The sequence below is a fragment of the Komarekiella delphini-convector SJRDD-AB1 genome (assembly GCF_014831675.1).
Taxonomy (GTDB): domain Bacteria; phylum Cyanobacteriota; class Cyanobacteriia; order Cyanobacteriales; family Nostocaceae; genus Komarekiella.
Genome location: NZ_VJXY01000004.1, coordinates 57672 through 257248 on the forward strand (window position 1 = coordinate 57672; position 199577 = coordinate 257248).

Sequence of the window (199577 nt, forward strand, 5' to 3'; positions counted from 1 at the left end):
TCGTGTGAGTCAGCACAAGTTGCCTATACACATGATTACTCGGTTACGTTTGGATGCTGCATTATACCAGCCAGCACCCAACAGGCAATCAGGTACTATGGGGCGACCAGCCCTCAAAGGCAGGAGATTACCAAATCTAGAACACATATCAGTTGACCCTAACACTCATTGGCAAACTGTAATAGTTAATAACTGGTATGGCCAAGGCAAACGCGAGGTAGAAATTTGTAGTGATACTGCTGTTTGGTATCACACAGCAAAGCCTGTAGTCCCTATTCGTTGGGTATTGATTCGTGACCCAAAAGGTAAGTTTGAAACACAGGCAATACTCAGCACTGGTCTTTTTTATTCTCCCATACAGATTTTGGAGTGGTTTGTACGTCGATGGCAAGTGGAAGTTACTTTTGAGGAAGTCAGGGCACACTTAGGAGTTGAAACTCAACGTCAATGGTCTGACAAAGCGATCGCTCGTACAACACCATTATTATTGGGGCTTTTTTCCTTAGTTACTGTCCTAGCACATCATTTACAAAATGATTTTCAGTGGCAAGTCCGACAAACAAGTTGGTACTCCAAACATTTGCCTTCCTTCTCAGATGCACTGGCTTTAGTACGACGATTTTTCTGGGCTAGTACTTTTTCAATGTCCCATGAATCCTTTGAGATGGTAAAAGTACCTCGCCCTTTGTTTGAACGTTTGCGGGACATTGCCGTTTATGCCGCGTAATTGGATAAAGTCGAGCTAAGAGGATGTTTGAAAAGTTTTGAAAAGTCAAATTTTAGGCTAGTCGCCTTACCATAATACGGATCATGGCAAGATAAACAAAAGTCTCGGATTCGGGTAACAGTTCATAGTCTCTGACTAGTCGTCGGCATCCCATCAACCAACCAAAAGTGCGTTCAACCACCCAACGTTTTTTGAGCAATATAAAGCCTTTAGTTTTTTGTGGTCGCACAACCACCTGCACAATCCAACGGCAAAAGTCCATTACCCACTGCATGAATGGCTCACCATCAAAGCCGCCATCCACCCAAATGGTTGTCAATCGATAGACCTGGTTGCCAGACTGTTTGACCCGTTTGAGAACTAGTTTACCCCCGGAACGCTCACCTACATTGGCAGCTGTAACCAAGACCCGCAAGACCAGCCCTAAGGTATCGACCGTCATAAATCGCTTGCGTCCTTTAATTTTCTTACCTGAATCAAATCCAATGGATTGACTGACCATTGCCGCACTTTTTAGACTTTGACTGTCGATTATTGCCTCAGATGGACTCGGATGACGCTCAATATCGATTCTCGTCCACTCTCGCAAACTGTCGTGGATGTGCAGCCATCTCCCGTCTTTGCGCCAATTGCGAAAATAAGTGTACACTGTCTGCCATACGGGAAAATCACTGGGTAAAGCTCGCCATTGAATGCCCTCATATAGAACGTAGAAAATGGCGTTGAGGACTTCCCACATATCGACTTCCCGATGACGACCACCTTTTTTAGGTTCTGGAATCAAGTCGCTAAGAAATTCATATTGTGCGCGAGTTAGGTTACTGGGGTCAGCTTTACTCATGTCGCTCTCTCGGTGCTGTTTATTATCTATTCACAGCCTATACTGAGAGAGCTTTTTTACAACATCCCCAACTTTTCAAACAGCCTCTAAGTAACTGGTTGCTGACAATGCAACTGTTGTACTTACTACATAGTTTGACAGCCGAAGATGAAATCAGGATGAAATTAAAGGTTCCTGCTCTTAGCAAAGACTAGCTACAAGAAATTAGAAGGTTGTAGTACATTACTACAAAACCTAAAGTTTTAATTCTTGTGTGACACCTCGCTTTGATTTGCCGACCTTAGCTCCAGAGTTTAGATATGGCAAATAATCATGTTATGAAAGTAACGTATTTAAAATAATTTGCCTTTGTAGTAAATATAAGTAAATCTAATATGGTAAAGCTGAAATTATTGATTGGAGGAATAGTATTCATCCCGCTAGTCGCAGTCCTATGCGACTTTAGTTTCGGAAGATTTTGGTTTTCAGAACGCTCAGACCATCAAAAATTAGTCAAAAAACCAGAACAACTCAGTGCCAGCGCTGTGAGCAATCAGCATAGTTCGGTATCCGATAAAGCCATTGTTGCACAAGTGAACAGCGCCATCTTTACAGTCCCTAATGAGTTTCAGGGAAAAATCATTCAGCAGGCACAGCTGAGCAAACCAGACAAAGTTATTGCACTGACTTTTGATGATGGCCCCGCGCCTAAATACACGCAACAAGTGTTGCAAATCCTGAAGCAACAAAATATTAAAGCAACGTTTTTCTGTGTGGGGGAGATGGTGCATTATTTTCCCAAAATTGCCAAGCTAGAGGTAGCCGATGGTCACGCGATTGGTAATCATACGTGGCATCACTGGTATAGGCATATGAACCTGTCTGTTGCTGCGCGTGAAATTGAGTCCACCGCAACAGCTATTTACCAAACTATGGGGGTAAAAACTTTTCTGTTTCGTCCGCCTTATGGCATCCTCAACAATGGTGTAGCTGATTACGCTTAAAAGAATAATTACGCTGTTCTCATGTGGTCAGATGACTCGATAGACTATCGTCGTCCTCCAGTATCCAGACTCGTCAATAATGTGTTAAAGGACGCTAAACCTGGTGGTATAGTACTGATGCATGATGGTGGTGGCGATCGCTCACGCACTGTTAAGGCTTTACCACAAATTATCGCTTCACTCAAACAGCGTGGTTATCGGTTTGTGACCATACCAGAATTGTTGGAAATACAGGAACAAAAAACACCGTTGGTAACAACAGCACAATTTCATAAAGGGAATAAAGGTACATAAATTATTAACTCATTACTTTACCTGATGCAAGCTATCAAATAAAATTCAGAAGTCAGGAGTCAGAATTCAGAATGAATTCTATACGACTGGCAGATGAATAAGTGGGTTTAAGACCCCACTAAATCTATGATTTAATGGTCTTCAATTAGTAGCGGGTTTGAATCCAACACTTTCTTGTTCTGACTCCTGAATTCTGACTTCTGAATTTTTTTTCAAATGTGTTCTTTTTTTAGATAAATTATCTTGTTTTTGTTACTGTCAATTCCTCTGCTAACACTTGCTGATAAACCTGTGACAGTAAAGGCGTGACTTGATTATTTTCTGTACCATATCCCAAACTTGTCCAAGTACCAGATAAAAGTTGTAAAACCTGATTTAGTTTCCCTTGTTTCAGCAGAACTGCAATATCAACTCCCCAAAAGTGGTGGTCATTTAGCCAAGCATATACTACTTTATCTTGAATTTGTGGTTCAAAACTTTCTAGGTTTGCGCTTGATGAATTAAAAAATTTATGATGGTATTTTTTTAATTTTTCCTGCCAGGTAGTTGTAAGGATTTGATAGCGACCTGCTGCTGTACTGCACTCGCCTTTATGAGGGCCAGAAACAATTGTTATGCATTGATTGGGATGACGGCTGAGATCGGTAAAATGCTTACCACCATAAAGTAAAGTATAGGGGTTAGAATCTAGAGCTTCACTAGCAGTAATAGTCCGCATTAATGCGCGAATGTAAGGATCGCCTCCTTTCATTACTAAAGGTGGAGTGTATTCAGGAATGGTAGAGGTTTTGCGAGTGCTAAATCCTTGCCAAAGCACAATTAATAAAACTATAGACAATATTCCAACAATTAGCGATCGCCACTTCAACTTCCCTTTTTTTGGCAAGAGAGCTTTAACTAAATTTATGGAGTATATTTTATCATTAATTATTTTAAGAAGTTTGTGAAACAAGGATAGCGAAAGTTTACTTTTTTTTGACATCTACTTTTTGGGGTAATAATATTTATAATTTGTTTGCTTTTTTATATATTGACAAACACAAACATAATTTTAAGCTAATAAGCTGTATTTTTATTGAAATACTTTGTGTTGCTGAACATTTATCTCTTTATACAAGCTACTAATATATAGTAATTTTATTTTATTTGTAAAACTCGAGAGGCTCAGATAACTGACTTCTTTGAGAAGTCGGGTATCTGGTTATTCACAATTGAGAACTGCTATACTCAAAATTCATTACAAGTGAGTAAAGCAATCCTTTTTTATTAAAAATTATATATACTTTCATTTACTTATAAATTTAGCTTAATTAAAAGAAGTACTTAAATATCCATACATATCAAGATGAAATTAAGATGAAATTATTATCAGTCATTGGAAATAAATTATAATCATGCCATTAGGAAGATGAAGTTTACACTTGGAACCTCTTAAGTTGAGGCGAGGAAGTTTTGACATCAGATGTGTATGGCAATAGCATAAATTATTTAGCATTTTGCTTGGTAAAAACTGATAAAAACTAGATAATACAGCAGATTCAAGGCAGAATATTGACTGCATAAACGCAACGCAATTATTAAAAGGAAAATCAAGGAGAAAAAGTGGCTAATATTGGTTTATTTTTCGGCACTCAAACAGGTAATACTCAGACTGAAGCAGAAATAATTCAAAAGAAATTTGGTGGAGAAGATGTAGTAACTTTAAATGATATTTCACAAGCTGAACCAAATGATTTTAATGATTACACTTATATCATCATTGGTTGTCCAACCTGGAATATTGGGGAGTTACAAAGTGATTGGGAAAGTTTTTATGATGAGCTAGATAACATTGACTTTAGCGGCAAAAAAGTTGCTTATTTTGGAGCAGGCGATCAGGTTGGTTATCCTGACAGTTTTCAAGATGCAATAGGGATTTTAGAAGAGAAAATTTCAGAAAAGGGTGGTGAAACAGTTGGCTATTGGTCTACAGATGGTTATGAATTTACTGAGTCTAAAGCCGTCCGTGATGGTAAATTTGTAGGTCTAGCACTTGATGAAGATAATCAATCTGATTTAACAAATGAACGGATTCAAGCTTGGGTTGCTCAACTCAAGCAAGAGTTTGGTTTATAGAGGAGTATAAAGTCTTGCATTGAACAGGCACAGTTCTGAACTAGCTCTCTTGATGGCTCAATCTTATTTAACTTAGGTAACGTTGATAATCATTGTTAAGCCACCCCCACCTTCTACTTCAACGTTGTCGTTTGTTGCGTGATGGGCAATGTGACAGTGCAGCAACCACTTACCCTGATCACGAGCTGTCCAAATTACGTCGTAGCGTTCACCGGGAGCTACATTGATAGTGTCCTTTTCAATTTGGGCAGTGGCCGGTAGGAGATTGCCATCTGTTTCAATAATTTTGAATGGCCCACCATGAATATGCATTGGGTGGATAAAGGCATTATTTGAGCCGATAAAGCGAAAGCGGATTTTTTGACCAATTTTGGCGTTGATTGTTTCGGTAGAGGGATAAGCTTTACCATTAATTGTGAAGAAGTTAGGCATTAGCCCTTCCATCGGCATAGCTGGGAAAGTGTAGCCTTGCTTTACTGTCCACTCCTGAAGCTGAACCACAACGTCTTGATCGTAAGCAGGAGTTTTTGGTTTATTCTTGGGATCGACGATTAACGCACCATACATCCCTAAAGTTTGCTGGCGGTCTACATCTTTGTGAGAATGATAAAAGTAAGTACCTGCTTGCTTGACAGTAAACTCGTAGATATAGCTTGCGCCTGGTGCAATTGGCTTTTGGGTAACATCGGCTGGGCCGTCCATATTGTTGGGTACAATCATGCCATGCCAATGTACTGTCGTTGGTTCTGGTAAGTTGCTCTTGACTACAATCCGAACGCGATCGCCTTCAGTAACTCGAATCCGCGGCCCCGGAACTTGACGGTTGAAAGCATAAGCAGCTACCTGAACATTTGGTAGGATATTCCATTTGATCAAAGAAACATCAAGATTAAAGACCTTCACACCATTCTCTAGCTTGGGCGTTAGAGTCTGATCCCCCCGTACATCAACGGGAGCAGTGTAGGCTATCTTTGTCAAGTCTACTGCTGCCATGTCTGCCATTGCTTCCATGCTCATATCAGAGGTCATAATCATTCCTGGCGGCATGACTAAACCATTCATTTGAGTAACACTACTCATGGGCGCAAGCGGTAGCGATGATATTGGAGTCGGAGATTTTGCACCGCCCATATTCATCCCAGACATTGACTCGTTGTCGTTATTCATATTCATTCCAGGCATGGATTGGTTGCCCATATTCATTCCTGGCATTGACTCAGGCTGCATATTCTTAGCACTCATGGTAAAGTTGCCGTAGAGTGCGGCGATGAAAACACCAAAGGCTAAAGCTAATAGTGTTAACAGCGTCACAGCTAGAAGTTGCGATCGCGTAGCTTTGGGTTTCATCACCATACCCGCGTGCGAATCGGCAGCAGAAGAATTCATATCTATATTTCGACGGGTTTTCATGGTTACATTCCTTCCATAGTCTACATTCCTTCCATAGTCTGGTCTGTGTCAGCATGAGGTGCAATTACTTTATCGGGAGTTGCTGTAATTCCTTCTCTTTCAGCAGCTAAACTGTGACCACCTTTACCTAATGCCCGGACAGTTCCCATCCCATGTTTTAGATCTACTGCAACTAGCCACATATTGACTGGGAAAGCAACTACAAATCCCACTAAAGTTGCCAAAGACATCACGCCCCAAAACCGAATTGAGGTTGCCTCCATCGCTGTCATATCAAGGCTCATTAGGATGACCATTACTGGAATCATTCCTGCCATCACCGCATTCATTGAAAGCCATTCCGGTATAAAAGAACGCCGGACGGCTTTGAGATATGAACCACCCAGCATATCTTTCATAAACAAAGATTGAAAAACAAACAGCCCAAAGGCAAAGCCAAAAAGATACTCAGATATCACATCAAGCCACATGGGTAGTCCGAGGGTCATGGTAATTGCGGCAGCAACGATAATTCCTGTTGCATCACCAGCTAAACAGTGAATTGTCGAACCAACAGTCTGTTTCCACAATGGCTTGACAAACTCCTCATGCTGCATTGGGGCTGGTTCTTTACAGGACAGAATGTACAGTGCCGCACCAATTACTCCTGTGTAGAGAGTCACTAATAGCCATCCCCACTTCATTACAGTTAGTTCAGGATTACTAGTGAACGCATCCCAGGCTACATAGACCACTGAGAGGACTGTCAGACTAAACCAAACAATCAAAACAGTATCAATCCAAGCAGAACTTTTGAAGTTTGCTTCATTTGTACCAGACATATTCATGCTGGGCATATTTGAATTAGTCGCAGGCTGAGGTAAAGGCGAGTTTTGAGCAATAGAATTAGGAATGCTCTCAATATAATTAGATGAATTTTGGCTGATTCCCAAACGAGGAGTTAATAGTACTAATCCTAGAGTTAGTACCAATAAAACTATCCATAAAATTGATTTAGAGCGCATATTTACCTTTGAATGTACAGCAGTTAGTTCTTTAAAATCATGTTTTTTTAAAGAGTTTCATCTGTATATATTCTTGTTATTACCAAAAATTAACGGAGTGTGAAAAATTCTTCCACAGCTGAAGGATGGATACCAATTGTTGCATCAAAATCTTTTTTAGTGATACCTGTCCGAATAGCAAGTCCGAGACATTGAATAATCTCAGCAGCGTATTCACCGACCATATGAGCGCCGAGTACTCTGTCTGATTTACTATCAACTACTAATTTAATGAGAGTTTTCTGTTCGGGTTCGGCAATGGCATCAAAAAGAGGTTGAAATCTTTGAGAATAGCAGTGTATTGATTCCCCAAATTTTTCGCGTGCTTTAGCTTCGGTCAAGCCAACTGTAGCCGCTTCCGGTCGAGAAGAAAGTGCAGAGGGAATGCACTCTAAATTTACAGTTCGAGTCTGATTACCAAACACAGTATCGGCAAAGGCACGACCTGTGGCAATGGCGACAGGAGTCCAATGGGGTCGGTCAGTGCAATCTCCAACAGCAAAAATATTAGCCTGAGTAGTACGGCTGTATTCATCTACTGCGATCGCTCCTTGTTTGACTTGAACACCCGCTTTTTCCAAATCAAGACCACTTAAATTAGCAACTCGACCTATAGCGCAAAGAAGGGTATCTACAGTTACAGTGTCTTGTTTATTTCCTAACAAACTCAAACATAAACTATCTTGAATTCGTTCAATTTTTTCGACGACAGTATTGCAGAAAATTTGAATACCATTCTTCGTCATACTTTCTTGAACTGTAGTTCTAATATCTTCATCTCTACCTGGTAAAATACGGTCTTCAGGCACTATTAAAGTAACTTTTGAAATTAAACCATTAAGGCTTCCAGCGAACTTCACAGCTATCTGGTCACTACCAAGAATAGCAATATGCTCTGGTTGTTGCTTGATTTCAAACATCTGACGTGTAGTAATAGCATATTCAATTCCTGGAATTTCAGGTTTTACAGCTTCTCCACCTACAGCAATCAATATTTTATTAGCAGTAATCTGGCGACCCCCAACATCCAAAGTATGAGAATCTAAAAATTTCGTATGTCCCCAAATTAGGTCTACCCCTGCTTCTTTTAGATGCTGAATATGCAAGTTGCTCAGATGTTTGATTGCTCGGTCTTTAGCTGCATTAAATTTATGCCAGTCAATGCGGTCACTTACTTTATCCCAACCATATTCGTCAGCATCTTCAAAAACATGGGAAAAACTAGCAGCATATGCCATTAGTTTCTCTGGAATACAGCCATGAATTACACATGTGCCACCTACCTGGTCGCGTTCGGAAATTAACACACGAGCACCATGAGCAGCAGATTGTCTAGCGGCAGCAACACCTCCAGGTCCTGCACCAATTACAAAGAGGTCATAATCAAAGCCCATAAATTATTAACTCAGTTTTTAAGAACACTATATTTCCCTATATTTTTAGCTTTCCACACAGTGATGAAATTAATATGAAATCATTGGAATTTTAATTAAAAAATAGTTATGCATATTCAAATGAAATCAGCATGAAATTTCCTTATGTCATTAGTAATAAATATTTCTTGTGCCATTAGGTAGACGCAAGCAGATTAGTTATTTTTTAATCTGAGGGCGCAGAGGCATAAATACTGTCTCATGTGAAATTGACGACTTGAAATCGGAGGTATAATTATGACGACAACCCAATCTCACCAATCCTTGCTTGAAAGTTGCATAGAGGCTTGCTTTGATTGCCTACGCGATTGCGAAAACTGTGCCGATGCCTGTTTAAGTGGCAACATGGTACAGATGATGGCTCAATGCATTAAGTTGTGCCGAGACTGTGCTGATACTTGCGCTCTGTGTGCCCGTTTTATGTCTCGCAATTCTGCTCTTCATGCTCAGATGTGCGGAGTCTGTGCGGAAGCTTGCAATCGCTGTGCCAGTGAATGTGAAAAACACGACAGCGACCACTGCAAACGCTGTGCTGCATCTTGCCGTCGCTGCGCCGAGTCTTGTCGCCAAATGGCTACAGCAATGGCGTAAGTATCTATAATCGCTGACTGCTGGATTGCAAAATAATTATCAGATATACTACGCCATGTATTACGTAGATTATTGGCTTGACTTTACCTCGTAAGTAACCCAACAGAATTAATTACATTACTGATTCTCTACTAGGCAAGAATTTCAACCCATATTTTGTGTAATTAATTCTGTGCCACTACTTAATACATGGCATTTCTCAGAACCACTACCGAGTATTACACGGTATGAGCAGGAGATAGAGAAGCGATTAGCCCAGCTACGCCCGTGAGTAGCATTGGAACAGGAATGGAATGTATGCCATTCAGCCATCACCTCTCACTTTCTTGAAATGCCAACTCCAACGAAAACGGTAGACACCCAGGATTGACAGCTGCCCACTCGTTGGCTTCTGCAATTAGAGTTTCGTTACCCGAATCGAGGTAGAATTGCATTTTGGCACTTTGCTCTAAGCGATCGCGTTCCATGCCTCCAATTAACCGTCGCGCAATCAGGCAATACTCTCTTGCTAAACGCTTGGCATGAGATGCTGCTTGGAGTCGCAACTTAGTTAGTTTCTTCAGTTCTGACAAAGCGAGAGTTTCAGCTGGGTCGCTTGAAGGTGTACTTTGCTCGCTAACTTCGGCTTTTCGTGACGTTTCAGGTGGCACAATTGCAGGTGTAGATGCGGTAGGTGGAATACTGGCAGAATTGATTAATAAGTTTTTATTATTATGATTTTCGGATGTGCTGGGGTTAGAAAGGTATTTAAAATCCTTATCTGAATTACTTTCAACAACATTTTCAGCTAGTTCTATAATATTTAAAGAAGCTAATGAGCTATAAGAATTATTGACACCTGAAGTACAAGACAAATCTTCTGGCTGTAATAAATTCAATTCTTCGGAACTAATATTAATTCCCTCAGAATTATCTTGTACCTGTGGTACAAAAAATTCTCCTTCAGACTCGATAACTTCTTCAAAACTAGCTGCTGCCAACTGCCCTGTAGGGGCATCGGCAGCAGGAGATAAGCAGTTACAAAAAACCTTCATATAGTAAGAATGAGCGTCATTTTCTTTTTGATAAGGGTTTTCAGCACTTTGTTTTGCAAATGAGTTTTGAAAACTATTAAATTGCCCGTCATTACTTGATTGATAAGGGTTTAAGCTATTTTCTACCCAAGGATCTAAGATGTAGCGCGTAGGATGCCACAAATGCAAGTGCTTTTGTAATGTCTCTTGTGAGATAGTTTTGTGAAAACGGCGCTTGTACTCAGCACGTATCGCTTTCCCCCGTTCAGTAGCCCCTACTGGCAACCCACTATCCCACTCTATTACCCTTACTACTATCTGGATACGCCGTTGAGCTTTTTGGCTGCTTTCCCAGTTCATCTGCTGGCGACGGTCAAATGGAATTACGTTGTCTTTGGATTGATTAATGCTCTTGATATCTGCTATGGCTTCTGCAAAGGTCTTGGCGAATGTACCCAACAGCCGTTCAGGATAACTAACGTAGGCGCTGTACCATTTGTTGCGAATTGTGCATTCTACCCAATGCCGCACCCTAGCTTCGATTTCGTGTTGGTGTCCGCAATATTGGCTATAGCCGGGGGCGTTAATTGCAGTAGAGAGGCAGAATTCGACTAATTCCTCACCCGTTAAGTCTAAAAAGACGATTCCGTAGCCTACGAAGATTTGTAGGAGGGTGTTTGTTTGTCCTTTTCCTGTCCAGCCTGTGGTGATGATTTCTTCCCAGTTGGCACGCCACTGTGCAGCATCAGCAGACTCTTGCTTACGATATCTCTCCCGTGAAATTTGTTTTTTGGCTTTGTTCGCTACCTGTTTTAGTTTAGTTAAATCTTGCCGACTTGCTGCGCGATCGCAATAGTCGAGGAAGATAGAAATGGAGTCACTAATTGGTTGCAGGTCGTCATCAAGTAAAAACGACCCGCTACCCGGTTGCATGGGGCAACGGATAGCCTTGTAGTTAGTTATTTGTTTAGCACTATATGGTTTGGTGTTGGGGAAGATTTCTAGATGTCCAAGACGCAGGATAAAACCTACATTTCTTAAGGTAATCTCTAGGGCGCAGGCTAGGGAAAAGGTGGGCAGGGAGGAAGCAAAGGTTAGGATCAGGTGATAGCCACCACTAAAGCTGGACTGGAGGATGATGATATCGACTATGCCGATGTCCTCTAGCACCGCTTTGATGCGATTTATGGATTCAATGTTGTGGTAGTCGCCTTCTAGGTCTAAATCGATTGTGGCGTAACGAGTTGTGTCGTTAAAGCGCAGACCTACTAGTTTCGACTTGTCTTGGTGCAGGTTCCACAGTTGGGAGGGTTGGAGATAATAATCGATAGTGCGCCATGCTGATTTTACACCTTGTACTTGATTTGGGGCAACTATCGCCCCAAATGGATGCCAAAAGCGCTCTACGTAGCGTTTGCCCACGGATTCTGCGGGCAGGTGGGGTTTGATTTTCTTTTTTGAAGGTTGTGAAAGGCTTAATTGGGTCTTATTCTCGGCATCTGCCCCGAAATTTTCTTGGAACATGAGTGACTGTCCTGATGATTTTTGTGCATCAGGTAGTCTCGCTGTTGGTCAAAATGTGTTAGCCTAAATTTGAAATTTTATTTTGAATTAAGCGGTTGGTTATCCGCTTGTTGGAGGCGACTGGTAATCGTCTCGTGGTTGAAAGCAAACAAAGGTTTATACTTGTTTAGGCTTAGACATACGTAGGCTTAGGCTAAGATTTAGTCCAACACGCTTCACCAACAACAATGCGACTACCCAACTTTTTTTTGGTAATTATTTAAATGAGGCAGTTCGAGCGAAGTTGTCACTAAATCGACAAAAGAGTTTTGGGATAACAATGCAAACCTAGTAACACCCACAAGTGTCACCCCACATTGGCTCTTATTAGTACAACTGGTGAAGATGAAATTACTCATACTCCACCACGGAGTTAAAAAACAAAAAACAGTCAAATATCTTGATACGAGTTCAGCACTCAAAACAGTGAACTCGTACTGTAATCAGTATTGAGATGTTAATCTAGTAAGTAATGTTAAATTGTGGGATAAATTCTCTGCTAGATTAACTGCTTACAGCTACCTATGCAGCACAAATCTTATCCTTTTTTCTATTTGTAGAAACTTCCATTGCTTTCATTTGGGTCTTATAATCTTCCCAAGTTTTTTCAAATACGTCCGACTCATACATCCGCAATAAAACCTCCTCTTTATCAGTTAGATTAGGAAGTTTCAACAACTCCGCCAAAGATACCTGAACTGGGAAAACATCACTAAACTTTTGCATTAAGTGAAATATTCTCTTCCTCTGTGATGCAGATGGTTCATCCTGCAATTCTGCATCAATTTGTCGCGGACGGAGATTCACAATTTCTAGGCTCATATTCACTAAATTCCTCAATCCAAACACAACAAACTCATTAGTTATACCAATAACCCGTCCCACAATTTCCAATTCGGGCCGCAGTCTCTTCTTGAATTGATATACTTGGTCAAGCTGGAAACGTCGAAACGGATTGCGTAGGCGTAGCCCGTCGCAGACATCGCCATTCAGCATCCAAGCAATACCATCGCCTATACTACCTATCTCATCTGCCTCCAGAAGGTCTATTACCTGGTAACAGATATCTTGATTGCAAACAAATTTGTACGCTGCATCAATACTTCGGTTAAATTCTATCTCCAGTGCAACAACTGCCTTAAATTTTTCCATTTCTCGTAATTGAGAAATTAGTTCAAAAACTTTCTTGCCCTTGTGATAACTACCAACACTTATATTTAGGTTTTCTGAAACCTCCTGAATCACGGGTTTACCCTTCTTTAATTGAGACTTACTCTCATTTATCGAATGATTCAAATTTGAATACTTCGATTCATTCAAACGACGAGCGCTCTCCCTTTGTCTTTCTTTCGCTTGGGGACGAAGTACGCTCTCCCAGTACTGCCCCTCGTGAAATTTCTGGTAATGAGTCTTCCCACCTTCCCGATGGAGATTAAAGTCAAGCACTAGTTTCAAATCTTCTTCAGGCGAACCAGACTCGACAAATTCCACTTTCACAGTGGAAATCCCTAACTGGCGAGCTATCTGCAAACGACACTTACCTGCCAAGACTACATTAACACCAGTACGTGCAGATACCTTTAAAGATTCAAGAATCCCTTTTTCCGAGATACTTTTTTCTAAAGCCGGACGTTCCTCATTCTCACCATATATTTCTATCAGCTTCGGATGAACAACCAACTCCGCAGGCGAAATATATACGATTGCCGGATTCTGCACCTCAGACATATTTATACTCCGGTTCACAAATTGTCAGTCAAAAGATAATTTCAAGAAGTGAAAATCCCAAAAATCAAGCAGAAAAAGCCTATACAGCAACATTTACAGCGCTTCTATCCCTTGGGAAAATTGATTATTTTAAAAAATAATTAATTCTTGTAAATACCAAAAATTACCTACCAGAAGATTCTCTTTGAGAGATTTTCTCCCGCAGTAACTATTATTCTCAACCCATTGACAACTAATACAACTGAAGAGATATTTAAGGCACTGATATTGGCACAAAAAGCATCTATCCGAAGAAAGATTTGTAAAACTGTGTAAACTCATGATATGATGGCTCTAGATAACTAAATTGACAAAACAAAATTCCGTCCTGTCTTAGTGACAGGTGGGTTTGTTTTTTTCTCAAAGCCCTGTTTGCACCAGGGCTTTGAGTGAATTTTTAGGAAAAATGGACTCTACAAAAAAAGTATATCAGGCTTAATTCCATTTGGCAAAATTGTACAGTAAAGAGGGGTAAATTTTTAGATGCCTCGTCTTCAAATACTAAATTCTATTGAAAAGCAAGCACTAGAGCACATAGCAGCGACCAGCAGCGATGAAGTTAGCAAAAGAGCGAAAATTCTGCTGGGACTAAACGAAGGCAAAAAATATGTAGCCTTAGCCCAAGAGATTGGCGTAACCGAAAACTCAATAGCAAAGTGGAAAAAAAGATGGACATCAAGTACCATCTTGTCACAAACCCAGGAGTCGGCGATCGCAAAAGCTAACGAGGTATTAGGTGTAAACGTAGGCAGACCTAAGAAGTGCAAAAGTACAGAGGCGAGCAAAATCGTCGAAATCAGCGAATGGAGCAAGAACCGAAAACCCAGTCGTTCAAAGCACCATTACCATACGCAGGTAGCTGAGGAAGCTACTCGGAGGGGATTACCGACATTATCGCCAAGAAGTATAGGACGCATTTTGGAAGCTCAACCTCAATAGAAAGAATCATCAAGCAAGAACGATCCTATCTCGAAGAAGTAGTTTTGAAATCCCAGTTTTTACCGAGGCTTTTCATCAAACTCTAAGCAAGCATTTCCACAAACTCGACCACTTGAGCAGAAATCACTTGTTGTGCGATCAGAAAGTCAACGAGTCCATCGAGTTTTTTACGGTTGTAGACGGTAGAATAGCCTTGAATCTGGCGTTCCTTGCAAAACTGTCGCAGTTTCCGCGCACCTAAACCCAAAAGCTTTTTCCTCTCTTCCGTAACATCTATTAGCACAAGTTGTCTGGCTTCATCCGCAAACCTAGTTTCAACAACTGACGGCGCAGTTTCAATAATCGAAGATTCTGGTTGAGAAAATTCTTTCTCATTAGAAACAGCACCAATCACAGTCAAATCCCCCTGAGTTTCCAAAACTGGCAATTCTTCAGAAATCACCGCAGCGCTATTACTAACTTGAAGTGATGCTGATTGAGCAGGGACAAAAATCACGTACAAGATTGGGAAGATAATCAAAAACAACTCGATTGGAAACAAAACATCGTTAACAGATTGCACAAAAGGTGATATCGCAAAAGCAGACATAATGTGATTCCTCCATGAATTACTGATGGGCGGCGTTGTAACGGCTTGCCACCCAGTAGCGGGGGGAAACCCCCGTACTGAGTGAAAACTTTTACACGTATCCCATCCACCAGTAGGAGGAAGGAGGGTAAATTGCCTTTAAGCAATTAGACGAACCAAGTTTTCCAAAATTTGCAGATGTTGAATTTTATAAATTACCAATCCAAGATACAGAAATTACAAAAATGCGATTTTTCCGACTTGCACCCGCAGCTTTTAGAAACTTCCTTATTCATCCCAGCACTCCAGATTTTTTACTCTTAAGGTAGTTGACGTAACTAACCAAGTTGTAGTTATATTTGAGTTCTTGGGGAACAAAAGTTGAGTAAGGATGCAGCGCTACACCATCACGACGAAAGTGATGACAGGGCGCATATATATCAAAAAATATGGATATCTCATCACCATCAACCTCTATTTGGGCTATGCCTTTGAGTTCCTTTGCAAACTCTGAAACTTGCCCTGATGCTACGTAGTCAAAGACCACTACATTTCGAGTGCGGAAATACTGGATGTAGGAAAGAAGTCTCACTTCCGTACCAAGCTCAAGCACTTTGTCAGAATGTTTCAGCAAGATACCGGAATAAGAAAAAGAAAACCTACGATTAGCGTATTCATCCCACAAAATAAGGTCGCCGTACAACTTGCAAATATTCGCCTGATTGGACGATATTTCTCTATTTAAGTTTTCGACAACACCATCATCTTCAAATGGAAACAACGCCTTACGTTCATCCCATTGCTTATCTGGACAGCAACCATCTTCAAACCATCCGTATGGATGAATGCCACAAACAATATTATTGGCACCATGCAGTAACTTACACCCAGCACATACTTGCAAATAGCAAGAAGTAAATTCTTCGCTATTAACTGCATTAACATAGCGTCGGTGTATCTCTAAATGCTCCTCTAAAGCTTTACAAGGTAAAGGCTTATATGAGGAAAAGGTTTGTCCAATTAATTTGTCTGGATCGGTTTCGTCATAGATTACTGCCAAGTCGTCAATATGGTGAGAACGTAATTCTTCGTAAAGTACCAATTTTCGATACGGTTCTTCTTCAAATCTGCAAACAACCAAGCCCTTTAAATCAGAATATCCCTCAAAATTCATCACCGTGTAAGTGTAAATCAAAGGTACACTATTAGATTTTTCAAAGCTCTTAGGTTTTATTAATACAAGCGGTTTTGTCTCAGCTATTTTTGCGGTTTCTCTACTCGAATTAGTTTCCTCCGATTCTTCAACAACACTTAAGAAAGCACCGCCCAAGGAAGCAACAATAATTCCGGTAAAGCCCAATACAATAGCACTAATGCCGATATAGGCTATTTGTTCAGAGCGTTCTTTCTCAACGATTGGGAATCCGCCCTTAGCTAAGTACAATAAGCCCAGTCCAGAAAAAGTTGCTATAGCGCCCAAACCAATAGCAGTCAAAGACACCATTCCAAAAGCAGCATTAAAGTTCCTCAAGCAATTAAACGCAAACTTCTTCAACATAATTCATCCCTCCAAAATGCAGGTTACAAGGTTTTTAATTACTCTTGCCCCGGCATGAATTGGGATTTGCTGAGAACTACACTACTAACCTACCCCTTACTCTATTAACAATTCCAAAACTATTAATAGATTCGTACTCGTTAATTTTCAGTATCGGCAGTAGTTTCATCCTCAAGAGTGATAGCAAGAGTCGAACTTGCTTTATTGCTTAAAACAACACTCCACCCAGAGCGGAATATCACCATAAAACGATATCTAAAAGCCATATATCTACTGTCCAAAAGTCCAAGTATTAGTTTCGTTTAATTCCAATTTTTCAAAATAGTTAGCAAAACCTGGAAAATGAAAATATTCTAGCGGCATTCGAGATATTAATAGTAAAGAAAAATTTTCTAATTGAGCTAACTGTTGTAATCGAAATAAGTCGTTGCTAAAAGTATTACTAACAAAGTGTAATCTATCAAAGTTATCTATCACCAGCAGCCTATTATAACCATCAGATAATTTGCTTATGATATTTTGCCAATCCTGCTGATAGTAAAAGCTGAAGCTAATAGGAATAATGTTAAATAGATGATCCACACTAAAAGGATATTCAAGATTGAGGTAAACAGACTCTAAGTTAATATCCTTGAGTAAACAGTTTTTAACAGTAAGAGTCTTACCAATATTTGGCTTGCCCCATAGGTTAATATTCTTGCCTGCATTTACCTGATCGATTAACTGACGGTAGTCTTTATAACGTAACATTATCGTCATCCTTTAAATTCAATATATCCATAAATTAAATTGATACTAAATATGCGATTTTTTGGCTATACTTTTCTAAGCTGTTTCGGGAAAATTGGTTAGATACAATAAAATTATCTAACAGGAAATCAGGTGATTGTGAAAGTCTCAACAGCACACCATCATCACCACTACTGCGATGATAATAATGAACTACAGGCGATTGGATAACTGTCAAGTTATCGTTACGGATTGCTTGTCCTGTAACCAGACCATCCATGATAAATTTGGCGGCAGCAGCTACGTTATCGCCATCTCTTCCAAAATTTTTGAGATACCAATGAAATTCCATCCAAACTGTACTATCCAAACAAAATTCACATTCTCTAACAAATTCACCAATTAAATTTGTCCAATACTTCTTAAGTTCAGCGCTCGCTTGCCAACCCGACCGTGCCTGGTTAATAATTTCGTTCATACTAGGGGGTAAAGGCATCGTTAGTTCAAATATCATCTTCCTCACCACCTTTCAAGCTATTTAAAAATTCCTCAACAACGTTTCTGAATTTCTTGTATGACCTACCATCTTGGCGGGATAAATTGAATACCGCTTTGACAATTTCATCAAGTTGATAACCCTTTTGATACAAATTAAAAATTGAGTTTCTTGCTTCTTCGTCAAGCTGTACTTTAAAACTAAAACTACCCTCAAAATCGGTCTTAGACTGCTTAATTTTAGTAACAGCAGTGGCTTTAGATTTACCAGTGTCATTACTACTCTCGCCATACAAACTAGCGACAAATTCATCAAAGTCTAACCCAGATTTCCAGGCTGTATAGGGGTCGTTCTGGTTTTTTGCTTCCAAGAGTAACTGCTGGAAGTATTCAGGGTCTTCATCGTCTGCCACATAAAGCGCCTGAAGTCGCATCACCTCAGTCGTCTTGTACAAAAAATCTCCGTACCCCAATAAATACACCGCACGCTTGTCTTTATCGTCCCCAAGAATAATACAGCTGTCTTCAGGGCGGGTTGTAACAAAGGCTGTCTTGGCTGGAAAGTTTGAGCGAATCAACGGGTCTATCACGTTTTTGTCAGGTCGTTGGGTGTATAAAAGTACGTGAATCCCCGCACCACCTGCTTTTGCAAGCAACTTCATCAGTGCAGTCTCAATGCGATCGCAGTAGTTATCATCAGAAAGTAGATCGAAACACTCGTCAATTAGACAAATCACTCGCGGCATGACAAAATCAGGTGCGAACCGTAAGTTGTACTGTGCGATCGTTTCAATACTGCTGTGGCGCTCAAATTCCTGGTAGCGCAATTCCATCTCTTCAACCAAGTAATCGAGTAAGTTAGCGGTAGACTCTGCATCACGCGCAACTGGGGCAACAAGATGGGGAAGCCCATCAAATTTACCAAAGGTCACGCGCTTGACATCCGAAAGCGCCAACCGAACAACAGAAGGGGGATATCGCCGCACTAAATACAAGATTGCTGCTTTCTCAAACTGCGACTTTCCTCCCCGCGTCCGCCCACCACCCAGGATATGAGTCACGTTATCGCTATAAAGGGGAATTTCGACATAAGTGCCATCAACATCAACACCACCGGGGATAGATACTGAATGAATGTCAGGTTCGCCCTCAAAAGTAAAGTAATTGCGGAAATAGGCAAATTGTCTGTCTAACCGGGGTATATCAAATACAACTCCTCCAGGCACTACACTCACCATTGGTGCAACTTTCAAGCCTAACTCTTCACCAAGCTGCTGTACTAAATCATTACCGATGTCTTCTACTTTCTTATAACTAACACCCCGTCCCAGTTTTACCCTAATACGGTTAAAAGTAGGGCCATTTTTAGCATCAACATACTTAGCATTAATATTAAAATCCTCTAAGGTATCAACTAATAGTTTACCCGCCTGTCCCATAGTTAAAATATTTGAATTAACAATCTCATTATCTAAATATTTAGGCTCTCTTAAAATAATTGCTCCATCTCTTGCCTGCTTTAAATCTATTGGTTTACCTGTGGCACGCGCAACAAGCACTGCCGTTCGGCAGCAATAGTTTTTAATGAAGTTATCTCTGGTTTGATTAGCTAAATCAGTAAAGTAACTAATTGTTTCATTACTTAAAAATAAATTATAAAGATTCTTTTGAACTACTTCATAGCCAATCTGCTTGAGATAAATATTTTTGATTGATTCTATATATTCAAATAAATCTTCGATTGGCGATCTACTAACTATCTCAATCATTTGTTGATACACGTTATTTTGCTCCCACTGCGATGGCATCCGATTGAGATGAATATATTCAAGTGCATAACGTACAAATTCATATTGGTTTAAAGTACAGTGTTCTGCACATATTGATAATACTTCTTCATCTTTTGTACCTGCAATTACTGATTCGTATATTACCTGAAATAAAAATTCTAAATTAAATTCAACAACTGGACGTGATAATTTTGCTCTAAAATCAATCTGCTTTAAAACTGTTTCAGCATAAGAAACCATTGGGTCAGGTAAAGCTTCCCGTACATTATCTATAATCTCTTCATTGTCCAAACCATCTTGTTTGGCCTGTACAATTGCAGTCAAAAGCTGTTGTTTTTGAAATTCAATATTAGCATTATTGTCATTATATGTTAGTGACATTATTTTTTAATTATTATAATAATAAAATCATGGAATCATCAAATAGAAACTACTATCAAAAGTCAATGAACCTAACTTAAAACGTAAATGGTACAAACCTTTATCCTATTTTCGACCTTCATAAACTACCAGCATTTTTTGATAATAATTACGTAACTCTTTTATACTGCGTGGATTTTGATTGTACGAGTTGCAAATAAGACTGGCCCATACCCTACCTACTTTACACATAGCAGTATCAAACCTTCCTGCTTCAATGTCACTTAAAGCATTATTACGACGAATATATTCAATTGCCATCTTGTCCTGAGAAGCTGGACTAAAATCCTTCAAGTTTAACTTTGGCTGAATGTCATACCAACTTTTATCCAACATTTGATAAGCGCCAGCCGCAGTTGAACAAACATTTTTACCATTAATAGGAGCGCACTGTTTCTTTAATGGGTGTGTAGAAAAATTATTAAAAGTTCCGTTAAATACTAACGTGCGGTAACTTTCTGGTTCACTAGTTCCTGTTTCTGCCCAACGAATTGTTGCTAAAAAAGCACTCAATCGTGGTGAATAAGGATATGGTGAGTAAGAACTTGTACTAACTCTTCCTCTTAAACTATTTAACGACGCTGAAGAAACACCAGTACTTTGAGAAATTGAAAAATAAATTCCCAAAGTAATTAAGGAAGCAGTTGACAAATGAATGGGTTGAAAACGAGATAAAAATTGATGGCGAGGACTCAAAATCAACCCACCTAAACCACCAACAATAAACCCAAATTTCCAACTATCAAGTGCTTTACCAAAACTACGCACCTGACAGACCGTATCTGCACCCTTTGATACCAATCCACATGGTAGTGAAGCTACTCTATAAGAAAATGCAATAGAGCAAGCTGCACCAACCAAACCTGATATAAAAATCGGTACAATTTGCATTTCTCTTACCAATAGCTAAATAACCTTCAACGATTAGTTAAATACTCGTGTAAATAAGGGCGGGGGTTCTGCGCTACACCATTAACTTGAACTTCAAAATGTAAATGCGGCCCCGTTGAAAAGCCTGTACTACCCACTGCTGCAATCATCTGCCCGCGCACAACCTGTTGTCCCTGCTGTACATACAGCTGACTGGCATGACCGTAGAGAGTAGATAAACCTCTTTGATGCTGAATAATAACTGCTTTGCCGTAACCACCCTTGTCGCCTGCAAAAACTACTCGACCAGCATCAACCGTATAAATTGGTGTACCTTCTGCTGCACCAAAATCCATCCCCGCATGAAACTTGCGATCGCCTGTAATGGGGTGTGTCCGCCAACCAAACTCTGAGGTAACAGGAGAACCAGGCGCAGTTGGAAAAGCAATTCGACCATTATTTAAAACCTTGTTACTAGTTCTGGGTAGTATTAGACCCTGGAGAGATTTAACTAACAGTTGAGATTCAATCCATCCAGAAACCTGGGGAACGACCATAGCTGCAATTACAACTGAAGTTGCGATCGCATATCTCCAATTTGCACTCGAACTAGTATCAACCGTCTCATCCAAACTAGTTACAGTCGAATTGCTAACCTCTTTGTCACCGTTAGTTTCAAAGATTATTCGCATTACCTCAACGCCTTTTTGCATTAGCAGGAGAAACCTGCCAACAACCAATCTTTGCAGTACTCAATACTTCCTCAAAGTCATTCCTAACCACACGGCAGTTAGGAGAATTTAAGCCATCTCCAGATGTTGCAGCTTCTCTAACTTGAGGGGAGTAACGTGTAGGAACAGGAGTAGGGACAACAGCCGACGATGAAAACTGAAGCTTTTGTGCCAACGCCACAGCATTACGCCAGTTGTAAAACTGCAAATATCCCGGTTGCAAGATATCTGCAATCCATACCAGCAGTACGAACCAAAAAATTGCCTTTACCACAAGACGTACCGAGAAGTATAGGAGCCGCGTTTTTCTAAAGCACAGAATAAACACGAATCAGACAGTTTTAACTGCCGTGAATATTTATTAAATTGAATATTCATACCCATCATTTTTATGAATCGTCTTACAAAATTTATGAGAAGTATCAAATTTTCCTAATTTGTGAGTCACACTAAAACTTCCTTTTGCTCTAACAGCAATACGACCAACATAATTTCCGATATATTTACCAGTGATTACTAGTGCTTTAACGATATCACCAGTCTGTAAACCAAAATGAAACTTCTTTCGTTCCCTGTGTCTAATAGGAAAACCGAATTTATTTGTACCACACATCTTTCTCGTTCCATGTCCTGTAGCTTTGATTAACAATGGTTTATTTGTTAGTATTTCTAATGTTTCTACTTTCCCAACACAAGCCGCATCTAACCAGTGAGTTTTAGGTAATCCCAAACGAGTCCGATTAAATTTAGTCAATCCACCTGATCCTGTAGAAATGGGTAATCCAGTCTCTTTTAATCGATTGAATAATGCCCATCGTGTAGAATTAACAGCAGATGCATCTTTTAGGGGACGTTTTGTTTGAGATAGAATTCGTTTCAGTACGTCGGGTTTCTTAGCTAAAAATTTCTCAATATCTTGAGTTCCTTTTTTCTTGTTGCATCGATCGCAAGCCAGACATAAATTAGATATTCGATTAGTACCGCCTCTAGATAAGGCATGAATATGCTCAACTTGTAGAGCAACGTTTTCGACATCACAATATGAACATCTCCGATCCCATTTGTTGAGAAGATATTCTCTAACTTCATAACCTAGTAACTCGCCTTGCTGATATTCAATACCTGATATTTCTGGGTTTTCTAATTGTTGCAAATCAAATCTAACTAATTCTTGAGAAATACAAGTTACGGGTACAAACTTGATGAGACGATTTACCCAAGTAATAGTAGTTTCTACACGATGTTGTAAAGATGGTGCTAACCATTGCTGACATCTGGTGCGGTTCAAAAATCTTGCCTGACGATAGCGAGTATGTCGTGAACGTCTAGCACGACGCAAAGACTTACGAGATTCTAAAGACGCTTTGATCGTTGCACCTCTATGGGTTAATTCAGCACCAAATATAACCTTATTGGATTGAATTAAAGCAATCCCGCTAGTTTTTGAACCCGGATCAAGTTTTATTTGAATCGGTTTTATTGGTTTTGTTGAAATAGTTTTGAGAATTATGGTAAATGGGTAACGACGAAACACTGCTGCTTTCCCGTCGTTGAGTAATTTTCTAGCTGTTCCAGGGTGAATAGGATTACACGGTTGTTTATTGGTATCGATAACCAAAACGTAATTAGACAATTTCAAACCTCCTTTTTAGGGTAATGTTAGCTTCGACCTTGTTATCCCAGCTTGTTCGACTTGTAACACTGTTTCAGTGACCTTAAAACTGTTTAATTGCAAGTGACAGAGCAACAAACTAGCTACGCATTTGAAGGTGTCATGACTTGGATAACGGCTACCCTTACGGGTGGTCTGGTCAGCACGGCTTAAAGCGATTAAGCTAAAAGCCCTGTGTCTTGTGGACTAGGGTTGCTGACATTATTCCAACTGCTTAACAACAGGCAGGGCAAAAGAAGGAACTTCTTTGGGTACAACTTCAATCTTCTTCCCAGACGCATATCCCGGCCCGGTGTAACTGCCATTAAGGACAAAATTCAACAGCATTATTAACAACCAAACTCCAACAGCAGCCACACCCACAGGAGATTTAATTACATCCGATAAAAAATATACTGGATACCAGCCAAATCTCCAGGGGTTTTGCGGGTGCAAGCGATGTGCTTTCCAAGTCTCAATGTAGGGAATTTCTATCTGAGGAACCCTCGGCTTATAGGCAGTAGGTGCATTAATATACCTAACCTCTACTGGTTGAGTATCATAACTAGTCATGGGAGAAACGTTAGGTTGCTGATTTACTATCCCTCCTTGTTGCTGTACCTGCTGCAACATACTTTGCAAGCGGTTTGCAGGCACAATTGCTCCACCTTCAGAATAATCAACATCAAAATTACGGCGTTGATTTCTACTCATAATATGACCTCAAATTAACTAGCTGGCAGGATTATTATTTACCTGGGAGTTATTATCTTCCCAGAAATCTTCATCTTGAAGTTGGGTGTAAAACTCTTCTGGAGATAACATTCCCGGTTGATTTTGCACTCCATCTTCAACAAACTGACTATTATGTACTCGCCCCAATCCAGAAACAGTAGAACGAGGAGAAAATTGAACTACATTTTTAGCAGAGAATTCGTTATTGAATCTCAGCCCAGAAGGTGATACCGGAGGCATTAAAGAAGGCTGAATATCAGTATCAGAAACACCAACATGAAGTTGTTGATTGCCAGGATTTTCCAAGTTATCAGACACTTCATCTCTTTCTTCAACTGCATTGTTATAGTCAGAAATTCCCCAACCCAAAAAACAAGCAAACCCAGCCAAAAATATAACTGCGCTCATCCAATGCACTCCTGAATTGGGAGATGGCATCATCTCAACCGTCGTGCGAGTTGAACCCTCAAGGGTAGTACGAATAGGGGTACGTTTGACTGCCGCTACAACATTGAGCGAACACAAAGCTATGCAAACTATCGCAGCAGCAAACTTGGCATACATGACATCACCCCCCCGATTTATTAACAGGCTGTCTATTAGGAATTGGCTTAGGTAATTGCTTGTTCATTTGTTGAAGATATATTCGCCTTTGCTCCTCCTTCTGGCGTATTTTCTCGCGGATGTCTGCTACCTGTGCCATCTGTTCTACTGGGTCTAGATATCCCCGCGCCCGTAACAGTTGCGCCTGTGCAAGAGAGTATGGTTCTTGAGCATTCCTAATCTGAATTAGCATTTGATTCAGATCAACTGATGGTTGAGATTCTAAGTTTTGAGCGTAATCAATCGCCTCTAATTTACCCAAAATCAAAACAGCAGCAGCCCCGGTTGGTATCTTCTCCTCAACTTTCGTACCATCAGTTTTGCGGTATCCCCAGTAAAAACTATTATTTCCAGAAGCCGCTTCTAGTAAAACATCTAGCGAGTTGAACTTGACTATCTCTAGTGCTGGCATATAGTGAAGGCGGTAAAACCCAGATTTCTCATTAGCTTGCATTCTGGATATTTCACCCCGCAATTGCTGTCCCCACAATGCTGCTGCCAACTGTCGCCAGCCCGTAAGAGTAGGCGCACCCTCTACTGAGGAGTAACTGGACAGATGGTCTATATTGTAGTCAGTACGGGACAGCTTTTCTAAGTACACCTCCCGAATTTGGGCAACTTGTTCCTTTACCTGCTGTACCTCCGATACCTGATTAGCCGGAACTTGTTGCTTCCATCCAACCATCAATGCAACTGCCCCAATAACAGACAGCGCACTAACAGTCGAACAAACCGTCCACAAGGTAACATTTACCTTTTTCTTTCTGCGACTCGGTTGTTTATTTCGCGCAGGTATAGGAGTAAACATTATTTACCCCTTACGTATTATCAACAACCAACTGCAACTGAGGGCGTTTGTTTAATTCGCGTGCGATCGCAATTCCTACACCACCCACAACTATCCCAGTAAGTAGCAACAGAGGATGCAGGGCAAGAGTCGCCCCCACTCCTAATAGTTGTCCCACCATCCCAGAAACACCCAGGTTCATCAACAAACCACCCGCCGTGTTAACCAAAAAGTCAAATGCTGCACTCATACCTCCTCCCTGGTAAACCAAATAACTACTAGTGCCAAAATCAAACCAACTAATTCACCTATACCTACACCAATCAAAATTGGCTGAATACTCGGAATTTCATGTTTCTCCTGAGTTGGGGGAACTGCCACCCACGTCCCAATCACAGTACCAGCTACTACCGAAAGCAGATTTATACCAACTGCCTGGGTAGATGTCTTTCTCAAGTTGAGTAAACTCTCATCCCGTATTTGATAGCAAATGGGTAGCATTTGAGCTACTATTTCTTCGGAGATTGCCCGATTTTCTGCTGCGAGGACTTCAACTGTCTCGGCTGCGGTGTCGATGTACCGACCAACAGTGGATGAGTCTGTTCCCCCCAATTCACCTTGCCGAAAAAATCGTTATCAATGCGCGAGTGAATTCGTTCTTGCGCCTGGTCGTAACCAGCTGTGATGGAAGTATTACCTTCAGCAGGCAAACTGCTGCCATGAAAAACAAATTCTTCGAGAGCAAGTGTTGAAGATTCAAGCACCACTTTATGACGTAATTCTCCCAACTGAATGCCCCTGTCTGCATCCCGGTAAAGTATTCCTACAAAACTATCGGGAGAAGCTTGTTCTGGGTCTATGCCAAATCGCTGTTTGATGTACTCGCGCTTGTCGAACTTATGTTCGCCTACTTCTGATTTGCGATCGCGCATTGCAATCAAGTGCTGGGCAGCTTCTTCAAGGGACATACCCTCACGAGAGGCTATCTCTTTAAGTTGAACCAATTGCTGTTCAATTGTTTCGTCAAGCGTATCATTTGACTGCAAAGCTAAATCTAACAACCGACAGCAGGTACGTACTACATCAGGCGACACCTGCAAAGTCTCTGCCACTTTGTTGATATGCTTCATTTCGCTCAATTCTCCTAATAACTGCCTGCACAATCGGGTTGTTTTTTTCTTCATCAGATATATGCTTAGTCAAAAAGTCATAAAGGCTTACGTCATTGACTTTTTGCAAATAAGCATCTAAGCCACCAGCAGGGATTACTTGCTGTAAATATTCCTCACATGTCAACCGCCGAATCTTAATAGAAACGTAGAAAATATCTGCAATCTCGACTGTTGTTGCATCAAAATAGCCGCCCCGCTTTCGTGGTTTGACTATACCAGCATAGGGATACCACCGTTGTAAAGCGGCAATCGAAATCCCGTATCTTTCGGCAAGTGTTTTTTGGGTGTAGATAACGTTCTCACATATCATCAAACTCAATTCCAACTGAAAGACAACATCAATTGAAAGCAAATTAAACTAGCAACTTACCAAATTACTTGTGAATTAAAAAATAATTCACAACCTATTTAGATTTAGTACAAGTACAGTTCAACTAGAGTACAACTAAAGTACAGTTAACCTCCTGCGAAACTTCACAATTGCATTTGTTACATATTGCTTATAGGCAATGCAAGCACGTTCGCATATATGAGTTGAATAATATTGAAAAATAACTAATAGAGTAAAAAGCACTGTAACAGAAACATATACTCAATACAGTTGAAATGGCTAGATAAGAAAAATGGCTTCTGCTTGCTTATTTAGGGCTGGAGAGCGCAAGCACAATTCAAACTTGAAAATACTGCTGTAAAATTGGGTATAAAGAAGCAGCGATCGCCTCAAACTTATCACCATCGGGATAGGGTCTAGCAATTTCCTCCCCGTCTTCGTTCGACCAACTCTGCATGAATGGAGTATACTCAAGCGAGAGGATTTGAGTCCGCCACCAGCCCGATAATGCAAGTTCCCCACTAGACCAAAGCAGCCAAAAATCAACTCTTTTGTTGCGGTAATAGTCATTTATTGGATTGGAACAGGGGCGATTATTAGGAGCGAAATTTTCGGTAAAATAACCTTTAAAATTAATTCTGAGAAAATCTTTTTTAATTTCTGCTATTAATTGAAAGCGAGTATTAGGGTGATGATCGGCTGCTATTTTGCTAGCAGTAAACTCAAATTCTAAAGGTAGCGCCAATGAACTCATCAATTAATAATCTTTCTCAAACTGTACTTGAAACATGATGTGAGCCAAATTGCCCGTAATTTCTTCTAGTCAAGCAGATACTCGTTGTATCACTTGCATCCTGACTGCATTTGCCGCAGCAGTTGCAATGTCTTCCCAGTCACTCTCAACAAGCAGAACTCCAAGCAACTGTCGCAAAATGTTAGAATTTTGGATAAACTCTTCGCCGTACAGGTCATTTTGCATCAAGATACCTTCAAGCGTTGGTAACACAGATGCGGATGGCGATTTTAGTCGGGATAACAAAAGCGATCGCGCAACAACAACCGCAGCTTCTTCACCCACTCCTAAATTCCACTCGGAGAGCAGATGGCGGATTTCACGGTTGAGCGAGACACGCAGTTGCGTCATTCTGCCCAGCAAACCAGGATTCTTCAATAATGCACTTATAGCTGTTCCCCAATCCAACCCTGCTGTCACATCACAGTCAGCCTCGTCCTCGATACGGATTGCTTCTTGAAATGATGCAGGGTGAAATAGTAAATCGATAGCTTCGCCAACAGTTATTTCTTCGTTCATTATTTTTCCTCCAGCACTATCGTAATGGGCGGCGCAGCAAACCGTACTCGAAATATGTCATATCTTCGTACTCTTCTTCGGAACCAAAGTCGATCATGCCTTGATTTTCGTAAAACCGTTCGCTAGAACGTAACGAGTGCAAGCCAACTCTCCCACCATATCCCAACTCGACGCTCCTAATTCGGGCGTATCGCAGCAATGCCGTCCCTACTCCCTTATATCGCGGCGGGCGTTGGATTTCTTTGCGGTTCCACGGAGCTGAGGTGACGTACTGAATATATACTAATCGTTGTCCGATAGCCTCTCGCGAACCGTGGAGTTGAGTCTCCACCATCATCAACCCTTGCGTGCAGCCTTCTACTTCGAGAGCGTAACCTTCTTCGTTTTCATTGTTGCTGATGTAGCCAAGTTTAAATAACCAATCCCAGAATTTATCCTCGGTCTGAAAAACACGCAATTGCTCGCGCCAAAGATTTTCAAAATCATCAATGTGATTTTGTGCAAGTTCAACAATAACCCCATCGATTAGTTGATTGTCAATGCCACGATTTAACTGGACTTGTAAATGCACCAATTTACCTGATAATTAGACTTAATAATCAGACTTATTGTAATATTAAACTTAATCCTTAAAGCTTTATTTTGTGCAACTTGATAAGGAATGAGTATTACGAGATAATTGCTGTGATGCAATTTAGCAGTGGTCTACGGTATCTAATATAAGCAGCAGTTGTTAGGCTTTTCTTTCCATCATAATTGATGTAACTATATTCTTCTTTTAATGAGAGTTTTTCAAAAATATCTAAATTTTTTAACGCTTTAACTTTTTCACTAAAAATTTCTACTTCTTCAAGATACTGTGTGCGAGCATCGGCATTATCTTCAAGATATTGAAAAAACTCCCAATCAGCAATAACAAATTCAAACTTACAAATGTTTAAATTGTATGTCGTCACCCATACTTGGCTATATTGCTGTTCGTCTTTGCCGCAATAAGTTTTGTAATAATCCCAAGCTTTTTTGACCTCATTAGCATACCGTTTCCGTGTTGAATTACTTATTATTTGCTCATCATTAATATTAATAATAACTAAAATGCAAGTTATTCCCTCTTCGTCTTTATATTCGCCAGCTACCACAGAACGAATCACAGGAAAAAGCATTGTTGGTTTATTTAATACTTTCAATAACCGTTTAATTTCTCTCTCGATTTGTGGTTGTTTCGGCAAATATCTCTTCACTTTACACCCGTTGAGTTCGGGTTGAAATAAGTTAATATAATACTTTTCTCGTTCGTTCAAGCAGTTGAGTGGAACCTCTTGCCAATAAATACGATGCCTTAGTTTGCGGTTGGAGCGAATTAATTGTGGGTATCTGTGGTGAGTTCTACTAGCCCACCGATTTTTTAGGTTGGTAGCTTGTCCGACATACCACACATAGTCATTAATATCGACAATGACGTAAATTCCCGAACGTTCAGGCAAGTGATAGCGTTCGCTAAAAGTAACGTTAGACCAATCCTTCCAATTCATCACAATATTGCGGTAAGTACACCCTACTTACCTAAAATTCCCATTGCAAAGCAACAAAGTAAAACCATACTACGGTAAATCCTGTGACGACATTAACGCAATTAGATAATTAGATTTATACTTAACAAGTAACAAATATCTTTTGCCCGGATTTCTCACCACAATCCTCAAAGCCTTATAAAGTCTAGATTCCGGTTTTTCACACTGCATGAAAAAATAACCTGTCAAAAATTCCCAAAACATGTTCGGAGTAAGGATTATAAGGAGTGCGATCGCAGAACTTGTGAGAAATGCGGGTTTTGGTAGCAAAAACATAGAGCAGACCAGATGGCGCATTTTACTGCGGCAGAGTGAGCAACACCCAACCATTCGATGAAAGCGAGGTGCTGTCCAACAATCCCGTTGCACACCGACCGTATCAAGTTGGTTGGTAGAGTCCGAAAAGTTACTAGCGGCGGGTGAACGGGGTCGTTATGCTGCACAATTTTTAATAAAGGTGAAGTTGGAGAGCTACCTGTTAGACAAGAGGCTATTCCCTTCTTGAAATACAATTGAATTAACTTGAGCAGCTCTATTACTTTTGTTACTTTTTATGAACGATAGCCCTGCCCTGAAATCGATTCTGCTAGTTGCTGCAAATCCTAAAGGGACAGTAAGTTTACGCTTGCAGGATGAGGAAAGAGAAATTAAGGAGCGGCTACGTTTGGCAGGGTATGGCAAAGTTCCTATTAGTTCAACCGGATCAACTCGTCCAAGAGATATTCAGCAAGCAATGGTGGACTTCAAGCCACAGATTGTACATTTTTCAGGTCATGGAGCAGGTCAAGACGGTTTAGCTTTTGAAGATGTATCAGGGCAACTTAAGCTGGTTAATTCAGAAGCATTAGCAAATCTCTTTAAACTTTTCTCCAATTGCGTTGAATGTGTTGTTCTGAATGCCTGCTACTCAAAGTTCCAGGCTGAGGCAATAGTTCAATATATTGACTATGTTATCGGCATGAGTCAGGCTATTGGGGATCGTGCTGCTATTGAATTCGCTATCGGTTTCTATACCGCTTTAGGTGCTGGAGAATCAATCGAATTTGCCTATGCTTTAGGTTGCAATGCAATTCAACTTGATGGAATACCAGAGTATTTGTTACCTGTTCTTTTTAAAAGAGATAAAACGGATTCAAAGAATTCAACAGATTTAGAGCCTTTATATCAAGATTTTTACATAGAACGTACTTCTATTGAAACCGATTGCTATAAAGCTATCACAAGACCAGGAGCACTAATTCGGATAAAAGCTCCCTGGCAAATGGGTAAAACATCTCTAATGCTTAGGATATTCAGTTACGTTGTACGACAGGGGTATCGAGCAGTAAGACTATCTTTTCAAGAAGCAGATTCAGAGGTATTTGACAATCAACAGAAGCTTTTGCAGTGGTTGTGTGCTAGCACGGCTTATGCATTGAATTTAGAAGATAAAATAGAAGAATATTGGCATGGGTCTTTAGGTAGCAACTTTAATGCTACAAGATACTTTCAGAAATATTTATTGGCAGCATCTGATACTCCATTAGTTTTAGGGTTGGACGAAGCTGATTTAGTGCTTCAAAGATCTGATATTGGAAGTAATTTTTTTGGGCTTCTTCGCTCGTGGTATGAGAGAGGCAAAAGTGATTCAACTTGGAGAAAACTTAGATTAATAATCACCCATTCTTTTGAAGCTTATATTCCGCTTAATATTAACCAATCCCCTTTTAATGTGGGTCTTCCTATTTTACTACCGCCTTTAACTGAGGTAGAAGTAAAGGAACTACTAGAGCGATATCATTTGAATTGGTCAGAGGAGCAAATCAAATATTTAATGGATGTTGTTGATGGACATCCTTATCTTCTACAGACAGCCCTCAAATCTATTGCTAGTGGCAGATTCACCCTGGATGAATTTTTAAAGACTGCCCATACCGATTTAGGTTTATTTCGAGACCACCTAAATCATTATTTACTTTTTTTGGAAAGCTATCCAGACTTGAAGCTAGCGATGAAGCAGGTAGTAGATAGTTTAAGCTTTGTAAGACTGGAATCTAAGCAAGCTTTCCATCTAAGTAGCTTGGGATTGGTTAAACTTAGAGGTAATGATGCAATAGTTGCTTGTGGTTTGTACCGAGATTATTTCCGTGTACATCTGTAGTTAAATACTTCAAACTATCTGAAGATGCAGCATAACAATTGCGGTGCAGCGGATTGAAGGAAGACGCTGGTACTGAGTTACAGGAGATCGGCAACCGCTGACCGCAACCGTTAAACACCCAGCTAAAACCTATGCCCTAGTAGCTGAATGTGATTGTGAAGCAGTTTGTCCAAGGTGTCTACATTCAACAGGATGTCCGCAGCATAATGAAGCACTGCATAAAGATTTGGGTTTGTTTTTGTTGAATGCCATAAGCCAAGCAGCGCAGAACACCTAGTAGCAACGCCCTCTTTTTAAGCAGTAATTGATTCAGATAACAAACCTGACATACCTAACACTTGCTCTGACCAAGTACTGGCTATAGCAGCGATATTTGCACGTTCTGTTGGGCTTGCCCAAATATTTGACCAGTCTTGCTGCCATTCCCTTAACTGGCTTTGTAGTTGGTTTAATTCCCCTGCTTTCTCGGTATCTGTATCTGGAATAATCAACCCAACAAAAAATAGACTTTCCTCAATAAAAGCAGCAACTAAATCTTGGTTAGCTGGATTTTGGCATCGAGATTTGATACGTGCCAAACTAGCTGCCAATTCTCCTAAGCGGTTTGCTTGAGGTTGGCGTAAAAAACTCGCTTCAATTGCTCTCCAATCAGGCATTATAATCCTCCTAGCAATCGTCGGGTAATTAGAGCTACTCGTTCTCTAATTTCAGCGGATTGAATTTCCATTGTACGATTATTTTGACTGGGACGGATGTTGATAATCGATTCAAAACCTACTTCTTGAGTGTAGGGAAACCAATCAGCACCCCAAATGTCTTTTTGTCTACTACCATCTTTCAACAAAATTTCTTCACATTCATAATGAAGTTGACTGCCTCCAGCAAGAATTTCTCTATCTATATCAACTGCCAATTTTATAAACACTCCCCAGGCTTTGAGCATTTCGTCAAGTTGCTCTTTTGTCGCGCAATCGCGTATCAGCAGAATCAATTATTTAACCTCAGTTGCCAATATTAATTACCAATATTATTTCATGAACTGTTCTTATGGATGGGTTCAAGTTCATTGATTATCTCTATTGAAATGAGTATTTTATCGTTTAAAAAATAACAACATCCCGTGTGGATTATCTAAAGATACATCTTTATTGCTATTGTGATTCTGCAATTCATCACTTTGTAAATCTTGACTAGAAAGTGAGTACACATCATTTGCAACAAGCTGATATCCTTGATTAATTAGATAACCAACTAATTTATCAGGCATTACATGAGATGCACCGTAACTTGGTAACAAATTATGTTCAATTTTATCCTTATCTAAAATGTTTAATTGCACAACACCTGTACGACAAAATATATCAAAGTCAATTGGCTCAACTAAGCCACTTGTAGTAATTTCAATTGAATTTAATTCCATCGCCAGTTGCTCTATACTCGCAAAATTCCGCGACCACGGGTTGCCCATTAAAAATAGCCGTATCGATATTGCCTCTGGCTGTACTTTCAAAATATCAAGTAATGTTCTCTTAAGGGCATCTGGTTGTAAGTAATCTAATACTCCATGAACTGAAACTAGCCGTAGGCTATTAGGAGCGTAAAGTTTTGTCAGTTCTAGTTCTGCTAGATTGCGATCGCAAAAATAATTTAACTGTAAATTTGGGTATTGGCTACGTAAAGCTAAAAACTTTTCTGGCGGATTAGTAGCAATGTCGTAACAATCGATTGTCGGAAGTTGGTAGCGCGTTAAGTCAACTCCTTCAAAACCAAAAAAAACTTCACGTTCGGCAAAACCTGCACCCAAGATAGCTGCACTATCACCTTTACCTGAAAGAATCGCTTTCCAAGTGAGGGGATAAACATTCGGGGTAAGTTCTAAAAGCCTAGCTTTACTAATCTCTAGGATATTACCACTGCCCTTATTTTCTAGGAATCTTACTGCCATAAAACCTCGTTATGTTATGAAACAACCTTGGGACGACTGATTGGGGTGATATCTTTACCTTCGCCCAAACGGTACACTTCTGTGCGATCGCCAACATCAATTTCAAAAAACCGATAGCTTGTAGTAAACTGCGCCCACGGTGCCAAAGGATTAATTTTTGGGAGATTGGTTGTTGCTTGGTAAGTAATTTCAAACCCTGCCCCCCCATCTTGCTTGAACATCCGCAAAAAACATTCGTAGTCTCTAGCGTGCCAAAAATCAGTCGTTCGGCGACGCACCACATCTTGTGAGTCAGAACTCATCGCCCGCGCTGCTGATGCGGACACGATCAATTGCAAATTGTCAGACATTCGCGTTAAAGCAAGTTTCTTGTCTGGGTTTGAGAATATTTCATCAACAATTGGTCTAAGCTCAGGGTGCAAACGAGTTTCGGCAATGTAAAACCCTGAATACTTGCTGATCTCATTCTCAAATTCCCGAACGACTAGTCTTTCAAAGTCACAACTAACCGACTTTCGTAAGCTTGCAAAAATCAAGTCTTCGTATAACTTCTGCTGCGATGCTGGCGTTGCTGCAAGAATTTTGAATGCAGACCCGCGCATTCCTTGAATTCCAATCAAAGCACAGGTACAATCGAGCGATGCCGCCCACAGTGCTAGAAAATTTCGATACTTAGTATAGAGTATTAACGCTTCCCGATAATCAGGAGCTTTAATCTTGAGTAAGTGCTTTACTGGGTTGGGTTTGATCTCCCATCCTGGCCTAGATAATAAAGCCCACAACGTTGAGGAATCTTCAATGGCATCCATGCATTTATCCCCGAAGCTTATTAATGACAATTATTTGTCTGTCCGTTCCTGTCAAATCTCATGCGGGATATCAGCTCCTTAAGATGCGCTGGGTCTACACCAAACCTATGAGCAATGTCATACTCCTCATCTTCAGTTGGCAGTGCATTTAGTGTTAGTAAATGCTCCAAAAAAGGTTGCGACCCCCCTAAAGGCAAACCATCATCCGTAAAAGGTAATCTATGTTCGTACATCGGCTGCTCAAATACCGCAGGGCGGGTATTTTGTAGCCACGCTGCAACCTCACCAGGTTTTGGGGGGTCTATCCCCAGTCGCTCGCATTCTTCTAATAACTCGTTTGATAATTGCGATTCTACTGCAAAGACGCTGCGCGATCGCTCCACCAAATTCTGCAACCACTCCTGTAGTTTTCCTGTCTCTGGTAGCTGCAAATCCAGCGCCTGACAAGCAGCTACAAATTCTTGTCCAATAAGAGCATTAGCATATAAATGCCCCAACCAAGTAGCAAATTCCTCATTTTGAGGTAATTCTATCCCTTGTTCAAGGCTAAAAGTTTGCAGTTTCTTTCCTAAACGAATTCTTTCTAAAAGTCTTGTACTAGTATCTTCTTCATCAGTAATAATTTGAGGGTCATTTGACCCAAAAGCCATTTTGTCTAAAAGCCAAATAGCTATTTGCCCTGATTTTGGAGCTGACAAATTTAGAGTTTCACAAGCAATAAGCAGCTCAGTTCCCAAAGACGTATAACTTGCAAGCCACTCCTCTAAATTACCCGACCGAGGAGTAGTAAGTCCCTTTTGAGATAAACCAACAAGCTCTAAACCTAAATTCACCAAATTCCTAACTACCATTGACAAGCTTTTACCCATATCAGGTATTAGCTTCTCAATTTGACCCCGCATATCAACATTAATATGAACTGTCACGCGGTCTTTCTCTGCATCTACAGGACGACCACGCTTCGGAGGTAGCTTTGGATTTGGTTCGGGCTGTTGTTTACTCATGTTACTTCAGTCTATCGGAACCACAAAGCATATTTGAAGCCTTTGTATGCAAAAAAGTTAATAAACGTAACAAATTATCAGTGTAAAAACATTTTTACACTGATTTTTAATTAAAAAATGTAAATAAAACACATACATAATTGGTTAATTTGGTATTCTTCAACCAAAAGCACAAAAAGTTGAGATGGCAGAAAAGCACCTATTTCAATCAAAATTTCTGCACGAGTTTAATATGAAATACTGCGAAATTTTCAAAAACTTACCCAAAGAAGGCTTAGAACCGAGACAATTCTTACGTTACTGCTTTGGGATAGCTGAACTCAGCCCCCCAGAACTGCTAGAGGAAGAAACCGACTCACAATACCGCAAAAAATGCATCACTTTACTATGTGCAGTCTTGGGTGTACAAAGGCCAACAGTTCGTAAGTGGGGAAGCGATCTCAACTTTGATGGGATACCCAATTACTCCAAAGTTTCACTTGCTTACATTCAGGCTGCTGAAATCGTACCAAACCAGCTAAAGAGCATCTTGAGAGGAGAATACAACGCACCAGAAGTAGATGCTCAAACCTTTCTAGAAAAAATACTCCTCGAAGGGTTAACCGAACAGCAAATACTGCAAACTGTTTCTCACGCCAATTTTCGCGCAACTTGTGTCAAAACCCTCACGCAAGTATTACATATTGGCACTAAGTCAGTCCAAGATTGGGGTCAGGATATGTCATTTCACAAAATGCCCAAAATTCACAAGCACACCTTGGGCTATGCCTTGGCTGCTATCTCCAAATCATCATCAAAAGCTTGGGACAAACAAGCAGCCTGAATTATTTGCGCTGACTGAAGTAGGTAAGTGGTCTTTTAAGACCAACGAAATTAATACGAAGTGAATTTTATCATGCCAGCAACTATCACATCAATCCCTTACTGCCAAAAGCATCAACTAGATCCGAATCCAACCGCGCATATCGAAACCAGCAGTCTGGAATATTTGCACACTGCTTTCCTACTTTACGAATACAAAACCACCTATAGCAAAAAAGAATACCGAACTCTGCTCGATACATACGGTTGGGATAAAGGAAGCTGTGAGGAAAAACGAGCGATCAGAATAGCCGAAAACTTCCAAGAATTTTCAACTTGTCCTCAACACCTAGCACCAATTCCAGTAACAATACTTCTCAGGCTGTGTTCTCTTCAATACAAGTCAATTATCAGTCAGCTACAGGATTACCCAATTGGGGGATTAACCTGTGAACTCGTGCTGGAGTTAATCGAAGAGAGGAAAGCCCTCCTTAAAACCCAAAAACAGGAACAACAAAAGCAGATATCAATCTGGCGTAGAACTCCAAGGGGCGATCGCTATTGCCAATTCCCTCCTCAGTACGAGGAAGACCACCAAACAGGGGTACTCACACAGGAATTAATTGATGGGTATGGGTTACTTCCCCAGCAAATTCTTCGTGAAGCGATCGCAGACTATCACGCCAGAATCAAATCTCAAGAAAAAGAGCAGCCCCAGGAAGAGACTGCTGAATCTGAAGTGGTTGTGGTTGAGTCGGGAATGTTACCACAAGAGGAAATATCCCCAACAGAGAGAGAAAAAGCTATAGAAGTTAACTCCAGACTAAAACAAAACGAACAACCTAGCACCAGTAACGCTACAGAACAGCAGCCAGTTGGGGGAGAAGTATTAATGCTGGCAGAAAAACTCAAATCAGCCACCAGTTACTATCAAATTAGAAATGCTATATACAGGCATTTGGCTGTTAAAGAAGAAGCTTGGAAGCAGCTTTCCCCAGAAGAACAGTTAAGAATTGAAAGATTGTTGCCCCAAGAAGTATTAGCTCTCAAAACAGCCAGAAAATCAGGTTTAATCATTGACTACTATGAGTTAGAAAATGGCTGGTTTCAAGTATTTATTCCAGGTGAGGATAAGCCTGTAAGCGTTAGCAAATTAAATGTAATTAGTTGGCTACAAGAGCAAGAAAGTCTTAACTACGTAACGACATAAACTACCACAATCAGCTAACGCCTCAGTCTTAAAAATAATCCCAAAAAAGCATATATGGAATTGTCAGGAGAAATTCCCTCAATTCCTTGCTGCTACATGATTGAGCTATCTCGTCCGCTGGGAAATGAGAAACATCAAGCTCGTTATTACTTAGGTTCATGCGCGAACCTCAAGAAAAGATTTCAGCAGCATCTACAAGGGTCTGGAGCAGCATTTACTCGTGCTGCGATAGAACGCGGCATCGAATTCAAAATTGTCCACGTGTGGAAGACCTCAAGTAAACAAGAAGCCCGTCAGCTTGAAATTCAACTTAAGCGATATAAAAACCACGCACAATTATTAAGGAGAGTGCAAAATGTCAAAACGAATTCGACAACAAATAGGTAGATACAATTTCAAACGCAGATTACGTGGAAAAGTATTGCTATCAAAGGTTACAAGCTTTAGTTGCTATCAACAGAGCCATCAAGAAAAAACCTGTACAACGGCAAGAAAATTTATCCGTAATAACAGTATTCAACCACCATGTGTTATCACCGTACTCAAGATATCGGGTAGTGAAGAAAAATTTTTCTTGTCAAACAATGGACTGTTTAGTTATAAATATGCCATCGAAAATCACAAACTATTCTCACCGGAAATAGCCTCTGTCGCTAGTTAAAATCAGCTATAACTTGAATCTACTACAGCCTGCCATATCTGACAGGCTAAAAATAGACCTTTTGTACGAATCAAGAAAACAAAGAAAGTTCATACTTAAGAGTCCAGTAAACAAGTTGCAACGTGAGCCAAAATTCAGTTTTCTTATTTGCTCTGCATTCAATTCAGTTCCAACAAATTTCAACAAATTATTTTTTTGTGTAAAGATTATTATTTCTAAATTTACATTGAAAATAATTTACGCAGAGCAGATGTTAGAATCAACACTACCTTTCTTAAGCAGCAGAAACTACCAAAGAATATTCAGGAATGCATTGATTGTTAGTTGACCTTTTATACTTCTTTAAGCGCAAGCATGTGTAAATAAAAAATTTATGCGTAAGATTTATGCACTTCTTGTTGGAATTAACAATTATCATCCTGCTTCTTATCCTCCAGTACCCTCTCTACAAGGCTGTGTCGCTGATATCGAAGCTATCCGAGATTACTTAGATGAACGAATTAATAAGGATGAGTATGAACTAGTAAAACCTCAAGATATAAAATGCATACTACTGAATCAAGATGCAACTCGTCAAGCAATTATAGATGGCTTTCAGCATCATCTATGCAATGCAGGTTCTGATGATGTTGTGCTTTTCTACTATGCTGGTCACGGTTCTCAGGAGAAGGCACCGGAAGAGTTCTGGCATTTGGAACCAGATCGCTTGAACGAAACCTTAGTTTGCTACGACAGCCGCACAGCAGGTAGTTGGGATTTAGTTGATAAGGAATTATCTTATTTGATTGCTAAGCTTGCTGAGCGACAACCACACATTATTGTAATTTTAGATTGCTGTCACTCTAGTTCTGGTACACGAGAGGGAGTTTTGGTTACGGATGTGCGTACTGCACCGCCAGATGCACGAGTACGATCGCTGCACGATTTCATCTTTGCAGAAGATCGAGCATTTGCAGAATATTTACTCACTTCTAATGATGCTGGCCAGAAGTCCAACCGTCTGGTGTTGCCTCAAGGGAAACATGTCCTCCTCGCCGCCTGTCGCGATCATCAGGAAGCTAAGGAATATTTGACAGAGGATGGGTCACGCAGAGGTGTGTTTTCTTACTTCTTATTACAAACACTACAACAGACAAAGGGAAACATTTCTTATCGTGATTTAAACTGGAATATTAATGCGTTGGTCACAGGTAAAGTTCGGGATCAGTCACCTCAAGCAGAGGTAATCAACCCCGACGACCTTAAGCAAAGTTTTCTAGGTAAAGATGCAATTAAAGAACGTCCCTCTTATTTTGTCTTGACCCGCAACCAAGAAAATAACTGGGTGATTAATGGAGGTGTTTTACACGGTGTTCCCAAGATTGCTGAGCGGGAAGAAGCTCTACTGGCAATCTTTCCAACCAACGATGAAGAGCGCTTACGTCACTTGTCAGCTCCTTTAGCTATAACCAAGATTACAAAAGTACGGTCAAATCACAGTGTTGTCCAAATTATTAATAACGAAAAACCATTAGATGACCAATCAAGCTATTGGGCAGTGATTATTAGTTTGCCGCTCAAACGGTTGAATATTTACTTTGAGAGCGATACTCATAGTACAGTAGGAATAGACCGTGCCACGCAAGCTCTTCAGACTCGGAATTATAATCAACACCCTTCACTATATCTCAGTCAAACAACAGAGCCGGAAACTGCTGATTATCACCTTCTAGCTCGCTGTGGACAGTATTGGATCACCCATCCTGCGGATAATCGTCTTTTGATCCCTCCCGTTCCAAGCCAACCTCATCCGCAAGGTGATTACACACTCCAGTCCGCTTCCGAAGTGATTCGACATCTGGAAGCGATCGCACGTTGGCAGAACATTTTGGATCTTGCCAGCCCAGCAAATAGTAGCATTAAGTCTACCGATATCACCCTAGAAATTGAGATTTTGCGAGGAACTCAAGCAACTACTCCAGATTCAGATTCTACTGATAGCACATCCACAATTGCAGACGTGCGCCTTGAATATGTCTATGACAATGACAATACTGAGTGGCAATTTCCAGGCATTCAACTAACACTTACTAATCATAGTAATAAAACACTTTACTGTAATGTTTTGCTGCTATCAGAAAATTACAAGGTGGATCTGCCATTCTTTGAAGCACAGAGTAGTGTAAGAATTCCACCCAATGAACAGATTGTGAGTAAGCAGATTGGTTTGTTTATCCCACCTGATTATCTGGAGCAGGGTATTACCGAATACAAGGATATTCTCAAGTTGATTGTCAATACAACTGACTTTGATGCCAGTCTCTTGGAACAAGAGGGGTTAGCTCCCGCCACTAGAACACGCTCTGCCATAATTCCCAAGGGACTTTTAAATCGTTTAATGGATCGGGTTTATACTCGCGATGGCGTTCCGTTTTCTAATGAAAGCAATGACCATTGGACGACGCAGGCGATCGCAATCACAATTGTACGGCAAATGTAAAAGCTCATGTGGCTCAAGCTCAACGCATTCTGCTTTATATCCACGGTATTTTTGGTGACACGGAAAGTATGGTACCCAGTATTCAAACTGCCAAAGTGCAGGTTAATGGTCAGGAGCGATCGCTACGAGATATTTACGATTTGGTTCTTGCATTTGACTACGACAGCTTGAACACTGACATTCCAACCACAGCACGACGTTTAGGACAACAGCTAGAGCGAGTCGGACTGGAAGCCAATCATAGCAAAGAGTTACACGTTGTCGCTCAAGGGTTCACCTGTGCAACGCTTGGTTGAGAAATTGTTTGGTAAAGCTGTGGATAAAGTTGTCAATCTCACCTTTTTCGGAGAACTAAACGACATTGCAGTACTCTTGACTAGCATTAAAAGTGTTAATGCCGAGCGTTCGCCCAAACCTATCCTTTTGGAACCTGATGCAGCCTGCGATCACTTTACCTATTTTACCAATCCTCATGGATTGAAAAACCTAGCTCAAGCGCTATATGCTTCTCAAACAAACATTCATCCTAATTCAGGTTAACTTCGCCCGGCGAATAGAATGTTTCAAAACGTGCTCTTTGCAAAGTAACTGGTAGGTGAAAATCGTTCAAAAGGCTGAAAAGCTTATTAAGATTAAGCATCTCCACCAATTAAAACAAACGCTGCCCATGATTTTGGTTCAAAATTTTGTTTTATCATTGCAAGCATTGCTTGACGTAACGCTTGTGCTTTATCTAGATTCTGCTGTAGCTGTTGGTAAAATTCAGTCATAAGCGTTGCAGTTGGGGCATCCGGCACCGACCATAAAGAAACGATTAAAGTAGAAACCCCTGCTGCAAAGAACGATCGTGACAGACCAATCACTCCATCTCCGGTTAAACGTCCTCGCCCTGTGTTGCAAGCACTTAAAACAACTAGTTCTGCTTGAAGTTGTAGTTGTAAAATCTCTTCTGCCATAAGCCATCCTGGATCGTTTTCTGTAGGGGCGAGGGCGATCGCACTACCTAAACCACGTTTATTGTCAAGCAACGCATGAGTTGCTAGATGAATAATGCGAGCGTTAGACATTTGACGCAAAACTACAGCTTTGGTAGCTTCTGAACCTATCAAAACAAACGCATCTAGCTGGTTAGCAACTTTTCTTGCTTCTGCCTCTGCCCCTGGTAATGGTTGCAATGGTTGAACTGCTGAATAAGTTTCTAAACTAGGCATTAAAGGATTACCCACAACAAGAGAGTGACTTACATTCGATTGTTGGAGATTGACTCGCTGCTGTTGGGTCAGTTGCAATGTCTGGATAGACGGTGCAGTCAATAATGTATGCTTTTGAATAAAAAATTGATTGTGAGAATCACATAATGTTGCAAATGGTACAAAAAATAAAGAACCTTGAGGAATCAAAATAATGTGGCTATCAGGATTAATGGGAAGAAGATCTTCGATTGGAGCAATCAACAATTGGTGTAATTCTTGAAGAATATTTCTTTCTTCACCTGAAGTAACACTCAGTGGAACAGCATCTCGACCTCTGCTAGTCATCAAAGCCAAGCATTGATCAACCATTTCGGTTAGCGACTGATATTGCCCTGGATAGGATGATAATACATTGTTACGGCGGAAATGAATTTCACCAGTTCGTTGGATTACCCAAATCAGTAATTCTGATAATGCTAGTGCCTCTAATCCAGTCGCTTGATGTTGAACGCTATAGGTAATCGAATACTCAACAATAGTGGCTTGGCGCGATCGCGCCATCTGACGCATCCGATCAACAGATGGAGATTCCTCCGTGAATAGTTGAGTAGATGTTGCCGACAATCGTTGAGCCATCAACTCGACTAATGCACGAGCACGACCTTGTTCTGCAACTTCTAATGCTGCTTCTATCTTATCTTTTCTACTTTGGGTGATTAGAACCAGTTGAAGTAAACGATAAGACTTCTGCTGAATATCAAACAGCGACACCTTATAAGCATCATTATGTCCTAAACCTGTAAGTTGTGTTTTCCAGAGTTCAATGGCTGCGAAAAGATGGTTCTCAGCTTCTACTAAGTTGCCAGCCAAAAATTCAACATACCCCAGATTATTCAGACTTTGCCCTTGGCTCCATACATCTCCCAACGCTTGAGCGATGGATAAAGCTTGTTGCAATCCTGCGAGCGCCTCAGAAGAATTTCCAAGTGCCTGCTCTGCATTACTAAGGTTGTTGAGTGCCCGCACTTCTTGCTGACGATCGCCATAAGCTTTTGCTAGTAATAGATGTTGCTGGGAGTATTGTTTAGCTCGCTCGTATTCACCTACTGCATAATGAGCCGCTCCAAGATTCGCAATCACATCCATTACCCCTTGCAAATTTCTCAATTCCTCAGCAATTGCTAAACTCTGCTCGAAGCACTGAATGGCTTGTTCGTATTCTGCACAGGCATGATAGGCAATGCCCAAGTTACTTAATGTTTCACCTTCGTGTTGGCGATCGCCTAAAGTTCGCAAGATTTTTAAACAGGTTTGGTGTAACTCTACAGCTTTTTCAAATTCTCCCAGTGCAAGATAGAGATTTCCTAGGTTTGTTAAGGCTTGTTCTTCACATTCTGGATCTGCCATTTCTTTCGCTCGTTTTAAGCTCTGTTGATGGCATTCCAGCGCCTGGCCGTAATTTCCTTGCGCTTGATAAGCATTACCCAAATTTATCCATGCTTGAGTCTCTCCCCATTGGTCTTCCAGTTGCCGAGCGATTGTTAAATTCTGTTGAGAATATGCAATCGCGTTTGGGTAGTCCTGTAACTGGTAGTAAATAATACCTAATGTACCAAGCGTATTAGACTCCCATTCACGATCTCCTATTATTCGATACAGGTCTAAAGCTTGCTGCAAAGTTTGAAGTGCTTGAGAAAACTGATGGTTTTGATAAAATTCCAAGCCCTGATGAATAAGATCGTCAGCTTGCATTTTTGCTATATTGTCCATTTACATACCTGTTAAAAATTAACCTACCCTTTCTTAGGAGCTTAGCGTGAGTTCTGCTGAACATTGTCATCCACTTACCAACCTACGCGATGCCATGGCCTTTCAGCCTGAGCTTAACGAACTGCCAAGCACGGAACGTCTGGGTATGAGATTCAAAGGATTATTCATTGGTATCGATCGCCACGACTCATCCAAAATCTCGTGGTTAAGCTGTGCCAAACGTGATGCCACAGCACTCCATGCTTTATTCTGTGACACGTTGGGTGGTGAAGCTGAGCTTTTGATTGACCAGCAAGCCACTTACCAAGCCATTCTTGAATGTTTGGCCGATCTAGCAACTTGTAACGAAGAGGATCTTGTTGTTATCGCGTTCTCTGGCCATGGAACCAATTCTCATCAGCTTGTTGCGTATGACACGGATACTTACAACCTGGATAACACATCAATCTCTCTTGAATTTTTAGCTGAGCAAATTGCACAAATTCCAGCACGTCGGCTCATCTGCTTCTTAGATTGCTGCTTTTCTGGTGGTGTAGAAGCCAAAGTATTTCAGGTTGAAACTGTGGCACGCAATTTGGAATCTGTTGATGCTGCGCTATCTCAATTGTCCGGGGAAGGACGAATAATTTTGACGGCATCAGGTTCAGCGGAATCAGCCTATGAAAATATCCGACTTGGGCATGGCTTACTGACCCATTATTTATTGGAAGCCCTACAAGGAGCAGAAGAAGTACAACAATCTGGCAAACTCGCTGTTTACCCCATGCTTCAATACATTACGCAGCGAGTTATTGACGCATCCACTCAGCTTGGTAAGCCCCAGCATCCCACACTAAGGGGCAAAATTGACGGGAAGTTACTTTTACCCATTTTTAAACCTGGTTCATTGTATCGAACGGCATTTCCAGAACGATCGCATCCTGAAGTTACATCTGATATTCAAAGCCTTGCTGCCTATGGTTTTCCAGAAACTTTACTTCAAACTTGGGCAACAGTCATTCCCTCCTTCAATGCGCTCCAACTTGCAGCAATCAATGAATTTAAGGTACTAGAAGGAGAGCATCTGGTTGTGTCAGCACCCACTTCTTCAGGCAAGACGACCATTGGAGAACTGGCTGCGTTGAAAAGTGTGCTAGAGCGCAGGCGGGCGCTATTCCTATTGCCACTCAAAGCGTTAGTTAGTGACAAATTTAGAACTTTTAATGAATCTTACGGTTCGTTTGGCATTATCACAATGCAAGCTACAGGGGAAACAGACGATATTACACCCTTGCTACAAGGACGGTATGACATTTGCCTGCTCACCTATGAGAAATTTGCATCTGTTGTTTTGACAAATCCACATATTCTGAATCTGGTTGGTACAGTTGTAATTGATGAAGTGCAGATGATCGCGGATGAAACGCGGGGTATGAATCTAGAGTTTATCTTAACTTTGCTGCGAGTCAGACGACGGCAAGGGCTTGAGCCTCAAGTCATTGCGCTCTCAGCAGTTATTGGAAACACAAATGGGCTGGAACATTGGCTAGGTGCACGCTTACTACGGCGGGAAGAACGACCTGTTCCTTTGGATGAAGGAATTTTACTCGCAGATGGGCGTTTCCGGTTTATTGATGGAGATTCTGGTGAAGAAAAGATAACGGAGCCACTCTTTCAACCCCAGCCCATTAAGAATTCTAGCCAGGACTATGTGATTCCACTGGTTCAGAAATTGATTAGTGAAGGGAAACAGGTGCTTGTTTTCCGTGAGAAAAAGGGAGAGGCTCGTGGATGTGCACTTTATTTGGCTAGAGAACTAGGATTGCCATCAGATCAAATAGCTTTAGATTCTTTACCAACTGGCGACGACTCGAAAGCTTCAAACGATTTGAAGTTAGCATTGCAAGGTGGCGTTGCATTCCATACTAGCGAACTTACCGCAGAAGAACGACTCGTCGTTGAAGAGCGGTTTCGTGCCAAGAAGACAACCTTGCGAGTGATTGCGGCTACAACCACTCTGGCAATGGGAATTAACACACCAGCTGAAGCTGTTGTTATTGTTGGTCTAAACCATCCTCTGGCTAACAAAGGATCTAGTCCTTATTCAGTAGCAGAGTACAAAAACTTGGCTGGACGTGCCGGACGGCTTCAGTTGGCAGAAAGAGGAACCTCTTACCTCTTAGCTTTAAATCCACGCCAAGTACACAATTTTTGGACACAATACGTCAAAGGTCATCCAGAATCGCTGACTTCTCGCTTCTTAAGTACTGATACCGATCCACGAGCACTGCTTTTACGGATTCTTTCTACAACCCAAAAGTTACCCAAGCTAAAAGCAACCCAGCAGTTACATATGCAAGGAATGCAGGCGGAGGATTTAATTGAGTTTTTGGAATCCAGCTTTGGTGCATTCCAACAAATACAATTTGCCCACCAATGGAAATGGGATCGTAAGCAGCTTATAACAGCACTTCAGAGTTTGTCGCAGCATAGACTGATTGAGCCAGATGAAAACAATTTCTATTATCTAACCCCTTTGGGACGATTAGCTGGAGAGGCAGGCGTTGAGGTTGAGTCGGTCATTCGTCTAGTCGCCTGTTTCTCCCAACTCAATCCTGAATCTATTCTTGAACCAACGCTTTTGGCTGCAACACAGTTAACAGTTGAGTTGGATCGACTTTTGTTTCCGATCAATTGGAGAAGCACAAACAAAGAACCTACTGTTTGGAAACAAGAACTTTTAAGACAAGGTGTTCCTCATTTGTTACTGAATGCTCTGGAACGGGGTGTTACCACTCAGCATCAAAGCACTTTAAGAGCAAAGAAAGCAGTTGCTTGTCTTCTATTTGTAACCCATCGACCAACAGCTGAAATTGAGAGTATTCTTACACAGTTTGGAGGTGCGCCCGGTGGAGCAGCAGGAGCAATTCGTGACGTTGCTGAACGAACCTGCGATTTATTACCTACTGTAGCTCAAGTCGCAGGAATACTGCATCCTAACCTTGATTTAGAAGAACCTATTTCTCGTTTGCTCATACGGCTGAATGTTGGAGTTCCGCCAGCAGCTGTTGATTTGGCAAGGCAGGTAGCCACCCGTTTGACACGGGGTGAATATCTGCAATTACTTCATGCTGGACTTTGCAATATAGACGCGATCAAAGCAATGTCTGATTCAGATCTTCTCCCTCACCTCAACCATGATGTCGAAAAGCTAGCCATTGTGAGAAAGGCTGTGGAACAACACCGTCAGCAAGAACTTGAGCCAACTCTCCTTTCACCAATTCTTGAACCTTTTGAAAGTTAGCCGCTGAAATTAACCGCTTAGTGTCCTTTGCGATCGCTCTAGTCAAGCATTTAATAAATTAGGGCTAGAGAAGAAAGGAGATGCCAAGAGTTCAAAGATAACGAGCAAGCAATTCCTGAGCAACTTGCTGGTGTTTTTCTACCAATTCCTTTGGTGTAAGGAATTGAGCGCTACCCATAAAGCGATAAACCCAACGGCTAAATTCCGGCAGCGATCGCGGTGGAAGTTTGAGACTGTAATCAAGATAGCTTGGTTTTCCATCTGGAGTTTTGGCTCCAAAAGAAATTTTCTGGCTTTTATGGCGTTTTTCGCCTTCTTGAATAAACACCATAACATCAGGGAAGAAGCGCACGGTTATGTTAATAAAATCTAATTTTCCCTGTCGCTCTAAACTTTGTTCTTCTTGTTTACCTAAATATAATCCCCAGCCATTCTCCAGTAGTTCATGTGCGACTTGGAGGCTTTGCCATTGTTCTGTTAAATCCCGTCCTTTAGAGCCAAGCAACTTAAAGTGTTCGGTAAACCTATCCAACCTTGAGGTAGCTAAATGTCCATTCTGGCAATCTTCATGTAATAGATACCAAGCGACATCTGAGTAGATAAGTTGTAAAGGGTAGATATTTAAAAACTCAGTAATACCTTGTTGATAAGCATTGCGACTGCGATAAATTTCTATTGCCTGGCCCCGAATAATAGCGCTTTCTAGCTGTTCTAGTTTTTCAAAAAGGGTGCCACGATACTTACTGTCAGCCATCATTTCTTCTGGGTCGGTGTAAATAATAGCTCGATTGATTTGCGCTCGCACTGGATAAACAATTTCATCCGCTAAGTTCAGCCCCCGCAATCGTTGCATCAATATTTGGTAAATCTTATTAACTTGCGGATCTTGTTGATACTTTGCTTGCGAACTCAAGGCATTGAACGCAACCTGTAGTTCCATCAAACTCATTGCACCAGTTCCCAGGTAATAACCCCAACGATATATGCGGCTGTCTAGGATGTTGTAGCGACGCAATGTCCGCAGATCTTTTCGCAGCGTGTGTAGTGAGTAAGTCGGCAAATCAATACCGCAATCACGAGCAACTTCCTGCAAGCGCACTGACACCTCAGTAAGTGCATCATGACAATCTCCGGATTTTGGTTCAATTGAATTATTTAAATTACTGCTGCCCACTCCGGGATAACGCACAAAAGTCGCAATCAGTAGCATCAACCGTTCAAACGCCTGGAGGTCAGTGTATGGATGAGTAACAGGCTTCTTGGGCATTTTGACTTGTCAAGTAAAAGAAAATATTCAAACAGTACTTAGGTTAACCTCTCAAAGCCTTACTAATGTTGTTTTTTAGAGTAATTTTAACTAATCCAATAAATACTCGGATTTATTAGATTTCAGGAAATGCCTTTTGCTACTATGCAGTTTAGATACGGAAGTCAAAGAACTCAAGTTACATTGTACTCAAACGACAACAGCACTAGACCGAAGCTCTAAAATATTTTAAGTATAAATTTTAATTTAATTGTAAAAATAGTTACTTAAATTGTTTTCAGGGAATATTAAACATAAAGATACTTTTTTGTCAGGGCAGCAAACGAACTTTGTTAGTTGTCTAGTTCGTAAAAATTTAAGTATCTAACTAAGTAATTTTGCTAAGTTAGTTATCTATCAAACAATGACTACTTTTAACTTCTCTCAACCAAGACATACACAACAGCTTTGGCAGAAAATTTCATCATATTGGTCTCATTCCAATCGTCCCAAAGGGCAGCGATTTTTAGGTAGCGTTCAGATTAGCCAAAAAGCCACCGAGGAAGTTTTAGATATTGTAGGCTATAACTTGAGAAATCTAGATACATTGACTCATCATAAGTTGCATAAAAGATTCGATGAACCTGAACAAAATTGGCTAAAAATTATAACTTTTGCTCTATCAGAGTATGCCTACTATTATTCAAGTGTTGAAGAAAAGTTTTGGTATGGTTTTTGTCAAAAAGTAAATATTTTGTGTAATCAAAGCCTAGAAAATACGCTACGTCAGCTTGTATGTGAAGGATTTGACCTACTGGGTATTGTACAAGCTAAAGGAGGATATCGTTACGTATCAACCTTATGGTTACAGAGTGGTATTCCTCAGCAAAATCTCACTCATTTTTCTCAGTTAGTTCAGGAATTCTCAAATGAGTATGGATGGTGGGAAATTGCTCATAGTTCATGTGAAGATATTTCCGAAGAACTATTATCTTTTTGTCGAGAAAAGCATTCTCAATGGGGTACTCTGATTAACTTTCTCAAAGCTAGTTGCCCACAGAAGGAAAACGAGGAAGTTGAACCAATTTCTGGACAGTTACTTCAAGGTATTGCTATTGTTGCTGTTGAACTTGAACGTCAAGGAACGTTACCTGAAGAACTGAAAAATAACAACGAACGCGAAAAAATGCTGGGAAGCTATTACTTACCAAATAATTTTTTCTTGAGGGATTGGAACAGTTTAATTCAGGTCTTAACTCCTAAACAGCATCGTTTTGGTAATAGCCGTAAAATAATTAGTCGTCGCCAAAAGCCTTTATCTTTAGTTTTAGATACTGCTGACTCCTTAAATATACAACTAGTGCTGCCAGAGCAAAACCTTTGGAATAAGGGGTGGGACAACTTGGGTGGAACTTTCTGCCAGATTCCAGAAGCGACTTGGGAAGGTACTATACCTTCAAAACCAGGACTAATGATTCCCGAACAAGTTGTAGACATCAGGAATGTGGCTGAACTATGGAAATGGCAACTGTTAGATCACCGCAGTAAAGTCTTAACTGAATGGAAGCTTGAGGGCGTAGCCAGCAATTTTCCTTGTCTAATATTCGATGCTTGGACAGGCGATCGCATAAATTTAGACTCTGCTAATCCTAGCATTAGGGGAACCAAAGAGATTATTTTATTTGCCCCTAAAGGTGTCAGTCTAGACTTTGGTAATGGTATTGAAATCCTAGATAGTTGTGTACCATCTAGTGTCAGAGGCTGGCAGGGTCAACAGCTTACACTTACAACGAAAGAATCATCAATTTTCTTCATAGTAATTTCTTATGAAGAGATTACTACATTTCGCTCAATTAGCTGGAAACCTTCTTCTGACGAACAGCCAAGCTTAAGAGGACTGAAGCTGAAGGGTAAAAAATCTGTTTATCTAGAAATTCCCACCTTTTGGTATCCGCCCATTGAAAGAGAAATACCCTTAAATATTTCTATCGAAAATATCACCCATCAAAAAACAATTATTACTACAAGTGAAATACTACAGCCAAGCGAGAGATGGCAAGCAATTCCTCTTGATAAATGGATTACTGTACCAGGTAAATATGAAGCCCGCTTTTGGAATCAATCTTATCGCTGGTCATATAAATTTGAAATTCAATCAAACTATCAAATAACTGTAAACCCGGATAATAAGAATTTAAAGATTAGTTTAGTAAATCAATCTCCGGTAGATAAATTACCAATTTTCTGTGATTCTACTGATAAGTTCTGGGCAAAAGAAATCCAAATAGGAGGGCTTTTACCTCTAGAAACTATCAGTTTATATTTATACGATCAACAGGAAACTATATTTTCTCAATGTCAAGCAGATTCACTAGGGTATTTACACATAAACCTAGCATCTTTCTATAATTTATTATCTCCTAACTCTAATTGGTATGCTTTAGATTTCCAGAGGTTAGGTGAGGAACCGCAACGTTTAATAGAAACAGAAATTTCTCCCCTTGTAATTAGCTGTACTTGGGCGAATCAAGCAGTTCACCTATCTGGTTTATTATCTGGCGAAGTTGATTCCTTATCATGCTGGAATTTACTTTTACCTGAAAAACCCCCAGTAGAAATTAAAATTTCACCAGTTTCGTTAAATGAAGATAAAATTACTATTCTATTAGCATTGCCACCTGGAATTTATCACATTCAGCTAATAGGTTCACGTAAACTACGACACAACCTTGGTTGGTGGTGTGGTAGCAATCAAAATGATTTACCTGATGAAACTTTAGAAAATGAATATTTGGCAGATTACTGCTACACCATTCTGGATAATGAATCTGTTAGTGATTTTATGAAATCTGCCAATCAATATGATTATGACCCCTATTTATTGCAAACAGCTATTGATAGCCTAAAAAATTTACCATTTTATCTTCCAGAATGGTTACAGATTAATTCTCTTAGAGAGAAACTCCAAGCTCTTGTTGAAAATCTAAAAATCGAGTTGAAAAGTCAGGCAAGTACGCAAGAAGTAACAATATTAAAAGTAGCGAATACTGCCAATGTAGCAGCAACTCAAGAAAATTGGTTATTAATAAGGTTAAGAAATCCTAAAAAACGTAATTTTGTTTATAAACAAATAGAAGTAATGATGAACAAGAATCATCAATCAAAAGCAAATTTAAGTATTCATATTCCTCAATTATTTATTTTCAGCGATATTTTATTACTGGAATATAACAATATAAAAGATATTAAAATTTATCTACCTCAAGAATACGTTAAAGAAATAGAATATGTAACCTACAATGATGCTCAAAAAATCTTAAACAATTAAAATTATGTTAAATGAGAAAATTACTCGACTACTCAGTAATCACCGTCATTCCGATAATCGAACAATCCCACAACCTTTAACAAAGCATCAGATTATTTCGCTGTTAGTTTCAAGTCTTTCTCCTAACGAATCTCAAGAATATCTAACAGATACAATTCAAGATACCCTAAATGAATTGCAAGCAGAAGGGGAAGTGCTAGCAGGAAGACACAACCATTACTGTATGGCTCCTCCGATGGTTTTGGCTCAAAATAAAGAAGATTTGAGAAGTTTGTTATTTCGGGGCGATCGCGCTTATTTGACTCTGGCTCATCAAGTCCTAGAAAGTCAAAAAAACCCTCAAAATCCTTTGCTATTGCGCCCTAAAAGTAATCAATTTCATAGAATTAAAGACCGTCTAAGTCAAGCTGGTATTCGGTTGCTGACTATTTCAGATAGTATTGAAAATTTACTAATACCAAGAAGGCCCTTGAAATCGGAGTTGCGTTCTACTTGGCCGGAAGACCCTTTTTCTATCAAAAATTGGCAAAATGGAAGCTACATTCAGCGATACGTACCCTGTAATGAAGTGCAGAAAGAACGTTGGCGCAATCCGAGCCACGAGAGCATCAAAAACGAAGATATATTGCGCTTGCCCACAGGTGAATATCTCTGGTTTGAAGACCAAAATTTTTATGAATTAGAGCCAGATTTAGCTATTTTAGCTATGTTTTACCAGGATAAACAAATGGGATGTCCTTTAAAAATAATTTGGGATGAACCTCCTGGAAAGTTAAATTTGCAAGGTGTCTATCTTCCCAGTACCTATGCACGGTGGTTATGGCATATTTCTGAGCCTGGAGAAGAATACAGAACTCGAAATTTTCAATCAAAAAACTGGTTGCTTGTCAAAGAAGCATTTAAACGTTTAGGAGCTAAATTAGTATGACTAAATATCTAGATCCAATTGCAGCAGTTGAACAACCCCGTGCTGACTTTATTCGCTATTTACTTACAGCTTACCCCCTACGTGACCCCCATCTCCGCTACGGTTTTAAGCAATTATTAGAGCAACCTGGAAACCTTTGGCAACATCCTTATCTCGAAGGTTCCCAGCCGTATAAATCAAGTCTGAGTATCAATGATTTGGTCGAACAAGGGGTTTTACACCCTGATATGGCAACACTATTTATACCTAGTAGCCGTCGTTTGTACGAACATCAAGAAAAAGCTATCCGCGCAGTTGTAGAACAACAGCAAAATATAGTCGTTGCAACTGGTACAGGTTCGGGAAAAACTGAGTGTTTTCTGACACCCATGCTCGATATGCTGCTGAAAGAAGGAGATAATTTATCGCTTGCTGGAGTGCGGGTGCTAATTTTATACCCGATGAACGCTCTGGTAAATGACCAAGTTAAACGTCTGCGGCAATTATTATGTCGCCAAAAGACGACAACCAAAATTAAATTCGGATTCTACACCAGTCGCACCGAAAAAGACAGAGGTAAAGCAATAGAGTCATTAAGAGAAGAATTCGCGGCTTACGATCCAGAGGAACTGCGGCAATTATTTACCTCGGCTGAAATAGAATCTATAAAAGATGAGGAATTAATTGATAAAGCTATTGAGAAAACTAGCCGAGTGCAATTACTCTCAAGAGAAGAAATGTGGGAAGCACCACCCCATATTTTAATTACCAACTACTCCATGCTGGAGCATATGTTGATTCGACCCAAGGAGCGAGAAAAAATTTTTGAGGCTTCAGTAAATACTTTCAAAATGTTAGTAGTAGATGAAGCTCACACCTATGATGGTGCTAAGGGTAGCGAAGTTTCCATGCTGTTGGAGCGTTTTAAAGCTTCTATAGGTGTGGAAGAAAAAGGTAAAATTCGCTGCATTGCTACCAGTGCTAGCTTAGGAAATGCTTCGGTTGATGATAAAGTTCTTGCATTTGCAGGAGAGTTTTTTGGTGAAACTTTTAGTCAAGTAATTCGTGGTCAGCGTCTCAATGCCAAAGACCGATTAGGCAACCCTTATACCCTACCTGCTGCACTTACTAATGAAGAAATTCTACAATATTTAAGTATTATCGAATTACCACAACAAGGTTCTCCAATTAGTTCTTGGTTTGACCCACTGAGTGCTATTGTCCCCGAACAACAACTAAAAATAGCTGAATCGCAAGCTGATAATGATATTCACAAATTTCTCTGGTTTGCTCTCAAGGGACATCCTTTAATACATCGACTGATTAATATACTTTGCCGCGAACCTAAACCTTGGGAAGAAATAGTTCGCTCTCCAGAATTATGGGGTGTCAATCTGCCAATTAAATTAGATGGTAGCGTTGATGATACAGATGCAGAAGTTGCGTTAGCTCATTTGCTGCAAATAGGCACTCTCGCTCGTGCAAATCCAGATGATTTACCTTTACTTCCTGTGAGATTGCATCTTTTATTTCGCAGTTTAGAGGGACTTTATGCCTGTATTAATCCCAAATGTTCGGGAGCAGCGCACGACCCGCTTTATTCAGAGCGTGAAGCACGGTATGGGCAACTTTATTTGAATGAGAAAAAAACTTGTGAATGCTGTAACTCCCCTGTATTAGAATTGGGTAGTTGTTCTCAATGCGGTCAGGGTTATGTATTTACTCAACGCCAAGATTCGGGAGAACTAGAATCTCTACCCAGATCAATTCAAGGATTAAAGGATAATCCCAAGATTTACACTTTGACTTCTGGTAATTTAGACAGTGTAACAGAAGAAGAGGAAATGGGTGAAGATGAAGAGGAACAAGAATCAACAATCATAAAAAGTTTTAAATTTGAACTTCAGAAGCATGGCTGGATTGGTAAAGTTTCAGATGAAGCGTTTACAAACAAAGTAACAGCACAAAATGAATTTACTTTAGCATGGCATCGCAAAAAAAATGATAAAGATGAAGGTGGTTGTTATTTAAACAGATGTGCTGCTTGTGGTGCTGGAACTGGGCGCACTACTTTAGCAATCAATCGATTCGTGACTTATACAGATGGGCCATTAGAGGCGATGCTTGATAGTCTCTTTGAACTATTACCCGAAACAGAAAAGACTGATAAAAACTCTTCAAAGCGGAAATTACTTACCTTTTCCGATGGTCGTCAAGATGCAGCATTTTTCGCCTCAGACTACCAACGTACCCATACCGAAATGCTGTACCGCCAGATGCTTTGGCAAGCATTTCATCAGGTAAAAAATGCTGAAGGCATTACATCTGTTAATCAAGTAATTAACCAACTGAAAGCAAAATTTTTAGAATTTTATATTCCTCATCCTGACCGAAAATCTGATGCAAATTATAAAAGTTATCGTCCTAACGATCCAGAGGAAGAACCTAAAGATAGAAAAAATAAAATAGATGCAGAAGATTTAGCTCAAAAACGAGCTAAGGAAATATTACTTAGAGAATTTGCTCTCATTTTGAACCGTCGTTCAACCTTAGAAGCGTTTGCATTACTAACTTGCCATATCGATTTAGATGAACGCTTGATTGAACTGGTAGCGGGTCATTTTGGAATCACAAACGATGAAGCAAGGATTTTTTTAACAGTCCTTACAGATATTATTCGTCGTGCAGGAATTGTCAGCATTGAAAATTCATCTTATTATTTCCCAGAAACTGGAGGAGATAGCCGTCGTCCCGAAATGGTAGATGCTCAGGGTAAATCCAAGAACTATTTATTTTTGAAGGATAAATTAGATGATGAAATCAAGAAATTTAAAGATTCAATTTCATTTATACCCTGGAAAAATGGGAAATTAAGAAAGCCATTAAATCGGCTAGGTTGGTACTTATCACAAATATTTGGTGAAGAAAACATTCCCAGTAAAGAGGATTTTTTCTGGCTCTCCCGTCAGCTTCAAGATTTTGGCTTACTTGTTCCAGCTAAAAAGGAATATCAACTTAACTGGGGACAGTTAAATATTATTCAAACACAGGAAGATTGGTATCAGTGCAATTGCTGCCAGCAGGTTTTTCATGTTCCAGGTTTATCAAAAATCACAAAGGCCAAACTTAACGTTCAAAAATGTTCAGCTTATCAGTGTAAAGGTACTCTTGAACCTTACACACCTGAAAAAATTGAACAAACTGTTGCTGAACATTACCAGCAATATTTAATTACAAAACGCTCACCTTTACCACTGCGATCGCAAGAACATACAGCACAGCTAGGTGTTGCAGAACTAGAAAAACGCGAAAATCGTTTTCGCCAAGGTCGCATCAATATGCTCAGTTGTTCGACAACCTTAGAAATGGGTGTAGATATTGGTGAGTTGCAAGCGGTGGTTCTTCGCAATTTCCCTCCCCATGTTAGCAACTACCAGCAACGAGCCGGACGCGCTGGACGACGCACAGATGGTGTAGCTATTACTTTAATGTACGGTCAACGCCGTCCCCACGACCGCTTTTATTTTGAGCAACCAAAAGAGCTAATTGCTGGTAGCAATCAAATCCCCAAGCTTGATTCTGGTAACTTTCAAATTCAGCAGCGCCACATTCATGCTGAGTTACTAGCTGCATTTTTACGAGAAAATTGGAATCTCAGTGCAGAAGAAATAAAAATAGCAGAGTTTTTGGATTTACCACTAGAAAATCCTGCTTCCTCTGAAAATTTCACTCCTGCTGCTGAAGCCAAGATTTGTAAGTTACAACAATGGCTAAATAGCGATGAAGCAGCACAGCTAGCTGTGCAGTGGCTAACTCGGTTAGGTAGCTTTGAAAGTCAAGCAGCTATAGTGCTGAAAGGCTTTAAAGATGGGATTGAAGATTTTCAAGAGCAGCAACTTCAAGATTGGAATAGTTTAGCGGAAGATATGCTTGAACTACGAAACCGCATTACCGATCCATCTGAAACAAAAAATTTAGAGAAAATAGCCAGACTTATTGCTGGGACAAAGCGCGAACTTGATAAAATTGGCTCTCGTCGCCTACACAACGAACTAGCGCAAGCCAGTATCCTACCAATTTATGGTTTTCCTATTGACGTAGTTCGCCTTTTGACCGGGGAAAGCAATGAGTATAATTCGGCACAAGGAAAACATCGACTAGAACGCGATCGCCGACTTGCTCTTGGTGAATATGCTCCAGACCAAGAAATAATAGTAGATGACCGAATGTACAAAAGTGTTGGCATTCTCAAACCAACAGAATTAGAACAAAAGTTCTATTGGGTTTGCCAAAATTGTAATCATTTTTTAGATGCTAATACGGGAGATGAACTAGTAGAATCTTGTCCCGTCTGCCGTGATGAGCCATCCTCACCTGCGGCTAAAAAAATGAAACTTTACAAGGTTCCCAAAGCATTTACAACTGATTGGGAAAAGCTTCCAGAAGTCACCCCCTATATCAAACCGCAGCGTCAACCAGTATCTCAGATTTTCTTAATAAATGATGGGGATTTACCAGAAACCTTACCACCACAATTGGGTTTGTATACTCTTACTGTTAGCAAAGGTGGAAATTTATTTTTAGCTAATCAAGGTTCCTATGGTAAAGATAAAGGGTTTGATAGAAAAGGATTTGCAATTTGTACTACCTGTGGACGCGATTTGAGCGATTTATTACCCAAAGGAGAAACGAAAAAAAGCCGAGGTAAAAAAGGAGCCAATAAAAACTCTGCAACTAGCCAACAATCATCGCAAATTCCTCATACTCATCCCAGAACAGGAAAACCATGTTCTGGCCGCTATACATTGATGCATTTGGGACATGAATTTTGTAGCGATTTACTAAAAATTGTCTTTGACTCCAAAACTGAACCCACACCCCTGTTCGGCGAAGACGGAGAACGCGAAGATGACGGCGAAATTTTTACCAATACAAAAAATCGCAACCGAGGTTTAGAATTTTGGCGTTCTCTTACCTATGCATTGTTAGCAGCAGCAGCCCAAGTAATTGACGTACCGCGTACAGAATTAGATGGGCTGTTTACGCCTCGTTCGGACAAACGCGCTAACATTATTATTTATGACAATGTGCCTGGAGGGGCAGGATACAGCCGTCGCGTTGCCGAACGCTTTGATGAAGTTTTAAAGACAGCATTAAAAATAGTTTCATCATGCAACTGTGCAACTAGTTGTTATGACTGTTTGCAAACTTACTCAAATCAGCCATTTCACAACCAATTTAACCGTCATTTAGTGGCAAATTTTCTTAGACCGATAGTTGAGCAAGTCAGTCCAGATGAAGAATTACAAAAATTTGCTCCCAACTCTAACAGAATAAGTTTGTCTCTCATCGCAGATATCTTACCAGCAGTTTGCCGAGCAGCTGCACCAGATACTTTAATTTATTTACCCAAATTAACCGATGAGTTTGGTTTAAATAAAGGTTCAAATTTGCCTTGGTTAAATCTGCTTACAGATGCAGTTTACTCTATGAGACCGATTAATAAACCAGTTGAATTAATAGTAAACCATTTGCCAGACCCGAATACACTTTTAGATGCTTCTTTAGATCAACGAAATCACCTCAAGGTTTGGCGAAAACGCTTACAACAGTTGATAGACCAAGGTTTAGTAAAACTTTACCAGGCTTGTGCTGAAAATTTACATCAGGATGTCCCAACTCTCTGTTTCAATAGCAACCAAAGTAATCGTATTGCACTGTCATTGCAGCAATTCTCAAACAATGAACCATCAACATGGTTTCAAACCCGAAGCCCAGAAGGTGTTAAAACAGTTTTTAGTCGGTTAGAAAAATTACGCCAGAAAGCAAGACTTGTTCAAGCATCTGAGTTAGAAGATATAAACACTACCGTAATCTTCTTAAACCCTTCTGAGAAGGAATGGCGCGGCGACTTCAGCATGTCAGAACTTAGAAATAAACTAAGATTAGAGGCTGCTTTATCTGGAAGCGAGGTGACGAAAGTTGTGTATCGCGATCGCTATCTGAGGGAAGAAGGGGCTTCCATTTTAGTTGAATTATTAAAATGGGGTGGATTTGATACTCAATCTCATGTAGAAATTCTCACAACTGAAGATAAGGACGCTAAGAACGCTTTTACCATAGAGAAAGAGCTTAAAAAAATATTTGTTCAACTCCAACCGAATGAAAATAATTTGTTGGTTCGAGTTAAACGCTCAGTTGATTTCAAACAATGGAGTCACCTTATTCCTCACGGTCGCGTTCTGGAAATCTACCGACAAGACGGACTGCATTATCAAGTGATTTTTGACATCGGGATGACCTTTTTAGCAAGAGAGCGCGGGAAATATCGTGTTAAATTTACTACTTATGTAGTAGTTGAGAAAACCATTTAAAATTTGAGGATGGCGAAGAATTGGCGTTGCACAATACGGGATTTCCAAATAAAAAAATATCCCATCGCTCTGAAGGCAAGGGAGCAGGGGGAGGGAAAGTTGTAGTGAAGTCCAGAAATTGGATAATTTATTTTTTGGAGTTCCCTAGAGGGCTGTTTAGAACTCTGTATTATCCGTCAAATTCACTCCTCAATCCAGAAAACCTCTAGCTCAATTCATTGGGGCTTATTTTTGGTCAATACAATTGTTTTATGATCAATTTCAAAAACCCTCAGTATTTTCTGCTCCCACACCACCAGAGCCTTCCCCAAAAAGCCAGTCGCTATCAGTGTCGGAATTTCCTTCGCCATCCACCTCTACTTCGCTATCGGATGGCGACTGCCGCAAGTTGTTTAGACGTTGCCAGTCAACTGCAACAACTTTAGACATCAATTAAAAATATAATTTTTAAGCGCGAGCTTCTTCCCACGAGAAGAATAATTGAGAATGTATCGCTAAGATGCAGAAACCACCCATGCCCAAAAACTGGATTATTAAAGTAGACAACTATTTCCATGCAAACCCCAATTGCATCATCGCCACCGCCTATGTGGGCACGTTTCCCACAAACCTACCCCTAGAACCCAACATCCGAGAACCTAACCGCAAAAGTGCAACCTACAGACAAATCTTCGACTCACTGACGACTCAACCAGAAAAATTCTTCTCTCGTCACAGTGGAATCGTTCTGTCAGCGAATAAAGTTAAACCTAGCAAAAACAAAACTGAACTGGAGCTAGAAGTCTTAGAAGCTAGCGAGGGAGGTAGCGATGGCATTATCAATGGAGGTCACACAGTTTTAGCGTTTGAGCAAGCTAAAAATTACAAATATGACCTAACTCAAGCCAGAGTCAAAGTTACCATTCACATTGGCCTCCAGGAAGAGGAGGCTAAAGATATAGCCCTCGCATCCAATACTACAACACCAGTAGATTCTCGCTCCAAAGTGAACGCCAGGGGAGATTACAAATTTATCAAGCAGTATTTAGCACAGTTAGAAAGAGCAGAAGATAGAAAATTTAGAATAGCCTATTACCAAAACCAAAGCGGCGCTCCTAGAAATGCCCAGTGTAATGTTAACCACTTGTTCAAGCTGATCAACTGCCTCGACAGAAATAGATACAACCCTGACGGCAATAAACGAAGCAAGCACCCTACAGGTACGAACACCCCAAGCCAAATCACAGACACTGAGAGGGAAAGATTAACTCTTCTATTGCCTCTACTTCCCAAAGCTCTGTGGATAGAGCAAAGACTGTACGAAATCATCCAAGAACATATCAGCAACCCCAGAAGAAAGGGTGTCAACGACTTAGCATCAATCGATACACGCAAAACTACCCTTCTCCCCGACAGCAAGTACTCGTTTGGGTTTGGTGCGCCAACTGACCTCGCACTACCCATAATTGCATCCTATCGGGTATTCCTAGACCAAGACTATAACTGGATTATTCCTTTTGACGAATTCGCCGAAAACTTTCTCCAACACCTGTGGGTTAACTATTACCGTAAATACTTGATATCGGAGAAAACAGCAGGAAATACAGTGGGGACTAAAATTTGTCGCAACTCAGAAATTTGGGAAAGTCTGTACATTTCGGCCCAAAGTTATCTCAATCAGCACTTGGTGAAAATTGTCAACTCCAGCAAGCATGAAGAATTAACGCTGACACCAAGCTAAAATGTCCACTTAACAATTAATTGTCATCTAAAAAGAGATTATGGGCATTTTCTAGAATGCCAGTCTCTAAGCAAAGCCTAATTGTGTTGCGATCGCCCACCGTAGGCACTTTGTGCCATCGCAGCGCAAGGGATTTTCAAAATACACAAAATACAGGTTCTGTGGGTTGGCAATTACCGTCTACCCCTAAAACCTGTAGCCTTTACTAGAAAAGGATTTCCGAATTTCAATAACACATTAGACTTGACACGATGGATTTTACGGCGTAACAAGGTAGGTAAATTGCGCTTTCACGAGAATTATCTGCACTTTATTGGTGCGATGACCTCCGACCGACCGACCGGAGGTCATCGCCTACGGCGGGCGGTTACGCCATCGCTCTTAAGGCGGGGCGTAAGCCCATCGCATCAATAAACAGTTGCTCCCGTTCAGATGCTGCGGCTTGGGAAGAAGCTAACAGCACCAGCTTCCGGAACAAACACAGGCGGTGAATTAATTTCAGAATGTCTATTCCAAGAGTAGTTTTAGATACTAAGCCTGATGAACACCCTTGCTCTTGAGTATCAGAAAACCGACTCGTGCGTTCACACAAGTTAACATTTCAATTAATTTGGCAAAACCCTTTTTGTTAGTAGTGAGTAGAGTAGCAAGGGGGAGTAGAATGAGACTAAAAATGTCTGGGAACAAACGTTATCGGACATTTTTTTCGGGCGGATAAACCCGCTTTATCCCGCGTATTATTTTGAGGCTGTGTGATGACGTTATCACGTACAGACGCAGGTGTAGATACAGAAGAATTAGGGGTGGCGATCGCTCAGTTATCACCGGAACAACTAGCGGTGATCAAAGCAACAGTCGAAGCGGTGGTACAGGCAACTGGCACACCCAAAATCACTGGGGCGGAAACTACCAGCGAACTGTTTTCTAGTTGGCTCACCAGTAGGGAGTCAGAGCAAACTGTACGGGCATACCGAAATGACGTGATGCACTTTGTTCAGTGGCGACTGGGCATTGACTATCCAGACTTAGATAATTTAAACCTGCACACCATCACTAAAGAAGATGTGGACAATTACAAAGCCCACCTACTTAAAAAAGAGAAAACAGGGGAAATTGCTCGTGCTTCCGTCCGCCGCCGCCTTGCTTCACTTAAAAGCTTTCTGCGCTACGCTTGCGATGTAGGCTACTTGCGGGCCAATCCTGCAATGTTGTTGAAAGTACCTCCGGAACGCAAAAAGATTAAGGAGCGCACCCTGACTGAGACTGAGATTGAAATCCTATTCGATGCAGCTGCACAAGTTGTAGAACAAGCCCCCACTCCTCACAAAAAGATACAAGCGCAACGCAACCAACTAATTCTGGAGCTTTTTTACTACGGTGCTATTCGGGTAGGTGAGAGTGGTTTAACCTGGGCTACCATGCATTCAAATCAGTCTGGGCTACCTTACATCAAAGTGGTAGGCAAAGGAGACAAGGAGCGCGATGTTCCCATACCGATAGAACTTTACCAATACCTTTTGGCTAATCGACAACATGCTCCCAACAAAACCGAGCCGCTTTTCACAAGCCAAAAAACGGGTGAACCCATTTGCGATCGCCACATCCGCCGCATCATCAAATCCATTGCCGAAGTAGCAGGGTTAAGTCGCATCCCCTCCCCACACTGGTTACGGCACAGCCACGCTACCCATGCTGCTAAAAACACGCCTATTCACATCATCACCAAAACGCTGGGACACTCGTCAGGGAAAATCACGATAGACAACTATCTACACGTGGGTGAAGATGAAGCTAGCTCTCTTAACCTCAAACGATATCGCTGAGGCTTTGAGACATGCCCCGATTAGAAATTAGCGGCGAGCCACGTAGCCCATTGAGCCACTACCCCAGAAATGTGAACGCTTTGCGTCACCTGAGCGGATGATACAGTTCGTCAAGAGCATTCCATTCCCAACCCACGCTCATTGGATCGCGGTTACGTGACCAACTCAAAAATTCTTTGGCGCTGAGTTTTTCTCTTTCAGCAATCAGGCTTTGGGGGCTAACACCGAGTCTTGGAGCAAGACTTTCGTTTGTCCTGGGTTGTAATTCAACTTGTGTTTGTTGGTACGGGTGCACTTGTCTTCGCGGTTTGTTGTTGCCCAATCTCCCAGAGGCGATCGCCCGTTCGATTAGCTCCAGCTTTTTGGTGATAGCTTCAAGTTTTGTTTCCACCGAGGAGCCTTGATCTGCAAGATGGGATTCCAGTTTCTCCAGCTTTTTCTCTAGCTGTTTGACTGATTTACTGCCTACCGTTACATCGATATCATTATTGATATCAAATTTTATTAGTAATTCCTCTAAGGCTTGCAGCAAGGCAATTGTATGCCCTTGCCTGTGTAGTTTTGATAGTCGCCGAACCACCTTAATTAGTGGAACGGGCACACGAATCATCTCGCTTGGTGGGGACTTTTGGTCAGGCATTTGATATCATTTTTGATATCGACATATTGATTGTAAAAGGTTTGGCGCAAAGCTATAATTTATTGAGTATAAAATGTGTCTATTTTTTGAAAGATTGTTACATTTAGACACAATCTGCTGTAGAGGAATAAAAAAGTTCAACAATAAATAATAAAGTCCAACAATTTCTGTTAGGTGCTTTACCCCGCTCCAGGCATCCGTCCATAAATCGCTCGCTTGCCTGTACATCGCGCCCACGCTACGTTATTACTAGAGCGATCGCTTCTCAAAACAACTGATTTTCATAGCGTTGAGGTTAGCATCAGTTCCAAGCGCGTACAATTTTTCCGTTTTGGCACAGTGATGCCAATTGGGATTTCACTACACCGTTTGACCGCCATCAACGACCAAGGCGTGCCCGACAACGAAGGAAGACGCATCCGAACACAGCCAGACCACAGCATTGGCGATCTCTTCGGGCTGTCCCATCCTTCCAATCGGTTCCTCTGAGATTACCTGTTCTCGTCCTTCAGGAGTGCCGCCGGTGAAGCGATCCATCATCGACGTGTCGATATAACCAGGACAGACGGCGTTGATGCGGATGTTCTGCGAGGCGTAGTCGAGAGCCGCCGACTTGGTGAGTCCGATCAAGCCGTGTTTTGCGGCGGTGTATGCGGCTCCGCCCTTGATGCCTATGACCCCAGCGCCCGATGATGTGTTCACGATCGCGCCGCCCCCTTGCTTGAGTAGCAGCGGAATTTCATACTTCATGCACAGAAAAACGCCGCGCAGGTTAATGTTGACGATCCGATCCCACTCTGACTCTTCGATTTGGGCTGTTGCTGCATTCTTCTGCTCCACACCGGCGTTGTTAAAGGCAAAGTCCAGCCGCCCGAAGGTTTCGATGGTCTTGGAAAGAGCCGCCTTCACGTCCTCGCTTCGCGTCACATCGCACTTGACGGCGATCGCTCGTCCCCCGAGTTGTTCGATCATGCGCGCCGTTTCTTGATTGCCCTGTTCCGAAACGTCGGCGACTACCACATGAGCGCCTTTACGGGCAAACGCCAGCGCCGTAGCTCGACCGATGCCGTTCGCTGCTCCGGTTACAAACGCAACCTTTCCCATATAGTTTCCATTCTCGTTCGTTGTCATTTTTTAACTCCTAACTTTTATTCCAATCAAGATTTCTGAAAGCCGTCATTTCGCGTCAGCTTTATATTCCTCGTCCGTCACAGGCTTGAGCCAATTCACCTGACTGTCGCCTTTGTAGTTGGTAATTACAACGTGCGTCATCGGAGATTCGGGTGATGCGCCGTGCCAGTGTTCAATGTCGGGATTGCAAAGAATTACATCGCCTTTGTTAATCGTTTTGATGGGTTTGCCTCTTTCTTGATAAAGCCCTTTGCCCATCGTCACGAGTATAGTTTGTCCTGCCGGATGGTTGTGCCAGTTTGCCCGTGCGCCCGGCTCGAAGGTCACACTGGCGATTGAAAAATTATTGTTTTCGGTTTTTGGAGCGAGTGGCTGCACATAAACCGTTCCCGTAAAAGTTTCCGCCGGGGCTTTTTCGCCCTTCGGAAAAATCGTGTTTTCAGTTTTATTTTCCGCCTTTTCTATTTTTGTTTGCTCCGTATTAGCCGATTGCTGATTGCTGCATCCAACGGCTAAAAAAAGTGCCACGCATAATATCAATCCGATTGTTATATTTTTCATAATTTTATTCTCCCGGTGATTACTCTAATTCAAACGTCACCGTTACGTTTCCCGATCCTACTGCGGCTTCAAGCCCTGAAGGATCGTCCATCCGTCCGAGTTTTGTATAACTGTATTGCGTCGGAAATGTTTTATAGAAAAGCACTAAGGTATTGCTTCCCCAAACCATCAGATCGCCTTTGTTGATTGTTTTGGGATTGGAAGAGTCGGTCGGCAAATTGTTCGAGAAATCATATTTTTTCTCGTTGCCGTTCAGTTCATCCATCTTCAGCTTCAACGGCAGCATCGCTTTGAAAGCGTTTGCCGTCGCATTGTCAAAGAGTGTGGTATTGAAAGTCTTTGACCCGATTTTAATCTTTATCTTATTGCCTTTAGTCTCGTTGGCAGCATTACTGCTTTGATTATTAATATTTGTATTACCACCAAATGCCGATTGGTCTTGACTGCAACCGACGGAGCTACCGAAAAGAAATGTTGCTGAAAACATCATTACGATTAAGAATTTTATATTGCTCATTCGTCTTTTTTCAAAGTGAAACGACTTCTTGGTTTCTGCTTCCTGATTACTTTAGATTCGTTTTGAAAAAGCCTTCCAGCTTGTCAAAAGGAATCAGATCGGTTTTGTCGTATAAATCAACGTGTCCGGCATTCGGAACAATAACCAGTTCTTTCGGTTCGGCTGCGCGTTTGTAAGCATCCTCACTAAACTCTTTTGAGTGAGCCTTATCACCCGTGATGAAAAGCATCGGACGAGGGGAAATCGTTTCAATGTCATTGAACGGATAAAAGTTCATAAACTTAGTGTTACTGCTCAATGTCGGATGCGTCGTCAGTTCCGGCGACCCTCCCTTTGGGGTATAGTCACCTCGCGGAGTGCGGTAGAATTCATAAAATTCACGCTGAATAGGATGAGTGTTTTCATCCAACTTATGAACAGTCCCGCCCGTATATTTGGTTTCGCCGCCGGTAAACTCTGCGTAACGCTGCTCCGCAGCCTCAGCTATAAGTTTCTTTCTCTGCTCTAAGGTTTGCGAATGGTTAAGTGCATTTCGGTTGGCTGCTCCCATATCGTACATACTGACAGTTGCGATCGCTTTCATTCGCGGATCAATCTTAGCGGCACTGATAACAAAGCTTCCGCTACCACAAATTCCAATTATTCCGATTCGGTTTTTGTCAACAAATGGACGCGTCCCAAGAAAGTCAACTGCTGCACTGAAATCTTCAGAATAAATATCAGGCACAACAACGTTGCGTGGTTCGCCCTCACTCTCTCCCCAAAAAGACAAGTCAACAGATAAAGTCACAAACCCTCTTTCAGCCATATTTGCAGCATACACGTTAGCACTTTGTTCTTTTACAGCTCCCATAGGATGCCCAACAACGATCGCCGAATGTTTTTTACTTCGATCTAAATTCTTGGGAATAAATAGATGTCCCGCAACATTCATTTTGTATTGGTTTTTAAAAGTAACCTTATACATTGCAACGTTGTCGCTTACCTTAAAAGTTGTATATCCATTTGGTGTTATTTTTTCCATTTCTTTTGTTTTTTCTGATTGTCCTTTTTGTTCTGTTTGTGTGTAAACTTGCCCGCTTATCATAGGAGCTATCATCGCTAAAATTAATATATATTTCATATAATTTCTCCCCTTTTGATTGTGAGATTTACAGATTGAAATTGTTGCTCTATTAATCTTAAATTTCTCCAAATATCAATCTGGTTTTATCAGCAGCGTTTCTACCGTTTGCTGTATGAGTTCAATTATGCGGGCGTGAAAACGGATAGCGTTAGGACGTTCATTGAAAAAAACCGGACAATTCTCCAAAAAATCGCCGTGCAGCGTGCTGAACAGAAACAAAATATCTAATATAAATTTATGAACCAAAAAGAAGCAGAATTTGAAAAGCGAAAGATGCAGATCAATCGGGAGGAGCTGATCGAAAGAATGATTCGTCTCGCTCCCGAAAACAGCCTTTTGGAAGTGTTTCCGGGCATTTTCATATATCAATCGTCGAAACCGACCGAGAGCCAGATATCCGTATTAAAGCCCGCCTTCTGCGTCATCGCGCAGGGCAGCAAGGATGTGCTTTTGAACGATGAATTATTTCACTACGATTCTGGTCATTACTTAATCTCGACGCTTGATTTGCCGATTATGAGTAATGTCGTCGAAGCGTCCGAGGAAAAACCTTATTTGAATCTTCGCATAGACCTCGATCCGGCGCTTGTAGCTGCGGTGATGATTGAATCTGGCATCGAAACTAAAAAAAGCGGCACTGGAGTCAAGGCGATGGATGTCAGCCCAGTTGATGCCGATTTGCTGGAAGCGGTCGTCAAATTGGTGAAACTATTTGACACGCCGGACGAAATGAAGTTTCTCGCGCCGCTCATTATCCGCGAGATCATCTATCGGCTTTTAAAGGGAAAACAGAGCGCACGCCTGGGTCAGCTTATCACTACCGAAGGCGACGCGCAGCGCATCTCCAGGGTGGTCAAGCAAATCCGCGAGAACATCGATCAGCCTCTGAAAATCGAAGATACAGCCCGCGAGATCGGCATGAGCGTGTCAGGCTTTCACCAACATTTTAAGTCCGTCACGGCGATGAGTCCTTTGCAGTTCCAGAAACAAATACGGCTTCAGGAAGCGCGCCGTCTGATGCTCGGCGAAAACATGGACGTGGCGATCGCCAGCTTCCGCGTCGGTTATGAAGACCCTTCATATTTCAGCCGGGAATATAAAAAACTATTTGGTATTCCCCCGCATCGTGACATCGCCAAGCTGCGTAGCAATTTAGGCCAATAAGAATTGGACAGTTTAAGAAGTGAACTTAAGACATCACCTCATAATTTGGTTGAAATTCTAGTGTCCCTTTGCGTTGATTAGTTTCATAGGTGGGCTAGAACCAACAGAGTGTTCTGATTATTCTGTAACTAGCTAAAATTTTAACCATGTAGGGGTAGAGCTAGCAATGTAGGCAAATGACCGAACTATATAAGGCTGGAATCATTGAGGTAACAGAAGCAGAAGATGAAGATGAAGATTTATTTGAAGTTGCGGTGCATTTTGACGGCGATATTTTTCTTCCCAACGTCGTTTTTGAAGGCAAAGACCACGCATTGCGGCAAGCTAAAAAGCTTTATGATTGGCTAGAAGCTAATCCAAAAGAAATCAAGGGAGAGCAACTGCGTTGGCAATCATACACAGTTAATCGTGAATTTCTAAGAGAGTATCCAGCCTGCTATTTACCTTACTACTATTCAACATACGAACAAAGTTTAGAAGTTTCAATTGTTGAGCGAGACCAAGAAGCCATTGCTTATGGTTGGTTGAGCGCTGAACCTTTACCTTACTATATGGACAAAGAAGATGGTTTGGTAGTTCTTGGAGACATTTCAGATGATGCTGTGCTAGCTGGTTGGCATAAAGCTATTGATATACGCATTCACATTTACTCTTTTATCTACCAGTCAAATAGCAGTCACAAGCTTTAATGCTCAGTTGACAATTAGGAGCTTTAGGTGCAGCGAAAAATCGAGTTAAAAAGAGGTGTTGATAATACATCTGTTGAAGCCTATTTGGTAGATTTAGTCCAAAGACATGTTGATGATTATGTCAATTATTGGGTAGAAAACTTAAGGTTATTTAGTCAAGAAGATAAATACTGGGACTGGATATTCAAATTAAGATATATTGCCAATCAAGAAAATCTTGAAGGTTACGCAATTGAGTGCGAAAACAAAACTCAAGGATTAATGATAATAGAAACGCAAATGCACGGTTCCCGGTTAAATGTTGGTAAGAGGCTAGTTTATGTTGATGGTATTGCCACTGCCCCCACTAACCGAATCGAGATTCAACGCCCGCCTCAATTCAAAGGTGTTGGTCAAGCACTATTAAATTTCGCAAGAATTAGAAGTGTTGAGCTTGGGTATGAAGGTAGAATTGGGTTGCATTCCTTACCAAGGTCTGAAGGATTTTACGAAAAACAAAATATGTTGAACTGCGGTTCGGAAGAAGAATATGATAATTTAGTCTATTTTTAGTATGGTGTATTGAGAGGAAGATAAAGGCTGATCGGGTAAAATTTTATGAATCATCAACAGCAAAAGGATAATTCTGAGGCAAACGAGTCAATAACAACCCAAGAAGCTATAGATTTACTTTTTGGTGAAGGATGGCTCGAAGAGGCTGTTTGCATCGAAGATGAAGCAAATTGTACGATTGGCGCTGGTTTGGATTGGGGTAATGCATTGCCACCTTTAATGCTCAACCTTCCTTTATTTGGTCGTCTATCAACGCTGCGTGTATCTCTCAACCGCGAAGTCAGGCTAATAATTGAAACATGGGATTTAGGTATAGGTACAACTTCTGCGACAGAAACAAGATGAATATGGCTTTAGTTTGGAAATCCCAGATAAAGCAAGAGCTTTAGGCTTTGCTGAAGCAGAAAAACTTCCTTATGAATATCGACAACTTCGTGAATATGGAAAATTAAATATAACTGGGGCGAACGCGGTAGCAGAGGTTACTATCACTCTTAGCCAGATCCATGAGAACTAAATCTATCTGGTATGATAACAAAATCAAGTATATTAATGATAAATATTACCGAGATAATCAAAATTAGTTTTGTGTAATCCAAAAGGAACTGATTGATGACTGGTAAAAACCGCAGTCGCTATTCTTCAAACTGGGATACTATCGCACTTGAGGTCAAATCAAAATCAGACTGGAAATGCACGCGCTGCGGTATGCAATGCTTACGTCCAACTGATAAAAGAGATGGATTAAATCGTAGAGAACGCAGCATTAAAACGTTAGTGGTTCACCACCGAAATTATACGCCCGAGGACAACCGAGCAGAAAATCTCGCGGCTTTATGCAGCAGCTGTCATATGCTGTTCCATACGCGCAGACGGGGAAACATATCACCAGGACAACTATCTTTGTGGTAGAAAAACTAGTAGTTTAAGACAAATCAATAGTAGATAGTTATCATAAAGGTAAAAGATAAATATTATCTTTCTAAGTCAACATCACAACATTTGCTGACGCAACAACTTCGTTGAAAAATTGAAGTTGTATAGACATGAAAACTACTACGAGTTCTAACCCAAAAACTAACCAAAAATTAGTAAAATTTGCACAGCAAATTCAACAAACAAGCACCTTCATAAGCGAAGCAGATTACTACGACTACGAAGCAGAATTAGCACAAGAAAAATCAGACTACTATCACTTGCAGTACAGATACTAAATTCAATCTCCCTTCAAGCATCAACTCTTCTTAGTCAACAACTAGTAGCAACTAACTGCTAGTTGTTTTTTATATCAAAAGTAAATTATGACTTCAGCAATTGAACGTGAAATCAACCAACTCACTCTCAAAGAATTAAGCCTAGATGCTGCTAAACTTTGGTCACAGATAGAAGAAGCAGGCGAGTTAGGCGAACAGGGTAATGTAGAACAACTCGTACAAGAACTTATGACTATTCAGGATGGTATCGAAACCAAAATCGATGCGATCGCCTGGGTAGTTGACCAGTTAAATCTTGACCTTGAAACCTGGGAGGAAAGAAAAGCGCGAGTAGCCGAACTCCACGACCGGGTAATTTCACGTCGCAAAACTCAACTTGAACAAATCAAGCGCACCCTCATCCACCTACACGAGATTGGATTAATCAGTGACAAAAATATCGGTAAAGAAAGGGTAATTGAAATCAGGGATAACCCACCAAAAGTCGCTAACTTACTAGTAGAGGTAGATGATGAAGATTTTCCTGATGAATTTAGAGTTATTAAGTACCAAGCTAATAACAAGGCAATTCTTGAAGCCTATAAATCTGGTAAAGATATTAGCAATGTTGCCGAGGTAACTATCGGGAAACAGGTGCGGTTTAAGGTGCAATCAGGTAGTAAGTCTCGTAACAAGAAAAACCACAACTAATGGCATACGCCCCGACCATGTGAATCAAACATAGGTAGATCCCATCATTTTACAAAAATATCATCAAATGGTTAAGGGTCAAACCTTAATCATTTTTATTTTTTTTAAAACCTATAGCTCAATTTTAAACTTCTTAAAAAAATCATCAAACCTTTGCGTAAATTTAAACTCAGTGAAGATATAATCTATGAAATTATAGATATCAATGACAGTAACAGTAACTATGTCGGGCTAAATACAAACATCGTGACGATAGGTTGATATATTTAACCTTATTTAGTGTGGCTAAATAAGTAATTGCGATTGATTAGGTAGTTTATATTTTTCAACTATCAATATGATAACTCAAACTACTGCTAAGTTTAAGTTTAATCTGAAGGGATGCAATCACCCTAAATAAAAACTTAAATATTAGTTATCGGGAGCAAGCTTGAAATGTCATATCACAAAAACCGAAGTATAGTTATCCGTAACGCTATTATCGACAGTTTGTTTATCCTCTGGTGTTTATTTTGGCGCACTGGTTTGGGGCTAACGTTTTTCACCATTTATGCTTCTCTTGGCTACATATATAGCTGGCCATTCTATCTTGCAATTTCGATTATTTTGGGATTTGCCCCTTGGGGCTGGAAGGTACAAGAAGAAAGAAGGGATAGAGAAGAAGAACGAAAAATGAGGAAGTTGAAAAATCAAATAGGGGACGATTTTATCTATGCCAAAGCCGAATCAAATATCGAGATAAATTACAGGGGAGTTATCTTCCTCAAGTCAGTATTTGGTCTATTTGTTAGCGGCTTTTGGGGGATAATACTTGGCTGGAAAGCTATTTGGAGTATGGTAGTACAGTTAGTAGATAATATCAAAACAATTGTTAAATATATATAAAATAACATTTTCATCCAACCAAACCCAAGAGTTATTTCATCACTATTTCAGCAACATCTGGAGACAGTAAGTATTAAAATATAACTTATTTTTGAGTCTTGAATTAATAGAAAATTTATTAACACTTCTGATAAATAAGCAGCAATTAAATAATTTTACGTCATTCAATAATATTCAATATCTCTGGTTTTGAAATAACATCAAATCTGACAGAGTAATTTTGTAAAAAAGCATTTTTAATATCACACAAGCTCACGCTTAATATAAATAGAAAGCTGGCATATCGCTTCATAAATAGCCAGTTACTAGTTATATCAACAGGAGTTACAACAATGGAATTAGCACAGTATATGCTGACAGGGCTTCTCTACGTGATTATTTACGGATTTTCCACTTTCTTTATTTTCCAGTTCTTAATAGAGATATCTATCGCTTTTGAAAAACACTGTAACCGCACTACATCTATAAAACCCACTGTAATTCAAACCGAAACCTTAACTGAAAAATCCAAAATTCGGATATCTACCAAAAACAAATATCAAGTATCTACAACTAAACAGATGACTGTTGAACAGTTAAGAAAGAAATGTTCACAAGTTGGAATAAAATGGAGTTACGCTATCCAAGAAACCAAAACAGGCAAGAAACGACATCTTAACCGAGAAGAAATGTTAATAGCCTTAAGCCAAATTAAACAGTCAGCATAATAAAAATATAAACTGATAGTAATTAATTCTATTATCAGTTTATATAAAATGGACAAGTACTGTATTTGTTGGCGAAGAAAAAATTCTAGTAAGGACGCATCACCCTTAATTTTCACTCATCCAAATTCTAAACAAGAAGCAATGATCAGAGGTGATTATGGAGAGATGGAATTATGGGATAACCTAACTGCTGCTCAAGCAGAAGTAGAAAAATTTAACCACAGATACCCCAATCTTTTCTTTTGGGTAAAAGAACCAAATGTCAAATAATCATCCCTACAAAATTATTCCTGACAGAATTACCAAACTAGCTTCATACCAAATTTTCGTGTTTGGCAGTAACACGGAAGGAAGACACGGTGCTGGAAGTGCTTTATTTGCGCGACAGTACTGCAATGCAGAATGCGGCAATCCGCAAGGACGGCAAGGACAATCCTGGGCGATCGCAACCAAAGACCTAAGTAAAGGTATCCGGTCAATCCCCCTTCTCCAAATCAAATCCCAGATTGAGAAACTAGTCGAATATGCAAATACTCATTCTGAACTAGAATTCCTAACAACTAGGATTGGATGCAACCTTGCAGGATACACCGACCTAGAGATAGCTTCTCTGATTGGCAATTTCAATCTTCCTCCTAATATCTGGCTGCCCCAAGAGTTTGTTGATTGCCTCATAGAAGATAAACCAACCCTAAAAGTGGCATTCATGGGAAACAGGCATCAAAAATTTGATGAGTCAAGATGGAAGCAGGTGCGTAGCCGACTCGAAGGCATGATTGTTCGTGCTTGCGTTCGTGAAGCGACTCTGCAGGAGTATCGCGCCCTTGAGTGGGGCTACAAACGCATCCAGTTCTATTCAGGCATGGCATTGGGAGTTGATACCACAGCAGTAGAGATAATCTTAGGCTTAAAGGATAAGTACCCTATTGAGATAAACCTCACTGCTGTCGTACTCTGCACTAACCAAGATGCCAAATGGAATAATCTCGATAAGCAGAAGTATCATTGGCTGTTATCCCAATGCGACGCTATCAAATTTGTCTCTAACTTACCTTATCAAGAAGCTGGAGGAATCAAATGTTTAAATGCTCGTAACCGATGGATAATTAATCAAATAAAAAATGTCCACGATATGATGATTGCTATCTGGGATGGGCAACCAGGGGGAACAGCTAATTGTATTGCCGATGCAACAAAATTAAACCGTAGAGTCATAATTTATAACTGGGTTACAAGCACTTATCAAAAGTTCGGAAATTGGTAAATTAATCAGCAGTCTTATTGACTGTTGATTGATATTTATTAATAATATTTTTAATAAAAAATAACAAATAATAAATTACAACATAGGCTACACCTAAAATAAGTGGTGCAAGGAGTGAAATCACTCTGTTGAAGGTAGCATAATGCTACCTTTAATTTCTTTAAGTTTGACAGCCATTGTCAGTGAGGACATGACGAGAAAATAAGAGGCAAGCATAATACCAGGTAAAACTAATATTTGCCACGGTGGCAACTGCCATCTTACGAATTTATCAGCATTTGGGCGACTGAACCAGAGGTGATCGCCTCTGGTTCTGAATTGCCAATTGGCAATTTTAAAAACATTCAGCTGGTTCTAGACAGTAATCTTCTTCCTTTGGACAAGATAGCCTTGGCGATAATCACTCTTCTTTAATTTGGAAGCTTGACGTGCAGACCACTGACGCATAGGAGTAACCTTCTCTACATGAAGTAGCTTCTGGCGATAAGTATCATTGCCCGTTAGTTGAGCGATCGCACCAGCAATAAATCGAGCGCAGCGTTCTGGTTGAGACGAGACTTGTTCCTCTGCAAACCGAATGACAAGCCAGTTGGCATCGGCAAAACACTTGTTCCTGTAGTCATCCTCCCCGATACAGTGGGTAGGCTTAAGAGTTGCAAACGAAATTGGCTCATCAACCTCCAAATCTATGTGTAAGCCAGTATTTGGTTCAATAATAAGAAAATCAGCCGTAAATGGTAGTCGATGCCCTGGAGGAAGCATCACCTGCTGGGGAGAAACAATTTCACCAAAATAGTGTTTGAGAACATTTTCAAACAGCCCCTCACTTGCCCCGATTGGTGCATCTCCCTGTCCAGACGGAAAAACTAAAGGGGTAAACTGTTTTTTTTCTTTAACTAACTCTGGGATAACAACAATTGGATATTCTGGTGTCTTTGCCATACTTGCACTAACTCTTCATACTGCAATTATCTAAATTCACAACGCCATTACACAATCAACAAAATACTGAAATTAAATCAACTTTTTTCTAATTTATGGACGCAAGAATTAGAAAATTATCAGTTCTCGTACAGCATCTCTTCTGGATAAGATTACTTCTGAGTACGCTACAAGCAACTAAGATGAAGTCTAGCTTTGACTATCTAGAAGACCTTCTTGCGGACAACTATCCAATCATTGCCTGCGAATCTCCCCTCCAAGAACGTCACCGCCTCCTCACCCGGATCACTACTTACTGTCAGCAAGCAGGCAAAAAAGCCTACATCTGGAATCTCAGCGAGGACAGTATTAAAGAACTAGTAGTCAGCGCCGAAGAAAATCTGGTTCTTCGAGAGTTTGACCACTATAAACCTTCCATAAAACAAAATAAAGAAGACTATTTTCAAGTACTCAATTTTTGGAAGGTTTATTCTGGCACTGGAGTATTAATCGTTGAGAATATCTTCCCTTGGATAAAAGAAAATACACCGAAAGAAACCGATTTTATTATATCAGAATGGATTAAATCGTCGTTAATCAATCTCAAATTTCATACCAAAGATAGTGGCAAAACTACTATATTACTAGGAGCCAACGCTGAGATAGCAAGCGAAATAGCGGCAGAAATTCCCCTATGGAGTCAAGAACTACCAGATGCACAAGAAATTATTGACAGTTTAATTAAAAGCAAAAATTTTTCTTTCACATATACGGAACAAGACTATTTAGAAATTGCTAACGCTAGTGCTGGTTTGTATATTTCTGATATTATGTATTGCCTAAACGATATTAGTAAAAATCATGATTTAGGAAATTCTAGTGAGATAGCCAAGCTTCTGCTATCAAAAAAAATTCAACTGCTCAACCGCTTGTATGACATTGAATTCTTACCTCCGCCAAAAGTCCAACTTGGTGGGTTAGAACTTATGCAGCAGTCATTCAAAAAGTTCAAGCGATTGCTTACCCCGCGTGCCAAACAATATAATCTGCGTGTACCCAAAGGGATTATGCTTGTAGGGCCACCGGGAACGGGAAAATCACACTCAGCAAAAGCCTGTTCCCAGAATATGGGTATTCCTCTTATCATGGTCGATTGGGGCAACTTTAGAAGTTTTGGCAACCAAGCAGAAATGAAGCTTAAACGCTTGTTGCGACTGGCAGATAGGCTCAATCAAGTAATTTTGTACTTCGACGACTTTGATAAAGGCTTCGCTGGGGATGATGACCTCGCCAAACGGCTTGCTGGTCAGCTGTTGACATGGATGCAAGAGCGCACGTCAGATGTACTGGTCATCGCCTCAGTCAACCGCATGGAATGGCTGCCACCCGAACTCACCCGTGCTGGACGGTTTGACTATTTATTTAAGGTAGACCTGCCCAATAATGGGGAAAGATATAGTATCTTCAAACTGCACGCTGCCCGATTTGACGAACGTTTTCGCAATGGCGGCGACCCCTGGAGCGAGGAACAGTGGCGCAGAATTCTTAAAGCCACCAATCGGTGTGTAGGTGCAGAAATCCAGACAATTGTAGAACGCGCCGCTAGTACCATATTCTGCGAAACAGTAATAGAAGATACCTACGCATCAAGCAAACTTCCCGCACTCGAACTAACAGTCGAGGCATTGCTAGAAGAACGCCGGCAGATTAACCCGCTTGCCATCCGCGAAGCCGATAAAGTCGAGTCGATGCGTAACAAAGCTGACCAACAAGCTTTACCTAGTAGTCCCCTCGATGAAAGCAAGTTTGCTGTTGGTAACATCGAGATTTTTAGCTAATGAAAGGAGCCAGAATACAGAATTCAGGAGTCAGAAGAACTCCAGCCATAAAGGAAGGAGTTTCGCGCTGGTGGTTAAAAACTTTTTTGTTTTGCTTAACAACTCTGACGAGGCTTTAAACCAACAGTTAAGAGTCATTCGTACAAAGTCCTCAAGCCTTACGCAAGCTTTCTCCTGAATTCTGACTCCTGAGTTCTGAGTTATGACTACTTCTTTGTAAACATCATAAATCAATTCAAAGTTTCATCGTGTTTGGACAAAAGCAAATGTAACCAAAACATTTCAACAGATCGTAATGCCTGCCATTTCTAACCACTTTACTACTTTATTTATCTAAAACTATGGAAGTCACAAGACAAACCGCTCAAACCAACATTCAAACTAAACAAGCACAAAATCCAGAAAAAAGCCTATTTTTCAAAATTCTCAATATCGTTGGGCCAATTGCTGGTTTTACTGCTGCCCTCTCACCCCTACCACTATACTTTTGGACTCGCCAGCCCCAGTATCTACCTATTGGTGCAACCTTTACCAGTAATAATCAAACAGTTCAACTCGAACTAGCAAACGATAGAAAAGAATATGCCCACGGACTCAAATTTCGTGACTCTATTCCCGAAAATCACGGAATGCTATTTGTCCTCAACAAACCTGAAAAAGTTAAACTTTGGATGCAGGATACATATATTCCTCTAGATATGATATTTCTCCAAGACGGAGTTATTAAATCAATCGTAGAGGCGGCTCCTCCCTGCAAAACAAAAACCTGTCCTAAGTACGATTCAGTCTATCCTGTTAACCAAGTTATCGAACTACCTGCTAACAGTACCAAAACCCTCAACCTCAAAGTAGGCAAGAAGCTCCATCTCGACTTCAACCCAAATCAAACGCAGAATTAGTTGACGGACAATTTATTTCACTGGGTAAATTAACGGTAAGCCACCGTAATTACACTACCTCACATATCAATTACTGACCCCCGATATAGACTATATCGGGGGTCAAACATTATGAAATAAACCACTGATTTAAATGTTGAAAGTTGTCAATTCAATTTTTCTAATTTTTTACTAATGATTTACTGAAAAACATAGTGTTTAAAAATGGAAAATTCTTAGATGCTTTTACGGATATTAGTCTCATAAAATAGGTTTACAAGCGAGAAGTTGGAGCAGAGATTTACTCCAATCCAAACTATGTACTAGGGGCAGACTCCGCCAACGGAATAAAGCAGTAATTCAGTCGTAATTACCCCTACAAAGTTTCATCCAGTAATTTCCGAAATCATCTACTTTTTTTATGAGAACAGACTACGAATCTAATTTTAGCAACGATCGCATTCCTTCCTACGAAGAATACGGATACCCCGCTCCCACCCGTCGCCGTCGCAACTGGAAAGAAAACGCCAGCATCGCCGGACTAATGGCAGTTGGTACTGGCTTGATGATTGCAGATATCTCGATTCATCACATGGTAATGGCATCGCTGGCCTTTGGAACTGGCATTGTAGCGTTACTACCCAAGGAAGCAAACTTGCTACTTTCCAACTTCGAGAAATGGCAGCGCAAGTATGGCATCAATATCTATACCGTCTTGTTCTGCTTAGTAGGTGTAGTATTTATGTTGGATATCGCCGCTGCACCCGCAAACGCCCAGTTCATGCAAAACGCAGAGGACTTTTTCACAGAGTATTTTACAGGTGTTGACGCAGACATCATTAAATACGTATTCGCAGTACTGCGCGGTTTGTTCCTAATTTACCTCGGTATTGGTCTGATCCGGGTCGTTCAATCAGCCCGCAATGACGAGGATTGGCAAACAATCGCCCGTACACCAATTATCATTGCCCTCACAGTTGTAGTTGGAGATTTGCTTGCAGGACTGGTAACAGGCTGATACCAAGTCTTCAAAAAAGCCACCACGAGTGGCACAATTCCACAAGTGCCACTCATCAAAATTTCAAAAACTGACTTTTGTCTTTCGTAATAATGGGCAGAGAACGGGAATTTCGTACTGTCAACCGCGTATTAGGAGACCAACCACGCCTCGGGCCATTCCCCGCCGACCAAATTGTTCCCTGGAGTGCGATCGCTCTCATCTCCTACATGGTAGTCAAAGGTTTTATGCAAGCTTCTTGGCTCGCAACCGGAATTGTAACCGCTTGGGGATGGGCAACTTGGTGGACAGTAAGTTCTAACAAAGCCTTTTTTGGTAAGTTTGTCGGCACGCCCCGCATCACCCGTGGCTATAAACCATTTGTCTCTGTCGTTAATCCTCTACAACCTCAACCCAAGAAAAAGCGCCAGCTGAAAAAACGCAGATAAAGCTTCTCAATTAATAAATATCACCGAACGAAACTACAGGCTATGAGTTCGACCGCCTCAACGAAAATAAAGCACAAAATTGGTAAAAAATCCCTTGATACTGAACAATTAGGCGTTGTCAAAAATCTGACACCCTTTGAGGATATTACTCATTTAGCCGGGATTGCAAGTATCTCGCTTGCTGGTCGTAGAGATATTGGCGCACTTATTCTCCAGAAAAAAGAGGACATTCAAATCAAGTTCTGCTTTGACGTACAAGGAATTCACCCATCCTTGCCCGAAGAACAGATTATCCCAATTTTTGAAAATATTGAGGGCGGACTCAAAGAACTTCCCGAACGCGAAACTTTGACAATTCACCTCGGTTCGTTCACTGATGACTTTCTCCGGCAGCAGGAACTAAAAAATATAGAGGATAAATGTGACCTAGAGCAACTAACTCTGCTAGTGCGATCGGAACGTCTGCGAGCAAGAGAACTCACTGAAGCGGGAACTCGTAAAAACAAGTTCTTACGCTTCTGGTGTACCTATAGCGTCCTTGCTTCTGAAGACAGTCGCTCAAATGATGCGATTGAAAAAACTATCAAACAATTGCAGAATGCCTGGTTCCAATTTACTGGACAAATTCACGGTGTTCGGCAAGAACGAATCGAAACAATCCTACGGGATAGTTTTACCTCTGGGTTTCAACGGTGGGAACAACTTTTTACCAACTCAATGGGCCTTTCAGTACGAGCAGTCACCAGTGAGGAAGTATGGTCAATTCTTTGGAGTCAGTTTAACCGTAGCGACGCACCCAAGGTTCCCAATCCCCTGATATTAGATGAAGAGGGGCTTCGAGAAGTTCAAACCAGCGATTTCCATATTCGCCACCTGATGCTGGAGAATGAAAAATCTGTCCCTTTTCTCGATCGCAGCTGGGTAAGATTGCAAGACAAGTATATCGGCGTTCTCCAGTTTAGCGAAAAGCCCCAAGGCTGGGTAGACGAATACGCCCAGCTTCGATACCTCTGGGAGGTAATATCCAAAGAAAAAATTTCCGACACTGAGATTATCTGCCAGCTATCTAAAGCTAACCAGGGACTTGCCAAAACTGCTCTTCAAAGAATTACCAAACAGTCAATTACCTCCAGCGCCATGTCTTCTGAGAAGGGGTCAATTGACGTAAAAGCCAATATGAACATCGAGGAGGCAGTTAAGGCACAAGAAACTATCCTCAGAGGCAGTTTGCCCATCCACACTGCTCTTGTATTTTGTGTTCATCGTCACAGTCGTCAAAAACTCGATGAAGCTTGCCAATACCTTTCTAGCTGCTTCTTACGCCCTGCCGTAGTTGATAGAGAAATCGAGTATGCTTGGAAGACATGGTTACAATGCGTACCTATTGTTTGGGAAAACCTACTCACAAGACCCTTTAACCGTCGCCTTCCCTATTTCTCATCAGAAGTTCCCGGACTCATGCCGATAGTTAGAACGGCTACGGGAGATAAATCTGGGTTCGAGCTGATTGCTGAAGAGGGAGGAACCCCAGTACATCTCGACTTGTACAACCAGCACAAAAATCTCGCTATTTTCGGTACTACCCGTGCTGGTAAATCTGTCTTAGTAGCAGGTCTATTAACACCTGCCTTAGCTCAAGACATTCCTGTAATTGCACTTGATTATCCCAAACCCGATGGTACTAGTACGTTTACCGACTATACCAAATTCATGGGAGAAGAAGGAGCATATTTCGATATTAGTAAAGAGTCGAACAATCTATTTGAATTACCTGATTTAAGGGGGTATGAGCCTGAACTTATTAAAGAAAGAATGACCGATTTCAAGGAATTCTTGAAATCCACATTAATGATAATGGTACTTGGGACAAACCCTGTAGGGGTAAGTCCGACAATGGTATCCAATATCGAGAGTATCATTACAATCACAATTGAAACTTTTTACAACGATGAAGATATCAAACTCCGGTATAAGCTAGCACTAGAAAATGGATTAGGAACACCTGAATGGGCAGATATTCCAACACTTAAAGATTTCTATAATTATTGTTCGCCTGGATTTATTAAACTCGATTCCATCACCAATAATAGTAAAGAAATTCTCGATGCTCTTGACCAAATCAGATTGCGATTAAAGTTCTGGCTAAATTCACGAGTTGGGCAGTCAATCGCCAATCCATCTAGCTTTAGAACTGATGCGCGACTACTGGTATTCGCACTGCGATCGCTTGGGAGTGAAGCTGATGCAGCAGTCCTTGCCCTTAGCGCCTATTCCGCAGCATTACGTAGAGCTTTATCATCTAAAGTATCAATATTTTTCTTAGATGAAGCGCCGATTTTATTCAGTTTTGACAGCATAGCCGAGCTAATTGGTAGACTCTGCGCCAACGGTGCAAAAGCAGGTATACGTGTAATTTTATCTGCCCAAGAACCAGAAAGTATTTTCCAAAGTAAGTCTGCTGCCAAGATATTTGCTAACATCACTACCCGCCTTATTGGTCGGATTCAAACATCAGCTGTTGACCCATTTGTTAACAGGTTTAAATACCCTTATGAAATTATTTCGCGTAATAGTACCGAAGCATTCTTCCCAAAACGCGAGAGTATCTACTCACAGTGGTTACTTGACGATAATGGCAAGCTTACCTTCTGTAGGTATTACCCAGCTTATTGTTTACTTGCAGCAGTAGCAAATAACCCGAATGAGCAAGAATTACGCACTCTCTTCCTCAATAAATATGCCGATAATCCAATGCTGGGTATGGTGAGATTTTCTGAGGCATACATACAAATGCTTCGGGGAGATGAGTTAAGCGAAGAAGCAAAACAATTACTGGATAACAATAACAATAAGCGATTAAAGCCAGCAAAAATTATAGAAGAAAAACTAACAGATAACCTGGGTTTGGAAAAATAAGAATCAATAAATCATAAACAAGTGGCTTAAATTTAATTGCCACATTGGTTATTTTATCCACAAAAAGTATGAAGCCAAAGTTAAAGCTTACTAAGAAAGGGGTAATAATCGGGTCAATCATTGGTCTGGTTACTTTACTCGGTACAGCACCTAGTTATGCCTTCTTAATTGACGATTTCTTCAAGGTTTTAGGCAAATTCAATAACTATTTTGAGGAAACCAAAAACGAACTTACCGCAGCAGCTAATGAATGGGGTGGGATGAAAAGCGAAGCTAAAACTGCTATTCAGACTGGCAGTATGGATATGCCAGACCCAGTAAATTCAGCAGAAAAGCTCAAAGAGCAACTCAAGGAAAAGGGTAACTGGAATGAAAGTAACACAGTTGAAGGTGCTGTAGGTGCAGCTAACGAACTGGAGAGAGAAACCACCCGCGCCACGATCGCAAGCGTCTTAGGGGAAGTCGGTCAGGAACGTACCAAAAATGAAATAGAAGCAACTGAACAAACTGTAGCTGAGGCCAAAGAACTTGCGGAATCTGCACAATCAATGGATGCTTCACAAAACATCCTCAAGGTAATTGCTGCCCAAAACTCGCAAATTGTCTCAATGTTGGGGCAATCCCGCACCGACGGACTGCAAGCACGGCACGATGTCCAGCAAACTAACCTGATGCTATCTCAACTTGCCGAACAAGGGGCAAGCGATCGCCGTCGTCAAAACCTGATGATGGACGGTATCAGCGCCCAGTACATCGAAATCAGCGGGTTTAGCAGTCTCAAAACTACTGCTGGGCAATAATTCACCCTAATTAGTTGGTCATCTCTGCAATTGAGATGACCAAACCTTCACGCCTGTTAATCAAGTGCTATGTTAGAACACCTCATAATTGCAACCGACCCATTTTTTGGACAAGACATTTTAGAAAATGCCGCCGCTGGAGCGCAATTAGTAGCTGAAGGTTTCAATGAACTTTGGCAAGAAACCCTCAACGGTAGCTTGTATGGCTCGATGTGCAAAGTTGGTCAGTTTTTTGCGATCGCCACACTTACCCTTTTTATGGTTGAGTTAGGCAAAAACTGGATAAATCAAGAGGATATGAAAGCTCTCTCCAGTTGGATATGGCCCATCCTGGTTATCGGGCTACTAGCTAACAATGGCACTTTACTCAGAAGTGGAACACTCGCCATACGAGGATACATTAATACTGTCAATAGTGACATTCTTGAATTTACCGCTGCTGGAGCAAACCTAGAAGTAGCATTCAATCGAGCAGTCGGCAATATTGCCCTCCAGCAGCAAGTAGGGGCGGCAATGGAAAGATGCCGCTCAATCCCTGGTAACACGCAAGATTCAATCACCTGCTTGCAACAAGCAGAAGCAGAACTCAAAACCTCTGCGCCCGATCTATTTAAAGGAGAAGCCCCCGACAGCGGTAGTTGGGAGTTTAACCCACTTCAGGCTTTATCTGATGCCAAAGATGCGCTCAACGACCTCTCCCCCGGTCAAATTGCCGAAAAGATTGGTAATTCTATCACCAGTACAATCGGCTCGATGATCACCGGATTTGTCGCAGTCATCCTCCTCGCCCTAAATAACGCCTACCAGTGGGGTATCGAATTCACGATGCTTTTAACTGCCCTGCTTGGCCCATTGGCAATAGGCGGTTCACTACTCCCTTTTGGCGCAAAACCTATTTTCGCTTGGCTAACTGGTTATTTCACCGTTGGAATGGCAAAACTTTGCTTCAACATGATTATTGGTTTGTGCGGACAACTAATTGCTAATTCCGAACAAAACCAACCGATGATATTTCTCCTTTTTGTTGGGTTGGTTTCTCCTATCCTTTCATCTGCATTAGCCGCAGGTGGTGGAATAGCTGTTTGGACAGGATTAGGTAAGACAGTAGCATTTGGATCTGAAATTGCAGCAGGAATCGCTACTGGTGGAGCAAGTACAACTGCTACGGTTGCTGTCAATGCCACCAAATTTGTTAGTTCAAAAATTAAAGTTAAAAAGTAATTAGTCAGAATTCAGAAGAAATGAGACAGCCAGCCAAGACATTTCAAGATTTGATAGTTTGGCAAAAGCACATCAGTGATTACGGTGACACGTCAGGATTAATACTTCAATTTTAGTAAGTTAGTACGCTACTAAAAAGCCATGCTAATTCAATTCTGTTAGCACAGCGGGGCGTAGCCCATTGTGAATTCTGACTCCTGAATTCTTCTTTGTAATTAACAAATAATTATGCTTAAACCTAAGTCTAAATCTCAACCAGCTCGCCTTCTCAGTTACGGTCAATCTACCTCTACACCTATTGCAATGGCAATCACGGTAACAGCAGGAGGAACTATCTTATCTCTCCTATTGCAAATTGTAAATATTGGCATGAGTTCTAGTACAACTCGTCATGTTAAAGGTATGACAGTTGTTCAACTCCAAGATGGGTCTATTTCACCTGGTAAATTTGCTGCTCCCAACGAACGCGAAGACGAAACTATCAAACGCTTTATCTCAGATAGCATGATTAAAATGTTCGGTTGGAATGGAATAATCGAAGCAACAGAGAATGGCGAAAATGTTACCAAACCTGATAAAGGAATAGATGTTCAAACAACAAAAAATAGTAGAAAAAGAATTCCGACTAGAGCTTGGGAAGCTGCATTTGCACTATCTGAAAATCAAGATTTTCGGGCAAACTTCCTTAAAAAGTTAGCAGAAATTGTCCCAAATGGTGTATTTAACGGTGAAGTTCAGGTCTCACTCGTCACCCGCCATATCTCTGAACCCAGAAAAATCAAGGATGGAAAGTGGGAGGTTGATTATATCGGTACGCTTGTAAGCTTTGATAGAAATGAAAACCAAGGTAAAGGAATCGCCTTTAACAAAACAATTACTGTCGAAGCTGTCGATACTCCCAAATTACCAACCCAGCCAACTGAACTTGATAAAAGAATTTATTTAGTACGAGAACCAGGTTTAGAAATTACCCAAATAATTGATTATAATCTCGGCAAAAATAAAAATAATTAGTAATTAAGCATAAACTTATGTTACAGCTACAAGATGAGGTTTCAAATAAGCATGAACTATCTTCTGTAGATAGTCTTTTACCAATCGATAGCAAAAATAGAAAAGCTGTAGAAGATGAAATTGAATGTTCACAATATGAGGTAGTCGAAGAAGATGATATTGAAGTAGAAGACCCCGCGTTAATACAAACTAAACACGATTTTGTTACATCCCCCTGGTCAAGATTAGGAATTATTGGTGGTGCATTTGGGGCTGGGTTTCTAGTTATATTTGTTGTCCTCAATGGCATGATGAATGGGGGTGGTAAAAATGCCAAAAAACCAGAAGTAATCCTTACCCCTACTCCCACAGTTGCCACATCTGAGAAAAAAGAAGGGGATGTTTATGCCAAGCTTGCCCTCGCCAAGCAACAAGAAGAACTTGATGCACTAAATGGTAAAGGTAACAAGGAAGAAAAAGAGGAGAAAAAGGAAGCTACTGAAGAAGAACAATCCAAAAACAAAGAGAAAACACGCCCTATTCGCCAACGAAGGGTAGCCGCTCAACAAACTCCCCCTACTTATAGAAGACGTGTATACCGGGAAGAAGCATCCGAACCTGTTAGACCAACACGTAGAGTAGTCGCCTCACAGCCATCACAGCCAATACCACCCCTGCGTCCTAGCGCTCCTCTGCCAAAACTTGCCAAACAAATAGTTGCCAGCAACCAGAGTGTCGCCAAAGACCCAATAGCCGAACTCGAACGCCTGCGTAGTCTGGGTTCGGTTGGTCGGGTTGATTATATGTTAGCTAGTTCCACTGTAAGTGAACCTACAAACACAACAGTACAAGAAGTTACAGCAAACACTGAAGAAACATTACGCCCAGCAGAACAAAATACCAATCGCTCCCGTCGTCGCCGTAGCCGCCGCAGCGAGAATACCGAAACAGTTGCCAACACTCCCAATCAAGTTGAAGAACTGCGCCCGCGTTGGCAACCTGTAACCACAAATGATAGTACTCCTGAGTATAGCAATACTGATGACAAAGAGAACAATCAAGCTGTGCCAGTTATTTATAGCTTCTCGCTAGAACAACCACAAACTAACTCAGAACTTGCCAGCACCAAAGAACAAACCTTAGAATTTAGTTTTGCTGGTAATAAAGAAAACAACTCCACTCAGCAAGTCGAACGACTTGCAAATAACTACTTGCCAGAAGAAGCACAGATACTTCAAGAAACACAACCACAGTATCTAGTTGTCGGTTCGTTTGCAAGTGCAACCCTCGTAACTCCGCTCGTTATGCCCCAAATCAACAATAACGGTCGTTCCCAGGAGCAGACAAATACGTTACGGTTTGTAGCCCAGTTGAACGAGCCGCTTTACAGCAATACTGGCGAAATAGCCATTCCAGCAGGAACACAGGTAACTATCGCCATGATTTCGGTTGATAGCACATCAGGCGTGCGTGCCGAAGTCACGGCCATCCTCAAAGACGGAACCGAATATCCCCTATCACCCGGAACAATATCAGTCCTGGGAGAAGCAGGTTCCCCCCTAGCCGCCAGACCCTACGACGACAAGGGATCTGAAATAGCCAAGTATGATGCCACTTTAGGAACAATAGCTGGTATTGCCAAGGTAGGGGAAATTATCAACCAGCCAGATGAAGAAGTCACAGAAGATTTGCCTTTAGGTGGGACAAGAACCCGCAGCCGTAATAACAACCGCAACCTGGGAGCTGCCTTTCTTGAAGGTGCCTTTGGCAAACTTGGCGAAACAGTCAGCAAGCGGACAGAACGTGCTACTGACGAAATCAATCGCCGTCCCAATGTCTGGTATGTGCCTAAAGACACCAAAATCACAATCAAAGTCGATAGGTCAATCAAGCTGTGAAACTCAGATATATAGCCGACTTTAGTTTAATTATCCCTTGCGCGATCGCCTTTAGCGGGTGTCTCACCATTGCCACCGTGTTTGCACCAAACCAACTTGTACTGGCAAATACTATCCGTCAAGTTGCTGCGTCCCAGGTGTCAGGGGAAAATGCCCAATTGCAGACAGTTAAGGTCTGGCCCGGACATGGGGTATCAATATCGTTCTACAACACCAGAGAAGTCATCAAGAAAATCTGGCTGGATGACCCATCTAGGTTTGTTTTTGATGTAGACGGATGTCTTGAAGGCTTGGGTAAGTGTTCTAACAACAGTTCGGGTGCTGGACTAATTCATATTCGCCGCATCGAGACAGTCAAAATCCCCGGTTTACCACAAGCTTCTTACGGGGCGCACATGACGGTGATTACCGAATCTGGGTCAACAAGGAAAAGCTATCATTTTCGGATTGTAGCGGGCAGTGGCACACCAGAGTACAGCCAAATTGAAATTATTGGCGATACTCCCAGCAAACCTGAAGAAGTAAAACCAAAGGTCAGTTACACCGCATTATCTGATAGCAGACATATCGCTAAAGGAATGCAAGTTGCCTTAAAAAACCAGTGGGTTACTACAGACAGCAAGCTTTGGAAGCGTCTGAACCAACTTGTTGAGTTGCGATCGCAAGGAGAGGAACTTGTTGTCGCCGCCAGCACCACCGGAGTATCAATGCAGTTGGTTGAAAAACTTATGCTGCTAGGTGGAAAGCGCTTCTTAAAAATACCGCCACAGCGCAATAACACTCCCATAACACCAAATACAGGTAAAACAAACTTTCTCTTGAATCAATAATTTTTAAATAACCACTGATGTATAACGAAAATTTGACCTCCAACAACCAAATTTTAGATATCACAACCGAGGTAACTGCGATTGTACCAGTGAAAGCTGCAAGTCAGGAAACCACTCACAAAAAAACCAACCGAGCGCTTGAGTATCGGATGGAAAAGTTTAATAATTTACGCTACCTGATGGTAGCAGGACTTATTGCAGGACTTGCCCTACACGGGTTAATCCGGTTTGGAGGTAGCTACAATATCGGCAGTCTCCTATTCGGTGAGAAAGCGGTAGCTCAAACAGTTCCATCGAAGTATTCAAATTTGAACACTTTGATAGATAAAACAAAACAAACCAAACAGCCAGTCGCAACTAAATACGTCAATGGCGCACCCACACCCGATTGGAGCAGTATCACGTTCAGAAATATGAAATTTGGCGGTGCTGGCAGCGTCGAATTCCCTAATATCAAAAACCCTGGTATGAAGGAGACACGCACCTGGAGTACCGGACAAAGCCTTGCCGAAGTCATGGAATTAGGTGATTTTGAAGCAACTGAGTTCAATATTGAAGATTTCACGCTTGAAGATATCGCCAGCATCACAGGAATTAACCTCAAAAATCTCAAACTGTCAGATTTTGAGACACTAAAGTGGCAAACACTCGAAGACCTCGCCGAAGCAATCCCTAAGCTTGAAGATTCAGAAGTTGGAGCCATCCCACCAATTCAAGAACTAGTGACCAAAGTAACAGGCAGCACCGCAAGCTACCAAACTGTTGGTGAAGTGCTGGACAATTATCCCGAACTGGGAGAAGTGGAACTTAGTAAGTATGTCAAACTCGATAAGTATAAACTAACCAGCATCCCCGGTATTCAGGATGCACAGCTAAAGGACTTTACTAACTGGCAAAACACAACAATTAGTAAGGTTCCGGGATTGGCTGATGTGCCGTTCGATCAGTTCCCCAGTGTTCCCATTCCCGATGTTAGCTTTATCGGCAAAGTAGACTTACCCCTCGGTTCGCTTGAAAGTGGACGCTGGAAGTCAATAAGCGGGAGCTATCAAGCTGGGTTTAATGTCCCGTGCGAGAAAAAGTGCGGTCACATCGAAGTTTCGGGTAGTGAAACTATCGTTGGCGCACAATGGATGTCTGGTAAAGACCAAAACGTTAAAGGCGGATTCGGCATCTTGGGCAGCCTCAACGGTGGGAAAGAACCCACAGGTCGTCACCCCTTTGGGAAATCATTTAAACAAGTCATCTGGGATATTAACGAAGCGGACGGCAGTATCACCACCGCGATGTTCTTCCGTATCTGCAAGCGGGGATGGGTTGACTTGGGCTGCTCGCCCTACTTCATTGGCCCAGTTCCCTTCTTCACCTACCGCGAGATAGACCCAATTATCCTTGGTACACCCCTCACTGTACCGAAGAAGTAACAAGTAAAAAGGCAATCATAGAAGAATTTATCCTCTTGCCTTTAACTTTTGACTTGGAGAAGACACCCCACACAAATAACGGAGAAATATGCAACTTCACTTAGTAGCATATTTCTTCAACTATCTCATGCAAAATTAACACAGATTAATATGAATAATTATCTGTTTGCAACTGCTAAAACTAAGACTATTAGAGAAGTAAAAGCTAACAATAAAAATAGTAATACTGACTTTAGTAAATATACAGATAAGCTCATGTCACCTCAAGGTTTACTACTTGCAGGGGGAATTGGCTTAATGTTGCTTTTACAGCTTTTTAGTAACGGTAAAAAAGGCAAGCTTGCTACTAGCTATTGGGGTGGAGCAAAGGAAACCGCCCAAGCTAAGAAAAAAGCCTTGAAGCAAATCTTAGCTCCTAAGTGTGATAGTGCCAGCCTGTATATCGGAGTACATAGATACAAGGGTCAAAAATCACCCAAGGGGAGTGGGGGAGTACCAGTTTATGTACCCGATGTCCAGCGCGGAACTGCTGTAATTGGCGCACCTGGTAGCGGTAAATCATTCTCGGCTATCAACCCGATGATTTACTCAGCAATTGACCAAGGTTTTGGTATCGTACTATACGACTTTAAGTATGCCAGTCAAGCCAAAATCGCCAGTTATGCCAAATCAAAGGGGTATGACGTACACGTATTTGCACCAGGATTCCCCGAATCGGAGGTATGTAACCCAATCGATTTTTTACGCGACAGTAGCGATGCTGAGACTGCACGGCAGTTAGCTACAGTTATTAACAAGAACTTTCGCTTGTTGGGTAATGCGTCTGAGGATGCATTCTTCGGCCCTGCTGGCGATCAGCTGACGCAGGCTATCCTAATGTTAACCAAGGAGTTTGGCGATCGCGCTGATATTATGACGGCTGCGGCAATACTTTCCAGCGAGAAGATGGTCGAACGCTTGATGGCAGCAGCACTAAACCCCTGGATTAAGATAGCTTTTGGTCAATTATTTAGTTCGGCTGGCTCCGAAAAAACCGTGGCGGGTATCGCTGGTAGCGCTTCATTGATGTTCACGCGGTTCATGGCAAGGGGTACATTGGGATGCTTTGTCGGTAAAACAACCCTCCCCCTGGAGGTAAAACGCAAACAGATGATTATCTTCGGGTTAGACCGCGAACGCCGCGATGCTGTCAGCCCCCTGATGACCAGCATTCTCCACATGGTAGTTTCCCGCAGTATCGCCAAAAAACGCAAGGAAGATGGGCCATTAGTAGTATGTCTTGACGAGTTGCCAAGTATCTTCCTTCCAGATTTATTTAAATGGCTTAACGAATCTCGTTCCGAAGGATTCTGCGGTATCTTGGGTTGGCAAAATATGGGTCAGCTTGAAAAGATTTATGGTAAAGAAATCTCTAAAGCTATCCTCGGTGCGTGCGGTACAAAATTTGTTTTTAATCCTGGTGAAGAAGAATCAGCACGACTATTTTCTGCGTATTTAGGTGAAGAGGAAATTAAATATAAACAAAAATCTCGCTCAACTGGAGGGGGTAGGGCTAGCACATCTATCAGCGAACAAGAACGGACTCGGAAGCTATTCGAGCCTGCCCAATTCCTCAAATTACCACCTGGAAAATGTCTATTTATTAACCCAGCTTATAGTAATAAAAATGAGGGTTCAGTACCAATATTAAAAAAAATCAAAATCCCGAAATATATTATCGGAATTGAACAAGAGAACGATACTAACTGGGACAAAGTTATCAAGGGGCTTGCTAGGAAAAGTACCCAGAAAAAACCTACACAAGAAGATTTAGATTTACGAGTCAAGGAAGTAGATCGGAAGTTTCCTATCCCACAAGCACCCGTACAAGCAGGTAATGCACCGTTACCTGTTGATGCATACAAGAGCTTTTTCTAAAAACTTTTTAAGATGATATCACCTGAGCTTCAAGCAGAAATCAACAAATGCAAAACCTCCCCACGCTGGAATCACTTGTTTCCTCCCTACATTGAAAAGCACTATTTCGATTATTTGTTAGTTTACCATTGCGATCGCACAAATATAGAGAACATTTACTGCGATAAATTTTATACGGATGGCGCTCGTCCTGCTCTGATTATCATCCAGTTTGATAATCAACTGGTTTTTGTCAAACACAACCAGACTGTTTTACTTGATAGATTACCTGCACCATAATTAATATATGTTCGACCCCAGACAAACTCAAATTAATGAATCATATTTAGGTACAGCCGATACTGCAATTAAAACAAGTCGAGAATTAAGTAAAAAGCTCATCAATGCACTTACTGAGATAACTAAAGTAATTCTCGAAAAACTCAAAGAAGCTCAAGAAGCAAGTAAAATCGCAATTGAAGTTGGCAAAGACATTTACAATCTTGTACCTGATGAATCTACCCCTGGTGCGTATAAATGGGAAAAGGTAGATTTAACCAATCACAGTATAAAAAGTAATCAGGAAACTAATATTGTGTTAATGCCCGATCTATTAATGGAAGGTAAATACACAATAGAACCTTTTACTGACTATCAAGCACAAACAATTGCTGCAAGATTAGTAGAAGATGTACCCGATTTAAATAGTGATTATCAGCAAATAGGTGAGAGCGCTCTGAAAATCACAGCTTATTTAGAGTCAGATGGTTCAGAAAAACAAATCATTATCTACGAACAAGATAGCGAAGGTAAATGTATAACTAATCTCGTTACTGAAATACTTACCCAAGATGAAATCATAGATGTAGCCAGTGAACCACTTGTTAAGCTACTACCTCCATCTGCTGAAATTATTAAAAATAATGACGATACAAAAGAGTTATTATCTGATAATAAAAATTTAATTGCTACAGAAGATAATTTACTATTAGATGATAGTCAAATTTCTATAAAAACGGCTAATTTAAATCATAATATTCAAATAGAAAATCTGTCCAATGTTGCAGATAATATTTTATCAGAACTGCTAAATGAAGATAAGAAACAAAAAAATTCTGAAGTTGTAACCACACCAGTTAACTCATATTACGAAGAAGAGGAAACTGTGGTAGGTTTTCTAGATGATATCGATATTAGTAGTCCACCTGACTTTGACTCTCCACCAGATGTAGATTATTATCAGTCTCCTGTAGCCACAAACCATCCTGAAGCAGTAGAGCAGGAACCCAGCGAACAACAACCTGAAACTAACAGTCAAACAGCCGAATTAACTAGTTCACAGCAGTTACTACAAGATAAAAACAGCGAAAACAGTTCGCCCATAACTCAAGAAATAAACTCATCTGTTGAAATAGAAGCAGATGACAGGTTTGAAGATTATGTGGTCAATAATCGTCAAGAAGAAATCGCACAGTCCGAAGAAACGCTTCAAATCAGAGAGATAGTTGTTAGTAACTACCAACCTCAAGATAAAACTGAAGAAGAGGTAAATGAAAATGTAACTCCTAATCAGTTTTTTGCACAAGAGCCAGAGGAACTAGAAACTAGTAATCGAAAAAAATATGCACCTGAATTTACCTATCAAGAAGTAGCCAATTCCCAAGGTGTAGAGCCAGCACCAGCAGCGCAACAGTGGGCGCGTCAAGTTGAAGTACCTATTTATCAAATTAATAATAAACAAGCACGGGAGGAACGCTACAACGGGGAAAATAAAGACATTGCTGAAACCGCGATCGCAATGTTAAAAAAATACGGCACTCTTGAACAAGATGGGTCGCGTATTTACCGTAGCGATACATTTGTGATTCGCCAAGAGGGAGATACTGTTAGCATTCACCAGCGGAGTGATGAACTATTTGGCTGGGAAAACTCTTTGATGGATTTTAAACTCAACAAAAAAGAGGAACCCAAGATAACGAAAAAACCTACAGAAATGTTACCTGTTGAACGTCAGGAGTTCTTGATAGTAGCCGAGTACTTGAACGACAAAGGCAAGCTCCCTGACCTCAACAATGCCGATATCCGTGATGTAGCGAATAGCTTGGGAAGTCTTGCACCTGCTGGCACGATTAAAACCCTGGAAGTCTTTAAACAAAACGAGATGTTGCACACCCTCAATAATGTCCTCATCCAGGCTGATAAGGAAGAACTTACAGTAGGTGAATTTACCATTAAGCGGACTCGTGATCCCGAAAACAATCAAGCCAGCCTGCAATTATTTAAAACTACTGAACACAAAGGCACTCAGGAACTTGTCCGGTTTGACCTAACTAAAACCGAAGCTGGCATTACCAAAGAAGTCAGCAAGATGAACATCTCTGACTACGATATCAACCAAATTAAGTTTATTGCCCAAAACGCTAGCAAACTAAACTTGGAACAAATCTTTGGTAACGAACAATCTACCCCCGCAGCCGCAGCTGCACCCAAAGAACGAGTAATACAAGCAGCTGGCGATCTGCCTGTCAAAGTTCACCCTTATATCGCTGAGGAATGGGCGAATATGGTCAAGCATGGTAGCCCTGACTGGGGAAAGGCAATGAACCAGGGTAATGAAGAGATTCTTCAACGGATAAATGAGAATGACGGCAAGTTACCAATTGCCGACCAGAGGGAAATGTACTTCAAGATTATGACTTACAAGGCAACCGAAGCACAAAAGCAAGGGGAAAATACTATGGAATTTGTTGCTCTCAAGGACATTATGCAAGACCTACAACAATGGCGAGGGGAAGAAATTCGGCAGCAATATACCCCAACTGAACACATACCCTCCCCTCAACGGCAAACTGTGACTGCTGCTGCACCTCAAACTAAGTCGAGAGAAGTTGAACTGTAAACTACTTATCACCAAGTTTGCAAAGTCGCATTGACAATATAAAAACTTGGGTTTAGAAGTTACGCAAGTTTACCTCAATTGCAGAATTTAAAACTCAAAAAGCTTACTTTATAAGTTTTTCAATTTATTTAGATAAATAACACGATTAAAGGAAAAATTACTACGTATAGCTCACGCAGATACTCAGTGTAGTATTTTAAGCGAAAAATCAAAAAGTGAGCTTAACATCTGAAATAAAAAATAGAACCTCACCTATCAGAAGGTGGTTTGACTCTAGACTCAACCAGATAGTTCTTAAGATGATTACTAGCCATAACCAATTATTAGAAAATCAAGAAATTATCAGACCAATTGATGGGGTAGATTTTCCATTAGTAGGAAATGCGATCGCCAAAGCCCTTGCCAAGTATTTAGGAAACATCTATGAAGACCAAACATGGTTTACTAATTGTCTTGCTCAGGTTGGAGCAAAAGCCCTCAAAATATAATATGCCTTCGATTACTGTATTACAAATTCAAATTCACTTGAAGAATAAGCTCTAAAGTGTATGCTCTTGGGTGCATTAGAAAATTATGCTCGTAGCCGTAATATTCATGAGATTATTCAACCTTTTCTACAAGGAGAAAAAACCCTTCAGCTTGAAGCACAATACTTCAAAAAATGGCTTCCTAGTATCCAAGATACATCTCAAATTATCGGTATTGTACCCCGTACATGGCAAACAGTAGCTAATCAAGTAAGTGGAAATATTACCTGCAATGCTTCATATCCTTTAAGTGAATATCTTGGAGGTGCTGATTGCCAGATAATTGCTGGAAATACTCTCATCGATGTACGAACAACTGCCAAAAAGCGTCCCTTCTCTCTAGAAAATTTTTACCAACAAATAAGTTATGTCCTGCTTGATAGCAATGATACCTATAGTATCAATCAACTGGTCTGGTTTTACAGCCGCCAACAGTCGGTATTCTTCTATCCTACTGACAAAATATTCCGCGACTTGCAAGCAACAAGAGAAGAATTTAAGAAAATGATTCTTGATAACTATCACACAAATAGGCTAGCAGAACAAAACAAGTGTTTATATCTTCCCCAGTAAGGATAAAGATATGATTCAAGACTTTCAACTCAATCCTAGCTTCAATATCCACTTCGATGGTATGAAGTATCACGCCAAGATTCACTTTGATGATGCTTTTGAAACTGAAGCAGAAGAAATTCCAGAAAGTGATATGGCAACTCTTGCTACAAAAGTATCTAACCGTTGGCGGCAGTATCTTCTGCATATTGTAAATAAATACAGACAGTAATCTACTAGTTAGCCCTTTCCAAGCAGAGGGTTAACTTAACAAATTAAAATCAAGTTTTGGTCGTTTAAATACTATGAAATTAGGTTTCTATCCAGTATTGGGTAAGAGCGATTTTATTAGAAGCAAGGGTAAAAAAATCCCAATCTGGCAGTTGCTTGAGTATCAGCCGGTGGGCTGGCTATACTCACTCGCGATTAAGGCAGAAATTGTTCCAGATAGTCCTATTATTCATGACTGTGGGGCATTTAACTACCGTGACCAAGATATCCCCACTCTAAATGGTAAATATGTTGATGCCCACTGGTCTATTCATAGATATCGAGAACGCTCAAAGGTCGGCGATATTATTGTTTGTCCCGACCATTTACTTGTTGGAGAAAATATCAGGGAACGGCAAGAATACAACCTTAAACAAGCAGAAACATTTATCCAACTTGCTAAAAGTTATCTTCCCAACAGAATACCCCTAGCAGTCATCCACGGGCAGTCTCTCAGTGAACGCCTCGAAGTAGCAAAATATTTTTTGGGACTGGGATACCGTCATCTCGGCATCGGTGGGCTTGTTTCCCAGGCGAGAGAGTATTCGATTAACTTACACATTATCAAAACAATAACTCAAGTTGTGCGATCGCTAATTGACTGGGAACGAGTATTGTCGAAGGCGGGTGCAATGCCTGCGGCGGGCGTAGCCATCGCACCATTGCACAGCAACTCCACAGGAGCATTGAACGAGCCAAATGCTCACCTGCACGTTTTTGGATTATGCTCGCCCCAGTATGCCAAAGCTTTCATTCAGATGGGACTATCCTTTGATGGTTCAACTTTTATCCGGGAAGGACTAGGCGGTGGGATGTTCGTCAGCCACGAGGAAAAATTAATTCGGATACCAACCCACTATGCGCCAAAGTGCAACTGTCATGTTTGCAGGGTTCTCAACCGACATAGGATTGACCCTCGGCTGACAAACAAAGGACGGACGCATACTATGGGAAGAATCGCCCACAACCTCAATCTGGTGATCAGCACCTACAGAAAGTTCACTCCCAAGGAAAAAATCTACCTGGTTGCTGGATGTGGCAAGCAGCTTACCTACCCTGCTGCCGCCAAAGACTTATATTATTCCCAGCACTTTCAAGCGTGCCGTCGCTACGTAGAAGAACAAGAGTCAAGATGGTATATCCTCTCACCTTTACATCAAGTTATTAACCCAGAAACAATCATCAAACCCTACGACAAATCCCCCTATTCCTTATCTCATCAGGAACGCATACTATGGGCACAACAAGTAGCAGAAAGCCTCATACAAGTTGCGTCCCCGGAAATAGAGTTTGTATTCTTGACGGGCAAGCTTTACAGACAGGAGGTAACACCCATTTTACAAACAAAAGGATACGAAACAAAAGTACCAATGCAGCACCTAGCCATTGGACAGCAACTTGCCTGGATAAAGAAGGAACTGGAGCAAGAAAAACAGCTTGTTTTAGATATATAACCCAGCAGTAATAGCACCCAAATAATTTATGGAGACTACAAAGCGAGTAATTAATATAAGTGAAAAATTCGGTAGCTGGATTGTACTAGACAAACAAGGAAAGCAAGTATTATGCCAGTGTGATTGTGGAACCCAAAAACTTGTCTACAGTCACACCCTCACCAATGGTCGGTCAACTAATTGCGGTTGTAAAAAAAGAAAAGAATTCATCCCAGTTGGGGCAAACTTCGGGAGACTAAAAGTTATATCCGATGTAGAAGTTAAGGGGAAAAGGGGTGAACTACTACTCCTTACCTTATGCAGCTGCGGAACCCAAAAGTATATCAGTAAAAATAGCCTAAAAAGAGGGCTTACACAAAGCTGCGGATGCTTGCAGCGCGAAACCCTCAAGAGCGATAAAACTGTCCACGGCCACTGCAAAAGCCACGAGTATAACTCCTGGTTACACATCAAGCGCATCTGCTATAACAAGAACCACCATCAGTACAAGTATCATGGCGGGTGCGGAATTGAAGTTGATGCATCCTGGCGCGATAACTTTACCCAGTTCTTAAAAGATATGGGAGTAGCACCCGAAGGAACAGTCATAGCACGTATTGACCTAGAAAGTGACTTTGCTCCCGGAAATTGTCAATGGATACCTAGAAAAGAGCATTACCGTCAAATACATTTCTTAAAAAAAAAAGAATTATTCATTTCTCAAACTTTACCCAAACCAGTTGTTACAAATTGTGAGATTAATGTTTCACCAAATATTATTCGCGCAATTGTCAAAGCTCATGCAAATGGTGAAGCCAATATGAATAAACTTGCTACACAATATCAAATTAGCACTCAAGATGCAATAAATATTATCCTTCACCACGCTTAATCATAATTTTATTTTTAATAAAAGTGCGTCATCAATTATAATGGCGCACTTTTTATTTTCAATAAGTCATTGAATATTTTAAATAAAAATTAATCTGTTCATAGATGAATCACCACAGTTATTACACACTTTGTAAAGGTAATTATTAGGAGTAATTCAGCAATCAAGAATATCCAAAGTATTTTATCTGAGCATGAAGTTAACTGCACATGGCTAAATAATAGCGAGTTTTAACTAAGTGTTCATACAAATACGAAATCATTCCTTAGGTAGAAAAAGTAACTAAATTTTCTACCACAGACGAAATTATCAACTAGCTAGGCAAGCAAAACCTCAAGTCAAAATCATAAAAATTGTACATGCTAATACACAACGGCTCTTACATCTGGTTTCACGCAGGACAAACTACAAGATGGGGAACTATAAATGCGATTAAAGCATTGCCATACCTAATGATTGCATACCAAATCGACGGACAGTGGTACAGTGACCCCGATTTTTTACCACCCAAAAATCTAGAAGTAAAACCAACAATTCCTATAAGTTCAGCAATTATTCACATACCAAAAACAACAGTTGAGCTACAACCAATTGTTCAATTATGTGCAGGATTTAGAAACAGAAAAATTCACAGTCTTTGGGTAGTTAATGCTCCAGAGCAGCTATTGAAACATATCTTAGAGTGCAAGCAATGGAACAGTATATCACCCAAGCAACTATTAGAAACTCTGTATGAATTAATTCTTTATGGCTACGAAGTCAAAATACTTCCCGCCAAAAAGGAAACCATATCCCCAATCGAATGGATGGAATAGTAATGACTAATAGCAACCAACAACTCACACTTTACTATCCTTGTGTAGTCCAAATTCTAGATCAGTTTGTACAGACAATATCAGTTGAGTTTTGGATACACAATCCAATAAACGAAAAATGGAATTTGGTAGCATTGAAAGACAGTGAGTGCAACATATCGGGTTATACATCTGCGACAGCACCACGTAGAATGGCATATCTCAATGAAGAATATCTATCAATAGAAGCCTTTTTGCAAGCCAAAAAAGAAGAAGGTGTAGACTATCCCATTCGACATAAAAGAACTTATCTGACAGTTAAGGGTGCTGCATCTCACAAACTATTCTGGACATGGACAAATCCTCAGACCAATAAAATTGAACGCATCCATTGGCATCCTTTAGCTATGAAAGTAAAGGCAAGTGAAGATGACCGAACTGACTACTCAAATATAACTCCAGTCAAGATTGTAAATGGAAAATTAATTACACTTGAAAAGGACAATCTACCATCAAATAGAGCAGCTTTTTCGGAGTTTCTTGCAGACAGGGAAGAAAACCTCCGCCTTGCACTTGAAGCCCTAAAATCACCCAATCCTGATGCCGCACTTGAACTGCTAGCCATCATGGAAGAAATATCCAAAGACTGCTTCTACGCCAGTTGGATTATGGGCAATGGATACAATTTAGAATCAATTCTTAAATCATGGGATGGCACTAGCAACGTCAGCTATGGCGGTGGTGAAATCACACAGCAACAGTTAGCACTAATGCGCGTTCTTTCTGAACTATCCCAAGGTTGGTGGTTTTGGGATGAAGATCAGGACACTGGGGTAATTTTTCAAAGTTAAACTTACAGGGGAATCGCCTGATTATTTGGGCTGGGAGTATTGCGATCGCTGTACATGATCGGGAATGCGCTTACGATTAACAGTAGCGCATTTTTTACACTCAGTATGTCAAAGGTTAATTTTGAGTATGGGAAAGATGGCAATGTTTGAGGAAAGCCGCTGAGACAACTACTTCGATCTAAGAGTAAGCGTCTACACCTGTGTAGCAACTGGTTAATTTCTATTTTCAGTCGTTTTAGAGATAACTATCTCATACCCATTACTGAGTACTCAGTAATGGGTTATACTTACAACTCCATATCGCAATTCTGAGTTGGAGAAAATTGATATTGCCTTTGTCTTGCGGCCGCTATTTCAAAAGAGGTATCAAATTCAGTAGCCTTTGTTCCAAGTTTTAATTCCTCGTATAAAGGCACACCATCACCGTCATTATCACTCTTGAGAATCTTGGTCATGATATGAGCAGGGGCAACTTGCGCGAGGCGATTTACTACATTAGCAACAAACTCGTTAGATGCTTCGCAGCCATTAAGGTATCTAATCAAGGCATCAGCAGTAGCCTCAGTCATCTTGGCTGGGTTTTTTACCCCGGCTTCCAGAATAAAGTCATCATAAATAGCTTTCTCACTATCAGTAAAATTTTCCTTGCAAGCTTGTTGGATAATTAATTCAGCCTGCTGTTGTTGATTTAAAATTGTCATAGTGGTTTTTAGATGTTGTTAAAGGAGTAACAGATATGACACATTATGTTTGCGATTTGTATGGCAATACAAACTGGAAGATTCCAGTAGAAGAAGTCGCCGCTAGAACATTCAATACAGAACAAGAAGCACAACAATGGTTCCAAGAGAAGTGTTCTGATAACAGTATTGAATTTAGTGGCTTCCATGACACTGAACGCTACGTCACTAACTGGGTTTCCTGCAACGGCAAAGAAGTTGGTGAAATCACCAAACGCCCTACCTAATTCCAACAAATTCTATTAGAAATTCAGAAAATTGTTTGTACCAGACAATTTTCTTCATCAAATTTAACGCCATATTAAATGACGCTCATAGACGGACAGTTAATACGAGAACACGTAAAGCAAGAATGTCAAAAATACAAATCCATATTTCAAGCATCTCAAAAAGAAGTAGCAATCATCAGATTTGAGGCTTCAGAAAATGCCAGCAATGAATTAAGAGCTAGATATGAAGCAGCCAGAATCTCAGCAGTACAAAAAGTAGCTATTTTCAACGCTATTGGCATTACTCCCAATTATATTGTGCTATCACCTAATATCGCAGTAGAGCAATTTGACGGCATTGTTCAATCCATTAACGAAAACACCCAAGTCACTGCTGCTATTGTTCAATATCCAATTCCAGCGAAGTTTACAAGCTCAATTGGGCTATTAGAGCCACAAAAAGATATAGATATCGTCCGCAGACAAAGCAACAATTTCTTTGAAAGTTGTGCTACTGCTGAAGGAATCGCCAGAATTGTTGAATCCTACGCACAAAGGGATTCCAATGTTGCAGTTGTCGGCGGAGGTGGCTTTGTGGGCAATGGTGTCATCAAATATTTAGAAGCAACCAGAGTCAGTTGTTTCTGTTTGGAAGACGGCGATGATCTGACTAGAACTCAAGATGCTGACATTGTAGTATCAGTCACCGGAAGACGAGGAATTTTCACGGACTATGTACTCCCCTCTCATCGCTTAGTTGTCGATGGTGGCTTTACACCTACTGCTTCTGGTGCTGCTGGCGATGTAGACCGCAGTGCTTACAGCATCCCCCAGAACATTACGCCCGTCCCTGGAGGTGTTGGCCCGATAGAAATGGCAATTTTAGCAGAACGTTTGGTAAAAATGGATTTGGGCATAGAACTTGGAAAATGGAACTACCAGCAATTACAGCAAGAACAAATGCAACGCGCTACTATAATTGCCCCCATAGCTAGACTGTTCTTTGGGCAGCAAGCAACTGCCTATCCCCAATCCATTCGCACAGAAAAAGAAAACCTATTTGTCTTGGAAGGTAGTAACTACCAGATCAGCTTCAATAGCACCACGCAAAGTTTAACTGTTGCCAGAACCAATGAAAAGCTAACGCTGATTCGGCTAACTCTTGCAAGTAATCAAATTGAAACCGCCAGGGGTATAACCAACGAGGACGTAGCAAGATGGCAGCAAATTCAAACTGCGATCGATTCAACAATAACGCAATCAACTGATAGAGGTATAGAGCTTTGAAACTATCAATTATTACTGCAACCTACAATAGATCTATGCAGCTTGCATCTACTGCACTGCCAAGCATTCAAAGTCAAACTGACCGTAATTTTGAGTGGATTGTCATCAATGATGGCGCTAATCCTGATACTAGAGATATCATCAACAGCATTAAGGCAAGAGCTGATTTTTCCATCAGTTACATTGAAATGGAACACCCTGACCCTTGCAGTGGCTTTGGCTTGTGCTACGCTCGAAACCTGGGACTAGATGCAGCTGGTGGTGACATTGTTTCATACCTGGACGATGACAACAGCATTGCTCCTGAATTTGTTGCGTCAATGCGGCAGTACTTTGAACAACATCCCAATATCCGATACAGCATGGCAAGACAGCAGCGCCGCCGCGATGTCATCCGCAATGGTAGTGTTATTCGCCAAGGGAAGCCGTTTGTTTCGCCTAGCAATTGCTGCTCCCTACAGCAGCTTCTATGGCAACAAGAGATATTCGACAGCAATGGTTTCGTCCACTACCGAAGCAATGCTGCGAGATGGAACCCCCGGTTTCAAGTATTCGCGGACTACGAGTATTTGCTGCAATGTGCTTGCATCTGGGGTGAAGGTGGCTTTGGTTTCAATGACAACATCCTTGTTAACTACATTCAATCCTCTAGTGGTATTATTGGCAGTTCTAGCTACGAGCAATGGGCATCCGAGCTATTGCTGATTGTCGCTAATGCAGATAACTATCTTGTACTTCAAAACAATGCTATTGAACGCTTAGAGCAGCTTGCGGCAGCCTATAGTAACAAAGCACAAATCTCATTAACGCCAAAAGCATTTGCACTTCTTCCAATCTAAAGAAGCTTGTCAATAGTGCTTAACTCTAGTCCAAAGTTCCCCCTGCTCTGGTTAAGAAAGACGATGACGGGGGCTAATGTTAATCATCAAGAGCAAAATTAAATCAATAGATTTAATTTTCTCTAAAGTCAACTACGATACCCAAAAAACTTAGCAGTAAGGCTACCACAATTACTAAGAGTTACAGTTATGTTCAAGGGACACTATTTTGGGTAAAAATATGTATATAGTAATTCCATTTTATTTTTGAAAACCAAGTTTACTGAAAGCTTTGTGGATAAGGTTTTGATTATCACTATATTTAGCAAGACTCAAGTCAGATTCTATCGTTAATGTGGCAATAACAAAAACCACTACTTTTGACTAACGCCTACCTGCTAAAACAGCAAGTAGGTAACTTTTTATGACCCAGCTTGAATGGTTACAAGCAAATAAACAGGTTTATTCTAAAGAACATGGTGTTATCCATATCGCTGCTATCATCGAGAAAAATCTTTACTTCAAAAAGGGAAGTGTAAATCAAATTATTTTCGACTGGGAGCATGAGGTAAATAGTGGTAATTTATTACCTCTTAATCAAGCACCAACAGGTAAAAGCATTCTCTACCAAGAAATAGCAGCTATTCTGGATGGTTCAGGAAAACTACAAAATTGCGATATAATTCCTGCTCAAGAAGCTAAACTTTGTCCCATACCAGATGATATTCACCCTCTAGTTAAATATGCCCTGAGTCAGTCAGGAATTACACAACTATATTCTCATCAAGTCGAGGCATGGGAGGCTTACAAAAAAGGGGAAGATATCATTCTCCAAACTCCTACCAGTAGTGGTAAAAGTATCTCCTTTTTAATTCCAATCGTTCACGAGTGCCTAAAAGGTAAATCAGCTTTAGTATTCTTTAACTTGAAAGCACTTGCATTTGATCAGGTAGAGAAAATACGCTCGTTTGTTAGCCATCTAGATGAAGAAATTCGCCCCCAAGTTCTCAATATTAATGGTGATATTCCTCCCCATGAGCGTAAACAACTTTACAGCCATCAACCCTCGATTTTATGCGTGACACCCGATGTATGGAACCACGAACTGAACAACTATCAGTTCGATTCAAACTGGGGATTTAGGGAAACAATCAGAAAAATTTCAATCATAGTCTGTGATGAAGCGCATTTCTATCAAGGCATCTTTGGCTCACACTTTGCCCTACTTAATCGGCGAACTCAATTAATGATAGAATCTGCTGGCAATAATATTTCTAAATTGCAATACATATTCGCTTCTGCAACAATTAGTAACAGCAGCGAAATTGCCCAGAAGATATCCAATCGAGTAGAACAAAGCAATCTTGCTATTATCGACCAAAGTGGTGCAAAACGCTCGGAGATTACTTTTCTTAGCCTCAAAGCACGAAACAATACTCTTTACCAAACTGCCCAAGTTGCAGCTATGCTCGTAAGTAAAGGAATAGTCGGGATTTGTTTCTGCGATAGTAGAGAACTGGTAAAGGTTTTAACTAATGCCATTCGTAAAGCTTTAGTGGAGATGCAATTGCCTCACTTGGGAGAAACCATCTCAGCATTTTATGGCAGCATGAAGGCAAATCAGCGTAACAAAATTATTGCAGACATACAGTGCGGCAAAGTCAAGTTCATTATATCCACAAGTGCTTTGGAAGCGGGTCTGGATATCGGGTCTATTGATGCAACTATCGTACATAGTTACCCAGGCTCAATTCTTGCCTTTCGCCAAAGGGCGGGACGTGCAGGCAGACGAGAAGCAGGGCTATTAGTATTTATCCCGTCGAAAAGGTCGATTATGGACTCTTACTACGCCAATCACCCGGAACGCCTCTTATCTGACCCTCCAGAAATTATCAACTTTAACCACAATTATGAAACAATTTTGGAGCAGCACATTCTCGCCTGTTGCAAAGAAAGTAAACCGACACAAGCTCAAATTGCGCGGCATTTTGGTACTTCTGGCGATGCGATCGCACGACAGCTAATCGGTAATAATCAACTAATTTTCAGTTATAACCAAAAACTGACAACTAATCGAAACCTTGGTTATGTCCACTCAAAAATTAAATTCAGAGGCAACACTGAACAAAACATCAGTTATATCAATCAAGATAGTGCAGAAGAGTTTGAGGAAAGTTCGGCATCATCTGCGCTACGAGAAGTTTTCCCTGGTGCTATATATCTTGCTCAAGACTTTGACGGCAACCCCGTACAGTATAAATCACAAGAGCTAAATTTAACCGAAGGGAAAGCAATTCTCAAGCCAATTGAGGCAACCAACCTATTTAGTCGTCCCGAAGGAAGCCTAAATTTCGAGGAAATCAAAATTGCAGGGGAAGCCAAAATTATCAATCTTTCCCAAGGGGCAGCTAGATTTACACCTGTTTCAGCCAAAATCAAAGAAGAAATTTACGGGTACAACTTGTACAGGCTGGAACAAAAATGGACTTGCACTAATAACAGATGTCGCAACTTCAATTTAAATTTACCTGGACACATACAAACTTGTCCTGCTTGCAATACCCAACTTATTGAACGAGAATTTGTCGAACTCTTGGAGGAAAATAAATACAAGGAAGCATTTGCTCTTAACTACAATACATTCTGCGTTAGGGTTGAAATTAACGCTGATGGAAGAAAATATTTTTCAGCAGTGGTCAAAAATCTCCGAAAAGGGATACTCAACAAACAGAAATATATTTCCAATGAAGAAAAACAACTATTTGAAAGCAATGAAACTCAGATTTGCGTTCATACTCTCGCGCACCAACTTATGCTGAGTTTACCACTTGTCGAACATGGAGCAAACAGTCGAGATATCGATTTCATGTTAATCGAAGTACCATCAAATCGTAACATTGTAGGCTATTTCTTCGATACATGCGAACACGGTACAGGTATGTGCGATACTCTCATCAAGTATTTAGAAACTGCTTTTATTAAGGCAAAGTTTCTAGTAGATAATTGCCCTTGCAAATACGGCTGCTCATCTTGTACAACAATTCAACGCTGCCCTGATGATAACAAAGCACTGTTTAAATCAGTTGGGCTATCTTTACTGGAGGAAATAATCAATCCGACACAAACAAGAACCATTAATCAATAATTAAGATAATCCTACCCAAGATGGGTAGGATTATTTTTTCAGTAATTAAACCACATACATCGCTTACGCACAAGATTTATGAAAGTTTGTGAGAATAAGCAATGTACATCGAACTATTAGCCGACTCAAGTCAAAATCCTAAACGGTTTCAAATTCTCCATGCACCAACATATCTCCTCCTAGAAACAGATTTTAAGTTAGGAGATTTTGTTGAGTCTAATAGCATCGATTTTATTATCAATCATGCTGTCAATCTAGGATATGAAGTAAAAATATCCCATCCCAAAGAGCAAGACAATGAAAAATATACTCTCCCTCAAATCAGTGACGAGCTTGCTGATTTGATGATTAATTATCCATCAGACTTAAAATTGCAAACTAATGGGATGGTTTTTGAACAAAGGGCATATTTAATGTGTAAAGTTTACGATGAAGTGTGCCAAAATCTCGAATCAAAAGCTCTCTTAAAAGAAGCCGAATATTGGCTAATAAATTACGCACGAGAAGTAATTGCCAAACAATGCCATTACTTACCAGATATTCTAATGAAATTAGATAACCCAGTTGTTAGAGTAATGGCAATAGATACACTCATGCTCTGGCAGCCAGACTGGAAAAAGGCTATCTCCCAATATGCAGGAAGCAGATTTGAAGCTGGTAACAATGAGTTTGAGGTTATCAGCTACTATCACAATCAAAAAAAGAAGAGTAGGGAGGGGATAATGGTACTGTGCAAGGTAACAAAAACTATGAACAATTATCTTGAATTTCCTACGTTTCCCTTCAATACAAACTGTACTCTTGGCACTTATCAAGTCGAAAATGCACTGAAAAAAAGGTTGGCTTAAAACAGAAATCATAAGCTGAAATATCACTCATGAGTGACCAAGAAATCAATTATTTAATAACAGGCATTTGCACGTTTCATTGGAATGCTGACTTTCATAAATTCTGTGAAGTCTGCAACTTTGATCCCAATCATGATTACTCAAAGGAGAAATGGCAGCAGTGGCAACAATTTGTATCTGGCATAAAGGCATTTGACCAAAATACCCTTGCCAAGCTAGTTGAAGCAGGCCATCAGTTAGCACCGTAATCATAATATCAAACCACCACAGTCACTAACGCACCCGTGCATGAATTATCCAAATAACTAGTTATATGAATTCATGCACGCCCAAATCCGTCATTTGGTATCTTCGCTTGACAACTTACCCGAAGAATGGCGAATCGTCCCTACCTTTGGTAAACGTCCGCTAGGGAAAGAATGGGAAAAAAATACCTACTCTCCCAGAGAACTACAAGCCGAACTCGTCCGCCGCAGCTTAAAAGTTTGGACAAATAACAGATTGATCACCCCCACTGGTGTAGCCTTGGTATGCGGTTCCAATCATCCCCAAGGGTACTTAGTAGCTATTGACTGCGACGGGGAAACCTCCTGGCGACAAATTATCCAAATTAACGAACATACAGAACCAGAAGAACTTAACCAGCTAACAGCCGTCGAAGCAACCGATGTTCCTACGGAGTCGTTACACGATCGCGCTCAAAAATACCTTCCTCCCACAATTGCATTTACCTCTGGAAGGAAATATCGGAGCCAGCGTTTGTACCTGATCCCAAATTCAAAAGCTTGGGAAGTAAAATCTCGCAAAATTAAAACTGGGAAGGATGAACAATTGGAGTTTCGAGGCAAAAACCTAGCCTCAATCCTTCCCCCTTCCTTTCATCCAGAGGGCAGAAATTACAGATGGCTTCCCGGCTGTAGTCCATCTGAGCGCCAAATAGAAATAGCCCCCGACTGGGTAATTGCTCAGATGCTTGCCAAACAGGAGAAAGCAAGAAAGTTTAACCTACCCCAAGAAAAATATAACCGCAGATATGGGGTAGACAGATACGCTCATTTCATTCCCTCAATCGAGACAAATATCCAGACTGCACTTGTACTACTTGAAGTCATACACCCTCAATTTGCGGATGATTACCACTCGTGGATTCAAGTCGGGATGGCACTTCATAGTGTTAGTCCCATTTTATTTAAAGCATGGGACACTTGGAGCCAACTTTCTCCTAAGTACAAATCAGGCGAATGCGCCTACAAATGGCAGTCTTTTAACAAGACAGGTATTACTATCCGCACCTTATTTAGATTAGCCAATCTCTCTTAATCATGAGCAGTCAAATATCACCTGACGAGAATGTAACTAACCTTGAAGACAGTTACAGCAGTAGAGATTTTAATCCTGATATTCAGGAGAATAGCGATTTAGAAGAAACATTAGATGAATTAGTAAACACTGAAGTTATAAACCAAGATTCATCTACCGAGATAGATTTAGGTAATTCTGACACAAAAACCACCTTAATAACCATTCAACTAATACCAAATTCTGAAACAGTAATTGTCTCAATTGGAATCCAAGGCGCACCTCCAATTATCAAAATAATTAACCTTACTGAGATAACATCTCATCCTGTCATCAATAACTTGCTACAGGATTTAGAAAAATCTCTCCCAGGGATGTTAGATATCTGCAAGCAAAGGATGGAAAAGCAGATTATACATCAGAATAGACAGGAACAATCAAGACAAGTACAAAAGCGTAACCTGTCTGAAGATAAAGACAAAACACCCGCGCCTAACAACCAACTGTCACTATTTTAATTACCATGAAGTACATTGCGATTATCGAAGGACAAGAAATTCCTCTTGATGAGGCGATCGCCCAAGATGACAACACTCTCAAAACAGCCATTAGCGTCTACTTTCCAGAATATGCTAGTGCCGAAATTGAACGACAAACAACTGATGATACGGTTTCAATTCGTTTGGTAAAAAAAGCAGGTACTAAGGGAAGTCAATTCAGAGAATTGAAAAATAGTTCTGAAGAAATAAATTCTGCACTAAAGTTAGGGTGGCAGATAAAGCTTCTGGAGATAAAAAATCAAATTAGTCTCGAAAATTTAATTACCCTACAGCCTGAGATAGAAAAAGCTATCAAGCTCGGTCAAAATTGGGAAACCTACATCGAAAAAGTAACCCGAAGCCTTAAGCATCAACCTGCTGCCACGAGTAAATATCCCGTACTGTAATAACAAATTTATAGCCGCTATGAGTTATGGCGGCTGATTAATTATGCTTGCAAACATACAATCATTCAAAATACCCATTACTTGTATAACAGCAATTAACTACCTAGAAAATCTCTCCGAACGAGTTAACATCTTAAGTCTGTATCAAAAAATCTTCCCAGAACAATGGCTAGAATCAACCATTCCTATTGATAAACAATCACATCCAGAAAGTGCTTACTCTGATAGAGAAATTGAATTTATTAATCTGGTGAATGAAAATCTATTTCCAGTAGAATATATCGATGAAATTGAATTTAGTTCAGAACGTGATAGTATTCTGGTTTTACCACAAAGAGTTGAGTGGTGGAATGAAGACTTTGAGGAACTAGAATACTCCGAAAATTTCCTCTTGTCGTTGATGGGACAAGGGTACAGTATAAGCCAATGGAAACTAAATTTTGGTTTTACTCCTGATTACATTGCTTCAGCAGAAGAAATTTACTTCGAGAAGCTTGTCAAACTATGCCGTCGTTACAAAAGTCCTCTGCAATATTTAGATATAGCCATACGAATTATAGATTACTCGACTGAAAATATCTGGCTAGATATTACGTGTGAAACAAGTGACTGGCTAGAATGGACTTATGAAAATATCATATTTCTCGGTCAAAAATGGAAAGAAGCCGTCTCGATGATAGAAAAATCAAATGAGCTTACCCACTTGCTAGAAACATCTCTGCCTGCTCGAAAAGCAGCAGTCAGAATTTGGAACCAAGCATCAAAAGCATGAATATAGATACAAATGTATTGCCAATAATTGACTTAGAAAATGTTTCCCAAATACTGCTTGCCAATATTCCCCAAGATGATTTATTAGCGCAGTTAATTATCCTCAAAGGACAGTTTATCTTAGTCGAACGCGAAGGTAAAAAATTTAAGTATAAGTTTCTTTCTCCTGAAGCAGTAGAGAAAGCCTTTACAAGTAAAACTGCTGCATCTGGATGGCTTTCTAGCAACACGATTTGGTGGGGTAAAAATCCAGAGGGAGAGGCAATTATTCAGTTTTACTCTCCCCAAAAATATCAAATTCAAATTATGGGACAGGAAACAAAGGTAATTACTGTTCCCATGCCTGCATTTCTGTTTGCTGGATGCGGTAGTAGATATTACTTATGGGCAGTTAAAGGGAGGGTATTTAAACCAGACGCACAGCTGTACAAACCACCTCTGCCTAATGTTTGGGACGACTCTGGTATTTGCTTTGGCGGAAATTCTCTCGGTATGTGCAGTGCTGCAACTATAAGCCAAGCTTGGGAGTTGTTCTGGAAATCACCCTTTAATAAGGACTTGTCCCAAGGCAAGTCAAAAACTTATCCTGATGATATCTGCAATCAGCTAATCAAATTGCACGAGTCTAAAGTCAAATCCTACCCTTCAAGTGACCTTGTTCCCTTTCATAGCTGGAAAATCAAAACCCCAGAAGACATTATTAATCATCTGTTCAGTTAGCCATGAATGCCTTTATTAGTTATCACCTCGCTACAAGTAATAACTTTCCTCCATACAGCCAAAAACTTCAGGAATACTGGCTGGCAGCAAATGGACTTTTCTTGCGATCGCACCGCCGCGAGTTAGAGGTTTGCTTGCAAGTGACTCAAACTCAAGTTGCTGGACTCCAACCCCTTGAACCCTACTTTCGCCTGAAAGTCCCAAAAGTCCCCTCCTCAATAATCACTGATATTATCAATGCTGCTAGTATCAACCCCCAACAGGAAATCCTATTCTACTTGGGAGTGACAACTAACCAATGGTGGTGTCACACGCCACTGCAAACTGCGTCTTCTACTCACGTTCTATCTTTAGAAAGCGCACTCCATAAAAGCTATACAGATGGGCTAGTGGAAATACACAGTCATGGTACTCTAGCTGCTTACCCTTCAAGTGCAGACAATCAGGAAGAAAAAGGCAAATTTCGAGTGTTCGCGATCGTCGGCACACTGAATACCACTCCCACAATATACACCCGCATCGGGATATACAATCACTTTTTCGACATCAACCCCAATCAAATATTTGAACTTCCACCACAGGTAAAATGCTCGAATTAACTGCTTACCAACAAGCTTTACCCGTCTTACCTCGCAATCATACCCGTATCAATTTCATCTTAGTGGGAGCAGGAGGAACAGGGGGGTTTATTGCAGAAGACTTATGTCGAATAATCCTGCAACTCCAGCGCACGAGGAAAGAAATCAACTTTACAATCGTCGATGGCGATACTGTCGAACTTAAAAATATCACCCGCCAAAATTATCAACAAGCTGAAATTGGACTACCAAAGGTACAAACACTGGCTGCAAGATGCAGCGCTAAGTATGGAATTGAGATTACAGCCATTTGTGACTGGTTTGAAGAAGACATGATTCGCACCACCAATTCATGGAACACCCTAACAGTAATTATTGGTTGTGTGGATAACAGCGCCGCCAGGAGCAAAATTCACTCAGTTCTCAAACTGAACAGTGCAAATGAGCCAGCATCGCTATTTTGGCTGGATTGTGGAAACAGCAACCACTCCGGCCAAGTAGTAGTTGGAACGCACTCTAATTTTGATATAGTTCAAGCTGCCAATAATCCAGACAAACCTAAATTCTGGTTGCATCTTCCCTCTCCGGGGCTGGTTCACCCGGAACTGTTAGTTCCTCAACTGGAAGAACTCATAGACAACAACCTCTCATGTGCAGAAATTCAAGCACGAAATTATCAATCGCTATTTGTCAATAAAATGACGAGTGCGATCGCAGCCCAGTACTTACTGGAATTAACCCTCACCGGAGGGTTGAAAAAGTTCGCCAGTTATTTTGACCTCAAAACAATGTCAACCCGAAGTTTATACGCAAGTATCGACAATCTCAAAAAATACTATATACCGTAGACAAATCACCACAAGTAGCTCACGCATATTTATCCCAAAAAAAAATTTGGGATAGATTTTTATGAATCGATTCAATCACAAAACACTTGAGCTAGTCGAACATCATCCAGAGTCTTTATCGACGAAAAATTATTCTCATCTCACTGTAAAAAGTGAATCCGAAGTTGCTGGAGGTCAGTTTCATCTCGTTATGCAACAAATTGGTTTAGGGCTAGCAGTCGAACCTTTCTTAAAGGAATACCCCCAAATTAATAACTGGGTTGATAAGGTAAAACCTTTTATAAACATTCTTGGAAACAAACAATGGAGCGCCCAACTTCAATATTTATATCACGATATCCTTCTCTATAGCGAGTGCGACCTCATTATCTATGGTGAAAATCAAGTAGTTGGGTTTGACTGGACAATTCAAAAACCTCTGAACTTTGAAATCCTTGAGAGCAAGTGGCAAACCCAATTGAGATTATTTCTCCTTCACGAACGAAGTGGAATGCCATTAGAACAAATTAGCCTAGTTTACTTGTTCATAAATACTGATAGTATCTATCAGTTTACTTATTCTGATAAGAAACATTTGGCTTTCAAAGAACGGTTAGAAGAAACACTCGCTCCTTTTATAGGAGACAACAATGAAAAGAAACATTTAGCCGATAAAATAACTCCTCAAGAAGCACATGATAAATGGCTGGCAAGAGAAATATCAACTACAGAATATTTAGCAGCAATTCCTGAAGTGGAATTATGAATCCAACAGAATTAAATATCACCAAAATCGAACTCACTTCTAACAATGGTTGGACGCTCAATATCCTCTCACACCGGGTAGCAACTATTACTGCTCCCTTGGGAAACCGAAAAACCAGCTATTTCGGGTTCGATACCAAAGAACAAGCCGAAAAATTTAGAGATTGGCTTCTCCGAAAAAACAAATGTAGTAGTGCAGTTATCCGTCACTCAGAACGATTAGCTACTGAATGGGAGGTAAAAACTTGGAATGTACCAACCTCCCTAATTCTTAAATGCGCCGTTAAAGATTTAAAGGAATCTAGCAATGCAACTATCTCTACTGAATCTGTCTTACAACGAGGATAACTCATCACTAGATATTTTCAATATTCCTAACTTAGAAAAAGCAGAAGCTCTCCGCAAGCTAGCTGCCTCAATACAGTCAACTATTGACCAAAAGAAAAATCCTGCTATTGGAAATCAAAGGGCAACAAAGCGCCGTAAAACCATAGCTCAAGGCATAATCCAAGAAGGGATTGAACTTGAGATTATCCAGTCTTGGCTATTTGCGATCGCACAAATGTGGGAAACAGGAAATATCCCACCAATACTACGCGGTATATCTCGTAAATCACAGGTGGAAGTGCTATTTAGGATTTCTCAAAGTGGAGAAACTAGCCAGAAAGTCCAAGAAATACTAGAAGGCGAATATTACCAAGACTGGGTAAAATCTCTCAGTCGCGCAGGGTTAAATACATCAGGCGAAATCATATCAGCAATAACAGCAATTCAACAGGTAGTAAAACCTGAAGCAATTGATACTACCAAACAACAACTTAATAAGCTTGAGTTAGAAATCATTGGTATGAAATCTGGAGATTTCTTCCCTACTCCCAAACCAGTCTGTCAACGGCTTGTTCAACTGGCAGATATTGAACCAAATTGGCGAATTTTAGAGCCTAGCGCTGGTAGCGGAAATATTGCTGAGTATATCACTAAAACCTACTCCAATGTTCAACTAGAGGTAGTTGAGGTGAATTACAACCTACGACAAATTCTAGAACTAAAAGGATTTAATCTCGTAGGGAAAAACTTTCTGGAGTTTAACCCCAGTCATTTATACAATGCCTGTATCATGAATCCTCCATTTTGCGAACTTGTCGAGCATATCTATCAAGCTTGGAAGTTAATTACATCAGGTGGTGTATTAGTTTCAGTCGTCCCTGAATCGGTTTTCTTCAACCGGAAGTATCAAAGCTTCAAAGAGTGGCTACAGAGTAATAAGAGCTATGTCGAGTTGGTAGATAAAGATGCCTTTTTGAGTTCAAATAACCCTACAAATGTAGCTACTAGAATCGTCAAAATAATTAAACCATAGTGTACTACAAGCGTATGGCGTACTGCCAAATTGATGAAACTAGGTATGTCACGTACATCTTCCCTAAATGGGGAAAGTATACGAGATACAAAACCCTTACACAGCAAGAATTAGAACTAGCAGTTACTAAGTGCAAGCTTGCTGGTTGGAAAGTCAGTAATGTCACCAAACTTACTAATAAAATGCTTGAAATTAAACCCCAACGAACAAGGAGATAAATATGGCAATTGAAACTATTGCTTCCTACAGATTTATTCCTGGTAAAGATAGTCACATAACAACTTATGGCGCACCTGAAGAACAAACAGTTGCAATTCACAATTCAAACACAACATCTGTGTCACTAACTTTCACAACTGAAAATACATCTGTTCTTAGACAAATCATCATCAATCTTCAGCAAATCTATCAGACACTTTTAAATACCAAAACTGGAATTATTCAGGAAGACACTTACATGAACAACTTTACCGAATTAAAGAAAGAGTGCATTGAGAACAGCACTGCAATAGGGTTTCCTTCCACAAGCGATTGTGAGGTTTTCTCGATTAAAGATTCTAAAGTTTAAATGATGAAACCTGTATCTAAATAGCGAAAAATTAATAAATATTTCAAGTCGTCTTTATAACAGACGATTTTTATTTTTTACAACGGCTTTTTGCTTGACGCATTAAAAATTGATTTCAATTAATTAAAATTATGGCAAGAAATCAAACAAAGCCTACTACTGAAGAAAGCACAGTCTCAGAGTCTGAACCTCCTCAACAAACCGTTCAGAATGGGGCAAACATACAAAAGCGTAAATCAGCTATTTCTAAATTTGCCAATCCTGAGTACAATGCGCCGATTAGCAATATCTGCATCTGCCAAGTCATCAACCACATGGAAGCAGAAAAAGTTGGGTTGTTTATAAAAGATAAATATTTAGCAGCAATTAACTGGCAAGGACAAGAACCAACACACAAGCACACCTTCTCCAGTGGTACGCCAGAAATGGGAGTATTGTTGCAATCGCCCAGAATGCACATTCTTGATGTTTCTCCCAGATATATTGAACAGCGCGATGATGGCAAAATTGTGGGGGTGTACGAATCACCTGATGGGTACGAAATGTACCAAGCACTCGGCAAAGATGCCGCAGTATTGAGACGATTCTACTTGTTGCAACTTGTCGATGAAAATAATAACAACCTGCATTCAGTACCAATTGTCTTATCAATCAAAGGCGTTGCATCATCAAAATTTGGCGAGGCTTACAAGCAATTCCAACGCGAACTAGAGGTTGCATTCGCCCGATTTACTGATACAACTGTCGCTGAAAAACGTGCAGAGTTTCATCGCCTTGGTGCATTTCAACCCACCTTCACACCATCCCTTGAACCGAAAGAAGCAGTTAACCAAAGAGATAAATCTTGGGTAGCAGTTGTCACTTCCTACAAATCACCAAACCCCGATGGCAGCGATTTTCTCGAATTCTTCTCAGAGGCCAAAGAAATCGATATCCAAACAACAATGCAGGCAAATCCCGAATTTTCTCACCGCATCGGTAAAACATCAACCGTTGTAGCAGAACATAACCGCCTCATAGGTGCAGCCGATATGCCAATAGCAGCACTTCCTCCTAGTACAGGAGGTCATGACTATACAGCATACAGTACTGAGATGGAACAACTGCCTTACTAAAACAAACTACCTCATCTAAGCAAAAAGGGTGCTAGAAATAGCGCCCGTCAAGGAATCATCCACTAAAAACCAAGTAACAAATGAAACTAACAATTGAACAATCTAAACTCGCAGAAATTCTAGAAACCGCTTACCTCGCAATCAGTCCTAAACCCACTGACCCAATTTTAGGAAATATCTTACTGATTGCAGATGAAGACGGGATAGTATCAGCAACAGGTACAAACCTTAACCTCACAATTCATACTACAACCACCGCTAATGTCGAAATTTCAGGTCAGGTAGCACTCCCTGCCAAACTATTAACTGACACTGTTAATAATGTCAGAGGAGAAATTACCCTAGAAGTAGAAAACCAAGCCTGCATAATTACTCACAATAGCGGTAAGTGCCGACTAATTGGGGGAAAATCTGACGAGTTCCCAACACTTCCCAAGGGGGAAAACCCGACGGAGATAAACTTAAGTGCCAAGAAACTCCAAGCTGCCCTTGAAGGGACACTCTATTGCGCCAGCAGCGACGAAACAAAGTTGGTTTTAACTGGTGTCAACTTTAAAATTGATACCAACAAGTGGCAAGCTGCTAGTACAAATAGTCACAAATTAGCGCTAGTAACAGGAACACTTGATAGCGAATATTCTGACCCAATCAACTTCACTGTTCCAGGTAAGTCACTTAGCGAGTTAAACAAAATTCTCTCTCAAAGCGCTGATACGAGCGTCTGCAATATTCTTCTATCAGATAGAACTATCGAGTTTAGCCTTCCTAATACAAAGCTCATTTCCCGACTTCTGGAGGGAGAATATCCCAAAATCAATAGCTTGATTCCCCGGTCGTTTGAGTATGAATTTACATTAGAGCGCAAGGGATTTGAGAGCGCGCTGAAGCGGGTAAGTTATCTAGCCGAACGCAAGCAAAAGGTTGTCAAAATCCTCTGGGAATTGGAAGCTACACAGGCAACACTATACACCGAAGCTACTGATATCGGGGATGCAGTTGACTCGGTACTGATGAAATCAGTAACTAGTAATTCAGAAAACATCAGTATTGGATTAAACATCGACTACCTGATCGAAGGATTAAAGCATATCAGTACCGATGAAATCGTGGTGCGGTGCAACAAACCCACGCAACCAGTCATTGTCTGCCCGATGGGAGGGCTACTCAATCAGTTGTATCTGGTAATGCCTGTAGAAATCAAGCAGGGGTTTGAAAAGGTAAATAGCCAAAGTACAAAGGCAAAAGTTAGCACTCAAACTGAGTCTGGCACTGAAGAAGTAACAAATGTGGCACAGGCAACTGACGATAGTGAAACTCCTCAAATAGAAACGCCAACCGTAGTAGCGAAAGATACTAACAAAGGGAAGTCAACTTCACGATCGCCACGAACGAAAAAAGAAGCGGCGACTGCCTAAAAAATCAAACTTCCTACCAACCACACTGGTAGGGAGTAAATAAAACACCCGTTTATCATCAAAATTATGTACCAACCACTACATCTCAAGTACCGCCCCCAGACCCTTAGTGAAGTAATCGGGCAGGAACATATCGTCCGCACTCTCATAAATGCGATACTCCCAGGAGGAAGTCACTCCGCGATCGCTAAACGCCCGCCTTCTCCTAAAGGAGACGCGCAAGGGACGGCGATCGCACTCCAGAGGATTGCACCCGCCTACCTATTTAACGGCCCCAAAGGCACGGGCAAGACTAGCACCGCCCGCATCATGGCTAAATCCCTCAATTGCCAGTCAACCCAGGAGCCGACAACCAAGCCCTGCGGAGAATGCAACTCATGCAAGGGAATTACAGCCTCTTCTTCCTTGGATGTAACTGAGTTAGATGCTGCCAGCAATAGCGGGGTAGAAACAATCCGCGAGTTAATTTCCACTATCCAGTTTGCACCAGTTGAGGGAAGGTACAAAATTTTCATTATTGATGAATGTCATGCCCTAAGCAGTCAATCGTGGCAGGCGCTTCTCAAGACAATTGAAAATCCACCTCGTCATGTAGTTTTCATCTTCTGCACAACTGAAATACACAAGGTTCCTGAAACTATCATCTCGCGCTGTCAAAAGTTTGATTTTAGGAGAGTAGGGCTAGAAACACTTGTTCAGTATTTATCAGAAGTTGCCCAGAACGAAAACATCAACATTAACGCAGCTGGTATTTGGGCGATCATCAAGTCTTGTGGAGGTTTTATTCGCAACTGTCTTGTATTGCTCGATCAATTGAGCAACCTGGGAGTAGATGAAATCACACCAAACTGGGTTTGGGAATTATCAGGTGTCGTTCCCGAACACGACCTACTTACCCTAACCGAAAATCTTGCTAAAGGGGAGGTAACAGCTAACTTACAAATCCTCCAAGACTTAATTGAGTATGGCAAAAACCCATTCGTCATCTACTCAAGTTTAACTGGGTTTCTCAAAGACCTGCTAGTGGCTAAAACTGCTCCTGATAATAGACAAATTACTCAACTGGAGGAAGACACTTGGCAGGAACTCGTTACTATTTCTCAGATGTGGGAACTAACCCAGATTCAGGCAAGTATTGCCCTGTTAATGTCAAGACAACAGTTAATGCGTGACTCGGAGGCAGCTAAACTTTGGTTGGAAGCGACACTCATTGAGTTAAGCAATATCAAAGAAGAAAAACAACCTTGGACTAATTGGAAAACAATCCAAGATGCTATCAATTGGGGTAAAGAACAACTCCCACATTTATCCCAATCTGAACTCGAAAGGCATTGGAACAATCTTACTCCCATTAAAGGTAAAAAAGCACCTGCGTGGGTACAACTGGTACAAGAGCTTCAGATGAAGTCTCAATTACAAACTGCCTAATTCAAATGTTCGTCACTTTGTAAAAACACTTACTTTCCCCAATAAAAACTTTGGGGAAAGATTTTTTCAGACTTATTCAAAAATTACATTAAATATAATACACTTACATCTACAGCAATATCTACCTTGTGCAGCAAGCCTCAAGATTAATAAAGACTGTCCTGACTGGGAAGCAAAAAATTAAGATATCAAGTAATACCACAACAAAATTTAACAACTGGCATTCTGGAAGTATCTGATTAAAATTATGCCAGTTGAAGCAATTAGCCTTCGTACAGGACTTGAATTACCAGCAGCGAACAGACATTTGTGCAATTCTCTTAACCTCTCACAGGTGCTTTGCGGGCAACATGAACAGCAGAAAGAAACTCAAGTTGCACACTATCTCCAATTTTTTCTAGCTTCTGGCGCAATCCTGCAAATAGTCGCTCTTCCGCTTGTGGCTCTAGTCCCCGATGGGTACTCAAAAGCTTGAGGTAGTCATCAATGCTATAGGTGACTTCACACGCAGTTTGCTCGACAACCAACTCTTGAAAACAATTGGAGTCTAAAATCTCTTGTTCAAAACCCCTCAAAATCTCCGCTTGAACTTCCGCACCTTCGTATCGAACAAAGGAGGGTGCATAAGCTTGATACACTTCCTCTAGAACTTGGTAAACTTCGTATTTCGGTTCTGGGGTCAGATTCCATAGCAAAATAAGAAAACCATTATCGCACATTGCCGATGCTGTCTTGGTATATCTAATCTCTGGCGGTATCCAGTGAAAGGCATTAGCAGATAGAACGGCATTGAACTGTTTTGCTTCTAGTTCCCACTCCTCAAATGAAGTATTGCAAATTGTAACTTTTGGATATCGATCGCAGTTGTGTTGTGCCAAATGACAAAAATCCTGGTTTGGCTCAATACATGTCATTGAAAAACCAAATTGAGCAAAAGCCACCGTCGCATTTCCTGGGCCACAACCAACCTCAAGAATCGATGCATCTGAGTCAAGTTGGGCTAAAGCCACAGACCGATCAATTAGTTCCTTTGGATAGTGCGGTCTTGCATTGTAATAAACATCAGCAACGGGAGAATACCAAGTCTTTCGCTGTTCCAAATCCATAGAAGCTCTGGCATTTATTTCTTGTCTAAAGTCTTGCATAAGCTAGGGCGTGTCAGCGATGAAGTCCAATTTCATTTTAGAACCAGCAAGGGATCTGTCAAAATTTTTATTAATAACCACATATGCAGCCGCTTTCAATATTCGCCCTTCCTAATAATCTAAATATGATTTTTGAGGTATTTTTATTACCCAAAAAACCACCAACTAAACCACAAGGATTCATGCAAAAAAAAAGTAATTAATTTTGGAGATTATGAATTATAACCACCGAGATTTTATTACCAAATCTGGTAATAAGATTATCGTTGATGAGGAAAGACTCGACATATTCTGGTCAGATACTACCCCAATACCTGAATGGCATCCTACAGTAAATATTCCGACCTATGGGGCGCTCAAAACTCTGGTAGTCGATATTGAGACGGCAGGGATAAACCCAAGAGAAAATCGGATCTATGCAATTGGCTGCATGAGGGAGATAGGAGAGATTGCCATTTTTATGTATCAAGCCGAAAGCAAAATCCTCCTGGAGTTTTTCAAACACCTAGAAGCAAGCAAACCAGAAGTAATTTACACCTACAATGGAACAGAATTTGACCTACCGTTTCTCATTACCCGCTGCGAGTTACATGGCATTCCTCATCCGTTTAGAATTGCATCTAAGAAGCGTACTATCCGAACTGCTCAAGTACGCGGCGAGCCACTGCAAATTCGAGAGGTATTCATCCGCAACTGCCTGCACGTAGATATTTTTATCTGCGTTCTCAGGTGGGATTTTGTTGCCAAGGAACTTACTAACGGGCGATCGCTTAAACAGGTGGTACTGGAAATGGGATTGCGTAAGCAAGCGCGACTGGTTCTACCCTATGAAGAAATTCTCGCATGCTGGAAAGCCGATTCTGGTAGTAGGGGATGGCAGAAAATCAAGGATTACCTTATTTACGACTTGGAAGATACGCAACTCATAGCTAACAGACTTGTACCTTCATACCACTATGAAGCACTGGTTGTACCGGGGATGAACCTCCAGCAGTTAGCCCTCGCTGGTAACGGCACCAAGTGGAAGCAAATATTCTCGCATCACTACCCAGGATACAAACCCAAGCCCGACCGTAAGTATAAATTTCAAGGGGGGATAGCCTACTCTATTCCAGGACTATATAAAAAGGTTGGATACATTGATATCAGTTCTATGTACCCCAAAACCATCTTGTCGAAAGGGATTGTCTCTTGTAAGGATACAAAGCGAATCGGCTTGAGCATCTTGCAATATTTGGTAAATGAGAAATCAAGGTTGGAACAAGTTGCCAGCACCGGAGACATTGTTGCCAAGGAAAAAAGAGAATCTACCAAAGTTTTAGCTAATTCTCAGTTTGGGTTCTTCGGAACATCGGAACTCACCTTCAACGATATGGAAGCAGCCGCCTTGGTAACAGCTTACGGTCGGCGCATCCTACAATTCATGATTGAGGTAATCAATCAAGCTGGTGCAATCCCTGTAGAAGTTGATACTGATGGGGTGTTCTTTACTCACCCCAACCCAGAAAAAGTGTATGCCACACTTCAGTCTGAATTACCCAAAGGAATAACCGTCAAATTAGAGTTTATTGCCAATGCAATGTTTATTCCGCAAAGGGGAACTAAGAACTATCTGTTATGGCTAAAAGATAACTGGATTATCCGCAAAGGTAGTTGGAGAAGCCGTTCTCGCTCAAAACTAGAGAAAGAATTCCCTGTTGAATATCTAACCTACTTAATCCAAAACCAATCCACAGCAGAGGAATATTTCAGAGATGTAAAATCACAGATTTTATCAGGAAAATACCCGATAGAAAAACTCTCCATTACTCGCAAAATTCGTGTTGGGGAAAAAGAACTTCTTAAATTAGGAAAACCTGGTGATGTAGTAATTTACTATTACGGAATCAGAGGTATTACTAATATCAGCACTAATGAGAGCTATTCACGTCAATACTATCTTGACATTATCGAAAAAAGGCGAGAAGAAATCCTCAAAATAGCCGCTCCTGAAATACTAGAAGGGAATGAACGTCAGTTATCTCTTTTCTAAATAAATAAACTTGATATTTAACCTAAGCACTAAAAATAATAAATGTCAAGTCTTTTTTCAATTCATGAATTCTCAATATATTTGTAAATAATGACAAATACTTACAAGCAAATAGACTTTCATTAGAAAAGTATTTTCAGGCATTTATATTAAACAAAAAATAGGTCTTCAAAAATTAAAAAGCAGATTAACAAACACAGTGCCAGTCATTAATTAACTGATTAATTTCGTCAATTCAGTGATGTATTAATGGAGATATTATTCTTAAATTGGAAAAGTAACTAATGAAAAATAAATCCTCATATCGCAAGCCCAGGCTTAATAAAAAACAAAGGGCTTGGGTGAACTCATTCCTCGCATCTCATCCTAATGCCAGAGTTAGAAATATCTATGAATTAGATGGCGATCGCGTAGTTGAAATTGAGTGGTGGGAAAATACAAATCCAATAATATTAGACCCAAAAACCTACATTCAAGGAATTATCAGCTACAAGATACGGGTCAAACTAAGGAAATTTGGCGATGCGAGAAAAACAGCCGAGTTCTCGTACCGGATCACCCCGCCACAAAAACGAAGTGCATCATGGCACTTAACAGGTCAACTCTCTCTAGAACTTCCCCAGTGTTACGAAGTTACAGAACCAAACAACCCAGTTATCGTTAAACCAAAAAGGAGAAATATTAAAACCAAGAAAGTTAAAAAATTTATTCAGCATACTCTTCCTCTATCAGGAATTAGTGCCCAGCTTCATACTATAAATATCGAAGATGGTGGTGTTCCTTTATCCGAACAATAACTATTACTAGAAAGCGTATTGCACCTAAATCTAGATACTGGTAAAGAGACTAAACTTCCAGGAGCTATAGTCAAAATTCTTTCCCATAAAAAAGCTAGTTTAAAGGAATGGGAAACAGCTATTGCGCTATATGAGGTAACTGGTTCTAGTGGAGTAATAGAATATCTCCAACAATTAGATTCTTGGCGGAAATATTTGGGTACTCAACCAGTAGAAAATCCTGCTGATAAAGTCTCAAATCAAAAGTCAGTACAGTCAGTACAAAATTAAGTGTAAGTATTTGCTGATCGCTATATTTTGCTAGCGGCTATATAACAAATACTAAGGATATGAAAAGAGTTAATACTAACTCTTATTTTTTTAAACCACCGCTTACGACTAACGTCTTATAAATAAATGTTTATCTAATCTATCATGACTGTATATCTGTACTACGGCGAAGATAGCTACTTACTCAATCAAAAAATTGATTATTTAGTGAATCAAAATGTTCATGCGGAATGGAGAGCTTTCAATTACGTTAAGCTATCTGGAAATGAGAAAAATATTGCTGCCAAAGTCTTTACTGAGGTTATGACCTTGCCCTTTGGAGAAGGTAATAAAATTATTCATACAGACAGCGACTCTCTAATTGGAAGTTTATCAAATGAAGATAATAACCAAGAACTTGAAAATCACCTTTCCCGAATACCTTCAAGCAACATTCTACTAATTACTGGTAACAAAAAGCCAGATTCGCGCAGGACAGTAGTAAAAACTATCCTAAAATATGCCCAGCAAGAAGAGTTTCCTCTCGTCCCTAGTTGGGATAAAAAGGGGATAGTTAACTTGATAGGAAAGTATGCAGCTGCTCATCAAGTTAAACTCACGCCAGATGTCACTGATTACCTAGCTGAAGCAATTGGTAATAATACTGCACGAGCCGATAGCGAATTTGCTAAACTTGCTGTTTATGCAAGCGAACAAATAATCTCTATTGAGGAAGTAAAACAGCTCGTTGGCAATCAGAATACTGACTACCTAAAGCTTACTATTGCTATGTTAAGAAACCATCCCAGTTTAGCAATAGTGCAGGTATCTAAACTAATAGATAATAATGAACACCCGCTCAAAATAGTAGCAACACTTACCTCTATTTTCCGCACTTGGTTCATAACCAAAGCTGGGGTAGAAACTAAATTATCTGATACTAAGATTGCAGAAATAGCTGAACTGAAAAACCCCAAAAGATTGTATTACCTCAAACAAGAAGTCAAGTTTGTAGGCGTTCAAAAGCTTAAACACAGTCTTACTTTACTTGTACAACTCGAAGCCGAACTCAAAAGCGGAGTTGACAACCTAACCAGTCGAATTGCTGAAATTTCTACGATATGAAAAACAACCCATTTACAGAAATCACCGGACAGCATACCGCCAAACTTCTCCTGACTGAAGCAATCGAACAGAATAAAATTGCTCCTGCATACCTATTTAGCAGTCAAGTTGAAGGAGTGGGGAAAGGAAAAACTGCTTTGGCGATCGCAAATGCGATACTCCCAAGAGAGAGTCGTTCCGCGATCGCAGGAGAAAATAACCATCTAGACATCTTACAAATCAAACCAACCCATCCCGAAAACACCTCCCAGCAGAAAGGTATACCTGCTATTCGAGTAGAACAGGTGCGCGAGGTAATTGAATTTCTATCAACTAGTGCAGTCAAGACCAAGCAAAAGGTAGTGATTATCCACGAAGCAGATATGCTCAACCCTACCGCCGCCAACAAACTTCTCAAGACGCTGGAAGAACCGAAAACTGGAACATTTATCCTGATCTCGTCCTATCCTCAAAAGCTATTACCCACTATCAAGAGTAGGTGTCAAATCATACCTTTCCAAAGGTTAACTGATGAGGAGGTTATCTCTGTTCTGAAAGACCAACAAATCGAGGTAACAGAAAAAATACTAGCTATCAGTTCAGGCAGTCCTGGTCAAGCGATCGCCAACATCACAATGTTAGCTTCCATCTCAAAAGAAATCATAACTCAACTGGAAGTGCCTCCTGACGATATTCTCAACGCACTCAGTTTGAGTAACTCCATCTCAAGCTGGAATCACGAGACACAATTATGGCTGCTTACCTACCTGCAACACAACTGGTGGCAGAAATTAAAAAGCACTCAATTGCTAGCTAAATTCACGCAAGCAAGGAAGCAATTGCTGCATCACGTTACTCCTAGAAGCGTTTGGGATAACCTACTTCTGCCATAGCAAAACCCATCCATTATCAAAAAGCACTGCCAGTTAGAAGTATTTCTAGCTGGCAGTATTTATTTACACATAAGGAATATGAACCAGCAACAAAGCTTATTCGATGTCGAAGAAACCATCCGTAACAGCAAAAGCCAAAAAGCTAGCGAAATTCTTACTCCTAGCACTAGAAAGATACTTCAGTTACTAACCAGCCAAAGGATTAACAAAGTTGTAACAGCCAGTCTACTCGATCTAGCAGGAGCAAGTCATGAAATTGTTCAATACATCGTCGGGCCAATTGTGACTCAGCAGAATGGCTGGCAACAGTCAATTCCGTCCTGGGTAGGAAAAGCGATCGCAGTCGATAGATTAGATACAGCGTTAAAAGAGATAGACAAGGGAGAAGTAGGTAAACTCGCCTCTAGCAGCGAAGTTGTTGCACTTATGATGCCAATTGCTTTTGAAGTGCCGCTTTCATCTGAATGGACGGATGTTTACCTCTGGGCAAGTTATGATGCCCTCCTAAGGCACAGACCTTTTGAGAATTTCAAATACGATAAACTGTGGGAGAAGATCGGTACAACCCCAATTCAGTATGAAAAAATCCGCTCTGATTATGAAACCCTAGCTGCTGATATCCGTTCCCGCATAGTCAAACACGCGGCGAAAGAAGGGTGGGGTAAAAGGTCGTCAAATAAGAACAAACACCCTGTTAAAGCAACTACAACTGAAAGTAATATTCAGATGGAGCAATTATCACTGTTCTCATAACTAATTTTCAGTACTTTTTTCTACACTCTTTTCAAAGTCCTTCCTCTCCTTCTCTGTGAAAGGAGGGAGTTCTTCTTTATAATAAAAATTACCTAATTTCTGACACTGATTGACATAAATTCGTCTTGCTGAATCACTTGCCCTCAAGTCCTGACGTAAAAGTAATTTAAACGATTTTTCACGCTCTTTCAATTCCTTCAATGCTACAAGGATTTCTTGTGATACAGCAGGATTTTCATAAGTAGAAGAAAGTTCCTCACTTGATGAATAAACCTTTAGTTTATTGCCAGCAGGTTGAGTTAGAAGTCGCTGAGTGTTATACGAACGCCACAAACCCAATTTCTCGCGCCGTAATGACTCAATTTCAACTTCACCAACTCGGTCTGGAGTACTGCGCCGCACGTAGACAAAACAACCTTTATCAGCTGCTACAGTCAAATTCACTTTCACGCCATTACCATCAAAATAGAACAAGTCAATTAAGTCGTTCTCTGCATTAACTTCTCCAAGCTTCTCTTTATTCGATAAATCAGGCAACGCTTCTGGATTTAGCGATGGCATAGCATTATTAACATTAGCTGGGGATAATGATGGCGTAGGTGAAGAATTCGATTCTATAGCCGAGACTTTATCTTCTTTTTCTGGAGATGAACATCCAATCAGTAAGAGTAACAATCCTATAAATAAGTATTTATTCATAAGTAAAAATCTATATTTGTAAACCAACAATAAAATATTAGTTATTGCTTCCCACTCAACCGACCTGTTTGATAAAAATCATACAGGCTAGGGAAAGCTTTTTCTAAAAGCCAGTTGCGCCCAACTTCTGATTCAGGAATATTATAAGCAACCATATAAAAACCACTTCTGTAAGCAGCTATACCCAAACAAGCTTGTAAGCTGGATATGGCCCGCGAAGAAGCTGGAATAGCCATCAAATCTTCCAGATGACTGGGATGATAATTTTGTTCTACCAGCAGAAAATAAACCAAAGTATGAACCAACCGGGATAAAACAACTGTTCGGTCTTGCCAACGTTCTAAATGAGACTTGATACAGAAGTAATCAGGTAAATCAGCCGTCTGAGATTCATCAATGAATAAATCACTATGGCTTTCGATAAAACTAGAATCCAGACCTATAAACTGTTTGAGAAAAACAAGCGTTTTCCCCCAACGTTCGTGTCCCTCAGTTTCAGCAGAAAACGCACCTTCTGAATACTGCGAACCGTACTTCTGTTGGAGTTCGGCAACAGCCTCTTGATTGATATCACCCTGCCAATCAGATTCATTAAAAAACTCTTTTAAAATCTCTTGTAAATAGATGGGTGAAAGCTCATTAACATCTGGATATTCATCATCAAAATCGTCTTCATAAGTATCAATAATAAATTTCTCTAACTCGATTTCTAGCTCTTGCTTTTTATTAACTGGCAGTAATGATTTAGCGTCTTCTAACGATAGAGGAAAATCTAAATAAGGATGACCTTTGGCTAAGTAAGAATAACCTAAATATACTAAACTTTCAAGCGCGATAGTCCGGGAAAAATACTCATCTTGTGGATGCACGCATACTCGGTCTAGTTCCTTATCTACTAGCATCATGGTAATTGCTAGTAGGGCAAACCATGACGCATCGTGCAAACAAGTCGGTAAATCAGCAATTAAATCTACTAACTTTAGTTCTAGGATTTCTCCCCAAACGCCTATCCTAGTTGTATTTGAAACATCACAAAAATGCTCTACATCTTCTCCAACAGATGTTTCTCCTAACCAGGTAAGATTTTCTACCCGTAAAGAAGATGAGTAGTCAGAAGTCAGCTGGTTTTGGCTATCCTCGTCGGACTGTATCCACATTAAAGCCAAAAGTATCAGCTTACAAATACTTACTCGCTTCAGGAGAAGATATTCAGGCATAAGTCATTACTTATAATTTTTAGATGCATACCACGCTAATTGCGATACCACCATAGCACAGAGTAACTTGTCGTTCCCTAGTAAAAACCACAACTTTACGATAAACAAGGACAAAAAATAACTCATAAGTATGAATAAAAAAGAATGTGGTTTAAATAAAACAACTCGTCAAAATAATAAATCCTGAAAGAACTAATGCTGACGCAGCAATAAGAGAAATATATAAATCCTCGCGTTATGAACTATATCAACAAAGTCATGCTGGTTGGCAGATGCGGACAAGAACCAGAACTCAAGTATTTCGAGTCTGGCGCAGTTAAGGCTTCAATGTCTATTGCAGTCAGACCACCCTACAGAAGTGAACAAGCCCTTTGGTTTGATTTAGTCGCCTGGGGAAATCAAGCAGAAGTGATTGGAAATTACGTTCGTAAAGGAACCCAAATTGCAATTACTGGCGAATTTGGATTTGATCGTTGGGCAGATAAAAATTCTGGCACTATGCGGCAAAAACCCGTAATTACAATCAACGCTATTGAATTGTTAGGTTCACCCCGTAAGGAAGAATCTACATCCACTTCTGCACCAAATGAAACACAGGCTGTAGCTAACGCAAATTTCTAGGAAATTACAAATCGCCTATGCATTATAAATCGTAGGCGATAAACCATCTAATCAATCTACAAATAAAACGAACATGATTCATAATACTGCAACTATCAATCTTAAGTCAGTGAACACTACCCACGACAAAGAAGGTTCCTTGATTGCCTTTGGGATCGCCGAATTCTACTACCGTTCCAAGGAAGGAGTAGTTGCTGACGAGATGCCATTCCGTTCCAAAGGCGCACCCGCTGTCGTTATTAACGAACAAGGGGAAGGCGTACACGGCACAGCAGAAGGATATCTTGATTTGCTAGTTGATAACAGGGGTGATTACAAAGAAAAGATTGCCACATTCGTAATCAGAAACTTTATGTCAGCACAACCCATCAACGAACTCACCCAGGTTAGTAAAACCCCTCACTCGCCAGAAACTCCCGATTTTGCCAAAGAACTACTCGAAGATAACGTTACTTCGACAGATGAAGATTTAGACCAAGAACCTCCGTTCTAGATCCACTTAACTGAATAAATAATGCTAGTACATACAGACTTACTTGTTGGTACTGGCATTATTTTTTTACAGAAATCCGGAATAAAAATCTACTGTTTGGTAGAATCGCTGACATCAACTTATCTTATATAGTACATAAATACTAAAATACTTACACAAGAGCTAGATTTCAAACTTTTTTGACATAATTACCCCACGGGTTGGGAATTACCGTTGCCAACTTCATCTGACGGTTACAATTCAAAATCAAGACTGAATGTTTCGTCATCAGGATCTTCTGGTTTTGGGTCTGGAGATGGCTGGGGATTCGGCTGAATAAGTTGGTTTGACTCAGTATTAATCGGCGTAAAAGCTACTTTTTGTGTGGCTAATCCAGCCTTTATGAAAACAAAATAGCAATCAATGATAAAGTAAAGCGTTTCCAAGTAACTTTTATCTAGTTTTTGGGATTCTGCAAATATCCGCTCACGGTAGCTATCTTTGATCCGAACTTTTACCGGAGCTAAGTCTTGTTTATCTGTCATTGTTATAACTTTACTTCCCAGATGTGTTTGGTGAATTCTTGCTCGTAATGGTTTTTGCCATTTCTAGAAGCCCAAAAACATTAGCTTCTACCGGATTATCCAGAATTTTGAAACCGTTCTTCTCTAAGAGCTTCTTAAATCCTGGTAACAGACACCCTCCACCAATCGCCCAGATTTCATCCCCTTGGTGCTTGGCATCAAGTGTCAAATTCACCACTTTCTTCAAGTATTTTTCATACCAATCTTTCAAACAAGCACTGTATATATCTTTGATATCGATGTCACGGCTGTACTTGGTATGTCCCATTTCCAGACAAAATCGAATCTTGGATGCATCCCCGATTTTTCCCCCATTTAGATGTTTCATTTTTTGGGAGATATCATCAATGAGAACTTCTACACCGATGGGATAGGCAGTGTGAACTTCTCGTTTCCCCTGGTTGTAACGAGAATACAGAGTCGTACCATTGCCAAAGTCTAAAATTGTTAATTTTTTGGGTAGTTGATGCCCAAACAATGCACCCATACCCTCTAGTACAACTTTCAGCACTTCTACTTTCACGTCTGATTGTTTGCCAGCAAGTATCGGCTGATATTCTCCATTTAGTACTTTTTGTAGTTCTTCAGCCAGACCAACATCATGTAAACTGACGACTAATTTTAAGTGCCAAGCCTTACGGTGTGGAAGATGTGCCAATGCACCGAACAAAGTCAACAACGCATTATTGACTTTGTTTTCATTGTTATCCGTGTTCCGGTCAAAATGATAACCTGTACGGAAAGCTGATTCCCCGACAGTGTAAGCACTACCGTTAAAAACTACCCGTCCGGGTACATCTTCCATCTCGGCATTGGTTATATAGCTGGGAACACGAACAACTTCAAAGCCATCGACTAAAAGTTTTAGGCTTCCGTAACCGTTATCAAAGCCAGCAGGAAAAATTTTTTGCAAGGCGTGAATGTTCGACATAGGGATCAAGTCAATACGTTTTGATTTGTGAAAGTTATCTGTTCAGATTATCTAGGGGAGCAGGAAAGCAGGGGAGAGAAGAATAACTTGCTATGAGTCTTTCCCCAGAACTCTGCCCCTCCCCTCTCTAACCTCAAGAGCTTATCATACCCTTTGGGGGCTAAGTGGGGTACAAAATATCAAACACCTAAATATACCCCATAAAACCCCTATAAAGCCCCTATGTAGGTGTCAAATTCTCATTGAAGTCCTAATCTATTTTTGGGGTACACACAGCCCCCATACAGCACCCATCAGAATTTTTGAAATCTTTTCTATGAACGCAGTAGAAATTAACTTACAAAAAAATAGAGAAGAAGGAATAAAAAACTTTAGTTGTGGATCTAAGCCCACTTAAAAAAATATTTATTCCGAGACGCATAGCGCGAAATACAAAGCGTCCTTGCTTCAATCCCGCGTTTCAAAACGTTGGTTCCCAACACCCTCTAAAATGGTTGACTGTTTGATTTATACTCTACTGTCAATGTTTTTGTTATTAAATTAGCTTCCCGCAAGATGTCTAGCCCTAGCTCTCATACAGCTATAATTTATCTACGAGAAATTGGTCGCTTTCCGAGGCTATTGCCAGAGTAAAAGATTATCTACACAAGACTTGTAAGGTCAATGCAAAACTTGATAAGCAAAACAATTCTCAAGTGCAACGACTAGAGCGGTCCCCAACTAGGGCTGAACTAGCTGCCGAGGTAAATAAAACAGAAGCACAGTTAACCCAAATTCAAAAGCTTGGTCAACTGGCTAAACAAAAAATGATTACCGCCAACCTCCGATTAGTGGTTGCGGTAGCTAAAAAATGTCGCTGGAGTAACCTGGAATTTCTGGATCGATTGAAGAGGAGTCATTCCAAGGTACGCTCTGCTCATGGACAAGGAATGAAAGCTTTACGAGGTGAGCAAGACCAGATTAAAGATTATTTGGTTTCTTGAAAACTTATTTATGTCCAAGGAGAAGGAATCGCTATTGTAGAAAGCACTTCTCCCGTACTCACTCTAATAGCAGTTTGCTCAGAGTTGGGGCATTGAACTTTAACTTGGATGATTGAAGACCGTCCATTATATTCTCCAACTACAGGCTCACCCGTAAACTCACAAAGTATTCCCTCTTGGCAGTGTCAGCACTCAAATATAATTCGGCTCACTGCTTTGTCACAGTCTAGAAATCTCACATTCTGAAACCGTTCGGCTGATAATTCTGGTTTGACTCTACAGGATTCAGGCGAAAGCCGTTTGGGTAGTTTAGATGGGCGCTCGATAGATTACATGGACATCTCCGGTTCAGTGAACTAAGTCGGACGAGATAGTATTAGTCCAACTTTTTCCGAATCTCTTTTGCCTTAGCTTCTAATACAGCCAATAAATCTCTCAGTTGCTCTTGCTGGATATCTTCGATCTTAGTTGCTGAGACATCTCGAATTAGAGAACTAATTTGGTGACTTGGTTTAGGTTTTGTTTCAGGAGCATGTTCAGCAATAGTTTGGGCAACTAGAAAACGAGTTTGAGCGACTGTTAGCCTTTCTTGCAAAACTTGTGATGTAGTATCTTGTCGGATTTTAAGAGCTTTAGTTTCTTCAACTTTTAAATTTTTAGAATTTAGTTTTTGGAGCGATCGGGCATGATTTGCACCAAGTCCCGATTCTCTAATCGCAATTTTTAAGTCTTCTGAAAGCCGTAAACAAGGAAAGACATTTGCATCTACTGATGCTGGATTTTGCTGAAAACGTAGTAATAACAGAAGAATACTTTGTTCTATTTCGTCTAAATTAAATGCTTTAATGCCTTCTGACTGCTCTTTTCTAGTTAAAACAACCAATTCAGTTAATTGGGGCAAAAGTTTTTTTGCGTTTAATCTAGCTATTGCTCTCCTAAGTGCTCTAACTACTTCTTCCTGTTCAAATTCCAAAGCTAACTTAGCCTGTTGAATCAAACCTTCGGCTAAATCTAGCTCATTCAAGCCTTCTCGGTGAAGACTAGTTAATAAAGTGCGTGCATGTAATTCCTCTTCAGAAAGTTCTTTTAGAAGCATCACTGCATCAAGTGTTTCAATTTCTGGCTGTAACTCTTCTGCAACTGATCTCCATCTCCGTTCTCCATCAAAAATGAGATTTCCCGGTAGTAAAATAATCGGCTGTTGTTGCCCTTCCTCTCTAATGGAAACAGCCATACTCCGAATACTATCCGAAGTAAATGTTTGCCTTGCTTGTTTCGGATTGGGTCTGACTTCACTATAGTGAATTTTAAAAATTCCAGATGCTTTCAAATGTTCTCGTAGGTCTTCAATAGTTTGATTGAGGAGTGTACGTTCTTCTTCAGCAAGCTTTCCCTGTGCTTCTTCATCTTTTAATCTTGTAATCTCTGCCTGTAAATCTTCTACTCGTTCTTCAAGCTCAAATATCTGTTGTGAATCAGCAGCAGAAGCAAACATTCCAAGTACACTCGGGTTGTTTAATTTTGTCATCGATTAACCTCTTATTAGCTTAAGTTCGTTAACTAGTGCATCAACAATTGGCAGAAAATCTCCTCTTGCCTCTTTGCCTGGTCTGTAAATTCCCAGAGGTAGCCCTCTACCAGAAGCATTAAGAATATCAGCTGATTCTCGAATTGGGCTAAAATACTGAATTCCCAAATTCTTACAGACTAGGGGAAGTTCCTCAACAATACTTCTATGCGCTCCCCAATCACTTTTCCAACGAGTAGGAACTATACCTAATATTTTCGGAGTCGGTTTCAATCTCAGCCGCTTGCAGTTGAAATAGTACCACTCAATCATCGCCGCAGCACTTTGAGAAGCCTTGTACTCAGGTTGAATGGGAATTAACACGTGGCTAGAAGCTGCAAGAGCAGTCAGTGGTAAAGGCTCCAATGTTGCAGGACAATCGATAATTACAAAATCGTGAGATAAGGGGTAATCACTCAACCGATCTGCAAGAGTATAAGCTCCACGCAGATCCTTTGAAACTTCCCGAATTGTTTCGTGTAATTCTTTTCCGCCTTTACAAACTTGAATTTTGTCAATCTTACCTTGCCAAGCTGTAACTAAAGGCCAGTTCCCATTAAAGTCTGGATGGTAAACATTAGCCATTGTTCCCTGAGTTTTAAATTCTCCTAATCCGCAAAATAATGTCAATGATTCGTTAGGATCGATGTCTAATAGTGCCACTGAATAGCCACGAACACCCAATTCATACGCAAGATTGTATGAAATAGTACTTTTCGCCACTCCTCCAGCGTTTGTCTCAATCGAAAGGGTCAAATTGGCTCGCATAATTTTTTCTCTTTCTTGATTACTATATTTCCAACTCCCAGTCATGAGATAACGTTATATCAGTTTTGGCGAATAATTTTGAGATAATGTTATCTCATTTTTCTGATTTCTCTAACAAGGATTTCTATCAAAATAGATGTTTACTGCAAGTAATCATCTATCTAGCTACACAGATTGCCTAGCCTGGAATTTTACACAAAAAGAAATATACACCGTCAAAGAGGTATTCACTCAACACTTGCTTAATCAAACAGTTACGTGGGAAAGCATTATTGCCTTTGTGCAAGCTGGTTATTAAGTATAAAAACTAACAGCATAATTTTAGTGTCATTTCAACCTTTTAAGCTGTGTCAAGAAGTAGCTATTAATGCGACTTTTTTTAGCTTATTGAGAAGAAAAATCTTTTATTGACGTAATATGATCACCCTGCCAAGAAGATTCTACGCTGAACAACAGTCTTTGTTCAAAGTTTACTCGATTGAAGCGGGATAACAATATTCTCTATCTATCTAACGTCATTACAGAAAGGGGCGCTGCCAACAAGGAAGTATTTTCAATCCCCCTAAAACTAGCTATTCTCACCTAACCATGAGTAATCGGCTCATTCTTGTAGTGGTTATTGAGAAGTTACGTAAAAAGCATCCCAGAAGTGTAGTTGCAGTTCTTGTAACTACACTACTTTTTTCTGAGCTAATCAAACATTCTCGTTCACGGCAATAAAGGTACTAGGTCGCTCACAAGGCGTAAAATTATACTTACGTTTAACTTCTTCATCTGTACTACCTTCAGCGGATTTAGTTAGCAGTACAACCTCAGAGCGGGTATAACCAGTCAACTCATCAAACTGAATAATCATATACTGGTAGAGCGCCCAGACATCCGCCATCCGATTGCCAATACCGGAAGATATCTCGTCAGGTATAAAAATATTACCGTGCCAAGATACCTTAATTCCCTCTTTATGGAAACAAGTGTCTATTTCTGGACGAATGTAATCCGCAGTCCCTCCGCAAAACACCAGTTCTTCAATATCCTCATCCATCTTCGAGCGCAACCATCTGACGATCGCACGCCAATATTCATTTCTAGCAAGCAATAAAGCCTTAGACATCAATTCGCCATCAAGTTGAATTTCATCACCTTTGCGCTTGCGTGAGAATTTCTGCATCACCTGGGAGTCACAACTAACTCCAGCTTCTACCAATACCTCGATAATATTGGGATTATCAGGGCTTAGTCCCGATGTCTTGGAAGTAAAATTATTCACCAGCCAAGACATACCAAAATTGCTGGTTATTCCCGCACCAATTGAACCACTCCGAAAGGTGAAAATACTTGCGTTGCGATAACCAAGCATTACATACATAGAAGCAGGCATATTATTGCCAAGCGATCGCCTACGGTGAAAAAATATCCCACTACCCTCAGAAGCTGCATCATAACGAAGCATTTTTACCCGCATCTTACCTGCTGGTGTATCAAATCCTCGAAACGCATCCTTCAACCGAACTTGTAACTGTTCTTTGTCTTGCACTTCACCGGGCGGTAGCAGAATGCTCAAGTAAGCTGCAACATCATTACCCAGGTTCAACTTCTTCTTAGCCAGCCAAAATGCACCACAAATTTTAGGGACTGCTAGTTCGTACTTTAGCTCCTTCAGCTGCGATATACCCCCAAATCGACGACGGGCGAGCTCTCCCAAGGCGAAATATTCATCACCTATTCCTACCCAAGTACGAGATTCAGGATTACCTTCTTGTTGAATGCTCTCAATCGAAGCTTTAGCAACGTCTGCTACTTCTGAGTCGAAAAGTAAAACAACAGGCTTTCCCTCTGGATACTCTTGAGCGATCGCCTTGGTTTTACTTGCACCCATGTCAATCGTTATTACTACCTTTTTTACGTCTGTTTTCTCCTTAGTTTTGGGCATATCTTTATCTTTTATTACCTTTTACTATCGTTCCCAATTTAACCGAAATGGGAAAAATACTGTGGTATAAAACACTTTCTTTACAGGGTTTAACAGTTTTTTTACATACAAAGTGCGTAGAGAAAAAACTATTATGGCGATGTTCTTCGATGGCGCTACAGTATTCATACCAACTCCATTGAGTAGAGAGTCCACTGCAAACTGCCAGCAACCAAGTTCAAATTGCCAGAGGGCTAATTGAAGTAACTCCATAACACTAATACCAAATCCAAACCATAAATTCTAAGTACATTAAAGTCCTAAAGATTACTTTAATCCACGCTGATCAAAACACCTCCTAAATTAGGACTAAATTACCCCAATCACACCCAAATTCTGTATCAACTAAAAGTTGAATTCTTAAAAAGAATTAGCCTTTTACCTGTGATTCAAACAATGCGATTGTCATTATCAAACCCCGTATTACCTCAACCATCCCCGCAATTACCCCACTAAAAAGTCTCGCAATCGAGCAGTTTTGTGTAATAACAAGGTATGTCAAATGGGGTCAATTACATACTTTGCTGTAAAGTTTTTGATTGCAACCTTTACAGATGAGATACATGAAGTGATTATTGCAAGCGATCGCATCTCTAAAACTAAAATGCGAGCACCTGTGCAATTACGCTATGGCCATCAAAACTGAACCCTTAGCTTCTCGGTTGGGTGCTACTAATTGCGAGTTATGTTGAAGACAAACTGGAGAACCACTTAATTGAGCAGAAGTTGATGCGGTAGAAGCGGTTAATTGAGGAGTTGTTAGGCGTGGGTTATTGATTCAATTTTCTTGACTCTGACAACGCTATTGGAGTGATTTCACCTTATCTTCATCAAGTAAACGCCCTTATTTAACACTGACAATCTTGTTGGCTGGACTTTTCATTGCAGAACTTGACGTGCTCCCAAAGGTTGTACTGTTTAAACCCCTCTAATTTTTGTAGCCTGAAACTCTGATAGCCAAGTTATAAAAAACCTGTGTCAAATAGCTTTTACCTTAATTAGCGTAGCAGTAGCGTACTACATACCAACTTTTGGGAAAAACTGCATTTTATTTTCAAAACTCTTGCATAGCGAAGTTTATAGCCGTTATGTGACGGTAAACGTCAGTTCTGCTGATCTTCCTTAGACTTCTTGCAAAAGTACCCGACGACTGAAGTCGCGGCTATAAAAACAAAGTCCGCTCTTGCGGACTTCATGCCTAAAAGACTGATAAAGCAGGCTTTGTTCGGGTAGCCCCAGACTTTAGTCTGAGGGCACTTTAAGACTTTTGCAAGAGGTCTCTTCTTGAAGTCGATACCAAAAAACGAGAGAATTGTCTAGTAAAAGCTAATGTGGGAGAGGCTGAAGTGCTTAGAGTTCGATTATCTTTGTTTTTGGTCGCTTTGTCATTCGTTTCAGTCAGATCAGCCTTGATCGCCCAAACCAAAAATCCTTCAATGCCACCCGGTTCTACACAACCGAGTGTTGATGCTAATTCTCCTCAATCTAGCGAAGCCGATCGCCTCTTTGAGCAAGGAAAACAGCAGCTTAACCAAGGACAATTACAAAAAGCATTGCAGACGTTTCAGCAGGTTTTGAAGATGCGGAGGCAGGCAGGCGATCGTCAAAAAGAAGCAGACACAATTTATGCGATCGCAGATGTTTATCAAAAACAAAAACAATACCAACAAGCTCTGGAACAGTATCAGCAAGCTCAAGTAATTGTTAGAGATATTAGAGATCGCCCCAGAGAAGCTCAAATCTGGTATGCTATTGGCACTACTCACCACATCCTCCAGCAATATTCTCAAGCCATAAAAGCTTACCAGCAGGCTCTGCCATTGTTTAGAGATGTGCGAAATCTTTTTACCAGAGATCCAAACATTGGATTGATTGACATTTCAATTGGGCAAATTCACTTCAGTATTGGACAAATTTATAGCATTCTGGGACAATATTCAAAATCCCAAGAATACCTTAATAAAAGTGTAGAGCTTTTGCAAAGTGCGTTAGTCAAAGCAAGAGCGAACAAAAATCCTCAAGTAGAGAGCCTTATCCTGACAATTCTTTTAGGGTCACATAGCTCACTTAGCAAGAACTATGCGGCTCGGCAGCAGTATGAACAAGCTATTGGTTACTTGCAAAAAGCGTTAGAGTTCGCCAAACAACTTGGAAACCGAGAACAAGAAAAAGGATTGTTAGAGGAATTAGTGGTTAACTATGCTAACCAAGGTCTAACTTATCAAGCGCAGCGAAACTATGAAGGCGCATTAAAAAGTTTGCAGCAAGCACTGAAGTTTGCTCAAGAGAATGGCTTGCAACGCTGGCAAGGGCAGGTGCTTCTCTATATAGGGCAAATTTACTCTTCTAGACAAGATTTTGCTACGGCGTTGAATTATCAGCAGCAAGCACAAGCGACCGCCAAACAGACAAATGATCGCTTCCTGCAAATTCAGTTGTTTTCTAGCCAAGGATCTGTTTACAAAAACTTGTTACGTTATCCAGAGGCACTAGAAGCTTTCCAAAAAGCCCGCTCTCTGCTGCAAGAGACAGGAGATTCGCTTGGGGCGGGATCTATGCTTGTTGCGATAGGCGAAATCTATGCTAACCAAAATCAATATAAAAAAGCGTTGAACTCTTATAATCAAGCTCTAGAAGCTCTTCAAAACAATCGATTTGCTCCATTTAAGAGTGGAATTAACGCAGATAATGTAGAAAAATTTTGTGGTGTTGCTCAAGAAGTTGGAGCAAGCGAAGGACTATTTTCATTTGCAGATAACTGTACCTTAGCTCTTGCGTTAGGTTCAGAAGCTCTTAAACAATCGTTTGTCCTCGATGGACTTAATTCTTTATTAAAACAGTTTAACCGAACTCTTTTAACGTTGAGAGGAGGAACTCTTCATGCAATAGGGCAACTCTATTTGAAGCAAAAGAACTATAGCCAAGCCTTGGCATTCTATCAACAAGCACGCCCAATTCTTCATCAGGCAGGATCTGTAATCGAAGGTGCAACGCTTGGTGATATGGGAATTATTTATCTTCTGCAAAGGCAATATGACCAAGCATTAGCTTTTTCTCGACAAGCATTAGAGATTAGCCGAGGATTTAAACATCGAATTAATGAGGAAGATGCTCTCAACAACTTAGCAAACGTTTATTGGGCGCAAGGGAATGTTCCATCAGCTTTGAAAACTTTAAGTCAAAAAGCCCAAGTGGAAAATGAGAACCTGACGAATAATCTTACCATTGGGTCAGAGGAGCGTAAACAAGCATACATTGCAGGACAAACTAACTCTATTAGTATGACTGTTACGTTCCAATTGCAAGCCGCTCCACAAAATTCAGAAGCTGCTAGACTTGCGCTCACCTCTGTTTTACAACGCAAAGGACGCATTTTGGATGCAGTTTCAGATAACGTACAAAGATTGCGCCAAAATCTTCAACCTGAAGATCGGAAGTTACTCGACAAACTAAATACATCTCGCGCCGAATTAGTAAATTTATTTTATGACAAGCAGAATACTCTCTCTGCAAAAGAGTTCAAAACTCAGGTTGCAACCTTAAAAGCGAAAATTGATCAATTAGAAGATACACTGGCGCAGCGCAGCACCGAATTTCGTGCTGAAGTTCAACCTGTGACAATCAAAGCAGTCCAAGCATTGATTCCAGCAGATGCGGCACTAGTCGAATTTGTACGCTATTCTCCCTACAATCCCAAAAGTAACGTTATTACTTCTGAAGCATGGGGAACGCCTCACTATGCAGCTGCAATTTTGACTCCTCAAGGAAATCCAAGATGGATTGATCTGGGTGAGGCTAAGCCAATCGATCAGGCTGTCAAACAGTTCCGTAATGGGTTGCGAAATCAAATGTCTGAGCCTGAAGTGCGAGAGAAAGGACAGTTCGTCTACAATTTGCTAATGTCAAAAGTCCAAGCAGAAGTAGGAAATGTCCGTCATTTGCTCATTTCCCCAGATAGCCAACTCAATCTCATTCCCTTTGCTGCTTTAGTCAATCCGCAAAATCAGTATTTGGTCGAAACCCACACTATCACCTATCTGACTTCTGGACGTGACCTACTGCGGTTGCAAACTCAAAAAGCCAATCGCTCACCCCAACAAGTTCCTGTGATTATTGCTAATCCAGACTTTAATCTACCGGGCAACTCAAAACCTGCTCAAGTTACCAGTACCCCCAGTAATAGCAGATTGCCTGAGATGGCAGTAAAGGAAGGCAATCAACGTTCCGGTGACCTGGGATCTCGACAATTTGATCGGCTGGAAGAAACGCAAAACGAAGCAGAGGCAATCGCTTCTTTACTCCCCAATGCACTGAGGCTAGAAGAAAGCCAAGCAACCGAAAACACCCTCAAACAGCTTCACTCACCCAGCATTCTGCATATTGCAACTCATGGCTTTTTCTTTGAAGATTCTCCAAGCTTTACCCAGTCCAACATCACCTCTACTATCAATAATGAAAACCCGCTTTTACGCTCTGGTTTAGCACTTGCTGGGTTTAATACTCGCCAAAGTGGTAGCGAAGATGGGGTGTTGACGGCTTTGGAAGTGACAGGACTAGATCTGCGTGGTACTCGTCTAGTCGTTCTTTCTGCCTGTGATACAGGATTCGGAAATGTTTTAAACGGTGAAGGGGTGTATGGGTTGCGTCGAGCCTTTGTCATTGCCGGAACTGAAAGTCAAATGGTGAGCCTCTGGAAGGTTAATGACAAAGCATCTGCTGACTTAATGAGCAAGTACTATCAGTTGCTCCAAAAAGGGCGCGATCGCAGCGAAGCCCTGCGCCAAGTCCAATTAGAAATGATGCGAAACCCACAAGACCCAGAATATCCCAATCCCTACTACTGGTCAGCGTTCATTCTCTCCGGCGATTGGCGCAAGATGGACAGCTTCTAGAAAATTTCATATCTCCACTACCCCAGTAGATATATTCAAATGTATGCACAATCGGGAGGCTAAAATTCTGAGCGGTGTTTACTCCACAGTTAAACGCTAGGAGAACGAGATTATGGGTGATGTCTTGAAAATTGATTTCTCTTAGGAAGCAGAGCTTTATGGGTAATATATCAAATTATTGGAGACTGGTTAGACTAACATTAGGAAAACTTGAGATAAATGAAGTTGAGCAGGCTCGATCCTGGTTTTACAAGCAGTTTCCCGATTTCAGAAATGTTAGTGTCACCTCTGAGCATAGAGCTATTCAGCGTCGATTGATGGAAATGCGATCGGCTGAAGCGCTCCTTGAGCCTGGTCGTAGAATGGCAGAATACTGCTTGTACTGTTTCATTTCTCATCAGCTTGAAGCAGCCTGTAGAGAATTAGCAGAACGGTTTGGCGAGCAAGGCTATTTTACCAAAGACGACCTATTTCCCCTTGTCTTGGATGCCAAAGGAGGTCATGTTCTTGCCAGTAAAATTTTACAAACCTTTGATCCAAGTATCAGCAATTTGAGTACTTGGACAAAGGGAGCTATAAGACAGCATAGACCTCTGATTGACTTTCAGAGAGATTGTGGCATTTGCTGCTTAACAGATTGGGCACTTCTGAACGATATAAAGGATCGAAATCGGTTAGAAAAAATTCTCAGTCCCTATTCACTAACCCTAACTCCGTTAGAAATTGACAGCATCTGGCATTTGCTAGAGAGCTATTACGCTGTCTATCGTGAAGACCTTTTACAAAATGAATCTCGTAAAAGGAGTTCATTCTGCTCCCCAACTACTGATGAACAACTCCAGCGCATAGTTAACCATTTGCAAGAAAGAGGTTATTCAAGCTATACATCACAAAAAGTTCTACATGGATTGCAATCTTTAGCTGAAAAAGTGCGGCGGTATAAAACGCGCCGACCTCTTTCAGTCTCTATTGACCCAAACACTAAAACCTCAGTTTATGACCAATCACTCCCTAATCAAGAGAAGGACGAGAGTGAAGAGAGAGATGAAATAGATTTTTTAAACAGATTTTGGGAAGAATTTCCACAATGTCTAGATGAAGCAATTGAACAAGTAGTGAGCAGTCGTCTTCCAGATAAAGACCCTCAGCGTGAGCGGTTTCTGAAAGTTTATTGTATGTTTTATTGTGAGAATAGAAATTGTGATGAAATTGCTCTTGCCATACGTTGCAGTTCGAGAACGGTCGCCGAACTACTAAAGCCCAAGAAGACTATTAAGGAAGATATTCGCCATAAATTACTAAATTTGTTGTGTAAACGCACTCAAGAACTTGTGGCTAGCTCTGAATCTAAATATATTGATCAATCTCGACTTAAAAAACTTGATTGTCAGCTTCGCAAGATACTTGAGGAAATCATAACGCCAGAATTTGATCAAGCGATTGCTGAATTATTTACTTCTAAAAATTCCCCCAAGCGCAGCTTAATCAATGTTCAGATTTGCTACTACATTAAAAGATTGACTGGAGAGCTAGAACTATAATGAACAATTTAGATGATTTAATGGACGACACCCCAATCCTAGAAGGAAAAGTTATCACAGCCGACACTATCGAATTATTGCCTAAACAAGTAGCTTGGGCAGCCGAAGCCAGCGCCTCTGCCAAGCCTGAAGCACGCTGGCAAAATTATCTCGATCACTTGGCGTTGATTGGCATTCAAGAATGGCTAAAAAATCGAGTGCCTGAATTAGAGGTCGAGCAAGACTGGCGAGAACCAATGGGTTATTTGATGGTTGGTAATTTTAAACTCTTTGTAATTACCCTCGATAGCATAGAGGAAGATGTTGTCACAGTTTCTAAAGCAGCGATCAATAAACCTGAATTCAGACCGCATTTATATGTTTTGGTTGAAGTTTTAGCAGAACCAAAACTGGTTCGTGTCTGTGGCTGTTTATCTCAAGTTCAACTTGTTCAACAACAAGAAACGGAAGCATCAAGAATCGAGGATGAGGATGATGCAAACTATCTACTTCCCCGAGATTGGTTTGAACCCGATCCAGCTCAAGTTTTACTCTATCTCCGTTGCATACACCCTTCAGCACTTATTCAACGACCCATTTTAGGCAAGTCTCCGACTCCTGCTCTTTCAATCCCCCAAGTTGTCACCAGCAGTATCTCCCGAATTACAGAGAAAGTTGAACAAGCTGTTCAAGAATTAACTTTAATTTTGCAGCCCCCACTACAGCTTAGTTCAGTTATGCGATCGCTTTCTGAAAAAGAGAAAATAACTACAGTAGTAAAGGAGTTACGAGGCAAAGGAATTGAAGTTCCACCTGATCATATGTATGCAGAATCGAAAGAAGATTTGCTCTGGGAAAATGTTTCGTTGAGGCTTCATGTCATTAAATGGAACTTATCTAACACTATTTTGACCCCAAAGTGGTCTTTGTTGTTAATTTTAGGGACATTGTCTGAAGAAAGTTTGCCTCCCAAAGTCATGATGAAAATCGAAGATGCAACACAGGTCTTGGATGAGCAGATCATCACTGAAGGAACGCAAGTTCCTTATCTTTACACCCAAGCTATAGGCACTTGGCAGGAACAGTTTCGAGTTACTATTCAAATGCCTGACAACTCAGAATTCCCAGTTACTATCTCATCCCTGACTGAGCCGTATGAACTTATCTAACAAGGTCTTCCATTTAGACGTTCGCCAGATAGCTCGCTCCATTGAAGGTGAAATTAAAGAATATTGTCAATTTACTCTATCATGGGGACAAGCTCAACGACTATTTGCTGAAGTAGATTATCGTAGAGACCTAGATACTCTGTATGAAGAATGGCGAAAAGCGTACATAAGTTACTACAAGGCCCGTTCTTCAGTCTCAAAATCCTCTTTACGTGGAGAGGTAGTAGCTAGCGGAACTATTAATCCTTTAGAAGGAAAACGCTCTCAACTCATTCAGGCAGAAAAAGAACTGCTGAAAGAATTTTATAAATGGCTGGGGGATGGGAACCTACAGGAAATTCGTGAAACTTTAGAAGCATATGCCAATTTTGCAGTAGATGCAGAGCAAGTCATTGATGTTTTCTTGATCTGCCACCAAAACCAAGATCAAGGGAACTTGGCTAAATTTCCCTGGGAAGACTGGAAAATTTCAAAGGAGTTGCCACGAGGTAAAATTCGGATTGCCCGCCTACCCGCCAGTCTACATAAACCAGTTCCAATAAACCCTGTTCGTCGAAGTCGGGCTAGAATTTTAACAATTTTGGGCAGCGATGAGGGCTTGAAGTTAGCAAACGATATTAATGCATTGCGCCAGCTTCAACCATCAGTCGAAATTCAATTCGTAGGTGACAACAAGCATCAATCAGAGAGCCAGACACTTCAGGAAATTCTTACTAAGCTCACAGATGCTCAGGGGTGGGATGTTTTGGTTTTTGCCGGGCATAGTGGTGAAGCACAAGCAGTTGGAGGAAAGCTAGCGATTCCCGGCTTCTCAATTGGAATGGAAGAGTTGAGACCTGCATTGGAAAAAGCAACAAGCCGAGGACTTCATCTCGGTATTTTTAACTCCTGCAAGGGCTTAGATATTGCTGAATCGCTTATCGATTTTGGACTCAACCAAGTCGTTGTGATGCGAGAAGAAATAGATGATGAGGTTGCCAATGAGTTCCTGCGTGTATTTGTGTTAAACCTTAAGCAGCACAACGATGTTCATACGTCTGTTATCAAGGCTTGTGAAGCTCTGTCACAATCAGAGTACGGAATTGAGCATCCATCCGCTTATCTAATGCCTAGCCTATTTCGTCGCCCTGACTCGACTCTATTTCGCATTCCTTCCCGATTGCGCTGGTTTAGACTATTCCGCCCAAAGCGATATGAGGCAATTGTTCTATCTCTTGTCACACTAGCTAGTCTTAGTCCGTTGCAACAAGAGTTTTTAAGTCAAAGGGTAAATGTACAAGCGATTTATCGGGAGTTTATTCACGCAGCTACAGGGAACACTATCTCTACTCCGCCTCCAATAGCTATTCTCCAAATCGATCAAGCTTCTATTAATCAAGCGATGAAGGAGGCAAATACTAATATTCCAGTTCCGATTCCACAAGGCTACTTGGCTAAACTCATCCGACAATTGCCAAAACAGTCTAAAGTTGTGGGAATTGATTATTTGCTAGATCGTCCTCAAGGTAAACAGGGAGAAGTTACCAAAGAACTGGGGGATGCAATCGCCGCAGCAAATAAGCAAGGAAAACGATTTATCTTCGGATGTACCTCAGAAAAAACAAAATCACCATTTGAATGTAATCAATTGAGTTTAGAAGAAATTGTTGGTTCAAAAACTGGTCCAAACATTGCAGAAGCAGATGCGATTTTAGGTTATGCGAATTTCGGCAACACAGACAAGGTTGGCTATCGTATGCCGTTACTTTGGCAGGAACAGGATAAGAATGAACAACTTCCTTTCGCTTATTGGTTGGCGTGGCTACGCTATGCACGCTCTGCCTGCACTCGTCCACATGCCCAAGTTCATTGTAATGCTACTAACAAGGTGATGTACAATGAAGCTATAAAATACATACATATAGAATTGCCCAGACTAAATAGATCGGGGATAACTAGTATAGGACATGCGTTTCACCAAGCATGGTTGCACCCCATTACAGATTTTTCTATTCATCAAAATCAGGTTTACAGACCGATTTCAGCCCAAGAGTTTCTAAAAGCTCCAGATACGTTATCTCAGGAAACTGTTTTGATTGCAGCAGGAGGCTATGATGAAGCCGGAATTGAGAATCAGGCAGAAACCTTTACCCCTCCGACAATTGCCCAAAAATACTTAAAGTTTGACATGACTCGTGGTGAACAACATGCTTACTTATTCTATCTTTTCCTTAATAAGCGCATAGTAGTTCCCATTCCCGATCTATGGATTCTTTGGGTTGCAGCCCTTGCAGGTAAAAGTATTATCGTATTTCTGCAATGGCGATCATCAAAAGTATGGGCACAAACGACAACAAGCAAGCAGGTCAAAAAGCTCTACCAATCGCCTTGGTTCTGGGCACTACCAAGCGGAACTGCCTTATATAGCCTAATCAGCCTTCACCTCTATCTTTCGTCAATTGCAATTTTACTACCGATTGTGCTGCCAGTCATAGTATTCTGGGCTTACGTTCTGCCCCCTGTTATGAAACGAGAAATATGAGGAGATTCAATGTATCAAGCCCCCGTCTTCGCCTCCTGCTCCTTGGTTTTTGTTCACTGCTAGTTGTCGTCGCAATCCTCAACCTTTCCCCCCAGCTTGCCCCTTCCCAACCGGCCCATGCCTCTTTAATAGATATTTGGCACAGCATATTCAAAAATCCCCCACCTCCGCCTCCTAGAAGAGGGATATCGCGAGGAGATGATTTTTGCCCTGTTGCACCCGTTACGCGCTCCTCATCGGCTGAACTTCCAAAAGTTTGGAGCGATCGCCCCACGTTGGCTTGGTTGGGAACCTCAACGGCAGTCAGAGAAATGGCAATTTTTCCGAAAGATAGTGAGACACCTATATGGGTCTGGAGCAATCCTGCAATTCAGCAATCCAGTAGGAGTAAATCTTCACAATCGCCAAACCCTCACCATGTAAAAGTTGAAACCCTGCTTTCACCAGGGCAGATTTATGAGTGGCGTGTTATCCGTCCTCTGACGCCTGAAAAAGATATCATTCGCTTCCAGACAATGACCTCTGAAGAAATCAAGTCTATTGCACAAGGTTTGCCAACAGCAAATGGCGTGGGTGATTCATCTGCTTTAAAACGAGCAGATTATTATGCTGGTCAACACCTTTGGTCGGATTTTTGGCAGGAAATTTTTTCGGTGCGAAATCCGTCAGTAAAGTTAAATCAACTCATTACCAAAACGTTTGAAGCGCAGTGTCCTCGTACTGGTGACTCTGCTCAACCATAATATTCCTTAGATATAGAGTTTCCAGTAATTCTAACTTCAACAATGAGTGCTGAAAATCCCGAGCGCGGCGGACTTTTTCAGCACTCATTGTTGCAGGGGTAGTAACTGTAAATAGATACATAAGAGTGTAGGCACAGCAAAGGACTGAAATCCAAGGAACGGCTTATGGTTATACTAACCATTTTATTTGTGGTTTTTTTAATTGTTGGCATTGGAGCAGTAGTTGAGGAAGAGGGTGGTGATGGAACAAGTGCTATCTTCTGTATCCTGCTTTCCCTCGGCTTGGTGGCATCATTCATAATGGGACCCTTCGGCTTCATTGTCGCTATACTGCTGTTTTTCCTTCTTATTGGAGCAGCGTCTTAGGGGTAGAGCCTCCCGATGGTGCCTGTGAAGCTTAAGAAACCAACCGAGATACGTAGAAATTATGACATATATCTCAGCTGGTTTCCATTTTGCAGGGGTGGTAACTGCAAATAGATACATAAGAGTGTAAGCAAAGCAAAGGACTGAAACTTATACCAGTACTAAGACATATATTCGATACATCGGGTTAAATCTCTGCGATCACCTACTGGTTAAATATAGGCATTTGTGATTTTGCCTCCTCATCGCAGATTACACCGATAGATTTTGGATTTTAGAAAGCAGTTTATGTATCTAGGGTCAATAGACGTTTATCTGAGGGTATTGTTATGTCCATAGGTCAAGACAAAATTGCAGAATCTGAAGACAAGTTAGTTCTTGAAGAGTCAAACATCGTGAGCGGTCCATACCAATGTATGTTGTGTGACTGTGGTGCATTTAAAGAGGGTTTTGACGTGCAAATTTGTATTTGTGGTCACACTTTCTATGATCACAGATCTTTTAAGAAATATGACGATTCACAGATATGTTCTTGTCGCTCCAGAGAAGTGGCTGTGAGGGCTTAATGTGCCCTTATATCTTGCAAAGCTAATTCAATTCAATATGTCCGTTAAATCTGCTGGGAGAATAGCAGGGTGTATTTGAAGGAATGGCTAGCAGCGTTCAGTACCCAAGTAGCATTCTCAAACCCAACACACCTCACCTCAATTTGGGTTAGCAAGATCAAAACTTCATACCTTCCTGCGGTGCAGAAATACCTTTACTTGGGTGGAGCAAAGAGCTTCGCTCAAATCAATAATTTACCAAGGAGATCACAATATGGTTTTGCTCGAAATTATCATCACCATTATCACAGTTCTCATTCATTGACTCTCTCTAAGTTGATAGCTCTAATAGCATAACCTTAGTGTCTTATATTCCTGCACTGAGGTTGGTGCAAATCCTTTCGTTAAAATTCTCCACTGCTGATTGTTGAATTACCAACGCCACACACTATTAATCTATGCAGATTCTCTCAGATTCTTCAAAGTATTCATATAGTTTGTCCTTCTCTTGGACAAATATATTGCTATCTGGTTTCTTTCTATGGACGCTGATTCTTGGTCTAACTACTTTGCAGATTCAGCATTCCTGTTCGCCTATGGTGCATTGGTTCAATACACCGCTTCCAGAGTACTGCTCAAAGTTTGAACCCCGTGTAGTTGCTTCTAAACCTAGCAATCCAACCACACTTCCGAGCCGAGTTTCGCAACCTACGCCTGTGGTACCCTCTACTTCAAAAAATTCTGATGGAATTGCAAAAACTGCTGGAATCACTACTGGAGTTATTGCAGCCATTCTGGGGACACCGCTCATCGTTGCAGTCGGAGCCGGTGCTTTGGCCTGGTTCGTTGTCAAGAAAACCCTTGGTTAGACAATTCTTGTCTGCGCCCATTAAATACGATTGTTCACGTTAAAAGGAACATTATGCAATCAAACCCAGATAATTCCAATATGTTTTCCGATTTGACCTCTCAGCCTGAAAATGCGCTCTCTGAGTCTTTTACTTCCAAAATTCAACAACCACATTCCCCTGATATTCCAAAGCTTGTTTTCTTTCCTTCGCTTTCTCGCATTTTTTCGGGTTCTCCCGGCAAGCTGATTATAGCAGGACTTCTTTTAGTTGGCATTCTAGCAACATTCTTTATCTTCTCCCAAGGAAGCGATGTCTGCTTACTGAGCTACTGCTTAGACAATCCAATCCCTGCTGCGTCACTAGGGGATGATTTTCTCGCATTTTCTGGCGGTACAGCAGCGTTAGTCCTACTTACAACACTGCTGGGAACTCCTTTGCTGCCTGCGGTGGGCATATCCGCAGGAATTTGGTTCCTCTTACACATATCCCTTCATTAATGGAAGAAACAGCAATGGCTTTAATACGACTCAATAAAGTTTCTAAGACCTTCTCTCAAGGTCTTTTTCAAGGATTTAGTGAAAAGCCTGTCTTGGAAAACATCGATCTAACCATTCACCCGGGTGAGTTCCTTGCATTGAAGGGAAAGAGCGGTGCAGGTAAAACAACTCTGTTGAAAATTATCTTAGGTTTATTGGAACCGACCAGTGGCGAGGTTCAATTGATGGGACTTTCTCCTCACCTTCCTGAATCTAAAACTCGTATCGGCGTAGTTTTCCAGGAAGCTAGCCTTCCTGAAAACATGACAGCTAAAGAACTGATTCAACTTGTACGCAGCTACTACCCAGATCCTCTCTCAACAGAAGAAGTTATCCGTGCAGTTAATCTGACAGATGAGGAGCAGAATACTTGGGCTACACAATTACCGGGTGGGGGGAAACAGCGCCTGTACTTTGGTAAGGCGTTAGCAGGCAAGCCAGCACTTCTGATTCTTGATGAACCAACAAGAAATCTGGATGAAGATGCATATAAAGAATTCTGGCGGCAGGTTGCACGTTGCCGAGAACGAGGGGTTACAGTTCTCATGGTCACTCATTCTGAATCTGATCTCAATCGGTTGAACCAATTAGCAACTCGGATCGTCACGCTACACAAAATCACTGAGGCTCCTGCAAGTGGGCAATTAAGCCAACAGATTTTGCGCGATACTCCTGCTGCAACTCCTGTTCCTGCTGAATCGATTGAGATGGAGCCGAGCCTTGTACCATCGCAGCTACAAAGATTCACAACTCTATTCAAGCAGCAACTGTGGGCAGAAGGCTTACAAATCCTACGTACACCTACTTTCTTGCTAGGAATTCTATTTTTCGCTGGATTTTCAGCATTTCTCCCAGGTCAAGGAGATTCTGCAAAACAGGCAATCCTAAGTTTTGGCGGGATCTTACTGCTAACAGTAGCGATTGATCGTTTAGGTAAGCGAGTTGCTGTCGAACGCAGAGACCGTTGGTCAAGGTTTTTACGATCAACACCTCTTCCCCCTGCAATATATCTTGCAGTCAAGATTTGCACTACCTTGTTGGTGTGTGCAGTAAGTTTATTATTGATTCTTGTTTTAGGAGGTGGATTACATCAAGTTCAAGCAAGCATTGGAGAATGGATACTTCTGTTTTTGAGTCTACTGATTGGAGTTATTCCATTTGCTTTATTGGGGTTAGGATTGAGCTATTTGATTGATCCTAAAAGCTATGATGCTGTTGCTGGTCTAGCCCTTCCAATTGGTCTTTCAACAAGTGGTGCTTTTCCTCTTTCTAAGTCTTCCTTCGTTCAGGATTTAGTTGCATTCTCGCCGTTCTTCCACTATCAACAATTGACACTTTGGGCGGCTGGTTTGGAAGGTTACGATCAGCATATCTGGTTACATATACTCTGGTTATTGTGGGCAAGCATTGTTTTTGGTTTAGCAACAGCCTGGGCATATCGGCGGGATCAAGCTGTTCAGTGAGATTTGCAACCAAAAGCGCGAGCCGAGGTGTGGGAATCCGTAAAAGTTGAAGCGCTGGAAGCGATGAAGCAGTCCGAGGTTACTCTGGTACTGGGGCCTTTTACCTAATGTTAGTTGGAAAAACTAGTACAAGTCGGCGGAAATAAACAGACCATATTGGTGGGAGAATAAATAATCAGGTTAAAACCAGTTTCGGGGGCGTATCAAAAACTCAGGGTGTGACTAGATTAACTCCTAAAATATTAAATTTAAGCGATGGCGAGCGGGATCAACTCCAACAGTTGATCAACAGACACAACACGCCGCAACAGATAGCGCTACGAGCGAAAATAATTCTCATGGCATCTGAGGGTCAAAATCATCGTGAAATCGCCTGGAATTTAGATATGAATCGGCAGATGGCTCGTTTATCAAGAAGGGGAAGGGGAAAAGGTAAAAAGCGAGTAGGATTGTGGGCGACTTGTTCATCCCTTTCCCCTTTTTCCTTTAACCTTTTCCCCTCTTGTTTATACATTACTGCCATTGAGCGTGCTCAAAACGGAGAGCGCACAATATCGATTGATGAAATGACAGGTATTCAAGCTACTGAGCGTCTAGAAAAAGACTTACCAATGCGGCCGGGTAAAGTGGAAAGAAGGGAATTTGAATATATTCGTCATGGTACGCAGACCTTGATAGCCAATATTGATGTTGCTACTGGTAAGATTGTTGAGCCAACTTGTGGAGATTTCAGGACAGAAGTTGATTTTGCCCTTCATATTCGTCGGACGATTCAAGCTGACCCTAATGCCAAAAAATGGGATTTGATTATGGACTAGACTGTCTGAACACTCATAAGTCTGAATCTCTGGTTCGTTTGGTTGCAGAAAAAGAAGGTTTGGATATTGACTTGGGTATTAAAGGGAAAAGCGGCATACTCAAATCTATGAAATCCCGTGCTGCTTTTTTAAGTGACCCAACACATCAAATTGTTTTCCATTACACACCTAAACACTCTTCGTGGCTTAATCAAATTGAGATTTGGTTCAGTATTTTGGTTCGCAAGTTACTCACAAGAGCAAGTTTCGCCAGTCAGGATGATTTAAAAAATCGAATCCTCCAATTTATTGACTACTTTAATCAAAGAATGGCTAAACCTTTTAAGTGGACATACAAGGGTAAAGTCTTGGCGATTTAATGGTCTGTTTATTTCCGCCTTGCTGTACTAGGGAAAACCCACCTGGACTTCTTAACTTTTGCAGAAATTGAAGCTTGGTTCCTGCGGCAAGGAGATTGAACACCTTGCCGCTTCTATCCTGCGTATGCTTTGAAATATAAATTGTACAAAAAGGACACAGCATACTTCACACCTTATGTTGTTTTAAGAATAAAATGACCGCTCCTGAGAAGTACCGAATGCTTATTTTTCCTTTCGTGGCAATAGCACCCGCTACGTGATTGCACTCTAGGAGATATTACCCACAAAGACAAACAGGACAAGGAGATAACTACAGCATGAATTAGTAGATGTAGCCGCAGTTATCCATCATGCAAGTAGCCGCAGGATTGGTGTTATGGCTGTTCTCCAACATCTAACACCCATATCCTAATAATCCCCTTACTCCAGGCGAAATCCTGCATCAACTTCTATTTCTGCCTTAGCAATTGGATCATCCTCATCATCATTAAAGAACCGATCATCATCTTCGGAATCTTCTCCCAAAACATTTGACCCTACTGGTTCTGCCGTAACAGGTAATGAATCAGGACTTGGCTCAGTGGCATTAAAAAAAGAAACCGAAGGAGGAACTAAATTAGCCCAAACGGGAGTAACTCCTACTCCGTTAGTTCCAATTGTTGGTTGTAAGCCAATTGCACCTTGCGAGAAAACTCCACTATGAGGATTAACAAGAACTATCTGGGGCAACCCCTCCATCCCAAACGTCCGTTTCATCTTAATTATCTGAACTTCAAGTTGCGCGATCGCATCATGAAGGGCTGACTGCAATTCAACACCAGATACCCCCGCAGCAGATAGCGCAAATGGTAAGTAATACGCCCGCAGCGCCTCACATACTAACTCAGTTTGCCCTCGCTTCTTTGACTGGAGATAGCTAATTACTATACCGTCCTCTATATCTTTATTCCGCATGATACGCGCCAACTCAACCGAATCAGCTGGCTTACTAGCTCTTGCCATAGCTTCTCTTCTATTAACGTGCAAATCAAGCTTCTCAGTAAGCTATTTGTCAATACTCTTACTTTAACCATACGGTGGGAGAACTCACCCCCGTATTTACTCCGAACTACCCCAATTGATACACTAATTACCCCAATTAAGTGAAATTGGGTTTGATTTTTGTCAATCAAAATAAATAATTAACTGAAAAATAAACTCTAACAATCCCCATAATTGAGGTATTCTGAGGGCAAATTAACCCAATTATTTCAGCATTACGTCGAAGTTAATCAACTTAGGATAGAACCCCACAATCCGCTCTGTATCTGATTTACTACAGTTGCACTCCACAACAGACTATTGCTGTCGCCGTACAGTCCTGTAACTAAAACAAGGTATGTTTAGTAGGGTCATTTTATCACTAAGGTTATTATCAATAAACTAGATTAATTGACAGTCCTTTAATACCAATCGTCTTATTTTGTAGCACAAAATACTACTTTTGTCCTATATTTACTGTTTGATAAATAAATAGATTAAAAAATAATACATACAAATAGTTGTAATTACGTATAATTGAATCCACTGTTATGGATAGTACCTACTACGCAATAGCGTTCGCGGAGCGTCTGGCAGAGAAGCGCCGACCTGTCGGTTCGCACGCTGGCGACATAGCCATATAATCCCTACAATCACTACATCCCAGCAATTGCAGAATTAACAATAAGGTTTAGGGCTTCAGTATCAGTTACAAGATGAACCACAAGATATTAACCTCATGGTATTTATATCACAATAGTTACAGTACTCTCACTGTCGGCATCTAAATGCAGTATAGTTTATACCAAAAATAGCAGCGATATTGTCCCCAATTGAAACCACACACTGTTGTCAGATTTCCGGTTATCCCCAAGTCCCTCAGTGCAGTCTCTAACTATGCCACTCAGTCCCGCAGTGAAAGAAGGTATGGTAAGTAACTCCATAAAGCGAACCAAATCTATCAAGGTATACCTCTTTGAGCAAGAGAAAACTACCATTGAGGAAAAAGCGATCGCCACAGGGGTAACTGCATCTGAATATTTACGTTCCTGTGGGTTAAGGCGGGTACTAACGGCAAAACCATCTGCCGACTTGATAACTATCCGCGCTACTGCTGGAAACCTCAAAAGCGAACTGATGATGTTATCTCACTTAGCAAAGGAAACAAACAACCAGCAAATTTTGGATACTGTCAATAATGCGATCGCACTCGTAGATCAGACTATCGCAGCTGCATTTAACCTAGACGTTCCAGAAAAATCACCCTCAAGCCAAGATAAATAAGGCATTACAGGTTCTATATACCCACTTTCAACTCCCTCAATTTGATTCCCGTCATCTATAAAAAACCGAATTTTCTCGACACGCTCAAGTATGTCTTGGGGAAAGATGATGCTGCGATGGTCGATACTAATATGATGGGAACAAACCCAGATGAATTTAACCAGCAGTTTCTCAACATCAAGTACACCAAAAAAGCAGTTAAGCGGCAGTGTGCCCACCTCATTATCTCAATAGCACACCGCCCCAACTATCATGAGCATTTATCAAACAGTCAGTACAGCTATGTAGCAAGGGAATATCTCAAAGATATGGGATACTTACCGAAGGAAGAATCATCTGTAGCAGCTACGAGTCAGTTCGTTGCAATACGCCACCACGATCGCGACCACGAACACCTGCATATAATCGCCTCCCGAATTCGGTTAGATGGCAGTTTAGTTAATGATTCCTATGATTATTTCAACTCCCAAGTCTCAACTAGACGCATCGCGGCGGAACTAGGGTTAGAGGTGACACCGACAACGAATGAAGCCGTCGCCTTTAAGTTACAGCAAGAGTATGGCATAACTGCACTCACCAGCCCCAACCGCTCGAAAAGTATTAGAGCAGTCAATAGTAAGCACAAAACCCCAACAAGTAAGGAAATTATTCGCCAAGCAATAGGAGAAGCCATCAAGGATAGTCCCACTGTCTCCACGTTCATCCAACGCTTGGAGGAAAACAACATTGGGGTATTGCCTAAAATGCGGGGGGAGGAACTACTAGGCTTTACCTACATCCATAATGATGTGAAAATCGCTGGTTATCAAATATACAAACCCTATAGTTGGAACAAACTGCTGTCTGAATACGGAATAACATACGACCAAGAGAAAGATAAGGAAGTAATTCAACAAGCTAAAGCCAGAGCAATTAACCGCATAAATATTAATACTATAAGTAATAATGAGTACTTGTATGCTGATAAACCTACTAGCAGCAGTAGAAGTGATGGTAATGGCGATACCGATAGTAATTCCAAAATACTTGAGAGTACAAAAGTACTAAATAGTAATTATCCAGATCAAATTTCGACAATACAACCAAAATTAGAAGATAAACCCACGTCGGAAGCAAATAAGGTTAAGAAAAAAGTACAGCCGTATCTGAAGGAGCAACATCCACAACAGGATATTTCAGAAGAAAACCGTCTATCCGCTGAGCAATCTTCCCCTACTCCCCCTTTTCCTAACCTTCTCCCTTCTAACCTCAAACATCTGCCTTCTACAATCACTGACTATATGCTTGTTACCAATAATTTCCGTATCAAGGGACGGGAATTGAGTACCAGCTTAGATGCCAATATTCTGACTGTTTACCGTCATGGGGATAATACTCCTGTGATGCAAACCTGCTATAGTCAGGGAAACTGGTACGAAGAGATACCAACTCGACTAACAACAAACGAAATCGAGCAGATTGAAAGCTTGCGTGTCTTTACCCAACAAGCGTTAATGAATAAATTGCGATCACAAAGAGGTATTGAGCAATAGTAAATCTGTTGGTAGAGAAAACTTAATCCACAGTGCCTCTCTGACTGTGGGTAAATACAAAGCCGTTGGGAATTACTATCGTCTTTACGAAGTATTCAAATTTGAACACTTCGTAGAAACGATGTCTTGCTCAGGTGCAAAAATCCTAATATCCTTTATCTCGCCGATAACTCCATAGGAAATAACTCCTTCTTGTTCTAGCTATATTAAATTATAAAAGTAACTAGAACTAAAGGATGTAACCTATGCCCAAGAAAAAATGCGGACTTGGCTTTGACTGTGCCAGCATGATGCAATACCCAGGCATAGACCCTGCCGACTGTTTAAATTACAAAATTTGTGGAAGTGCTGTTCAACTAAGCCCCGATGAAGAACTCGAACTTGTTCGTATTCGGGAAGAACAAATGCGCCAGTATCAAGAACAAATTCGCCTAACCCGTCGTTCTGCCGCTATCATGATGCTGATGAGGCGCGGTTGCCCACAATCACCAGAATCGTTAGGTGTTATCCCCGCCATTGAGGCGATCGCCACCACATTGGATAATATTCGTACTGGACTTACCAACTTCGACGGACAGTACATCGCGCCACCTGGTTGCGAACTCCACATCTACAATGTCAAACGGCCGAGTGGTACGTACTCGTACTATAAACTAACCGCCGAAAACGCAATATTTGCACCTTCAGAGAAAGAACAAGAAGTACGGGTAATTCACCTCAGCCATCAGCATGATGCGCGGTATATAGAAGCACAACTTGGTATCGAACGGCGGAACAAGTTAACCCAAGTGCGAACACTGCTTCACAACGCAAGCACATTGCTTGAGGAAGCAACACGCCTACTCGAACAAACCACAGATATGAACAGTCCAAATACTACAGTTGAAGTTTTCAACAGTGATGAAATTATACCCATCGACTCATAAAACCAGCAAAAAGGGAAAATTTACTTCATTACTGCCACAAAATATAGATACTGAAATACAGGATTATCTTATCTGTAAAGCTGCTTTATCTACCAGTACGCTGTGACGGTTACGATCGAATTGCTCTGATAGGTATGCCAACAGGCTAAAAACCGACTAGGGAGAAATGAAAAATGACCATAAGTTTTAGAGAATGGCTCAAACAATTTAAAAATCAAGATGCACCCTTTGGTGATTTATGGAGTAATGCCACATCGACTAAAAGAGGAAGATTTCAAGATAAGATTTCAGACTCTTGGCAGGGTGACACTATAGAAAGCTTGATAGAGTTTATGGTTAAAAACGAAGCATCATATCAATCTCATAGTGTTCTTAATGAAGCTAATGAGGCGTATCATAATTATTTAGGTTTAGAACCTATAAAATCATCTAATACCAAGTCCGGTTATCATAAACCACTTATAATCAAGGAAAAATAACCTCAAAAAATGAGATGCCTAAAAAAGCGTACTTAGCCAACCACTTTAATTCAGATGAACTAAAGCAGAAGTATCTCAAAAGTCAAGATGCTGTGGAATCGAGACGATGGCATTTACTTTGGAAAGTCTCTTTGAATTGGAGTATCAAAAATAGTGCGCTCGCCGTAGGCATAAATTATGATTATGCTAAAAAAATCCTCAAAAAGTATAACGAATTAGGAGCAGAAGGAGTCAAAAATCTTAAAAATCAACATCATCGGTCAGAAAGAGGGAAGAAATCGCTCTTAAGTGACGAACAACTAGAAAAATTAGCGAAAGAATTAGAATCGAGGCCGGCAGATGGGGGTATCTGGACTGGACCAAAAGTAGCTCGTTGGATAGAAAAAGAAAATAAAATAGAAAAAGTTTGGAATCAAAGGGGATGGGATTACTTAAAAAAGCTGAGATATTCATGTCAGAGTCCCAGACCCAAACATAAAAAAGGAAATCCCTTAGAACAAGCAGAATTTATTCAAACGTTTCCATTAAAGATTAAAACCTTACAAGAACAATATCCAGAATCTGAGATTGATGTATGGTTTTTTGATGAACACCGAGTCGGATTAAAACCAATTTTAAGAAAAGTTTGGGCAAAAATTGGGGAAAGACCAAGGGCGATAGTTAGTCATCGTTATGAATGGTTATATGTTTATGGATTTGTGAAACCTCAGACTGGAGAAACTTTATGGTATTTAATTCCTAGAGTCAATACCTTATGGTTAAATCTGGTCTATGAAAGCTTTGCGATTGATGCTGCAATTTCTGAAAAAAAAAGGTCTTCTTAGTAGAAGATAATGCAGGCTGGCATCGAAGTAAAAAATTAAAAACTCATGAAGGAATAATAGTAGACTATTTACCAGCTTACTCCCCAGAATTGCAGCCTGCCGAAAGACTATGGACTTTAGTGGATGAACCTTTAGTAAATGAATACTTTGAAACAATTGATGAAATGGAACAAGTCTTAGTAAAGCGTTGTAATATTCTCAGTGAAATGAAAGAAGAAATTAGAAATCTAACTAATTATCATTGGCTAAATGTTATTTAATTTATTAGGGGTTTATGGAAACCGGATTTAGTATAAATTGGAAGAGTTAGAGAACCAACTTAAAGCTAAATATTACGCAGAACGTCTACAACACTATACAAAATTATGTATTTTATATAGGAATCCTACTTGAATCTTGCTCAGTATACTGAGAAGTCAAGCTTTGTATCTCAAGCCACTTTGTTCTAGTTACTTTAAATAAAAATAATAGCTAGAACAGAGTACAGATCCAAAGACATAAAATTATCAACCTGCTGCCACACTAATTTAGCTTTCTCTCTCAAACTACAAACATCGGCACAATGGCAAACATTAAGAATGTTACTACTGATTCAGCATTAAGCAAGAAGTAATTGAGAAGTTTGTATATTTTTTTCATACTTAAATTTTGAGATCACGCCGAATAGGTCTTCAGGAGACTGAATCTAAGTAATAGCTACACTAGGTTGTATTAAAAATTACATTTATTTTGGAAATAGAAATTAGAAAATTGTTTAATAAATTACCGATATAGAGAAAGTAAAATCAAGCTCTAAGGGTATTTTAGTGCCAAAAAGTAAAAATTTATATTTAAATTTATAAGTTTAATTGTTTATATATGACAATTCAAGCTAAACATTTTGACACTAGGTTAAATCAGTGGATTCATACAGATGGTAATACGGTTAATCCAGCTTCACTGTTAAAAGAAGAACTTAATAATACCTTAATAGAACATTTCTTTCGTGGGGTTAACTTTTCGTTCGGACATATGGACGAAAAGTCTAGTGTGGAACAATTAATTAATCATCCTGAAGGTCACAAATTATTATTATCATCAAAAACACGGTTGCTATATGGGCCTGAAAAATGTCTAGATAGAATTAAACAATTATGCCCTGATAACAAAGATAGAGGTGCTTACGGATCTATTTTTCTCGGTTCGTGTAAAAATAGCGTCAATAAAGAGTTAAATATTCTAATTGTTGATGACAGTAATGGTGAAAATGGCAGCGTTATTAGTAATGACCAAGCATATCGGCTAACCGGAGACTGTTACGGGCAAATATCCACAGACCTATATCACGAATTAACAAAACATCAAAAAGGTGATAAATATCGAGTAATTCAGCACCGTTTCGGCTGGACTGACCAAGACGGAGACGATAACAAATACCGCTTTGGCAAAGGTACACTACGCCCTGCAAACCTTGACCAAATCCTCAATTATTCAGATCCCAACAACTCAACTAAAATTGACTTAATTCTTCCCTTATCTGCATTCAAGGGAACTGATAAAGACAACCCTAATGGGCCAAGCAAGCCCCAAATTCAACCTGGACTGTACAGGCAAAATATCTGGCTAGGTGAAAAATCACAATCTGAACTCGGTAAAACAGCTATCTCGCAGTTACTCGCTTCATTCCCTAACGGGCTGAAAGACTTTACCGAACAGCTAGAACTTGAAGCCAAAAAGCTTAAGGAAGTACAGGACGACCCCCGGCAACTTGCACAACTTTACTGCGAAAAGTACGAGAAACGGAAAGCTTTTCTTGAAGAACAAGCAACCACGCTAGAAGAACAAGCAGCAAAAGATCCAACAGTAGTAGAAGAGTTAGAAACTTTGCGCGATGGCGCGGGAGCGCCCGCCGTAGGCGATCGCATTGCTACTGACTCGTTTATTTACAAACTTATCAAAGCTGACCTGCAAGAAGAGGGTCAACTTCTTGAAACTGAGAAAGTACAGCGCGAACTTGCCCGGTTCGTCCAAAACGAGTGGAAAGAAATCGCCATCGGCAAGACGCTCACATTTGAGCGGGCAATGGTCATTCCCTCCAAAGACCTGCAAAATGGGGAAATCTGCATCCCGCATTATCAAGACGGGGAAGAAGTTCTCAACTTCCGCTCACCCTTCCTCAACTCAAATGGTCTGTGCGTCTCAACTAACAAAGTTGTAGAAGACGTCCTTGGGCCTGATGGTAAAGCTCTTGTAGGTGCGATCGCTGTCTCGGACGAAACAAGCGATCGCATTTATAACCGTCTAAACGAGCAAATTAAATCTGTCCTACCCGAAGCCCAAAGTAAAAATATTCAGTTAGAAGGTATTGAAAATTATTTAGATAAAAATATCAGCAAGCTCGAAACTAAAGACAAAATCGAGTTTACCAACAAATTTAATGAGTATATTTCAGAACTAAAGTCAGCTGGTTACGAATTAGAAATTCTTCCTCAAGAGTCCGAACAAGAGCGGCAGGCACGCGACTACGATGGTGATTGTATTGGCTTCGAGCGGGCAAGCAGGTATCCAAACCTCACTGCCGAGGCAAGGGAGCGCAACCTGCCTGAAAACGCTTACGATCCAACTGTTAAACTCAAAAAACAATCTTTTTACCAGGAAGATGGCAGTCAGCCGGAATTTGAAGAAATCGCCATCCACATGAGCGATGGCATTAGTGTCGGTGTTATCAACAATCACCTGACCTCAATTGAGGCGTTAGAGTCAGAAATTACTATCCTGAAAAACTTTGGTAGTGAAAAAGACCAAATTGAGTACGTACAGCAGGTAGCCAAACACTACGAAGATTTATTTAAAACAGAAGCCTGGGCAAAATCCAAGGGTATTGAAGGGAAGGAGGTTCCGACCAAGTATCGCAGTTACATGGAAGAGTTTATCAAAACTGTTCGGCAAGAACCCCTAAACCTGGTCAATGCACTGGTGGCAATGAACACTAACACTCAGATATACCGCGAAATGATTGCCGAGGCAGCATTTCAAAACCAAATTGCAGTTGACCTCTTCAAAAGTGCCAAAAAACCCGAAATGGAAATTATCCGCAATAACAGTCGGATTCTCCACCGGGAGGTTAACTATATTAAGGATAAGAAAAAAGATGTTTATATTGACAATACAATTCAACCCACGGGATACTCGCCTGTTGAATTACTAATTGCTCAAACCAACCAGTATTTTGAAAAATCTCGTCTCGAATCGCGTGAAATCGCCCAATTTCAAGCTTTATTTAAAGGTGTCGAGTTTTCTAATGAACAGCGATTAAGAGCTACTCTTGTCAAAAAAGAATTTGACAAATCCTTTAACCAAGCGAGTCAGCGATCTAGACAAAAAGAAACTGAAAAAGGGCCGTCTGCAAATATTACCCTTGCTAACGGCAATCAAGTAAGTGTAACTAACCTTTTACAGTATGACAACGAATTTATCTGGAAAGCTAATAAAGTTACAATCAAGCTATCAGAAATATCTGAAGACAAGCGCAACAGTAACCGCCCGCATAAATATGTAGTTTATGCCCAAATTAACGATGAGACTGAGAACGGTAAACCTAAGTTTATGGCATTGGGAACACTTGCTAAGGAGCAAGAAAACAAACCTGAAGAAATAGGAATTGGACTTGGACAGGAAGTAACGTCTAACAAAATAGCCTTTCAAGCTGAACTAAGCGAAGGTCAAATTAAGCTTCTTTACCAAAAAGCCTACCAGATAGCAGAAGAATTTTACAATTCAATTCCAGAAGGACAAAAGCTAGCAATGGCAGCTGCTACCTGGGCAGTATCAACTACTCGTGAGAGTAGTAATGATAAAGGTAGCGATTACCAAAAGAAAGTTTCTAATTTTGCCTTTGCGTCGTTCCCTCAAGAGATTATCGGTCAGTTAGGCACACTCAGATTTAACGAATTTAGTATCACTGGGTTCGACCGTAGTAGTGAATTATTTCATGAAAACCAACCTCAAAATATTCGATTTAATCTAGCTGAAGATGGAAAAAGTGTCATTGAACTGCAGAATCAGGAAGGTAATTACGAAACATTTGGAAATATAGAACAAAGTAACGCCCGACTACCAATTGGTACTACTGGTATTGCCAGTATTGAAAAAGGTGAAGTATATACCACCTCTGTTACAACCAAAGTACCCGGACTACCAGAACTTACCTTCAAAGTAGGTGAAGTTAATAAGTTTGGAAATTCCCAGAGGTTCAATAATGAACCTGTAATGTTAACAATTGAAAAGGTTGATCTTATTCGTGAAGACTATAGCATTTATCTTCAAAATAGTAATAAACCTGAGAAACTAGGCAACATTGATAAGGAATCAATCAAAGAGGGTATTGCTGAAGGTTGGATAGCAGAAAAACCTGGTAATGGGCAACAGTTACAGATTAAAATTCAAACTATCATCACCGGACAAAATGCCTATGCAATAGCAGAGACATCTAAGGGAAATTTTTTACGAATTAATATTACTAATCCCAAGTACAAAAAACAGGAGATTAGCAACCAAGCATTTAAAGAAACTTTAGTTAGAGCATTTGATAAAAAGCACGTTTATATTGCTAAAATTGGTGCTCAATCACTCGGTATTATTGGTCAGCATACTGAACGCCTCGAAGCCGAGTTAAATAGAGAGAATGTACAAAGACAGTGGCAAAGGAAGGAAAGTAGCACTGTACAAAAACTAATTGATACAGGTATTATTCGCTTAAACCAACAACGAACTACTATCCCTGTAGAGATTACCAGTAATGAAAGTACCTGTAAAATAACTATTAATCCAGAAACAGTACAGTATCCTGACAAATGGGTTAAGCGCAGTCAACTTATCAGTAATGAACAGCCTGTCAGAAACGAACAGCAAGAAAAACGCAACCAAATAGTCGGTAAAATTAATGAACGTCCTCCAATCATGTTCCAAGATAAAGAACAAAAATTAGTAGGGCTTTTAGGATTAGCAGTTGACGAAAATATAGCCGACAAAACTAAAAAGTATCTAGAAAAAGTAGGAGTATCATACGAACAGCTTCCCGGATCACAAGCTCGGTTAGAAGCCAAAAAAGGTATGACTGTATTCGTACTCGATGAAAGTACCATTAGTGACGAACTAAAACAAACCTTTATTGACCGGGCTGATGGTAATATCAAGAGTGCAGATACACCATCAAAAACCACTCCAGTCGTTCCAGAACAAACTATATATTTTTATAACCAAAACCAACAATATAGTTCCCCAGATGGATCGCTCTTAGAAACTAAAGAAGCTCTCGGATTAGTAGTTCCCGCACAAGACGCGATCGCTGTAGCTACTTGGCTAGAATCAAAATCTACTGAAAATCATTATTTTATTGAGAGTAACACAGCTACATTTATTTTTAATAAAAATGAGATTAGTGAAAAAATAAACGAAGAACTAAATAGTTTACTTGGAGAACCGATTAATATCGGTGAAATTGATGGATTTGACCGCTACGAACAGCTTAGTGCAGAGTTAAATCAAAAAGTTGCAGATGAAGGTAGTCTTTTACAATTAAACCAAATTCCAGAAAATAGTGAGTACAAAAAAGCTCTACAAGCACTACCTAACCGTCCCAGAGAGCTTAATCAAGAAGATTCTCCAATACCAATTATTCCTGCAAAAGCTGTACCAGAAAAGAATACAACTAACATTCAATCAGATACTAACGCTACAGTTGCAGGTATTTCACAAGTTTATCAAAACGCGGTTGAGATACAAGTATTAACAGGTACACAATCAAAAGTTAATAATCAAGCAATATTACTACCCAACTCGGGCCAAGCTGATCAAACCAAAGCTATCGAAATATTGGGTAAGGTAAGCAAGGAAAAAGTAGAACAATTGCGATCGCACCTTGAAACCCACCTCAAACCCGTACTTGAAAACGATAAATCCAACTACGCACTACTGAGACAAGTTGCATGGGTCGGTGCAAAATGGGATTTAAAAGACAAAGACTTCAAGCCAGGGGTACAGGACAACAAGTTAATGGAACTTGTCAAACAAGTATATCCTGATGCTGATATTGTGCTGGTAACTTACTCCGAGAACCCCGGTGCTGGCATCAACTACCACCGCGATGACTCCTACGCCGCGACGGAAGCCCGCAGCATTAATATCGGAAATTCTGATTGGGGGTATCGCGCTGCTAAAGAACGAATGGCATGGACTAGGGAGGAGAATCAGGACGCACCATACCAAGAGTTTAAACTTGAGTCGGGTACTGTAACCCGCTTTAACTGCAAGAACGAACACGCTGCGCTCAATACTGAGGCTGGCAGATGGTCTATCAACATCTGGTCAATTAAAAATGACCTGGGCAGAGAAAACAGCGTTCGCCAAAAATTTGAAAACTTCCTCGCCTCAAACCAACCTCCTCGTGCGATAGTCCAAAGCAGCAGCGACCTTACTATCAAAACTAACGAGTGGACTCTTGGGGGAGAAATTAAAGTAGAACGCAGTTATACAAGCCTCAGAGAAGTCACCCGAAACATACCCTCACACCCTTTAAACCAACCAACTGTAGAAGAAATTATCGCCATCGGCAATTCCACTGCGGCACGCGCTGCTAACCCTCAGATTCCAGACAACCCGACTATATCTGGAAAACCAGTACCAATGGTTTATTCGCTGCATCTGCACGGCGAACCTTCCAAAGTACCAGCTGATACAACTATCGATGCCATGCGCGGACACGGTAGGATACACAACACCAGAGGTGTAGATTACCAGAAAACTTATGGTGTCAAAGAGGGAGATATTGCGATCGCCCAAGGTAAAAACGGCGAGCAAGTTGCTTTCCGGGTGGGTAAGCAGTACAAAATTACCCCTGAAATGATTCAAGATCCAAGTTACCAGCAAGCCTGGGCGAAATGGGAAAAGCATTCACCGAAAGAACTTACTCAAGCACAGGCGAGTAAGAGTCAGGTATATGGCTTATTCATGGAGCCGCTAGGGGATTATGTCAATGGCAGAATTGTTCCATTCCCAGCCATCCAAAAACAAACTCTCACTCCGGTAAATATCAGCCCCGACTCCAAAGATGGACTTGGAGTAGCACTCAGCCTTGCAACTGCATTCGCAAAAGAACAAGGCAAGCTACAAAACGATTACCAAGTTTCAGTCAATAATAATCCAGAAGCCCCCGCCGGGCAGTATGGAGTAGAGAACCACAGCCAAAAACCTGAAGGAGTAGCATACGCATCCGCAGAACACGCATTTAATCACAAAAAGCAGTTGCATCCATCAGCTGATGAATACAAGTTAATGGTAGAAGTGCTTCAGGCTAAACTCGAACAACACCCCCGGCTAACAGAGGCGATCGCCAAACGTGGAGGAACTGAGTGGCTGGAAAACTGTACGGCAGTTGCTACAACGGGGGGAACCCCCACAACGCACTGCCTCACCAATATAACTAACGCCCAGGATAAACAGTGGGAAGGTAAGGGTAAAGAATCCGCATTTATTCAAGCCCTCAGCGAAGCATATACCAATGTAGTTGAAAAGTCACAACAAACTACAGTACAAACCCAGCAGGAAAAGTCCGAACAGACTGCTCTGCCACTCACAAATCCACTGTCCCAACTCGAACCCATAAACGCCGCCGTCGCTGAACATATGAAAAAAGATATTGCGATGGCCCAAATAGCTACCCAGTTTATCGGTAAATCAACTGCGCCCCCCAAAACACCTTCAAGCACTCGGAATTACGAGCAAGCATGGAGGGAACGCGCCAACACAGGAAATTACTCGAAAGACGACATCATTATGGTATCCGGGTCTGGCCCGTGGCGCGGAGTGACAAGTGAGCAAATTGCTCAAACATTTGAAAATCACTACAAACCGTTACTTGATAAGGCAATAGAAGCGAAAAGCTCTTTCATAGTCGGAAACGCACAAGGAACCGATCAATTAGTTCAAAATTATCTTCAAGAAAAAGGGTACAAAATAGAACAAACTTCCCAAGGATACGCTGTATTTAATCCTATAGAAAATATCAAAATTAGTACCAACACTATTTCTTCCAATACACAAGTATCACATAACCCATTTATTACTAATGACAAGAGCATTTTCTCTCCACAACAAAGTCAACAACCAAATATTGACCAAGCACTCACATCACCTTCTCAACCAAGAATACAGCAGGTTGGAGCGATGGATAACATTATCGAGCGGATGAAAGCTAATACAGTGCAAAATCTTCAAGACTGGTATGTAGCATCTGAAAAGCTCGGTAAATCAGAAACATATCTCAATAGAATTCAGGAGGTAACTGATTTATACATCAAAGAAAATATCAGTCTTGAGAACGCTTTTAAGGCAATGGAGCGAGATATTAAGGAGCTAGAAAAAATTAATAAAATGACCAGTATTGCCCAAGATTTAGTTAAAATCATTGGACACGAAGATATCAATGGTATTATGTCAGTACAAACAGAAAAATACCAAATTGCTACAAAAGCCCAAGACAAAATCTACTTAGTTAAAGATAAAAATGACAAGATATTATTATATATCAAAGAAGGGAGAACCCAAGTAAGTAACATCAGTGATGAAACATTACAGGACTTTCAACTCATGAATTCCCGTATCGATAATGCTCTCAAAGATGTCAAAAAAGATTTAGTGGAGAGGTAATTTTATTTTTAGTATGAAAGAACTAATCGAACTTCCAGTAGAAGGTTTAACTCCAGCGATGCAAGCTAGTCTCCTCAGAGAATTGATCAAACAGCTTAACATCCATGATGATAAATTTGAAGAATCTGCAAAAAAGCCTCCAACTGCTGAGGAAATAAAAGAGGCTGTGCTAAGATTGAATTCGGAAATTAACAGAATCAGTGAAGTAGTGCAAGATGAGTTAAAAGTAACCTCTACAGAAATTAAACCTATCACTTTTGTTAATCAAGTTAATCAAGAGTCATCTTCACAAGCCGAAGCAAGCCAGTTTACACGAACGACAATTGAACCAGAGGTTCTAAAAAACCCCACAAATAAAAATGACGACAATAATGGCAACCCAGTAGAAGAGAGTCCAGAAGATAGAGTACAATCTCTTACCGCCGATTCTCAAATTAGACAGTTTGTTATTCCTGTAATTTTAGACCGCTTAGATATATTTGGAAAATCAGATAAAGAGACAAAAGGTATCATTTATAAAGGTGAAGCATATACTGCAAGTCTAAAATTAGAAGAAGATTCGCAAACTCTTAGCCTTGATAGAAATTTGCCTAATTCCGAACAAAGTCGAGAAGCACTCTTGGCATCTCGTGACAATAACTCACAAGAGTACTCTATCACCATTAATAATCTCACCAAAGAGGAATTTGAACGTTTCAAGACTCTGTTCAATGAGCAACAAGCACGCCGCGAACAGAGTCAACAACAATTCAAAAACCAGGATTCTGCTAAAGAGCTAGATTAAATCAACCCAAACCACACGCCATACATAAAAGCTATAAATCCAAAAATCAGCTTTTTATTAAAACTCAGGGGGGTCTTAGGACAAATAACAACCGCAACAGCAAAATAGTAAAAAGACGCAGTAAAGTCAAACAAACTCGTCGGGTTAACAGGCAATCTGCCTAACCCGACCAAACATAGCATCCCCATTAAAGACCAAACAACAATCTTTTCTATCCATCCTAAAATTTTATTGCTCTTCATAAAAAATTATTTATTCCTCCATCAATTCGCTGATAACTATTAAAACCAGTACTGATAAATAAAATCATCTAGTAAATAGATTGCTTAATGAAAACTACATAAACCACCCAATTACTTTGTAAAGTTTTTACAAATAATAATAAAAATTTTAAATAAGCTAATTATTTTATAGTAATTGTAAAGATTGAAAATTCTAAAAAAGGTAAGTGCTATAAGTATTATTATCAGGGACAATACCAAACCAAAAAAGCATATAATATGAAACCTATTAATGTTGTCATCATTGAAAATGAGAACATATCTAGGATTGGCGCGGCAACAATATTATCTGAAACTAGTGCAATCCAAGTCTGTGGCCTTGCCAAATACGGAAAACAAGGAATAGAAATTGTTGACAAAGAAAAGCCAGATATCGTAATTATAAATATTGATTTACCTGATATCGATGGCATTGATGTAATAAGCACAATTAAATCCAAACACGCATCAATTAGAATTGTGGTTATAACTGCAAATAGCAGCCGAGATACCATTAACGCGGCAATTAGTAATGGCGCAGACTGCTACTATGCTAAAAATAGCCTTAGAGAAGAAGTAGGAGAAAGATTCGTTGAAGCAGTAATGGCTGCGTACAATAATGAATCATGGATTGACCCAACTATTAATCGTATTCTGATCGATAGTCTCAGGTCAAATGACACACCCGATAGAAATGCACTAGATTTGTTAAGTGATTTCTCTAATAAAGAAATCACAGTTCTTCAATTAGCTGCCGGAGGCATGAAAAATAATGAAATTGCCAATGTAATGTATGTTTCTGAAGGTACAGTAAGGTCATATCTACATAATTCATTTATCAAACTAGGAGTCAAAGATAGGTTAAACGCTATCCGCGAAGCAATCCGCCTGGGAATCCTCAGTTTTACAGACATGAAAATCGAAGAAGAAGTTACTCAAGAAACCCACACAAGAGTCAAAACAAACCAAAAAAGTCAAAAAGATACAGCTAAAACGAGTAATAAGGGATACAAAGGCTGGGTTGCCTAAAAAATTAATCAACTGCAATTATGCAGCCACCTGAATACTTCTTCTGCTGGCGGCAAGTTTTAATGATGGCGGCGTTTTTAACATAAATACTACGTGCTATCTTACCTTCATTGGATTTAGCCCAATCCAGAAGCTTTTTATCTTCGGGTTGTAAGATGGCAGATCCAGAAGCCGCCTGCTGAAAAGTTACACTTCCAGCGATGGTCTTGTATGTAAAAACACCAATTGCAGCCCCTAAAGCCAGTACAAAACCCAATACCCCCGCCACTTGTGCTAATCGCCAATTACTTAGATTTAAGTGAGGTAAGGCCCCACCAGCTTGTTTAGTCATCTTAACTAGTTCCTTGGCTGCTTCTGCGATCGCACTTTTTTGTTGTTGTATAGCCACCTTAGAAGCACTGTTAAGCTTATCGTCTACCATGTCAGTCCAACCCACCACAAGCGAGTCAAGCCTACCTGGTAGCTGCTGCAACGCAAACTGAGTTGTACCCAGTTCCGCATATAGGTTAAACAAAGGGTCATCAGGTCGAACACCCAATTTCAGTATCCAATCAGTAACCTCTGCTTTTTTCTCTTCAGAATATTCTGCAACAACTTTTTCAACAACTTTTGCAATATTGGTCATAGGTTGTTTAAACAGTCAATTTGAAATTTCACTGTTAATTTGGTAAAGCAAATACCTACCATTTTTCAGATTCAATATCTTCAGTTACATCAAGATTGGAAAGACTTTGTTTATTTGCACCTACAGAAGCTAGTTCTACACAGTTCGTACTCAACCCCAAATAATTAGAAGCTATTCCATTAGACACAATAGAGTTATGAAAATTCTCCATCCAGTTGAATACTATAGAACGCTGAATAGTATTAATAGGAGAGTTAGTTTCAATCAGTTGAGCATAAGGTAAACCAGTATCCTCAAGCAACTGGTAAAAGTCATTATCTAACCCACCTAAAACTAGTTCCAAGCCGTTTATTTTTTTAATATCAGCTTGGAATTGACTACCTTCATAGTATCGAAATTGCTTGCTAAAGTAATAATTTTTGATAACAACATAGTCAACCTGACTACCAAAATGCTGATATAAATCCTGAAGATACTCTTCAACACAATCTTTACGATGTGATATCGGGTGCAAGAAAGTAACACGATATCCCAGACACTTAAGATTTTCTATCAGTGAAACATCTTTATCAAAGAACTTGAATTCTCGGAGGTTTTGACCTGGCATATCAGTCAGAACCACATCAATCTTTGGAAACATTTCTAAGTCAAGTAATAACCTATCAGAATCACCCCTGGAGAATCCTAAATGATTTATCTCAAAGCCTTTTGTTTGATACATTGATAGTTTATTACGATGCCCATGATAGAAAACACGCACATTAAGTTTATTCTTCAAGTACAACTCTAGCAAAAGTCTAGAAGTTGTGGATTTACCCACACGAGCATCACCCAATGTAATAACAAAACGCTTTTTAAACATAACAAACCAAGCAAATTCAATTAAGCAGCTATATTTTGAGATGGTAAATTTGAATCTTGGTTTTTAGCTTTTTCTTTCTCTTCATTTTCTCTAAGCTCTTTAGACTTTTCAACAACTGCTGGATAGTAACAATCATCTGGTTGTATATCAAAGCCAAATAAATTAAATGCCGACTTAATTTGCGCTTCAAACTCAGCAAGCCAAGATTTAATTCTCGACTTAATCACAATATTTGTTCCTTGATGAGTCTGACCTTCATTAAATGTTAAAGCATGGCGGTCAATAAAGTCGTAGGATTTGTAGAACAAATCTGGCATCACAAGTTCTACCAGACCTGTTGCAAGCATATTTTGACGTAGAGAAGCGTCATTATAACGCTCAAATTTTTCTTCTTCACCATGAAATAAGTTCTTGACAACAATATAATCTACTTGATCTTTACAAAGTTCACGCAGTTTTTCTAAAACATTTATTGAATCAAGAACCCTACTAATCACCGAAATCATTGTAACTCGACAATTAATATCGGTTTTAAGCACTTCAAAAAATGAAAGCTCTTTGACATAACTTTCAAAGAAACCTCCAGATTGTGCTGGTAAGTCTAATAGCGTAATAGGACAATCACTCTCATCTAAATTAATTAATAAATCGTCAGCACCACCTCTATGGAAAATATCAATGTAACGTATTATCGGTCGGTAGTCTTTTTTGAAATATCTTTCTAACTGAGGATTTCTTAAGTCAGCTTCATAAGTGACACAGGGTAAATTTTTATTAATGTACAGTTGAAAAAGCGCTCGTGCAAAGGTGCTTTTTCCCACGCCACCTTTATCACCTGTAACAATTATTAGCCGCTTTTGAGGTTTACTATTACTATTACTATTATTAGTATTGGTTGTATTATCATCAGACATGACTTTCTTACCCTTATTGGTTCTATTTTGAGACATAACAATTCTCTACAAAGCAAATACACTTTGTTGATATAAATCGAAAGTTTTAAACATTATTTTGAAGAAGATAATTCATTTATGATAGTTGATAATTATTTTATATAAGCAACATTTAATAATAAAATTAGTTGATTATACAGGTTCCCAGTAAACCACTTAAAATGACTGCATTCCTTCATCAATTCTCCCATAACAAATAATTAGAATTACAAAAATGTCAATGCCTGAATCAATTTTAAAATGCTCATATAGTTGTCGTGAAAATTAGCTATATGAGGAAGCCAATAAATACTCATTATTCAATGAAACCTGACTACTCTGTTTTACATAGATTGCTTTTAGTATGTAACCTTTAGCTCAAAAAGCCAATCGACAAAATTTCAATATTTAATCAACATCTGTTGATATATAAATTAGTAATAGATTTCATATAGTTTGCTTTGAACAGGGGTAGTTGGATGTTTATTTAATAAGCATTTCGCCCTTCTCGGCGATAGCTGACTAAACGCATATCTTTCAATAATCGCAGTTGATGACAAAAAGATTTAGCTTATAAAACTGGTCAAACGATCTATCAAATTAAGCATGGATTGTTATCAAATTATTTGGTTCAGCAACTAAAACGTCCCGACATAGCCATGTCTATAATTTAGGGTTCTTACGTTACTTTTATGGTGAGAATGAAAATTGGCTCAATTTTCATTCTCACCATTTAGTATATTCGATGTCTGAAGTTGAGATACTGCAATAGGTTACAAATTTCAAAATCCTATCAAATAGCACAGATACTACCATATAAATGGTAACATCATAAATTTTTATGCAAGCGCTATGAAATTTCCCGTAGATAAAATTCTGAATCTCCCAGAGATGAAAGTGTTAGACTCTTAAGAAATTGAAGGCATGGGAATAGTTATAACAATAGAGAAATCTGTGAATTATTTTACTTGTTCCTCGTGTAGACAAATTACTCACAGTATATATTAAAATCATTGTGGCAATGGGGTGGGAGGATATTCACCTGCATCTAGTCTAGTTCGCGGTGCGAAACCCAAAAGCCTTACAGTGATTGAGATAGGGAAAAATGTACTCAATCGCAAGGCAGACTTGAGGTGTTACGGAAAAGATATCACATTGACCGGGAGTTCAACATTATCTTGCAGTTGAGTGGTGAAATGGATGAGCAAATGACCCTGATTGATCATCTGCTCTGTGATGAAAAGCTCCTGGAGTTAACGTCAGCAGACTTTTCAAAACGTTATCGACTTTCAACTAAAACAGGAAGAAAATCAACTCCAGTAGAAGTGATATTAAGGATGCTAGCCCTGAAACACTGACGCTGCCTAAGTTACGAAAACACAATAAAAAATGTCAAAGAAAGTTTAATTTTGAGGCAGTTTTGTCGAATATATTTTAATCCTCTGCCAAATAAAAGCACACTGATCCGTTGGACGAACACTTTGAGTGAAAAAACTTTGGAGAAGATTAATCAAAGATTGACTCAAATTGCTACCCAGTTACAAATAACTCAAGGGAGAAAGATGAGGACAGATGGTACAGTAGTGGCAACTAATATTCATTTTCCTTCGGATAACAGTTTATTAGTAGATGGAGTAAAAGTTATTAGTCGCATTCTATCTCAAGCAAAGTCAATTATTTTAGCTAACTCTAAAAATATTAACTTGCAAATGTTTCGCAATCGTTATCGTACAGCTAGAAGAATATCTAGACAGATTGATAGTCTATCAAAAACGAGAAATGAATCTGGGAAGCAAAAAAGAAAACAAGCATACATAAAATTGATTGAAGTCACGAAAGCTGCAATTAAACAAGCTGAAAAAGTGAAGACAATTCTTGATAAGTCGGATGCCGTAAAGTCGCGGAAACTATTGCAAAAATGGGAAATTTTTCTCCCGCGTATAGAACAAGTTGTTGAGCAAGCATCTCGCCGAGTTTTAGCTCAAGAAAAAGTTAGCGCAGCGGAAAAAATTGTAAGTATATTTGAAGTGCATACAGATATTATATGTAGGGGCAAACCTAACCTAGATGTAGAGTTTGGGCGGAAGGTCTGGTTAGATGAAGTTGATGGTGGAATTGTAAGTAATTATCGAGTATTAAAGGGAAACCCTCATGATACTCAACAATTGGTTTCCAGTCTTGACCAACATATAGACAATTTTGGCTATCCCCCTAAACTAGTTTCTAGTGATAGAGGTGTTTCCTCTCAAAGCAATGAAAACTATGCCCAATTATTAGGAATAAAACAAGTTATATTGCCGAAAGGAGGTTATAGAAGTAAGCAACGAATTCAGCATGAAAGGAAGAGAAATTTTAGAAAGGGTCGTCATTGGCATAACGGCGTAGAGGGACGTATTAGTTTTTTGAAACGATGCTTTGGGTTCCAACGTTGTTTGTATAGAGGAGATATGGGATTTCAACGTTGGGTGGGCTGGGGAATAATCGCTCATAATTTGACTATTATCAGTCGATGTTTAGTTTTTCAGGCTAGGAATATTAACTAAATTTGTATTTTATAACCAGCCATAATCCCTTCATCAACATTACTTACTTTTCCCAATATTGAAATTATCTGATAATTTATTTGGCTGCCATTATCACTCTCCATGTTATCTCTTATTTTTGAGCTTTAATAATACTTATTCTTTATTTTATCGCTAGTTTCGCACCGGGAACTAGTCTAAACAGCAAAATTGAGATTACCGGGCGTAAATTGACCGAAAAAATGGGGTTTTGTGTCTGCTAATGCTCCTCAAAACCCCAAAAAATTATGTCATCTCAGGTAAGTGGAACTATTTCACATGTATGTCAGCTCGACTCCTACAAAACTACTCAGACCATAGCTTTCCTGACTTAGTACCAATGTTGGTACTTTTTACGTTTTTTGTCATGGTATTTTTTGGGATAATACTCGTAGTCTTTGTTTTTGTCGTAGTCGTCTTTGTGGTATCCCCCAGATAAAAGCTGCTGTTCCTGTATGGATAAATCCACAAGTAAATCAGACGTGATGATTGAATCAGACATATTTTTACCTCACTTACTTCATTGAGATTACACACCTACGCAAGAAAAACCAGGTGTGTAACACTACGCTTTCATTTTTAAACCCGTTTTATAAAGATTAAATTCTCCTAAAGTAAGAAAATAAAAATTTGTATTTTAGGCTATAGAGTTATACCAAATACTATCTTAAGCTATTGAAAAACTTTATACATGCTATTATAATCTGTTATTTTTTATTTGCCATTCTGACAGTAGTTTGATAAAAAATAAATCTGAATATATAAAGATATTTACATATTTTTACATACTGCTGAAATCTTTATTATGTAAGCTTTTTAGCTTATTCTATTACCTATCTTATCTATAAATCAAATAGTTGATGCATATCAAGATGAAATTAGGATGAAATTCTCGTATGTAATTAGTAAGAAATATTTTTAATGTCATTAGGCAGACGTAAACGCGCTGACAATTTCTTAAAGTAGGTGATTATGGACTCGAATCAAGTCACCAACATTACGAACTAAGCAAAACTAACCCAAACGCAAACAAGCTAAAGAATACTGCCAATCAAACGTTACAGCAGCCGAATTAGGTAATATGCACTTATTGCGAGTTATAGTATGAACAACATATCAAGAATTATGAACTATTTAATTATGTCCTAAAAATAGATTAGTTATATGAAAAACTTCATATACACTCTGATTAAATTCAGATTGATAAAGTAGAATTTAAGAAGTAAATTTCTAAAGGATTCCAAGGTACAGTTGTGGATAAAATAGTAGTTTTTGACTTTCATTTTAGTCATACAGATACATTTTTATATGATTTGACTCCAGCGCAAGTAGACACTGTATTGGGTGGTGTTGATACTTCTGATTATCCCTATAATGCTGCTTATATATTGAGTATTCATGATGGCATAAATCGTGTACAAGTCAACACTTACGGTGTAGGCAGCAGTTACAGAAATAAATATAGCTCCGTAAACAATTCCGATCAGGTTTTCATTAATTACTATCCGATTTAATTATTAGTAATTGATGTGGTTGTCTTGCAGACTTGAGTTTAGTGGGTCATCAACTTACAGTTCATGACCCACAGATAAAAATTTATTTTCAGATGGCTAAGTAGCAAGAAACGATCTAGCAGGTTTATATAAGTATCTGTTTTTAACGATACAATATTTTAAATGGGTAAATAAAGCGAACAGTTTTAAGTGGGGGTATATTAAAAGGTAGCTTGATAGTGAAAGTGCTGCCTTCACCTAAGTTACTTTGCACATCTATGCTACCGTGGTGTGACTGGATAATTGCTTGAACAATGGCTAATCCTAATCCAGAACCGCCAGTACTACGGGAGCGATCGCTACTCACCCGATAAAAACGATCAAAAATTCGAGTCACTTCGTGTTTTGGGATACCAATTCCTGTATCTTGAATTTTGATCACAGCACTATGGTCGTTGTGGTCTAAGAAAACCGTTACCTCCCCTCTTTTGGGTGTGTATTGAATTGCATTGACAATTAAATTAGAAAACAAGCGATAAAGCTGGTCAGAATTACCTATAACATTCAGGGGTTGATGCACTCGTATTGAAGATGTCAGCTTTATCCCTGCGGCAGTTGCCATCGCCTCAAACTCCTCAACTAAATCGCTAACAATATCATTTAGGGAACAAATTTCACGTTGTAACTTTTGGGCTTGTCTATCTATACGTGCCAACATTAATAAATCAACAACTAAAGCTGTTAGCCGCTGATTTTGACGCTGTATAGTTTGCAAAATATCCCGTGTCTCTTCAGAGTCTATTTGCGGCATTAAAAGTGCTGATTCTACCGTCGCACCTGTTGCAGCTAAAGGCGTTCGTAATTCATGTGCTGCATCTGCTGTAAATTGCTGAATTTGTCGATAGGATTGATAAATTGGCTGCATAGCTAATCCTGATAGCCACCAACTAGCACCAGCAATCATACCCATTGCAACTAACAGCCCGAATACCAAGACTAATTTCACACTGTCCAAGTAATGATTAAACTCTTGTAGACTTCGCCCTACTTGCATATATCCCCAATCTTGATAATTTTGGGTGTGCAGCGCTAGAGTAATTTGATGGTAATCTTTGCCCTTGCTGTCTTTGAGAAATTGCCAAGTTTTTTGATTAAAAACGTCAGATAATCCTTCTGGATAATAACCAGCAGTAGCAATTAATTTTCCAGAAGTATCAAAAAAACGTATATAGTAGCTAGTTTTAGTAACGATACCAAGAAGATGACGTTTAGAATCTGACTGTTGTTGAATACAATTAGTAGCTCCAGTTCCACAGTTATCTATATTTGGGAATAACTGATGTACCAATGGTTCTAAATGTCCAGGTGACTGTAGTTTTAGTTCGATACTATCGTGTAATGTTCCCGCTACAGACTCGATTTCACTATCTAAAGCCACCACATGGGCATGGAACACTGCTCGATAAAAACCGAAGGCACATAAGCTTAGAATTAAACCCATAACGATGGCATAATACAGAGCCAAACGAATACGGGTGAGCCGAAACAGCTTATTCTGATTCATTGTTAAGATTAAGACGATATCCCATACCGTGCAAAGTTTCAATCAAGTTAGGACAGTCGCTATTGGTGAGTTTGCGACGTAACAAACGTATTTGCGCCGCTACTACATTGCTACTAGATTCCGCGTTAACTTCCCAAATCTGATTACGAATTTGTTCGGTAGTAACAATTTGGTTGGGGTGCTTCATAAAATACTCTAACAGTTGGAATTCTTTATTAGTTAAAGGAATCCTTTGTTGTTCACCTATAGCATTTTGTCTTACAACTGTACTGTTGCCATAATCTAGAGTCAAGTTATCAACAGTCAATTGTTGTGGTTGAAAGTGCGGAGAACGACGCTGCAAAGCCCGCAATCGTGCCAGTAGTTCTATCATACTAAATGGTTTTACTAAGTAATCGTCAGCACCCGCATCTAGTCCAGCAACTTTATCTTCCATTCTATCTTTGGCAGTTAGCATCAAGATAGGAAGAGGATTTCCTTTGGAACGCAGTCTTTTGCACAATTCTAGACCAGTAATTCCTGGAAGCATCCAGTCAAGAATCGCTACTGTATATTGTGTCGAACGATTTTCTAAATATGCCCATGCATCATTACCATCCATGATCCAATCAACTAAGTACTTATGTTGATTTAGGGTGCGCTTAATAGCAGCCCCCAAATCTGGCTCATCTTCGACTAGCAGCATCCTCATATCAAATTGAGTAGTTAAAGGTTCGTTGTAAATTTGTGATGTAAGCATAGTTTGCAATAGGGATACCCCTATAAACAGGTTGACATTTAGATATGAAATTAGGATGAAATTCTTACAAATTAGGATTAAGCTATACAAGACATAACAGCAGTTTAGTATCTTGCAGATACATAATTAAGTAGAGCAACTTGCCAAAATAGGGTGTGAACTTAGTTTGAGGAGTTACAGAAACTAAGTTTTGCAAGATATCTAGTGAGTCAATAATAATTTTGACACGTAAATATGAAATTAAGATGAAATTTCAACTATAGGACTCCTATTTAATTTTTGAAATAACTCAGTACACCTCTACTTCCATTCTTTCTTGTTCCCTATTCCCAGTTAAGAGTTCACTCCTTACACAAACAATTTTAGAAATCAAAGCGGATTGCTATAGTTCAATAATATTTATAAGTTTTGTTGTCATTAATTAGTTGATATCTAACTAAGGTTAGTCTTTTCTCTCTAACTTAAGTTAGATATTATGCAAAATATATTATAATCAATGTAATTAATTTATACGTATTTAAGAACATTTTGTTGTTAATCTTTTATATCAAGACAAAGTTAATTAAATAACAATAAAAAAACTATTAATACTGATTTTTGGAAAAGATTAAAGACCAAACAAAAAATTTCATCTTTATTTCATATTTATACTTCAATATAAAAAATAGGTCGATTCCATGATGGATCTCGATATTTTTGTGGACATCAGTTAAAAACTTGCTCAGGTAGTTATCATTCAGACCTAATTGATATTTACTTTTGGTCAAATTGAAACAGGTTTAGGCGGTGACGAGCTATACAAGGAATAGTCCTTATAATTCGTATCGTCAATAAAACAATGTAGTAGTGATATTGCAAATAAAAACCCGATCAAGTGAGCAAGTTCACGTAGTCATGATAATTACTACTACTTTTTAAATTTTTTGGATGGTAAATATGAATCAGCTTGCAAAATCTTCATCATTCGAGAACATTTCTAACTGTCAATGGAACAATCATAGTAAATGGAAAAAAATTACTGTCGGTGATGTTACCGAGGCAATAGGAAATGTACCGATTGTAAAACTCAAGAATATTTCTCCTGTATGTATTGTCTCAGAATGTTTCTTGAAGTTAGAGAGCTGCAATCCAGGAGGGTCTATTAAGGAGAAAAATGCAGTCTATCTCGTGACGCGTGCAGAGGAGGAAGGGCTTCTTATACCTGGTGGTACGATTATCGAGTCAAGCTCAGGAAATTTCGGTGTTGGCCTGGCTATGATAGGAGCAGTCCGAGGGTATCGGGTCATAATTGTTGTCGATGCAAAAACTGCTCCACCTTTTAGACGAATGCTGAAAGCATACGGTGCTGAACTTGTGGATGTACCCCTACATGAGGCAGACGAATCAGGCTCTATGCAGAAGGCAAGAATGAAACGAGCGCGTGAGCTTGCCGCAACCATTCCTCATGCTTGGTATCCATGTCAGCACTTGAATCCTCTGAATACTGAGGCACACTCATATTACACTGCGCGTGAGATTGAAGCTCACTTTTCCTCCAACCTTGATGCTGTAGTAGTCGGTGTTAGCACTGCGGGACAAATAATGGGAATTGCTCGTTATCTTCGACCGCGATTTCCAGAAATACGTATTGTTGGCGTTGATGTTGAAGGTTCAGTCATTATGGGAACCCCAGCAAAACCATACAAGATGACGGGTGTTGGATTATCGTTCTTTCCACCTAATCTGGAGCTTTCGCTGCTTAATCGTGGTTACGTGGTGCCAGAGGCGATCGCTTACTCCGTGTGTCATGCACTCGCACGTCGTGAGGGTTTGCTTCTTGGTGCTTCCACAGGGGCAATTGTGGCTGGTGGCTTACATCTGGCGCGCTCTCTTGGTGATGGTGCGCGAATTCTGATGATCAATCCAGACGGAGGCGATCGCTATCTTGAAACAGTCTACGACTCCAATTGGCTTGACCATAATCGATTCACCCTCAAACAGGGAGAGCATCTTGATGATGCGATCGCCTCATTGACTCCTCTGTATTTTTAGTGACTCATTATATAGTGCTGAAAAATTTCATGAACACCTCACCCCAGCAGGAACAGGAAGGTAATAAAATAGCTTCCCAGCGATCGCTATTGATGTTACTCGCTCAGTTCATACCTCTTTCCTTAACTGATGTGGCAATGACTCTCGGCGATCCACTTCAGACTGCTGCACTCAGTCGCCTGGCCTTTCCACAAGAGACATTAGCCGGAGTTGGGGTAGTCAAAGGGGTTGCCGTATTTCTAGAAAGCCCCATTATCATGATTCTTCACGCCTCAACCGCTCTTGGAGGGCAAGTCAAATCTCGCCGCGCACTTTGGCAATTTACAGTAATTGCAGGACTTTCTCTCAGTGGCATTTTTCTTTTACTCACTTGGAAGCCTTTGTATAACTGGCTTCTTTTAGAGGTATTTGGCGTTAGCCCATTTATTGCAGCGCAAGGGAGAACTGCTTTTTTATTGATGTTCTTGTGGCCTTTCGTTATTGCTTGGCGACGATTCTTTCAGGGGTTGCTTATTCGCGCTCAAAAGAGCGTAGCTGTAGGATGGGCAGGTGTGGCGCGATTGACTTGGGTAATTGTGGCACTGGCAGTGGGGGTTAGTCTTAGAAGTGACGGGGCCTTTCTTGCAGGTATTACCATGATGGGAGCCATACTTATTGAAGCAGTATTGGTCACATGGTTTTGTTTGCGTCTTGGCATTATTTCTATTCTTAAAGAGGAAGTAGATTCTGAAACTAAGAAACTGCCTAAAACCTTTCGAGGAGTCACATTTTACTATCTTCCTTTAGCCTCAACAATGCTTATTGTTTGGGGTGCAAGGGCAATACTCTTAAGTCTGATTGCTCGCTCATTCGATGGCAGCCTTGCACTCGCTGTATGGCCCGCTGCTTGGGGATTACTTCTTTCGATCGCTAACGGTACACGCATGATTCAACAAGTGGTAATTTCTACTTATGAAGAAACTTCTAGGCGTACACTTGTTGCTTTTGTGGTTCTTGTGGGTTTAGGCTTTACTGTGATACCAATTTTTCTTGGGTTTACGGACAAAGGATTCTTATTACTTGGTCAGTTTTTGGGAAATAATACATCTCTTGTTGAAGCGGCTCGTCCAGTTGTACAAATACTGTCATTTTTCCCTCTGCTCTTAGCACTGCAAAATACGTTTCAAGGGCTGCTGATTCACCGCGCAAAGAACTGGTTCATCAATCTTGCAACATTAGTTGCCGCAGCTTTCACCCTGATAGTATGTGGAAGTCTGATCTTTACTAGACATAATGGAGCGACTTCAGCAGCGTATGGAATGCTTGCGGGTACTATCAGTGAAATTATAGTGCTTTTTTTCGCACTGCAACGTAAATAAGAGGGTCAAAATACGGGCAGTACTTTTTCCTTGCAGAAGGATAGGAAATTGAAAAAATTTAAGTCTTCTGCATTTTTGATGAAAAGAGATATACTTTGCGATCGCACTATATAAACTACTGCAACGTTGAATAATTTATAGAAGAAAAGGAGCGCTATAGCTTCTCTTCTCTACGAGAGGCTGCGCCAACAAGACGCTACGCGAACGCTCGCCGCAGACATCACACTCCTTTTGTTACTTTGGTAATTTTAAGCAGTAGACCTCCTGCATGAATAGTGAGACGGTGTGCCAGTTGGCGATCGCAGATAGCACAATGAAGGTAGTGGGAGCATCTGCGTGGAGGAAAAAATGGCTGACAGCGAGCTACAACCGCTCTCGGATAGTGAGTTCAAACGTTTGTGTGGGGTCAGTCGAAGTACCTTTACTGAGATGGTAGAAGTGTTGCACCCGCATTTGAACCGCCAAGGACGGCGGGGTGGACAAGCCAAACTGAGTGTAGAAGATCAACTACTGGTGGCGTTGGAGTATTGGCGTGAGTATCGCAGTCAGTTTCATATCGGAGTGAGTTGGAGGTTACACGAAACCACAGTTGGGCGAATTGTGCGAAAAGTGGAAGACTTGCTGGTTAAGTGTGGTAAGTTCCGGCTACCCAGCCAGCGACAATTGTACCAACCTGGGTGGGAATGGAAAGTCATGGTGGTTGATGTAGGGGAGATAGCAATCGAGCGGCCTAAAAAAAACAGAAACGCTACTATAGCGGCAAGCACAAGCGTCACACCCTGAAAGCGCAACAAAAGCGTGGAGTTTGAAACGGGACAAATTATCTGCACTGCCGTAGACACTGGCAAAACCCATGACTTTAAGCTGCTCAAACGCAGTCGCTTGCCGTTTGTCTCATCGCAATTGTGTTTAGCTGACAGAGGCTATCAAGGTTTTGCTCCCATGTCATACCGGAGCTTGTACCCCGACCAAAAAACCTCGCCAGCAACCGTTGCCAAAGGAAGAAAAGCAGCATAATCGAGCCTTAGCCCGACTGCGGGTGCGAGTTGAACATGCAATTCGCCGCTTCCAAATTTTTCGCATTTTCTCAGGACGTTATCGCAACCGTAGAAAGCGGTTTGGGTTACGCTTCAATTTAATTGCTGGGTTGCTCAACTATGAACTGTCACATGCTTCTTGATTCGTGCAGGAGGTCTAGTATTACGTGTGGTAAATTTAATAAGATATACGCTACTACTATCAGCTAATTAAATAGTCTTAGTGCCGTATAACTCCTAAAAATCCAATAATTATACTTAAAAGCATACAAGGTTCATTTTCAGTTAATTTATATAATCTTTTATTATTTATAATAAAACTAAAGCAGTGAAATATTAATAGCTATAAAAAACTCAATAGACTCCATCGCCATAAATCATTATAAGTTGGTGTGAGTGAAAGTCAGTTAAATAAGTTACGGAAACTAACTAACTGCTAGCAAGAAATCTATTGAGTTATTTTCTATTGTGACAAATAAGTATGAAATTAAGATAAAATATCAAACTGTATGAGAAAATTTATAGTTACCTAAATAATACAACACCCTAATTAAAGATTAAGGTGTTGTATTCGACACATAATACTAGACAGAATTAAAACTTGAAAACAGTTCTAGGTGTACCAAGGACAATATTGTTGTTGAAATCATGATGATTAGCAGTTTTAGAAAGTGAAGGTGGTACGCAGTGTACCAACGTAAACGGTATCGTTTGTGTCATTATGCTCAGGATTGAAGATGACCAATAAACCGGGGGTAACGGCAATATTGTCAGTGAGTTGCAGTTTGTACAGCCCCTCCAGGTGATAGGATGTGCCGTCATCTTCACGACGTACACCGTTTGCCTGGATAAAATCGTTGTCAGTCGCTTTAGGTGGTTGACCAAAAATAAAACCAAGCACGTTACCTTCTTTGCCAAAGTCTCTGAAAGCAAGGGTAGCCGCCCAATAGTTAAAGTCTGCTTCATCGCCCTGTTGAGCACCACTCTTAGCTTGTGCATCGCTGAGACCATACCAACCACCAATAGTAATATTAGGGCTTGGTTTGAAGCTAGCTTCTACACCGTAGTGGTTAGCAGTCAAAGCAGCACCTTGGAAGGGATTATTTGCATAGACGCTGCCTGTGGAGCTAAATAAGTTAATTTGTCCTCCATTTTGGTAGGTGCGGGCGTAGGTTAAACCAATATTTAATGCCTGAGTGGGTTGGAAGGATATCTGACCGAAGGCTGCATAAGAACCATCGAAAAGACCGGAACCATTGCCAGGATCGTTAGCTCTGCCAGCTAAATAAGCTACAGATGCAGTGAAAGCTCCTTTGGGATTGAAGATTAGGGTTGCACCTGCACCGCCCTCTCCTTGACGATAAATAGGGCTGAACCGACCATAACGGGAAATAGAACCTTTACCACTGCTTTGAAGATCAGGGTTGAAGGTGTTGATGTTGTTTTCGTACAACAAACCACCAGCAGCATCAACCTGGACGCGCACTGCATCGCTCAGGTTAAAAGCGTAGTTAACTTTATCGATCAAAGCATCGTTATTTTCATTCCCGTCAAACGCCAGACGGGTCATGTTTGTACCTGTTACACTCGTACCGTATGGGATAATGTTCCGGCTTTGGATACGAATTTCCAAATTGTCTTTTCCAGTGAAGCTAGAGTTGAATCTCAGACGAACCCGGTTAGCAAAAATAGTATTGGTGTCTAAGTCGGGAGCCGTAGCCTGATCAACACCAGAAGGAACCGCCCTCTGATCGCTGCCAAAAACATCAGAGATGTTAAAAATTGCTTCTCCAGTCAGCTTGGTAGTAGTGGAAAATTGATTAGCTTCTAGATCAGAAGTACGAGCTTCTAAGGAATCCACACGACCGCGCAGAGTTGCTAGTTCAGCGGAAAATTCTTCTTGTAAGCGTTGTAAGGTAGCTAAATCTTGCTTAGTTACCAAGTCAGCTGTAGCAGTGGCAATCAATTCGTTAACTCGGTCTAAACAGGCATTCAAACCTGCGGCAAATTCGTAACGGGTCAAAGCGCGATTACCACGATAAGTGCCATTCGGATAACCTGCAATACAACCGTAGCGTTCAACTAAAGACTGCAAAGCTTGGAATGCCCAGTCTGTGGGTTGCACGTCAGAAAACTGAGAAACTGATGTGACTTGACCGAAGTTGTCTGATTGGGCAGTCAACTGGTCTACAGTTATTACCTGCTCATTAGCTTCAACTGCTAAGGCACTGTTAGCAGCAAAAAATGTAGCGGCAACAACTGGACTGAGCCTTAGAACATTCCAGAATGGCTTGGTCATGATTCTTTTTTCACTCACACCTAAATTTGATTCCGACATGATTTCTTGTCTCTTCAAACCTGAAAATCTATTTACAGGATTCACCCCTATAACTAGATTCTCAGAGCATGATGAAATTAGGATGAAATCACAGGTTAATGATAGGTTAATGAATCAAAAAACCATCAAACACGCATCTATCACAATTTACATCCCTACTTCTGTCAACATGACATCCCTAGACACCAGCTCCTTACACTCTAAGAATTGCTCTGCCTAAGGGTAGGTCTGAATCAGAGCTAGACCAAGTGGAATTTCTTGCGTGAATCCAACTTGATTGGCATAGACTTGGTACTGCCAAGTTGCACCATAGCCTGGTTCATAGGTTTGAGTATTGACTCCTCTCATTAAAATTGAGAGCTTTGTCTCAGGGTCTATTGGTTGTGAAAAAGCTACAGTAGCTTTTTGTCCATTCATAGAAACTGTCGTGGGAATTTTTTGCCCTGATTGATTTTTTACCTCAATTCCTCTATCAATTTTCACTCCTTTAGGCAAATTAATTGTAAGTCCTGCTAGAGGTTTCCCTTGTACATGGACTTCAAATTTATGAGTAGCATCTGTGGCATAAGTAGTATTAGGAGTAGCAGCACTTTTCATTAAATGGGAAGCGCTAAAATCACCTAGTTTACCGCTAGCAAAAACAGCATCAACTGAAGATGTGAATGCTACTGTGAATGCAACAGCATAAATCAAACTTTTCATTTTGATTCTCCTTAAAAGTTAGTTCAATTTACTTTCTATTATCAGTTTGACATTCATAAATGAAATTTCAATGAAATCCCATAGTTTTTCAGTAAAAAAAGGTTGCATTAGTAAGTACGAAACCAAGCAACACCTATGGGAATTTCTGCATCAATGCCAACCTCTCTAGCTGAGAATCTGTAGACAGAACCATTACCAAGATTTCGTCTTTTTATTTTGTTAAGGTCAACATCAAACTTAGTGTTAGGAGCAACTGGTTCGGCGAAAGCTAGTAGTATTGTTTTATCGTTGATAGATACATTAGTGTTAATTTTCTGCCCCTTTTCATCCACGACATCGATGTCCTGAATGTTATTACTTATAGTTATATTATCTGGAACTTTGATAAGTAGTTGGGTAACAGCTTTGCTATTTTGGGAAACGTGTAAACGGAAAGTATGTCTAAAAATTCCCCAGCGTGTGGGAGGGAATTGTGAATTTCCATCAATATAGAGAACCCTACCATCATCTGTTCCAGCACTTGCATAGCTAGGAGCAATAATAGCTGTGCTACTCAGAGTCAACACAATGGCATAAATCAATGACCTCTTCATATTTATCTCCAAAATAATTAAATATGTTAGTTAAAGTGCAGGTTCATGCATTGTGAGTGAATCTGCTCTTAATAGATAGATCAAAACTTGGCAAAGCCATATTCAACTTGCCCTTTTATAAAGCAAAGCCGTTACTCAGAGAAGTAGGTAGTTAGCTTGCCCTTCTCAGGTTCAAATTGTCGGTGATGTTTTTGCTAAAGAGGTATGCTACCTCTATCTACTAGCATGACAAGTCAGAATGAAATCAAGATGAAATTTAAGCAATTATAGTTAGAATATATAAATTAAAATGTGGGAAATTGAGCTACACCTACAGGAATCTCTGTATCACTACCAACGACTTTGACGGAAAGATGGAAAATAGAAGTAGAATCAAGAGTTGATTGGTATACTTTGTTAAGATTTATTAGTAACTTGGTAGTGCTAGAAGTAACTGGTTCAGGAAAATCTATAATAATTTTTCTACTATTTAAAGAAACATTAATTTTGATTTTTTGACCTTTATCATCTAAGACATCAATATCATTACTTATAGCTACTGTGGATGGAGAATCAATAATTAGCTGGGAAAGAGCCTTACCTTTTTTAGGAACGTGTAACTGGAAGGCCAATTTAACTAGTTGCCAACCAGCAGGAGTAGATTGCATATTATTTTCAATACTAGCAACCTTATTATTAGTTATTTTCGCATTTGCATAGTCAGGAGAAATTAAAGCTGTGGTAGCCAGACTACATATAGCAGCATAAATCAATGTTCTCTTCATCTTGACTGTTAAATTAACAAACTATCTCAACTAGATTGCAGATTTATCCTTAGTGAATGAACCTTTACAAAACCAGTGTGACAGGTCACTATGAAATTAAGATGAAATAACTAGCTTGAAAAAATAAATTTAAGATTGCAAAGCAGAAGTTAACTTTTACACGCACTGTAGTATCACTAAAGCCGGAACGTTCTTCTGTGCCACCTCCTTTGGGTCTAATACGCACAACATTGTACACTTCCAGCATGACTTGCATACGTTATAATACCAAATTGCCTTTGGTTGCCATTCTGAGCGAAGCGTCTCACAGAAAAGAAACTCACCAAAGGTTTGGCTACACTGATTTTCGCTCATTTTTAAACAATACAACCTATCTCGATTTGGTATAAATGTTATTAGAAAAATTCCAGATAAAATTAAGATGAAATAAATTGCTTTACTTTCGCATGCGATAAAAAAATGGGCTTATAGTTGTACTAAAGCCCATCAGAGTTATGAAACATGAGGAGCATGTTCTTAATATTTATTATAAATAAATAAAATGAAATTAAGATGAAATTTTACAGTTTATTTGCTCATTAAGTTAGATTTATTCTAAAAAACATGATTATATAGTTTCACTTAATTAATAATATAAACTCAGGCTTTAAACCATACCAAAGTGGCACAACTCAAAAGCCTAAAATGACTATTAAACCATAAATTTAGACGACTAAATTTTAGTATGTGAGCATTAAGATAAAATTTGAGATAACTATTGTACGTCTACCCAAAAATCAGCAGTAATAATTCTCTCATTTCGATTAAATTGTCCCCAAATTTTATATTTTCCTGGTTTCGGGAAACTAGTTATGAAATGAACCTCAGCAGCTGGGGTATTTTTCATCGCATGAGCATGAATATAGTCTGCTTGTGTTAACGGCGATGACTGCTTGAGGATGACTAAATGTCCTCTTTCTCCCAAATAAGGTTTCAAATCTTTCAGCGGTTGGTTGCTAGCAGCATCTTGTAAGTTGAAAATTAAGTGAACTTCTTGTCCAGTTTTGATTGTGGGTTGAGATAATTTTAGATTAGCCTTAGTATTGCCAAAAATCTTTGTAGTAGTTAAATCAATCTTGGTTGCAGTTGGAGCATTCCCTGGAACTTCTGCTTTTAAGACCGAAACTTGTTCTGCTTTTCCTGCTACTTTATAATCGCTGAAAAGGCTGTAGCTGCCAGGATGGGGAAAATTAGTTTGGACTTCAAAGCGTCCATTTCCTTTATATATGGGATGAATATGATTAAAAGATTGAAGGTCATCACTGACAATAATTAGATGCATTAATTTTTCTTGGAACTGATCAAAATTAGCAATTGCTTTACCATTGTTGTCTTGCACTTCAATCACTATAGGTACAGGAGTGTTAGGAGTGATTTTGTCAGCAACAGTAAGTTTTGCAGTAGCGTTCGCAGATTCTAACTTGGAATGACCAGAATGCTCGTCACGGGAATTTTCTATATTGTGACTACTGTGAGGATTTTTCTCAGCTTTTGGTGTCTGGGAATTATCCATATTGTGACCCGCATGAGTATTCGCATTACTCACAGTGGTACCATTAGAGTTTGGTGTCTCACTCTTATTTACTTGTGAGGCGCAAGCTTGAGTGAGAACAAGAGTTGAAGTGATAGCAAGTGCAGTAAAAAAATCCTTCATTTTTCTCCAATTAGTAATTATAAGTTTGAAAAAACACCACAAATAGAATATTTCAGAAGTACAAAACTCCCATAAATAGTATACAAAGAAGTTTGGCTAGTTTACAGATGATACTTAACTAACCTATGCGTGAACATCCCGCTAATTCTCCTGGTGCTTGAACTTGGTCTAATTTTGTTTTGACAATAAGACCAAAACAGTATAGATAGTTCCAAGCCATATATTAACTTTTTCATAGACAAATGAAATTAACATGAAATTCTCATAACTTATTAGCTAAAGTTATTAGCATACCTAAATGAAATCAGCATGAAATTTAGGCATTTCATTAGGAATAAATTAGCATCATGTCATGAGGTAGATGCGCTTACACCAACAATTGCCTAGCGTGGACTATTAGAGGCATAACTACAGCTTCATACTGATTCATCTATTTAGCTTAGGGATAAAATTATGACTAAACTATGAATCTATCCTTGAAGCTTGCATTCAAGCTTGTTTAAAATGCCTGCATGACTGCGATCGCTGTGCTGATGCCTGCATATAGTATCTACGCCGAAACTTGTATTAGCGGAACTCCTCGGTAAAAAGATTCACTGTACAACTGTGTACGAAAAACATAACAGGGATCACTGTAAATTTTGCGCCCTAATCCTGTCGCTGCTGCGCCGAGTCCTGTTGGCAGATGGCAAAGGCCATGATACAGGACATTACACCGAGTATGGGAGAGAAGCGCGATCGCTAACTAAGTTGAACAATACCGCAAGATTGTTACTGCTACAGGTGTAACTTAACTCATCTGAAGTAAAAAAGCTGAATATATGCTACCCAATTTGCCTTTCATGTAGGGAAGGACAGATAGACGAACACTATCGTTTCTGACCAATTAAGGACACGTATTGACAACACCCAGCAAAATCTCTGATTGAGAGTTGACATTCTCTAAACCATTTATTTCCTTGAATAGAAGTCATTAAAATGAACAAAAAAGTTTTAACCTATAGTCTTGTTACTCTACTGACAGGCACCACTATCACAGCTTTTTCCACCATCGATAGCGCCAAAGCCAACGATCGCAATCAAGTGGAAGCTCCCAATCGAACGAACACAAGCCCTATGCATGGTGGAATGAACATGAGGGCTGAAGTGGATAAATCGTTTATCGAAATGATGATTCCTCATCATCAAAGCGCTAATGAGATGGCTCAGATGGCTTTGAGCCGAGCCAAAAGCCCAGAAGTTAAAAAGCTAGCTCAATCCATCATCTCAGACCAAACCCGCGAAATTCAGCAGATGCAGACTTGGTACAAGCAGTGGTATGGCAAAGAAGTCCCTATGAGTGGCATGAATATGGGTAACGGGATGGATGAGGCAATGAAGATTTCCATGCAACAGCAAGAGATGATGGATCGGGAAATGATGACAGCCCTACAAAATGCGCCTAACTTTGACCAGGAATTTCTTCGTCAAATGACTCGCCATCACCAAATGGCGACCATGATGGCTGGCATGGTTGGTAATAGTGCTAGGCATCCTGAGATTAGAAATTTAGCTCAATCCATTGCTAAGAGTCAAAGTGCTGAAATTGCTCAAATGCAGCAGTTACTCCAGGCGATGAATACTACTAATCAAAATACTCTTAACCGTTCAAGTAGTTAGTGACTTAATCTTTGCTAAGAAAACTGACATAGCAGAAAGCATTAATAGTAGGTGGGATAGCTACTGCCCACTTAGCCTCGTTAGTAGGGAAATCAGGTGCAATGACTGTGATTCTCGCCGCAGATGCTTTGGGCGCATTTCATCCAATACTTTTGAAATCTCTCAAAAGAATTTGGCAAAATCTCTTGACTCTCTAGTTAGCTGGAGAGTCTAAGATGAATTTATTGAAGTAAGACATTTCAAATAACCTAAAGCTGTTGCAGTTCGTGTACTTCCAGTTACGCCAAACAATGGCTCATACAAGTAGGGATGATGTCTTATGAAACGATGTCTACTTTAAGGAGCTACGCCTACCTAACTCTGGTTATCGTGCTAGCTAAAGCAGTAAACCATTGAGTCTTCAGCTCCTGATTTTTTTAACTCCATCTTTTTACTATCCAAATTCAAGGTTTTTAACGTTATGACACTCCAACTAAAAGTTCCTAACATGGCTTGCTTCGCCTGTGGAGACACCATTACTAAAGCGGTCAAAACAGTTGATTCTACTGCTACGGTTCAAGCAGATCCAAAAACAAAAGTTGTCCTTGTAGACACAAATGCTTCCGAAACAGTTATTAAAGAAGCAATTACTACTGCTGGTTATTCTGTCACTTAAAAGCTATTAACAAAAAATAGAACCAGCGAACAGAGCAAAGTAACGCTTAGTAAAGTTGCTTAAAAAGGACACAGGCAAAGCTAAGGATAACGGCACTCGGCTATTGATTACACCAAAATACAATTCTTAGAACTCAGTCAAAGCAGCGATTGAAGAGCATATATAAATATGGATACTCTGAGTCTTAAACTTCGAGGCATGAGTTGTGCCTCCTGTGCTAACAACATTGAAGAAGCGATTCGCTCTGTTCCTGGAGTGAGTAACTGTAACGTCAACTTTGGCGTAGAGCAGGCTACTATCCAATACGATCCCAAGCGCACTAATCTAGAAACAATCCAAGCCGCCATAGATGCTGCCGGATACTCATCTTACTCACTTCAGGAACAAGAAATGATTACTGGAGAAGATGATGCGGAAAAAACCGCCCGTGAAGCAGAATTACGCACACTTACCCGCAAGCTAGTTGTAGGAGCAATCCTCAGCACTTTGATTGTACTAGGGTCAATTTCTGCCATGACGGGGCTAAACCTGCCTTGGATTCAGACGTTGTGGCTAGACAATCCTTGGGTACAGTTGGTACTGACAACCCCTGTCTTGTTCTGGTGCGGTGCAGACTTCTTCAAAAATGCTTGGAAAGCCTTTAAACGGCATACAGCAACGATGGACACTTTGGTTGCTATCGGTACTGGTGCAGCGTATTTTTATTCACTTCTTGCTACTGTTTTCCCAGGATTTTTTACGGCTGCTGGACTAATGCCTGATGTGTACTATGAAGCAGCAGCAGTCATTACGACCTTAATTTTGCTAGGAAGGCTATTTGAGAATCGCGCTAAGGGACAAACTTCTGAAGCCATCCGCAAACTCATCGGTTTGCAAGCCAGAGATGCCAGAGTAATTAGAAATGGGCAAGAAATTGATGTTCCCATCCAGGAAGTTCAGATTGGTGATGTAATTTTGGTACGTCCGGGCGAAAAAATTCCTGTTGACGGAGAAGTGGTAGAGGGTGCTTCCAACGTTGATGAAGCGATGGTGACTGGTGAGAGCTTGCCAGTCAAAAAGCAACCAGGAGATGAAGTAATTGGAGCCACAATTAACAAAACAGGTAGCTTTAAATTCCGGGCAACTCGCGTCGGAAAAGACACTTTTTTGTCTCAAATCGTCAAAATGGTGCAACAAGCTCAAGGCTCCAAAGCACCAATTCAGCGTTTAGCAGATCAAGTAACGGGATGGTTTGTGCCAGCAGTCATAGCCATTGCGATCGCTTCCTTCGTCATTTGGTTTAATGTTATGGGTAATTTCACACTTGCTCTAATTACCACAGTCGGAGTGCTGATTATAGCTTGCCCGTGTGCCTTGGGTTTGGCTACTCCAACTTCAGTGATGGTGGGAACGGGCAAGGGAGCAGAAAATGGCATTTTAATTAAAGGTGCAGAAAGTTTAGAACTTGCTCATAGAATCCAGACCATTGTGCTGGATAAAACTGGAACTTTAACACAGGGAAAACCCACTGTTACTGACTTTGTTACTGTCAACGGCACAGCTAATAGTAACGAGTTAAAACTTTTGCAATTGGCAACGTCTGTAGAACGAAATTCAGAACATCCATTAGCTGAAGCGGTGGTTAGATATGCCCAATCTCAGCAAGTAGAACTGACAGAGGCTAAACAATTTGAAGCGATCGCCGGCAGTGGTGTTCAAGGGATTGTTTCAAACCACTTAGTGCAAATTGGTACTCAACGTTGGATGGAAGAATTAGGTATCAACACCCGCACCCTCCAAGAGCGCAAAGCCTCTCTAGAAGCTGCTGGTAAAACGGCTATTTTAATCGCTGTAGATGGGCAAATTCAAGGCTTGATGGGAATTGCTGATGCACTCAAACCCTCTTCAGTAGCAGTTGTCAGAACGCTACAAAAGTTAGGTTTAGAGGTAGTTATGCTAACGGGAGATAATCGCAAAACGGCAGAAGCGATCGCCAGTGAAGTTGGTATTAGACGAGTATTTGCAGAAGTTCGACCCGACCAAAAAGCGTCTCAAGTACAAGCATTGCAAGCAGAGGGGAAAATTGTGGCAATGGTGGGTGATGGCATCAATGATGCTCCAGCACTGGCTCAGGCAAACGTGGGGATTGCAATTGGTACGGGGACAGATGTGGCGATCGCTGCCAGCGATATTACTCTCATCTCTGGAGACTTGCAAGGTATTATTACCGCAATTCAATTGAGCCGTGCCACTATTCGGAATATCCGCCAAAATCTCTTCTTTGCCTTTATTTACAATGTTGCTGGGATTCCCATTGCTGCTGGAGTTTTGTTTCCTATCTTTGGCTGGTTACTCAACCCAATTATTGCGGGTGGGGCGATGGCTTTTAGTTCTGTTTCTGTTGTTACGAATGCCTTACGCTTGCGTAACTTTCACCCCAAAACTATCTAATAATTCTGGAGGAATTTAGCAAATGTTTAACAAAAGTAAGATTTTGGGGAGCATTGCTGGGCTAGGACTTCTGTTTGGTACAGCATCAAGTGTAGCAACAGCACAAATGCCAACACATTCATCAGAACAGACCAGTCAATTTCGCCGCATTGAGCAACCATTACCATTAAAAGTCGGCGTTACTTTAGGTGGTTTGGGGTTAATTGGATTGGAACTGTGGTGGTTTCTATTCAGTAAAAATAAAGCCACAAAAGCTAATTCTGAGCAAGGAATACAGGAGCTAACAATTAATGTAGACGGCGGTTATGAACCTGATCGTGTGATTGTGAAATCTGGTCAACCTGTACGGCTAAATTTCTTTCGCCGTGACCCTAGTAGCTGTCTGGAGAAAGTGTTGTTACCTGATTTTCACATTGCTCAAGATTTGCCTCTTAACCATATCACTCCCATTGAATTTACACCTCCTAAACCAGGTCAATATCAATTTACCTGTGGCATGAATATGTTTCGTGGTGTGGTGGAAGTCCAGTAGGGAGGTAGCAATAAACTTTACCTTTGGCTACTTTTACCTCAACGCTCCAAGAGCTTAAGCTTCTCTAACTAATCTCAAATATTGTGCCTTCTTACTTACCAAAAAATGGTAATTGCTGCAACTTGGATAACGACTGAAAAGACAACCAAGAAGCCAACAGAGCGTTCATTCTCAAATGAGTAAAACTTGTGATTCAGCGACTAGCTGTTATTACCATCAATCCCCATATCAAGCCAAAACGAACCTTAGTAGCACGACAAATGTTAAAACCTGCGGATGTAAGCAGGTGATGAAATTTAGCTTGGGAGTAACACTGCCTGTATGCTAGATCAAAAACTTTTAGCATGATGTCGCATATTTGGCATAGTAAATAATCTCTGCACCAATCTAAAATCACTAATTTACCATCAGCTTTCAGAACCCTTTTCATTTCTGCTAATGCAGCGTTGGGATCATCAAAATAGTGAAATGAACTAGCAGATACGACCACATCGAAACTGTTACCTACAAAGGGTAATGCTAAGACTGATGCGTTGTAAAACGAGACATTAGGGTAGTTACAACATTTTTGTTTAGCTATGAGTAGCATCTTGTCTGAAATGTCTACCCCAACCATCTGTTGCATCGGCTGTTCAGTTAAAATTAGCCGCTCAAACTCCCCTGTTCCACAAGCGATATCCAGCACAACATCTGACGGAGATATTTGTTCCCAGCTTTTGAGAAATGACAATGTATTAGCAACGTAATTGCTCCAGCGTTGGTCGTATATTGCTGCCAACTGATCATACTGTTTGCGAGCTTTTGTTTCTTTCATACGTAACTTCTAGCTTTTTTCATAAGCCGAAATACATATTGAAGTACAGCGACTTTATAGTAGCGTGTTAATCCAAATTTGATTTGATTGCTATTTATCCTAAATTTTTTATATATTTTAGTTCATAAAATTAATCTCACCATGAGGAAAAACAAAACCATAAAACAGATTTAGGGTTCATAAGCTAATGTGCTTTTCAGTTGCGTAATTAGGGCGGGCGATGCCCACCCTACAATAGATTTAATTTTTTGCAAATTGAAGGTCTTTCAGCTTATTTACCTTCTGTTTCAACTATTTCAACTCAAGGGCTGACCTACACCAGCAACTTGGAGTTGCTCTCGACTGGGTTTGCCAGTCATAACTAGTTTTCCATTAATAGCGATCGCTGGCACTGCATTTACTCCATACTGCTGGGCTTTCTCCCGCTCTTGTCGCAGGTTATAGACCGATACTTCACAGTCAGGACAAGTCAGTTCTTGCACCATTTGCACTGTCTCATCACAAAGAGGACAGTCAGCCGTAAAAATCTCAATTTGACGTTTTATCATGATGTCTACCAAAATTATTTTGACTCATTCATTCTGAAGCCTCTAGCTAACTATAGAGTCAACCCCATAGGTAAATATTCTTTTCCAAATAACCTCAATTTAAATTATTTGGACATATCATCTCCTCAAATTTGCAACCCTGGCTCATCAAGTTTTAAGCTAATATTTTTGCCCACAAGTATTGTAATTAAACTTTATACAAAATTTTCCAATTATCACTTGACTCTCTAGCAGACTATAGACTTTAAAGTTATAACAACACATAGTAGTAAATAACTATGATTGCTGTCGTGGAACAAGTTTGCTGTGAGGTATCATCCCCAAAAAAGCTGCTGAAAATTGGTGAGCTAGCAAAGCAAACTGATGTGGCAGTGGGAACAATTCGGTATTACGAAGGCTTGGGCTTGATAAAACCAGTTGAAAGAAGTGAAAGTGGCTACCGTTATTACGACTGTGAAGCAATCAACAGGCTACAATTCATCAAAAAAGCCCAATCCTTACAGTTTTCCCTGTCTGAAATTCAACAAGTGTTAGGCATCCGTTCCCAAGGCGACCCTGCTTGTCCACTAGTTCGGGATTTACTCAAACAGAAAATTGCTCATCTTGAGGAGCAGATTTATCGCATGAAGGAACTGAAGGATGAGCTAGAGGCATATCAACAACGTTGGGAAAACCGACCTTTGGATAATCCCTGTAATAAAGAGCTTTGTAGCTTGATTGAGGAAGTTGCTTGCTCTGATATACCTGCTCACAATTTCCGAGACTAGTAAATTTATGACTTGACTCTATACCCGAATAGAGACTTTAGAATGGCCTTAGTTTCTCAGAAACTACCAAATTAACAGAATAATGGAGAGTAAAAAATGAACATTAGTACAGGCGTTAAGACAGTATTGAGCGGAGCTGTAGCTAGTTTTGCATTACTTACGTTAACCACTACTGCTTCCTTTGCCAACACTCCCAAGGGAACTGTGACACCGAATCAATCCGCCAGGGCTATAAACGAAGCAAAACTAATTCAAGTGCTGACCAGTCAAAGAACAGCGCCAACGCATCAAACGCCACAGCAGTCAAACCAAACGGGATGTAAGTGTTGCCAAGCAATGATGAATAAGATGCCAGGAATGATGAACAATATGCCGGGAATGATGAACAACCAAGACAGTCCATCAAGATAGAGCTTGATAAATCCATCGGCGAGAAACACATTTGAAATGTCAGAAAAAACTAGGAATGTTTAGAGAAATCTCGCCGAAAAAGGCTAATGAATTCATTGCTAAGGAAGCTATCTTATGGTTTGGCAAAGGAACTTAAGGTAAACCAAGATGACTATCGAACTCGCTCCTTTTATCCAGAAGCTCAAATCGCACTTGCTTTTGCGTTTCATCATAAGTCAATAGCTTTATTACAGCAAAAAACTTACTCAGGAGAAACACAATTATGAGTCAGCCTGACTCAAAAGACTACAACATGATGAAATGGATGGGAATTGCTATGGTAGCTTGCTGTGCTATACCCGTAGCATTTTTCCTCTTTTTAGGCGGAGGCTTGGGAGTGTGGTTCGGTCGTTCTATCCAGCAGCCTACTAGCAATCAGTCAACCAACCAGCCACTCTCCACCAACCAGCCAAACAACCAGGCTCAACCAAAGGCTGTAAATGTATTCCTAGAAAAAGCAGTCAATTGGCAAGCAAATAATCATGTTCATGGTTTGACTGTGAATCGAGATAATCCCAACATTATTTATGTTGCAAGTCATAACGGACTTTTGCAACGTTCTGAAACTGGGGAATGGTTCTGGATGGGAAAAGAACGAGCTGATTATATGGGCTTCACTGCCGATCCAATTAATAGCGATCGCTTTTATTCCAGCGGACATCCACACACAGGAGGTAATCTAGGATTCCAGATCAGTGAAAATAAAGGGCAAGATTGGAAACAGATTTCTATGCCTGGAGTAGATTTTCATGCAATAGCAATCGCACCTAGTAACCCTAACGTTTTTTATGGATGGCCTGCTTCTGGGGCGCAAGGGCTGCATACTTCTACTGATGGTGGCAAAACTTGGATTAAACCCCGCATGAAGGGATTAAGTGATGCTCCTTTTGACCTTGCAGTTGACCCGCGAAGCCCTGAACATTTGTTTGCAACTACCCGTTCGGGAATGTACAAAAGCATCAACAGTGGCGATGACTGGATGCTAGTACCTAATACACGGGAAGCTCCTGTTGCCAGTCTAGCTCTGCAAAAAGAGGGTAACAATGTTGTAATGTATGGCTATCGCTTTCTCAAGTCAGCACCCGGTGTCTATCGCAGCAGTGATGGTGGTAAAACGTGGGAGAAACTTTGGACTGAAACTAATGGTGTAGTCGTAAAACTAGCGATCGCCCCTAGCAATCCCCAAATATTTTATACAGTAAATGATAACAATGCTGTCTTTCAATCCCAAGATAGCGGCAAGACATGGAAAGAACTGAAATAAATTTGAAGACTATCTACATAGCTATAATAACTTGAAATACTAATCGGTCAAATCTGCAATCAAGGCATTTTGAAAGTTACGATTATTTGTAATTAAATTACAGTTCAGCCATTACCTTAGTTAATCAGTAGAGAGTAATAATGATAGCTTGAGCAACGCCAGCTATAGTTCCAGAATTGAGAAAATAATGATGGCGAAAATACATACTGTAGCGTCAAATACAAAAGGTTCTCCAGACTGGTATAAACGTTTATTTGCCTGGATGATGGCTCATGGCAACGCTAAATACGAGGAGGAGATAGCAGACCGAAAACGAGCTTTGTTTGCCCAACTGCATAGCAACGTTTTAGAAATTGGGCCTGGTACGGGCCCCAACTTGTCTTACTATCCGTCCGACATTCATTGGATTGGTATTGAGCCAAACCCTTTCATGCATCCATATATACAGCAAGAAGCTGAGCGGCTCGGCTTAGATATTGACCTCCGCAGTGGAACTGCCGAACACTTGGAAGTCGAGGATAACAGCATGGATGCTGTCGTAAGTACGCTTGTTTTATGTTCTGTAAATAATCTAGCTGCTGTATTGCAAGAAGTTATACGAGTACTTAAGCCTGGTGGACACTTCTTTTTCCTTGAACACGTTGCGGCACCTCAAGGAACAATGTTGCGACGGATACAGCATGGAATAAAACCGCTTTGGAAAACGCTTGGTGATGGTTGCCATCCTGACCGCGAAACCTGGTTAGCATTAGAGAATGCAAGGTTTGAGCAAGTAGATTATCAACATTTTCGGGCAAACCTCCCTGCGATCGTCAGCCCTCAAATAATTGGTATAGCAGTAAAGAAAGGCTAAACTGAGGCACTTGCCTATGAGTACAGAAGCCCAGCTTTCAGCCATTTTTAATAAGTTGATTTTAAGGGTGGGCAAGCAAAGCTTACCCTTAAATTTAGCCTAACTTAGATTACTGATTAAAACTAAACCGACCGTTGACCTTTTCTGTGCCAACATTCGCAGTAACTTTCACTTGATATTGACCTGCCGTAACTCCATCGAGCTTCGCAGCATAATGTTTACCATCAGCATCGTATGTTAGATAAACTGTTTTTTGCTTTCCATCTGGTGATTGGATATCAGCAGTAACTTTGGCATTTGGAATTGCTTGGTGATTATCACCCGTTTGCAAATATAAATCTAAATGAGTCGTGCTACCTTCTTTCTCAGGCACTAACTCTAAGTGATATTTTCCTGCTTCAACGACTTGAGCATTTTTACCATGTGAGTCGCCATGAGCAGATGTTTCAGTTTTGGCGACTGGTTCGGTTTTGTTAGTATTTTCTGTAGAAGGACTAGAAGGATTACTACTAGACTCAGAAGCTTGATTACCACAAGCTCCCAAAAAAAGTAATCCTACACTGGCAAAAACAACAAAGCCTGATTTGAATGGTTGCATTGATTTACTCCTCATTAATTATTAGAAAAATTTCGCTCAATTACATACGTAGCGTATGAATATCTCTACATTCCCAGGTGGACATCTGGGAAGAATTAATAAATTAAGTGTCATACAACTGAACCTTGAGTAACATCGATTTCTTGTACTTGTGTAGTCTTTTTGGGAACCAAAAATTTACCAAATAGCGAATATAAAGCCGGCAAAACTAAGAGTGTTAAAGCAGTGGAAGTAACCAAGCCACCTAACACTACCACAGCCAAAGGTTGTAAAATTTCCTTACCTGCACCAGAACCAATTACTAATGGAACCATACCTAGTGCTGACGAAAGTGCTGTCAGGAGAATCGCAACTAATCGTTCCATCGAACCATCAACAATCACTTGTTTGAGTGCTATTCCCTCTGCTAGGCGATTGTTATAGTTATCTACTAACAGCAATCCGTTGCGAGTAGCTACACCAAATAGAGTGATAAAACCAACCATAGAAGCAACAGAAATAATACCACCACCCAAGGCTACAGAGATGACACCTCCAATTAATGCCAGTGGCAAGTTAATCATTATCATGACTGTGGCAGGAATTGACTTAACCGCAAAGTAAATCAGTACAGAAATTACAGCGATCGCAACTGCACCTGCAATAATTAATGTCTGCGTTGCTTGTTCCTGTGCCTGAAACTGACCGCCAAATTGGACATAGTAGCCTCCAGGAAGTTGAATTTGTTTAACGCGATCGCGTACATCCTTAATTACAGAACCCAAATCCTTTCTAGCAACGTTGGCAGAAACCACAATCAGCCGGGAAACATTTTCACGATTGATGGTACTTGGCCCCGTGCCATAATCAACTTTAGCAACCTGAGATAAGGGAATTTTCTGCCCGTTTGGTGTATCTACCAACAAGTTACCAATTACGTCCAAATTGTTACGGGAGCTATCTTGCAACCACACAACGAGATTAAACGTTTGTTGCTTCTCCAACACTTGAGAAACTGCTTTTCCATTCAATCCAGTCTCTATAGTTTCTGCCAGTTCTCCCACAGTTAACCCATAACGAGCGGCTGCATCGCGGTCAAATTGAATTTGAATTTGTTTGACTGGGACTTGGGGTTCAAGTTGCAGATCCACAATGCCGGGAATACCACTCATGGCGGATTGTACCTGTTTACCAATGGTACGGAGTTGTTCAAGTTCGGAGCCGTAAATTTTGACAGCGATCGCACTTCTGACTCCTGATAAAATTTCATCCATGCGGTGTGAGATAAACCCGCCGATATTAGTTGCAACACCAGGAAGTTTTTCAAACTCTTTACGGAGTACTTCAACAGTCTTCTCTCGATCCTTTCCTCCTTCTTCGCTAATTTGCACATCCAACTCGCCAAAGTTTACCCCTGCCACATCCGGGTCTCCTTGAGCAAACCCAGAGCGGAACGCAATGGCATCGAAGCGCTGATCATTTTTGAGAGCATCCATCACTGCCAAAGCGGCTTGGTCAGTTGCATCTAAGGATTCACCAGGTAAAAGAATTATTGCATTGACCAAAGAGCGGTCTTGGAACTCTGGCAGGAAGACTTTTCCTAATCCAGGTAGAATGATCATAGATGCAACAAAACCCGCAAGTGCAACTCCTAAAACTACCTGGGGGCGACGAATTGAAAACTTCAACGCTGGACGATAAAATTGATGTACTTTGCGCTCTAGCCAAGTTTCCGTACTAGGTAAACGTCGATTTGCCAGTAATAAGGCACATAGCGCTGGAGTTAATGTTAATGCAATTAAGGTAGAAGCGAGAATCGATAGCAAATACGCCATTCCCATTGGTGTGAAAATGCGACCTTCTACCCCAGACAGAACAAAAATCGGTGCAAAGACTACTGCAATAATTACTGTTGAAAATAGAACACTAACACGTACTTCTACTTGTAGCGACCTGCAATGCTAATCGCTCAAACCTGCAATCATGACATTTACAAACCAGGATTATTTGCAACTATAATTACGCCTCAGCCAGGATTATGGGTCTTGTCCACTTTTGGTGATCTAGGGTGAGGATGCTCTCAGTTGAGCGATCGCAAAAGATGAATTTTTTTAGTCAATAGCGATAGAACGAACGCCTCAGTAGTTGAGAATGGTGTCAACAAATCAATAAAAGCTAGAATGGAGATGAAAAGCCTAAACTTCTTGTGTACTCTAGCTTTTAGGTAATAAAACGAGAAATAGTTGAGAATCACACACTCAGAGTCGAATATGGGTCAAAAGGCTATAGAAGTACTGTGTCGCCTATTACCCGATACAAAAAATCTTCAGCTTGAGAATTGGCTGATTAACGA

The 199577-nt window shown here is 40.4% G+C and carries 184 protein-coding genes and 6 pseudogenes (1 of these 190 only partly in view); 119 read left to right on the forward strand and 71 right to left on the reverse strand.

The features are described 5' to 3' along the window. On the forward strand, positions 1-727 hold the 3' portion of the coding sequence (locus FNW02_RS05410; RefSeq protein ID WP_191756545.1) for an IS701 family transposase. Its footprint begins 632 nt before the window's first position; 727 of the gene's 1359 nt are visible here — the last part of the coding sequence; the start codon falls outside the window, past its left edge; it ends in the stop codon at positions 725-727. A 52-nt stretch (positions 728-779) separates the two neighbouring features. Here FNW02_RS05410 and FNW02_RS05415 read toward each other — a convergent pair whose 3' ends face one another. After that, on the reverse strand, positions 780-1568 hold the full coding sequence (locus FNW02_RS05415; RefSeq protein WP_191756546.1) for an IS5 family transposase: 789 nt from the start codon (positions 1566-1568) through the stop codon (positions 780-782). Positions 1569-1942: 374 nt separating this feature from the next. On the opposite strand from FNW02_RS05415, the gene FNW02_RS40080 reads away from it, so the two are divergent. Together FNW02_RS40080 and FNW02_RS40085 are read left to right on the forward strand one after the other, a co-directional pair. Then, on the forward strand, positions 1943-2551 hold the full coding sequence (locus tag FNW02_RS40080) for a polysaccharide deacetylase family protein (protein WP_431356795.1): 609 nt from the start codon (positions 1943-1945) through the stop codon (positions 2549-2551). A 21-nt stretch (positions 2552-2572) separates the two neighbouring features. Continuing rightward, complete coding sequence (locus tag FNW02_RS40085) at positions 2573-2845, forward strand: polysaccharide deacetylase family protein (RefSeq protein ID WP_431356796.1); 273 nt, start codon at positions 2573-2575, stop codon at positions 2843-2845. 238 nt (positions 2846-3083) lie between these two features. Here the strand turns inward: FNW02_RS40085 and FNW02_RS05425 are convergent, their stop codons facing one another. Further along, entirely contained in the window at positions 3084-3731 is a 648-nt protein-coding gene (locus tag FNW02_RS05425; RefSeq protein ID WP_225225442.1) for a glycoside hydrolase family 24 protein, read from the reverse strand. Positions 3732-4447: 716 nt separating this feature from the next. Between FNW02_RS05425 and fldA the strand changes: the two genes are divergently transcribed. Beyond that, positions 4448-4960 (forward strand): flavodoxin FldA, encoded by a 513-nt coding sequence (fldA, locus tag FNW02_RS05430; protein WP_191756548.1) that lies wholly within the window; start codon positions 4448-4450, stop codon positions 4958-4960. Between the two features lie 72 nt (positions 4961-5032). Here fldA and FNW02_RS05435 read toward each other — a convergent pair whose 3' ends face one another. The 3 genes from FNW02_RS05435 to gorA form a co-directional block, all read right to left on the reverse strand. Next, positions 5033-6370 (reverse strand): multicopper oxidase family protein, encoded by a 1338-nt coding sequence (locus tag FNW02_RS05435; RefSeq protein WP_191756549.1) that lies wholly within the window; start codon positions 6368-6370, stop codon positions 5033-5035. Between the two features lie 20 nt (positions 6371-6390). Beyond that, entirely contained in the window at positions 6391-7374 is a 984-nt protein-coding gene (locus FNW02_RS05440; RefSeq protein WP_225225443.1) for a DUF4396 domain-containing protein, read from the reverse strand. 89 nt (positions 7375-7463) lie between these two features. After that, complete coding sequence (gene gorA, locus FNW02_RS05445) at positions 7464-8807, reverse strand: glutathione-disulfide reductase (RefSeq protein ID WP_191756550.1); 1344 nt, start codon at positions 8805-8807, stop codon at positions 7464-7466. Positions 8808-9083: 276 nt separating this feature from the next. Between gorA and FNW02_RS05450 the strand changes: the two genes are divergently transcribed. Continuing rightward, entirely contained in the window at positions 9084-9437 is a 354-nt protein-coding gene (locus FNW02_RS05450; protein ID WP_191756551.1) for a four-helix bundle copper-binding protein, read from the forward strand. Between the two features lie 311 nt (positions 9438-9748). On the opposite strand, the gene FNW02_RS05460 is transcribed toward FNW02_RS05450, so the two are convergent. Further along, positions 9749-11974 carry a hypothetical protein gene (locus FNW02_RS05460; RefSeq protein WP_191756553.1) on the reverse strand — a complete coding sequence of 742 codons (2226 nt, stop codon included), beginning with the start codon at positions 11972-11974 and terminating at the stop codon, positions 9749-9751. 561 nt (positions 11975-12535) lie between these two features. Continuing rightward, positions 12536-13741 (reverse strand): ParB N-terminal domain-containing protein, encoded by a 1206-nt coding sequence (locus FNW02_RS05465; RefSeq protein WP_191756554.1) that lies wholly within the window; start codon positions 13739-13741, stop codon positions 12536-12538. Positions 13742-14263: 522 nt separating this feature from the next. On the opposite strand from FNW02_RS05465, the gene FNW02_RS05470 reads away from it, so the two are divergent. Beyond that, entirely contained in the window at positions 14264-14719 is a 456-nt protein-coding gene (locus FNW02_RS05470; RefSeq protein WP_191756555.1) for a helix-turn-helix domain-containing protein, read from the forward strand. 82 nt (positions 14720-14801) lie between these two features. Here the strand turns inward: FNW02_RS05470 and FNW02_RS05475 are convergent, their stop codons facing one another. The 21 genes from FNW02_RS05475 to FNW02_RS05570 all read right to left on the reverse strand — a co-directional run bounded on the left by FNW02_RS05475 (position 14802) and on the right by FNW02_RS05570 (position 30003). After that, positions 14802-15308: a hypothetical protein gene (locus tag FNW02_RS05475; protein WP_191756556.1), complete on the reverse strand. Its 507-nt coding sequence runs from the start codon at positions 15306-15308 to the stop codon at positions 14802-14804. A gap of 271 nt (positions 15309-15579) precedes the next feature. Further along, positions 15580-16845: a hypothetical protein gene (locus FNW02_RS05480; protein ID WP_191756557.1), complete on the reverse strand. Its 1266-nt coding sequence runs from the start codon at positions 16843-16845 to the stop codon at positions 15580-15582. A gap of 140 nt (positions 16846-16985) precedes the next feature. Beyond that, positions 16986-17111, reverse strand: a complete 126-nt coding sequence (locus FNW02_RS39470) for a hypothetical protein (protein WP_263627717.1) — start codon at positions 17109-17111, stop codon at positions 16986-16988. Between the two features lie 4 nt (positions 17112-17115). Next, on the reverse strand, positions 17116-17604 hold the full coding sequence (locus tag FNW02_RS05485; RefSeq protein ID WP_225225444.1) for an ATP-binding protein: 489 nt from the start codon (positions 17602-17604) through the stop codon (positions 17116-17118). A gap of 25 nt (positions 17605-17629) precedes the next feature. After that, positions 17630-18088, reverse strand: coding sequence for a RusA family crossover junction endodeoxyribonuclease (locus FNW02_RS05490; protein WP_191756559.1), 459 nt, complete (start codon positions 18086-18088; stop codon positions 17630-17632). Beyond that, positions 18078-20240 carry a DNA translocase FtsK gene (locus FNW02_RS05495; RefSeq protein WP_191756560.1) on the reverse strand — a complete coding sequence of 721 codons (2163 nt, stop codon included), beginning with the start codon at positions 20238-20240 and terminating at the stop codon, positions 18078-18080. Before FNW02_RS05495 ends, FNW02_RS05490 begins: the two co-directional genes overlap by 11 nt. Positions 20241-20345: 105 nt before the next feature. After that, entirely contained in the window at positions 20346-21170 is an 825-nt protein-coding gene (locus FNW02_RS05500) for a glycoside hydrolase family 24 protein (RefSeq protein WP_191756561.1), read from the reverse strand. A gap of 26 nt (positions 21171-21196) precedes the next feature. Next, positions 21197-21841 carry a M23 family metallopeptidase gene (locus FNW02_RS05505; RefSeq protein WP_225225445.1) on the reverse strand — a complete coding sequence of 215 codons (645 nt, stop codon included), beginning with the start codon at positions 21839-21841 and terminating at the stop codon, positions 21197-21199. A 4-nt stretch (positions 21842-21845) separates the two neighbouring features. After that, a complete protein-coding gene (locus FNW02_RS05510; RefSeq protein ID WP_348535366.1) occupies positions 21846-22154 on the reverse strand; it encodes a hypothetical protein in 309 nt (102 codons plus the stop codon). Positions 22155-22241: 87 nt separating this feature from the next. Continuing rightward, on the reverse strand, positions 22242-23513 hold the full coding sequence (gene iscB / locus FNW02_RS05515) for an RNA-guided endonuclease IscB (RefSeq protein WP_191756563.1): 1272 nt from the start codon (positions 23511-23513) through the stop codon (positions 22242-22244). Between the two features lie 240 nt (positions 23514-23753). Further along, complete coding sequence (locus FNW02_RS05520; RefSeq protein ID WP_191756564.1) at positions 23754-24245, reverse strand: hypothetical protein; 492 nt, start codon at positions 24243-24245, stop codon at positions 23754-23756. 18 nt (positions 24246-24263) lie between these two features. Next, on the reverse strand, positions 24264-24830 hold the full coding sequence (locus FNW02_RS05525) for a hypothetical protein (protein WP_191756565.1): 567 nt from the start codon (positions 24828-24830) through the stop codon (positions 24264-24266). A gap of 4 nt (positions 24831-24834) precedes the next feature. Continuing rightward, a complete protein-coding gene (locus FNW02_RS05530; protein ID WP_191756566.1) occupies positions 24835-25677 on the reverse strand; it encodes a phage terminase large subunit family protein in 843 nt (280 codons plus the stop codon). A gap of 10 nt (positions 25678-25687) precedes the next feature. Next, positions 25688-25906 carry a hypothetical protein gene (locus tag FNW02_RS05535; protein WP_096585940.1) on the reverse strand — a complete coding sequence of 73 codons (219 nt, stop codon included), beginning with the start codon at positions 25904-25906 and terminating at the stop codon, positions 25688-25690. Further along, a complete protein-coding gene (locus tag FNW02_RS05540; protein ID WP_191756567.1) occupies positions 25903-26157 on the reverse strand; it encodes a hypothetical protein in 255 nt (84 codons plus the stop codon). The genes FNW02_RS05535 and FNW02_RS05540 overlap by 4 nt, the downstream gene beginning before the upstream one ends. Positions 26158-26165: 8 nt before the next feature. Next, entirely contained in the window at positions 26166-26717 is a 552-nt protein-coding gene (locus FNW02_RS05545; protein ID WP_191756701.1) for a hypothetical protein, read from the reverse strand. A 22-nt stretch (positions 26718-26739) separates the two neighbouring features. Beyond that, a complete protein-coding gene (locus FNW02_RS05550) occupies positions 26740-27138 on the reverse strand; it encodes a hypothetical protein (RefSeq protein ID WP_191756568.1) in 399 nt (132 codons plus the stop codon). Positions 27139-27496: 358 nt separating this feature from the next. Continuing rightward, the gene (locus FNW02_RS05555) at positions 27497-27913 is read right to left on the reverse strand and encodes a hypothetical protein (RefSeq protein ID WP_191756569.1); all 417 of its coding nucleotides are present in this window, start codon (positions 27911-27913) and stop codon (positions 27497-27499) included. 69 nt (positions 27914-27982) lie between these two features. Beyond that, positions 27983-28471 (reverse strand): hypothetical protein, encoded by a 489-nt coding sequence (locus FNW02_RS05560; protein WP_191756570.1) that lies wholly within the window; start codon positions 28469-28471, stop codon positions 27983-27985. A 16-nt stretch (positions 28472-28487) separates the two neighbouring features. Beyond that, complete coding sequence (locus FNW02_RS05565) at positions 28488-29042, reverse strand: GNAT family N-acetyltransferase (protein WP_191756571.1); 555 nt, start codon at positions 29040-29042, stop codon at positions 28488-28490. Positions 29043-29139: 97 nt separating this feature from the next. Next, positions 29140-30003, reverse strand: a complete 864-nt coding sequence (locus FNW02_RS05570; RefSeq protein WP_191756702.1) for a GIY-YIG nuclease family protein — start codon at positions 30001-30003, stop codon at positions 29140-29142. Positions 30004-30595: 592 nt separating this feature from the next. On the opposite strand from FNW02_RS05570, the gene FNW02_RS05580 reads away from it, so the two are divergent. Continuing rightward, a complete protein-coding gene (locus FNW02_RS05580; protein WP_225225447.1) occupies positions 30596-32182 on the forward strand; it encodes an AAA-like domain-containing protein in 1587 nt (528 codons plus the stop codon). A gap of 293 nt (positions 32183-32475) precedes the next feature. Here FNW02_RS05580 and FNW02_RS05585 read toward each other — a convergent pair whose 3' ends face one another. The 5 genes from FNW02_RS05585 to FNW02_RS05605 all read right to left on the reverse strand — a co-directional run bounded on the left by FNW02_RS05585 (position 32476) and on the right by FNW02_RS05605 (position 35940). After that, a complete protein-coding gene (locus FNW02_RS05585; protein ID WP_191756573.1) occupies positions 32476-32838 on the reverse strand; it encodes a hypothetical protein in 363 nt (120 codons plus the stop codon). After that, positions 32838-33173 carry a DUF5674 family protein gene (locus FNW02_RS05590; RefSeq protein WP_191756574.1) on the reverse strand — a complete coding sequence of 112 codons (336 nt, stop codon included), beginning with the start codon at positions 33171-33173 and terminating at the stop codon, positions 32838-32840. Before FNW02_RS05590 ends, FNW02_RS05585 begins: the two co-directional genes overlap by 1 nt. 102 nt (positions 33174-33275) lie before the next feature. Continuing rightward, positions 33276-34127 carry a hypothetical protein gene (locus tag FNW02_RS05595; protein ID WP_191756575.1) on the reverse strand — a complete coding sequence of 284 codons (852 nt, stop codon included), beginning with the start codon at positions 34125-34127 and terminating at the stop codon, positions 33276-33278. 14 nt (positions 34128-34141) lie between these two features. After that, a complete protein-coding gene (locus FNW02_RS05600) occupies positions 34142-34936 on the reverse strand; it encodes a hypothetical protein (RefSeq protein WP_191756576.1) in 795 nt (264 codons plus the stop codon). Between the two features lie 20 nt (positions 34937-34956). Next, entirely contained in the window at positions 34957-35940 is a 984-nt protein-coding gene (locus FNW02_RS05605; protein ID WP_225225448.1) for a hypothetical protein, read from the reverse strand. 232 nt (positions 35941-36172) lie between these two features. On the opposite strand from FNW02_RS05605, the gene FNW02_RS05610 reads away from it, so the two are divergent. From FNW02_RS05610 to FNW02_RS38395, 7 genes are all read left to right on the forward strand, one after another. Beyond that, complete coding sequence (locus FNW02_RS05610; protein ID WP_191756577.1) at positions 36173-36763, forward strand: hypothetical protein; 591 nt, start codon at positions 36173-36175, stop codon at positions 36761-36763. A gap of 72 nt (positions 36764-36835) precedes the next feature. Beyond that, the gene (locus FNW02_RS05615) at positions 36836-37951 is read left to right on the forward strand and encodes a hypothetical protein (RefSeq protein WP_191756578.1); all 1116 of its coding nucleotides are present in this window, start codon (positions 36836-36838) and stop codon (positions 37949-37951) included. A 54-nt stretch (positions 37952-38005) separates the two neighbouring features. Beyond that, on the forward strand, positions 38006-38338 hold the full coding sequence (locus tag FNW02_RS05620; RefSeq protein ID WP_225225449.1) for a GIY-YIG nuclease family protein: 333 nt from the start codon (positions 38006-38008) through the stop codon (positions 38336-38338). Continuing rightward, positions 38307-38612 (forward strand): DUF3155 domain-containing protein, encoded by a 306-nt coding sequence (locus tag FNW02_RS05625; protein ID WP_191756579.1) that lies wholly within the window; start codon positions 38307-38309, stop codon positions 38610-38612. Before FNW02_RS05620 ends, FNW02_RS05625 begins: the two co-directional genes overlap by 32 nt. Positions 38613-38985: 373 nt before the next feature. Next, positions 38986-41091, forward strand: a complete 2106-nt coding sequence (locus FNW02_RS05630) for a caspase family protein (protein ID WP_225225450.1) — start codon at positions 38986-38988, stop codon at positions 41089-41091. Continuing rightward, the gene (locus FNW02_RS38390; RefSeq protein ID WP_225225451.1) at positions 41046-41387 is read left to right on the forward strand and encodes a hypothetical protein; all 342 of its coding nucleotides are present in this window, start codon (positions 41046-41048) and stop codon (positions 41385-41387) included. Before FNW02_RS05630 ends, FNW02_RS38390 begins: the two co-directional genes overlap by 46 nt. Further along, entirely contained in the window at positions 41371-41631 is a 261-nt protein-coding gene (locus tag FNW02_RS38395) for a hypothetical protein (RefSeq protein WP_225225452.1), read from the forward strand. The genes FNW02_RS38390 and FNW02_RS38395 overlap by 17 nt, the downstream gene beginning before the upstream one ends. Before the next feature lie 92 nt (positions 41632-41723). Here FNW02_RS38395 and FNW02_RS05635 read toward each other — a convergent pair whose 3' ends face one another. Further along, entirely contained in the window at positions 41724-44054 is a 2331-nt protein-coding gene (locus tag FNW02_RS05635) for a CHAT domain-containing protein (RefSeq protein ID WP_191756580.1), read from the reverse strand. Between the two features lie 46 nt (positions 44055-44100). On the opposite strand from FNW02_RS05635, the gene FNW02_RS05640 reads away from it, so the two are divergent. After that, positions 44101-47337 carry a DEAD/DEAH box helicase gene (locus FNW02_RS05640; protein ID WP_348535367.1) on the forward strand — a complete coding sequence of 1079 codons (3237 nt, stop codon included), beginning with the start codon at positions 44101-44103 and terminating at the stop codon, positions 47335-47337. 91 nt (positions 47338-47428) lie between these two features. Here the strand turns inward: FNW02_RS05640 and FNW02_RS05645 are convergent, their stop codons facing one another. After that, positions 47429-48604, reverse strand: a complete 1176-nt coding sequence (locus tag FNW02_RS05645) for a helix-turn-helix transcriptional regulator (protein WP_191756581.1) — start codon at positions 48602-48604, stop codon at positions 47429-47431. Between the two features lie 403 nt (positions 48605-49007). On the opposite strand from FNW02_RS05645, the gene FNW02_RS05650 reads away from it, so the two are divergent. From FNW02_RS05650 to FNW02_RS05660, 3 genes are read left to right on the forward strand one after another with little or no spacing between them, the layout of a single operon-like run. Next, positions 49008-51911, forward strand: a complete 2904-nt coding sequence (locus FNW02_RS05650) for a chromosome partitioning protein ParA (protein ID WP_191756582.1) — start codon at positions 49008-49010, stop codon at positions 51909-51911. 4 nt (positions 51912-51915) lie between these two features. After that, the gene (locus FNW02_RS05655; protein WP_191756583.1) at positions 51916-52839 is read left to right on the forward strand and encodes a hypothetical protein; all 924 of its coding nucleotides are present in this window, start codon (positions 51916-51918) and stop codon (positions 52837-52839) included. After that, positions 52836-59192 (forward strand): DEAD/DEAH box helicase, encoded by a 6357-nt coding sequence (locus tag FNW02_RS05660; RefSeq protein WP_191756584.1) that lies wholly within the window; start codon positions 52836-52838, stop codon positions 59190-59192. Before FNW02_RS05655 ends, FNW02_RS05660 begins: the two co-directional genes overlap by 4 nt. 261 nt (positions 59193-59453) lie before the next feature. Here the strand turns inward: FNW02_RS05660 and FNW02_RS05665 are convergent, their stop codons facing one another. After that, the gene (locus tag FNW02_RS05665) at positions 59454-59621 is read right to left on the reverse strand and encodes a hypothetical protein (RefSeq protein ID WP_191756717.1); all 168 of its coding nucleotides are present in this window, start codon (positions 59619-59621) and stop codon (positions 59454-59456) included. An 85-nt stretch (positions 59622-59706) separates the two neighbouring features. On the opposite strand from FNW02_RS05665, the gene FNW02_RS05670 reads away from it, so the two are divergent. After that, on the forward strand, positions 59707-60912 hold the full coding sequence (locus tag FNW02_RS05670) for an AIPR family protein (RefSeq protein ID WP_191756707.1): 1206 nt from the start codon (positions 59707-59709) through the stop codon (positions 60910-60912). Between the two features lie 56 nt (positions 60913-60968). Next, positions 60969-61121, forward strand: coding sequence for a hypothetical protein (locus tag FNW02_RS05675; protein ID WP_191756585.1), 153 nt, complete (start codon positions 60969-60971; stop codon positions 61119-61121). Positions 61122-61279: 158 nt separating this feature from the next. Here the strand turns inward: FNW02_RS05675 and FNW02_RS05680 are convergent, their stop codons facing one another. Then, positions 61280-61504 (reverse strand): hypothetical protein, encoded by a 225-nt coding sequence (locus tag FNW02_RS05680; RefSeq protein ID WP_191756586.1) that lies wholly within the window; start codon positions 61502-61504, stop codon positions 61280-61282. A gap of 163 nt (positions 61505-61667) precedes the next feature. Here FNW02_RS05680 and FNW02_RS05685 point away from each other — a divergent pair, with 163 nt between their 5' ends. Then, positions 61668-62735: a tyrosine-type recombinase/integrase gene (locus FNW02_RS05685; protein WP_191756587.1), complete on the forward strand. Its 1068-nt coding sequence runs from the start codon at positions 61668-61670 to the stop codon at positions 62733-62735. Positions 62736-62820: 85 nt separating this feature from the next. On the opposite strand, the gene FNW02_RS05690 is transcribed toward FNW02_RS05685, so the two are convergent. The 5 genes from FNW02_RS05690 to FNW02_RS05710 all read right to left on the reverse strand — a co-directional run bounded on the left by FNW02_RS05690 (position 62821) and on the right by FNW02_RS05710 (position 66707). Beyond that, a complete protein-coding gene (locus tag FNW02_RS05690; protein WP_191756588.1) occupies positions 62821-63375 on the reverse strand; it encodes a hypothetical protein in 555 nt (184 codons plus the stop codon). Between the two features lie 360 nt (positions 63376-63735). After that, positions 63736-64506 (reverse strand): SDR family oxidoreductase, encoded by a 771-nt coding sequence (locus FNW02_RS05695; RefSeq protein WP_191756589.1) that lies wholly within the window; start codon positions 64504-64506, stop codon positions 63736-63738. A gap of 45 nt (positions 64507-64551) precedes the next feature. After that, entirely contained in the window at positions 64552-65067 is a 516-nt protein-coding gene (locus tag FNW02_RS05700) for a (R)-mandelonitrile lyase (protein WP_191756590.1), read from the reverse strand. 19 nt (positions 65068-65086) lie between these two features. After that, entirely contained in the window at positions 65087-65584 is a 498-nt protein-coding gene (locus tag FNW02_RS05705; protein ID WP_225225453.1) for a cyclophilin-like fold protein, read from the reverse strand. Positions 65585-65630: 46 nt separating this feature from the next. Next, a complete protein-coding gene (locus FNW02_RS05710; protein WP_191756591.1) occupies positions 65631-66707 on the reverse strand; it encodes an alpha/beta hydrolase in 1077 nt (358 codons plus the stop codon). Between the two features lie 240 nt (positions 66708-66947). Here FNW02_RS05710 and FNW02_RS05715 point away from each other — a divergent pair, with 240 nt between their 5' ends. The 11 genes from FNW02_RS05715 (at position 66948) to FNW02_RS05765 (ending at position 73875) form a co-directional block, all read left to right on the forward strand. Next, complete coding sequence (locus tag FNW02_RS05715) at positions 66948-67874, forward strand: AraC family transcriptional regulator (RefSeq protein ID WP_191756592.1); 927 nt, start codon at positions 66948-66950, stop codon at positions 67872-67874. A gap of 176 nt (positions 67875-68050) precedes the next feature. Then, complete coding sequence (locus FNW02_RS05720; RefSeq protein ID WP_191756593.1) at positions 68051-68563, forward strand: hypothetical protein; 513 nt, start codon at positions 68051-68053, stop codon at positions 68561-68563. A gap of 27 nt (positions 68564-68590) precedes the next feature. Then, positions 68591-69115 carry a GNAT family N-acetyltransferase gene (locus FNW02_RS05725; protein WP_191756594.1) on the forward strand — a complete coding sequence of 175 codons (525 nt, stop codon included), beginning with the start codon at positions 68591-68593 and terminating at the stop codon, positions 69113-69115. 45 nt (positions 69116-69160) lie between these two features. Then, positions 69161-69460: a hypothetical protein gene (locus tag FNW02_RS05730; protein WP_225225454.1), complete on the forward strand. Its 300-nt coding sequence runs from the start codon at positions 69161-69163 to the stop codon at positions 69458-69460. A 13-nt stretch (positions 69461-69473) separates the two neighbouring features. Further along, positions 69474-69632 (forward strand): hypothetical protein, encoded by a 159-nt coding sequence (locus tag FNW02_RS05735; RefSeq protein ID WP_191756595.1) that lies wholly within the window; start codon positions 69474-69476, stop codon positions 69630-69632. Positions 69633-70161: 529 nt separating this feature from the next. Next, the gene (locus tag FNW02_RS05740; protein ID WP_191756596.1) at positions 70162-70329 is read left to right on the forward strand and encodes a hypothetical protein; all 168 of its coding nucleotides are present in this window, start codon (positions 70162-70164) and stop codon (positions 70327-70329) included. Between the two features lie 87 nt (positions 70330-70416). After that, on the forward strand, positions 70417-71019 hold the full coding sequence (locus FNW02_RS05745) for a siphovirus Gp157 family protein (RefSeq protein ID WP_191756597.1): 603 nt from the start codon (positions 70417-70419) through the stop codon (positions 71017-71019). 435 nt (positions 71020-71454) lie between these two features. Beyond that, positions 71455-71904, forward strand: coding sequence for a hypothetical protein (locus tag FNW02_RS05750; protein ID WP_191756598.1), 450 nt, complete (start codon positions 71455-71457; stop codon positions 71902-71904). A gap of 332 nt (positions 71905-72236) precedes the next feature. Next, a complete protein-coding gene (locus tag FNW02_RS05755; protein ID WP_191756599.1) occupies positions 72237-72611 on the forward strand; it encodes a hypothetical protein in 375 nt (124 codons plus the stop codon). Positions 72612-72752: 141 nt separating this feature from the next. After that, the gene (locus FNW02_RS39475; protein ID WP_263627718.1) at positions 72753-72881 is read left to right on the forward strand and encodes a hypothetical protein; all 129 of its coding nucleotides are present in this window, start codon (positions 72753-72755) and stop codon (positions 72879-72881) included. Beyond that, a complete protein-coding gene (locus FNW02_RS05765) occupies positions 72871-73875 on the forward strand; it encodes an A1S_2505 family phage non-structural protein (RefSeq protein ID WP_191756601.1) in 1005 nt (334 codons plus the stop codon). Before FNW02_RS39475 ends, FNW02_RS05765 begins: the two co-directional genes overlap by 11 nt. 354 nt (positions 73876-74229) lie before the next feature. Here the strand turns inward: FNW02_RS05765 and FNW02_RS05770 are convergent, their stop codons facing one another. Then, complete coding sequence (locus FNW02_RS05770; RefSeq protein WP_191756602.1) at positions 74230-74817, reverse strand: hypothetical protein; 588 nt, start codon at positions 74815-74817, stop codon at positions 74230-74232. Between the two features lie 182 nt (positions 74818-74999). On the opposite strand from FNW02_RS05770, the gene FNW02_RS05775 reads away from it, so the two are divergent. From FNW02_RS05775 to FNW02_RS05870, 21 genes are all read left to right on the forward strand, one after another. After that, a complete protein-coding gene (locus FNW02_RS05775) occupies positions 75000-76634 on the forward strand; it encodes an ATP-binding protein (RefSeq protein WP_191756603.1) in 1635 nt (544 codons plus the stop codon). Positions 76635-76975: 341 nt separating this feature from the next. Next, the gene (locus FNW02_RS05780) at positions 76976-77533 is read left to right on the forward strand and encodes a DUF192 domain-containing protein (protein WP_191756604.1); all 558 of its coding nucleotides are present in this window, start codon (positions 76976-76978) and stop codon (positions 77531-77533) included. 400 nt (positions 77534-77933) lie between these two features. Beyond that, a complete protein-coding gene (locus FNW02_RS05785; RefSeq protein WP_191756605.1) occupies positions 77934-78530 on the forward strand; it encodes a hypothetical protein in 597 nt (198 codons plus the stop codon). A gap of 92 nt (positions 78531-78622) precedes the next feature. Next, positions 78623-78958 carry a hypothetical protein gene (locus FNW02_RS05790; protein WP_191756709.1) on the forward strand — a complete coding sequence of 112 codons (336 nt, stop codon included), beginning with the start codon at positions 78623-78625 and terminating at the stop codon, positions 78956-78958. A gap of 42 nt (positions 78959-79000) precedes the next feature. Continuing rightward, positions 79001-81874: a hypothetical protein gene (locus FNW02_RS05795; protein ID WP_191756606.1), complete on the forward strand. Its 2874-nt coding sequence runs from the start codon at positions 79001-79003 to the stop codon at positions 81872-81874. Between the two features lie 68 nt (positions 81875-81942). Next, entirely contained in the window at positions 81943-82674 is a 732-nt protein-coding gene (locus tag FNW02_RS05800; RefSeq protein WP_191756607.1) for a hypothetical protein, read from the forward strand. Between the two features lie 69 nt (positions 82675-82743). Further along, the gene (locus tag FNW02_RS05805) at positions 82744-83895 is read left to right on the forward strand and encodes a hypothetical protein (protein WP_179070519.1); all 1152 of its coding nucleotides are present in this window, start codon (positions 82744-82746) and stop codon (positions 83893-83895) included. Positions 83896-84123: 228 nt separating this feature from the next. Then, positions 84124-84909 carry a hypothetical protein gene (locus FNW02_RS05810; RefSeq protein ID WP_191756608.1) on the forward strand — a complete coding sequence of 262 codons (786 nt, stop codon included), beginning with the start codon at positions 84124-84126 and terminating at the stop codon, positions 84907-84909. A gap of 17 nt (positions 84910-84926) precedes the next feature. Beyond that, entirely contained in the window at positions 84927-86786 is a 1860-nt protein-coding gene (locus FNW02_RS05815) for a TrbI/VirB10 family protein (RefSeq protein WP_191756609.1), read from the forward strand. Continuing rightward, positions 86783-87616: a hypothetical protein gene (locus FNW02_RS05820; RefSeq protein ID WP_191756610.1), complete on the forward strand. Its 834-nt coding sequence runs from the start codon at positions 86783-86785 to the stop codon at positions 87614-87616. Before FNW02_RS05815 ends, FNW02_RS05820 begins: the two co-directional genes overlap by 4 nt. Before the next feature lie 17 nt (positions 87617-87633). Further along, the gene (locus tag FNW02_RS05825; protein ID WP_191756611.1) at positions 87634-89040 is read left to right on the forward strand and encodes a hypothetical protein; all 1407 of its coding nucleotides are present in this window, start codon (positions 87634-87636) and stop codon (positions 89038-89040) included. 150 nt (positions 89041-89190) lie between these two features. Next, on the forward strand, positions 89191-90957 hold the full coding sequence (locus FNW02_RS05830; protein WP_191756612.1) for a type IV secretory system conjugative DNA transfer family protein: 1767 nt from the start codon (positions 89191-89193) through the stop codon (positions 90955-90957). Positions 90958-90969: 12 nt separating this feature from the next. Next, entirely contained in the window at positions 90970-91236 is a 267-nt protein-coding gene (locus tag FNW02_RS05835) for a hypothetical protein (protein WP_191756613.1), read from the forward strand. A 7-nt stretch (positions 91237-91243) separates the two neighbouring features. Beyond that, entirely contained in the window at positions 91244-93835 is a 2592-nt protein-coding gene (locus FNW02_RS05840) for a type 2 periplasmic-binding domain-containing protein (protein ID WP_191756614.1), read from the forward strand. 299 nt (positions 93836-94134) lie between these two features. Next, positions 94135-94323, forward strand: a complete 189-nt coding sequence (locus tag FNW02_RS38405; RefSeq protein WP_225225456.1) for a hypothetical protein — start codon at positions 94135-94137, stop codon at positions 94321-94323. Between the two features lie 60 nt (positions 94324-94383). Beyond that, positions 94384-94935, forward strand: coding sequence for a hypothetical protein (locus tag FNW02_RS05845; protein WP_225225457.1), 552 nt, complete (start codon positions 94384-94386; stop codon positions 94933-94935). Positions 94936-94945: 10 nt separating this feature from the next. After that, positions 94946-95146 carry a hypothetical protein gene (locus tag FNW02_RS05850; RefSeq protein WP_191756615.1) on the forward strand — a complete coding sequence of 67 codons (201 nt, stop codon included), beginning with the start codon at positions 94946-94948 and terminating at the stop codon, positions 95144-95146. A 73-nt stretch (positions 95147-95219) separates the two neighbouring features. Further along, positions 95220-96638 carry a DUF6884 domain-containing protein gene (locus FNW02_RS05855; RefSeq protein WP_191756616.1) on the forward strand — a complete coding sequence of 473 codons (1419 nt, stop codon included), beginning with the start codon at positions 95220-95222 and terminating at the stop codon, positions 96636-96638. Between the two features lie 370 nt (positions 96639-97008). After that, complete coding sequence (locus FNW02_RS38410; RefSeq protein ID WP_225225458.1) at positions 97009-97509, forward strand: hypothetical protein; 501 nt, start codon at positions 97009-97011, stop codon at positions 97507-97509. Between the two features lie 359 nt (positions 97510-97868). Further along, positions 97869-98324, forward strand: coding sequence for a hypothetical protein (locus tag FNW02_RS05865; protein WP_191756618.1), 456 nt, complete (start codon positions 97869-97871; stop codon positions 98322-98324). A gap of 2 nt (positions 98325-98326) precedes the next feature. Further along, entirely contained in the window at positions 98327-99154 is an 828-nt protein-coding gene (locus FNW02_RS05870) for a hypothetical protein (RefSeq protein WP_225225459.1), read from the forward strand. A 287-nt stretch (positions 99155-99441) separates the two neighbouring features. Here FNW02_RS05870 and FNW02_RS05875 read toward each other — a convergent pair whose 3' ends face one another. Beyond that, the gene (locus FNW02_RS05875) at positions 99442-99855 is read right to left on the reverse strand and encodes a hypothetical protein (RefSeq protein ID WP_191756620.1); all 414 of its coding nucleotides are present in this window, start codon (positions 99853-99855) and stop codon (positions 99442-99444) included. Positions 99856-99890: 35 nt separating this feature from the next. Here FNW02_RS05875 and FNW02_RS05880 point away from each other — a divergent pair, with 35 nt between their 5' ends. The 20 genes from FNW02_RS05880 to dnaX all read left to right on the forward strand — a co-directional run bounded on the left by FNW02_RS05880 (position 99891) and on the right by dnaX (position 117993). Next, positions 99891-100121 (forward strand): hypothetical protein, encoded by a 231-nt coding sequence (locus tag FNW02_RS05880; RefSeq protein ID WP_152591072.1) that lies wholly within the window; start codon positions 99891-99893, stop codon positions 100119-100121. A gap of 78 nt (positions 100122-100199) precedes the next feature. Continuing rightward, complete coding sequence (locus FNW02_RS05885; RefSeq protein ID WP_191756621.1) at positions 100200-101390, forward strand: bifunctional 5,10-methylenetetrahydrofolate dehydrogenase/5,10-methenyltetrahydrofolate cyclohydrolase; 1191 nt, start codon at positions 100200-100202, stop codon at positions 101388-101390. Then, complete coding sequence (locus FNW02_RS05890; protein ID WP_191756622.1) at positions 101387-102229, forward strand: glycosyltransferase family 2 protein; 843 nt, start codon at positions 101387-101389, stop codon at positions 102227-102229. Before FNW02_RS05885 ends, FNW02_RS05890 begins: the two co-directional genes overlap by 4 nt. Positions 102230-102632: 403 nt before the next feature. Further along, positions 102633-105353, forward strand: coding sequence for a DEAD/DEAH box helicase (locus tag FNW02_RS05895; RefSeq protein ID WP_191756623.1), 2721 nt, complete (start codon positions 102633-102635; stop codon positions 105351-105353). A 101-nt stretch (positions 105354-105454) separates the two neighbouring features. Continuing rightward, positions 105455-106201 carry a hypothetical protein gene (locus FNW02_RS05900; RefSeq protein ID WP_191756624.1) on the forward strand — a complete coding sequence of 249 codons (747 nt, stop codon included), beginning with the start codon at positions 105455-105457 and terminating at the stop codon, positions 106199-106201. A 29-nt stretch (positions 106202-106230) separates the two neighbouring features. Further along, positions 106231-106449, forward strand: a complete 219-nt coding sequence (locus tag FNW02_RS05905) for a hypothetical protein (protein ID WP_089131523.1) — start codon at positions 106231-106233, stop codon at positions 106447-106449. A gap of 73 nt (positions 106450-106522) precedes the next feature. Beyond that, positions 106523-107521 (forward strand): bifunctional DNA primase/polymerase, encoded by a 999-nt coding sequence (locus FNW02_RS05910; RefSeq protein WP_191756625.1) that lies wholly within the window; start codon positions 106523-106525, stop codon positions 107519-107521. 2 nt (positions 107522-107523) lie between these two features. Beyond that, positions 107524-108018 (forward strand): hypothetical protein, encoded by a 495-nt coding sequence (locus FNW02_RS05915; protein ID WP_191756626.1) that lies wholly within the window; start codon positions 107524-107526, stop codon positions 108016-108018. A 5-nt stretch (positions 108019-108023) separates the two neighbouring features. Then, positions 108024-108446, forward strand: a complete 423-nt coding sequence (locus FNW02_RS05920) for a hypothetical protein (RefSeq protein ID WP_191756627.1) — start codon at positions 108024-108026, stop codon at positions 108444-108446. Positions 108447-108489: 43 nt separating this feature from the next. Beyond that, on the forward strand, positions 108490-109218 hold the full coding sequence (locus tag FNW02_RS05925; protein ID WP_191756628.1) for a hypothetical protein: 729 nt from the start codon (positions 108490-108492) through the stop codon (positions 109216-109218). Continuing rightward, positions 109215-109937: a prokaryotic E2 ligase family D protein gene (locus FNW02_RS05930; protein WP_191756629.1), complete on the forward strand. Its 723-nt coding sequence runs from the start codon at positions 109215-109217 to the stop codon at positions 109935-109937. The genes FNW02_RS05925 and FNW02_RS05930 overlap by 4 nt, the downstream gene beginning before the upstream one ends. Before the next feature lie 2 nt (positions 109938-109939). Then, on the forward strand, positions 109940-110536 hold the full coding sequence (locus FNW02_RS05935; RefSeq protein WP_191756630.1) for a Mov34/MPN/PAD-1 family protein: 597 nt from the start codon (positions 109940-109942) through the stop codon (positions 110534-110536). Further along, positions 110524-111363: a ThiF family adenylyltransferase gene (locus tag FNW02_RS05940; protein ID WP_191756631.1), complete on the forward strand. Its 840-nt coding sequence runs from the start codon at positions 110524-110526 to the stop codon at positions 111361-111363. The genes FNW02_RS05935 and FNW02_RS05940 overlap by 13 nt, the downstream gene beginning before the upstream one ends. A 61-nt stretch (positions 111364-111424) precedes the next feature. Continuing rightward, positions 111425-112108: a hypothetical protein gene (locus FNW02_RS05945; protein WP_191756632.1), complete on the forward strand. Its 684-nt coding sequence runs from the start codon at positions 111425-111427 to the stop codon at positions 112106-112108. Further along, a complete protein-coding gene (locus tag FNW02_RS05950; RefSeq protein ID WP_191756633.1) occupies positions 112105-112455 on the forward strand; it encodes a hypothetical protein in 351 nt (116 codons plus the stop codon). The genes FNW02_RS05945 and FNW02_RS05950 overlap by 4 nt, the downstream gene beginning before the upstream one ends. Then, complete coding sequence (locus tag FNW02_RS05955) at positions 112415-113467, forward strand: DNA methyltransferase family protein (RefSeq protein ID WP_225225460.1); 1053 nt, start codon at positions 112415-112417, stop codon at positions 113465-113467. The genes FNW02_RS05950 and FNW02_RS05955 overlap by 41 nt, the downstream gene beginning before the upstream one ends. A 220-nt stretch (positions 113468-113687) precedes the next feature. Next, on the forward strand, positions 113688-114035 hold the full coding sequence (locus tag FNW02_RS05960; RefSeq protein WP_191756634.1) for a hypothetical protein: 348 nt from the start codon (positions 113688-113690) through the stop codon (positions 114033-114035). A 131-nt stretch (positions 114036-114166) separates the two neighbouring features. After that, positions 114167-115150 carry a DUF5895 domain-containing protein gene (locus FNW02_RS05965; protein WP_191756635.1) on the forward strand — a complete coding sequence of 328 codons (984 nt, stop codon included), beginning with the start codon at positions 114167-114169 and terminating at the stop codon, positions 115148-115150. An 80-nt stretch (positions 115151-115230) separates the two neighbouring features. Continuing rightward, complete coding sequence (gene dnaN, locus FNW02_RS05970; RefSeq protein ID WP_191756636.1) at positions 115231-116565, forward strand: DNA polymerase III subunit beta; 1335 nt, start codon at positions 115231-115233, stop codon at positions 116563-116565. 66 nt (positions 116566-116631) lie between these two features. Next, a complete protein-coding gene (dnaX, locus tag FNW02_RS05975) occupies positions 116632-117993 on the forward strand; it encodes a DNA polymerase III subunit gamma/tau (protein ID WP_191756637.1) in 1362 nt (453 codons plus the stop codon). Positions 117994-118313: 320 nt separating this feature from the next. Here dnaX and FNW02_RS05980 read toward each other — a convergent pair whose 3' ends face one another. Further along, the gene (locus FNW02_RS05980) at positions 118314-119138 is read right to left on the reverse strand and encodes a class I SAM-dependent methyltransferase (protein WP_191756638.1); all 825 of its coding nucleotides are present in this window, start codon (positions 119136-119138) and stop codon (positions 118314-118316) included. Positions 119139-119352: 214 nt separating this feature from the next. Here FNW02_RS05980 and FNW02_RS05985 point away from each other — a divergent pair, with 214 nt between their 5' ends. The 6 genes from FNW02_RS05985 to FNW02_RS06005 all read left to right on the forward strand — a co-directional run bounded on the left by FNW02_RS05985 (position 119353) and on the right by FNW02_RS06005 (position 124966). Continuing rightward, positions 119353-121170 (forward strand): 3'-5' exonuclease, encoded by a 1818-nt coding sequence (locus FNW02_RS05985; RefSeq protein ID WP_191756639.1) that lies wholly within the window; start codon positions 119353-119355, stop codon positions 121168-121170. Positions 121171-121511: 341 nt separating this feature from the next. Further along, positions 121512-121967 (forward strand): hypothetical protein, encoded by a 456-nt coding sequence (locus FNW02_RS38415; protein WP_225225461.1) that lies wholly within the window; start codon positions 121512-121514, stop codon positions 121965-121967. Between the two features lie 18 nt (positions 121968-121985). Beyond that, positions 121986-122237, forward strand: coding sequence for a hypothetical protein (locus FNW02_RS38420; protein ID WP_225225462.1), 252 nt, complete (start codon positions 121986-121988; stop codon positions 122235-122237). 144 nt (positions 122238-122381) lie between these two features. Continuing rightward, on the forward strand, positions 122382-123341 hold the full coding sequence (gene holA, locus FNW02_RS05995; RefSeq protein ID WP_191756640.1) for a DNA polymerase III subunit delta: 960 nt from the start codon (positions 122382-122384) through the stop codon (positions 123339-123341). After that, a complete protein-coding gene (locus tag FNW02_RS06000) occupies positions 123338-124213 on the forward strand; it encodes an AAA family ATPase (protein WP_191756641.1) in 876 nt (291 codons plus the stop codon). Before holA ends, FNW02_RS06000 begins: the two co-directional genes overlap by 4 nt. A gap of 78 nt (positions 124214-124291) precedes the next feature. Beyond that, positions 124292-124966, forward strand: a complete 675-nt coding sequence (locus FNW02_RS06005) for a hypothetical protein (protein WP_191756642.1) — start codon at positions 124292-124294, stop codon at positions 124964-124966. Here the strand turns inward: FNW02_RS06005 and FNW02_RS06010 are convergent, their stop codons facing one another. Both FNW02_RS06010 and FNW02_RS06015 read right to left on the reverse strand, forming a co-directional pair. Next, a complete protein-coding gene (locus FNW02_RS06010; RefSeq protein WP_191756643.1) occupies positions 124967-125665 on the reverse strand; it encodes a hypothetical protein in 699 nt (232 codons plus the stop codon). Between the two features lie 41 nt (positions 125666-125706). After that, on the reverse strand, positions 125707-126882 hold the full coding sequence (locus FNW02_RS06015; protein ID WP_191756644.1) for a hypothetical protein: 1176 nt from the start codon (positions 126880-126882) through the stop codon (positions 125707-125709). A 237-nt stretch (positions 126883-127119) separates the two neighbouring features. On the opposite strand from FNW02_RS06015, the gene ssb reads away from it, so the two are divergent. Further along, on the forward strand, positions 127120-127503 hold the full coding sequence (gene ssb / locus FNW02_RS06020; RefSeq protein ID WP_191756645.1) for a single-stranded DNA-binding protein: 384 nt from the start codon (positions 127120-127122) through the stop codon (positions 127501-127503). A 73-nt stretch (positions 127504-127576) separates the two neighbouring features. Further along, complete coding sequence (locus FNW02_RS06025; RefSeq protein ID WP_029631539.1) at positions 127577-127996, forward strand: hypothetical protein; 420 nt, start codon at positions 127577-127579, stop codon at positions 127994-127996. A 233-nt stretch (positions 127997-128229) separates the two neighbouring features. On the opposite strand, the gene FNW02_RS06030 is transcribed toward FNW02_RS06025, so the two are convergent. Then, entirely contained in the window at positions 128230-128520 is a 291-nt protein-coding gene (locus FNW02_RS06030; RefSeq protein ID WP_191756646.1) for a hypothetical protein, read from the reverse strand. 10 nt (positions 128521-128530) lie between these two features. Continuing rightward, positions 128531-129490 (reverse strand): ParM/StbA family protein, encoded by a 960-nt coding sequence (locus tag FNW02_RS06035; protein WP_191756647.1) that lies wholly within the window; start codon positions 129488-129490, stop codon positions 128531-128533. Positions 129491-130185: 695 nt separating this feature from the next. Here FNW02_RS06035 and FNW02_RS38425 point away from each other — a divergent pair. After that, positions 130186-130473, forward strand: coding sequence for a hypothetical protein (locus tag FNW02_RS38425; protein ID WP_225225463.1), 288 nt, complete (start codon positions 130186-130188; stop codon positions 130471-130473). Positions 130474-130849: 376 nt separating this feature from the next. Here FNW02_RS38425 and FNW02_RS06045 read toward each other — a convergent pair whose 3' ends face one another. The 3 genes from FNW02_RS06045 to FNW02_RS06060 all read right to left on the reverse strand — a co-directional run bounded on the left by FNW02_RS06045 (position 130850) and on the right by FNW02_RS06060 (position 134738). Continuing rightward, positions 130850-132001, reverse strand: a complete 1152-nt coding sequence (locus tag FNW02_RS06045; protein ID WP_191756649.1) for a ParB/RepB/Spo0J family partition protein — start codon at positions 131999-132001, stop codon at positions 130850-130852. A gap of 3 nt (positions 132002-132004) precedes the next feature. Next, positions 132005-132808, reverse strand: coding sequence for a ParA family protein (locus FNW02_RS06050; RefSeq protein WP_191756650.1), 804 nt, complete (start codon positions 132806-132808; stop codon positions 132005-132007). Between the two features lie 694 nt (positions 132809-133502). Further along, positions 133503-134738 carry a ParM/StbA family protein gene (locus FNW02_RS06060; protein WP_191756652.1) on the reverse strand — a complete coding sequence of 412 codons (1236 nt, stop codon included), beginning with the start codon at positions 134736-134738 and terminating at the stop codon, positions 133503-133505. 541 nt (positions 134739-135279) lie between these two features. On the opposite strand from FNW02_RS06060, the gene FNW02_RS06065 reads away from it, so the two are divergent. The 7 genes from FNW02_RS06065 (at position 135280) to FNW02_RS06095 (ending at position 145988) form a co-directional block, all read left to right on the forward strand. Next, positions 135280-135423 (forward strand): hypothetical protein, encoded by a 144-nt coding sequence (locus FNW02_RS06065; RefSeq protein WP_191756653.1) that lies wholly within the window; start codon positions 135280-135282, stop codon positions 135421-135423. A 700-nt stretch (positions 135424-136123) separates the two neighbouring features. Then, a complete protein-coding gene (locus tag FNW02_RS06070) occupies positions 136124-139669 on the forward strand; it encodes a CHAT domain-containing protein (RefSeq protein ID WP_191756654.1) in 3546 nt (1181 codons plus the stop codon). 158 nt (positions 139670-139827) lie between these two features. Beyond that, positions 139828-141210, forward strand: a complete 1383-nt coding sequence (locus FNW02_RS06075) for a hypothetical protein (RefSeq protein WP_191756655.1) — start codon at positions 139828-139830, stop codon at positions 141208-141210. Continuing rightward, positions 141210-142358, forward strand: coding sequence for a DUF1822 family protein (locus FNW02_RS06080; RefSeq protein WP_191756656.1), 1149 nt, complete (start codon positions 141210-141212; stop codon positions 142356-142358). The genes FNW02_RS06075 and FNW02_RS06080 overlap by 1 nt, the downstream gene beginning before the upstream one ends. Continuing rightward, positions 142345-144879 (forward strand): CHASE2 domain-containing protein, encoded by a 2535-nt coding sequence (locus tag FNW02_RS06085; RefSeq protein WP_191756657.1) that lies wholly within the window; start codon positions 142345-142347, stop codon positions 144877-144879. Before FNW02_RS06080 ends, FNW02_RS06085 begins: the two co-directional genes overlap by 14 nt. Further along, positions 144876-145622 carry a hypothetical protein gene (locus FNW02_RS06090; RefSeq protein ID WP_191756658.1) on the forward strand — a complete coding sequence of 249 codons (747 nt, stop codon included), beginning with the start codon at positions 144876-144878 and terminating at the stop codon, positions 145620-145622. Before FNW02_RS06085 ends, FNW02_RS06090 begins: the two co-directional genes overlap by 4 nt. Before the next feature lie 165 nt (positions 145623-145787). Continuing rightward, entirely contained in the window at positions 145788-145988 is a 201-nt protein-coding gene (locus FNW02_RS06095; RefSeq protein ID WP_191756659.1) for a hypothetical protein, read from the forward strand. A gap of 1122 nt (positions 145989-147110) precedes the next feature. Here FNW02_RS06095 and FNW02_RS06100 read toward each other — a convergent pair. Further along, complete coding sequence (locus FNW02_RS06100; protein ID WP_191756660.1) at positions 147111-147386, reverse strand: hypothetical protein; 276 nt, start codon at positions 147384-147386, stop codon at positions 147111-147113. Positions 147387-147455: 69 nt separating this feature from the next. Here FNW02_RS06100 and FNW02_RS06105 point away from each other — a divergent pair, with 69 nt between their 5' ends. The 4 genes from FNW02_RS06105 to FNW02_RS39485 all read left to right on the forward strand — a co-directional run bounded on the left by FNW02_RS06105 (position 147456) and on the right by FNW02_RS39485 (position 150560). Further along, positions 147456-147881 carry a hypothetical protein gene (locus FNW02_RS06105; protein WP_191756661.1) on the forward strand — a complete coding sequence of 142 codons (426 nt, stop codon included), beginning with the start codon at positions 147456-147458 and terminating at the stop codon, positions 147879-147881. 14 nt (positions 147882-147895) lie between these two features. After that, positions 147896-149383: an ABC transporter ATP-binding protein/permease gene (locus FNW02_RS06110; RefSeq protein WP_191756662.1), complete on the forward strand. Its 1488-nt coding sequence runs from the start codon at positions 147896-147898 to the stop codon at positions 149381-149383. 218 nt (positions 149384-149601) lie between these two features. After that, on the forward strand, positions 149602-150201 hold the full coding sequence (locus tag FNW02_RS39865) for a transposase (protein WP_348535368.1): 600 nt from the start codon (positions 149602-149604) through the stop codon (positions 150199-150201). Then, positions 150180-150560: a transposase gene (locus tag FNW02_RS39485; protein ID WP_431356797.1), complete on the forward strand. Its 381-nt coding sequence runs from the start codon at positions 150180-150182 to the stop codon at positions 150558-150560. Before FNW02_RS39865 ends, FNW02_RS39485 begins: the two co-directional genes overlap by 22 nt. 420 nt (positions 150561-150980) lie before the next feature. Here FNW02_RS39485 and FNW02_RS06125 read toward each other — a convergent pair whose 3' ends face one another. Continuing rightward, on the reverse strand, positions 150981-151562 hold the full coding sequence (locus FNW02_RS06125) for a hypothetical protein (protein WP_191756663.1): 582 nt from the start codon (positions 151560-151562) through the stop codon (positions 150981-150983). 915 nt (positions 151563-152477) lie between these two features. Between FNW02_RS06125 and FNW02_RS06130 the strand changes: the two genes are divergently transcribed. From FNW02_RS06130 to FNW02_RS06165, 8 genes and pseudogenes are all read left to right on the forward strand, one after another. After that, on the forward strand, positions 152478-152864 hold the full coding sequence (locus FNW02_RS06130; RefSeq protein WP_225225464.1) for a plasmid mobilization protein: 387 nt from the start codon (positions 152478-152480) through the stop codon (positions 152862-152864). Between the two features lie 41 nt (positions 152865-152905). After that, a complete protein-coding gene (locus FNW02_RS06135) occupies positions 152906-154396 on the forward strand; it encodes a relaxase/mobilization nuclease domain-containing protein (protein ID WP_225225465.1) in 1491 nt (496 codons plus the stop codon). A 245-nt stretch (positions 154397-154641) separates the two neighbouring features. Continuing rightward, the gene (locus FNW02_RS06140) at positions 154642-155322 is read left to right on the forward strand and encodes a hypothetical protein (protein ID WP_191756664.1); all 681 of its coding nucleotides are present in this window, start codon (positions 154642-154644) and stop codon (positions 155320-155322) included. Positions 155323-155495: 173 nt separating this feature from the next. Further along, positions 155496-155801, forward strand: coding sequence for a hypothetical protein (locus FNW02_RS06145; protein ID WP_191756665.1), 306 nt, complete (start codon positions 155496-155498; stop codon positions 155799-155801). A 14-nt stretch (positions 155802-155815) separates the two neighbouring features. Beyond that, positions 155816-156625 carry an IS630 family transposase gene (locus tag FNW02_RS06150; protein ID WP_191756666.1) on the forward strand — a complete coding sequence of 270 codons (810 nt, stop codon included), beginning with the start codon at positions 155816-155818 and terminating at the stop codon, positions 156623-156625. Between the two features lie 47 nt (positions 156626-156672). Continuing rightward, positions 156673-156885: pseudogene (locus FNW02_RS06155) on the forward strand (IS630-like element ISAva6 family transposase); the annotation flags it as partial. 598 nt (positions 156886-157483) lie between these two features. Further along, entirely contained in the window at positions 157484-165310 is a 7827-nt protein-coding gene (locus tag FNW02_RS06160; protein ID WP_191756667.1) for a hypothetical protein, read from the forward strand. Between the two features lie 13 nt (positions 165311-165323). Then, a complete protein-coding gene (locus FNW02_RS06165) occupies positions 165324-166094 on the forward strand; it encodes a hypothetical protein (RefSeq protein WP_191756668.1) in 771 nt (256 codons plus the stop codon). Here FNW02_RS06165 and FNW02_RS06170 read toward each other — a convergent pair. Continuing rightward, positions 166091-166336, reverse strand: a complete 246-nt coding sequence (locus FNW02_RS06170) for a hypothetical protein (RefSeq protein ID WP_191756669.1) — start codon at positions 166334-166336, stop codon at positions 166091-166093. The genes FNW02_RS06165 and FNW02_RS06170 overlap by 4 nt on opposite strands. Before the next feature lie 258 nt (positions 166337-166594). Here FNW02_RS06170 and FNW02_RS06175 point away from each other — a divergent pair, with 258 nt between their 5' ends. Next, positions 166595-167383 carry a response regulator gene (locus tag FNW02_RS06175; RefSeq protein ID WP_191756670.1) on the forward strand — a complete coding sequence of 263 codons (789 nt, stop codon included), beginning with the start codon at positions 166595-166597 and terminating at the stop codon, positions 167381-167383. A 4-nt stretch (positions 167384-167387) separates the two neighbouring features. Here FNW02_RS06175 and FNW02_RS06180 read toward each other — a convergent pair whose 3' ends face one another. The 4 genes and pseudogenes from FNW02_RS06180 to FNW02_RS39870 form a co-directional block, all read right to left on the reverse strand. Further along, positions 167388-168008: a DUF6753 family protein gene (locus FNW02_RS06180; RefSeq protein ID WP_191756671.1), complete on the reverse strand. Its 621-nt coding sequence runs from the start codon at positions 168006-168008 to the stop codon at positions 167388-167390. A gap of 55 nt (positions 168009-168063) precedes the next feature. Continuing rightward, entirely contained in the window at positions 168064-168870 is an 807-nt protein-coding gene (locus tag FNW02_RS06185; RefSeq protein WP_191756672.1) for a hypothetical protein, read from the reverse strand. Positions 168871-168890: 20 nt separating this feature from the next. Further along, on the reverse strand, positions 168891-169784 hold the full coding sequence (locus FNW02_RS06190) for a P-loop NTPase family protein (RefSeq protein ID WP_191756714.1): 894 nt from the start codon (positions 169782-169784) through the stop codon (positions 168891-168893). Positions 169785-170289: 505 nt separating this feature from the next. Then, positions 170290-170361, reverse strand: a pseudogene (locus FNW02_RS39870) (ArsR family transcriptional regulator); the annotation flags it as partial. Position 170362: 1 nt separating this feature from the next. Here FNW02_RS39870 and FNW02_RS40090 point away from each other — a divergent pair. The 3 pseudogenes from FNW02_RS40090 to FNW02_RS06200 form a co-directional block, all read left to right on the forward strand. After that, positions 170363-170476, forward strand: a pseudogene (locus FNW02_RS40090) (IS701 family transposase); the annotation flags it as partial. A gap of 178 nt (positions 170477-170654) precedes the next feature. Then, a pseudogene (locus tag FNW02_RS06195) lies at positions 170655-170807 on the forward strand (ISL3 family transposase); the annotation flags it as partial. A gap of 128 nt (positions 170808-170935) precedes the next feature. Further along, positions 170936-172345: pseudogene (locus tag FNW02_RS06200) on the forward strand (ISNCY family transposase). A 349-nt stretch (positions 172346-172694) separates the two neighbouring features. Here FNW02_RS06200 and FNW02_RS06205 read toward each other — a convergent pair. The 3 genes from FNW02_RS06205 to rppA all read right to left on the reverse strand — a co-directional run bounded on the left by FNW02_RS06205 (position 172695) and on the right by rppA (position 176159). Further along, positions 172695-172865, reverse strand: a complete 171-nt coding sequence (locus tag FNW02_RS06205) for a hypothetical protein (RefSeq protein WP_191756673.1) — start codon at positions 172863-172865, stop codon at positions 172695-172697. Positions 172866-174019: 1154 nt separating this feature from the next. Next, positions 174020-175420, reverse strand: coding sequence for a two-component system sensor histidine kinase RppB (rppB, locus tag FNW02_RS06215; protein WP_191756675.1), 1401 nt, complete (start codon positions 175418-175420; stop codon positions 174020-174022). Then, a complete protein-coding gene (rppA, locus tag FNW02_RS06220; protein ID WP_191756676.1) occupies positions 175407-176159 on the reverse strand; it encodes a two-component system response regulator RppA in 753 nt (250 codons plus the stop codon). Before rppA ends, rppB begins: the two co-directional genes overlap by 14 nt. Positions 176160-177095: 936 nt before the next feature. Between rppA and FNW02_RS06225 the strand changes: the two genes are divergently transcribed. The 5 genes from FNW02_RS06225 (at position 177096) to FNW02_RS38440 (ending at position 180728) form a co-directional block, all read left to right on the forward strand. Further along, positions 177096-178190, forward strand: a complete 1095-nt coding sequence (locus FNW02_RS06225) for a cysteine synthase family protein (protein ID WP_191756677.1) — start codon at positions 177096-177098, stop codon at positions 178188-178190. Positions 178191-178219: 29 nt separating this feature from the next. Then, positions 178220-179548: a hypothetical protein gene (locus tag FNW02_RS06230; RefSeq protein WP_191756678.1), complete on the forward strand. Its 1329-nt coding sequence runs from the start codon at positions 178220-178222 to the stop codon at positions 179546-179548. Between the two features lie 348 nt (positions 179549-179896). After that, the gene (locus tag FNW02_RS38430) at positions 179897-180331 is read left to right on the forward strand and encodes a transposase family protein (protein ID WP_225225467.1); all 435 of its coding nucleotides are present in this window, start codon (positions 179897-179899) and stop codon (positions 180329-180331) included. 15 nt (positions 180332-180346) lie between these two features. Then, the gene (locus FNW02_RS38435) at positions 180347-180565 is read left to right on the forward strand and encodes a hypothetical protein (protein WP_225225475.1); all 219 of its coding nucleotides are present in this window, start codon (positions 180347-180349) and stop codon (positions 180563-180565) included. Continuing rightward, entirely contained in the window at positions 180540-180728 is a 189-nt protein-coding gene (locus FNW02_RS38440) for a transposase family protein (protein WP_263627720.1), read from the forward strand. Before FNW02_RS38435 ends, FNW02_RS38440 begins: the two co-directional genes overlap by 26 nt. Positions 180729-181249: 521 nt before the next feature. Here the strand turns inward: FNW02_RS38440 and FNW02_RS06240 are convergent. The 5 genes from FNW02_RS06240 to FNW02_RS06265 form a co-directional block, all read right to left on the reverse strand. Then, on the reverse strand, positions 181250-182884 hold the full coding sequence (locus FNW02_RS06240; RefSeq protein ID WP_191756715.1) for an iron uptake porin: 1635 nt from the start codon (positions 182882-182884) through the stop codon (positions 181250-181252). A 255-nt stretch (positions 182885-183139) separates the two neighbouring features. After that, positions 183140-183625 (reverse strand): DUF2808 domain-containing protein, encoded by a 486-nt coding sequence (locus tag FNW02_RS06245; RefSeq protein WP_191756679.1) that lies wholly within the window; start codon positions 183623-183625, stop codon positions 183140-183142. A 107-nt stretch (positions 183626-183732) separates the two neighbouring features. Then, a complete protein-coding gene (locus tag FNW02_RS06250; protein ID WP_191756680.1) occupies positions 183733-184218 on the reverse strand; it encodes a DUF2808 domain-containing protein in 486 nt (161 codons plus the stop codon). A gap of 284 nt (positions 184219-184502) precedes the next feature. After that, on the reverse strand, positions 184503-184982 hold the full coding sequence (locus tag FNW02_RS06255) for a hypothetical protein (protein WP_191756681.1): 480 nt from the start codon (positions 184980-184982) through the stop codon (positions 184503-184505). A 754-nt stretch (positions 184983-185736) separates the two neighbouring features. Further along, on the reverse strand, positions 185737-186675 hold the full coding sequence (locus tag FNW02_RS06265) for a hypothetical protein (RefSeq protein WP_191756683.1): 939 nt from the start codon (positions 186673-186675) through the stop codon (positions 185737-185739). A gap of 978 nt (positions 186676-187653) precedes the next feature. Between FNW02_RS06265 and FNW02_RS06275 the strand changes: the two genes are divergently transcribed. From FNW02_RS06275 to FNW02_RS06290, 4 genes are all read left to right on the forward strand, one after another. Further along, complete coding sequence (locus FNW02_RS06275; protein WP_191756685.1) at positions 187654-188334, forward strand: DUF305 domain-containing protein; 681 nt, start codon at positions 187654-187656, stop codon at positions 188332-188334. 460 nt (positions 188335-188794) lie between these two features. After that, positions 188795-188989 carry a heavy-metal-associated domain-containing protein gene (locus tag FNW02_RS06280; RefSeq protein WP_191756686.1) on the forward strand — a complete coding sequence of 65 codons (195 nt, stop codon included), beginning with the start codon at positions 188795-188797 and terminating at the stop codon, positions 188987-188989. 168 nt (positions 188990-189157) lie between these two features. Beyond that, positions 189158-191419, forward strand: coding sequence for a heavy metal translocating P-type ATPase (locus FNW02_RS06285; protein ID WP_191756687.1), 2262 nt, complete (start codon positions 189158-189160; stop codon positions 191417-191419). 22 nt (positions 191420-191441) lie between these two features. Next, positions 191442-191951 carry a cupredoxin domain-containing protein gene (locus FNW02_RS06290; protein ID WP_191756688.1) on the forward strand — a complete coding sequence of 170 codons (510 nt, stop codon included), beginning with the start codon at positions 191442-191444 and terminating at the stop codon, positions 191949-191951. Between the two features lie 193 nt (positions 191952-192144). On the opposite strand, the gene FNW02_RS06295 is transcribed toward FNW02_RS06290, so the two are convergent. Beyond that, entirely contained in the window at positions 192145-192765 is a 621-nt protein-coding gene (locus tag FNW02_RS06295; RefSeq protein WP_191756689.1) for a class I SAM-dependent methyltransferase, read from the reverse strand. 296 nt (positions 192766-193061) lie between these two features. Further along, positions 193062-193313 carry a thioredoxin family protein gene (locus FNW02_RS06300; RefSeq protein ID WP_191756690.1) on the reverse strand — a complete coding sequence of 84 codons (252 nt, stop codon included), beginning with the start codon at positions 193311-193313 and terminating at the stop codon, positions 193062-193064. A gap of 278 nt (positions 193314-193591) precedes the next feature. On the opposite strand from FNW02_RS06300, the gene FNW02_RS06305 reads away from it, so the two are divergent. The 5 genes from FNW02_RS06305 (at position 193592) to FNW02_RS06325 (ending at position 196647) form a co-directional block, all read left to right on the forward strand. After that, positions 193592-194080, forward strand: coding sequence for a heavy metal-responsive transcriptional regulator (locus FNW02_RS06305; RefSeq protein WP_191756691.1), 489 nt, complete (start codon positions 193592-193594; stop codon positions 194078-194080). A 96-nt stretch (positions 194081-194176) separates the two neighbouring features. Then, positions 194177-194491, forward strand: a complete 315-nt coding sequence (locus tag FNW02_RS06310; protein ID WP_191756692.1) for a hypothetical protein — start codon at positions 194177-194179, stop codon at positions 194489-194491. Between the two features lie 86 nt (positions 194492-194577). Beyond that, positions 194578-194757, forward strand: a complete 180-nt coding sequence (locus tag FNW02_RS06315; RefSeq protein ID WP_191756693.1) for a hypothetical protein — start codon at positions 194578-194580, stop codon at positions 194755-194757. Next, positions 194754-195794: a F510_1955 family glycosylhydrolase gene (locus FNW02_RS06320; RefSeq protein ID WP_191756694.1), complete on the forward strand. Its 1041-nt coding sequence runs from the start codon at positions 194754-194756 to the stop codon at positions 195792-195794. Before FNW02_RS06315 ends, FNW02_RS06320 begins: the two co-directional genes overlap by 4 nt. Before the next feature lie 187 nt (positions 195795-195981). Next, positions 195982-196647, forward strand: a complete 666-nt coding sequence (locus FNW02_RS06325; RefSeq protein ID WP_225225469.1) for a class I SAM-dependent methyltransferase — start codon at positions 195982-195984, stop codon at positions 196645-196647. A gap of 109 nt (positions 196648-196756) precedes the next feature. Here FNW02_RS06325 and FNW02_RS06330 read toward each other — a convergent pair whose 3' ends face one another. Both FNW02_RS06330 and FNW02_RS06335 read right to left on the reverse strand, forming a co-directional pair. Further along, positions 196757-197245, reverse strand: a complete 489-nt coding sequence (locus FNW02_RS06330) for a hypothetical protein (RefSeq protein ID WP_191756695.1) — start codon at positions 197243-197245, stop codon at positions 196757-196759. Positions 197246-197355: 110 nt separating this feature from the next. Further along, positions 197356-199167 (reverse strand): annotated as a pseudogene (locus tag FNW02_RS06335) (efflux RND transporter permease subunit); the annotation flags it as partial. Positions 199168-199577 lie beyond the last annotated feature (410 nt).

Excerpts from the sequence above, each read along its gene's own strand:
- FNW02_RS05685 (WP_191756587.1), top strand. The coding sequence starts at position 61,668 with ATGACGTTATCACGTACAGACGCAGGTGTAGATACAGAAGAATTAGGG.
- FNW02_RS05845 (WP_225225457.1), top strand. The coding sequence starts at position 94,384 with ATGCTCTTGGGTGCATTAGAAAATTATGCTCGTAGCCGTAATATTCAT.
- FNW02_RS05930 (WP_191756629.1), top strand. The coding sequence starts at position 109,215 with ATGAATATAGATACAAATGTATTGCCAATAATTGACTTAGAAAATGTT.
- FNW02_RS06090 (WP_191756658.1), top strand. The coding sequence starts at position 144,876 with ATGAGGAGATTCAATGTATCAAGCCCCCGTCTTCGCCTCCTGCTCCTT.
- ssb (WP_191756645.1), top strand. The coding sequence starts at position 127,120 with ATGAACTATATCAACAAAGTCATGCTGGTTGGCAGATGCGGACAAGAA.
- FNW02_RS05645 (WP_191756581.1), bottom strand. The coding sequence starts at position 48,604 with ATGCCCAAGAAGCCTGTTACTCATCCATACACTGACCTCCAGGCGTTT.
- gorA (WP_191756550.1), bottom strand. The coding sequence starts at position 8,807 with ATGGGCTTTGATTATGACCTCTTTGTAATTGGTGCAGGACCTGGAGGT.
- FNW02_RS06230 (WP_191756678.1), top strand. The coding sequence starts at position 178,220 with ATGAACACCTCACCCCAGCAGGAACAGGAAGGTAATAAAATAGCTTCC.
- FNW02_RS06110 (WP_191756662.1), top strand. The coding sequence starts at position 147,896 with ATGGCTTTAATACGACTCAATAAAGTTTCTAAGACCTTCTCTCAAGGT.
- FNW02_RS05875 (WP_191756620.1), bottom strand. The coding sequence starts at position 99,855 with ATGACAATTTTAAATCAACAACAGCAGGCTGAATTAATTATCCAACAA.
- FNW02_RS05720 (WP_191756593.1), top strand. The coding sequence starts at position 68,051 with ATGACCGAACTATATAAGGCTGGAATCATTGAGGTAACAGAAGCAGAA.
- FNW02_RS05920 (WP_191756627.1), top strand. The coding sequence starts at position 108,024 with ATGAAGTACATTGCGATTATCGAAGGACAAGAAATTCCTCTTGATGAG.
- FNW02_RS06125 (WP_191756663.1), bottom strand. The coding sequence starts at position 151,562 with ATGGCAAGAGCTAGTAAGCCAGCTGATTCGGTTGAGTTGGCGCGTATC.
- FNW02_RS05935 (WP_191756630.1), top strand. The coding sequence starts at position 109,940 with ATGAATGCCTTTATTAGTTATCACCTCGCTACAAGTAATAACTTTCCT.
- FNW02_RS05780 (WP_191756604.1), top strand. The coding sequence starts at position 76,976 with ATGGAAGTCACAAGACAAACCGCTCAAACCAACATTCAAACTAAACAA.
- FNW02_RS06005 (WP_191756642.1), top strand. The coding sequence starts at position 124,292 with ATGAACCAGCAACAAAGCTTATTCGATGTCGAAGAAACCATCCGTAAC.
- FNW02_RS06025 (WP_029631539.1), top strand. The coding sequence starts at position 127,577 with ATGATTCATAATACTGCAACTATCAATCTTAAGTCAGTGAACACTACC.
- FNW02_RS05850 (WP_191756615.1), top strand. The coding sequence starts at position 94,946 with ATGATTCAAGACTTTCAACTCAATCCTAGCTTCAATATCCACTTCGAT.
- FNW02_RS05695 (WP_191756589.1), bottom strand. The coding sequence starts at position 64,506 with ATGACAACGAACGAGAATGGAAACTATATGGGAAAGGTTGCGTTTGTA.
- FNW02_RS05665 (WP_191756717.1), bottom strand. The coding sequence starts at position 59,621 with ATGTCTAAAGTTGTTGCAGTTGACTGGCAACGTCTAAACAACTTGCGG.
- FNW02_RS05905 (WP_089131523.1), top strand. The coding sequence starts at position 106,231 with ATGAGTGACCAAGAAATCAATTATTTAATAACAGGCATTTGCACGTTT.
- FNW02_RS06265 (WP_191756683.1), bottom strand. The coding sequence starts at position 186,675 with ATGAAGGATTTTTTTACTGCACTTGCTATCACTTCAACTCTTGTTCTC.
- FNW02_RS05745 (WP_191756597.1), top strand. The coding sequence starts at position 70,417 with ATGACTTCAGCAATTGAACGTGAAATCAACCAACTCACTCTCAAAGAA.
- FNW02_RS05550 (WP_191756568.1), bottom strand. The coding sequence starts at position 27,138 with ATGATATGTGAGAACGTTATCTACACCCAAAAAACACTTGCCGAAAGA.
- FNW02_RS05870 (WP_225225459.1), top strand. The coding sequence starts at position 98,327 with ATGACTAATAGCAACCAACAACTCACACTTTACTATCCTTGTGTAGTC.
- FNW02_RS05670 (WP_191756707.1), top strand. The coding sequence starts at position 59,707 with ATGCCCAAAAACTGGATTATTAAAGTAGACAACTATTTCCATGCAAAC.
- FNW02_RS05570 (WP_191756702.1), bottom strand. The coding sequence starts at position 30,003 with ATGAATTGGAAGGATTGGTCTAACGTTACTTTTAGCGAACGCTATCAC.
- FNW02_RS06130 (WP_225225464.1), top strand. The coding sequence starts at position 152,478 with ATGCCACTCAGTCCCGCAGTGAAAGAAGGTATGGTAAGTAACTCCATA.
- FNW02_RS05690 (WP_191756588.1), bottom strand. The coding sequence starts at position 63,375 with ATGCCTGACCAAAAGTCCCCACCAAGCGAGATGATTCGTGTGCCCGTT.
- FNW02_RS05755 (WP_191756599.1), top strand. The coding sequence starts at position 72,237 with ATGGAATTAGCACAGTATATGCTGACAGGGCTTCTCTACGTGATTATT.
- FNW02_RS05855 (WP_191756616.1), top strand. The coding sequence starts at position 95,220 with ATGAAATTAGGTTTCTATCCAGTATTGGGTAAGAGCGATTTTATTAGA.
- FNW02_RS05740 (WP_191756596.1), top strand. The coding sequence starts at position 70,162 with ATGAAAACTACTACGAGTTCTAACCCAAAAACTAACCAAAAATTAGTA.
- rppA (WP_191756676.1), bottom strand. The coding sequence starts at position 176,159 with ATGCTTACATCACAAATTTACAACGAACCTTTAACTACTCAATTTGAT.
- FNW02_RS05835 (WP_191756613.1), top strand. The coding sequence starts at position 90,970 with ATGATATCACCTGAGCTTCAAGCAGAAATCAACAAATGCAAAACCTCC.
- FNW02_RS06085 (WP_191756657.1), top strand. The coding sequence starts at position 142,345 with ATGAACTTATCTAACAAGGTCTTCCATTTAGACGTTCGCCAGATAGCT.
- FNW02_RS40085 (WP_431356796.1), top strand. The coding sequence starts at position 2,573 with ATGTGGTCAGATGACTCGATAGACTATCGTCGTCCTCCAGTATCCAGA.
- FNW02_RS05945 (WP_191756632.1), top strand. The coding sequence starts at position 111,425 with ATGAATCGATTCAATCACAAAACACTTGAGCTAGTCGAACATCATCCA.
- dnaX (WP_191756637.1), top strand. The coding sequence starts at position 116,632 with ATGTACCAACCACTACATCTCAAGTACCGCCCCCAGACCCTTAGTGAA.
- FNW02_RS05730 (WP_225225454.1), top strand. The coding sequence starts at position 69,161 with ATGAATCATCAACAGCAAAAGGATAATTCTGAGGCAAACGAGTCAATA.
- FNW02_RS05535 (WP_096585940.1), bottom strand. The coding sequence starts at position 25,906 with ATGAGTGCAGCATTTGACTTTTTGGTTAACACGGCGGGTGGTTTGTTG.
- FNW02_RS05450 (WP_191756551.1), top strand. The coding sequence starts at position 9,084 with ATGACGACAACCCAATCTCACCAATCCTTGCTTGAAAGTTGCATAGAG.
- FNW02_RS05635 (WP_191756580.1), bottom strand. The coding sequence starts at position 44,054 with ATGGACAATATAGCAAAAATGCAAGCTGACGATCTTATTCATCAGGGC.
- FNW02_RS05700 (WP_191756590.1), bottom strand. The coding sequence starts at position 65,067 with ATGAAAAATATAACAATCGGATTGATATTATGCGTGGCACTTTTTTTA.
- FNW02_RS05415 (WP_191756546.1), bottom strand. The coding sequence starts at position 1,568 with ATGAGTAAAGCTGACCCCAGTAACCTAACTCGCGCACAATATGAATTT.
- FNW02_RS05980 (WP_191756638.1), bottom strand. The coding sequence starts at position 119,138 with ATGCAAGACTTTAGACAAGAAATAAATGCCAGAGCTTCTATGGATTTG.
- FNW02_RS06145 (WP_191756665.1), top strand. The coding sequence starts at position 155,496 with ATGACCATAAGTTTTAGAGAATGGCTCAAACAATTTAAAAATCAAGAT.
- FNW02_RS05940 (WP_191756631.1), top strand. The coding sequence starts at position 110,524 with ATGCTCGAATTAACTGCTTACCAACAAGCTTTACCCGTCTTACCTCGC.
- FNW02_RS05985 (WP_191756639.1), top strand. The coding sequence starts at position 119,353 with ATGAATTATAACCACCGAGATTTTATTACCAAATCTGGTAATAAGATT.
- FNW02_RS06280 (WP_191756686.1), top strand. The coding sequence starts at position 188,795 with ATGACACTCCAACTAAAAGTTCCTAACATGGCTTGCTTCGCCTGTGGA.
- FNW02_RS05675 (WP_191756585.1), top strand. The coding sequence starts at position 60,969 with ATGCCAGTCTCTAAGCAAAGCCTAATTGTGTTGCGATCGCCCACCGTA.
- FNW02_RS05925 (WP_191756628.1), top strand. The coding sequence starts at position 108,490 with ATGCTTGCAAACATACAATCATTCAAAATACCCATTACTTGTATAACA.
- FNW02_RS05600 (WP_191756576.1), bottom strand. The coding sequence starts at position 34,936 with ATGGATGCCATTGAAGATTCCTCAACGTTGTGGGCTTTATTATCTAGG.
- FNW02_RS05480 (WP_191756557.1), bottom strand. The coding sequence starts at position 16,845 with ATGTTGAAGAAGTTTGCGTTTAATTGCTTGAGGAACTTTAATGCTGCT.
- FNW02_RS05865 (WP_191756618.1), top strand. The coding sequence starts at position 97,869 with ATGCTAATACACAACGGCTCTTACATCTGGTTTCACGCAGGACAAACT.
- FNW02_RS05530 (WP_191756566.1), bottom strand. The coding sequence starts at position 25,677 with ATGTTTACTCCTATACCTGCGCGAAATAAACAACCGAGTCGCAGAAAG.
- FNW02_RS06035 (WP_191756647.1), bottom strand. The coding sequence starts at position 129,490 with ATGTCGAACATTCACGCCTTGCAAAAAATTTTTCCTGCTGGCTTTGAT.
- FNW02_RS40080 (WP_431356795.1), top strand. The coding sequence starts at position 1,943 with ATGGTAAAGCTGAAATTATTGATTGGAGGAATAGTATTCATCCCGCTA.
- FNW02_RS06275 (WP_191756685.1), top strand. The coding sequence starts at position 187,654 with ATGAACAAAAAAGTTTTAACCTATAGTCTTGTTACTCTACTGACAGGC.
- FNW02_RS05750 (WP_191756598.1), top strand. The coding sequence starts at position 71,455 with ATGTCATATCACAAAAACCGAAGTATAGTTATCCGTAACGCTATTATC.
- FNW02_RS05710 (WP_191756591.1), bottom strand. The coding sequence starts at position 66,707 with ATGAAATATATATTAATTTTAGCGATGATAGCTCCTATGATAAGCGGG.
- FNW02_RS05520 (WP_191756564.1), bottom strand. The coding sequence starts at position 24,245 with ATGAGTAGAAATCAACGCCGTAATTTTGATGTTGATTATTCTGAAGGT.
- FNW02_RS05490 (WP_191756559.1), bottom strand. The coding sequence starts at position 18,088 with ATGATATTTGAACTAACGATGCCTTTACCCCCTAGTATGAACGAAATT.
- FNW02_RS05915 (WP_191756626.1), top strand. The coding sequence starts at position 107,524 with ATGAGCAGTCAAATATCACCTGACGAGAATGTAACTAACCTTGAAGAC.
- dnaN (WP_191756636.1), top strand. The coding sequence starts at position 115,231 with ATGAAACTAACAATTGAACAATCTAAACTCGCAGAAATTCTAGAAACC.
- FNW02_RS05655 (WP_191756583.1), top strand. The coding sequence starts at position 51,916 with ATGTTAAATGAGAAAATTACTCGACTACTCAGTAATCACCGTCATTCC.
- FNW02_RS05500 (WP_191756561.1), bottom strand. The coding sequence starts at position 21,170 with ATGCAAATTGTACCGATTTTTATATCAGGTTTGGTTGGTGCAGCTTGC.
- FNW02_RS05580 (WP_225225447.1), top strand. The coding sequence starts at position 30,596 with ATGAACGATAGCCCTGCCCTGAAATCGATTCTGCTAGTTGCTGCAAAT.
- FNW02_RS06095 (WP_191756659.1), top strand. The coding sequence starts at position 145,788 with ATGGTTATACTAACCATTTTATTTGTGGTTTTTTTAATTGTTGGCATT.
- FNW02_RS05770 (WP_191756602.1), bottom strand. The coding sequence starts at position 74,817 with ATGGCAAAGACACCAGAATATCCAATTGTTGTTATCCCAGAGTTAGTT.
- FNW02_RS06030 (WP_191756646.1), bottom strand. The coding sequence starts at position 128,520 with ATGACAGATAAACAAGACTTAGCTCCGGTAAAAGTTCGGATCAAAGAT.
- FNW02_RS05555 (WP_191756569.1), bottom strand. The coding sequence starts at position 27,913 with ATGAGTTCATTGGCGCTACCTTTAGAATTTGAGTTTACTGCTAGCAAA.
- FNW02_RS39470 (WP_263627717.1), bottom strand. The coding sequence starts at position 17,111 with ATGGCTTTTAGATATCGTTTTATGGTGATATTCCGCTCTGGGTGGAGT.
- FNW02_RS06285 (WP_191756687.1), top strand. The coding sequence starts at position 189,158 with ATGGATACTCTGAGTCTTAAACTTCGAGGCATGAGTTGTGCCTCCTGT.
- FNW02_RS05460 (WP_191756553.1), bottom strand. The coding sequence starts at position 11,974 with ATGTTCCAAGAAAATTTCGGGGCAGATGCCGAGAATAAGACCCAATTA.
- FNW02_RS05910 (WP_191756625.1), top strand. The coding sequence starts at position 106,523 with ATGCACGCCCAAATCCGTCATTTGGTATCTTCGCTTGACAACTTACCC.
- FNW02_RS06175 (WP_191756670.1), top strand. The coding sequence starts at position 166,595 with ATGAAACCTATTAATGTTGTCATCATTGAAAATGAGAACATATCTAGG.
- FNW02_RS06250 (WP_191756680.1), bottom strand. The coding sequence starts at position 184,218 with ATGAAGAGGTCATTGATTTATGCCATTGTGTTGACTCTGAGTAGCACA.
- FNW02_RS05795 (WP_191756606.1), top strand. The coding sequence starts at position 79,001 with ATGAGTTCGACCGCCTCAACGAAAATAAAGCACAAAATTGGTAAAAAA.
- FNW02_RS05805 (WP_179070519.1), top strand. The coding sequence starts at position 82,744 with ATGTTAGAACACCTCATAATTGCAACCGACCCATTTTTTGGACAAGAC.
- FNW02_RS05540 (WP_191756567.1), bottom strand. The coding sequence starts at position 26,157 with ATGCTACCCATTTGCTATCAAATACGGGATGAGAGTTTACTCAACTTG.
- FNW02_RS05955 (WP_225225460.1), top strand. The coding sequence starts at position 112,415 with ATGCAACTATCTCTACTGAATCTGTCTTACAACGAGGATAACTCATCA.
- FNW02_RS05775 (WP_191756603.1), top strand. The coding sequence starts at position 75,000 with ATGAAGTCTAGCTTTGACTATCTAGAAGACCTTCTTGCGGACAACTAT.
- FNW02_RS05505 (WP_225225445.1), bottom strand. The coding sequence starts at position 21,841 with ATGCGAATAATCTTTGAAACTAACGGTGACAAAGAGGTTAGCAATTCG.
- FNW02_RS06160 (WP_191756667.1), top strand. The coding sequence starts at position 157,484 with ATGACAATTCAAGCTAAACATTTTGACACTAGGTTAAATCAGTGGATT.
- FNW02_RS05885 (WP_191756621.1), top strand. The coding sequence starts at position 100,200 with ATGACGCTCATAGACGGACAGTTAATACGAGAACACGTAAAGCAAGAA.
- FNW02_RS05595 (WP_191756575.1), bottom strand. The coding sequence starts at position 34,127 with ATGGCAGTAAGATTCCTAGAAAATAAGGGCAGTGGTAATATCCTAGAG.
- FNW02_RS05895 (WP_191756623.1), top strand. The coding sequence starts at position 102,633 with ATGACCCAGCTTGAATGGTTACAAGCAAATAAACAGGTTTATTCTAAA.
- FNW02_RS06075 (WP_191756655.1), top strand. The coding sequence starts at position 139,828 with ATGGGTAATATATCAAATTATTGGAGACTGGTTAGACTAACATTAGGA.
- FNW02_RS05560 (WP_191756570.1), bottom strand. The coding sequence starts at position 28,471 with ATGAACGAAGAAATAACTGTTGGCGAAGCTATCGATTTACTATTTCAC.
- FNW02_RS05950 (WP_191756633.1), top strand. The coding sequence starts at position 112,105 with ATGAATCCAACAGAATTAAATATCACCAAAATCGAACTCACTTCTAAC.
- FNW02_RS05495 (WP_191756560.1), bottom strand. The coding sequence starts at position 20,240 with ATGTCACTAACATATAATGACAATAATGCTAATATTGAATTTCAAAAA.
- FNW02_RS06165 (WP_191756668.1), top strand. The coding sequence starts at position 165,324 with ATGAAAGAACTAATCGAACTTCCAGTAGAAGGTTTAACTCCAGCGATG.
- FNW02_RS06255 (WP_191756681.1), bottom strand. The coding sequence starts at position 184,982 with ATGAAGAGAACATTGATTTATGCTGCTATATGTAGTCTGGCTACCACA.
- FNW02_RS39475 (WP_263627718.1), top strand. The coding sequence starts at position 72,753 with ATGATCAGAGGTGATTATGGAGAGATGGAATTATGGGATAACCTAACT.
- FNW02_RS05610 (WP_191756577.1), top strand. The coding sequence starts at position 36,173 with ATGAAATACTGCGAAATTTTCAAAAACTTACCCAAAGAAGGCTTAGAA.
- FNW02_RS05475 (WP_191756556.1), bottom strand. The coding sequence starts at position 15,308 with ATGTCTGCTTTTGCGATATCACCTTTTGTGCAATCTGTTAACGATGTT.
- rppB (WP_191756675.1), bottom strand. The coding sequence starts at position 175,420 with ATGAATCAGAATAAGCTGTTTCGGCTCACCCGTATTCGTTTGGCTCTG.
- FNW02_RS05840 (WP_191756614.1), top strand. The coding sequence starts at position 91,244 with ATGTTCGACCCCAGACAAACTCAAATTAATGAATCATATTTAGGTACA.
- FNW02_RS06060 (WP_191756652.1), bottom strand. The coding sequence starts at position 134,738 with ATGCCCAAAACTAAGGAGAAAACAGACGTAAAAAAGGTAGTAATAACG.
- FNW02_RS05470 (WP_191756555.1), top strand. The coding sequence starts at position 14,264 with ATGCCTCGTCTTCAAATACTAAATTCTATTGAAAAGCAAGCACTAGAG.
- FNW02_RS05715 (WP_191756592.1), top strand. The coding sequence starts at position 66,948 with ATGAACCAAAAAGAAGCAGAATTTGAAAAGCGAAAGATGCAGATCAAT.
- FNW02_RS05800 (WP_191756607.1), top strand. The coding sequence starts at position 81,943 with ATGAAGCCAAAGTTAAAGCTTACTAAGAAAGGGGTAATAATCGGGTCA.
- FNW02_RS06080 (WP_191756656.1), top strand. The coding sequence starts at position 141,210 with ATGAACAATTTAGATGATTTAATGGACGACACCCCAATCCTAGAAGGA.
- FNW02_RS05785 (WP_191756605.1), top strand. The coding sequence starts at position 77,934 with ATGAGAACAGACTACGAATCTAATTTTAGCAACGATCGCATTCCTTCC.
- FNW02_RS05660 (WP_191756584.1), top strand. The coding sequence starts at position 52,836 with ATGACTAAATATCTAGATCCAATTGCAGCAGTTGAACAACCCCGTGCT.
- FNW02_RS06225 (WP_191756677.1), top strand. The coding sequence starts at position 177,096 with ATGAATCAGCTTGCAAAATCTTCATCATTCGAGAACATTTCTAACTGT.
- FNW02_RS05485 (WP_225225444.1), bottom strand. The coding sequence starts at position 17,604 with ATGACGATAATGTTACGTTATAAAGACTACCGTCAGTTAATCGATCAG.
- FNW02_RS06015 (WP_191756644.1), bottom strand. The coding sequence starts at position 126,882 with ATGCCTGAATATCTTCTCCTGAAGCGAGTAAGTATTTGTAAGCTGATA.
- FNW02_RS05825 (WP_191756611.1), top strand. The coding sequence starts at position 87,634 with ATGTATAACGAAAATTTGACCTCCAACAACCAAATTTTAGATATCACA.
- FNW02_RS05765 (WP_191756601.1), top strand. The coding sequence starts at position 72,871 with ATGTCAAATAATCATCCCTACAAAATTATTCCTGACAGAATTACCAAA.
- FNW02_RS05525 (WP_191756565.1), bottom strand. The coding sequence starts at position 24,830 with ATGTATGCCAAGTTTGCTGCTGCGATAGTTTGCATAGCTTTGTGTTCG.
- FNW02_RS06180 (WP_191756671.1), bottom strand. The coding sequence starts at position 168,008 with ATGACCAATATTGCAAAAGTTGTTGAAAAAGTTGTTGCAGAATATTCT.
- FNW02_RS05815 (WP_191756609.1), top strand. The coding sequence starts at position 84,927 with ATGTTACAGCTACAAGATGAGGTTTCAAATAAGCATGAACTATCTTCT.
- FNW02_RS05650 (WP_191756582.1), top strand. The coding sequence starts at position 49,008 with ATGACTACTTTTAACTTCTCTCAACCAAGACATACACAACAGCTTTGG.
- FNW02_RS38405 (WP_225225456.1), top strand. The coding sequence starts at position 94,135 with ATGATTACTAGCCATAACCAATTATTAGAAAATCAAGAAATTATCAGA.
- FNW02_RS06290 (WP_191756688.1), top strand. The coding sequence starts at position 191,442 with ATGTTTAACAAAAGTAAGATTTTGGGGAGCATTGCTGGGCTAGGACTT.
- FNW02_RS06185 (WP_191756672.1), bottom strand. The coding sequence starts at position 168,870 with ATGTTTAAAAAGCGTTTTGTTATTACATTGGGTGATGCTCGTGTGGGT.
- FNW02_RS06045 (WP_191756649.1), bottom strand. The coding sequence starts at position 132,001 with ATGACAAAATTAAACAACCCGAGTGTACTTGGAATGTTTGCTTCTGCT.
- FNW02_RS38430 (WP_225225467.1), top strand. The coding sequence starts at position 179,897 with ATGGCTGACAGCGAGCTACAACCGCTCTCGGATAGTGAGTTCAAACGT.
- FNW02_RS06065 (WP_191756653.1), top strand. The coding sequence starts at position 135,280 with ATGGGGTCAATTACATACTTTGCTGTAAAGTTTTTGATTGCAACCTTT.
- FNW02_RS06300 (WP_191756690.1), bottom strand. The coding sequence starts at position 193,313 with ATGATAAAACGTCAAATTGAGATTTTTACGGCTGACTGTCCTCTTTGT.
- FNW02_RS06205 (WP_191756673.1), bottom strand. The coding sequence starts at position 172,865 with ATGTCTGATTCAATCATCACGTCTGATTTACTTGTGGATTTATCCATA.
- FNW02_RS05830 (WP_191756612.1), top strand. The coding sequence starts at position 89,191 with ATGAATAATTATCTGTTTGCAACTGCTAAAACTAAGACTATTAGAGAA.
- FNW02_RS05900 (WP_191756624.1), top strand. The coding sequence starts at position 105,455 with ATGTACATCGAACTATTAGCCGACTCAAGTCAAAATCCTAAACGGTTT.
- FNW02_RS05960 (WP_191756634.1), top strand. The coding sequence starts at position 113,688 with ATGGCAATTGAAACTATTGCTTCCTACAGATTTATTCCTGGTAAAGAT.
- FNW02_RS06315 (WP_191756693.1), top strand. The coding sequence starts at position 194,578 with ATGAATTCATTGCTAAGGAAGCTATCTTATGGTTTGGCAAAGGAACTT.
- FNW02_RS06240 (WP_191756715.1), bottom strand. The coding sequence starts at position 182,884 with ATGACCAAGCCATTCTGGAATGTTCTAAGGCTCAGTCCAGTTGTTGCC.
- FNW02_RS06150 (WP_191756666.1), top strand. The coding sequence starts at position 155,816 with ATGCCTAAAAAAGCGTACTTAGCCAACCACTTTAATTCAGATGAACTA.
- FNW02_RS05810 (WP_191756608.1), top strand. The coding sequence starts at position 84,124 with ATGCTTAAACCTAAGTCTAAATCTCAACCAGCTCGCCTTCTCAGTTAC.
- FNW02_RS05615 (WP_191756578.1), top strand. The coding sequence starts at position 36,836 with ATGCCAGCAACTATCACATCAATCCCTTACTGCCAAAAGCATCAACTA.
- FNW02_RS05435 (WP_191756549.1), bottom strand. The coding sequence starts at position 6,370 with ATGAAAACCCGTCGAAATATAGATATGAATTCTTCTGCTGCCGATTCG.
- FNW02_RS06000 (WP_191756641.1), top strand. The coding sequence starts at position 123,338 with ATGAAAAACAACCCATTTACAGAAATCACCGGACAGCATACCGCCAAA.
- FNW02_RS06325 (WP_225225469.1), top strand. The coding sequence starts at position 195,982 with ATGATGGCGAAAATACATACTGTAGCGTCAAATACAAAAGGTTCTCCA.
- FNW02_RS05880 (WP_152591072.1), top strand. The coding sequence starts at position 99,891 with ATGACACATTATGTTTGCGATTTGTATGGCAATACAAACTGGAAGATT.
- FNW02_RS05605 (WP_225225448.1), bottom strand. The coding sequence starts at position 35,940 with ATGAGTAAACAACAGCCCGAACCAAATCCAAAGCTACCTCCGAAGCGT.
- FNW02_RS05965 (WP_191756635.1), top strand. The coding sequence starts at position 114,167 with ATGGCAAGAAATCAAACAAAGCCTACTACTGAAGAAAGCACAGTCTCA.
- holA (WP_191756640.1), top strand. The coding sequence starts at position 122,382 with ATGACTGTATATCTGTACTACGGCGAAGATAGCTACTTACTCAATCAA.
- FNW02_RS05620 (WP_225225449.1), top strand. The coding sequence starts at position 38,006 with ATGGAATTGTCAGGAGAAATTCCCTCAATTCCTTGCTGCTACATGATT.
- FNW02_RS06305 (WP_191756691.1), top strand. The coding sequence starts at position 193,592 with ATGATTGCTGTCGTGGAACAAGTTTGCTGTGAGGTATCATCCCCAAAA.
- FNW02_RS06010 (WP_191756643.1), bottom strand. The coding sequence starts at position 125,665 with ATGAATAAATACTTATTTATAGGATTGTTACTCTTACTGATTGGATGT.
- FNW02_RS06310 (WP_191756692.1), top strand. The coding sequence starts at position 194,177 with ATGAACATTAGTACAGGCGTTAAGACAGTATTGAGCGGAGCTGTAGCT.
- FNW02_RS05585 (WP_191756573.1), bottom strand. The coding sequence starts at position 32,838 with ATGCCTGATTGGAGAGCAATTGAAGCGAGTTTTTTACGCCAACCTCAA.
- FNW02_RS06170 (WP_191756669.1), bottom strand. The coding sequence starts at position 166,336 with ATGAAGAGCAATAAAATTTTAGGATGGATAGAAAAGATTGTTGTTTGG.
- FNW02_RS06295 (WP_191756689.1), bottom strand. The coding sequence starts at position 192,765 with ATGAAAGAAACAAAAGCTCGCAAACAGTATGATCAGTTGGCAGCAATA.
- FNW02_RS06190 (WP_191756714.1), bottom strand. The coding sequence starts at position 169,784 with ATGTCTGATGATAATACAACCAATACTAATAATAGTAATAGTAATAGT.
- FNW02_RS06320 (WP_191756694.1), top strand. The coding sequence starts at position 194,754 with ATGAGTCAGCCTGACTCAAAAGACTACAACATGATGAAATGGATGGGA.
- FNW02_RS06245 (WP_191756679.1), bottom strand. The coding sequence starts at position 183,625 with ATGAAAAGTTTGATTTATGCTGTTGCATTCACAGTAGCATTCACATCT.
- FNW02_RS05630 (WP_225225450.1), top strand. The coding sequence starts at position 38,986 with ATGCGTAAGATTTATGCACTTCTTGTTGGAATTAACAATTATCATCCT.
- FNW02_RS05625 (WP_191756579.1), top strand. The coding sequence starts at position 38,307 with ATGTCAAAACGAATTCGACAACAAATAGGTAGATACAATTTCAAACGC.
- FNW02_RS06330 (WP_191756695.1), bottom strand. The coding sequence starts at position 197,245 with ATGCAACCATTCAAATCAGGCTTTGTTGTTTTTGCCAGTGTAGGATTA.
- FNW02_RS05790 (WP_191756709.1), top strand. The coding sequence starts at position 78,623 with ATGGGCAGAGAACGGGAATTTCGTACTGTCAACCGCGTATTAGGAGAC.
- FNW02_RS06050 (WP_191756650.1), bottom strand. The coding sequence starts at position 132,808 with ATGCGAGCCAATTTGACCCTTTCGATTGAGACAAACGCTGGAGGAGTG.
- FNW02_RS05440 (WP_225225443.1), bottom strand. The coding sequence starts at position 7,374 with ATGCGCTCTAAATCAATTTTATGGATAGTTTTATTGGTACTAACTCTA.
- FNW02_RS06105 (WP_191756661.1), top strand. The coding sequence starts at position 147,456 with ATGCAATCAAACCCAGATAATTCCAATATGTTTTCCGATTTGACCTCT.
- FNW02_RS05705 (WP_225225453.1), bottom strand. The coding sequence starts at position 65,584 with ATGAGCAATATAAAATTCTTAATCGTAATGATGTTTTCAGCAACATTT.
- FNW02_RS39485 (WP_431356797.1), top strand. The coding sequence starts at position 150,180 with ATGGGATTTGATTATGGACTAGACTGTCTGAACACTCATAAGTCTGAA.
- FNW02_RS05465 (WP_191756554.1), bottom strand. The coding sequence starts at position 13,741 with ATGTCTGAGGTGCAGAATCCGGCAATCGTATATATTTCGCCTGCGGAG.
- FNW02_RS06140 (WP_191756664.1), top strand. The coding sequence starts at position 154,642 with ATGCCCAAGAAAAAATGCGGACTTGGCTTTGACTGTGCCAGCATGATG.